This is a genomic window from Streptomyces sp. NPDC001796, assembly GCF_042892355.1.
In the GTDB taxonomy this organism is placed as follows: domain Bacteria; phylum Actinomycetota; class Actinomycetes; order Streptomycetales; family Streptomycetaceae; genus Streptomyces.
The window spans coordinates 276,134-491,982 of the sequence record NZ_JBIAUC010000001.1; the positions used below are offsets into that span (position 1 = coordinate 276,134).

Here is a 215,849-nt window from a genome sequence, read left to right on the forward strand (position 1 = left end):
GGCCCGGCGGGGGGGGGGGGGGGGGGGGGTGGGGGTGGGGGGGGGGGGGGGGGGGGGGGGGGGCCGCCCCCCCCCCCCCCCCCCCCCCCCCCCCCACGTCACCGATCCCCGGGTCAGCTGTTGCTGGTGCCCCAGTCGTCCGGTCCGCTGCCGTTCGTGCCGCGTTCACGCAGTGAGCGCACACGGTCGGCGACCGAGTCGGGCATGTGGTCACCCACCTTGGACCCCACCGCGTGAAGGGCCTTCCCGGCGATCTCGCGGCCCTGGTGGGCGGCGGTCTCGGCGGTGTTGCGCACGGCAGGGTTCTGCGCGACCTGCCGGGCGGATTTCTTCAACTGCTCGTAACGCTCGCGCCCGGCCCGTGTGCCCAGCACATAGCCCAGGACCAGCCCGGCGACGAACGTGAGCCGATAGCGCATGGCGGCCATCCTTCCCTTGCGTCTGCGTCGTCCCTTGCGTGGGCGCCGGTGTCGGGGAGTACCGGTTGGCGGAGCACCCCCCTGCTTGCGCTAATGTATGTGTCGCAGCGAGCGAGCGCCCCCTGGCGGTTACCCGGGGAGGTACGTTCGATGCAACGAGGCATTCCTCCGTAGCTCAATTGGCAGAGCAGCCGGCTGTTAACCGGCAGGTTACTGGTTCGAGTCCAGTCGGGGGAGCTCGGTCCTCCGTAGCTCAATTGGCAGAGCAGCCGGCTGTTAACCGGCAGGTTACTGGTTCGAGTCCAGTCGGGGGAGCATGCTGAACGAGGACCCTTCGGGGTCCTTTTTCATGTCCGGGGGAACCGCCGCGTCCGCGGCGAAGTCCTCAAGGTCATGAAGGGCCGCCGCAAGACGACCATCCGAAGCAGGAGATCGTATGAGCGGCTATGCTGCGGCAGACGGCGCGCACACATGTACGCGACGCGCCGTGACGGGGCGGTAGCTCAGCCGGTTAGAGCAGCGGACTCATAATCCGTCGGCCGTGGGTTCGAGTCCCACCCGCCCCACCAGTCGCAGGTGGATGCAGGACCGTTTCTACCTGCAGAAGCGTGAGAACGAGGGTCGCCACTCCAGAGTGGCGGCCCTCGTTCATTCGATCAGACCAAGATCCAGTGGACACGTAGTGGACGCAGTCCGGGCGACATATGGGTCATGGTCCACACTGTGCCGCTTCAGTCGGTTGGGTGTGGCGTGAACGGTGTCGTCCTGTCTTGGCAGGGGGACCGTTCCTCTGGGCGCGCCACGTTCCTCGTTTGTTGGTGATGTACCATGGTCTTGTACATCACGTACTTCAGGGTGGTGGCGGAGATGTCTGTGACGCAGATCGACCTGGACGATGAGGCACTCGCCGAAGCCATGCGTCTCATGGGCACCACTACGAAGAAGGACACGGTCAACGCGGCTCTCCGGGACTACGTGGCGCGTCTCAAGCGGCTTGAGGCGGCCGAGAAGCTGGCTGCGCGTGGCGAGCGGGGTGAGTTCGAGGCTGCGGCGGCCGCGCATGACGCTGCCAAGCGCGCACGGCAGTCAGCCTTCGAGTGATCACGTATCTGCTCGACGCCTCTGCCCTGTGGCATCTGTTCCACACTCCAGGGGCGATCCGCCCGTGGGAAGGGCACATTGCCGCGGGCGTGTTCCATATCTGTGAGCCCACGAGGACGGAGTTCCTCTACTCCGCCACAGGCCCGGCTCACCGCGACGAGCTTGCCGAGGAGTTGGATGCGCTGTGTCGGCTCTCGCCCGTGCCGAAGAACGCATGGCGCTGGGTGGACACCGCGCAGTACAAACTCACGCAGCGGGGGCAGCATCGCTCCGCGGGGGCAATTGATCTCCTGGTGTGTGCCACTGCAGTACACCACGGTCACACGGTGCTCCATGTGGACAACGACTTCACCACTGTGGCGGCGGTCCTGAAGGAAGTGCAGCAGCGGGACGCGCGCGCCTGATGCCGGCGACCGCTGTGACAGAGCCCCACCGGCCACCACAGTGCGAGATCGTGCTCATGCGGACGCCCCTTCGCGCGGTGCCTCGCACCCCCTGGTCCGCCGCCCGGACGTTATGCCGGGGGCATCACTCCGTGGATCCGCGACAGGGTGAAGACCCGCTCCGCATTGCGTAGATGACACCAGGTGTACAGATACGGAGGGTCGAGGTCCAGGCCGCTGACGGTGCGGATCGTGCGGCTGCCCGTGGTGGCGACGTACTCGATGGTGATCGCCGTGCCGTCGTCGACGGCGTGGGCGCGTTGACGGACATCGGCGTGGGAGAGCTGGGTCGCAGACGCGTTCGGTCTCGACCCAGTCATCTCCCGCGCGCCGGTGGCTCACGGGTCAGCGGGCGTCGCCCACATCCACCACCCGCTGGAACTGGCCATGCGCCGCGCGGAGGCAGCCCGCCGCCATGTAGGCGTGGCCCAGGCGGGTGCGGATGTCCATTTCCAGCCAGTCGTGGCCGGGTGCGGGAACGCGGGACAGCAACTCGAACCGCTGGAGGGCGAGTCCGTGGAAGGCTATGGCCGCCAGCAGGTCTCCCTCGGCTTGTTCGACCGTACCGAGGCGGGTCAGGCTGCGGGCGCAGAAGAACAGGTCCCCGGACTGCTCGGCGAGGTGGAGCGCCTGGCGTAACAGGGCCTTCGCCTCGCCGTGCCGACCGAGCCGGAGGTGGCCGTCGGCGGCGATGCTCAGGATCCTGCCGAGCTGGTGCGGCCTGCCGAGCGCCTCGGCGTGGACACGGGCTTCGGCGTAGTGGGCCAGCGCCTCTTCGTCCCGTCCCGCGTACTGGTGGGCGCGGCCCAGAATGAGCAGGGACATGCAGCTGAACCAGTGGTCGTTCCTGGGGCCGGACACGTCCAGTGCCGCGGTGACGTGGACGATCGCCAGGTCGCCCTCGCCCGCACTCACGTCGACGGCTCCCAGTCCGGCGAGCGCCCGGGACTCATTGAGCCGGTCGTCGCGGCTCCGGCTGAGGTGCAGTCCCTCGGTGAACAGGGCACGCGACTGCGCATACCGGCGCTGGTACACGGCGGTGTAGGCCAGGCAGCCCCTGAGCGACGTGGCCATCCGGTCGTCGGTGCTCTCCGTCACGCGCGCCAGCGCGATCTCCAGCGCCGCCTGCGACTCGTGATAGCGGCCCTGCCGGGTGAAGTAGTCGCACAGGGCCTCCGCGATCCAGCAGGCGAAGTCGATCTCGCCGTAGGCGACCGCGTTCCCGACGACATCGGGGAGTTCGCCGCCTGCCGCGTCCAGCCAGGCCTCCGCGTCCCGCCAGTCCTCGAACAGTGCCTCGGCGGGCCGGGGTCCGGTGGGGAAACTCACCGCGCCCCAGTCACTGGCGGTCCGCGCCGCGTCGAGGACCACTCGCAGCGCCGCGCGGCGCGCGGCGGCCGCCTCCTCCGGTACCCCTTCCGCGACCCGGCGGGCGAACACCCGCACCAGGTCGTGCAGCCGGTAGCGGCCCGGCCGTGGCTCCTGGAGCAGGCTCACATCGACCAGGCTCGCCAGGATCCGCTCGGTCGCGCGGGCCGGCAGGCCGAGCATGGCCGCAGGCATCAGCGCGTCGAACTCGACGGTCGGCACCAACCCCAGGTTGCGGAAGGCGCGTTGCTGCGAAGGGGTCAGATGCTGGTCGTACGACAGCAGAAAATTGGCCTCCACACTGCGCTTCCCGGCGGTCAGTTCCTCCATGCGTCCCTCGTCGCCCGCCATCCGGTCCACCTGCCCCCGCACCGGCCAGCTCCGTCGGTTCTGCAGCCGCGACCCGGCGATGCGCAGCGCCAGCGGCAGGCCGTCGCAGAGTTCGGCCAGTCGGTTCACGGCCTCCAGGTCGTCGTTCGCGCGCTCCGCGCCGATGAGATGGGTGAGCAGGGCAACCGCGTCCGCGCTGGTCAGGGGCTCCAGGGTGATCCGGCGATCGGCGTCGAGTTCGGTGAGCCGACGCCGGCTTCCCACCAGCACCCTGCTGCCGGCCCCGGCCGGAAGCAACGGCCGTACCTGATCGGCGTCCAGGGCGTCGTCCAGGACCAGTAGCAGCCGTAACCCGCTCGTCGCGGTCCGCCAGGCGGCGGTGAGTTCGTCGAGGTCGGCCGGCAGCTCGCCTTTGGCCGCGCCGAGCGAGCGCAGCAGGCGGTGCAGGGCCTGCTCCGGGGACTGCCGCCGCTGGGTGCTGTGGGCGCGCAGGTCGACGAAGAGGCAGCCGTCCGGGTACTCGGTGCAGATTTCGCGGGCCGCGCGGACGACGAGGGCGCTCTTGCCGACACCGGCCGGGCCGTCCACGGTCAGGACGGCCACCGACTCCGGCGGAAAAGGCTCCGTGAGCAGCCGTAGTGCATCCTTGCGGCCGATCAAATACCCGGCGTCGCCCGGCAATTGGTTGACAGTACGGCGGGCGTGGGGCGGTTGCTCGACGGCGGGCCGGGGGTGGGGTGGGTGGTCGGCGGTGCGGTGAGCGTGGGGCAGCTCGTCGGCGGCACGGCCGGCGTGGGACCCTTCGTCGGCGGCGGCTCGGACACGCGGCAGCAACCCGGCGTCCCGGCGCAGCACGGCCAGGTGCACCCCGGCCAGTTCCGGCCCGGGATCCACCCCCAGCTCCTCCTCCAGGCGCCCGCGCATCTCCTCGAAGACGCGCAGCGCCTCGCCCTGGCGTCCGCTGCCGTACAGGGCACGCATGCGGTAGGCAGCCAGCGACTCATCGAGCAGATCGGCGGTGGAGGGGGCGGCGAAGTCGTCCAGCGCGTCCGCGTACCGGCCGAGCAGCATCAGGCACTCCAGGCGGGCGAGCCTGAGCTCCCGCCGGCGCTTGGCCAGCCGGTCCCGCTCGGCATCGGCGAACGGACCGGGCAGGCCGGCCAGCGGCTCGCCCCGGAACAGGGCCAGCGCGGCGGCCAGTTGGCCCGCGGCGGTGGCCGGGTCGCCGTTCATCTTGGTGCGCAGCGCCTCTACGGCCCGTTCCTCCAGGTCCGTCACATCGAGTACGGCCGTGCCGGCGACGAAGCCGTACCAACCCTGTCCGCTGCGGATCACCGATTCGGCGGGCGGCGTGTTCTCGGGGTCGAGCCTGCTGCGCAGTTGCTTGACGTAGATGGCCAGCAAATTGCGCCCGGACAAGGGTGCTTCCGTGCCCCACACCGCGTCGAGCAGCCGCTCGTGGCCGGCCCTGCCCCATCGGCCGAGCAGCAGAGCGGCCAGGAGGGCCTGCGCCTTGACCGATCCCAACTCCAGGAGTGTGCCGTCCCGCCAGGCCCGCAACGGCCCGAGCAGTTCGATCCGCAGCCGCTGAGGAGCTTCGCCGTCCACCACCCCAGAACCCCCGCCCCGCGCACCAGCGGCGCTTCATCGCCAGTACATCGCCGCCTGCCATGGTCGCAGACCTGACAGTGTGCCGCCGCGAATCGCGGGGAACGAAGGGAGTCCTGGTGACCGAAGTGGAGTTGGTGGCCGCCGCCCTGGCCGCGGGAGCCTCGGCGGGGCTCACGGACGCGGCACGCGAAGCCGTCCGCGATCTGTACGCCCGGCTGCGCGACCGGCTGGCCGGTAAGGGGGATTACGGCGTACGCGTCCTGGACGCGCATGAGTCGGACCCGGACGCGTGGGGGAGACGGCTGACCGAGGTGCTCACCGGCATGGGGTTGGAGCGGGACGAGGAGATCCTCGCCGCCTCCCGCCGCGTCCTGCTCGGCGTGGAACGCCGGTCCGGGGCCGTCGTCGTGGACGCGCGCGGCGCCCGGGGGGTGCTGAACGGCAACCACAGCACTCAGAACAACACGTTCAACTGACGGTACTCATCCATGCCCTCGCAGTTCGATGTGAACGCCTCCGGCGCCCAGGGCGTGCTGAACGGCGACAACAACACCCAGAACAACCAGTGGATCGTGGTCGGCGCCCGGACCCTGCTGACCGTGGTGCTGGTGACGGCCGTCGCCGCCGTGGGGACGCTCGTGTTCGCGGTGTACGACAAGGACGCGCGGTCGAAGGCGTCGCCGTCCGAGACGCCCTTCTCGCAGGCGTCGTCGTCCTGGAAGCCGGAGTCCGCCCCGACCACCGACTCCCCGGCCCCCTCCGAGCAGAAATCCGAAGCGACCCCCGAGGACAGCGAAGAACCCGTCTCCGAGTCGCCGAGCCCCACGGCCTTCGACGTCACGACGCTCGACGACGAGGCCACCGACGGCACCCCGGCCACCCCCTCGGCACTGCTCGCGGCCTCTTTCACGGACTCCAAAGGCGTGAAATACACGCGCCGCAGCCAGGGTGTGCACTCCTGCGCCCAGGCGGGCCGCAGCGCCGAAGTGCGTGCCACGCTCGCGCGCCTGGGCTGCTCGGGCGGTGACATCGTCACCGGTTCGTACATCGACGCGGGTGGGAACATCATGGTCTCGGCGGTGGTTGTCCCGTTCGCCGACAAGGGCACCGCCGGCAGTGCCTATCAGCAGTTCAAGAACACCCCCACCGGGGACTGGTCCTACTGGTGCCCGCTGGAGGGCACCGGCTCCGCGGTCTGCCGCGACTCCGATGCGCTCCAGGCGACCCAGTTCGGCTACACGAGCTGGAAACACCGGTACCTGATCCGCACGGTGGCCCTCTACATCGACCTGCGGCAGGACAACGGCGTCCTGCCCTGGCTGGTGGCGGCGTCCAACCAGGGTTGCGTGTCGGCGGGACCGGACAACTACCCGGCAAATCGGTGACGTGTCGTCAAGTCGACGATGGCCCCTTTACGCTGTTCAGCGGGACGCAAGGTGCGGTGTCCTCATGGTCCGGTGCGCCGCTCCGCGGGGGCCATGGTCGACGCCCGGGACGCCGCTGCCTGCCCGATCACGGACGGGGCCGGGCCCCTCTTCGGCGGGGCGGGCCGTCGGTCACCCCGGGTTCGGTGAATCTGCACCGCGAATGCGCAACTGCGGCACGAGATGCGAGGGACCTCCACGGCGGGCTGCCGGAGCGCGTTCCATTGGTGCGGAATGTCTTGTTCCGCATCACTGGGGCAACGCCGGTCCCGTGCCGACTCAGTGCAGCGTGTGGAGAAACCGCCCCGAATTCGTGTGCGCGCCTTTACGGATGCGTGGCCTGAGCGGTCAACCGCCCTGGTGCAAGCGCCGGTTGATTGGATAGCCGACGCACTCCGTGCTTTGATCTCTGGCGCCGCGGGGTCGTGCGAAGGGTGGCCGGTAACGGATGCCGCACGCCCGCGGTCGCGGCCCGCCACTGTCCCCAGCGGGACGCTCCCCTTGTGGAACACACATGCGAAGGGAAGTTCGATCATGAACTCCGCTCCCCAGGTTCACACCGCCGAGCTGTCCGACGCCGAGCTCGACAACGTCTCCGGCGGCCTGGCCCCGCACGCCAGCGCGGCCGTCGGTCCGACGACCGTCAGCGACGCGGACGTCCTGGCTCAGGTCGGCACCGTCGAGGGCGTTGCCCTGGGCACCGTCGGCACCCTCGGCGCCTACCACCAGGCCGGCGTCAACGTCTCCTTCTGATCGCCGGCTCGAAGGCGGCCGTCCGCCCCGCGCTCCTCGCGCGGGCGGGCGGCCTCTTCTTGTCGTGCTGCGACCGGCTCACGCCGGGTAGGGGGCGGCTTCGCGTGCCGTCCGAAGTGCACCCGCCCACCAGGTGAGTTGGTCCAGCAACGTCTTGGCGTACCCGGGGGCCTCGGGGTCGAGAGGCTGACCGTCCCGCCACGCCGTGAAGTAGTTCGGGAAGGCGAGGCCGTCGCGGATCGTCACCGCGTGCAACTCGGTCAGAACGTTCTCCAGATGCAGTACGGCATGCCGGCCACCTGCCGCGCCGCCGTAGCTCACGAACGCGACCGGCTTGGCGGTCCAGTGTGTGAAATGCCAGTCGATGGCCGCCTTCAGCGAGGCCGGATAGCTGTGGTTGTACTCCGGCGTGACGATGACGAACGCGTCCGCGCCCTCGAGTGCCGACGTCAGGGGCTCCATCCCGGCCGGACGGGGGTAGTCGTCGCCCGCGAACTTCGGCGGCATGGCGGGCAGGGCCAACGGGACCTCGACGTCCGCCAGATCGATGACCTCGACGTCGAATCCCCCGTGCGCACGGGCCTGATCGGCGACCCATGAAGCCACCACGGGACCGAACCGGCCCTCCCGGACGCTGCCAACGATGATGACCAGCTTGTGCGTGTTCTCCATGCCCACCACCATCGGCCGCCGCGGCGAGCCCAACCAGGCCGGGCTCAGGCTGGCCCCCGCAGGGCCACCCTCAGCACTCCACGACCGGCGAGACGTCACCGTATGCTCACGGCATGGGTACACCGTTGGGTGACTTCGTCCGGGCCAAGCGCGACAGTATCCAGCCGGACGAGTTGGGCATACCGGATCACGGCCGTCGCCGTTCACCCGGTCTGCGACGTACGGACGTGGCCGCGCGGGCCGGCATCAGCGTCGAGTACCTGACCCGTATCGAGCAGGGCCGCGACCGAAACCCCTCCGTGGCGGTGGTGAACGCGCTCGCGGACGCCCTCAGTCTCGACCCCGCGGAGCGCAACCACCTGCGCTACCTCGCGAAGATCAGCGGCGGTGAGTGTGTCGCCCACACCCGGCCGGCGCCGCCTCGGCGCGAGGTGCGGCCGTCCGTGCTGGAGACCCTGCGCCTCCTCGAGCCGGGGATCGCGCTGGTGACGAACCGTCTGGGCGACGTCCTCGCCCACACCGACGGCTACGCGTGGCTGATGGACGGAACCGGGTTGCTGGAGACCGGCGCACCCAACCTCACCCGCTATGTGTTCACCGACCCCCGTGCCCGCACCTTCTTCGCCGACTGGGACGACATCGCGGACCAGCAGGCCTTCGACCTGTGGCTCGGGCCCTCCGTCGAGAACTCCGAGTGGTTCACCGCGGAACTCGCGCCCCTCGCCGGTCCCGACTTCACACGGCGCTTGAACCGGCACATGGTCCCGAAGCGCGGTGTGCTCCGACTGAACCACCCCACAGCACAGGAGCTCCGGTTCCACCGGGAGACGCTCGAACTCTCCGCGGACGCGCAGCAACTGGTCGTTCACCTGCCCGCGGACGAGGAGACCGCCCGGAGCGTCGATCAGCTCCGCCACGAGTCCTTCGGCCACCGGTCCTACGGCAGGCTCCGCGCCGTCACCTGACACTCCGCCGTCGCCCGGGTGCGAAGGGACCGGGTCCGGGGCGGCGACCGGGTCCGGGGCGGCGGCTGTATCGCCGCTGCCCCGAACCGGCCCTGGGCCTACTGCCCAGTCGCTACTGCCTACTGCCTACTGCCTACTGACTACCGCTCGCCGAGCATCTTCTTCATCTCGGTGATCTCGGCGGACTGCGAGGTGACGATCGACTTCGCCATCGTCTGCGCGGGACCGTAGGCGCCCTTGGCCCCCTCGGTCCTGGCCATGGCGATCGCGCCCTCGTGGTGGCCGATCATCATCTGGAGGAAGGCCTTGTCGAAGGCGTCACCCGACAGGCCCTGAAGCTTCTTCATGTCCCCGTCCGACATCATGCCGGGCATCGACGAGCCGGAGTGGTCCATGCCCGGCATGCTCTCCATGCCGGACCCGCTGTCGTCGGGCACCTTCTCGCCCCACGCCTTCAGCCAGCCCGACATGGTGGCGATCTCCGGGTCCTGTGCCTTCCGGATCCTCGCGGCGAGGTCCTTGACGTCCTGGGAGGCGGCTCGCGAGGGGGCCAGGCCGGCCATGGCCACGGCCTGGCGGTGGTGCGGGATCATCTCCTGCGCGAACGTCACGTCCTGCGCGTTGTGGCCGCCCTGCGCTGCGGAGGCGGCGCCCGAGGGGGCGGCCGGGGACATCGACCCCATGCCGTGGCCGGCGTGCCCCGAGGGGGCGGAGGACGAGGAGGAGGGCGAGGAGGGGGAGTCGCTGCCGCCGCAGGCGGTCAGCACCACCGCGGCGGTCGCGGCCGCGAGCAGCGCGGCGGTACGGCGGATCGGGGAACGGCGAAATGCCATGAGAAGTACAGCTCCTTGGAAGACCCGCGCAGACGCGCGGGAAGAACGGATCGTGAGACGGCCTGGAGCACGCCACCCCGGAGGGGAGGTGTCGTGCGGGCGCCTCTAGATCCGCAGAAGCTGTAGTTCGGACAGGTCGGGCGGAGCCCGGCCGTCGGCCGTCCGTGCGACCGGGTGACCGGAGAACGCCGCGGCGCACTCCCCGGGGACCGTGAGCGCGGGCAGCAGGGCGGGCGGGACGTAGGAGGCGGCGGTGCCACCGGCCGCGCAGGTGCCGCCGGAGTGGTCCATGGCCATCCCGCCGTGTCCGACGTTCGACAGATGGCGGCACGCGCAGTCGTCCGCGTGAGCGGGTGCGGCTGCGGCCTCATGCCCTGCCGTACCCGGCGCCCCCACCATGACGTGCTGCCCCGCCGACGGCGTGCCGGACGGCGACAGCGCGTGCATGGCCAGCACCCCGGCCAGCACCGCCATCACCAGCAGCACCCAGCGGGCACGGCTCGGCGAGGAGCGGGTGCACACGCCGGACGTCATGGCGTCCATCGTACGGACGCCGCCCGCCGCTCCCCGCGCAGCCCCCGGACGCCGCCCGCCGCTCCCTGCGGAGACCACCCGGACGCCATCCGGCCGCCACCGGAGGTTCAGGCCGCCAGCGGATCCAGCGTCAGAGGCTGGATCCTGCCCTCCAGCATCGCGCCCAGGCCCTGCACCGCGCAGATGTCGGGCCGTTCGGCGATGTGCACGGGCATGCCGGTCGCCTGGCGCAGCATGTCGTCGAGCCCCGGCAGCAGCGCACTGCCACCGACCATCATGATCCCGCGGTCGGCGAGGTCGGCCACCAGATCGGGCGGGCAGTCCCGCAGCACCTTGCCGATACCGTCGAGGACGGCGGTCAGCGGGGTCTGGATGGCGTTCCGCACGGCGGCCGTGTCGACCTTCACCGAGCGCGCGAGCCCGGTCGCCACGTCCCGCCCCATGATCTCGGTGGAGGCGGGCCCGTCCGAGGTGAACCCGCCCGCGCACAGGGCGAGCCGCAGCGGCCGTACGGACTGGCTCGGCAGCATCAAGGCGTGCTCGTGCCGCAGGTGTTGCACTATGGCGTGATCGACGGCCTCGCCGCCCACCGGGATGCGCTCGGCGGTCACGATGTTCCCCAGCGACAGCACCGCGATCTGCGTGGCGGCGGCCCCGCACACCATGATCATGGAGGCTTCGGGCTGCTCGACGGGCAGTCCGCACCCCACGGCCGCCGCCACGAGCGTGTCCACCAGCTCCACCCTGCGCGCCCCCAGCCCGACCAGCGTCTCGACGGCAGCGCGCTGGGCCAGCGGGTCCGCGTCGTGCGGGGTGCAGGCGGCGGCCCGCAGCCGGGGCTTGCGGCGCAGGCTGCGGCGGAGCTTCTCGCCGAGCAGATGGCGGAGCATGCGCTGGGCCATCTCGATGTCGACGACGGTGCCGCCGGAGACGGGTCGTACGACGCGGATGTACGAGGGCGTGCGGCCCGTCATCTTCTCGGCGAACTCACCGACCGCGATCAGCGCACCCGTGCGGGTGTTCACGGCCGCCGCACTGGGCTGGTCCACCACCAGACCCGCGCCCTTGACGTAGACGCGGGTCCTCGCCGCGCCCAGGTCGACGGCGAAGTGGCAGCGGCGCAGCTGGTCCAGGCTGACGGTCATGGCGGTACCTCCCGAGAACGGACCGCGGGCGGGCCGCCGGGCGGCGGGCCTCTTCTCCGCATCCTCTGCCGTGACGCGGGCCGGCGCCCCTCGGGGTGGGCCGGGCGGGTGGTCCTGGGCGCGTCGCGCAGGGGAACCTTGTCCGGGGTCCGCTCGTTACGTAGCGGCGCCGGCGATCCCCCGTACCACTCCCAGGTCGACCAGGTCCTGGGGCCGGACCCGGAGCTGGTCCGCCGTCTTGCGCACCTGCTCCGGCGGGCGCTTGAGTATCGCGGCGGCGAGCTCCGGGGCGATGACGGAGAAGTAGCTGTCCGGCGTGACCCACGTGTTGCCGGGCGCGGCGAGCGCGAGGGCGCCGCCCGAGCCGCCCTCGCCGATGACCAGCGTGGTGATCGGTGTACGGGCGGTGGCGACCGCGGCGAACAGGTCCGCGATCGCGGCGCCCGCCCCCTGCCGTTCGGCCTCGGCGTCGTTGGCGGCGCCCGGTGTGTCCACCAGCGTCAGCACCGGCAGGGACAGCCGGTCCGCCAGCCGGATCAGCCGGGCGGCCGTACGGTATCCGGCGGGCCGGGTCGCCGCGCCGGTCTGGGCGGCGTAGGCGACGGTCCGGCCGTCGTGGGTGCCGAAGCCGCACAGCATGCCGTCCGGGTCGGTGCCGCCGCACCGGTCGCCGCTGATGGCCGCCCGGCGGGTGAAGTAGGCGTCCAGGTAGGCGTGCGCGCGGGGGCGCTCCGGGGCACGGGCGCGCCGCACCGCGTCCCAGCCGGTGGCCGGGAGGTCCGCCCGGCCGAGCGCGCCGGGCACGGGCGCCGGATCGGGCTCGGTGGAGGACGCCGTCAGCAGCGCCAGCCACCGGCCCAGCGTCTCGCGCAGCTCTCCGGGCCGTACGACCGCGTCGACGGTGCCCGCCGCGAGCTGCGCCCGAGCGGTGTACGCCGCCGGGTCGACGTCCGGTGGGCGCACCCGGGAGCCCGCGAAGCCGACCTGGGCGCCCGGCAGGGCCAGCACCACGTCGGCGCCCGCGCCCAGCGTGGCCCAGCCGCCGCCCGTCGTCGGGTCCCGCAACACCGCGAGCTGGGGCAGGCCGGCCGCGCGGGTGAGCGCGGACTGGCGGGACACGCGCTGCAACTGGGTCAGCGCGAGCATTCCCTCCTGCATCCGGCTGCCGCCCGTCGCGACCAGCGAGACCACCGGCAGCCGCCGCTCACGGGCGTGGACGTGGGCAGCTTCCAGCCGGTCCCCGGTGCGTTCGCCCAGGGAGCCGCCGAGGAAGCCGAACTCGAACGCGATCAGCACGACCGGGGTGCCGCCGACGGTGGCGTGCCCGCAGACGACGGACTCCTCCTCGCCGGTGCGCGCGGCGGCGCGGGCGCGGGAGGCGTCGTAGCCGGGCCAGGCCAACGGACCGTCCGGCTGCCCGTCGCGCGCGGGAGAGGGGAGTTCCGCGAAGTCGTCGGTGAGCAGGGCGAGGGCGTCCCGGGCGGACAGGCGCTCAGGCATCCCGCAGGGCCCGCTTCAGGATCTTCCCCATGTCGTTGCGGGGCAGGGCGTCCAGGTACCGCACCACGCGCGGACGCTTGTGCGGGGCGAGCCGGCGGGCCACGTGGTCGGCCAGCTCGTCGGCACCGGGCGGCGCCGCGGGGTCCGTGGGCACCACCCAGGCGACGATCCGCTCGCCCAGGTCGTCGTCGGGCTCCCCGGCGACGGCGGCCTCCCGGACACCCGGGTGCTCGAGAAGCGCGTTCTCGATCTCCCCGGCCCCGATCTTGTAGCCGCCGCTCTTGATGAGATCGGTCGCCTTGCGCCCCACGATCCGCACGTACCCGTCGGGTTCGCGCACCGCCATGTCCCCGGTGCGGAACCAGCCGTCCGGGCTGAACGCGGCGGCGGTGGCGTCGGGCCGGTTGAGGTACTCGGTGAACAGGTTCGGCCCGCGCACCTGGATCTCCCCGACGCTCTCCCCGTCGCAGGCGGCGATGACGGATCCGTCCTCCTCGACGAGCCGCAACTCCACACCCGGCAGCGGAACCCCCACCGTCCCCGCGCGCGCCTCCCCGTCCACCCGCACGCTGGTGTTCATCAGCGTCTCGGTCATGCCGTAGCGCTCGACGACCCTGCGGCCGGTCGCGGTGGCGATCCGCTCGTGGTCGTGCACCGGCAGCGCGGCGGACCCGGAGACCAGCAGCCTGGCCCCGGCGAGCGCCTTGGCCAGCTCGGGGTCGGCGGGCAGGGCCTCGGCGATGCGGTGGTACATCGTCGGCACACCGAACAGCATGGTCGCGCCCTCGCCGAGCTCCCGCGCCACACCGTCCGTACTGAACCGTCCCAGGTGCCGCACGGACCCGCCGCGCCGCAGCGGCCCGAGGATGCCGAGGACCAGCCCGTGCACATGGAACAACGGCAGCCCGTGCACGAGCACGTCGTCGCCGGTCCACTGCCAGGCGTCCGCGAGCGCGTCGAGGGTGGTGGCGACGGCACGGCGGGGGATGACGGCGCCCTTGGGCGGGCCGGTGGTGCCGGAGGTGTAGACGACGAGGGCGGGATCCTCCTCGCCGGCCTCGTCCTCCGGGAGAGTCCCGGAGCCGCGCACATCGACGTCGAGGCGCTCCAGTGCGCCGACCGGGCCGGGCAGTTCGACGCCCGGCCCGGCGAGCACCAGCGACGGCGCGCTGTCCGCCAGGATGTGCCCGAGCTCACGCTCCCCGGACTTCGGGTTGAGCGGGACGAAGGGCACACCGGCACTCAGCGCGGCGACCGCGGCGACGGCGGTCTCCAGGGAGGGCGTGGCCCACACGGCCACCCTCCCCGATCCGCCGAGCCGCCCGGCGAGCGCACCCGCCGCCGAGGCCAGCTCCGCATAGGTCAGACCCCGCTCCCCGAACCGCAGGGCGGGCCGCCGCCCGGCCGAGGGGTCGGACAGTGTCGGAAAGAGTGAGGACACGCGGACACTCCTTGCGTCGAGGCGGAAAGGCGGACGTGCGGACGGGACCCACGGACCCATCGTGCCGCACAGCCCCGCCCGCCATGCGGCCTCCACCTCCTCCGCCGGCGAACGCCCGGATCGTCAGCGTCTCCACGCCGCACCCCGCCCTTCCGGCGTTCCTCGTCCGTTGCGCCACCGATGCCGGGGCCTCACCAAATGAAGGTCAACGGCCCGTGCCCGGTTCCACGCCCTGTTGTTAGCCTGCGCGGAGAACCGTCGCGGAGCATTCGTCCTACGAACAGGAGCCCAGCCGTGGCCCGAGTCGCACTCGTCACCTGCCGCCCCGGGCCGGAGGTCAGTCTCGACCGTGACCTCCCGGTGCTCGTACGGGAGTTGCGGGCGGCGGGGGCCGAGGCCGACGCCGTGTACTGGGACGACACGGACGTCGACTGGGCGGGATACGACCTGGCCGTGATCCGGTCCACGTGGGACTACAGCTGGCGGGCGGCGGAGTTCACCGCCTGGGCGGAGCGGTGCGGGAAGGCCACGCGGCTGGCCAATCCCGCGGACGTCGTGCGCTGGAACACCGACAAGCGGTACCTCGGGGACCTGGCCGCGGCGGGCGTCCCCACCGTCCCCACGCGGTACATCGCCCCCGGCGACCCCGCCGACCTGCCCGGCGACCACGAATACGTCATCAAGCCCACCTCGGGCGCGGGCGCCCGGTTCGCCGCCCGGTACACGCCCGGGGAGCACGACACAGCCGTACGGCAGCTCGCCCGTCTGCACGACGAGGGGCTCACGGCGATGGTGCAGCCCTATGTGAAGGGCATCGACGTGAGCGGGGAGCGTGCGGTGCAGTTCTTCGGCGGGCGGCTGCTGCACGCCAGCCGGAAGGGCGCCGTCCTGGCGCCCGGCACCCCGTACGACGAGAAGAAGGTGGCCCACCCCGGCCTGGAGCCCTGGACCCCGACGACGGCCGAACTCGCCACCGCCGAGCGCGCCCTGGCCGCCGTACCGGGCACGGCCGACCTCCTCTACGCCCGCGTCGACCTGGTGGACGGGGCGGACGGGCAGCCGTGCGTGATGGAGCTGGAGCTCGTCGAGCCGAACCTGTTCCTCGACCTCCACACCGGGTCCCTGCCCGTGGTTGTGGACGCGATCCTCAGCGCTGCCCGCTGACACCCACCCGCTGCAACAGCCCCCAGGTGAACTCCGCGGCGACCTGGTGGCGTACGCCCCGCGCGTCCGGCGCCGTGAAGGCCAGGCCCCAGCGGGTCGGGGCCGTGCCCTCCAAGGGGCGGGCGGGGGCGAAGGCGCGGGCCGCCTCGTCGACCGTGCAGGACCAGGGGGCCAGGTCCTCCAGGGTCTTCAGCGGCGGGGACGGCGCGCCCGGTGCCCGTACCAGCCACTCGTTCCACACCACCCCGTTCGGCGCCACCAGGACCTCGAAGCGCAGGTCGGGCCAGAGTGGGACCGGCCACAGCAGGGCGTCGCAGTCCAGGTCGCCGATGCGGCGGGGAGTCGTCGACTCGGGCTCGCCCAGGACCGATCGGTAGCGGGAGAGGGCCGAGCGGGAGCGCGGTGAGCGGACCATCGCCTGCCAGCGCTTGTTGGCCTCGCGCATGTCCGCGATCGAGACGCCCAGCTCGTGGCGGGCGTCCTCCACCAGGTCCGGATTGTGGTCGGCCATGCGGCGCAGCAGGACCAGCTGGAAGTCGCGGGGCGTGAAGGCGGACGGCATGCCCTCCATCCTCGCTGACCACCCGCCGAATCCCGCACCCCGCACGACCATTGCCGCCCCAGCGCACTATGACTAGCCTGTGTTCGTCATGCCGATCGCCAGTTGAAATTTCGAACATGGAGAGGGGGCCGATCGTGGGACGCCTCGTACCTGCCGTCACCCGGGCTCTCGACATCCTGGAGCTCTTCCTCGACGGGGACGGCACGCTGTCCGCCCCCGACATCGTGCGCAAGCTCCAGCTGCCGCGCACCACCGTGCACGAGCTCGTCACCACGCTCGCCGCGCGCTCGTACATCGTGCCGGTGCAGGGACAGCCGGGACGCTACCGCCTCGGCGTCCGCCCGTACCAGCTCGGCAGCCGCTACGCCGAGCAGCTCGACCTCGCCGCCGAGGGACTGCAGGTCGCCCGGTCCGTGGCCGAGACGTGCGACGAGACCGTCCATGTGGCCATCCTCGAGGGCACCGACGTCATCTACATCGCCAAGGTCGACTCCACGCACGCCGTGCGCATGGTGTCGGCGGCCGGGCGCCGGCTCCCCGCCCACTGCACCTCCGTCGGCAAGATGCTCCTCGCGTCCCTGCCCGAGCCGGAACTCGCCGCCCGTGTCCCGGACGACGCCGAGCTCGTCGCGATGACTCCCAACAGCATCACCGACCCGGCGGCCCTGCGCGAGGCCCTGGCCCGGATCCGCGCCCGCGGCATCGCCGTGGAGAGCCGCGAGTCCAACCCCGACGTCAGCTGCGTCGCCGCCCCCGTGCGCGACCGCACCGGGCAGGTCGTCGCCGCGCTGTCCATCTCGGTGCCCATGATCCGCTGGAGCGACGAGCGCCTCGCCGAGCTGGAACAGCTCGCCGCGAAGGGCGCCGCGGAACTCTCCGAGCGGCTCGGCCACCGGAGCGTCGTATGACGACGGGGCACGAGCTCGCCGTACGCGAGGAGGCGGCCCTCGGCGAGGGCCCTACCTGGGACGCCGACGGCGGTCGGCTGATCTGGGTCGACATCCTGCGATCGCGGGTGCACACGTACGACCCCGCCTCCGGGCGCCGCACGGTCATGACCACCGAGCAGCACGTGGGCGCCGCCAAGCCGCGCTCCGGCGGCGGCCTGGTGCTCAACCTCCGCGACGGCGTGGGCCTGCGCGACACCGACGGCACCTTCCGCTGGCTGCACCACGAGCCGGTCCCCGGCCGCCGCGGCAACGACGCGGCCGTCGCTCCCGACGGCTCCCTGTGGGCGGGCACCATGCGCTACGACGAGGCGCCGGGCGGCGGCACCCTGTCCCGGATCACCGGCGACGGCACCGTCCGCACCGTCCTCGACGACGTCGCCGTGAGCAACGGCACCGGCTGGAGCCCCGACGGCCGGCTGATGTACTACATCGACTCGCCGACCCGCCGCATCGACGTCTTCGACGTCGGCGACGACGGGCTGCCGGTGGGCGGGCGCGCCCTCGCCCACGTCGACCGCGGCTTCCCCGACGGGCTGACCGTCGACGCCGACGGCTGCGTGTGGGTCGCCCTGTGGGACGGCGGCGCGATCCACCGCTACACCCCCTCCGGGGACCTGGACCGCGTACTGGAACTGCCCGTCCAACGCCCCACCGCATGCGCGTTCGGCGGCGCGGACCTGGCCGACCTGTACATCACCACCGCCCGCACGGGCCTGGAGGCCCCGCACCCGCTCTCGGGTTCGCTCCTCGTCGTCCCCGGCGCCGGAAAGGGCCTGGCGCAGCCCGCGTTCGCCGGCTGAGCCCTCGTACCGCTCAGGGCCTCCGCCCGGTCATCACCGGGTGGAGGCCCTGGACCGTTCCCGGAGTGAACGGTCTTTCCGGGTCGCAAAGCCGGGGGAGTCCACCATCGTCACCGGGACTCCGCCGGCCGCCCGTCCCAGCAGCGTCAGTTCCACGGCGCCCGGCCCCGACGGGGTGGTCCCGTCGGCGAGGACCGCCAGCGCGAGCGTGTTCGGGCCCCGGGTGTCCAGCACGCCGTTGGGCAGGACGAAGGTGTGCTGGGGGCCCACGTCGTTGATGTACTGGCCCATGTTCCAGCCGTTGAGGAAGATCTGCGCCCGGTAGGCACGCGCCGGATCGTCCGTCAGGGTGAGCCCGATGGACGCGTCCGTGCCGGGACCGACGGCCAACCGGAACCGCGTCCGGTACCAGACCACGCCCTGCCCCCGCTCGGCACGCGGAAGCGGGACCGTCTCCCAGTCGCCGTCCGGGAACCCGGGCAGATGCCAGCCGTGCCGCTCCCCGTACAGCCCTCCGTTGTTCAGCGGGCCGCGCACCGGGTCCGGGGCCGCCTCGCCCTGGATCCGCCAGCGCACCGCGGGCGACGCCCCGTCGAAGGCGACGGAGACCAGGCCCCGGCCCGCCTTGTGGCTGTCGTTCGCCCCGCCGTCCTCGTCGTGCTGCATGCGCCGGACCAGTACGGACAGCACGTGCGGTCCATCACCCGGCGCGACGGGGAACGTCGCTTGGGCCGACCACGTCCCCTGCCGCACCCTCTTCGCGTCCGGCACGGGCATCCGGTGGGTGCCCAGCGGCTTCCCGTCCAGCCACGCCATCAGCAACCCCTGGGTGCCGGTGACGTACGCCAGCGAGACGGACCCGGCGCCCCCCGCACCCTCGAAACGGCCCCGGTACCAGACGTCCCCGTAGTGGAAGCCGTAGTCGTCGGCGAAGAGAACGGGCTGTCCGGCCGGCACAGGAGTCGTGGCGTACGACGTCGTCCGGTCGGCGGTCCGCCACGCCGAGTCGTCGAAGTCGACGGCGGCCTCGGGGTTCTCCGCCCTCCGGCGCCACCCGGTCAGCGCGGGCAGCCGGACCGGTGCCGCGCCCGGCAGCCGCCGGATGGCGCGCAGACTGCCGGACGGGGTGCCGCGCGCGGGCACGGGAGCCCCGTTCCACACGACCTCGGTCACCCCGGGCGGCGCCCACACCTCCAGATCCGCGTCGTCGACCGTGTCGCCGGTGAGCCGTGCGGTGGTGCCGCGACGCTCGGCGGTGCGCAGCAGAGCGGGCCCGTGCACCAGGAACGGCCCCGACGCCGTGTGGTGGGGCCATAGCCGTACGGACGTCTCGTCGTCCGCGAGGAGGAGCAGCAGCGCACGTGCCACGCCTCCGCCCTCCACCAGCACCCGGGCGAGTCCGCCGAGCCGCACGTCCAGGCGCAGGGCGCCCTGAGCGTACGTGTGCGCCGCGTCCCCCTCCAGCACGGTGACCCTCGGCTCGCGCGCGCAGTCCAGGACGGTCGTCGTCGCCTCGCCCGAACGGCCCGTGAACACGGCGACGTCCTGCCGCCCGACGGCCAGCCGCAGCATGGGCTGCGCGGAGGAGTACCGCAGCGTCCGCCGCCCGAGCGAGATCCCGGCGGCCAGCAGCCGGGCGTCGAGGCCGGGCACGGGCACCCGGACGGTGGTCCCGGCGACGGGGACCGCGGCCTCGGCCTCACCGGAGGCGTCGTTGCGCAGCACGTACACGTGCGCGCCGGTGTCCGGATTGACCAGGTGATACGCCCTGAGCTCCGAGCCGCCGCCGACGTCGACGTCCGCCGCCCGGTCCAGCTCGGCCAGGTCCGGCACGGTGTGCAGAAGGTGCCCGATCTGGTGCATCGGGACCAGCTTGGCGGTCGGCTGCCTGGCCTCGTCGAGGGCGGCGCCGTAGTCGTACGACGTGTAGACGACCGGCGCGGGCAGCCACCCCCACGACGTGCCGCCGAACGTCATGTACACGTTGTGGATCTTGATGCCGTTGGCGAGGTTGGTCAGGTAGAAGCGCCGCTCGTACGCCGCGTCCCGGGTGCGGCGCGACTCCGCGTATCCCTTCCCGCCGAACTCGGCCCCGCCCCACGGGTCGAACCAGCCGCCCCCGAACTCGGCCAGGAAACCCGGCGTGTCAGGACTCGCGGTGGACCCGCCCTTCGTCCCGCCAGGCCCGAAGTACCCCCAGTCCGGCGGCGGGCGCAACGGCGAGGGATACCCGTCGAAGCCGTACAGCCAGCGCCCCCGCTCCCCGCCGGTGTCGAACGTGCCGGGCGCCCAGTAGCCGTTGCGGCCCTTGTCGTTGTGGAAGAGCGGAACATCGATGCCGTCGGCGCGGACCTTGTCGTACAGGTGGGCCATGTAGTCGCGGCCGGCGGCCTCGGTGACGTGGTTGGCGTACTCGTTCTCGAGCTGGTAGAGGACGATCGTGCCGCCGCCGCCCGTGTACAGGTGCCGTACGGCGATCCCGTCGACGGCCGTCAGCCACTCGTCGACGTGACCCAGATACGCCGGATCGGAGGTGCGGGCCGTGCCCGGCGTCGCGGTCAGCCAGCCCGGGAAGCCGCCCGCGTCGACCTCGGCGTTGATGTAGGGGCCCGGGCGCAGGATCACGTACAGACCGGTCTCGGCGGCGGTACGCAGGAACAGGTCCAGGTCGCGGACGCCCGTGAAGTCATGGTGGCCGGGGGCGGGGGAGTGGAAGTTCCACGCGACGTAGACGCTGACGGTGTTGTACCCGTGGCCGCGCATCTTCTGCAGCACATCCCGCCACAGCGACGGGCTGGGCAGCCGGAACGGGTGCATCTCGCCCGACCACAGCACGACCCGCCGGCCGTCGACGAGCATCGAGTACCGGTCGAAGCCGACGGAGTGTGCCCGTCCGTCCGCCCGCGGCGGATCCGGGGGCGGCCCGGTCGGGGCGCTCACGGCGGCGCTCTCCTCACCGCTGCCGCCGAGCGCCAGACCGAGCGCGGCGGTGCCGGTGATCATATGGAATGTACGTCTGCTCATCACCACGTCGGGATTGTCACCCGTGGCAGGCATCAGAATGGCCGCATGAGGATCTCGGCACGGGCGGATTACGCGGTACGGGCGGCGCTGGAGCTGGCCGTGCGCGAGGGCGCGGCCCCGGTGAAGGCGGAGACGGTCGCGGCCGCGCAGGGCATCCCGCACAAGTTCCTGGAGGGCATCCTGGGCGATCTGCGCCGCGCGGGCCTGGTCACCAGCCGACGCGGCGGAACCGGCGGCTACGCCCTGGCCCGGGAGCCGTCCGCGATCACCGTGGCGGACGTCATCCGCGCGGTGGACGGCCCGATCGTGTCGGTACGGGGGGAGCGGCCCACGGGCCTGACCTACACGGGCTCGGCGCAGCCGCTCCTGCCCCTGTGGATCGCCCTGCGGGCGAACGTACGCAAGGTCCTGGAGGGCGTCACGCTCGCCGACATCGCGACGGACGCCCTCCCGGAACCGGTCCGCCGCCTGGCCGCGGAACCGGCGTCGTGGGAGAACCCCTGAGACCTGGCGCCGAGGCGGGCTACCCACTCGGCCGGCACAGCAGCGGTTTGGCCAGTTCCGCGCAGGGGCGGTCGCCGTGGGAGCGGATGATGTCCTTGCCGACCTCGTCGGAGAGGTAGCGCAGGAAGCCCGCGGCGAGGGAGTCGGCGGGCGGCTCGCCGTAGGTGTAGGCGTACTCGGTCTGCCAGTACGGGTAGGCGCCGCCGTCGACGCCCTCCAGCGTGGCCGGGTAGCCGTCGATGCGGACGGGCTGGATGCCTACGTGGGCCGTGGCCGCGCCGACCTCGCTGTGGCCCAGGGCGCCCGGGGTCGAGGCCACGGCGTCCAGGAGGGTCTGGGTGTCGCCCACCTCGCAGCGGCCCGGCTTGGCGGTGTCCATGGCGGCGCAGTCGCTCGCAGTGACGCCCGGCAGCCGCTGGTTGCCGAGGACGCGGAGTTCGAGGGTGGTGCGGGTGCCGGAACCGGGGTAGCGGCTCACGAGGTGAATGGGCACGTCGTTGCCGTTGACCTGCTTCCAGTTGGTTATCTTGCCGGCGTAGATGTCCCTGATCTGCTTCAGCGGCAGGTCCTTCACGCCCGCGTCCGGGTTGACGACCAGAGTGAAGAGGGAGAGGGCCACAGGACGGGGCAGCAGTTGCGGGTGGCCCGTCCCGCTCTTGGGTCCGTCGCTGAACGCCAGACGGTCGCCGAGGCCCTGGCCCCCCTTCGGCTCTTCCTGCCTCCCTGCTGCCTCCAGGGCGTTGAGCCCGGGGACGCTGCCCTTGAAGGTGTCGTCGGAGATGGGGATGTGCGCGTCGGGGCACGTCTTCTCGTACTGCCGCGCGGCCTCCCGCAGAACCGGCGCGAACGCGGTGGACCCGGACAGGGTGAGCGTGCCCTTGGCGCAGTCCAGCGGCGCGGGCTTCGGGTCGCTGCGCAGGAGCATGAAGAGGGACTCCCCGATGAGCACCAGGACCAGGAGGACGAGCAGCACCCGGACCGGCTTGGCGGCGAACGGGTAGTACTCGGTCTTCCGCATCCTGCCGCGGCGGACCCCGCCCACGATGCCGCCGACCACCTCCGGGTCGGGGAACGTCTGCTCTGTGAAGCCCGCCTCGCGTTCCAGCACCGCCAGCACCTTGTAGTGGTCGCGGCGGTTCAGCTTCACCTTGGGCAGTTCGATGAGCCCGTCGCTGACCCCGAGGCCCGGCACCGGCTGCGGGGTGCCCCGGCCGTCGCCGGAGGGGACGAAGAAGCTGCGCAGCTCGCTGCGGCTGAGCTCGGTGACGACCATGCCGACGACCCGGCGGCCCCGGAACGTGACCTGGATGCCGGCCCGGGCGCCGTCGGGCGCCAGGTAGTCGTCCTCGACGATGGGGGCCCGGCCGCTGTTCTCGATGCGCAGCAGGACGAACGACGGGTCGTGCAGGGACGTGCCGTTGTGCTGCATCTGCCGCAGCACTCCCGCGTACGGCGCGGCGGCCGCGTCCTGGGCGGTCGTGTCCATCTGCACGCGGTAGCCGAGGAGTTTCCGGCTGCCGACGACGAACTCCCACAGAGCCGCGGCACCGGAGACGGCCAGACCGACGACGGCCAGGGTGGTGTCCCAGGGAAAGCCGTTCACGGCCAACTCCCCTACGTCACAAGGTGGATGGGGAGGTCATGGTGGCCGGAACGGGCAGGTGACGGGGAGGGGGAAAGGTCGTCTTCTATGGTGAATTCACTGGCATGTCATCCCGGGACACCGGGCGTTCTCCACCCGTTGGGCGCGGGCGGGGTGGTGGCTGCCCTGCGCCACCACCCCGAGTCGCGGATCAGGCCCGTCAGTAGGGGCCGTTGACGTTGTCGATCGAGCCGTAGCGGTGGTAGGCGTAGTTGCACGCGGCGGTGATGTTGGCGACCGGGTCGTAGATGTTCCACGAGGTGCCCGGCACGTGGTAGGCGCGGAAGGTGGGGTCGATCACCTGGAGGAGACCCTTCGAAGGGATGCCCTTCGCGGCGTTGGAGTCCCAGAGGTTGATGGCCTTCGGGTTGCCGGAGGACTCGCGCATGACATTGCGGTAAATGCCGTTGTAGGACCCCGGAATACCGTTCTGCTTCATGACCGCAAGCGAGTGCTTGATCCAGCCGTCCAGGTTGTTGGCGTAGATCACGCCGCTGGAAGCCGGCACGGTTTTCGTGGCCGGGGCGGACACGGTTTTCTTGATCGAGGAAGAACCGGTGGGAAGAATCAGGACCTGACCCGGCCGGATGGTGTAGGGGCTCGAAAGCTTGTTGGCCGCTGCGATGGCCTGCCAGCCGCCCGGCACGTTGTGGGCCCGTGCGATGGAGGCCAGGTGGTCGCCGAGCCGGACGACGTACGTGGTCTTGCCGGCGGACGTGGCCGGAGTCGCCGCGACGGCCGAGGCGGCCGGAGCGGCGTGGGCGGCCTGGGCCGTCCCGAGTACGGCCGTGCAGGCCAGGGTGAGTGAGCAGACGGTGACGGCGCCGCCGGTGGAGAACCGGCGCGCCCGGCGCGAGCGGTTGAAGGCGTGTTTGGGCATGGTGCGGTCCTTGGTCCGTGGATTGCATTGCCCGCAGTTGCCGGTTCCCTCGACAAACAGCACCGCATTTCGTTTGCGGTGCGCTGCGGCGGGAACATTCTTAGCCGCCGGGAATAACTCGACAATTACTGTTTTTACTAAGCAGGCTAGTTGCCGCCCGTGCCTCGGGTTGGGCCATGTCCGCAAAGTCGGGGAGTTAAGGACAGGGTAAAACACTAAGGCCCATCGTAAGTGAATTGCGTCACTCGGGTTTCGAACGGCATTTAAGGTGGGCCGTTCAATGGGCGAAACAGTTGCTTGGTGATGCCGCGGTATTTATGGGAGTAAATCGGACATCAAGTAATAAGTTGGTGGCTTTTGCGCCACCCGGACGGCATCTGCGCCGCGGCCCTACCCCGCCTGCCCCATCCCCGCCGCGTTCGGCCAGGCCGGCGGGCTGGGCCAGCCGGTGGCCGGGGCCGGCGCCAGGCCGGGGATGCCGGGGGCGGGCGCGGTCACGCCGCGCACCTGGGCGGCGGTCAGACCGCCGCGTGCGGGGACGCCCGGCGGGGTGGGGCCGGTCGCCGCGGCAGGGGCGGGGACCGGGGCGGGCGCGGGGAACGGAGCGGGTGCGGGGAACGGAGCGGGTGCGGGGGCCGGCAGCGGGGCCGGAGCCGGTGCGGCTGCGGGCGTAAGCAGTGGCGCGGGCGCCTGCGGCAGGGGAGCGGCCTGAGCTGCCGCAGGCATCGGCGTCCCGCCGGCGGCCGGCTGCGGGGCTGGGAGCGGCGCGGCGGCCGGGAGCCCTTGAGCAGACCCCGCGGCCTGGGAGGCGAGCCCCCGCACCCCAGCCCCGTTGGTCTGGCTGACCAGGCGGTCCACCGCCGCCGTGCCCGAGCTGTAGCCGGTCCCTTGGCTCAGCTCGGGCACGGCGGCTCCCCTCCTGGACCCGTAGAGCACCTGTTCCAGGGCGGACGCCAGGCGACGCACGTCCACCTGCGGGCGCACCACGAGTCGCAGGAAGCGGCTGGAGGAGCCGATCTTGTTGCCGCACTCGCGGACCAGGATCCGGTGCTCGGTGAGCAGCCGGTCGCGGACCACGGTGCCCTCGGCACCCACGGGCAGGCGCACGAACAGGAAGTTGCCCTGGGACGGGTAGACCGTCAGACCGGGCAGCGCCGAGAGGTGGCTGGCCATCTCCAGACGGTCGCGGCGCACCTGCTGCAGGCTCTGCTGGTACTCCGCACCGTGCTCCTTGAGCATGAAGACCACGTGCTCGGCGAAGGAGTTGACGTTCCACTTCGGCAGCATGGAGCGGATCCGGCCCGCGAGCGACGGGTTGGCGACCAGGTAGCCGAAGCGGATGCCGTGCAGGCCGAAGTTCTTGCCGAGGCTGCGCAGCACGACGACGTTGGGCCGCAGCATCGCCTCCTGCACGACGCTGGGGTCGGCCTCGGCGTCCGCGAACTCCAGGAAGGACTCGTCCACGACGACCAGGTCGAGGTCGGCCATCTGGTCCAGGAACTGCACCAGGGCGTGCTTGTACTGGTAGCCGCCGTCGGGGTTGTTCGGGTTGCAGACGACGGCGACCCGGGTGCCCCGCTTGCGGATGAACTCGCCGTACTGGATGAGGTCCAGGGAGAAGCCGCTGGACTCCTGGAGCGGGAACATGTCGACCCGCTTGCCGGTCTCCATGGGCTGGTCGGTCCAGCGGCCGAAGGTGGGGACGGGGACGGCCAGGGACTCGCGGACCAGCAGGTGGTCGATCCAGGTGATCAGCTCGGTGGAGCCGTTGCCCATGGCGACGCACTGCGGCGGCAGCTGGAGCAGACCGCACAGCTCGGCCGTGATCGTCTCCGCGCCGCTCGGGTAGTAGGTGAGGATCTCACGCAGCTTGCCCGCCATCTCCTCGAACATGGCGGGCGTGGGGAAGTACGGGTTGCAGGGGATGCAGAAGTCCACCGGGCCGACTCCGTCGCTCTCCCGCGTCAGCGCCGCCATCGAGGGGCTGTGCGCCGCGGAGCTGCGGAACAGCGAGGTGACGTTGTCTGCCAAGGCAACCTCCGTACGATGGGTGGCCCGTGCGGGGGAGCACGGGCCACCCACTCATACGGATACGGACATGGCGTTGTTCAACTGGTGTGCGTCGAGTGTGAGTTCCCTCGCGTTCACGCGCTGAACTTGTGGATCGTCGTCGTCCGGTACGTCTGCCCGGGCCGCAGGACGGTCGACGGGAAGTTCGCGTGGTTCGGCGAGTCCGGGAAGTGCTGGGTCTCCAGGCACAGCGCGTCGCCCTGGCGGTAGGTGTGGCCGCCGGTGCCGACCAGGGTGCCGTCGAGGAAGTTGCCCGAGTAGAACTGCAGGCCCGGCTGGTCGGTGAAGATCTTGAGGGTGCGGCCCGAGCGCGGGTCGCGGAGCGTGGCGACGTGCTCGGGCTTCGCGGTGACACCCTTGTCCAGCGCCCAGTTGTGGTCGTAGCCCTTGGCCTGCACCTGCTGTGGGTGGCCGGCCCGGATGTCCCGGCCGATCGCCTTGGCGTGGCGGAAGTCGAAGGGGGTGCCGGCGACCTTCGCCAGCTCGCCGGTGGGGATGAGGCCCGAGTCGGTGGGCGTGTAGCGGGAGGCGGCGATCTGCAGCTCGTGGTCCTCGATGGTGCCGCTGCCCTCGCCGGCCAGGTTCCAGTAGACATGGCTGGTGAGGTTGACGACGGTGGCCTTGTCGGTCGTGGCCTCGTAGTCGATGCGCCAGTCGCCGTGCTTGTCCAGGGTGTACGTCACCTTCGCCTTGAGCGTGCCCGGGTAGCCCATCTCGCCGTCGACGCTGGTGTAGTACAGGTGCAGGCCGACGTCGGAGCCCTTGGTGAACGGCTCCACGTCCCACACGTGCTTGTCGAAGCCCTTGGCGCCGCCGTGCAGGCTGTTCACTCCGTCGTTGACGGACAGCTGGTACTTCTTGCCGTCGAGGGTGAACTGCCCCTTGGCTATCCGGTTGCCGTAGCGGCCGATGAGGGCGCCGAAGTACGGGCTCTTGGCGACGTAGTCCTCGATGTGGTCGAAGCCGAGGGAGACGTTCTTGTAGCGGCCGTGGCGGTCCGGGACCTCCAGGGACTGGACGATGCCGCCGTAGGAGAGCACCTTCAGCCGGGTGCCGCCGTTCTCCAGGGACCAGCGGTAGACCTTGGTGCCGTCGGCGAGCTTGCCGAAGAGTTCCTTCACGGGCTTCCTGCTTCCCGAAGCGGCGGCCTGGGCGGTTCCGCCGAGCGTGGTTGCGGCGATGCCCGCAGCGGCCGCGCCTGCCATGACCGTACGTCTGTTCAGTTCCATGTGCGGCTCCCTTTTCTTGTTGCCAGATTCGCCTTCGGTGCGCCGCCGTGCCAGTTGGGCGGCTACCGCCGAGTGGCGGCCCTTCGGCTCACTCGCGTAGGAGGAAGGTGAAGGCCCCCACCTCCTGGTGGGGGCCTTACCGACTTACGAACCGGACTTGCGCTTGTTCCACACGTCGAAGCCGACCGCCACCAGTAGGGCCAGGCCCTTGATGACCTGCTGCCAGTCGGTGCCGACGCTGAGGAGGTTCATGCCGTTGTTCAGCACGCCGAGCACGAGACCACCGATGATCGCGCCGAGGACGGTACCGACACCGCCGCTCATGGACGCGCCACCGATGAACGAGGAGGCGATCGCCTCGAGCTCGAAGTTCACGCCCGCCTTCGGCGAGGCCGCGTTCAGACGGGCGGCGACCACCAGACCCGCCAGGGCCGCGAGCACGCCCATGTTCAGGAACACCTGGAAGGTGACCCGCTTGTCCTTGACGCCGGACAGCTTCGCGGCCGGCAGGTTGCCGCCGATCGCGTAGATGTGGCGGCCGAAGACGGCGTTGCGCATGACGTAGCCGTAGCCGACCACCAGGACGCCCAGGATGATGAGGATGATCGGCGCGCCCTGGTAGCTGGCGAGCAGCATCGTGAGGGCCAGGATCGCGGCGACCAGGGCGACGAGCTTCAGCGCGAACAGCCGCGCGGGCACCACGTCGAGGGAGAACTCCCGCTGCCGGCGCCGGTCACGGACCTCCTGCCAGACCACGGCGGCGATCATGACGAGACCGAGCAGCAGCGTGAGGTTGTGGTAGTTGGTGGTCGGGCCGACCTCGGGCAGGAAGCCGTTGCCGAGCTTCTGCAGCCCGTCCGGGAAGGGGCCGAGGGTCTGCCCCTTGAGCAGGATCTCCGTCAGACCGCGGAAGAGCAGCATCCCGGCGAGGGTGACGATGAACGACGGTATGCCGAGATACGCGATCAGGTAGCCCTGCACCGAGCCGGCCACCGCGCCCACCAGCAGGCACAGCACCAGTGCGAGGGGCCACGCCACACTGTGTTGCACGGTCAGTACGGCCGCGAAAGCGCCCACGAACGCCGTCAGCGAGCCGACCGAGAGGTCGATGTGCCCGGCGATGATGACCAGCATCATGCCGATGGCGAGGATGAGGATGTAGCTGTTCTGCAGGACGAGGTTCGAGACGTTGCGCGGCAGCAGCAGGTCGCCGCCGGTCCAGACCTCGAAGAGGATGACGATCAGGCCGAGCGCGATCAGCATGCCGTACTGCCGCATGTTGCGGCGCAGTCCGCCCAGCACCAGCTGGAGCAGGCCCCCGCCGGTGGCCGATCCGCTCTTGCCCGGCGGCGCGGGGGCCGGGGTCTTGGCGGTCACATCCGTGCTCATCGGGTTACCTCTTTGTCCTTCGTCATCTGGCGCATCAGCACTTCCTGGGTGGCCTCGGCCCGCGGTACCTCTCCGGTCAGCCGCCCGGCGGCCATGGTGTAGATGCGGTCGCACATGCCGAGCAGCTCCGGCAGCTCGGAGGAGATGAAGACGACCGCCTTGCCCTGCGCGGCCAGCTGGTCGATCACCGTGTAGATCTCGTACTTGGCGCCCACGTCGATGCCGCGGGTGGGCTCGTCCAGGATCAGCACGTCCGGGCCCGCGAAGATCCACTTGCTGAGGACGACCTTCTGCTGGTTGCCGCCCGACAGCTTGCCCACCGGCTCGAAGACGGTCGGCGCCTTGATGTTCATGGACTTGCGGAAGCCCTCGGCGACCTGCCGCTCCTCCTGCTCGTCGACCACACCCCGCTTGGCGACCTTGTTCAGTGCGGTCAGCGAGATGTTCCGGTTGATGGTGTCGATGAGGTTCAGGCCGTAGTGCTTGCGGTCCTCGGTGACGTACGCGATGCCGTGCTGGACCGCCTCCGCGACCGTCTTCGTACGGATCTCCTTGCCGTCCTTGAGGACCGTGCCGCCCGCGTACCGGCCGTAGGTGCGCCCGAAGACGTTCATGGCCAGCTCGGTACGGCCCGCGCCCATCAGACCCGCGATGCCGACGATCTCCCCGCGCCGCACCTGGATCGACACGTCGTCGACGACCTTGCGCTGCTGGTCGATCGGGTGGAACACGGTCCAGTTGCGGATCTCCAGGGCGGGCGCCGCGCCCTCCTCCGCCTTGTGCGGGGAGCGCTCGGGGAACCGGTGGTCGAGGTCGCGGCCGACCATGCCGGCGATGATCCGCTCCTCGGTGGTCTCCTGCGCCTTGACGTCCAGCGTCTCGATGGTGCGGCCGTCGCGCAGGATCGTCACCGAGTCGGCGACCTTGCGGATCTCGTTCAGCTTGTGGGAGATGATGATCGAGGTGATGCCCTGGTTCTTAAGCTCCAGGATGAGATCGAGGAGCTTGCCGCTGTCCTCGTCGTTCAGGGCCGCCGTCGGCTCGTCCAGGATGAGGAGCTTGACGTCCTTGGAGAGCGCCTTGGCGATCTCCACGAGCTGCTGCTTGCCCACGCCGATGTCGGCGATCCGGGTCTCCGGGTGCTCGTCGAGACCGACGCGGCGCAGCAGTTCGGTGGCGTGCTTCAGCGTCTCGTTCCAGTTGATGAACCCGCGTGCGGCGTGTTCGTTGCCGAGGAAGATGTTCTCGGCGATGGAGAGAAACGGCACCAGCGCCAGCTCCTGGTGGATGATCACGATGCCGTGCTGTTCGCTCGCCCGGATGTCCTTGAAGTGGCAGATCTCTCCCTCGAAGAGGATCTCCCCCTCGTAACTGCCGTGCGGGTGGACGCCGGAGAGGACCTTCATCAGGGTCGACTTGCCGGCGCCGTTCTCCCCGCAGATGGCGTGGACCTCGCCCTGACGGACGGTCAGGTTGACGTCCGACAGCGCCTTGACGCCGGGAAAGGTCTTGACGATCGAGCGCATTTCCAGGACGGGTCCCGCCATGGTCGTGCCTTCCAGTCGTGTGCGGTCGGTGGGGGATGTGCGCCGGTTACTTGAGCTGGGCGTCGGTGTAGTAGCCGCCCTTGACCAGCACGTCCTCGTAGTTCGACTTGTCGACGCTCACCGGCTGGAGCAGGTAGGCGGGCACGACCTTGGTGCCGTTGTCGTAGGTCTTGGTGTCGTTGATCTGCGGCTTCTTGCCGTTGAGGGCGTCGTCCATCATCGTCGAGGCGACATCGGCGAGCTTGCGCAGGTCCTTGTAGACGGTCTGCGTCTGCTGGCCGGCGATGATCGACTTCACCGAGGCGAGCTCGGCGTCCTGACCGGTGATGACCGGCAGCGGCTTGCTCGCGGAGCCGTAGCCGTCCGACTTCAGCGCGGACAGGATGCCGATGGAGATGCCGTCGTAGGGCGAGAGCACCGCGTCGACCCTGCCGCTCTTGTAGGCGGAGGTGAGGATGTCCTCCATGCGCTTCTGCGCGGTGGTGCCGTCCCAGCGCAGGGTGGTGACCTGGTTGAGCTTGGTCTGCCCGGACTTGACCACCAGCTGCTTCTTGTCGATGTACGGCTGCAGCACCTTCATCGCGCCGCCGAAGAAGTACTTGGTGTTGTTGTCGTCGTTGGAGCCGGCGAACAGCTCGATGTTGAACGGGCCCTGCTTGCCGCTGTCCAGGCCGAGCTTGTGCACGATGTACGTGCCCTGCAGCACGCCGACCTTCTCGTTGTCGAACGAGGCGTAGTAGTCGACGTTCTTGGTGCCGAGGATGAGGCGGTCGTAGGAGATCACCGGGATGTGCGCGTCGGCGGCCTGCTGGAGGACGTTGTTCAGGGACTTGTTGTCGATGGCCGCGACGATCAGGCCCTTGACGCCCTGGGTGATCAGGTTCTCGATCTGGGAGACCTGGGTGTCGGGGTCGTCCTCGCCGTAGACCAGCTTGGTCTTGTAGCCCTTGGCCTGGAGGTCCTTGACGACGTTGTTGCCGTCGTTGATCCAGCGCTCGGACGACTTGGTCGGCATCGCGATGCCGATGGTGCCGCCCTTGGCGCTGCCCGCCTTCTCCTTGCTGCCGCCTTCACTGTTCTGGCCGCAGGCGGTCAGGGTGAGGGCGAGGGACGCGGCTCCGGCTATCGCGGTGAGTGCGGCTCTGCGAGTGCGCATGGTGATCAGTCCTTGGTGTGTGAGGCGGGTTCGGTCCTGCGGATGCTGTGCGATGGGTCGACCGAGAACGGGTGTGTGGGATTCTGCGCGGGTGTGTGTGCTCGTGTGAAGTCGAGTTTCCGGAACGTTATGACGGAGTGTCGAACCGGTTGAGCGGGCCCGGCAGCCGGGAGCCGAGCGGCGCCATGTCGCCGTCCGCACCGTGGCGTGCGAGCAGGTCCAGGGCGAGCCGGCCGCGCCGCACGCGCTCCTTGGCGGTGGCCAGGGTCAGCTCGCGCAGGTGGTTGCCGTACGGGTAGATTCCGGGCGCCTTGGACAAGCCGAACTTGAGGTACAAGGGCGCGCCGCGCCGGATCAGCTCGGCGACCTCGTACATCCGCACATAGCCGCCGAGATCGTCGGGTGCTTCGATGTACATGTCCATGGGGGCTGCCGACACCCGCCTGATCTCGGTGAGGTGATCGAGCGTCAGGTCGCTGGGCACGTTGACCGAGTCGGCGCCCAGGCGCTCGTACACGGCGTACGCGGCCGGGTTTACCGGGCCGATCAGCGCCGAGACCTTCAGCGTGGTGTCGGCCGGGATGATGCCCTTCTCGCGGGCTCGGTGCAGCGTCCACAGCACGCCCTCGTCGGCGACGAGCAGGCACTTCACGCCCAGCTCCGTCGCCCGGACGGCGTCCTCGACACAGCCCGCGACCGCGTCGTGGCCGCGCGCCCGCAGGCCCGCGCCGCGCGAGTCGGAGCGGACCGAGCCGCCGATGTCCCAGGTGCCGCGCGGCCCCGTGAACAGGCAGAGCTCGATGTCACGCTCGGCCGTGGCCTCGACCATCTCGGTGATCTCGGCGTCGGTCAGCATCCAGACGCCGCTGCCCTGGCTGATCCGGTGGATCGGCACATCGAGCCGGGAGGACTCCTTGAGGACCACCGCGAGCGCCTCGGGTCCCTCGCACGAGGGGATCTCGGTGCGCCAGCGGCCGCCTCCGGGGAAGGCGTGCGGCGAGGCGTCGGCGGGGGAGGGGGCGGGTGCGCCCAGGCCGAGCGCGGCGAGTGCCTGCTCACCGGGCCTGCGGGCTGCCGTAGCGGAGTCGGTGGTCACGAGGAGTCCTTCATGTTCGGTATTTCGGACGAAGTTCGCGGCTCAGGGTGCGGGGGGCCTGGTGGTACGCCGGTACGGAGCTCGTCAGGTAACTCCGTACCGGCGTACGGCTCTGAGGGGTGTCACGGTCGCAGCAGTACCTTGCCGACCTTCGGGTCGCCGGACCCCACCAGCTCGATGGCCTGCGGGAACTCGGTGAGCGGCAGCTCGTGCGTGACCAGCGGCAGCGGATCGAGCAGCCCCGCGCCGAAGACCCGCGCCGCGTGCGCCCAGGCGTCCGGCGGCGCACCGAAGACGGTGTGCACCTCCAGCTGCCGTACGACGAGGTCGGTCGGGTCCAGGCCCTCGGCGCCCGGCGCCGGAATGCCCGTCAGGACGAGCCGCCCGCCGCGCCGCAGCAGCGAGGCGGAGGTGCGCGCGGCGGACGCGGATCCGGCGGTCTCGATGACGACGTCGAAGTCGTCGGGGAGCTCCTGGTCCCTGGTACGGAAGTCGGTCGCGCCGAACTGCCGAGACAGCGCCTCGCGGTCGTTCCTGGTGCCCACCACCAGCAGCTGGGAGGGCGAGATCGCCTTGAGGAACTGCACGGCGAACATGCCGAGCGTGCCCGTGCCGACGACCGCGACCCGCTCGCCGGGCTGCGCGTTCCCCTTCAGCGCCGCGGCCGCGATGCAGGCGGCGGGCTCCAGCAGGGCCGCCGCCGTGAGGTCGGCGTCGTCCGGCAGGATGTGCAGCAGGCGGGCCGGAAGCGTGAGGGTGGTGGCCATCGCGCCCGGCTGGGTGAAGCCCGTCTCCTCGTACCCCGAGGTGCACAGCGTCGTCTCGCCCGCGTGGCAGCGGTCGCAGACCTGGCAGTTGCGGAAGCCCTCCCCGACGGTCTTGCGGCCGACCATCGACTCCGGCACCCCGGCGCCGACCGCCTGCACCGTGCCGGACCACTCGTGCCCGGGGACGAGCGGGTAGCGCACATAGCCCTCGGGCCGGTTGCCCTGGTAGACCTCGCGGTCGCTGCCGCAAATACCGACGGCGTGGACCCGCATCAGCGCCTCGCCCGGACCGGGCTCGCGTGGTGTGTGCTCCTCGAGCCGGTAAGCGCCGGGCGCCTCGACGACTACGGCGGTGCTCACTGCCCGTCCTTGGGGTTGCGCCTCTCCCAGCCCTCGGCCCACAGGTCGAAGTGGGCCCGCTGCTGCGGGAACTCGGCCGCCGCGTCGGTGTCCAGCTCGACGCCGAGACCGGGCGCGTCGGAGAGGTGGAAGTAGCCGTCGACGACCTGGGGGGCGCCCTTGACCACCTTCTTGATCTCCGCGTCCGCGAAGTCGTTGAAGTGCTCCAGGATCTTGAAGTTCGGGGAGGTGAAGCCCACCTGGAGGGATGCGGCCGTCAGGACGGACCCGCCCACGTTGTGCGGGGCGATCAGCATGTAGTGCGTCTCGGCGGTCGCGGCCAGCTTCCGGGTCTCCCAGATGCCGCCGATGTGGCCGAGGTCGGGCTGGATGATGTCCGCCGCCTGGTTCTCGAACAGCTCGCGGAACTCGATGCGGTCGTGAATGCGCTCACCGGTGGCGACCGGCATGTCCACCTTCTCGGCGACCTTCTTCAGCGCCTTGAGGTTCTCCGGCGGCACCGGCTCCTCCAGCCACGCCGGCTTGAAGGGGGCCATCTCCTTGGCCAGCCGGACCGCGGTGGCGGGGGAGAAACGGCCGTGCATCTCCAGCATCAGCTCGGTCTCCGGGCCGATGGCGTCGCGGACGGCCTCGATGAGGGAGACCGAGTAGAGGGTCTGCTCGTGGTCGAGCTCGAAGTGCCCGGTGCCGAACGGGTCGATCTTGAGCGCCTTGTAACCGCGGGCGATGACCTCCTGGGCCGCCTTGTGGTAGGCCTCCGGGGTGCGCTCGGTGGTGTACCAGCCGTTGGCGTACGCCTTGACCTTGTCGGTGACCTTGCCGCCCAGCAGCTGCCAGACCGGGACGCCGAGGGCCTTGCCCTTGACGTCCCAGCAGGCCATCTCGATGACCGCGATGCCCGACATGACGATTTCCCCCGCACGGCCGTAGTCGCCGTACTTCATCCGGCGGACGAGGTCTTCCACCGCGAACGGGTCCGAGCCCAGAATGTGGTTGGCCTCCGCCTCCCGCAGATAGCCGATCAGCGCGTCGGTGTGGCCCAGCATGCGGGTCTCACCGACACCGGTGATGCCTTCGTCGGTGTGCACCTGCACGTACGTCAGATTGCGCCACGGCGTTCCGACCACGTGTGTGCTGATTCCGGTGATGCGCACGGCAGTTGCCCCTTGTTGCTTCGTCGGTGCGTACGTCGGCTCGAATGGGTAGCGCTTCAGTGTGTTCGAAATTTCGTCACACGTTCGAAATGCTGGCGTGACAGTAAGGACGAGGCAGTGGGAGTGTCAATGGGGCGAACACATAACGGTTTCGGCAAGGGTTTCGAGAACTGTTTCGCCGCGCCGCGTTCAACCCGCCACACCGCGTCGGCCGGGTCCGCACACAACCTTCACAGCAGCCTCTAGGAACGTTACCCGGCCGGAACTTACCCTTCCCGCGTCATGGACTACTGCCACCCGTGCCGACGGCACCTGAATGGCGCCCTCGCCTGCCCCGGGTGCGGTACGCCGGTCGAAGAGCTACGCGTGTACACGGACGCGGAGATGTACGCGGACGAGGGCGACGCGGGCTTCACCGGCGACGGTTTCGACGGCTCGGGTGCCGCCGGGGCGTCTCCCGCGGACGACGGCGAGGTACGGCCCGGGCGGGCGCAGAGCCGGCGCCGCGGGGCTTCCGCCGGCCCCGGTACCCGGGCGACCCGTCGCGATCGCAAGGCCGCGGCACATCGCAGGCGCCGGCGGCGGGTGCTGTTCGCCGGAGCGGGCCTGTTGCTGGCGGCGGGCGGGCTGAGCCTGGCGGAGCTGGGGATCGAGGCGCCCGGGTCGACACCGAGGACGGCCTCGGCCGGGGACGAGACGGCGGACGGAGGGGCCTCGGCGGCGCAGACCACGGATGCCTCGGGCGGGGCCGGAGGTACGGGCACGGGTGCGACCTCGGTGTCGGTGTCCGTCTCCACCTCCCCGTCGGCGTCGAAGTCCGCGACGAAGAAGGCGGACGACAAGAAGACCGCGTCGGAGAGCCCCACGGAGTCGGCGTCCGCGACGGGGCCTGCACAGCAGCCGGCACCGGCTCCCACGGCGACGGCCACGACCGCGCCGAGCACCCGCCGCCCGACACCGGCTCCGACGACGACGCGTCCGGCACCGGAACCGTCGCCGACGAAAACGTGCAATCGGTTCCTGTGGTGGTGCACATGACGGTCGGTGGGGTGGACCGTCCCGCCTCCTGGGCGTCCGTCAGCTGAGCCGGAAGTCAATAGGTACAGGGGGCCGGCCCCCGTCAGTCGGCCCCGGCGGCGGAGCCGTCCAGCATGCGGCGCAGCAGGTCCCGCAGGGACAGCCGTTCCTCGCGGGACAGCCCCGCCAGCGGCTCCCGCGCGAAGTCCAGCGAGTCGCGCAGCCCGCGGGCCACCCGCCGCCCCTCCTCCGTGGCCGCCGCCAGCTTCACCCGGCGGTCCGCCGGATCCGGGCGGCGCTCCACCAGGCCCCGGGCCTCCAGCCGGTCCACGATCCCGGTGACGTTCGACGGCTCGCACTTCAGCTTCTGGGCGAGCCGCCGCATCGGCAGCGGCTCCAGCGACAGCAGGCTCAGCAGCCGCGCCTGCGCCCCGGTCAGCGCGTGCTCTGCCGCCGCCTCCTCGTACTCCTCGTGGTAGCGGGCCACGACGCTGCCGATGAGCTCCACGACCTCCAGCGTCACGGGGTCGATACGGGATGTCTTCTGCGTGGCCATGCGGTCAAGACTACCGCTTTACTTGACAGGCTGAAATATTCAGGAGCATGGTTGTTTCAGGTACTGAAACATTCTGTGTCGCACGTGAGGAAAGGCGCCATGACCGACACCCCCACGCCCCCCGCCGTCAGCCGCGAATGGCACCTGCTCAGCCGCCCGGTCGGCTGGCCCAAGCCCGAGGACTTCGCCCTTGTGGAGGCCGAGGTACCGCAGCCCGGTGAGGGCCAGGTGCTGGTCCGCAACGAGTACCTCTCCGTGGACCCCTACATGCGTGGCAGGATGAGCGCCGCCAAGTCCTACGTCGCGCCCTTCGAGCTGAACCAGCCGATGCAGGGCGGCGCGGTCGGCGAGGTCGTCGCCTCGAACGTGGACGGCATCGCGCCCGGCGACCACGTCCTGCACTTCATGGGCTGGCGCGAGTACGGCCTCGTCGACGCCAAGCAGGCCGTCAAGGTCGACCCGGACGCCGCGCCGCTGTCCACCTACCTCGGCGTGCTGGGCATGACCGGGCTCACCGCCTACGCCGGCCTGCTGCGCACCGCCGCCTTCAAGGAGGGCGACTCCGTCTTCGTCTCCGGTGCCGCGGGCGCCGTCGGCAGCCAGGTCGGCCAGATCGCCAAGCTCAAGGGCGCCTCCCGGGTCATCGGTTCCGCGGGCTCCGACGAGAAGGTCAAGCTGCTGCTGGAGGAGTACGGCTTCGACGCCGCCTTCAACTACAAGAACGGCCCCGTGAGCGAGCAGCTCCGCGCCGCCGCCCCCGACGGGATCGATGTCTACTTCGACAACGTCGGCGGCGACCACCTGGAGGCCGCCATCGGCTCCCTCAACCGCGGCGGGCGCATCGCCGTCTGCGGCATGATCTCCGTCTACAACAACACCGAGCCCGCCCCCGGCCCGAGGAACCTCGCCCGGCTCATCCAGACCCGCGGCCGGATCGAGGGCTTCCTGGTCGGCGACCACTACGACCTGCAGCCGCAGTTCGTCCAGGAGGTCGGCGCCTGGGTCCGCTCCGGTGAGCTGAAGTACCGCGAGACCGTCGTCGAGGGCATCGAGAACAACCTGGAGGCGTTCTTCGGCGTCCTGCGCGGCGACAACGTCGGCAAGATGATCGTCAAGCTCTGACCGGCGGAACACCGCCCGCCGCACCGTGACGCCCGCCTGACCGCGGTCGTTGTGCACGGCGAAGGCCGCGCCCCTGGACGTGGGGCGCGGCCTTCATCGTGCCCTGCGCCCGGGGGAATCACCGCCTCCGGGAGACGTGGACGTGGCCCCGCGGTAACAGATGCCCGAACTCGGCGGCCCCGGCGGCCCCGAGCGGGCATGCTGAGGAGCGAGGAGGGCCGCCCATGTCCCCGATTCCGACGCTCCCCCGCTGGCACGACGTGGTGCGCCTGGCGCGCGGCACCACCGACGTCGCAGGCCAGCTCCTGGACACGGCAGGCAACATCACCAGGATCGCCGTCAACACCCTCGATCCGCGCGACGGTTCGGGCGCCGAGACGCTGCGCATGCTGCGGCGGACGACGGAGGAGCTGGCGGACGCGAGCGGGTCACCGCAGGCGCAGGCGGCGTTCCACCGGATCGTCGACACCCTGGCCCGGCTGGGCGCCACCGGCGCGCCGCTGGCCGTGCACCCGGTGAGCGAACCGGCGCAGGCCCTGCTGACAGCTCTCGGCGAGGGCCTGCTGCCGGTGCTCGACGCCGTCGAACCGGCGTTGGAGGAGATCGCGGCGGTCGTCGGGGAACTGATGGAGGCCGGCGCCCCGCTGCTGCCCGCGGCGGCCGGCCTCGCGGCGGGCACGCTTCTCGCGCTGACCCCGCTGGTCCGCGCGGCGGCGGAGGTCCTGCGGGACTCCTCGCCCGAACTCACGCGGATGGCCGACGCGTTGACGGCCGCGCTGGCCCCCCTGCTGCCGCTCCAGGAGGACCTGACGGAACGGGCCGCGGCCACGGGGGCGACCCTGGTCCGGGCGGCCCTGCCTCCCCTGGCGGACCTCACGGAAGCGGCCGCCGCGACGACCAAGGCGGCCCGCCCGGCCCTGCTGGCGGGCGGGGAACTCCTCGTCACGGGCCTGGAACAGATCCAGCCGCTGCTCCTGGCGGCGGCTGCGCGTGCGGGCCGCGTCACCAGGGCGACGGCGGTACGGGTGTCGGCGGCGATGAACCCGGCGGCGGAGCGGGCGGTCGTGGTGACGGTGACAACGGCATGACAGACGACGGTGACAACGGCATGACAGACGACGGTGACAACGGCATGACAGACGACGGTGACAACGGCATGACAGACGACGGTGACACCGCCATGGCTGACGACAGTGTCACCGCCATGACCGACTGACAGTGTCACCGTCATGGCCGACGACGGTGACACCGCCATGACAATGGACGGGTTGTCCGCCGATAGGGTTTTCCCATGCATGATCTGGGCGCGGGACTCGGCTATCTCCTCAAGGGCCAACGCTGGGTGGCCCGCCACGGAAAACAGTACGGCTTCGGCATCCTGCCGGGGCTGATCACCCTCGTCCTGTACGCGGCGGCGCTCGTCGCACTCGCCCTGTGGGGCGACGACCTCGTCACCTGGGCCACCCCCTTCGCCGACGGCTGGCCGGACCCCTGGCTCGGGCTCTTCCGCGGTTTCCTCACCGTCGTGCTGTTCGCCCTCGCCCTCCTCCTCGCCGTCCTCACCTTCACCGCGGTCACCCTTCTCATAGGCCAGCCCTTCTACGAGAACCTGTCGGAGAAGGTCGACCGCGACGTCTCCCCGGACGGCACGGCGGCCGAGTCGGACCTGCCCCTCCACCGGGAGATGTGGATATCGGCCCGCGACAGCCTCCGCGTCCTCGTACGGGCCACACTCTGGGGCGTCCTGCTCTTCGCCCTCGGCTTCCTGCCGTTCGTCGGCCAGACCGTCGTCCCGGTCATCGGCTTCTTCGTCACCGGCTTCTTCCTCGCCGAGGAACTCACCGCCGTGGCGCTCCAGCGCCGGAGCGTCGAACTCCGCGACCGCCTCACCCTGTTGCGCTCCCGCAAGCTGCTTGTCTGGGGCTTCGGCACACCCCTCGGCCTCGCCTTCCTCGTCCCGTTCGTCGCCGTCTTCCTGATGCCGGGCGCGGTCGCGGGCGCCACGCTGCTGGCCCGGGACCTGCTGGGCGAGGAGAACGCCGAGGAGGCGGAGGAGGACTCCGAGGACGAGCGGATCAGCCACCTCCGCTGACGACGGTCCCCGGCACGTACGCCGCCGCCTCCCGGACCCGGAACGCCCCGGCCGCCGACCGGCCGGCTCCGCGGCGTCGAGGCGGCACCGGGGGAGACCGTCGAGGGCCGTCGCCGAGCTGCCGCGCCGCGCCGCGCCTTCGAGGTCCGGGACGGGCGCGCGCGGGCGCGGACGGTTGTGAAGGGTTCGTACGAAATCCAGGCCGGGCGCTCGATCGCCGACCATCGGGTCAGGACGACGATTAACGTCTGACACGGGACCGAGTCCCTCGACGAGCAGCCCCGGTCCGGGACCTGACGGCCGGACCGGGGCTCGTCGCTGTTCCGGGCCGAGCCGGTAGGGCCTCTGGTTTGGATCATGCCGGGCTGATCCGAACGCAAGACCCTAGCGCACCGAGAAGCCGTACACCGTCTCCGACCGGTACACCTCGCCCGGCCGCAGCCGCGTGCTCGGGAAGTCCGGGCGGTTCGGGGAGTCCGGGAAGTGCTGGGTCTCCAGGGCGATGCCGTCGCCGGGGGCGAACGGGGCGCCGAGATGGTCGGCCGTGTACAGCTGCAGGCCGGGCTCGGTCGTGGACACGGTGAGCAGGCGTCCGGACGCCGGGTCGTGCAGCTCGGCGACCTCCACCGGGGCGCGCGTCACACCCTTGTCGAGCACGAAGTTGTGGTCGTAGCCGGAGCCCACCTTCCGCGGCTCCCGGAAGTCGAAGCGGCTGCCCTCGACGGTCTCCAGCGCTCCCGTCGGGATCAGGTCCGCGTCCACCGGGGTGTACCGGGAGGCCGCGATGCTCAGCTCGTGGCCGCCCGCGTTCCCGGAACCGGCCAGGTTCCAGTACGAGTGGTTCGTCAGGTTCACCACGGTCGGCGCGTCCGTGACCGCCTCGTACACGGTCCGCAGCGCGCCGTCCGCGTCGAGGGTGTACGTCGCTGAGACCTCCAGCCGTCCCGGGAAGCCCTCCTCGCCGTGCGGGCTCACCCGGGAGAGCCGGACGCCGTGCTCGACCGGCTCCACGTCCCAGACCCGCTTGTCGAAGCCCCGCGACCCGCCGTGCAGCGAGTTGGGACCGTTGTTCGGCTCCAGCGCGTAGGTCCGGCCGTCGAGCGGGAAGCGGGCGCCCGCGATGCGGTTGGCGTACCGCCCGACCAGCGCCCCGAGGTACGGCTCCGGATGGCGCAGATAGCCGTCCAGATCCGGGAAGCCCAGCACCACGTCCGCCCGGCCGCCCTCCCGGTCCGGGACCTCGGCCGACTGCACGATCCCGCCGTACGACAGGACGCGCACCCGCACCCCGCCCCGCTCCAGCGTCCAGCGGTGGACCGCCGTGCCGTCGGAAAGTGTGCCGAAAAGTTCGCTCATGTGGGAAACCCTAGGTCACGGGATGCTCGGCGGTGACGGCACGGTAGGCGATCTCGGCGAGTCGTGCCTGACCGTTCCTGCTGGGATGGAACCAGTCCCAGGGGCTCAACTGCGCGGGTCCGAAGCGGTAGTCGAAGACCGCGTTGCCGTCGAAGCGGCACCGCCGGTCCTTCGCGCACACCTCCTTCAGGACCCGGTTGTACTCCTCCACCCGCGACTGCACCGTGGCCCGCCGCTGGGTGGACGCGGCGTCCAGCGCGTCCGCGTCGCCCAGCATCGAGGGGCAGATGCCCAGCTTCCACACCTGCTTGCCGAGCGCACTGGTGCGGCCCTCGGACCACAGCCGCATCAGGTTCGGCACGCTGGAGACGTACACCTGTGTCTTGGGCAGCGACCGGCGCAGGACGGCCATCGCGTCCTCGAACTGCTCGCGGAAGTCCTCGACCGGAGTCATCGCCGAGATGGAGGAGCGGCAGGCGTCGTTGGCCCCGACCATCACCGCCACCAGTTCCGGCCTGCGCTGCACCGCCTGCGCGACCTGCCCGGCCAGGTCGGCCATCCGGGCCCCGGTCACCGCGTAGTTCCAGCTGCGCTCCGCGGCCCCGGTCGCCCCGAGCAGCCGTACGGCCAGGCTGTCGACGCCGGTGTCGGTGCCCGTCGCCCACGACACCTGAGGACAGTCGGACAGCACGGTGCAGGCGTCGAAGCCGCGCGTGATGGAGTCGCCGACTGCGGCGATCGAGTCGGGGGAGCGGTTCCACACCGGCTTCGGGGACGGCCGCGACGACGGCACGGTGCCCCGCCCCCCGTTGCCACCCGAGGCGTCGCATCCGGCGAGCCCCAGGACGACCGCGGCCGCGACCGCGGCGACGGCCCTGAAGCGGTGGGTTCGCTTCCGCATCCCTGGTCCCCTCGTTCGGCAGCGCTTCGAACACGCTGGGTCAGGCCCGCGTCCCCTTGGGTGAAACCTCGGCATTCACGGGCAACGGGACCGACGGTACGTCACACTCCTCGGCCCGCCGCACGGTAGCCTCGCCCCGTGGCCGCCCTTGCCACGCCCGTTCCGTAAAGTTACAAGATGTCGCGGTCTGCCCGGAGGTTCAGGTGACGACACGTGGAGTCCTGTACGTGCACTCCGCGCCCCGCGCACTGTGCCCGCACGTCGAGTGGGCCGTCGCGGGCGTGCTGGGCACCCGCGTCAACCTCGACTGGATCCGGCAGCCCGCCGCCCCCGGCACCTGGAGATCGGAGTTCTCCTGGCAGGGCGAGGCCGGCACCGCCTCCAAGCTCGCCTCCGCGCTGCGCGGCTGGCAGCTGCTGCGCTTCGAGGTCACCGCGGAACCGTGCCCGACCGCCGAGGGCGAGCGCTACAGCTGCACCCCCGACCTGGGCATCTTCCACGCGGTCACCGGCATCCACGGCGACATCCTGATCCCCGAGGACCGGCTGCGCGCGGCCCTCATCCGCTCCCAGCGCGGCGAGAGCGACCTGGAGGCGGAACTGGCCCGGCTCCTGGGCAAGCCGTGGGACGACGAACTGGAGCCGTTCCGGTACGCGGGCGAGGGAGCGCCGGTGCGCTGGCTGCACCAGGTCGTCTGAAGACCTCCGCACACGACATGAGGGGCCCCCACCAAGCCGGTGGGGGCCCCTCATGCGCAGAGTCCCGGGCCCTGGCGGCGGGACGTCGCTCAGACCGTCCGGAACGCCAGCACCACGTTGTGGCCGCCGAACCCGAACGAGTCGTTCAGCGCGGCGATCCGGCCCTCGGCCCGCAGCTTCCGGGCCTCCCCACGGACGACGTCCGCGTTGGCCTCGGCCTCCGGGTCGATGTTCTGCACGTTGATCGTCGGCGGCGCCACCCGGTTGTACAGCGCGAGCACGGTCGCCACCGACTCCACGCCGCCCGCACCACCGAGAAGGTGACCGGTCATCGACTTGGTCGCGGAGACCGCGATGTGGTCCGCGTGGTCCCCGAACACCTTCCGCAGCGCCTTCAGTTCGGCGATGTCACCGGCCGGCGTCGAAGTGGCGTGCGCGTTGACGTGCACGATCTCCGCCGGGTCCAGGTCGCTGTTGTCCAGCAGGTTGTGCAGGGCGTGCGAGATGCCGCGGCCCTCGGGCTCGGGCTGCACGATGTCGTGGCTGTCGGCGGAGATGCCCTGGCCGACCGCCTCCGCGTAGACGCGGGCACCGCGCTTGGCGGCGTGCTCGGCGGACTCCAGGACCAGGACGCCCGCGCCCTCACCGAGGACGAAGCCGTCACGGTCGACGTCGTAGGGACGCGAGGCGCCCTGCGGGTCGTCGTTGTTCTTGGACATCGCCATCATGTTGCCGAACGCGGCGATGGGCAGCGGGTGGATCGCCGCCTCCGTACCGCCGGCGACGACCACGTCGGCGCGGCCGGTGCGGATCATCTCGATGGCGTAGCCGATGGCCTCCGCGCCCGAAGCGCAGGCGGAGACCGGGGTGTGCACACCGGCGCGGGCGCCCACGGCCAGACCCACGTTCGCGGACGGGCCGTTCGGCATCAGCATCGGCACGGTGTGCGGGGAGACACGGCGGACGCCCTTCTCCTTCAGCACGTCGTACTGATCGAGGAGGGTGGTCACACCACCGATGCCGGAGGCGATGACCGCGCCGAGCCGGTCGGGGTCGACGCTTGCGTCCTCGCCCGCCTTGGCGGTGAATCCGGCGTCCGCCCAGGCCTCCTTGGCCGCGATCAGCGCGAACTGCGCCGAACGGTCCAGACGGCGGGCCTGGGGCCGCGGGATGACCTCGGACGGCTCCACGGCGATCTGCGCGGCGATGCGGACAGCCTGCTCGGCGGCCCATTCCTGCTCCAGGGGTCCGACACCGGACTTGCCGGCGACCAGGCCCTCCCAGGTAGAGGCCGCGTCGCCACCCAGCGGTGTGGTTGCGCCGATACCGGTGACGACCACGGTGCGATTGGTCGAGCTCACGGGAATTCTTTCTCCAACGGATACGAGGATTCAGCGGCGCCACCGCCGGGTGGCGGGGCAACGGCCCGGCGACCGGACCACCGGCCCGGTGCCTGGCTGTCTGCCCAGGTGATCGGTCGATCAGGCCTGGTGCTTGAGGATGTACTCGGCGGCGTCACCGACCGTCTTGAGGTTCTTGACGTCGTCGTCGGGGATCTTGACGTCGAAGCGCTCCTCGGCGGCGACGACGACCTCGACCATGGACAGCGAGTCGACGTCCAGGTCGTCGGTGAAGGACTTGTCCAGCTGGACGTCCTCGGTGGGGATCCCGGCGATCTCGTTCACGATCTCGGCGAGACCGGCGACGATCTCTTCCTGAGTGGCGGCCATGTCAGGCGCTCCTTCGTAGATATCCATCAGGGTGTGGCGCCCGCCGCGTCAGCGGCAGGTTGTGCAGTTCCCGCACCGGACCGATGATCCGGCACGGAGTGCCTAGGGGAGGGTAACGACCGTGGCGGCGTAGACGAGACCCGCCCCGAAGCCGATGACGAGCGCGGTGTCGCCGCTCTTCGCCTCGCCGGTCGCCAGGAGCCGCTCCATCGCGAGCGGAATCGAGGCGGCCGAGGTGTTGCCGGTGGTGCGCACGTCGCGGGCGACCGTGACGTGCTCCGGCAGTTTCAGCGTCTTCACCATCGAGTCGATGATCCGCACGTTGGCCTGGTGCGGGATGAAGACATCCAGGTCGTTCGCGGTGATCCCGGCCGCGTCCAGCGCCTGCTGGGCGACCTTCGCCATCTCGAACACGGCCCAGCGGAACACCGCCTGGCCCTCCTGCGTGATCGCGGGGAACTTGACGTTGCCCTCGCTGTCCACCGGGAGCTTGGAGACGTCGCCGAGCCGGAACTCGTTCCACGGCACCGTCTGCTTGATCGTCTCGGACTTGTCGCCCTCGGAACCCCACACGGTCGGGCCGATGTGCGGCTCCTCGGAGGGACCCACGACGACCGCGCCGGCACCGTCGCCGAACAGGAAGGCGGTGGCCCGGTCCTCCAGGTCCGTCAGGTCCGACAGCCGCTCCACGCCGATGACGAGGACGTACTCCGCGGAGCCCTCGACGACCATGCCCTTGGCGAGCGTGAGGCCGTAGCCGAAGCCCGCGCAGCCCGCCGAGATGTCGAAGGCGGCGGCCTTGTTCGTGCCGAGCTTGTCGGCGATCTCGGTGGCGACGGCCGGGGTCTGGCTGAAGTGGGAGACGGTGGAGACGACGACCGCGCCGATCTGGTCGGCGGCGATCCCCGCGTCGGCGATCGCCTTGCCGGCCGCCTCGATCGACATCGCGGCGACGGTCTCCTCGTCGTTCGCCCAGTGCCGGGTCTCGATGCCGGAGCGGGAGCGGATCCACTCGTCGGAGGAGTCGATCTTCTCCAGGATCACCTCGTTCGGCACCACCCGGACCGGACGGTACCCGCCGACGCCGAGGATGCGCGCGTAGGGGGCGCCTTTGCGTGCCTTGATCTTCGACATGCTCTCGCTCTCCTGATCAGGCGCTGTACTCGGCGATGAGTTCGCGAGCCGCGTCGAGGTCGTCGGGGGTCTTCAGGGCGAGGGTCTTGACGCCCGGCAGCGCGCGCTTGGCGATGCCGGTGAGGGTGCCGCCGGGGCACACCTCGATCAGCGCGGTCGCGCCCAGCTTCTCGAAGGTCTCCATGCACAGGTCCCAGCGGACCGGGTTGGCGACCTGGCCCACCAGGCGCTTGAGCACCTCGGCACCGGTCTCCACGGTCTGGCCGTCCTTGTTGGAGACGTACGTGACCTGCGGGTCGGCCGGCGTCAAAGCCTCGGCCGCGTGCGCGAGGGCGTCGACCGCGGGGGCCATGTGGTGGGTGTGGAAGGCGCCTGCCACCTTCAGCGGAACGACCCGGCGCACACCCTCCGGCTTGTCCGCCTCCAGGGCGGCGAGCTGCTCCAGGGTGCCGGCGGCCACGATCTGCCCGGCGCCGTTCACGTTCGCCGGGGTCAGGCCGAGCTTGTCCAGGTGCGGGATCGTCGTCTCGGGGTCGCCGCCGAGCAGGGCCGACATGCCGGTGGGCGTGATCGCGGCGGCGTCCGCCATGGCCAGGCCCCGCTTGCGGACGAGGGTCAGCGCGGCGGTGTCGCCGAGGACGCCCGCGAAGGCCGCTGCGGTGATCTCGCCGACGCTGTGCCCGGCGACGGCTCCGGGCACCACGGCACCGAGTGCCGCGGCGGACAGCAGTCCGGCGGCCACCAGCAGGGGCTGGGCCACGGCGGTGTCCCGGATGGCGTCGGCGTCGGCCTGCGTGCCGTAGTGGACGAGGTCCAGTCCGATGGCCTCCGACCAGGCGCCGACGCGGTCGGCGGCGCCGGGGAGGTCGAGCCAGGAGGTCAGGAAGCCGGGCGTCTGGGCGCCCTGGCCGGGAGCGACGAGTACGAGCACTCTCACACTCTCTCTTGGGGACGGCCGGGGCCGCCCGTGGGGACAAGGACGAAGAACCGCAGGGGGTTTTGTGGGCCCCCGACAAAAGACTAGGTCTGAGGATCACCTTCGGCCAGACGCCCCAGGATCAGTGCGATCCGCAACGTGAACGCGGAGCGTACATCAGAGGGCGACCAACCGGTGACGTCAGTCACACGTCGGAGCCGGTAGCGGACGGTGTTCGGGTGAACGAAGAGCATGCGTGCGGCGCCCTCGAGACTGGACGCCTGCTCCAGATACACGCTGAGCGTCTCCAGGAGCGCGGAGCCCGCCTCCTCCAGCGGTCTGTAGATCTCCTCCACCAGTTGCTCGCGCGCACTCGGATCGCCTGCGATCGCGCGCTCCGGCAGCAGATCGTCCGCCAGGACCGGGCGCGGTGCGTCCTGCCAGGCCGAACACGCCTTCAGGCCCGCGGCGGCGGCCTGCGCGGACCGGGTCGCGGCGAGCAGATCGGGCACGATCGGCCCGGCGACGACCGGACCGGCGGCGAACGGCCCGATCAGCGACTTGGCGACGGCGAGCGGATTGTCACTGCCGCCGGCGATGACCACGAGCCGGTCTCCGAGCACCCCGGTGAGCACCTGCAGCTTGGCGTGCCGGGCAGCCCGTCGAATGGCCTCCACCGTCAACTCGCTGTCACCGTCGGGCGCAGTACCCAGCACCACGCACACATGTTCAGGCGAGTTCCAGCCAAGTGCGGCGGCCCGGCTGACGGCCCCCTCGTCGGCCTCCCCGCTCAGCACCGCGTTGACGACCAGCGACTCCAGGCGCGCGTCCCAGGCGCCGCGGGCCTCGGCGGCCTGGGCGTAGACCTGCGCGGTGGCGAAGGCGATCTCCCGCGCGTACACGAGGAGCGCCTCGCGCAGCACGGACTCGTCACCGGGAGCGGCCACCTCGTCGATGGCGGACTCCATGACCTCGATGGTGGTCCGCACCATCTCCACGGTCTGCCGCAAGGTGATCGCCCTGGTCAGCTCGCGCGGCGCGGTCCCGAACACATCGGTGGAGATGGCCTGCGGGGCATCCGGGTGCCGGAACCACTCGGTGAACGCGGCGATGCCCGCCTGAGCCACCAGCCCGATCCAGGAACGGTTCTCCGGAGGCATCGCCCGGTACCACGGCAGCGTCTCGTCCATGCGCGCGATGGCCTGCGCGGCGAGGCTTCCGGACGATTTCTCCAGCCGCTTCAGGGTCGCGGCGTGCGGATGGATGGAATGCGCTGCGGGCTCGGTGAGGCGGGCTTCGGGTTCGGGCACGGGGACAAGACTGCCTTATCGGGACGGGACCGTGTGGCGGGGGTCCCTGAGCGCGGTAGGTGCGGGGCTACGGTGGGGGCTGTGATGGACGTACGGCGCGCCGGCGAGCGCTACCGCGGAGGGGACCCTGCCGCCGGGATCGAGTCCCTGCACGCCTTCAGCTTCGGCCCGCACTACGACCCGGACAACCTTCGCTTCGGCGCGGTGATCGCCTGCAACGAGGAGCGGCTCGCACCGGGCGCCGGCTTCGACGAGCACCCGCACAGCCACACGGAGATCGTCACATGGGTGGTGGAGGGCGAGCTGACCCACCGCGACTCCACGGGCCACACCTCGGTGATCCGCCCCGGCGACGTCCAGCGCCTGAGCGCGGGGGCGGGCGTCCGCCACGTGGAGCGCAACGACGGGGAGGCTCCGCTGGTCTTCGTCCAGATGTGGCTGGCCCCCCGTGAACCGGGCGGCGACCCGGTCTACGAGGTGGTCCACGGAATCGCCGACTCGACCCCGTACGCGGTCCCGGAGGCGGGCGCGATGCTGCATGTACGGCGCCTGAACGCGGGGGAGCGGACGGCGGTCCCGGATGCGGCGCACCTGTACGTGCACGTGGTGCGCGGCGAAGTGCTGCTGGACGGGGAGGAGTTGGGTCCGGGGGACGCGGCGCGGATCGCGGACGTCAAGGACCTGGAGGCGGTGGCGGTGACGGGGGCGGAACTGCTGGTGTGGGAAATGACTCCCTGGTAGTGCGATGCCTCCGCATGCACTTGGGGATTCGCGACCGAGCGCCGCGCCCGAGCGGTCAGCCCCGCACCTCCGCCAGCACCGCGTCCGTGAACGGCGTCCACGCCTCGATCGCCCACGGGCCGAAGGCGCGGTCCGTCAGCGCCACGCACGCCACCCCCGCGTCCGGATCGACCCACAGGAACGTGCCCGACTGCCCGAAGTGCCCGAACGTTCGCGGCGAGGACGAAGAACCGGTCCAGTGCGGCGACTTCGAGTCGCGGATCTCGAACCCGAGCCCCCAGTCGTTCGGGTTCTGGTGCCCGTACCCGGGCAGCACCCCCTTCGTCCCGGGGTACTGCACCGTCATCGCCTCCGCCACCGTGCGCACATCGAGCAGTCGCGGCGCCTGCACCTCCGCAGCGAACCGCGCCAGGTCCGCCACCGTGGAGACGCCGTCCTTCGCCGGTGAGCCGTCGAGTGTCGTGGACGTCATGCCGAGCGGTTCAAGGACCGCCTGCCGGGCGTACTCGGCGAACGGGATGTCCGTCGCCTTCGCCACATGGTCGCCCAGCACCTCGAACCCGGCGTTCGAGTACAGCCGCCGCTCTCCGGGCGCCGATGTCACCCGGTGCTCGTCGAACGCCAGCCCGGACGTGTGCGCGAGCAGATGGCGCACCGTCGCCCCGGACGGCCCGGCGGGCTCGTCCAGCTCGATCGCCCCCTCCTCGTACGCGACGAGCACCGCGTACGCGGCCAGCGGCTTGGTCACCGAGGCCAGCGGGAAGCGGTGGTCGACCGGACCGTGTGTACCGAGGACGGTGCCGTCCGCGCGGACGACCGCCACGGCGGCGGTGGGGACGGGCCAGTCGGCGATCAGGGCCAGGCTCTGCAGGGACATGCCCCCGAGCCTATGCGGCTCACAGCTGCAACCGCATCGAGGGGTCCGGCTTGCGCACGAAGCCCAGCGACGCGTACAGCGGCTCCGCCTCGGCCGACGCGTTCAGGTCGACCTGAGGGACGCCCTGCTCCCGGAACCAGCCCAGCAGCTCCTCCATGCAGGCGCGGGCATAGCCCCGGCGGCGCACGTCCGGATCGGTGGCCACGCTGAAGACGTGTCCGACCCGCCCGTGCGGATTGCCGGCCCGCCCGATCCGGTACTCGATCGTCCCGGCCACCAGCGCCGCCAGCGCCCCCGGCCGCTCCGGATGGTCCACGACGAACGCCACGAAGGCGCCGTCCGGATCGGCGAGCCGGCCGCGCAGGCTCGGCAGGGACTGCTCGTGCCACTTTGTGGAGGAGACCGAGGAGTCGGACGAGAAGACCGAATCGATCATCACCTGGCGCAGGCGCAGCACTTCGTCGGCGTCCTCGGGCACGGCCCGGCGTACGAGACTCATGACCCGTACGCTAGCCACAGCCCGTAGTCGGGGTCTCGCCATTTTCATTACGTTCCGCTTGCTTGGAGTGCACTCGAAGGCCCTAGCGTGGAGGCCATGACGGTGATCGAGACCTTGGCCGAGGCGGCCGAAAACGGGACCGACATCTGCGGCGTACCGCCCGGGCGGCACCCTCGCCCCGACGGGCAGGACAGTTACACGATCAGCGAGGTCGTCGCCTTCACCGGTCTGACGGCGCACACCCTGCGCTGGTACGAGCGGATCGGGCTGATGCCCCATGTGGACCGCTCGCACACCGGCCAGCGCCGCTACTGCAACGCCGACCTGGACTGGCTCGACCTCGTCGGCAAGCTCCGGCTCACCGGCATGCCCGTGGCCGACATGGTGCGCTACGCGGAACTCGTGCGCGCCGGAGACCACACCTACGGCGAGCGGTACGAACTCCTGGAGGCGACCCGACGGGACGTGCTCGCCCGGATCGCGGAGCTCCAGGACACGCTCGCGGTGCTCAACCGGAAGATCGATTTCTACGCGGACGCCGGGCGCGCCCTGGCGTCGGAGAGGCCCCGATGACGGACAGCAGGATCTCGCAGGTGCGGCTCGGCGACGACGGCCCCGAGGTGGGTGTGCAGGGACTCGGCTGCATGGGCATGAGTTTCGCGTACGGCCCCGCGGACGCCGAGGAGTCGCGCGCCGCCCTGGAGCGGGCGCTGGAGCTCGGCGTCACCCTGTACGACACGGCGGACATGTACGGCGCGGGGGAGAACGAGAAGTTCCTGTCGCCGTTCTTCAAGGCCCACCGGGAGGAGGTGGTCATCGCCACCAAGTTCGCGATCTCCACCTCGCCCGACGACCCGCTCAAGCGGATCGTCCGCAACGACCCGCCCTACATCCGCCAGTGCGTCGAGGCGAGCCTGAAGCGCCTGGACGTCGACGTGATCGACCTCTACTACATGCACCGCCGGGACGTGAACGTGCCGATCGAGGAGACCGTCGGCACCATGGCGGAGCTGGTGCGCGAGGGCAAGGTCAAGCACCTCGGGCTGAGCGAGGTCACTGCCGACGAACTCCGGGCGGCCCGGGCCGTCCACCCGATCGCCGCGGTGCAGTCGGAGTGGTCGCTGTTCAGCCGGGACATCGAGGCACACGTGGTACCGGCCGCCAAGGAGCTGGGCGTGGCCCTGGTGCCGTACTCGCCGCTCGGCCGCGGCTTCCTCACGGGTTCCTTCTCGAACGCGGAGACGGACCTCACGGACCAGGACTTCCGCCGTACGATGCCCCGCTTCACGGGCGAGAACGCCGCCGCCAACGGGGCGCTGCTCGAACCGATCCGGTCGGTGGCCAAGGCCCACGGCGCCTCGGCGGCGCAGATCGCGCTGGCCTGGGTGCAGCAGCAGGCCGCGGTGCACGGCCTCGCGGTGGTCCCCATCCCGGGCACGACCAAGCGCTCACGGGTGGAGGAGAACCTGACGGCGACGCGGATCGTCCTGACGGACGAGGAGCTGTCCCTGCTTGAGCCGATCGCGTCCAAGGTGGCAGGCGACCGCTACCCGGACATGAGCTTCACGTCGGTGGGGCGGGAGTAGGCGCTCACCGAACCCGGCAGACGTTCAGAGTTCCGCCAGCAACTCCGCCTTCTTCACGGAGAACTCCTCGTCCGTGACGAGCCCCGCCTCATGCAGCTCTCCGAGGTGGCGAATCCGCTCGGCGATGTCCGCCGGGTCCCTACGAGCGGCGGGCACCGCGACCGGGGCGGTGCCCGCAGCCCGCGCAGCGGCCAGCACGGCCGCGGCGAACGGCAACGACTCGTGCACCGGGCCGTAGCCGAGCCCGAACACCACAGCCGCCGGGTCCTGGTCCGGCTGAGCCGGCGGCAGGCCGTCCGCATCTCGGCGCAGCAACCGCAGGTAGCCGTCGAAAGCCTCGGGCGACCGCCACTCCACCCCGCTGAGGCCGGTGACCGGGAAACTCTGGTCGCCGGCCTTCCACTTGGCCGAGGACGCGCCCGTCCAGAACCAGCGGAAGGACACCGCCCTGCCGTCGAAGGACGCCTTCCCGTCGTATGCCTTGAACTGCAGCGGCGCCTCGGGCGGCGCGACCAGGAACCGCTCGGCCGGGGTGCCGTCCGCCCCGATGCGGGCACGCAGCTCGTCCGCGTAGGACCGGGCGAGGCTCTCGCGGTCGGCGGGCAGGACCAGCCGGTAGGGGTCGGAGGTCTCCTTGAGCTGTCCGTCCGCCGCCTCCATCAGCGGGTCGGCGCCGGGTCTCGGCACCGCGTGCAGGACCAAGGTCCCGCGCCTGCCCGGGCTCAGTGTGACCCCCGCGATCGCCTCCAGGGGGATACGGCGCTGCCCGAGCGCCTGGAACAGCTTCGGTGTGCGGATCCCCCGTTCGAAGCGGATGAGCACGGAGTCGGACTCGAACTCCCAGACGGCATGAAATCCGGCCAGTACGTCACCCATGCGGCTCATCGTATGCGGCACGCGCTCCTCCGTCGCTCCCCGAGCAGACCGCACTTCCTGGTCTTCTACGCGCGTCCGACCGGCGCGGTGCCGGGCAGATCCGCCCGGCACGCGTCATCGTCGTGTGCGCAGTGCACCGCGTCGTACGCACCGACGCCGATCTCGGCGAAGTTGCGCAGGCTCTCGGTGCCCGGCGCGAAGTAGCCGGCGTGCCCCTCCGCCCCCTGTGCGGACAGCACCCTCGCGCCGAAGCCGCGGGAGACCGGGTCGGCGCCGTGGCCGAGGCCCCCGACCTCCAGGTAGGGCACGTCCCGGATCCAGTCGTCGGCGTCCCGCATGGCCCACACCCGGGCCGTGGTGTGCAGCCCGGTGGCCGACTCGGTGCGCATGCCGGGGCTGCCCGCCACCGTTATGTCGGACACCCGTGCGGGCAGCGTGCGCGCGGCGATCCCGCACAGCACCGAGCCGTAGCTGTGGCAGTACAGCTGGACGGAAGAGCGGCCGGGCAGGGCGCGCAGCAGGGCGTTCAGCCGGACGGCGCCCACCTCGGCGCGCATCGCGGTCGCGGCCTCCATGCCGAGGCCGCCGGGCGAGGTGTAGTCGGCCCAGGCGATCACGGCCGTACGGGTCCCGGGGCGCGCCGCACGCTCCGCCGCGTACAGCGACTGGGCCATGCCGACCGGGGCAGAGTACTGGCGGACGGTGCGCTGGAAGGTGAGCAGGTCGGTGTCGACGCCGGGCACGACGACCGAGACCCGCTGGGCGGAGTCCAGGTCGCCGAAGACCTCCGCGACGCGGCCCGAACCCTCCGGGTCGAAGGCGAGGATCTGCCGGCCCCTCTGCATCAGCGCCTCGAAGCGGTGCATGAGGCGGCCCGCCTCCTGCTGGCCCACCGACGACAGCCGGTCGTCGTGCATCCGGGCGCGCTCGACCCTCCGCTGCTGGTCGAGGGCGATGCGGTTGGCCTCGTAGCGCAGGCCCACCGGCGCCCCGTTCATGTTGCCGACCGCGAGCGGGTAACGGTGGGCGAGCCGGGAGCGCTGGTGGGCGCCGATCGAGGAGAAGAAGCGGGCGAGGTGGGCCGGGGAGTCACCGGGGTCCGGCAGGTGGTGACCGGCGATCGTGCCGTGCTCCCACGCGGAACGCGACGCCTCGAGGGGCGTCGCGCCACGGTGGCTGCGCACGGCGGTCCAGCCGGTCGTCGCGAGCATCACGAAGACCACGGCCAGCGCGAGCAGTGCGCGCCAGACGTTGAGTTGCGGGGAGGTGTCGAAGGAAGTCACTGGGAGGACACACTAGGAGAACGGGAGGGTCTCGCGTTAACCGAGTGACGCGTCTCACGTTTCTCATATGCCAATTAGGGCAAACCGGGTAGCCCTTGCGTTCGATCGTCACGCTAAGTCGATGAGGTGCACATCACTTGGCACACGCTGTCACGGAGGGGTCACCCGACCGGCCGCTGCTGCCGCAGGATGCGCCGGGAATTCACTTGACGCCCACGGGGCCGACACGCAATCAGTTCCAGCGGTCTGCGTACGTCCTCACTCCGTGCGCCACTTGTCCGCCAACGCCGGGCGGAGGGCGTCGAGATACGCGGCCGTCAGCTCGCGGATCGCGTCCACGCTGGTGTCGCCGCCCGCGCACCACAGGCGTTCCGTGACCCGGATCACCCCGCCGAACACGGCCACCGCGACACGCGGCCGCGGGTCCGTGTCCACGTCGAGCCCCTCCCGCCCGGCGATGATCCGGGCGATCTCCTCCTCCAGCTCCGCCGAGCGGCGCAGATGGGTGGCGAACAGGGAGGGTGTCGACTCGATCAACCGGTAGGTGCGCATGTGGAGTTCCACCGGGACGATCCGCTCGATGGCCTCGCCGATGCCGTCCCAGCCCTCCAGCACCGCCTGCCGCAGCGCCTCCAACGGGGCCTCGTCGAGGGGCCGTCCGCGCAGAAGGTCGACGAAGTGCTCCTCCGCGACGGACTGGGCGAAGAAGACGACGTCCTCCTTGCCGGCGAAGTACCGGAAGAAGGTGCGCTGCGAGACGTCCACGGCCTCGGCGATGTCGTCGACGGTCGTCTCCTCGTACCCCCGGGTGGTGAACAGCTCCAGGGCGGCACGCAACAGCGCGTCCCGGGTGCGCTGCTTCTTGCGCTCTCGCAGACCCGGCCGCGGCGCCGTTTCCATCGGTCCTCATTCCGTTCATCTGTCCCGTTCACACTATCCGGGAGCGGCGTGACAGTTACCGACTTGTGAACTGGTTTGTCAATTGTCAGTGGCTGTCACTAGCCTCGAACACATGACTAGTCAGACCATCGATACGACAGGGCCGGGGGACAAGGCGCAGGCGGCCCCGTCGGACCCCGCGCCGGGCAGGGGGCTGCGCGGGCACCCGTGGTTCACCCTGATCACCGTTGCCGTGGGCGTCATGATGGTGGCCCTGGACGGCACCATCGTGGCCATCGCCAACCCGGCCATCCAGAAGGACCTGGGCGCCAGCTTCGCCGATGTCCAGTGGATCACCAACGGCTACTTCCTCGCGCTCGCGGTCTCGCTGATCACGGCGGGCAAGCTCGGCGACCGCTTCGGTCACCGGCAGACCTTCCTCATCGGCGTGACCGGCTTCGCCGCCGCGTCGGGCGCCATCGGCCTGTCGCACAGCATCGCCGCGGTCGTCACCTTCCGCGTCTTCCAGGGCCTGTTCGGCGCGCTGCTGATGCCGGCCGCGCTCGGCCTGCTGCGGGCCACGTTCCCGGCCGAGAAGCTGAACATGGCGATCGGCATCTGGGGCATGGTCATCGGCGCCTCCACCGCGGGCGGCCCGATCCTCGGCGGCGTCCTCGTCGAGCACGTCAACTGGCAGTCGGTGTTCTTCATCAACGTTCCGGTCGGCGCCCTCGCCCTGGTACTGGGCCTGCTGATCCTGACCGACCACCGCGCCGAGAACGCGCCGCGCTCCTTCGACGTCCTCGGCATCGCGCTGCTGTCCGGCGCCATGTTCTGCCTGGTCTGGGCACTGATCAAGGCCCCGGCATGGGGCTGGGGCGACGGGAAGACCTGGCTGTTCATCGGAGCGTCCGCGCTGGGCTTCGCCCTCTTCTCCGTCTGGGAGACGAGGGTGAAGGAGCCGCTGATCCCGCTGTCGCTGTTCCGTTCGGTGCCGCTGTCCGCCGGTGTCGTGCTGATGGTCCTGATGGCGATCGCCTTCATGGGCGGCCTGTTCTTCGTCACCTTCTACCTGCAGAACGTGCACGGGATGAGCCCGATCGGCGCCGGTCTGCACCTCCTGCCGCTCACCGGCATGATGATCGTGGGCTCACCGCTCGCGGGGGCGCTGATCACCAAGCTGGGCCCGCGCATCCCGCTCGCCGGCGGCATGCTCGCCACCGCCGTCGCCATGTACGGCATGTCCACGCTCAAGGCGGGCACGGGGAGCGCCACCATGTCGCTGTGGTTCGCCCTCCTGGGCCTCGGCCTGGCCCCCGTGATGGTCGGCGCCACCGAGGTCATCGTGGGCAACGCGCCCATGGAGCTGTCCGGCGTGGCCGGCGGTCTCCAGCAGGCCGCCATGCAGATCGGCGGCAGCCTGGGTACCGCGGTGCTGGGCGCCGTGATGGCCTCCAAGGTGGACCACGACCTGCCCGGCAACTGGAAGGACGCGGGGCTCCCGCCGCTGAGCCAGGCCCAGCTGGACCAGGCCTCCGAGGCGGTTCAGGTCGGCGTCGCCCCGGTGCCGAAGGGCACGCCGGAGGCGTTCGCCGCGAAGATCACCTCCGTCGCGCACGACACGTTCATCTCCGGGATGAGCCTCGCCTCCCTCGTCGCGGCCGGGGTCGCGGCCGTGGCCGTGCTGGTCGCGCTGCTCACCAGGCGCGGGGAGAACGCGGAGGCGGGAGCGGGTGCCGCGCACATCTGACGCCGACAGAGGACAAGTTCGCTCATCAGGGTGAAGGCGTTCAAGATCCCTCCCGCCGGGCGTGCGCCGCGGGTCACAGTGGGTCACGTCCTGCGGTGCGCTGCTGGAGGGGGGCAGCGCATCGGCAGGACTGAAACGCGAAACGGGGGTACCCGCACATCAGCCCGAACCGACGGCTGAGTCAGGGAGTTGATGATGGCGGGCTTCGGACACGGCACGCGCAGGTACCCCCGCTCACGGAGCCGGATGTGGTCCCGGAGCGGGCCGGACAGCGCGACGCTGGGGATCGTGGGAGTCATCTGTGCGATCGCGGGCTTCTTCGCCCTCGGCATCATCCTTGGCCCGGTCGCGGTCATCTGCGGCTGGCTGGCCATGGGCCGCACCTGGACGGGAAGCCGTTCGGTGCCGGCCCTGGTGGCCGTGGTCCTGGGAGCGATCGACACGCTCCTGGCGATCGTGTGGCTGGCGGGCGGGACACCGTGGCTCTCCTGAGCCCGGCTGTAGCCGGGCGGTGCTGGGTTTCGCACACCGGCGGCTAACCTCGCTGTCCCTCCCGCTCCCGCACCAGCGAAGCGACCTCGGCGCGAAGCGCCCGCACCTCCTCCGTCAGCGCCTCGATCGCCGCGGTCTGCCGCCGCTCCTCCACGTCGTCCTTCTCGAACCGCGCGATGAACCACGCGGCGATGTTGGCGGTCACCACACCCAGCAGGGCTATCCCCGACAGCATCAGCCCGACCGCGATCATCCGCCCCAGCCCGGTGGTCGGCGCATGATCCCCGTACCCCACGGTCGTCATCGTCGTGAACGACCACCACACCGCGTCGCCCAGCGTCCTGATGTTCCCGCGCGGCGACTCCCGTTCCACCGACAGCACGGCCAGCGACCCGAACATCAGCAGCCCGATCACGGCTCCGCCGACATACGTCGTCAGCCGGATCTGCGAGGCCATCCGTGCCCGTCGCCCCACGAGTATCAGCGTGGCCACCATCCGCAGCAGCCTGAGCGGCTGCAGCATCGGCAGGATCACCGCGCACAGGTCCAGCCAGTGCGTCCGTACGAACTCACTCCGCTGCCCGGACAGCGCCAGCCGCACCAGGTAGTCGGCGGCGAACGCCGCCCACACCACCCACTCCACCACCGCGCACGCGCTCGCCAGAGCCCCGCTCGCCCCGCTTTCCACGATCGGCACGGCGTACGCGACGCCGAACAGGACCGCCAGCGCCAGCAGGGGGCGCTGGGTGTGGTACTCCCAACGGCCCTGCGCCGACTGCTCGTTCATGCCCGCATCGTAAAGAACGTAAAGAGATATGACGACGAAGGGCGGCGGGAGCCGGGCCCCGCCGCCCTTGGAGCGCTAGCGCTCAGGCCGAGCGCAGCGCGACGTCACGCGTCGCCGCCCGCCGCGCCCGGGTCCGCCGCCGTCACATCCAGCAGCTGGTACCGGTCGATCGCCTGCTTCAGCACCGAGCGGTCGACCTTCCCCTCCTTCGCCAGCTCCGCGAGCACCGCCACCACGACGGACTGCGCGTCGATGTGGAAGAAGCGGCGCGCCGCACCGCGCGTGTCGGCGAAGCCGAAGCCGTCCGCGCCCAGCGACTGGTACGTCCCCGGCACCCAGCGCGCGATCTGGTCCGGCACGGACCGCATCCAGTCGGACACCGCCACGAACGGCCCCTCCGCACCGCTGAGCTTCCGCGTCACGTACGGGACGCGCTGCTCCTCCTCCGGGTGCAGCAGGTTGTGCTCCTCGCACGCCACGGCCTCGCGCCGCAGCTCGTTCCAGGAGGTCGCCGACCAGACGTCGGCCTTCACGTTCCACTCCTCGGCGAGGATCTTCTGCGCCTCGAGCGCCCAGGGCAGGGCGACACCGGAGGCCATGATCTGCGCCGGGACGGAGCCCGCCGTGCCCTCGCTGAAGCGGTAGACGCCCTTGAGGATGCCCTCGACGTCCACGTTCGCCGGCTCGGCCGGGTGCTGGATCGGCTCGTTGTAGACGGTGAGGTAGTAGAAGACGTCCTCGCCGTGCGGGTGCTCGGGCGAGGAGCCGTACATCCGGCGCAGACCGTCCTGCACGATGTACGCGATCTCGAAGGCGAACGCCGGGTCGTACGCCACGCACGCCGGGTTCGTCGAGGCGAGCAGCTGCGAGTGGCCGTCCGCGTGCTGCAGACCCTCGCCGGTCAGCGTCGTACGGCCGGCGGTCGCGCCGAGCACGAAACCGCGCGCCAGCTGGTCGGCCATCTGCCAGAACTGGTCGCCCGTGCGCTGGAAACCGAACATCGAGTAGAAGACGTACACCGGGATGAGCGGCTCGCCGTGCGTGGCGTACGCCGAGCCCGCAGCGATCAGCGACGCCGTGCAGCCCGCCTCGGAGATGCCGTCGTGCAGCATCTGCCCGGTCGGCGACTCCTTGTACGCGAGCAGCAGGTCCCGGTCCACGGCCTCGTACTGCTGGCCGAGCGGGTTGTAGATCTTCGCGCTCGGGAAGAACGAGTCCATGCCGAAGGTGCGGTACTCGTCGGGCGCGATCAGCACGAACCGCCTGCCGAGCTCCTTGTCCCGCATGAGGTCCTTCAGCAGGCGTACGAACGCCATGGTCGTGGCGATCGACTGCTGACCGGAGCCCTTCTTCACGGTCGCGTACGTCTTGTCGTCCGGCAGCGCCAGCGGCTTGGACCGCACGACCCGCGTCGGGACGTACCCGCCGAGCGACTTGCGCCGGTCGTGCATGTACTGGATCTCCTCCGAGTCCCGGCCCGGGTGGTAGTACGGCGGCGGGCCGGACTCCAGCTCCTTGTCGGAGATCGGCAGGTGCAGACGGTCCCGGAAGTGCTTGAGGTCGGTGACCGTCAGCTTCTTCATCTGGTGGGTGGCGTTGCGGCCCTCGAAGTTCGGACCCAGCGTCCAGCCCTTGATCGTCTTGGCCAGGATCACCGTCGGCTGGCCCTTGTGGGCCTTGGCCGCGGAGAAGGCGGCGTAGATCTTGCGGTGGTCGTGACCGCCACGGCCCAGGTGCAGGATCTGGTCGTCGGTCATGTTCTCGACCATCGCACGCAGCCGCACGTCGTCGCCGAAGAAGTGCTCGCGGATGTACGCGCCGGACTCGGTTGCGTACGTCTGGAACTGGCCGTCCGGCGTGGTGTTCATCCTGTTGACCAGCACGCCGTCCCGGTCCTGGGCCAGCAGCGGGTCCCAGGTGCGGTCCCAGATGAGCTTGATCACGTTCCAGCCGGCGCCCCGGAAGACCGACTCGAGCTCCTGGATGATCTTGCCGTTGCCGCGCACCGGTCCGTCCAGGCGCTGCAGGTTGCAGTTGACGACGAAGGTCAGGTTGTCCAGGCCCTCGCGGGCGGCGATCGACAGCTGTCCGAGCGACTCGGGCTCGTCCATCTCGCCGTCACCCAGGAAAGCCCACACGTGCGACTTGGAGGTGTCGGCGATGCCGCGCGCCTCCATGTAGCGGTTCATCCGCGCCTGGTAGATCGCGCCGATCGGGCCGAGGCCCATGGAGACCGTCGGGAACTCCCAGAAGTCCGGCATCGAGCGCGGGTGCGGGTAGCTGGAGAGGCCGTACGGCGCCTTGGACTTCTCCTGGCGGAACCCGTCCAGGTGCTGCTCGGTGAGCCGGTCCAGGAGGTACGCGCGGGCGTAGATGCCCGGCGAGGCGTGCCCCTGGAAGAAGACCTGGTCGCCGCCGTCGCCCTCGTCCTTGCCGCGGAAGAAGTGGTTGAAGCCCACGTCGTACAGCGAGGCGGAGGAGGCGAAGGTGGCGATGTGGCCGCCGACGCCGATACCGGGGCGCTGGGCGCGGGAGACCATGACGGCGGCGTTCCACCGGGTGGCGTTGAGGATCTTGCGTTCGATCTCCTCGTTGCCGGGGAAGAACGGTTCGCTCTTGGTGGGGATGGTGTTGACATAGTCCGTGCTGCGCATCTCGGGCACGGCCACGCGTCGCTCACGGGCCCGCTCGATCAGACGGAGCATCAGGTAGCGGGCCCGCTCCCGGCCGCGCTCGTCCACGGCGGCGTCGAGGGAGTCGAGCCACTCCTGGGTCTCTTCGGGGTCGAAGTCAGGAACCTGACTCGGAAGGCCGCCAATGATGATCGGATTGCGATCGGATCCGGAAGCCACGCTGTTCCTTACCTGTCAGAGGGCCACTTTTTCCTGTGCCTGCACCGGTCCCCATCGTGTACCTCGGGGGAGCGAAACGTCATCTCTACCGCGAGGTAACCACAGCGGCGGACCGGATGTTCAAGGGCGGGCCCGATCAAAACGCAACGATACGCCCAGGCCGTGACGCGCCCCGCAAAGTCATTCGGGACTCGTACCCGCGGATGATTCCGGAATGCGCAAACCGGGCAGAACGGTGTGGTGTAGGTCACCTCGCGGCGCGATACCGTGCCTGGAGTTGCGGCGACACGGCCAGGATCGTCACCGTTTCGGCGGTCTGAACCGCCGGGTACTTGCGCGATCCGTCCCGCCCGTGTGGACTACGGCCATTGCTTCGCGTACGCGCGTGGCTGAGATACTCACCAAGACATGATCAGGAGGCAACCCGTGAGCGCGACCGCGGACCACGCGGAGGAGCGGACGAACCCTGCCGTCAGGCTGGGGTTCCAGCCCGAGCAGGTGGTCCAGGAGATCGGCTACGACGACGATGTCGACCAGGAGCTTCGCGAGGCCATCGAGGAAGTTGTCGGCAGCGAGCTCGTGGACGAGGACTACGACGACGTTGCCGATGCCGTGGTGCTGTGGTTCCGCGACGAGGACGGCGACCTGACGGATGCGCTGGTGGACGCCACCACGTACGTCGAAGAAGGCGGCTCGATCCTGCTCCTCACGCCGAAGACCGGCCGAACGGGCTATGTGGAGCCCAGCGACATCTCGGAGGCCGCGACGACGGCGGGTCTGTCGGCGTCCAAGAGTGTCAGTGTGGGCAAGGACTGGAGCGGTTCGCGTCTGGTGACGCCGAAGGCCGCGAAGTCCAAGCGGTGACGCTCCGCCGGGGAGGGCCGCAGGCCGGGTGGCCGTTCGCTGAGCAGTGCCGTCGGCCGGGGTGACCCTCCTGGGGGCTGCGCCCCCAGGCCTCCCATCGGCCTGACGGCCTCGTCCTCGAACTCCCCCGAGCTCTTCGAGCAGGGGAACCCCAGGACGGGCTGATTGCTGCCGGGCCGGGCTCAGCTCGGCCCGGCCTCTCGCACCGTGTGCTCCGGTCGCTGCGTAGGGTGGTCCTGCCCCCAACCGTCCCATCGAAAGGGAAGCAGGACCATGGCGATCCAGGTCGGCGACAAGGCCCCCGACTTCGAGCTCAAGGACAACCACGGCAGGGCCGTGAAGCTCTCCGACTTCCACGGTCGGAAGAACGTGGTGCTGCTCTTCTACCCGTTCGCCTTCACCGGCGTGTGCACCGGCGAGCTGTGCGCGCTGCGCGACAACCTGCCGACGTTCGTCAACGACGACACCCAGCTGCTCGCCGTCTCCAACGACTCCATCCACACTCTGCGCGTCTTCGCCGAGCAGGAGGGCCTGGAGTACCCGCTGCTGTCCGACTTCTGGCCGCACGGCAACATTTCCCGCGCCTACGGCGTCTTCGACGAGGACAAGGGTTGCGCGGTGCGCGGGACCTTCATCATCGACAAGGAGGGCGTCGTGCGGTGGACCGTCGTCAACGGCCTGCCGGACGCGCGTGACCTGAACGAGTACGTGAAGGCGCTCGACACCCTGTGATCCCGTGCCGAAGGGTCCGCCCAAGGGGCGCGCCCCTTCGGCTTACTTCGGTTCCAAGGCCTGTGGGGCGCGGGAACCCGTCACTAGGATCGACTCGTTGATCCGGTTACATCGCACGACGGGGCTCCCCGCCCCTGGACACCAATGGAGGGACTCGTGGGAGTCAGCCTGAGCAAGGGCGGCAACGTATCGCTGACCAAGGAGGCCCCCGGCCTGACCGCGGTCCTCGTCGGACTCGGCTGGGACGTCCGCACCACCACCGGCACCGACTTCGACCTGGACGCCAGCGCTCTGCTGCTGAACTCGTCGGGCAAGGTGGCCAGCGACCAGCACTTCGTGTTCTTCAACAACCTCAAGAGCCCCGACGGCTCCGTCGAGCACACCGGTGACAACCTCACGGGTGAGGGCGAGGGCGACGACGAGGTGATCAAGGTCAACCTCGCGGGGGTGCCGGCGGACGTCGACAAGATCGTCTTCCCGGTCTCGATCTACGACGCCGAGAACCGCCAGCAGTCCTTCGGCCAGGTGCGCAACGCGTTCATCCGCGTGGTGAACCAGGCCAACCAGCAGGAGATCGCGCGCTACGACCTGAGCGAGGACGCGTCCACGGAGACCGCCATGGTGTTCGGCGAGCTGTACCGCCATGGCGCCGAGTGGAAGTTCCGCGCCATCGGCCAGGGCTACGCCTCGGGCCTGCGGGGCATCGCCCAGGACTTCGGCGTCAACGTCTGACCCGAGCACGCCGGGCCACGGCTCCTCCGCACCGTCCTGCGCGGGCGGCGCGGAGGAGCCGTGAGTTCCGCGAGGGCCGTGTGCCTCTCGGGGCTCGTCGGCCTGCCTCCGGCCTGCGACGACTTCGCCCGCGCGGCACCAAGCCTCCGGCCGCCGAGGGTTTCCCCTTCGGTCACCGGGGGAGATACCAGCACCACCAGGGGGAGCTCCGACCAGCCGGGGAAAACCCCCGTTGCCGGGGCCACCTCATCACCGGGGCCACTCCCATCACCGGGGTCAACCCCATCAGTGGGGCCGAGCCTCAGCACCGGGGCCGACCCTCATCACCGAGGCCGAGCCCCAGCACCGGGGCCGACCCTCATCACCGGGGAGCCAACCCCGGCCACCGGGGGAGGAACCCCCGCGACCGGGGGGAGCAACCCCCGGCCACCGGGGGTTTCGCCCCCGGGGCAACCACGTACCGGGGAGGATCAGGATCATGGGCGTCACGCTCGCCAAGGGAGGCAACGTCTCCCTGTCCAAGGCCGCGCCGAACCTCACACAGGTGATGGTCGGGCTCGGCTGGGACGCGCGTTCCACCACCGGGGCCCCCTTCGACCTCGATGCCAGCGCACTGCTGTGCAGCGGCGGTCGGGTCCTCGGTGACGAGTGGTTCGTCTTCTACAACCAGCTCAAGAGCCCCGACGGCTCCGTCGAACACACCGGCGACAACCTCACCGGTGAGGGTGAGGGCGACGACGAGACCATCCTGGTGGACCTCTCCAAGGTCCCGCCCCAGTGCGACAAGATCGTCTTCCCGGTCTCCATCCACCTCGCCGACGAGCGCGGCCAGACCTTCGGCCAGGTCAGCAACGCCTTCATCCGCGTCGTCAACCAGGCCGACGGCCAGGAACTCGCCCGCTACGACCTCAGCGAGGACGCCTCCACCGAAACGGCCATGATCTTCGGCGAGGTCTACCGCCACGGCGGCGAATGGAAGTTCCGCGCCGTGGGTCAGGGGTACGCGTCCGGCCTGCGCGGCATCGCTCTGGACTTCGGAGTGAACGTTTCGTAAAGGGGCCCTCCGCTTTGTGCGCCTCCACGCCTCCCCTGGACCTGCGATGTTCCGGTCCGGCTGGACCACATGTCCCGGCCGGACCAGGACCCCTCTAGACTCTGTGGTCAATGTTGGGTAAAGCCGGGTACGGCGACGGGTAGCCCCGTACACATACGGATTGGGTAGCCAGTGCTTCTGAAAACCTTCGGCTGGTCGTTCGTGGTCACCGCGGTCGGCTTGGCCCTGGCGGTCCTCTATGGGGGGTGGACCGCCTTCGGCATCGTGGCGATCCTCTCCGTCCTCGAGATCTCGCTGTCCTTCGACAACGCGGTGGTCAACGCCGGAATCCTGAAGAAGATGAATGCCTTCTGGCAGAAGATCTTCCTCACGGTCGGCGTGCTGATCGCGGTCTTCGGCATGCGACTGGTCTTCCCCGTCGTCATCGTCGCCGTCACCGCCAAGAAGAACCCCATAGACGCCGTCAACCTCGCGCTGACGGACAAGGACCAGTACCAGCAGCTCGTCACCGACGCCCACCCGGCGATCGCGGCGTTCGGCGGTATGTTCCTGCTGATGATCTTCCTCGACTTCATCTTCGAGGACCGGGACATCCAGTGGCTGCGCTGGATCGAGCGCCCGCTCGCCAAGCTCGGCAAGGTCGACATGCTGTCGGTCTGCATCGCGCTCGTCGTCCTGCTGATCGCTTCCATGACCTTCGCGGCCCACGCCCACCAGCACGGCGGCGCGCACGTCGACAAGGCCCAGACGGTGCTCATCTCCGGTATCGCCGGTCTGATCACGTACATGGTCGTCGGCGGTCTCTCCGGGTACTTCGAGGACAAGCTCGAGGAAGAGGAGGAGCGCGAGCACGAGGAGGAGGAAGAGGCCGCCCGCAGCGGCAAGCCGCGCTCGGCGGTGCTCCTGGCCGGCCAGGCGGCGTTCTTCATGTTCCTCTACCTTGAGGTCCTGGACGCGTCCTTCTCCTTCGACGGCGTGATCGGCGCGTTCGCCATCACCAACGACATCGTCCTGATGGCGCTCGGCCTCGGCATCGGCGCGATGTACGTGCGGTCGCTGACGGTCTACCTGGTCCGCCAGGGCACCCTCGACGACTACGTCTACCTGGAGCACGGCGCCCACTACGCGATCGGCGCGCTCGCCGTGATCCTCATGGTCACCATCCAGTACGAGATCAACGAGGTGGTCACCGGCCTCGTCGGCGTCGTCCTGATCGCCGCGTCCTTCTGGTCCTCCGTGCGCCGCAACCGAGCGCTCGCCGCGGCCGAGGGAAAAGGGACGGCCTCGGACGAGAAGACTGAGGTCTCGTCCGGGGTGTGACGACCAGTTTCGGAGGCTCGGTTCGCCTCCGGGGCGCCCCTTCGGCTCACTCGCCGCAGTGACCGTTTCGCGGGTGTGAACCGGAGGAACGCTCTGTGCGGGGCGGTCGCGAGGAGGCGTCCTCGGCGGCCGCCCCGCAGCTGTGGAATCGCTGGGACGTGTAGGTGCAGGGGGCGGGCATGGGCTTCTGGGACGGCGTGTGGCGTGGGCGGGCGATGGACTTCGACTCGGGCAGCGCGGCGACCAACGCGATCGAGCTGACCAAGCGGCACCATCGGGTCTCGCTCACCAAGCAGGGCGCGGCGAGCGGCAACCTGCGCATCAACCTGTCGTGGCGCATGCGGACGTCCGACATAGGCGGCCCCGAGCGCGGCAGCCTGCTCCGCAACCCGCTGCGGTTCTTCACCCCCGAGGTCGTGCAGGCGCACACCCAGAGCATGGTCAACGTGGACCTCGACCTCGGGTGCCTGTATGAGCTGAGCGACGGCACGAAGGGCGTGGTGCAGCCGCTGGGAAGCTTCTTCGGGGAGCTCAACGACCCGCCCTACATCAAGCTCAGCGGCGACGACCGGTTCGGCTCCGGCTCCGGTGAGACGATCTTCGTCAACCTCGACCACCGGAACGACTTCAAGCGGCTGCTGATCTTCGTCTACATCTACGACCAGACGCCGGCGTTCGACCGTACCCACGCCCATGTCACGCTCTACCCGAGCAGCGGCCCCCGCATCGAGATCGGCCTCGACGAACGCCACCCCCAGGCCCGCTCCTGCGCGGTCGTCCTCATCGAGAACGTCAAGGGGGAGATCATCGTGCGCCGAGAGGTGAGATTCGTCTACGGCTTCCAGGCGGAACTGGACCGCCTGTACGGCTGGGGCCTCCAGTGGGGCCGCGGCTACAAGACCAAGGCGTAGCCGCCCCCGCTGCGGGCAGTCGCGCCCCCTACACCTGGCGCCCGATGAACTGCGGTCCCTGCGGCGGCAGCTTGAAGTCGGGGTCCGGCACCGGCACGGCCGTCTGCGGATACCCGTACGCGGGCACCGGCGGGGTCTGCGGATACCCGTACGCCGGCTGCGGATACCCGTACGCGGGCTGCGCCGACACGGTCGCAGGCGCAGCCACGGCCGCAGTCCCCGCCTCGGCCGGATACCCGTACGCCGCAGGCGCCCCCACCGGCCGCTCCGGCGGCAACGGCACCGACACCTCCGACGCGGAGACCGGCGCCTCCGACGCGGAAACCGGCACCTCCGGAGCGGTCGCCGACGCCGCCGCCTCCTCCGACTCGTCCACCGAGATGCCGAAGTCGTTCGCGAGACCCTTCAGCCCGTTGGTGTATCCCTCACCCAGCGCCCGGAACTTCCAGTTCTCTCCGCGCCGGTACAGCTCCCCGCAGATCAGCGCCGTCTCCGCGCCCGTCTCCGGCTTGACGTCGAAGTAGGCCAGCGGCTCCCCCTCGGAGCTCCCCGCGTCGTACAGCAGGATGCGCAGCCCCCGTACGCGGTCGAACGTGACGTCGTCCGCCGAGGCGACCAGCAGGATCCGCCCCACCCCGGGCTCGACGCCCGCCAGGTCCGTCTGGATGGTGTCGGTGAGCCCGTCCGTCTCCCGTTTCTTCCCGAGCAGCCGTACCTTCCCGGACGGATGCCGGGGCTGGTTGTAGAAGACGAAGTCCTCGTCGGACCGCACACGACCGTCGGAACCCAGCAACAGTGCGGAGGCGTCGACCTCGGGCACGCCCTGCCCCGGCGCCCAGCGCAGCACCGCCCGTACGGCCGTCGCCTCGAGCAGTACGTTCGACCCCTTCAGCATCGCGTGCGTCATGCCCGTCATCCTGCCCTCTCCGTCCTGGTCACGACAATGCGGGGGCCATCCGTCCGCATGCTCTCCGCACGGTCGTCGACACGGCCGAGTTACCTGAACTTCATGCCCGAGGGGAACCCATGACACGGAGTTGTACGTACTATTACCGGCCACGTCTTTCCGGGCAGTCCTGCATCACGGGGGAGTCATATGCGTCATTTCGGGCACATCGCCCCTGAGGAGCGGCAGCGTCTCTTCTACCGCGAGCCGGCCGTCTTCACCGCCGACTCCCCGGCCCCCGTTCTCGCGGCGGCCCTCGGCGCCACCCTCTACAGTCCGGCGACCCGCCCGTGCCTGGCCGACGACGTGATCAAGCAGGCGGCCCGCGGTGTCGTCTCCATGGTGCTGTGCCTGGAGGACTCCATCGACGACGCGGACGTCGTGCCCGCGGAGGAGAACCTGGTCCGGCAGTTCACCGACCTCGCCTCGCTCCCCCGAGCTGTCGGCTCCCCCTCCACCCTCGACGCCGCTCGAGCGGGGGAATCCCCGCGAGCAGGGGAGACCCCCACGGACGCAGAGCTGCCGCTGCTGTTCGTCCGCGTCCGCTTCCCCGAGCAGATCCCGGACCTGGTCGCCCGGCTCGGCCCGGCCGTCCGGCTGCTCTCGGGCTTCGTGCTGCCGAAGTTCACCGAGGAACGCGGCGTCCCCTTCCTGGAGGCGCTCACCGCGGCCGAGACGGCGAGCGGGCGTCGTCTGTTCGCCATGCCCGTCCTGGAGTCGCCGGACCTGCTCTACCTGGAGTCGCGCCGGGAGACCCTGGAGGGGATCTTCCGCACGGTCGACAAGTGGCGCGACCGCGTTCTCGCGCTGCGCCTGGGCGTCACCGACTTCTGCTCCTCCTACGGCCTGCGCCGGGCCCCCGACATGACCGCCTACGACGTCCAGATCGTCGCCTCGGTGATCGCCGACGTCGTCAACGTCCTCGGCCGCGCCGACGGCACGGGGTTCACGGTGACCGGACCCGTGTGGGAGTACTTCCGGGTGCAGGAGCGCATGTTCAAGCCGCAGTTGCGCCGCAGCCCCTTCCTCGAGGGCCACGTCGAGGAACTGCGCGAGACGCTGATCGAGCACGACATGGACGGGCTGCTGCGCGAGATCGCCCTCGACCGCGCCAACGGCCTGCTCGGCAAGACGTGCATCCACCCCTCGCACGTGATGCCGGTGCACGCGCTCTCGGTCGTCAGTCACGAGGAGTACAGCGACGCCCAGGACATCCTGCGGCCCGAGCGCCTCGGCGGCGGCGTCCTGCGCTCGGCGTACACCAACAAGATGAACGAGGTGAAGCCGCACCGCGCCTGGGCCGAGCGCACGCTCCGGCGCGCCGAGGTCTTCGGCGTCGCCAACGAGAACGTCGGCTTCGTGGAGCTGCTGGCCGCCGGACTGCCGCAGTGACAGCCGTGAAGGAACCGATGAAGAACGTGGTCTGGTCCGGGACCTGGGTCGCCGAGCGGCTCGGGGTCGAACTCGTCGGCGACGAGCGGTTGACGGAGCTGCTGGGGCTCGCGCTGCGCCGCAACCCCAAGCGGGCGCACCTGCTCGTCTCCAACGTGCTGGGCAAGCACGTCCCGCAACTCCCGTCCGTCGTCCACGGCCACGGGGTGGCGCTCGGCCGACGGGTGCGGGACCTGCTGGGGGAGGAGGACGCGGGCCACGCGGTCGTCCTCGGGTACGCGGAGACGGCCACCGGACTCGGTCACTCCGTCGCGGACGGCCTCGGCCCGGTGCCCTACCTGCACTCCACCCGCCGCCCCGTCGAGGGCGTCGCCCGCGCCGGCGGTTTCGAGGAGTCCCACTCCCACGCCACCTCGCACCTGCTGCTCCCGCAGGACCCGGCGCTGCTGGCGGGCGACGGCCCGCTCGTCCTGGTCGACGACGAGTTCTCCACCGGCAACACCGTCATGAACACGATCCGCGACCTGCACGAGCGGTACCCGCGCGAGCGGTACGTCGTCGTCGCCCTGGTCGACCTGCGCTCGCCCGCCGATCTGGGCCGGCTCGAGGACTTCGCCCAGCAGATCGGCGCCCGCGTGGACCTGGTGGCCGCGGCCTCGGGCACGGTGAAGCTGCCCGAGGGCGTCCTGGAGAAGGGGCAGGAGCTGGTCGCCCGGCACGAGACGCCCGTGCGCCACGAAGAGGCCCACGGGACGATCACCCGCGTCGACCTCGGCTGGCCCCACGGGCTGCCCGACGGCGGACGGCACGGCTTCACCCCCGAGCACCGCTCCCGCCTCGAGCGCGCACTGCCCGCGATGGCGGCGCGGCTCGCCCGGGCACTGCCCCCGGGGGCCCGCCGCGTCCTCGTACTCGGCTTCGAGGAGCTGATGTACGCGCCGCTCAGACTCGCCCGCGAGCTGGAGGAGACGGTGCCCGCCGAGGTCCGCTACTCCACCACCACCCGTTCGCCCGTCCTCGCGGTCGACGACCCCGGCTACGCGATACGCACCCGCATCGTGTTCCCCGCGCACGACGACCCGGCCGACGGCCCCGGCGAGCGCTACGCCTACAACGTGGCGGGCGCCGGCTTCGACGCCGTCGTCGCGGTCGTGGACTCCGTGGCCGACACGCCGGAACTGCACGCCCCCGGCGGCCTGCTGGACCGGCTCGCCGCGCACACCCCGCACGTCCTGCTCGCGGTCGTCCCCGCCCACGCCCCCGCGCCGCCCCCGCACGGCGCCGCCTCGCCAGAAAGATCCGCCATGCTGCCCGAGCCCCTCCGCGGCCCCGCCTTCTCCTCGTACGCGCCCGACGAGGTCGGCTGGCTGCTCCAGGACCTCTCGAACGTCACCCTGGAGGCGCCGACCGAGGAGCGCGAGGAGGCCATCCAGAGCGGCGGCGCGCACTACGCGGAGTCGCTGCCGGTGGAGTACCAGCCGAGCGATCAGTACCAGGAGCTGTTCCACGCGGCCCTGGAGACCTCGGCCACCCGTCTGGCACAGGCCGTCGGCGTGGTCACCGAGACGGTCCTCGCCGAACGGTCGCCGCGCCCCGTCCTGGTCTCCCTGGCCCGCGCCGGCACCCCCGTCGGGGTCCTCATGCGCCGCTGGGCCCAGCACCGGCACGGCCTGGACCTGCCGCACTACGCGGTGTCCATCGTGCGCGGCCGCGGCATCGACGCCAACGCGCTGCGCTACCTCGCCGACCGGTACGACCCCGGCGACGTCGTCTTCGTCGACGGCTGGACCGGAAAGGGCGCCATCACCCGGGAACTCGCCGAGGCGATCAGGGAGTTCGAGGCGTCCGACGGCATCACCGGCTTCAACCCGGAGATCGCGGTGCTCGCCGACCCGGGCTCGTGCGTGCGGACGTACGGCACCCGGGAGGACTTCCTGATCCCGTCCGCCTGTCTCAACTCCACCGTCTCCGGCCTGATCTCGCGCACGGTGCTGCGCGCCGACCTGGTCGGCCCGCACGACTACCACGGCGCGAAGTTCTACCGCGAGCTGGCGGGAGCCGATGTCTCGGTGGCCTTCCTCGACGCCGTCTCCGCCCGCTTCACCGAGGTCGAGGAGGCGGTCGATCTCCAGGCCAAGGAACTGCTGGCCGGTGACCGTACACCGACCTGGGAGGGCTGGGCGGCCGTGGAGCGCATCAGCGAGGAGTACGGCATCCACGACGTGAACCTGGTCAAGCCGGGTGTGGGCGAGACCACGCGGGTACTGCTGCGCCGGGTGCCGTGGAAGATCCTGGCCCGGGCAGGGGCGGGGGCCGACCTCGACCATGTGCGCCTGCTGGCCGCCCAGCGGGGCGTGCCGGTGGAGGAGGTCGACGGGCTGCCGTACACCTGCGTGGGGCTGATCCACCCCCGGTACACGCGGGGTGCGACGGGCGCCGACGGCAAGGCGGTGGCCGGATGAGCCCCGTTCTGGTCGCCAGCGACCTCGACCGCACCCTGATCTACTCCTCCGCCGCGCTCGCGCTGACCATGCCGGACGCGCGGGCGCCCCGGCTGCTGTGCGTGGAGGTCCACGAGAGCAGGCCGCTGTCGTACATGACCGAGACCGCGGCCGGGCTGCTCACCGACCTCGGCGACCGGGCGGTGTTCGTACCGACCACGACCCGCACCCGCAAGCAGTACCAGCGCATCAACCTGCCGGGCCCCACCCCGGCGTACGCGATCTGTGCGAACGGCGGCCACCTGCTCGTCGACGGCGTCACGGACCTCGACTGGCACGCCGCGGTGCTGGCCCGGCTGGCCGACGAGTGCGCGCCGCTGGCCGAGGTGCGCGAGCATCTGGCGGCCACCGCCGACCCGGCCTGGGTGCGCAAGCACCGGGTCGCGGAGGACCTGTTCTCCTACCTCGTCGTCGAGCGGGAGCTGCTGCCCGAGGAGTGGGTGAAGGAACTGGCCGTCTGGGCGGAGAACCGGGGCTGGACGGTGTCGCTGCAGGGCCGCAAGATCTACGCGGTCCCCAAGCCGCTCACCAAGAGCGCGGCCGTGCGCGAGGTCGCCCGCCGCAGCGGAGCCACGCTGACGCTGGCCGCCGGGGACTCGCTGCTCGACGCCGACCTGCTGCTCGCCGCGGACCGCGGCTGGCGCCCGGGCCACGGGGAACTGGCCGACACCGGCTGGACGGCCCCCGGGATCGGCGCGCTGCCGGAGCGGGGCGTGGTGGCCGGGGAGCGGATCCTGCGGGAGTTCCTGAAGGCGGCCAAGGAGGCGTGAGAGGCGGACCTCAGGGCTACGGTGGAGGGGAGCGGGGAACGCTCAGACCTCGGGGCCGAGTCTGAGGAGGGCCGGTGGCCAAGGGGAACGGGACGCCGCTGACGAACGAGCTGTACGCGTACATGCTCGGCCACAACCCGCCGCTGGACCCCGTGCAGCGCATGCTCGTCGAGGTCACGCACACGCAGCTGCCGCTGGTGGCCGGCAAGCAGGTCGCCGAGGAGCAGGGGCCGCTTCTGGCCTTCCTGGTGCGGCTGACCGGGGCGCGGCGGATCGTCGAGGTCGGGACCTTCACCGGGCTGTCGGCGATGTCCATGGCGCAGGCGCTGCCGCCCGACGGGACGCTGCTGACCTGCGACGTCTCCGAGGAGTGGACGCGGCACGCGCGGGAGGCGTGGGAGCGGGCGGGCGTGGCCGACCGGATCGAGCTGCGGATCGCCCCCGCGCTGGAGACGCTGCGCGAGTTGCCGGCCGAGCCGCACATCGACATGGCGTTCATCGACGCGGACAAGGAGAGCTACGTCGCCTACTGGCGCGAGCTGGTGCCGCGTATGCGACCCGGCGGGCTGCTGGTGGTCGACAACGTCTTCCACCACGGCGGCGTGACGGACTCGGACGCCACCGGGCTTGCGGCGGCGATCAGGGACTTCAACGCCCAGGTGAAGGCGGACGGCCGGGTGGACAGCGTGACGCTGTCGATCGCGGACGGCCTGACCCTGGCCCGCCGCCGCTGACGGCGCTTCAGTCCGCAGCCGCCGCTGACGGGATTCCCTGGCCGCAGCAGTCACCGATGACGGGATTCCCTGGCCGCAGCAGTCACCGATGACGGGGCTTCAGCCGCAGCAACCGCCGCCGCAGCAGCCGCCCCCTGAGCCCCCGCCCGCCCTCGGCGCCGGCGCCGGAGCGGAGGCCGTGCCGCCCACCGCCACGGTGGACAACAACTTCACCGTGTCGTCGTGGCCCTGCGGGCAGTTCGCGGGGGCGGAGGACTCCGCCATCGGACGGCTCAGTTCGAACGTGTCGCCGCAGGTACGGCAGCGGTACTCATAGCGTGGCATGTGCACAGATTAACGGGCGCGCACCGGCGATCACGGGACTTCCCGTGCCCCGCACCGCTTTGTGAATGCCGCACGATCTCCTCAAGATCTCCTTAATATTCTCTCCGCGACCACGTACTGGCCGGTTCCCGATCGAGGACATCACAAAGGTCGCTGATAATTTAAGGAAGCCGCGATGAGCCGCAAGGTCGGGGAGGGGGGCTCGCTGCCGCATGTCCGCCCGCTGCATCTACCCGCGCGTGCAATTCCGAGTGCGGAGGGAGACGCAGTCGTGACCGAGGCATGGCATCGAACAGGGGGCAGGCCGTCCCAGGGCCGTCCGTGCACCGGGGCGTGTCGTGGCTAGCCAGGACGGCGGCCGTCCGGACCGCCCTACGGACCGCCGCACCGGGGCCGACGACCCGTCAAAGACGCCCTTCGACCCGGACGTCACCATGCAGTTGAAGGCCGGCGCGCCCTCCGACACCGATGGCGCCCCGCAGCCGAGGGCCGCCGAACCCGTGGCGCCGGACCTGACCACGCAGTTGAGGCCTGTCAGGCCTCAGGAGCCGGACCACACAAAGCAGTTGCAGGACAGCAGGCCTCAGGAGCGGGACCACACAAAGCAGTTGCAGGACAGCAGGCCTCAGGAGCGGGACCACACAACGCAGTTGAAGGACAGCAGGCCTCAGACACCGGACGCGACCACGCAGTTGAAGGCCGTCAGGCCTGAGGCGCCGGCGGACCGGATCACGCAGTCGAAGGACAGCAGGCCCCAGGCGCCGGACGAGACCATGCAGTTGAAGGTCGTCGCGCTCCCAGCCCCGGACGAGACCATGCAGTTGAAGGCCGTCCCGTCCCCGGCGCCGGACGAGACCATGCAACTGCGGATGCCGCGCCCGGCGGAGGCGCCCAGGTCCCGGGGAGCGCGGCGTAGGGCCGCACGCCCCTCCGCCCTCACCCGTGTCACTTCGTTCGTGACGCCGTACGCCCGCAAACTGGCCCCGTACACCCAGCGGTTGACCCCGTACGCCCGACGGCTCGCCCCGTACGCCCGCAAGCTCAGGCCCGTCTATCCGCGGCCGGGCCGCGTCGGCTGGCGCCGCTGGATGCCCTCATGGCGGCAGTGGCTCGGCGCCGTGCTCACCTCTCTCGGTCTGAGCAGCGTCTTCCTGGTCGTCGCGTACGCCGTCACTGACATACCGGACAACCTCAACTCGTACGCCACCCAGCAGGACAACGTCTACTTCTGGTCCGACGGCACGCCCATGGCCCGCACCGGCTGGGTGCAGCGTCAGGCCATGCCGCTGAAGGACATACCCGAGCAGGTCCGCTGGGCGGTGCTGGCGGCGGAGAACGAGAGCTTCTACTCCGACCCCGGCATATCCGTCAAAGGCATCACCCGCGCCCTGTGGAAGACGGTCGGCGAGGGTGATACCGAAGGCGGTTCCACCATCACCCAGCAGTATGTGAAAAACGTCTATCTGACGCAGAACCAGACCATCGGCCGAAAATTCACCGAGGCCATGATCGCCCTCAAACTAGACAACAGGATGAGCAAGGACAAAATCCTCGAGGGATACCTCAACACCAGCTGGTTCGGCCGCGGTACCTACGGCATACAGCGCGCCTCCCAGGCCTATTACGGCAAGGACGTGAGCCAGCTCGACGCCGGCCAGGCCGCCTTCCTGGCCTCCCTGCTCAAGGGCGCCGGCCTCTACGACCCCACCCTCGGCAAGGCCAACCACCACCGGGCCGTCGAGCGCTGGAAGTGGATCCTCGACCGCATGGTCGAGATCGGCAAGCTGTCGAAGGCCGAGCGGGCCAAGTACACGACCTTCCCCGAGCCGCTCAAGCAGAACCCGCTCTACGACACCGGTCAGCAGAGCGACTATCTGGTGGAGCTGGCGTCGAGTTACGCCAAGAAGGCCGCGCACATCTCCGACCAGCAGTTCGACCTGGGCGGCTACCAGATCTACACCACCTTCGACCGCAAGCGGGAGAGCGCGCTCACCGACGCCGTCAACAAGGCCCGCGAACAGGCCCGGAAGGACCACCCGGACACGGCGCCGACCGCCCACTTCGGCGCCGCCTCGGTGAGCACCGACGGCCGGATCCTGGCCGTCTACGGCGGCCCCGACCACCGCACCCAGGGCTACAACGAGTCCAACGCGGCGACCGTCCCGGCCGGTTCGGCCTTCCTGCCGTTCGTCTACGCCGCCGGCCTCGAACACGGCGCCCACAAGACCCGCGGCGGGCCCGCGACCGCGGTCAGCCCGGAGTCCGTCTACGACGGCCGTGACAACATCCCCGTCACCACCCCCGAGGGGCCGTACTGGGACCGCAGCGGCAAGAAGGTCTCCGCCCACAACGACGGAAACAAGTCGTACGGGCACATCACCCTGCACCAGGCCCTCGTCCAGTCGGTGAACACCCCGTTCATGCAGCTCGGCATGGACGCCGGCCTCGACAGGGTGCGCGAGACGGCGGAGGCGGCCGGGCTGCTGCCCGACAGCATCGGACCGCAGGTCCCCGCGCTGTCCCTGGGCAACTCCACGCCGAGCGCGATCCGGATGGCGAGCGGGTACACCACGTTCGCCGCGGGCGGCACGCACACCGAGCCGTACTCGGTGCGGCGCGTCACCCGCAACGGCGCCACGGTGTCCCTGAACGTCCCGAAGCCCCGTCGCGCGATGGGCGCCCAGGTGGCCGGGGAGGTCACCGAGGCGCTCACGGACTCCTTCCGCGCCGCCCACCCGGGCGCGGCGCCCGCCTCCGCGCAGGTCGCCGGGAAGGCCGGAACCACCCAGGACGACAAGGCCTCTTGGTACGTGGGCACGGCCCGGTCCGTGTCCACCGCGGTGGTCGCCTACCGCATGGACCTGTCCAAGAGCCTCGAACCACTGCCGCTGAAGGGAGTCGCCGGAACGCCGGACGACGGCGCCCCCTACGGCATCTGGTCCGCGGCCATGAGTCCGCTCGGCTGACGCCACCTGCCGAGCACGTCACCCCCCACCTTCCTCCTCGGAGAACGAGCCGCCCATGACCACCAGAAACGGCCGTCGCCGCCGCCGTCGCCCGTCCCGCCTCGACCAATGGAAGAGCCGCCCGAGCTTCATGACGCTGGCGGCCCTGCTCGCCGTGGCGTCGGTGACGGTGACCTTCCTGGCGGTGTCCCGGCCGGACAGCACCGCGGCGACCGCTACGGCGGACGCCGGCAAGAGCATCGGCAGAGGATTCACCCCCCGGCCCACCAAGCCACCCAAGTGGGACGGCAAGACGCAGATCATCGGTGACGGCTCCACCTCCTACACCGGTCCGCAGAAAGGCCAGTTGAAGCCGAAACCGCTCAAATCCGGCGAGAAACCGCCCCAGTTCGTCGTCTTCTCCTGGGACGGCGCACTGGAGGGCGACGACCACCTCTTCTCCCACTACCGGGAGATGGCCAAGCAGTACAACGCCCACATGACCTTCTTCCTCACGGGCATCTACCTGCTGCCCAAGAGCAAGAAGGACCTCTACCACCCGCCGCAGCATCCGGTGGGCTCCGCGGCGATCGACTACGCCACCGACGAGCACATCCGCGACACCCTCAAGCAACTGCGCCTGGCCTACGAGCAGGGCAACGAGATCGGCACCCACTTCAACGGCCACTTCTGCGGCGCCAAGGGCGGCGGCGACTGGAGCGTGGAGGAGTGGAAGAGCGAGATCGACCAGTTCTACTCCTTCGTGGAGAACTGGAAGACCAACACCGGAGCCAAGGACATCCCCGCCCTGCCCTTCGACTTCCAGAGAGAGGTCACCGGCGGCCGCGCACCCTGCCTGGAAGGCCAGCCGAACCTGCTGAAGGCCATCAAGAGCTACGGCTGGCGCTACGACGCCAGTTCCCCGGGCGACTTCCAGATATGGCCGGCCAAGAAGAACGGCATCTGGGACTTCCCGCTGGAGATGCTCCCCTACGAGGGCGGCAAGTACCAGGGCCTGTCGATGGACTTCAACTTCCTCGCCAACCAGTCGAAAGGCGAGACCAACGGCGACCCCGCGAAGTACACCCAGTGGGAGCAGCAGACCGTCGACTCCTACATGGCCGGCTTCAACCGCGTCTACTACGGCAGCCGGGCGCCTCTGTTCATCGGAAACCACTTCGAGAACTGGAACGGCGGCATCTACATGAAGGCCATCGACCAGGTCGTCAAGAACGTCTGCACCAAACAGGGCGTCAAGTGCGTGTCGTTCAAGGAACTGACCGACTGGCTGGACGTGCAGAAGCCCGCCACCCTCCAGCGGCTCCGCACCCTCGACCCGGGGCAGTCGCCGGACTGGGCGTCCGTCGTGCAGTGACAACCGGGGTTTCCGCCAGGCCTCTTGGGCCACCCCCTTCACAGAAGTCACACACGGCGTGCGAAGATGCGGCCCCCGGTATCGAGTACCGGTGGTAGAGGGGAACAACCATTGAAATCAAGAAGATTGAGCCGTAAGCGGCGCCGCGCGACCATAATCACCGCGGCCGCCGCCTCGGTCGTCGCCGGCGCCGCACTGCTGCCCAACTGGGGCGCGAACGCGGCCGACGTCGCCGAACCGACGGTGGACCCGGGGACCAGGGCCACCTTCCAGCGGCTGGCGGACGCGGTCTTCACCGACCGTACGGACGCCCTGGTCGACAAGAGCGACAGCGGACGGGGCAAGCCTCTTGCGTCCCGCTTCTCCGGCGACGTACGCCTGTCGTCCACGCTGTCGCACCAGGAGGACTCCGCCCTCTCCACGCTGCGCGGCCGCAAGTCCCGTCTCGCGGCGCTCGGCGAGAAGTACAGCAAGTCCGACACCACGGTCTCGCTGGACCGGACTCAGGTGAAGGGCCGGCACGCCACCGTCGACGTCACCGAGACCACCACCCTGACGTACGAGAAGGCCAAGGCCAACGGGCCGAAGACCACCGGCTTCCAGGCCCACCACCGGCTGACCTTCCAGGCCGACCGGCAGGGCGACTGGCAGCTGACCGGCATCCGCGACACCGACGACGGCTACCTCGCGGTCAACCAGGTCGCCAAGCCGGCCGTCGCCGCGCCGAAGACCGCCGCCGACGCCGGGCCGCCGGACGCGCCCCGCGCGTCCACCTCGCGGAACGCGCCCGCCAAGGCGAAGAACTTCTCCGCCACCGGCTACGACTACAAGGCCATGGCGGCGTACGCGGCGAAGTACTGGAAGAACTACAACCCGGCCTACCCGGACTTCAACGGGGAGGCCGACGGCGGCGACTGCACCAACTTCGTCAGCCAGTCCCTCAAGGCGGGCGGCTGGAAGCACGTCCCCGGCGACGGGACGGACTTCCACAAGTGGTTCGGCAACTCCGAGATCCAGTCCGACTCCTTCGTCGGCGTCAACGAGTTCTCCTGGTTCGCCCTGTCCTCCAAGCGGGTCACCAGCCTCGCCAACGTCTACCAGCTGGACGTCGGTGACGTGCTCCAGATGGACTTCAACAGGGACGGGTCCAAGGACCACTCCATGATCGTCACCTACCGCAGCCCGCAGGGCGTGCCCTATGTGACGTACCACTCGACCAACACCTACAACAGGTCGGTGGCGAGCATCATCGCCTCGTACCCGAACGCGTACTACTACGCCTACCGCACCTGACCGGTGGTCCTCCGGGGCGGGGGCCGGGCTCAGTGGCCGGCTCCCCGCTCCTCCCGGATGCGCGCCACGACGCCGGCGACCGTCTGCCGCACCGCCTCGGTCTCCGTCAGGAAGTGCCAGTAGTCCGGGTGGCGGCCCTCCAGCGTGGCGATCGCCCGCTCCAGCCGCGCCACGGAGTCGTCGAGCGGGCGGGCGTGCCGCGGATCGGGCGTCGTACGGCCCGCCATCGCCAGCCGCTGGGCGTCCCGGATCGCGAACCGGGTGCGCTCGATCTCCTGTTCAGGATCCTTCTGCACGGCGTTGAGCCGCTGCAGGCGCTCCCCGGCGGCCGACACGGCCTCGTCGGTGGTGTTCAGCAGCGCCCGCACGGTCGACAGCAGCGAGGTCGCGTCCGCCCAGCGCTGTGCGTCACGCGCGCCCTGCGCCTGCCGCAGTTTCAGCTCGGCCTGCCGCACGTTCTCGGCGGCCTGCTCCGGCACGTGCTGGAGATCCTGCCAGCAGGCCGCCGCGAACCTCCGCCGCAGCTCGCTCAGCACCGGCTCGACCTGCCCGGCGCGCGTGGTCAGCGCCTCGGCCCGGGTGCGCAGCGACACCAGCCGACGGTCGATCTCGGCCGCCTTCTCCGGCAGCCGCTCGGCCTCGGCCCGGACCGCCGCCGCCTCCCGCGTGACCCGCTCGGCACGCTCCAGCGTCTGCTGCACCCCGTGCTGCCCCGCGCCCTGGTTGAGCTTGGTCAGCTCCGGGCCGAGGGCGGCCAGCCGGGCGGCCAGGTCGTCTGCCTTCAGCCCGGAACCACGCACCCCGTCCAGGGCGTTGCTGGCGGCGAGCAGCGCCTGCCGGGCGCGCTCCACCGCCGGGGCCAGGCGGGCCAGTTGGGTCTCGGCCTTGCCGAGCAGCGGCCCGAGACTCTGCGCGAATCGATCCAGCTCCTGCTTGACCCGGACCAGCTCGTCCTTGGCGGCGGTGAGATCCGCCCGGGCCCGGGAGGCGGCGGAGGCCTCCAGATCCACCCGGTCGAGATCATGTGCGTCCACGGCCTGGATGTAACGGTGGCTGACCTCGTCGATCCGCCGCCCGAGCGCCTCGAAGTCGGCGAGGGCACGGCGGGCGGCAGGGGAGTCGTCGACAGCGGTGATGGTCTCCACGGAGATCCGTACATCCCGCTGAGCGGTGTCCAGCTCGTAGAACGCTTCTGCGGCTGCGTCCTTGGCCGCCTGAGCCTCGGCCCGCTGAGCCTCGCCCCGCCCCCCGAACCACCGCCGGGTGCCGCCCGAGGCGAAGGCGGCGGGGAGGACGAGGGCGACGAGGAGAGGGAGGAGGAGGGCTCCGGAGACGGGCCGAGCGACGCGGTCGGACTCCTGCCGTGGTGTCGCCGTCACATCCCTCTCCCGTACCGTGATCCACCCTGCCCGGTGTCATTCTCCCACCGGTGGAGGACGAACACACGGGCCGGTCGGTTCGCGGTGCTCCGGACTCATGGCGGCCGGTTGGCGGTGTGCGGTACCTGTGACGGCCGGTTGGCGCTGTGCCGTCCCGGTGACGGCCGGTTGGCGGTGTGCCCGCCGACGGGTCGGCGCCCTGCCGGGCGCCCTTCGCCACGGGTCGTCGGCCGGTGACGGCCGGCTCAGCCCGCCGCCCGTACGCTGACCGACCCGTCACGGGTCCGGGCGTCGATCAGGTGGGAGCTTGTCGCCTCCGTCGGGACGGACACATGGACGGAGCCGTCGGCGGAGTGCGTCGTCACGCGGTACGTGCTGTGCGGCAGCGCGATGGCGACCGACCCGTCGTGGCTGCTCGACTCCACCCGGTCGGGCACGTCCCGGAACTCCAGGTCCACCGACCCGTCGTTCGTCACCGCCCGCACCCGCCGCGACCGTACGCCTGTCGCGCGCACCGACCCGTCGTCGCTGGCGAGCGCCAGCGGTCCGGTGGAATCGCTCACCCGCACCGACCCGTCCCGCGTCCGGATGTCCAGCGCCGTGGCGAAGCCCTCCGCCCGCACGCTCCCGTCACCGTCGTCGACCGTGACGGCGACCCCGCGCGGCACCTCGATCCGATGCCGCGCGGAACAGTCCGCGACGATCCCCGAGCACTTCAGCCGCAGCACGAGCCGGTCGCCCTTCATGGCCCAGGTCACACGCGGATCCCCACCCACCACGACCGTCCCGCGGAACCAACGGGTGACCTGTACCTTGTCCACATCGGCCGAGACGATCTCCAAGGCCGAGTCGTCGGAGTCGACGGTGAGCGTACGGCCGTGCAGCGCGAAGGCCGCGTGGTCCGGGTGCGGGTCGTCGCGGGCGTCGTTCCCGCAGGCGGCGACGGTGCCGATGAGCACGGCGGCGAGCCCCGCGACGGCGACCACTCGGGTGCGCTGCGCGAACACCGTCGTACGAGCCATGATCTTTCCCCCTGAGTGCCGGTGGGCCGGACGCCCTCAACGCCGATGTGCTTCGACGGTACGGAGCCACGGCTCTGGGCAGCATCCGGCGTGCTCCCGGATCAGGGGTGGGGATATCCCCCGGTTACGGGTTTGCGGGGCATCCCCTCCGGCAATGTAGGCTGTCGACTCGTCTCGGGTGCGTAGCTCAGGGGTAGAGCGCCTGCCTTACAAGCAGGATGTCGGCGGTTCGAAACCGTCCGCGCCCACCGGAAGATCGTGGCGGAGCCCCGGAAGTGCCTGTGCAGGCCACCTCCGGGGCTCTCCTGTGCCGGGCGCGGGTCAGTGGTAGGCGTGGACGACGGCATGGCCCCTGCCGCGGCCGATCATCCACCGGTTGACCGGGGTGGTCAGTACGAAGGCCAAGGCCAGGGAAAGGCCGAGCGAAGCCCAGAAGAGGATCTGGCCGAGACCGGCGTCCATGGCCCCGGGCACGCCCACCATGACGGTGTTGTCGATGAGTTCCATCACGGCGATGGACACCGTGTCTGCGGCCAGCGCGACCTTGAGCGCCTGCCGGAGCGGCAGCCCGGCGCGCAGCACGCCGCGCATGGTGAGCGCGTAGCCGAAGACGAAGGCCAGCGCTATCGAGATGACGACGGTGGCCGCGTTGTGCAGGCCGGCGGCGGTGCCGATGATCATGCCGAGGACCTCGCCGATGGCGCAGCCGGTCAGGCAGTGCAGGGTGGCTTGTGCGGCCGTGCGCCAAGAGGTGCCGGATGCATGGTGATGGTGATGCTCGTGCCCGTGCTCGTGTGTGCTGTGGTCCATCGCTCGTTTCCCCTCGCACGCTCAGGTCTTTGTTCCACTGAACGATATACCCCCCGGGGGTATTACGGACACGGTCGTGTCCACCACTGATCCGGTGTCTCAGGTATGCGGTGCGCTGTTCGGGATCCGGCGATCGCAGCGCAGTTCCGGCGGGCAGCACAACCGGGGAGCCCGTCAATCGAGAACCTCGAGAAGCACCAGAACCTGCTCACCGGCACGCGCGACAAGATCGACATTTGGATGCAGGGTCACCCCGGGGACTGTCGATGACACCGAGGCCGAGCGCAGGTGCCGGAAGGTCAGATCCGGTCAGTGCACCGAGTCGTTGAGCCCCGGGACGCTCCTCCGCGCCTGGTCGCCGCGCGAAACAGCGCCGCCCGGGGCTCCCCGTCGCGCGAAACCCGAAGACCCCGGCCGGGAGCGGCCGGGGTCTCCACGTTCAGTTCTGTTTCTGCTCGTCGTTCCCCTCGTCCTCGTGCACGTGCTTCAGACGCGTCCGCGCGTCCACCTTGTCCTCGGCCGCCACTTCCTCCCAGAAGCGGTGGCAGGAGACGAACACCGCGAGTTCCCGCTCGCGCCGGCGGAGCTTTTCCACCTCCGCCTGTTCGTCCTCGGTCCAACCCGGGGAGGCGGGGCGCTCCACCTTGCGCCAGCCGGTGTCGTCGCTGAATCCGTCCAGCGGTTCCACCGACCACGGCAGCCGCTTCAGCAGGGCCAGGAGCTCTGCCCGGACCTGATGCAACTCCTCCTGGCCGGCCAGGAGGTCACTCGGAAACTCATAGCTCGCAGCCACAGGCCAATGCTACGCCTGTTCGATTTTCGAGTGCGACCCGCTTCCCTGCGTTCACTCGAACGGACGTCCGTCTCGTGGATCACGGGCGAACGGATCTTCCCGGGCCCGGCGAGTCCGGCACTACGGCAGAGGTCCTGGAGCTCCTGGCCGAGACGCACACGGTCCGACGCCGGCGGAAGTGGACATCGTCCCCGTCTCGCGGGGCGAGGGGGCCACACTGGAGTCATGTGCCGCAGCATCAAGACGCTCCGCCCGCCCGCCCTGCCCGATCACGCCACGGAGGAGGAGATCCGCGCCGCCGCGCTCCAGTTCGTGCGCAAGGTCTCCGGGTTCCGTGCCCCGGCCGCCCACAACCGCGAGGTGTTCGAGCACGCGGTGGACGCGGTCGCCGCGGCGACCGCGGCGCTGCTCGCCGGCCTCGAGGTCCGTGGCGGGCAGCCCCGGCAGGCTACTTCGACGACGCCGGGCCGCGCATGAGGTGGGCCGCGACCGCGCCCGCCGCGAACAGGGCCGTGACCGAGACACCGGTCGTCAGCCAGCTCGCGCCCAGCCACCTGGCGCCCAGGTAGCCGAGGGCCACGCTGTAGACGGCCCAGGCGATGCCCGCCAGAGCCGACCAGGGCAGGAACTCGCGGGCGCGGCGGTGGGCGGCGCCCGCGCCGAGCGAGACGAGTGAGCGGCCCGCGGGCGCGAACCGTGCGACGATCACCAGCGCGCCGCCGCCGCGCGCGAGGGCCGCACCGAGGCGCTCCTGTGCGTGCGCCAGGCGGCGGGAGCGGGCGATGGCGCGGTCCAGGCGCTCACCGCCGCGCCAGGCCAGGCCGTACGCCACCAGGTCGCCGAGGACCGACGCCGTGGCCGCGCACACCGTGAGCCCGACGATGTCCGGTATTCGCGCGACGTCGGAACCGGCCGCCGCCGCCGTGGCCGCCGTGATCACCAGCACGCCGCTGGGCAGCATCGGCAGGAAGACGTCCAGCAGGACCGACACGGCCACCACGGGGTATATCCAGGGGCCACCGGCCAGCGACCCCACGCTCTCCATCACCGGAACTCCCCGTACGACTCCCCAGCGGCAACCACGTGCCGCGATGTGGCGGGGGAGCGGCAGGAGCGGCCTTCGACAGCCGTACAGCGTACGCCGCGGGTGTGACCGGCGGTGCGGAGGGGTCCAGTGAGACGGTCGCCCCGCCGACGCACGGCGCGCCCGAAGCAGTCGCCGTACATGCCGAACATGCCGACGGCGCCCGAAGCGGGCGCCGTCGTCCGTACGGAACTCGATCAGGCCACGACAGGCTCCGACGCCCGCTTCTTCTCGCCGGCCGCCGACCGGGAGGCGAACAGGCGGTCCAGACCGAGCGCCCCGGAGCCGGTGAAGACCAGCAGCAGGAAGGCCCAGCAGAACAGCACTGGCAGCTCGCCGCCGTTCTGGATCGGCCACAGGGCGTTGGACTGGTGCACGTCGAAGTACGCGTACGCCATCGAGCCGGACGCTATGAACGCGGCACCGCGGGTGCCGAGACCGACCAGGGTCAGGACGCCGGCGACCAGCTGGATCACCGCGGCGTACCAGAAGGGCCAGGTCCCGGTCGGGACGGTGCCGCCGTTGGTGCCCGCCGCGCCGCCGAGGACGCCGAACAGCGAGGCGGCGCCGTGGCAGGCGAAGAGCAGGCCGACGACGATGCGGAACAGCCCGAGGGCGTAGGGCTGTGCCTGGTTGAGGCGTGCGGTCACGTGGGGGGCTCCTTCGGTCTGGTCCGGTCCGCGAACGGACCGGTCTGGGGGACGGAAACCGAGTGAGCTCAAAGGTTAGGCAGCCCTAATCAATACTTGCAAGTTCAACATCCCGACGACGGCCGATCCGTTTCGCGCGCTGTCGCGATCGGATCACTCAACTCCTAAGAGACACAAGTTGGTTGACTGTCCGTCAGATCGACTCGCTTGCCGAATCGCGGGCCGCCCGCGCGGCGCGGCCGGGGGTGACTCCCGCGGCTCCCGGCGCGCAGGCGGCCCGCTGGGCTCGGTGCCCGCGGGGCGGCTCAGCAGCTCGCGAGGTAGTTCTGCAGCGCGCTCTTCTCGGCGGAGTCGACGGAGAGGTCGTAGTAGTACTTCACCTGCACCCAGGCGCGGACGTAGGTGCAGACGTACGACGACCGGGACGGGACCCAGGTGGCCGGGTCCTGGTCGCCCTTGGCCTGGTTGACGTTGTCGGTGACCGCGAGCAGCTGCGGACGGGTGATGTCGTTGGCGAAGGCCTGGCGCTGGGACGTCGTCCACCTGCTCGCGCCGGAGTCCCATGCCTCGGCGAGCGGGACCAGGTGGTCGATGTCGACGTCGGAGGCGGCGTACCAGGTCGCGCCGTCGTACGGGGAGTACCAGCTGCCGCTGGTGGCGGCGCACGAGGAGTCCGTGACGACGTTGGAGCCGTCGCGCTTGAGGATGTACTCGCGGGTGTTGCAGGTGCCGCTGATGGTGATCCAGGTCGGGAAGAGGTCGCGGCTGTAGCCGGTGCGGTTCTCGGTGGCCACCGTGAGCGAGGCGAGGTAGCTGCGGGCGGTGCTGGCGCTGACCGGGGTGGGGAGGGCGGCGGAGGCGGTCGGACCGTTGAAGAGTCCGACAGAGGCTATGAGCCCGGTAAGAGCGGCGAGTATGCTGACGCGTCGACGCGCGTAGACCTTGGGCATGCCAACTTCCTTGGGGTGTGGGGATGTTGAGGTGCGAGCGAGGGAATGCTCGCGGGGGCGCGTTGCCTTCAGGTGAGCGTTTGGTAAGAAACTAATGACGTGAACATGGCGCGACAAGGGGGGTGCGGGAACCGGCCGTGTGACCGGCGCCCTTTGGTGCGGGTTGTGCCGTCCCGTACGATGGGCGGCGCAGAAGGGGAGTAGCTCTTCGCCGGACCGTCGACACACTGCTCAGTTCCGCTGAGCCGGCGCCCGGGGGCGGACCCGATCAGGGTCGGCCAGCGAGACCTTCGGCAAGCAGTGCACGCCCGTGCCGTACGGCAGCGGGCGATCCGTGTGCTGCCGTGCCGAGGTGTCGAAGCGTTCACAGCACTCTCGGTGGGGCGGCCCCGACCGATTGAGGAACCTTGATCAGCATCACCGTCCTGGCGCTCGTCTTCGGCGTCATCTTCCTGGCCGAGCTGCCGGACAAGACGGCCCTCGCCGGACTCGTCCTCGGCACGCGGTACCGCGCCTCCTACGTCTTCGCCGGTGTCGCCGCCGCCTTCACGCTGCACGTCGTGCTCGCCGTCGCGGCGGGCAGCGCGCTGACCCTGCTGCCGCAGCGGCTCGTGCACGCTCTGACGGGTGTGCTCTTCCTGGGCGGTGCCGCGGTGCTGCTGCTGAAGAAGGGGGACGACGAGGAGGAGGTCCGCAAGCCGCAGGACCAGTCCTTCTGGAGGGTGGCCGGGACGGGCTTCATGCTCATCCTGGTCGCGGAGTTCGGCGACCTGACCCAGATCATGACGGCGAACCTGGCGGCCCGCTACGACGACCCGCTGTCCGTGGGCCTCGGCGCGGTGCTGGGGCTCTGGGCCGTCGCGGGGCTCGGCATCGTGGGTGGCAAGGCGCTGATGAAGCGGGTGCCGTTCGGGCTGATCACGAAGATCGCGGCGCTGGTGATGCTGACGCTCGGGGCGTGGACCCTGTACGAGGCCGTGGCCGGGTGAGGTCGGGGAGCCTGGTGGGGGTGGCCGGGCGGCGAACGGCTGGTGACGTCTTGACGGGAGCGCTGGCGGGATCGCGGGCGGTTTTGTACCGTGTAGGAACAAAGTGGCTCCCGCCCGCTTCCCCTGACCGGCGGGCGGGGCCGCCTTGTCCCCGCGGGGCCCGCACGTACGGCCCCTCCGCCGTGTCTTGGAGCTGCCGATGACGGCCACCGCCGTGCTCACCGCCCGCGCCCTCCTGCTGGACATGGATGGCACCCTCGTCAACTCCGACGCCGTAGTGGAGCGGATCTGGCGCCGCTGGGCCGACCGGCACGGCCTGGACGGTGACGAGGTGATGAAGGTGGTGCACGGCCGGCAGGGTCACGCCTCGATGGCGCTGCTGCTGCCCGACCGGCCCGTCGAGCAGAACCTGGCGGACAACGCCCGCATGCTCGCCGAGGAGACCTCGGACATGGACGGGGTCGTGGCGATCCCCGGGGCACGGGAGTTCCTGGACGCGCTGCGGGGGCTGCCGCACGCGCTCGTGACCTCGGCCGACGTGGCCCTGTCGACCGCGCGGATGGCGGCGGCGGGTCTGGAACTGCCGCCGGTGCGGGTCACCGCCGAGTCGGTCGGTGCCAGCAAGCCCGACCCCGAGGGCTTCCTGAAGGGCGCCGCGGAACTGGGCGTGGCCCCGGAGGACTGCGTGGTCTTCGAGGACTCGGGCGCGGGCATCGCGGCGGGACGCGCTGCGGGGATGCGGGTGGTGGGGGTCGGCCCCCGCGCGGGGCTGCACGGCCCCGACGCCCTGGTGAGGGACCTGACCGGGGTGCGGGTGGACACCGCCGGGGACGGCACGGTGCGGCTCCACCTCGCCTGACGGTCCGCTCGCGCGCGGGAGTCCCGGTGACGGGGCCCGGCCGCGCGGCGGAAGGCGTGCGCTACGGTCGCGTCGTTTCCGATTCCAGCCTTGCTCGCGTTGCCGCGCCGTACACCCCTGGCTCGTCCCCTGTGATGCCCCGGCTGATCTGGTAGTTGCGGACCGCGCTTTCCACCTGGGCGTCGTAGGTGCCGTTCGCCGGGCCCAGGTACAGGGCCAGTTGACGCAGGCGGAGCTGCAGTTCCCTGACCTCCGGGCCCTGGTCGCCGGTGCGCAGGACCAGGGGGCTCTGGTGGGGCTGCGCGTGCGGGCCGGGAGACGCCGTCGCGGTGGCCGGCGCGGTCGTCGGAGTGTCGCTCGGGGTCGGCGACGTGGACGGCGTGGGGGACGGGCTCGATGGTGACGGCGACGGCGACGGGCTCGCACTCGGGGCCGGGTTCCTGCTCGGAGGGGGCGCCGCCACGGACACCGTTGCGGGCGGCGCCGACGTACCGGCCGGTGACGACGCCTCCGGCACGCTCGCCCGTATCTCCTGCGGCAGCGCACCGTCCCGCTGCGGAGGGTCGTAGGAGAACAGCCCGCTCGCATAGCCTGCGGCCGCCACGACCGCGACCACCGCACCCCCGGTGGCCAGCAAGGCGGTGCGCCGCAGGCGCCGGGCGCGCGGCTCGGCGTCCGTGGGCCCGGCGGCGGTCCGGTCCTCCACGTCGGGCACGGCCGGGAGAGCCGTCGTCACGGCCGGTGCGGCGTCCGGTCGCGCGGTCGTGTCCGGCTCGGCCGGTGCGGCGTCCGGTCGCGCGGTCGTGTCCGGCTCCTCCGGTACCGCCCCCAGCCGTACCGTCTCGTCCCCCAGCTCCACATACGGCCTGATGCGCAGCGGATCGAAGTCCTCCGCTGCCGCCGCCTCCGCCGTGCGCGCCTCCCGGAGTGCCTCGGCCGCCCGCCGGGTGCATCCGCACGACGGCGTGCCGTCCCCTCGTCGAGGTGCCGCGCACTCCGGACAGGCTCGTCCGTTCGGTCCGTTCACGCGTGGGTCCCCTCCCCGCCGAATTCCAGAAATTATGCAGATCTCCCTCACGGAATCTCCCGGCAGCCCCCGGAATTCCTCCCTCCCATCAGGACTCAACAGGCCATAACGGGTCACACCCACCACGATGAGAGTGCACGATGGACGACAGCGCACGGAGGTCGTACGACCGTCCACGGGAGGCCTTCATGACCGATGACACCCAGGGCAGGGCGGCGGGAGAGGGCACGGGTCCCACGGAACCGGCCATACCCGGCATCGCCACCGGTGCGGGCACCGGCGGCTCCGTCGCCGCACGCCACGCGCCGCGCGACGACAGCGTGCACGGCGGCGTCCTCGTGTCCATCGGCGCACTGCTGCTCGGCATGCTGCTGGCCGCCCTCGACCAGACGATCGTCTCCACCGCGCTGCCCACCATCGTCAGCGACCTCGGTGGTCTGGAGCATCTGTCCTGGGTGGTCACCGCCTATCTGCTCGCCTCCACCGCAGCAACCCCCCTGTGGGGCAAGCTCGGCGACCAGTACGGGCGCAAGAAGCTGTTCCAGGCCGCGATCGTGCTGTTCCTGATCGGCTCCGCGCTGTGCGGCATGGCGCGCAACATGCCCGAGCTGATCGGCTTCCGCGCCCTGCAGGGACTCGGCGGCGGCGGGCTCATCGTGCTGTCGATGGCCATCGTCGGCGACATCGTCCCGCCCCGGGAACGGGGCCGCTACCAGGGCCTGTTCGGTGCCGTCTTCGGTGCGACCAGCGTCCTCGGCCCGCTGCTCGGCGGCCTGTTCACCCAGCACCTCAGCTGGCGCTGGGTCTTCTACGTCAACCTGCCCGTCGGTGTGGTCGCCCTCGCCGTGATCGCCACGGCCCTGCGTATCCCACGGAAGGCCGAACGGCACGTCATCGACTACCTCGGCACCCTCCTCATCGCCTCCGTCGCCACGTGCCTGGTCCTCGTCGCCTCGCTCGGCGGCACCACCTGGGCCTGGGGCTCACCGCAGATCGTCGGCCTGGCCGCCCTCGGTGCCGTGCTGCTCGTGGCGTTCCTCCTCGTCGAACGCCGCGCCGCCGAACCCGTCCTGCCGCTGAAGCTCTTCCGCGTCCGCACTTTCACGCTCTCCGCCGTCATCAGCTTCATCGTCGGCTTCGCGATGTTCGGCGCGATGACGTACCTGCCGACGTTCCTGCAGATCGTCCACGGCATCAGCCCCACCCTGTCCGGTGTGCACATGCTGCCGATGGTGGTCGGCATGCTGCTGTCCTCCACCACATCCGGCCAGATCGTCAGCCGCACCGGCCGCTGGAAGGTGTTCCCGATCGCCGGCACCGCCGTCACCACCATCGGCCTGCTTCTGCTGCACCGGCTCACCGAGCACAGCAGCACCGCCGAGATGAGCGGCTACTTCTTCGTCTTCGGCCTCGGCCTCGGTCTCGTCATGCAGGTGCTGGTGCTGATCGTGCAGAACGCCGTCGCCTACGAGGACCTGGGCGTCGCGACCTCCGGCGCCACCTTCTTCCGCTCGATCGGCGCCTCGTTCGGCGTGGCCGTCTTCGGCACGGTCTTCGCGGGCCGCCTCGCCGACAAGCTCGTGGCCGCGCTCGCCGGGCATTCGCTCCCGCCGGGCGTCACCCCGGCCGCACTGAAGGCCGACCCACGCGGCATCGCGGCCCTGCCGCCCACCGTACGGCCCTCCGTGCTGCACGCGTTCGCCTCCTCCATCACCGACGTCTTCCTCTACGCGGCCCCGGTCGCCCTCCTCGGCTTCGTCCTGGCCTGGTTCCTGCGCGAGGACAAGCTCCGCGGCTCGGTCACGGCACCGGACGTGTCGGAGACCCTGGCGAGCAACCCGGTGCACCGTTCGTCGTACGAGGAGGCCAGCCGCGCGCTGTCCCTGCTCGGCTCCCGGGAGGGGCGCCGGCAGATCTACGAGAAGATCACCAGGCGGGCCGGGTACGACCTGCTGCCCGCGACGAGCTGGCTGCTGCTGCGGATCAAGAAGTACGGCTGGGCGGAGCCGGCGCTGCTCGCCGAGCGCAGCTCGGTTCCGCTGCCCGTGATCATCGCCGCCGCACGGCAGGTGGAGGAGCGGCGTCTCGGTGTGCGCGAAGGGCTCGACCTGCTACTGACCGAACAGGGCCGCGAGGTCGCCGACCGCCTCGCCGAGGCGCGTGAGGAGTCCCTGGCCGAACTGCTCGGCGACTGGTGGGGCCCCGACCGCCCGACCGACCTGATCAAGCTGGTCCAGGAACTGAACGCGGAACTGTGCGGCTCGGACGCGGAACGCCCGCACAACGGCTCGACGACGCCGCGACAGCTCGGCCGGGCCGTCTAGGGCGGGGTTGCTCAGGTCAGCCGCTTGGCGAACCAGTGCTCGGCGTAGTCGTTGTCGTTGTACGGCGCGGTCTCCTCGTATCCGAGGCGCGCGTAAAGGGCCCGCGCCTCCACCAGGTCGCCCCGGGTGTCGAGGACCATCTGCTCGGCGCCCAGCGCCCGGGCCGCGTCCTCCGCGGCGGTCACGAGGAGCGGGGCGCCGCCCTTGCCGCGCACGTCCGGGTGCACGAAGACGCGCTTGAGCTCGGCGGTCGCGGGATCCATCAGCCGTATGCCGGCGGTGCCCGCCGGGCGGCCGTCGTGGCGGGCCACCAGCAGCACCCCGCCGGGCGGCGCCAGATAGTCGCCCGTGTCGGCGGCGATCTCGCGCTCCAGCTCGTCCGGATCCGTACGACGTCCCTCGTGCAGCAGGTACCAGCGGTCGCTGACCTCTGTGTAGTACGCCCGCCACAGCGCGGCGGCGACCGGGGAGTCGAAGGGTTCGGGGGCGATGATCCAGCTCATGCGGAACATTCTCGGGAGCGGCCGGGAGGGGTGCGCAAACGAATTGCGCGCGCCCCTGCCGGCCTTCCGGCGTGCGGAGCCGGGGGTTCGTTTGGGGGCGGCCGTCCGGGCAACCCGGGCGGGAGACGGCCCGCCGGGCCGCAAGACCTGAAGGCAACCCCGGAAGGCACCCATGTCCACAGGCTGGATCATCGCTCTGATCGTGATCGTGATCGTGGCGGCCGCCCTCGCCGGCGCGGCCGCCGTGTCCCCACGGGCCCGGGGCGCGGTAGGCGGCCGGAGCCTCAAACGCCGCTTCGGACCCGAGTACGAGCGGACCGTGGCTCGTCACGACGGCGACACCAAGGCCGCGGAGCGCGAACTGACCGAGCGGCTGAACAAGTACGGCGTATTGAACGAGCACCCGCTGGAGCCGGCCGAGCGCGAACGGTACGCGGCGCGCTGGGCGGCCGTGCAGGAGCGCTTCGTCGACTCCCCGAGTGAGGCGGTGGCCGAGGCGGACCGGCTGCTCGCCGAGCTGGCGGGCGTGCGGGGGTTCCCGGACAGCGCGCGCTACGAGGAGCAGCTCGAGGCGCTGTCGGTGCACCACGCCCACCACGTCCACGGCTACCGCCGGCTGCACCGGGCCGCCCACACCCCGGACACCGGCATCTCGGCGGACGGCTCGGACACGGAGGAGATGCGCGAGGCCATGCTTCAGGCGCGTGCGCTCTTCGAGGACCTGGTGGCACCCCCGCGCCGGCAGTCGGCCGGCCCCACGGAGAAGACGCCCCGGCACGCCGCCGGCAACGCCGGGCAGTCCCGCCTGCCGTGGGCGTTCCACAGGCAGCATGTGAAGGGGAGTTGAGGGTGATGACGGAATGGACACCGGGCGGCGCCGCCGAGCGCCCGGAAGCGACGGGGCGTCGGCCCGACACCGGAGAGCCCCGGTCGGCGGCGGAGTTCCGGCCCGATACGGGTGAGCGCCGGTCGGGCGCGGAGTTCCGGCCGGAGGCAGGCGAGCCCCGGGTCGCGGGCGAGTACCGGTCCGGGACGGGGGAGCCCCGGTCGGCGGCGGAGTTCCGGCCCGATACCGGCCCGTCCCGGCCGGCTGCGGCGGGCTCCTCCAAGGAGCCCCGGCTGCTGCCGCGGGACGAGTGCGACAAGTTCGAGCTGCGGTTGCAGCACGCGGTCGGCAGGTTCGTCGACCGGCCCAAGGAGGCCGTGGAGGAAGCGGACCAGGTGGTCCAGGAGGTCGCCTCGCGCCTCGCGGAGGCCGTGTCCTCCCGGCGCCGCACCCTGAAGGCGACCTGGCAGGAAACGGGCGACGCCGCCCAATCGACGGCCGACACGGAACAGCTACGGCTGGCGCTCCGGGACTACCGGGCGACGGCGGAGCGGCTGCTGAACATGTGAGCGGCCCCTGGACACAGCGAGCGGGGCCGGCCCGGTGGTGTCGTCCGGGCCGGCCCCGCTCGCTGTGTCACCGCGTCGGCCCGACGGCCGCTTGGCCGGGCGGGCCGCTGTGGCCGGCCTGCCGGACGGCCGCTGTGGTCGGCCTGTCGCCATCCCGGCCCCGCTCCCGGGCGCTCAGCTCGCTCCCGAGCGCCCCCCATGGCGCGCGCGCCACTCCTCGGCGACCGCCTCCACGTCGTATGGCTTCAGGCCCAGCGGAGGCCCCGGCGGCGGCTTGAACATCATGTCGCGGATCTTCACGTTCAGCTGCTCGACCAGTCGCCGTGCCACCCGCTCCGACGGTGCCTGAGCGGCCGCCGCCAGCGTGTCCTCCGCCTCCTTGCGCAGGGCCAGTGTCGGCGGCAGGACCGAGATCCCCTCGCGGGCCATCTTGCGCTTGATCCACCACAGCTCGTCGTACGCCGTGTCGCTGACGGCCGGTGACGGCTCGCCCGCACCGGGGAGGTCCGCGAACTCTCCTCGTGCCTGGGCGTCGCGGATCTGCTTGTCGGCGAACGACTCGAAGCTGACACCGGGTGGCTTGCGCTCGGTCATGGGTTCATTGTGAGGGACGTCACCCGACGGGGCGATCGGGCGAATTATCATTCCGGCGCGGCACGCCAATCGGGCCGGACCGCAGCACACTTGAACCGCCGCATCCCGAAGGAGCGCACGTGCTCGAACTCACCATGGCCTCGGTCTCCGCGGCGGACGCCGGGGCGACGGCCGGCATGCAGATGGCCGACGCGCCCAGCGACCCGGGCACCGTGCTGAGGGTGGGCCGGGACAGGTCCGTGTGCCGGCTGGCGACCCCCGACGACTGGCTGTTCGTCTCCCGCGTCCATCTGGAGTTCCAGTGCGGCGCCGACGGCCTGTGGCAGGTCGCCTGGTTGCGCGGTTCCCAGCCCGACCCCTCCTCGGAGGTCCTGCTCACCCTCGCCGGACACCCCGCGCAGCCCCTGCCCTACGGCGGGGCGGCCCAGCTCCCGCAGGGCGCCTCCGGTGAGCTGGTCATCCAGGACCGCACCGCCCCGCGCAGCGTCAACGTGGGCTTCTACCACGAGGCCTGAGGACCGCCCCGGTCGGTCAGCCCACCACCCGGGCCAGCGCGAACCCGTCGTGCCCCTTGCTGCCCACCGTCTGCACCGCCGTCGCGCTCAACTTGGGGTTCGAGGCCATCAGTTCCAGCGCGGCCCGGGTCCCCCGTACGCTCGGGTCCTCGCTGCCCGCGTCGGTGACCTGGCCGCCGCGCACCACGTTGTCGAGGACGATCAGGCTGCCGGGGCGGGTCAGCTTCAGCGCCCACTCGACGTAGTGCGGGTTGTTGACCTTGTCCGCGTCGATGAACACCAGGTCGAAGGGCTCGGGCTGCTCCTCGGCCAGCTTGGGCAGCGACTCCAGCGCCGGGCCGACCCGCACCTCCGTGATCCCGGCGAGGCCTGCCCGTTCGAGGTTCCGGCGGGCGACCTCCGCGTGCTTGGCCTGGTACTCGAGTGTGATCAGCCGGCCGTCCGCCGGCAGGGCGCGGCCCAGCCAGATCGTGCTGTACCCGCCGAGGGTGCCGATCTCCAGGATGCGGCGGGCGCCCTGGATCCGGGCCAGGAGCTGGAGCAGCTTGCCCTGGTTCGGTGCCACGTTGATGTGCGGCAGTCCCGCGGCGTCGCTGTCCCGCAGGGCCGCGGTGAGCGCCTCGTCCTCGGGGGCGAGCAGGTCCGTGAAGTAGGCGTCGACGTCGTCCCAGAGCTGTTGCGCTGTGCTCATGCACCATGCCTTTCATATGGCTGGTTAGATCACCTAACTAGGCTCGCTAACGAATATAGCCAGGGCAGGGTGCCGTGTCAGCCGATTTCCACCAGCTTCCACCAGCCGGGTGACGGGCCGCGCTTCCACCAGCCGGGTGACGGGCCGCCCCATCGAGCGGCACGTCACCCGGGAGTTGGCCCAGGCGGACCGGATCAGCGCTTCGCGCCCCGCTCGAGCGACGGTGCCGAACCCGGCAGCGGGCGGCCCGCCGACTCCGTCATGAACCACACCGCGGCGCCGCCGATCACGGCCGCCGCCATCATGTAGTAGGCGGGCATCATCATGTTCCCCGTCGCGCCGATCAGCGCCGTGACCACCAGCGGGGTCGTGCCGCCGAACAGCGACACCGAGACGTTGAAGCCGATCGACAGCGACCCGTAGCGGACGCGGGTCGGGAAGAGGGCCGGCAGGGCGGCCGGCATGGCCGCCGTGAAGCAGACCAGCAGCAGACCCAGCGCGCCCATGCCGAGCGCGACCGCGAGCAGGCTGCCCTGGCGGATCAGCAGGATCGCCGGGACGGACAGGAGCAGGAAGCCCGCGCAGCCCGCCGCGATCACCGGGCGTCGGCCGACCCGGTCGGTCAGGGCGCCCACGAAGGGCTGCACGATCATCATCAGCGCCATCACGGCGAGCACGACCAGCAGTCCGTGCGTCTCGTCGTACTTCAGCTCACTGGTCAGATAGCTCGGCATGTACGACAGCAGCATGTAGTCGGTGACGTTGAAGACGAGCACCAGCCCCATGCACAGCAGCAGCGCCTTCCACTGGCCGGTGATCATCTCGCGCAGCGGCACCTTGGGCCGGGCGGCCTCGGCCTTCTCCACTTCGGCCGCGAAGGCGGGGGTCTCCTCCAGGCGCAGTCGCAGGTAGAGCCCGATGACGCCCATCGGACCGGCGATCAGGAACGGGATCCGCCAGCCCCAGGACACCAGGTCCTCGGAGGACAGCAGTGCCGTCATCAGGGTGACCAGGCCCGCGCCGCCGATGTATCCGGCGAGCGTGCCGAACTCGAGCCAGCTCCCGAGGAAGCCGCGCCTCTTGTCCGGCGCGTACTCGGCGATGAACGTGGAGGCGCCCGCGTACTCGCCGCCGGTGGAGAAGCCCTGCACCAGCCGGGCCACGAGCAGCAGGACCGGCGCGCCGACGCCGATCGCCGTGTACGACGGGATCAGGCCGATCGAGAACGTGCCGATCGCCATCATGATCATGGTGACGGCGAGCACCTTCTGGCGCCCGACGCGGTCGCCGAGCGGCCCGAAGACCATGCCGCCGAGCGGGCGGACCAGGAAGGCGGCGGCGAACGCGCCGAAGGTGGACAGCAGCTGCGCGGTGGAGTTGCCGGACGGGAAGAACACCTTGCCCAGCGTGACCGCGATGTAGCTGTAGACGCCGAAGTCGAACCACTCCATGGCGTTGCCGAGCGCGGCGGCCTGTACGGCGCGCTTGACCAGCGCCGGGTCGGTGACGGTGGCCTTCGGGCGGTCGGGGTACGGGGGTGCGTCGGGTACTGAGGGTGGAGCGACGGTCGGCAAGATTCCGCTCGCCTGCCTTTCGACGGGGACAAGGACGGGGCCCGCCGTCGTCAGGGCGTACGAGGGTGTACGCCTGATATCTGTTCGCACGTCTTCGTGTCTGTTCGTACGCCTCGTACGTCGTCGTACGTCTGCTGCGTCTCGTACGGCGGGCCGACGGCCGCACGCGGGGCCGATCGAGGCCTGCCGCACGACGGACGGGCCGGGGGCCGGCCGTGAGGGCCGAGCCGAAAACGACCATAAGGGAACTTGTCGCCATAACGGACGGTAGCCGGTCCATCGCCCAGAGCGCGAAAAACGCGATGTCCAGGGCCGACGGGTCCGCTGTGCCCGGTCGGCCGCCGGTCATTCTGTGATCCATCTCGCGTACCGAAGCCGGAACCGAACCGTCCGCGCCCGGTCGACATGCCGCTGAAGGGGGGAGCGGACCTCAGGGTGAGGGGGTTGCCGGCGTCCCACAGTGAGGGGGCGCGAACCTCGTAGAGCCGGGACAGCGGCCGGCGAAACGGGGCATACGGGATCGATGCGGCGGGAGGGCCGACGAGGCGCGGCGAACGTGGAGCACAGCAGGCGGACGAGCGGCGCCCAGGCCCCCATGAGGCCCGAGCTCCGAGCTGATCAACCCCGTCGCGCCAGCCGCTCCTGCAGCCGGGAGTGACGGAACTGGTACACCGGGCCCGTGGCCCGGAGCAGGTTGCGTCGGCGGGCGTCTTCCAGGAAGGAGAGCAGGCGGAGCGGAGTGCTTTCCCTGATGGAGAGCTGGACGACGGTGAGGGCAGTGGTGACGGCGAGGTTGCGGAGGAGGCCGGAAGCCAGGGCGGTGAAGGCGGCTCCGGCACCTACGACCGCAGCCGCCGTCCGCCAGCCGTACAGCCGGACGAAACACGGGGTGATCAGGCCCAGGACGTTGATGCTCACCAGAACGCTGAGCATAAGTCTCAGCCCAAGGTGATGCCGCCACACATCACGCGGGCCGACCGAACGGGATTCCGCCACAGGGGGTGCGCTGAGTTCCTCCCGTACCGAGTCCATGTCCGAGCCGGTTCCGATGGCGAGGACGGTCCCTTTGACGAGCTCGTAACCGCGGCCGCTCACCAGGGTCGCGCTGAACCCGAAGGGCAGCGCCATGACGATGCACTGCCACTGCGGCAACGAGGCGCCCAGAAGTTCAGGAACGTGGTGGAAAACGGCTTCGGCCCCCAACCAGATCGACGCGCCGAAGCCGACACCCCGCACGGTGAAGATGTCGCGCCATCCGGCGCTCGGAAGCGGTCCGCGGCTGCCGGCGCCCGCATGCAGTCGGACGGCGCCTGCCCCCACCAACAGGGCCATGAAGACACCGAACAGGACCGTCCCCACGGGCCCGTAGTACGGCCGCATGGAATAGGCGGCGAGCACTCCTTGCACCACGCCGATCACGGTTCCGACGAAGAGTCCTCTGCCCCGGGGGTCCACCCAGGCGGGAATGTGCCACCAGCACAGCTCACGCGTGCCGTCCTCGCTGAGCCGTGTCGCGAGGTAGCGCAGCGTCCGCTCCGCGGTCTCGGGCGAGTGGCGCGGGCGGGGATGCCCGGGTCTCGGGGTGTACGCGGCGATGACCGCGTGGTCGAGCAGGTGGTCTTCGACGGCCCGTGGACTGGGGAAGCGCGTTTCGTCGAGTAGTTCGTCGACGGGGCCGTCGTCCGGGTAGACGTCACGCAGCAAGCCGATCGCCAACGGATTGGAGAGGGCTCGGGCCACGGCGCTGTCCGGCTCCGCCACGATGTGACGGGTCACCGCCCGCCAGGCCGACGGGGGCGGGGAAGGCAGCGGATCAAGGAGGTATGCCGCGGCGTCCTCGGGGCGCACCGGCTGCAGCTCCAGGGCTACCGCGCCACCCAGCCGGGCCTTCCTGGCAGTGAGGACGGCCTCTCTCGCACGGGAGATCAAGACCAGTCGGCAGGGCGCGGGCTCCAAGGCGCTGACCATCGCAGCGCGCACCTTGCCGCTCACCTCGTCCAGGCCGTCGAGGAACAGCGCGAGGGCGCCCTCCTCGAGCAACCGGCGAGCGCGACCGCGTCCACCACGGCCGCGGAACAGGGTGTACTCGTGTGAAAGGCGGCCTGCCGCCCACTCGACCGCGCTCTCCAGAGACGGGTCCCAGCCCTCCAACGACAACAGCACCGGCACGGGAATGCGTGCCCGGTCCTGCGGTGCCGCCAGCGCACGGTACTCGAGCGCGTCGAGCAGGAGGAGGACCGCCGTAGCTGTCTTGCCCGCCGCCGGAGGGCCGATCAGCAGCAGGCGGCCCGAGGCCAGCCCGCCGTACACCGCGTGCAGTTCGAGCAGACCACCGCCTGCGAGCAGCCCGTCGCGGGCGACGGGTTTCAAGCCGGGCAGCGGAGTGAAGCGGGCCCTTCCCCCCTCGGCGGTCGCTCCCGCCAGGCGGCCCGCCACCTTGCGGTCCGTCACCTGCCAGCGCACCGGCAGCGTAGCGGGGGCCAGGAGTCGCCGCAGTCCGGCCTCTTTCTGCCACTGTGCGAGCACCACCCTGGCCAGTTCGTCGGCCGTGGCCTCGAGTGGGGATGGTGTTGCGGTCGTGGTGTAGTGGCTGACATTGAGGGTGTTGTGGTCGCCGACCTGGAAGCTGGTCGGACCGTGGAAACTGTTCCCGGACACCCCGCCGGAACCTCCGGATCCGGGACGTCTCATCCCGTGGACCCGAAGTGGTTGTCCTGCTGGTTGTGGTGGCCCGTCTGGAAGCTGGTGGGGCCGTGGAAGGTGTTGCCCGACACCGCTCCTCCGGCGGAAGCGGCCGAGGAACCGAACTCCTCGGCAAGTGTTCGCAGTTCGGTGACGACGCGCTGTTGCTCCGCACCGTCGAGGGTCTCCAGCAGGGAGGCGAACTCGCCCCGCCACAGTCGTGCGTGCACGGTGCGTACCCGCTCCCGCTCGGCGTCGTCCGAGGCGGCGGCCAAGGCGGCCGCCGTACGGTCCAGGCGCTCGCGCGCGTCGTTCTCGCGCTCGGGGTCACCTCTGCCGATCAGCCGCGCACCCCGCGCCTTGCACCAAGCCCAAAGGTCCGAGCCGGCGGCTTCGACCATGGCCGTGCCGCCGGCCGCCGCCGCCGCTGTCACCGCTTCCGCAAGCACCCTCAGCGCCTCCCCGTCACAAGGTGCCCCAGCGTCAGAACCACACGGTCCGTCCGCTCGAGGTTCCGGCTTCACATCCCAGTTGTCGACCATCCCGGCCGGCAAGGCAAGCCCACGGCCGCGCTCCGCATCCTGGGGCAATCCGAATGGTAGCGACGGGAGTTGCGCCGAGTACCGGCGATCAGGGATAGGCGTCATCTGTTTCTTCCGCCATCGGCAGCAGCCGTGATGGCCGGTCATTGACAACCCCGGTCCGGGTCTCGCACTCGAACCACACGGTCTTGCCGCCCGTGCCGTGCGGTTGCACGCCCCACTTGTCGACCACCGCGTCGAGCAGGAGCAACCCGCGACCATTTTCCGCCTCCGGCGGCAACTCCGACGGCACGGCGGGACGTCGATCGCAGCCATCCGTCACCTCCACCCGGATCCCGGCCTCCTGCCGCAGCACCAGCAGCGTGCAGCGGCGGTCCGGGACGTGCCGTACGACGTTGGCGATCAGCTCGGTCGCGGCCAGCTCGGCGGCGTCCGCCAGCTCCGCCATCTCCCACTCCTGGAGGAACGAGCGGACGATACGGCGGATGTGCCGCGCCGAGTGCTCGCCGACGGTGAGGTGCATGCGATACCGGGTGGGGAGGGGGCCCAGGAGGGCGACAGGAATGTAGTCGTTCACACGACGAGCGTGACCTGGCCCGACTACCCTCGGCTACGGATCGGATACAACGGGTCCCGTTGTGGGCCGCGTTGCGTGAAAGGGGGCCGTGCGTGACCCACATCAGCATCCTCGACCCGGGAGCCTCACCGCTCGACTACTACGGTTTCGAGCTGCGCAGGCATCGAGAGGCCGCCGGGCTGACGCAGAAGCAGCTCGGGGAGATCGTCAACTACACCGGGTCGCTGGTGGGGCAGATCGAGACGGCACGGAGGGTTCCGACACCGGAGTTCAGTGAGCGGGTGGATGCCGCCCTGGGGACGGACGGGCTGCTGTCCCGGCTGGTCGAGCTGGTGCTGCGCAGCCAACTTCCCGCGTGGTTCCAGCAGGTGGCGGCACTGGAAGTGCGGGCCACTGAGATCTGCACCTTCCAGATGGGCATGGTCCACGGCCTTCTCCAGACCGAGGCGTATGCGCGCGCCACGCTGGGCGCACTCGACCGGACCGACCTCGATGACCGGACCGCTGTACGTCTGGCCCGTCAGCGCATCTTTCAGAAAGACGAGCCGCCGGTCTTCTGGCTGATCCTCAGCGAGGCCGCTCTGTACCAGGAGATCGGCGGCCCCGCGGCTATGCGTGGCCAACTGGCTCACCTGTTGTCCTTCGAGGACGACCCCCGGATCAACATCCAGGTGCTGCCGTTCTCGGCCGGAGCGCACGCGGGACTGACAGGCTCCTTCAACCTCTACCACTTCACCAACGACCCGGACATCGTCTACACGGAGAGCTACGGCAGCGGGCATCCGACCGCCAACCCGACCACCGTCAAGGACTGCTCGCTCCGTTACGATCATCTTCGTGCCGCCGCTCTCTCCCTCAGGGACTCGGCGGAGCTGATCCGGCGCGTGATGGAGGAACGCTATGGAGAGCAAGGCGATGCCGGCAGGGATCCAGTGGCGTAAGTCCAGCTACAGCAGTGATCAAGGTGGCGAATGCGTCGAGTGCGCCCCCCTCGGCCCCCTCGCCTGGCGCAAGTCGTCCCACAGCAGTGACCAGGGCGGCGACTGCGTAGAAATCGCCGAAACCCCCTGCGCCACCGTAGCCGTACGCGACTCCAAGACCCCCGCCGGACCGGTGCTCACCCTCGCGCCGGCCGCCTTCACGGCGTTCGTCTGCTGGGCGGCTACAACCGCTGGATGATCGTCCCGGTCGCCAGCCCGCCGCCGGCGCACATCGTCACCAGCGCGAACTCCTTGTCCATACGCTCCAGTTCGTGCAGTGCCGTCGTGATCAGCCGGGCCCCGGTCGCTCCCACCGGGTGACCCAGCGCGATCGCGCCCCCGTTCACGTTCACCTTCTCCAGGTCCTGGTCGAAGACTTGTGCCCAGCTCAACACCACGGACGCGAACGCCTCGTTGATCTCCACCAGGTCGATGTCCCCCAGGGACATCCCGGCCTTCCCAAGTACCGCCTTGGTCGCGTCGATCGGGCCGTCCAGGTGGAAGTGCGGGTCGGAACCCACCAGGGCCTGGGCCACGATCCGGGCCCGCGGGCGCAGCTTCAGGGCACGCGCCATCCGTTTCGACGCCCACATGATCGCGGCCGCGCCGTCCGAGATCTGCGAGGAGTTGCCCGCCGTGTGCACCGCCGTCGGCATGATCGGCTTCAGCCGGGACAGCGCCTCCATCGACGTGTCGCGAAGGCCCTCGTCCCGGTCGACGAGTCGCCACATGCCCTGGCCGGCCCGCTGCTCCTCCTCGGTCGTCGGCACCTGCACGGCGAACGTCTCACGTTTGAACCGCTCCTCCGACCAGGCGATCGCCGCCCGCTCCTGGGAGATCAGGCCCAGCGTGTCCACGTTCTCGCGGGTGAGGCCGCGGTGGCGGGCGATCCGCTCGGCCGCCTCGAACTGGTTCGGGAGGTCCACGTTCCACTCGTCGGGGAAGGGCTTGCCCGGACCGTGCTTGGAGCCCGAGCCGAGCGGCACCCGCGACATCGACTCGACACCGCACGAGATCCCGACGTCGATCACGCCCGCCGCGACCATGTTGGCCACCATGTGCGACGCCTGCTGGGACGAGCCGCACTGGCAGTCGACCGTCGTCGCCGCCGTCTCGTAGGGCAGGCCCATCGTCAGCCACGCCGTGCGCGCCGGATTCATCGACTGCTCGCCGGCGTGCGTCACGGTGCCGCCGACGATCTGTTCGACGCAGTCGGCGGGGATGCCGGTGCGCCCGAGGAGTTCGCGGTAGGTCTCGCCCAGGAGGTAGGCGGGGTGCAGATGGGCGAGCGCGCCGCCGCGCCTGCCGATGGGGGTGCGCACGGCTTCGACGATCACGGGTTCCGCGGCCATGGGGGCTCGTCCTCTCCTCGGTCACCCGCGTGGCGCGGGCGTCCCGGCCCACCCGCCACGCAGAACTAGTACCCGTTCTAGTTCTGTGTGCAGTGTGCTGACAGGGTGTCCAGGGCCGCAAGGGTCGTGCAGCCTCCGAAGTCGTGATCTGCGCGAGTCTCGCACGCAACCGGGGCGCCGTGCCTCTTGCGACTTGTAGAACCCGTTACTACCTTCACCGCAATTCCTGATAGACCGTCAGAATGGTGAGGGGTCGACCATGCCCTGTCCCGAGCTGCCCGACGGGTTCGACTTCACCGATCCCGATCTGCTGCACCACCGCGTGCCCCTGCCGGAGTTCGCCGCACTGCGCCGGGCCGAACCGGTGTGCTGGGTGCCCCAGCCGGCCGGGCTCGCGGGCTTCCGGGACGAGGGGTACTGGGCGGTCACCCGGCACGCCGACGTCAAGTACGTCTCCACGCACCCGGAGATCTTCTCCTCGTCCCTCAACACCGCGATCATCCGGTTCAAGGAGCACATCGAGCGCGACTCGATCGACGCCCAGCGGCTGATCATGCTGAACATGGACCCGCCCGAGCACACCCGGGTCCGCCAGATCGTCCAGCGGGGCTTCACCCCGCGCGCCATCCGGGCCCTGGAGGAGCGGCTGCGGGCCCGGGCCCGGGCCATCGTCCACGGCGCCCTCGCCCACGACGGCCCCTTCGACTTCGTCACCCAGGTCGCCTGCGAACTGCCGCTGCAGGCCATCGCCGAGCTGATCGGCATCCCCCAGGTCGACCGGGCCAGGATCTTCGACTGGTCCAACAAGATGATCGCGTACGACGACCCCGAGTACGCCGTCACCGAGGAGGTCGGCGCCCGGTCGGCCACCGAGATCATCGCGTACGCCATGAACATGGCCGCCGACCGCAAGCAGTGCCCGGCGAGGGACATCGTGACGACGCTGGTGGCCGCCGAGGACGAGGGGAACCTCAGCTCCGACGAGTTCGGGTTCTTCGTGCTGATGCTGGCCGTCGCCGGCAACGAGACCACCCGCAACGCCATCACGCACGGCATGCACGCCTTCCTCACCCACCCCGGCCAGTGGGACCTCTACAAGCGGGAGCGCCCCCGGACCGCCGCCGAGGAGATCGTCCGCTGGGCGACCCCGGTCAACGCCTTCCAGCGCACCGCCACCCAGGACGCCGGGCTCGGCGGCAAGCAGATCAGGAAGGGCGACCGTGTGGGGCTCTTCTACTCCTCCGCCAACCACGACCCCGAGGTCTTCGACCGCCCGGACGCCTTCGACATCACCCGCGACCCCAACCCGCACCTCGGCTTCGGTGGCGGAGGCCCGCACTACTGCCTCGGCAAGTCCCTGGCCGTCCTGGAGATCGACCTCATCTTCGACGCGATCGCCGACGCCATGCCGGACATCAAACCGGCCGGCGACCCGCGACGCCTGCGCTCCGCCTGGATCAACGGCGTGAAGGAGCTCCCGGTCACCGTGGGCTGACGGACCCGGGCCGCCGGTCTCCCGGCGCCGCCGGCCCACCCCGAGGGAGGCAGGGGCATCACCCCTACGCCCCGCCCCTGCCTCCCCGGTTGCCGACTGACACCCGCGGGCCGCCGCCGGGGACGCCGTCACTCCCGCCCGGACGCGACCACCGCCAGCACGGCCGTCGCCACGGCCGTGAGCAGCAGGGGCCAGCCCAGGCCGTGGTGGATGACCAGCCAGCCGCCCAGGACCGCGCCCGCCAGCAGGGAGACCGCCGAGGCCGCACGGCGCCGGGAGCGCCTGCCCGTGCCCCCGCCGAGCCGGGAGTCCGAGGCGAGCCCGGTCAGGGTCGAGGTGAGGACGGTGGTCGTCGTCAGGTCGGGCACGGCCAGCTTCCGTACCGTCGCGTTGCGCACCCCCATCGCGAAGGCCGTCACGGCGATCAGCGTGTACCGGGTCGTGGTGGTGCCCGGCGCGATGAAGGCGACCGCCGCCGACGCCCCGAGCAGCACCGCCTCGACCGCGAGCGCCAGCCGCGCCCAGGCGCGCCGCGACCCGCCGCCGTACCGCCGGCCCGCGCGTCCGCCCGCCACCGCCCCCACCAGGAACGACCCCAGTGAGATCACCGCGTGCGAGGTGGAGAAGCCGGGCGCCCCGGCGGCGGCGAAGCCGAGCACCACCACATTGCCGGTCATGTTCGCCGTGAAGACGTGCCCGAGCCCGAGGTAGCTCACCGCGTCGACGATCCCGCTGATCGCGGTCATCACCAGGAGCGCGGGGACCAGGCGCAGTCCGCGCGTTCCGGGTTCCTCCACCGGTGTGTCAGTGCTCATACGGGCCTCCGGGCAGTGGGACGGGCGCGGTGCACTCAGGTACACCCCGGACGCGGGGGATGTTCGGATGTCCGGGCCAACGGGGCGGCCCATAGCCTCGGATCATGAGTGAGAACACGCGCAAACACCAAGAGAACCACACGAGTTGGACGGTCAGACGCGGGGTCGCCGCCGCGGCCCTCCTGCTCGCGGGCCTCGCCGCGGCCCCCGCGCCCGCGGCGACGCACACGCCGGACACGACAACGCCCCGTCGCGGCACCCTTGTCTCCCTTACCCCGGTCCTGTCCCGGGACGCCACCGGCGTACGGACCTTCCTGGCCGACCGGAACATCGCCACGGACACCGTGCGGTACGGCGTGGCGGGCTACCGGCTGACGTACCGGACCGTCGACCCGTACGGGAAACCCACCACTGCCACCGGACCCCTCACACTGCCCGCCGGCGGCGCGCACCGGCTCGACCTGGTGTCCGACACGCACCGGGCGCGCGCTGCGGCAGGGCGCCGACCAGACCACCGCTGACCGGACACGCCGAAGGCGGCGACCCCGATTCGGGGTCGCCGCCTTCGTGGCCGCGTGGGACCGGTGTTGCCGCGGGACCGGTGTGGTCGCGTGGGACCGGTGTGGTCGCCCGGGACCTGCGCGGTCGCGTGGACCGGCTCGATCAGTACCAGTGGTGGGTGGACCAGAAGTTCCACGCCGCGGCGGGGCTGCCGTAGCGGGAGTTCATGTAGTCCAGGCCCCACTTGATCTGGGTCGCCGGGTTGGTCTTCCAGTCGGAACCGGCGGACGCCATCTTCGAGGCGGGCAGCGCCTGGACCAGGCCGTAGGCGCCGGAGGACGCGTTGGTGGCCTGGGGGTTCCAACCGCTCTCATGCGAGACGATCTTGTTGAACGCTTCGTACTGCGCCGGGTCCGGGATCATCTGGTGCGCGATCGCCTGGGCGGAAGAGGGCGCCGAGGTCGGCGTGGCGGCCTGGGCGGGCGCCGAGGTCAGCAGCGCACCGGTGGCGGCCGCGGCGACGGCGGTGGCGGCGATGGCCTTCTTCGGGGAAGCGATGCGGCGGATGAAGGAGACGGTCACAGGAAACCTTTTCGTCGGGGACATGGGGCCGCGAACATGCCGGAACCACGTGGGACGCGGTGGGGGCATGCCTCGGCGCCGCGACCCGGGTGGGCTCGTCGGCGCCTGGCGACGTCATCCAGAGAAGCAGGCCGACGAGATGTCCGCAATGACCCCTTTTACTAGTTGTGGTCGAATCCGCCGGAAACATGTCTCATGTGATCTGGCTCTCAAACCGCAGGTCGCGCGGGCAATTGGCGTAGGCATGCCATGCGAATCGATCTACGGCCGGGCATCGTAGGTGACGGTGGTCACGTGGGGCTCGTCACGGTTTGGCTCACGTATCGCCTATAGCGGGTATACGGTGCGAAACCGGACGTTGTGACCCACGCCGCACGAACGGGGGCGGAGATGTGACCGGCGTCGCAGGCGCGTTCGACCAAAGGCGTTCCAGGGCCGTGTGAGCCGTGTGGGCCGTGTGAGCCAGGTGGTCCATGTGTCTTGAGGTGTCATGGCGCCAACCACGCAACGCGCCGGGCCGGCGCCTTTTCACGTCGCCGCGTACGCCACCGGATCGCTCCCCGCCACGGCCTCCGCCCGGCCCAGCTTCACCAGCCGGCGCAGATGGGCCTCGGCCTCCGCGACCGCGATGTGCCGTGAGCCGTACGGGATCTGCTCCCAGGGACGGTTCCACTCCATGCGCTCGGCGAGCTGCCAAGGGGTGAGCGGGGCCGACAGCAGGGTCAGCAGCCCGGTCAGCCGCTCCCCGTGGTGCGCCAGCAACTCCCGTACGCGGCCCGGCGCGTCGGTGAACGGGTGCTGATGGGCCGGCAGCACCTCGGCGGGCTCCAGGCGGCCTACGCGCTCGAGGGAGTCGAGGTAGTCGCCGAGCGGGTCGGTCGCGGTGGTGTCGTCCGGGTCCTCGTACAGGCCGATGTGCGGGGTGATCTCGGGGAGCAGGTGGTCGCCCGAGAACAGGCGGCCGTGGCCGGGCAGTCCGGCGGGGTGGTCCTCCTCCAGGTGGAGGCAGACGTGGCCGGGAGTGTGTCCCGGCGTCCAGATCGCGCGCAGGCGGCGCCCGGGGAGGTCGAGAAGTTCCCCGGGGACGATCTCACGGTCGGGCAGCGCGGGGGTGAGGCCCGGCAGGTCCCGGCGGCCGCGCGCGGCGCGCAGCGGGGCCAGGTGCTCCTCGGGAGCGCCCGCCGCGGCCAGCTTGTCGGCCATGTACGCGTACCAGCGCTCGGGGCGGGTCTCGCGGGTCCGCCGTACGACCGCGGTGTCCGCCGCGTGCATCGCGACCCACGCGCCGGACGCCTCGCGGACCCTGCCGGACAGGCCGTGGTGGTCGGGGTGGTGGTGCGTGATGACGACGCCGTAGATCTCCGCGGGCGAGGTGCCGCAGGCCGCCAGGCCCTGCGCGAGCGTGTCCCAGGAGTCCGGGTCGTCCCAGCCGGTGTCGATCAGCACCGGGCCGCGGTCGGTGTCGACGAGGTGGACGAGGGTGTGGCCGAGGGGGTTGTCCGGGATGGGGACCCTGAAGGACCGTACGCCCCCGCCGTGGTCGTGCGCCTGTGCCACCGGCTCCCCGCCCTGACTCGTCGTCATCGCACCTCCGCCCCGCCCACCCTTTGCCATGGCCCACTATAACTAGAACTGGTTTCACACAGAGCGGCCGGACGAAGCTCACCCCTGCCTGCGCCGACCAGCTGGAAAACCGTCGTTGCCGGCAGGGGTCCCGAGGTCAGGCCGTGGCCTCGACCAGCCGCTTCATGCCGGGCTGGTCTGTCACGCAGCCCACCAGGCCGAGCGCCCGGGCCAGTGCCAGGTCGCGCTCGTCGTTGACGGTCCAGGCCATCACGTCGATGCCGGCGGCGCCGCACTTCTCCACGATGGCCCGGTTCAGCTGGCGCAGCTCCACGCTGACCAGGGTGGAACCGACCCTCTGGGCGCGGCCGACGAAGGTGTCGCGGTGCGCGCTGGGACCTGCCACCAGCACGGTGCGGGCCTGCGGCAGCAGGTTGTGGATCTCGACCAGCGCCACGTCGTGGAACGACAGCACCGAGACCCGGTCCAGCAGGTCGCGGTCGGTGAGCACCTTGGCCAGCGACCGGGCGGCGGCCACGTCCTTGATCTCCGCCTGGATCGGCAGCGTCGGCCCGACGGCGTCCAGCACCTCCTCGAACGTGGGGATGCGCTCGCCGAGACCGGCGTCGAGCTCCTTGAGCTTCCGCAGCTCCTGGTCGGCGATCGGACCGGAGCCGTCCGTCGTGCGGTCCAGGGTCTCGTCGTGCATGACGACAAGCCGGCCGTCCCTGCTCAGGTGCAGGTCGAGTTCGATGCCGTCCAGCCCCTCGCGTTCGGCCCGCAGGAAGGAGCGCAGGGTGTTCTCCGGCTCGGCGGCCATGACACCGCGGTGGCCGATGGTGAAGAAAGACACTCGGTTGCCGTCCTTGGGTGTGGTGGTGCGGGGCAGCCGCACGAGTGTCGAACCCCGCACCGGGCGGCGGGCGACCGCCCGTCGGAGTGCCAAGCCTAATGGGCCTGTCCGGCCGCGTGCTCCGGCCCGCCGGGACCGCGCCGGAGCGCGCCCCGAGACACACGATCCGAGATCGCACCGCCTGTCTCGCCGGCCATGGCCAGCGCGGCTTGGCGGCACCCCCACATGAGGCAAACCCGCTGGTGGGGGCCTATTCGGCCCCGAACCTGGCTTAGTCCGACCAGAACTGGTATCAGTTCTGAAATGCCGTCAGACACGGTACCGCCGGCTCCGCAGGAGGCAGTCGCCATGACCGAGCTCGTGGAACACGGACAGCTGTACATCGGCGGGGAGTTGACCGACCCCCTGGGTGAGGACGTCATTGAGGTGGTCTCCCCGCACACGGAAGAGGTCATCGGGCGGGTGCCGCACGCCTCGCGGGAGGACGTCGACCGGGCCGTCGCCGTGGCGCGTCGTGCCTTCGACGAGGGACCCTGGCCGCGCATGGCGCTCGACGAGCGGATCGGGATCGTGACGAGGATCAAGGACGCGATCGCCGTGCGGCACGAGGAGATCGCCCGCGTGATCTCCTCCGAGAACGGTTCCCCGTACTCATGGAGCGTCCTCGCGCAGGCGCTCGGCGCGATGATGGCGTGGGACGCGGCGATCACGGTCGCGCGGGACTTCACCTATGAGGAACGGCGGGACGGCGTTCTCGGGAAGATCCTGGTGCGGCGCGAGCCGGTCGGGGTGGTGGCGGCCGTCGTGCCGTGGAACGTGCCGCAGTTCGTGGCCGCCGCCAAGCTCGCGCCCGCGCTGCTCACCGGCTGCACGGTGGTGCTGAAGCCGTCGCCCGAGTCTCCGCTCGACGCGTACCTCCTCGGTGAGATCGCCCGTGAGGCCGGGCTGCCCGAAGGGGTGCTGTCGATCCTGCCCGCGGACCGTGAGGTCAGTGAACATCTCGTGGGGCATCCGGGGATCGACAAGGTGTCCTTCACCGGCTCGGTCGCGGCCGGCAGGCGGGTCATGGAGGTCGCCGCGCGGAACCTCACGCGCGTGACCCTGGAGCTGGGCGGCAAGTCGGCGGCCGTGGTGCTGCCGGACGCGGACGTCGGGACGACCGTGGCCGGGGTCGTCCCGGCCGCCTGGATGAACAACGGCCAGGCCTGCGTCGCCCAGACCCGCATTCTGGTGCCGCGCTCGCGCTACGACGAGTTCGCCGACGCCTTCGCCGCCGCGGCGAGCGCCCTTGTGGTCGGTGACCCGCTGGACCCCTCGACGCAGGTCGGTCCGCTGGTGGCGCGGCGGCAGCAGCAGCGCAACCTCGACTACATCCGCATCGGCCAGGAGGAGGGCGCGAAGATCCTCACCGGTGGTGGGCGGCCCGCGGGCATGGAGCGGGGCTGGTACGTGGAGCCGACGCTCTTCGGTGACGTCGACAACTCCATGCGGATCGCCCGCGAGGAGATCTTCGGGCCCGTCGTCTGCCTGCTGCCCTACGGCGACGAGAGCGAGGCCGTGAAGATCGCGAACGACTCCGACTACGGCCTGAGCGGCAGCGTGTGGACCGCGGACATGGAGCACGGCGTCGAGGTCGCCCGGCAGGTCCGTACCGGGACGTACTCGGTGAACACCTTCAGCCTCGACATGCTCGGCCCCTTCGGGGGCTACAAGAACTCGGGGCTCGGGCGGGAGTTCGGCCCAGAGGGCTACGGCGAGTACCTGGAGCACAAGATGATCCATCTGCCGGCCGGGTACGGGGAGGCGTAACCCGTGGGAGACCGCTGGCACATCGAGGTCGACCGCTCGGTCTGCATCGGCTCGGCGCAGTGCGTGCACCAGGCGTCCGGCGCCTTCCGTCTCGACTCCGCCCGCCAGTCCCATCCCGTCGCACCGGACGCCGACGCGGGGGAGCAGATCCTTCAGGCGGCGGAGAACTGCCCGGTGGAGGCCATCGCGATCACGCTGGCGGGGAGTGGGGAGCCGGTGTTCCCGCCGGAGGAGTAGGTGAGGCCACGGGTCTGGGCGATATGCCCGAAAAAATAAGAAAAATCATGGTTTGGGGTCTTCCATTTGGCCGCAGAAGTCCTAATCTGGAAGTTGCCTACGAGGCGAGTGAAGGAACTCGACCGGAGATGCCGACTGGGGCGTGAAGTCAAGGCTTCCGCTGTGGCCGACATCGACGGTCGACAGGTCGGAAGGTCGAAAGACCTGAAGGTCGACCGGAACCCGTCTCGTAGGTCTTTTCGTGCCCTGGCCCAGTGGTCTTTCGTGCCCTAGTCCCGCGCTCGGGTGTCCGTGAGGTCGATCAGTCGGCACACCGTCTCTATGTCGATCCTCACCTGGGCGATGGAGGCGCGGCCGGAGAGCCAGGTGATCAGCGCCGAGTGCCAGGTGTGCTCGATGACCCGCACCGCCGAGAGCTGGTCCGGGGTCGGGTCGCCGTCCAGGCCCATCGCGTCCAGGATGATCGCCGTCGTCTGCCGGGAGACCTGGTCCACCTCGGGGGAGACGCTGCGGTCCGCGAAGGTGAGCGCGCGGACCATCGCGTCGGCCAGGTGCGGCTCGCGCTGGAGGGCGCGGAAGGCGCGCATCAACGTCTCCGCCACCCGCTCGGCCGCGGTCCGGCCGGCCGGCGGCTTCTTCCGCAGCGTGCCGTGCATGCGCTCCAGCTGGTCCTGCATGGTCGCGACCAGCAGGTGCACCTTGGAGGGGAAGTAGCGGTACAGCGTGCCGAGCGCCACCTGCGAGGACTCGGCAACCTCCCGCATCTGCACCGCGTCGAAACCGCCCCGGCTCGCCAGCTGTGCGCTCGTGTGCAGGATCCTGCGGCGACGCGCCTCCTGCCGCTCGGTGAGCGGAGGTGAGGCCGGCTGCGCCGCCGGTCGCGCGGTACTGGCTGGCACCTTGGCTTCCGCAGGCATGGGTCCCGTTCCGTGACAGTCGGTGAGGGTGATGATCAGGTCGGTGAGGGGTGGCGGTCGGACAGCATGGCAGGGCGTCGGCCGTGGCGCGAATCACCCGAACCATCGCTCACAGCGGGGCTACCTGCCGGTAGATTCAGAGGCTCTTGAACGATCAAGTCTGTAACTTGTTCTAGATTACCGTCCCGGCGTAGTCTCGCGGGAAACTGCAGGGAAGAAGGGGCCGACCAGTGACCGCTGAGGCCAGGGAGGCGGGTCCCGAGGAGGGCTCGGCCGCCGGTGGGGGTACCTCCCTGTTCATGGGGGTCCCCCCGCTCGAGCGAAGCCGAGAGTGGGGGAGAAGCCGAGAACTCGGGGGAGAGCGCCCGCTGCGCATCGCGCTCCTGACGTACAAGGGGAACCCGTTCTGCGGCGGTCAGGGCGTGTACGTACGGCGCCTCTCCCGTGAGCTGGTCCGGCTCGGTCACCGGGTCGAGGTCATCGGCGCGCAGCCCTACCCGGTGCTCGACGAGGGCGAGGGCCTTCAGGGCCTGTCCCTCACCGAACTGCCCAGCCTCGACCTGTACCGCCAGCCCGACCCCTTCCGCACTCCGAAGCGCGACGAGTACCGGGACTGGATCGACGCCCTCGAGGTCGCCACGATGTGGACCGGCGGCTTCCCCGAGCCGCTGACGTTCTCCCTGCGCGCCCGCCGCCATCTGCGCGCCCGCCGCGGCGACTTCGACGTCGTGCACGACAACCAGACGCTCGGCTACGGTCTGCTGGGCGATGTGGGCGCGCCGCTGGTGACCACCATCCACCACCCCATCACCGTGGACCGGCAGTTGGAGCTGGACGCGGCCGAGGGCTGGAAGCGGCGGCTTTCGGTGCGGCGCTGGTACGCGTTCACGCGCATGCAGAAGCGGGTCGCGCGCAGGCTGCCGTCGGTGCTCACCGTCTCCGGCACCTCCCGCCAGGAGATCGTGGACCACCTGGGCGTCGACCGGGACCGCGTCCACGTCGTGCACATCGGCGCCGACACCGACCTGTTCTCGCCGGATGCGTCGGTGCCGCAGGTGCCGGGCCGGATCGTCACCACCTCCAGCGCGGACGTGCCGCTCAAGGGCCTCGTCTTCCTCGTCGAGGCGCTCGCCAAGGTGCGGACCGAGCACCCCGGGGCGCATCTCGTCGTGGTCGGCAAGCGCGCCGAGGACGGGCCCGTCGCGCAGGCCATCGAGCGGTACGGGCTCGAGGGCGCCGTCGAGTTCGTGAAGGGCATCTCCGACGCCGAGCTGGTCGACCTGGTGCGGTCGGCCGAGGTGGCGTGCGTGCCGTCGCTGTACGAGGGGTTCTCGCTGCCGGCGGCCGAGGCGATGGCGACCGGTACGCCGCTGGTGGCCACCACGGGCGGTGCCATACCGGAGGTCACGGGCCGCGACGGCGAGACGTGCCTGGCGGTCCCGCCCGGTGACGCCGGGGCGCTGGCCGCCGGGCTGAACCGGCTGCTGGCGGACCCGGAGCTGAGGGCACGGCTCGGCGCGGCGGGCCGCGAACGGGTGCTGCGGCACTTCACCTGGGCGAAGGCGGCGGAGGGGACGGTGGCGCGGTACCGCGAGGCCATCGCCCTCACCCAGGCCCGGCACGGCTCGCTCGGGGGCGCCCCCGCCGGAACAGTCGCCGCCACCGCGGCCGCCGCAGAAGACATCGTCGTACCCAACCGCGAAAGCAGGGCCACGTGCTGACCGTCGACTTCTCCCGGTTCCCGCTCGCCCCGGGCGACCGCGTCCTGGACCTCGGCTGCGGTGCCGGACGGCACGCGTTCGAGTGCTACCGGCGCGGCGCGCAGGTCGTGGCGCTGGACCGCAACGGCGAGGAGATCCGCGAGGTCGCCAAGTGGTTCGCGGCGATGAAGGAGGCGGGCGAGGCTCCGGCCGGCGCCACCGCGACGGCGATGGAGGGCGACGCGCTCGCCCTGCCCTTCCCCGACGAGTCCTTCGACGTCGTGATCATCTCCGAGGTCATGGAGCACATCCCGGACGACAAGGGCGTCCTCGCCGAGATGGTCCGGGTGCTCAGGCCGGGCGGCCGTATCGCCGTCACCGTGCCGCGCTACGGCCCCGAGAAGGTCTGCTGGGCGCTGTCCGACGTCTACCACGAGGTCGAGGGCGGCCACATCCGCATCTACAAGGCCGACGAACTGCTGGCGAAGATGCGGGAGGCGGGCCTGAAGCCGTACGGCACGCACCACGCGCACGCGCTCCACTCGCCGTACTGGTGGCTGAAGTGCGCGTTCGGCGTGGACAACGACAAGGCGCTGCCGGTGCGCGCGTACCACAAGCTGCTCGTCTGGGACATCATGAAGAAGCCGCTCGCCACCCGGGTCGCCGAACAGGCGCTGAACCCGCTGATCGGCAAGAGCTTCGTGGCCTACGCGACCAAGCCGCACCTGCCGCCTGTCGCGGAGGACGCCGCGACCGCCGAGACCCCCGAGGCGGCCGCCAAGTGACCACCCCCCGGACAGAACACCTCGTCCTGCCCGGGGTCCTGACCGCCGAGCAGGCCGCCGCGACCGTCGCTGGGATCCTCGCCGTGCAGCGGGAGGACGGCGCCATACCGTGGTTCCGCGGGCACCACCTGGACCCGTGGGACCACGTCGAGGCGGCGATGGCGCTGGACGCGGCGGGCGAGCACACGGCGGCCGAGCGGGCCTACGAATGGCTGGCACGCCACCAGAACGAGGACGGGTCCTGGTACGCGGCCTACGCGGACGGCGACCCGGAGCAGATCACCGACCGCGGCCGCGAGACGAACTTCGTCGCATACGTCGCCGTCGGCGTCTGGCACCACTACCTCGCCACCGGCGACGACACGTTCCTGGACCGCATGTGGCCGACGGTGTACGCGGCGGTCGAGTTCGTGCTGCGGTTGCAGCAGCCGGGCGGGCAGATCGGCTGGAAGCGGGAGGACGACGGCACGGACGTCACGGACGCGCTGCTGACCGGCTGCTCGTCCATCCACCACGCGCTGCGCTGCGCCCTCGCGATCGCCGAGCAGCGCGAGGAGCCGCAGCCGGACTGGGAGTTGGCGGTGGGCGCGCTCAGGCATGCCATACGCCGGCACCCGGAGCGGTTCCTGGACAAGGACCGCTACTCGATGGACTGGTACTACCCGGTGCTCGGCGGCGCGCTGACGGGCGCAGAGGCCAAGGAGCGCATCGAGGCGGACTGGGACCGTTTCGTCGTCCCCGGCCTCGGTGTGCGCTGCGTCGTCCCCAACCCGTGGGTGACCGGCGGCGAGTCGGCCGAACTAGCCCTGGCCCTGTGGGCGATGGGCGAGTCCGACCGCGCACTGGAGATCCTCCAGTCGATCCAGCACCTGCGGGATCCGCGGACGGGCCTGTACTGGACGGGCTACGTCTTCGAGGACGCCGTGATCTGGCCCGAGGAACTCACCACCTGGACGGCCGGCTCACTGCTGCTCGCCGTGGCCGCCCTGGGCGGCGACGAACCGACCTGCACGGTCTTCGGCGGCGAGCAACTGCCCCGGGGCCTGGACACCGACTGCTGCGCATAGCTCCGCCGCCTGCTCGGTGCCGGTGGGGGTGCCACGGGGCTGTCGCGTTCCGCCGCAGCGCCTCAGTGGCGGTGGATGCGGTTGGCGATGGCGTGGCCCACGAAGAGGTAGACCACCGCGGCGAGGCCGTAGCCCGCGACCACCCGTGCCCACGCCTCGTGGAAGGTGAACAGGTCATGGGACCAGCCGGCCAGCCACGCCGCCGCGTTGTGGATGAACTGCACCAGATCGTTGCCGGGATTCGCGTTCAGCAGGTACATCAGGATCCACAGGCCCAGGATGACGGCCATGATGTCCGCGATCACGGCGATGACCGTACCGGCCTGATTCGCACCGTTGCGATATCGAGGGGACATGTCCTCCGGGTTGCCCGGCGATTCCCCGTCAAACTCGTGGAGGTGCGGGAACGACCGCGCGCAGCCGCGGTCACCCGATCGCCACGCCCGGGCGGCAAGGCCGGGCGGTGTGGGTGAAGCTGTCGGTGGATCAGTCGGCTTCCCGGTCCCGGAGGCTCCCGTGCCCGCACCGATACGCTCCCCCAAGCTCTTCGAGCAGGGGATACCCCCACTCGCCGTGGCGCTCGTCCTCTGCTCCGCGGTGTTCGCCGGTGCCGCCGCCTGCGGTGACGGGAGCGCCGCGCAGCGGGCCGCAGCGTACATCGCGGTCCCCACGCCCACCCCGACCACCCCGGCGGAGCGGCAGAAGTTCGCCAGGGCGCGGTTCGTGGCGAACGCGGGGCTCGCCTCCGGGGCGGTCCACGAGTGGATCGTGAAGCCGTGGAAGGCCGGTACGTTCGAGAAGGGCGCCAAGGGACGCAGGACCGCCCTGGCCAAGGCAGGCCTCGCCGGCACCTTCGCCTACAACCGGCTCGCCGCCGCCGCACGCAACGCCCAGGGCGACCCCGCGCTGGCCAGGGGCCTGGCCCCGCTCGCGGCGGGCATCGACGGGCTCAAGGACCTGCCGTCCCGCCTCCGCAAGGGCGACGAGTCGGCCGCGGCCTCCTACGCCGGTCTCTTCGACAAGGTGAAGGCCGCGGCCAAGAACGCGGGCGTCCCCGTCCGCAACCAGCTCCCGTCCGCCGCGCAGCTCGCACGCGGCTGACGGGGCCAACGGGGCACCGCCGTGCAGCGCTCCGCGGCGGTGCCCTACCCACCTGTGGTTCACCCACCTGTGGTTCACCCACCTGTGGTTCACCCACCTGTGGTTCACCCACCTGTGGTTCACCCACCTGTGGTTCACCCAGCTGTGGTTCAGTTCAGCTCGGCCAGCACCCGCAGCGTGTGCGGGTCCGGGGCCAGCGCCAGCAGATCCGTCACAGGGCCCTTGCGCCACAATTCCAGTCGCTCCGCGATGCGTTCACGCGGACCGACGAGCGAGATCTCGTCCGCGAAGGCGTCCGGCACGGCCAGCACCGCCTCCTCGCGCCGCCCCTGAAGGAACAGCCGCTGGATACGCCGCGCCTCCTCCTCGTACCCCATGCGCGCCATCAGGTCGGCATGGAAGTTGCGGGCCGCGTGCCCCATTCCGCCGATGTAGAAGCCGAGCATCGCCTTCACCGGCAGCAGCCCTTCGGCGACGTCGTCGCAGACCTTCACCCGCGCCGTCGGGGCCACGACGAACCCCTCACGCAGGTCGGTCAGCGCCGCCCCGTACACCTCCGGGCGGGTCGGCGACCAGTACAGCGGCAGCCAGCCGTCCGCGATCCGCACCGTCTGCGCCACGTTCTTCGGGCCCTCCGCGCCCAGCAGGACGGGCAGATCGGCGCGCAGGGGGTGTGTGATCGACTTCAGGGGCTTGCCGAGGCCGGTGCCGTCCGGTCCCGGGTGGGGCAGGGCATGGAAGCGGCCGTCCAGCTCCACCGGCGCCTCGCGGCGCAGCACTTGCCGTACCACCTCGACGTACTCCCGGGTCGCGGTGAGCGGTGAGCTCGGGAACGGGCGCCCGTACCAGCCCTCCACCACCTGCGGCCCCGACAGGCCGAGGCCCAGCATCACGCGCCCGCCCGAGAGGTGGTCCAGGGTGAGCGCGTGCATCGCGGTGGTGGTGGGGGAGCGGGCCGCCATCTGCGCAACCGCCGTACCGAGCTTGATCCTCGACGTCCGTGCGGCGATCCAGGTGAGCGGCGTGAAGGCGTCCGACCCCCAGGACTCGGCGGTCCACACCGAGTCGTAGCCCAGCCGTTCCGCCTCGCGTGCCAGCGTGAGATGGTCCGTCGCGGGGCCCCGCCCCCAGTAGCCGAGCGCGAGTCCGAGCCGCATGCCGCCACCACTTCCCTGACGAAGCATCAGATCCAAGGAGTGGCAGCGACTGTACGGCAACGGCCCCCCGCCCGGAAGGGCGAGGGGCCGTGCGGGCGAGGGGTGGGCTCAGCCGCGCTGGATGCCGCTCGTGTCCTGCAGCACACCGCGGCGGCCGTCCTGCGTCTGCGCCACCAGGGCGGGGCCGCGCTGCTCGACGGCCAGGTACCAGGTGCCGGGCGCCAGTTCGGCGATCGGGGTGGGCGAGCCGTCCTCGGGGAACAGCGGGCGCGGCACCGGCACCGCGAACCAGAACGGCGAGAAGTCCGCGGCGGGAACCGTCTGCTGCGGCTGCTGCCCGCCGAACGGCTGCCCCTGCTGCGGCTGACCGTACGGCGACTGCTGCGCGCCCGGGTAGCCGTACCCGCCCTGCGGCTGGCCGCCGTAGGGCTGCGGGGCGGCGGGCTTGGGGGCCGGCACGAGGGCGGCCTGCAGGGCCGGCACCAGCGGCGTGGCGATCGCGGCGGCGGCCATGACGACAGTGGCGACGAGGCCGAGGATCAGGCCGGTGCCGGCACTGACGCTGCCGCCGCCACCGAGGTTGTCGACACCGCCGATCGGGTCGAAGACGTTGCCGAGCGCGCTCCAGGCGGCGAAGACCGTGAAGGCGGCGCCGAACTGCCCGAGGTCGAGACCGGCGACCTTGGGCACCTGCGGCAGGCCGTGGGCGACGACGACGAGCGCGGCGCCGATGATGCCGGCCAGGAAGACGCTCAGCAGGAGCGGTCCGCTGGCCCAGGCGCTGGGGATGTTCGCGCTGCTGGGCGCCCCGTCGATCGAGTAGATGTCGAGGAACGACGCGATGAACAGCAATACCGCTGCTCCGATCACCACGCCGTCGCCTCTCGTGAGGGAGCGGATATTCACTTCGGGTCCTTCGTCTGTCGTCTCGTCGTCGGTGGAGGCGTCGCTGTCACCATGTCGACCTCGGGCCGCGGTGTGAAGCGCGGGGGTGACCCCTCATCGTAGGAGGACCTTATCGTCAGCCCGGCCGGGGTGTCCGCCGGGTGGGAGACGATGATCGCTACCCGCGCAGGAAACTCACGATTCCCTCAGAGATTCCCTGCGCCGCCTTCTGCCGCCACGAGCCGCTGGTCAGCAGTGCCGCGTCCTTGGTGTCGCGCATGTTGCCGCACTCGATGAAGACCTTGGGAACCGTTGACAGATTGAGACCGCCGAGATCGCTCCGTACGACGAGACCGGTGCCGTCGCCCACGTAGTTGGAGGGCGCGCTGCCGGTGACCCGGACGAAGTCGCCCGCGACGCGCTCGCCGAGGTCGCGGGAGGGGCCGACGATGCGACGGGTGTCCGCGGCGCCCTTGTGCACCGAGGCCGGCAGGATGACGTGGAAGCCGCGGTCGCCCTGGGCCGCGCCGTCCGCGTGGATGGAGATCGCCGCGTCCGCGTGCGCCTGGTTGCCGATCCGCGCCCGCTCGTCCACGCACGGCCCCCACGACCGGTCGCCGTCCTGCGTGAACTTCACCGTGGCACCCTGCTGCTCCAGAAGCGTGCGCAGCCGGCGCGCCACGTCCAGGGTGAACTGGGCCTCCGCGTAACCCGAGTTGGTGGACGTGCCGGTGGTGTCGCACTCCTTGGAGTTGGTACCGATGTCGACCTTGCGGTTGATCTCGGCCGTGTGGCGGACGTTGCCGGGGTTGTGTCCGGGGTCGACGACGACGACCTTGCCCGCGAGCGGCCCGGAAGCGGACCGTGCGGTGGACGACGCGTCCGGCTGCTCGCCGTTGCCCGCGCCACCGGCCGGGGCGGCCGGAGAGCCCGGGGCGGCGGCGGACGGCGCGGTCCCCGCGGACCTGGTCGTGGGCGCCCCGCCCGCCGATCCACCGCCGCTGTCGGCCACCGCCTCGTAGACCAGCCAGCCGAGGAGCGCCGCCGGCACCAGTGTGGCCACCGCCACCGTCAGCGGCCCGCGCCGACGGCGGCGGGGTTCGGGGGCATCGAAGTCCGGTCCAACGTACGACATGCCTGCGACCCTAACGGGACGATTCGCTCCTCGCCCGCGTTCGCCGCAGGACGCGCAGCGAGTCGGCCGCCGAGACCTCCGTGAACTCTCCGGACCGAAGCGCCCTCAGGTAGACGCGGTACGGGGCCTGGCCCGTGAACTCGTCCTCCGGCTCGGGGAACACGTCGTGGATGACGAGGAGTCCGTCCTGGGCCACATGGGGGGCCCAGCCCTCGTAGTCGGCGTTCGCGTGTTCGTCGGTGTGGCCGCCGTCGACGAACACCAGGCCGAGCGGGGTGTTCCACACTCTGGCCACCTGCGGCGAGCGGCCCACGAGTGCGATCACGTGGTCCTCCAGGCCCGCCCTGTGCAGGGTGCGCCGGAAGGTGGGCAGCGTGTCCATCAGGCCGACCTCGGGGTCGACCGTCTCCGGGTCGTGGTAGTCCCAGCCCGGCTGCTGTTCCTCGCTGCCGCGGTGATGGTCGACGGTGAGCGCGGGGACTCCGGCGGCGCGGGCCGCGTCGGCGAGCAGGATCGTGGACCGGCCGCAGTACGTGCCGACCTCCAGCAGCGGCAGCCCGAGCCGCCCGGCTTCGACGGCGGCCTCGTACAGCGCGAGCCCCTCGTGCCGTGGCATGAACCCCTTCGCGGCCTCGAACGCGGCCAGGATCTCGGGCTTGGGCGCCGCGGGCATGGGGCGTCCTTTCGGTCGTACGAGCGTATGGACGCCCCATGCTGCCGCACCCCCCGGCGACGCGGCGACGGGGGGTGCGGGTGGCGTGGACAGCGGGCTGCTCAGACCTCTGCCACCGGGACCGGCTCGCCCGGAAGCGACAGGTCCAGGTCCACCGGGCGGTCGTCGCCCGAGTGGGTGGCCGACGAGGCGACCGGGGCGTGACCCGCGGCCCTGGCGGCCAGGACGTACGGGCCCTCGGCCGGCACCGTCAGCGTGTAGCTGCCGTCCTGCGCCGACAGCGTGGCGCCCGCCTGGCGGCCCCGGCGGTCGATCAGCGTGACCTTGGCGAGGGCGACCGGGGCGCCCTCGGCGTCCAGGACCCGGCCGCGGAAGCCCCGCAGCACCTCCTCGGCGCGCTCCAGGTTCGCGTCCTCCTCGCTGCTCGCGCGCAGCTGGGGCCGGGCCGCGGGGCGGCGGCCGGGCAGGAAGAGGGCGAGCAGCAGACCGAGGGCGACCGCGGCCGTCGCGATCAGGAAGGAGATCCGGAAGCCGTGCATGGTCGGGACGGCCAGACCGTTCACGTGGTTCGCCGTGTTCGCCAGCACCATGCCGATCACGGCACTCGACACCGACGTGCCGATGGACCGCATCAGGGTGTTCAGGCCGTTGGCCGCGCCCGTCTCCGAGGCCGGGACCGCGCCGACGATCAGGGCGGGCAGTGAGGAGTAGGCGAGGCCGATGCCGGCGCCCAGGACCACCGAGGTGATCACGGTCTGCCAGGCGGCGTCCATCAGGCCGAGGCCGCCGCCGTAGCCGAGGGCGATGACCAGCAGGCCGATGATCAGGGTGAACTTGGGGCCGTAGCGGGCGGACAGACGGGCGTAGACCGGGGCGGTGAACATCATCGTCAGGCCCAGCGGTGCCACGCACAGGCCCGCGACGACCATCGACTGGCCGAGGCCGTAGCCGGTCGCGGTGGGCAGCTGGAGCAGCTGCGGCAGGACGAGCGAGACGACGTAGAAGCTGACGCCGACCATGATCGAGGCGAGGTTCGTGAGCAGCACCTCGCGGCGGGCGGTGGTGCGCAGGTCCACCAGCGGGGCGCTGACACGCAGCTCGAGCAGCCCCCACAGGAGCAGGACCACGACGGACGCGCCGAACAGGCCGAGCGTCGTGCCGGAGGACCAGCCCCAGTCGCTGCCCTTGGTGATGGGCAGCAGGAGCAGCACCAGACCGGCGGACAGGCCGAGTGCGCCCAGCAGGTCGAAGGAGCCCTTCGCGCGCATCGGGGACTCCGGTACGGCGAGGAGGGTGAGGACGATGGAGAGGGCGCCGAGTCCGGCGGAGCCGTAGAACAGGGCGTGCCAGTTCGTGTGCTGGGCGACCAGGGCGGCGGCGGGCAGCGCCAGGCCGCCGCCGACGCCGATCGAGGAGCTCATCAGGGCCATCGCCGAGCCGAGCCGCTCGCGGGGCAGCATGTCACGCATCAGGCCGATGCCGAGCGGGATCGCGCCCATCGCGAAGCCCTGGAGCGTACGGCCGACGATCATGGGCATCAGGGTGCTGGTGACGGCGCTGATCAGGGCGCCGACCACCATCACGCCCAGGCTGGCGAGCAGCATGCGCCGCTTGCCGTACAGGTCGCCGAGACGGCCCATGATCGGGGTGGCGACGGCGCCCGAGAGGAGGGTGGAGGTCAGGACCCAGGTGGCGTTGCTGGGCGTGGTGTGCAGCAGCTGGGGAAGATCCTTGATGACCGGGACGAGCAGCGTCTGCATCACCGCGACCACGATGCCCGCGAAGGCGAGCACCGGCACGATCGCGCCGGACGGCCTTGGTGCGGGCTGGTCGGTCGTTGGGTGCGTCATGGATCGGGGCCTCCGGGCCTGGTCGACTGTGGTGCGGAACGGCGCGCTCGGAAGCAGGGGGGCCGAGCGGACACGTGCTGGGTGAACCACGTATGCACAGGCAACTATTCCGATGCTTTGGCGTACTAACGAATCCTTGACCGATCCATGGGTTTCTGATCCGGCGTCAGGGGATGACCTACTGGCGGTGTGTCAGGGGGATGTCGTACGTCCCGGGACGGAGGCGGCGTGGGGCGAAATCCCGATGCGGACGGCGGGGCCGGGTTGGGAGCATGGCGCGCATGCTGCGAGCCGCCGAAGACACCGTGCCCACCCGTCGTACCGCGCCGCCCACCTGGGTGGTGGTCGCGCTCGCGTGTGCCGGGCAGTTCCTCGTCGTGCTCGACGTGTCCGTGGTCAATGTGGCGCTGCCGTCGATGCGGGCCGACCTGGGGCTGAGCGCGGCGGGACTGCAGTGGGTGGTGAACGCCTACGCGATCGCCTTCGCCGGGTTCATGCTTCTCGGCGGGCGGGCCGGGGACCTCTACGGACGCAAGCGGATGTTCCTCATAGGGCTCGCCCTGTTCACGCTGGCCTCCCTCGCCGGCGGGCTCGCCCGGCAGGACTGGGAACTGCTGGTCGGCCGGGCAGCACAGGGGCTCGGGGCGGCGGTGCTCGCCCCCTCGACGCTGACGCTGCTCACGGCGGCGGTCCCGGAGGGCGCCGCACGGGCCCGGGCCATCGCGACCTGGACCGCGGTGGGCGCCGGCGGCGGCGCGGCGGGCGGACTCGTCGGGGGAGTGCTGGTGGACGGGCTGTCGTGGCGCTGGGTGCTGCTGATCAACGTGCCGGTCGGCGCCGTCGTCCTGGCCGGGTCGGCGCGGTGGCTCGTGGAGAGCCGGGCCGGGGACGGGCGGCGTCTGGACCTGCCGGGCGCCCTGCTGGTGACGGCGGGCCTCGGCACGCTCGCCTACGGGATCGTGCAGACGGAGGCGGAGGGGTGGACGGCGGCGGCGACGCTGGTGCCGCTCGCCGCCGGACTCGCGCTCATCGGCCTGTTCCTGGCCGTCGAGGCGCGGGCGAAGGCGCCCCTGATGCCGCTGAAGCTGCTGAGGGTGCGCTCGGTGTCCGCGGCGAACGCGGCCATGTTCGTCTCGGGCTCAGCGATGTTCTGCATGTGGTTCTTCATGACGCTGTACGCGCAGAACGTGCTCGGCTACTCGCCTCTGGACGCCGGGCTCGCCCTGGTGCCCAGTTCGCTGGCCGTGGTGTTCGGCTCGAAGGTCGCGCCGCAGGTGATGCGGAGCGTGGGGGCGCGGAACCTGGCGGTGCTCGGGACGCTGATCGCGGCGGCCGGGTTCGGCTGGCAGTCGACGATGACGGCGGACGGCTCCTACGCGACGGCGATCATGTTCCCGGGCATCCTGATGATGCTGGGCGCCGGCCTGGCGGGCACCCCGCTCGCCGCGCTCGCGACATCGGGGGCCGCTCCGGGGGACGCCGGACTGGTGTCGGGGCTCGTCAACACCTCGCGCACCATGGGCGGTTCGCTCGGCCTCGCGGTGATGTCCACCATCGCGGCGACACGCACCGGGGCACGCGGCTCGGCCGACGCCCTGACGGAGGGGTACGCCGAGGCGTTCCGGACGAGCGGGTACGTGCTGCTGGCGGGGGCCGTGCTGATGCTGGCGTGGCTGCCGCGGACGCGGACCGGCCAGGGTTGACCCGCCGTCGCGACAGGCCCTACAGCCACCCCTGCTGCCGGGCCTCCCGCACCGCCTCCATGCGGTTGCGGGTGCCTGTCTTGCCGATGGCGGAGGAGAGGTAGTTGCGGACCGTCGACTCCGAGAGGTGGAGCCTGGCGGCGATGTCGGCGACCGTCGCCCCGTCCACGGACGCCTTCAGCACGTCGCACTCGCGGGCGGTCAGCGGATTGGGGCCGGCGCTCAGGGCCGCCGCGGCCAGGGCCGGGTCGACGACCGTCTCGCCGGTGAGCACCCGCCGGATCGCCGCGGCCAGCTCCTCCACCGGCCCGTCCTTGACCAGGAAGCCGGCGGCGCCCGCCTCCAGGGCGCGGCGCAGATAGCCGGGGCGCCCGAAGGTGGTGAGGATCAGCACCCGGCAGCCGGGGGCCTCCTCCCGCAGCTCCGCCGCCGCGTCCAGGCCGCTCTTCCCGGGCAGCTCGATGTCCAGCAGTGCCACGTCCGGGCGATGGGTGAGCGCGGCGTCCACGATCGCGTCACCCGCCGCGACCTGCGCGACGACCTCGATGTCCTCCTCCATGCCGAGCAGCAGGGCGAGGGCGCCGCGCATCATGCCCTGGTCCTCGGCAAGCAGTACCCGGATGCATCGCGTCGGCCGGTGACTTCGGGGCATCTCGTCCACGAGCCAAGAGTACGGGCGGCGGACCGGGGCCGGGGCCCAGGGCCGACCGTGCCGCCAACTCGCCGACGGCATCCGGCAATCAAAGACTCTCCATTGTTCCGTACCGCGAGTCTTGACGAATTCTGACCGTGGTCAAACAATCGGCTCGGCATTCGAAGAACTCCTGGGCAATTCCTGTGCCGTGCCAACTCCTGCGGCTGTTCGGAATTTCGAAAGGAGCAGGTTCGGCATTTCGACCGAACAGCGTTCGGTATTTCGAAAGGCGCCCGCACGGCCCTACCAGAATCGGAAGAGGTACACCGTGTCCCCCACACCCCCGCCCCCACGACCACAGCGCCTCAGAAGCACGGTCCTGTCCGCGCTGGCCGCGTTCGTGACCGTGGTCGCGCTCGCCCTCGGCCTCACGGTGGGCGCCGGCGCGCCCCAGGCCGCCGCCGCGGGGTCGCTCCCGTGCGACATCTACGCCTCCGCCGGCACCCCCTGCGTCGCCGCGCACAGCCTCGTCAGGGCGCTCTACTCCTCCTACAACGGCCCCCTCTACCAGGTGAAACGCGCCTCGGACAGCGCGACGACGAACATCGGCCTGCTGGCGGCGGGCGGATACGCCAACGCGGCCGCCCAGGACTCCTTCTGCTCCGGCACCACCTGCATCATCACCGAGATCTACGACCAGTCCCCCCGCCACAACGACCTCACCGTCGAGGGCGCCGGCGGGGCCGGAGCGGCCGATGTCGGCGCGCCCGCGGACGCGCTGCCGGTGACCGTCGGCGGACACCAGGTCTACGGCCTGGAGATCTCGGCCGGCATGGGCTACCGGGACAACTCGACCTCGGGTGTCGCGGTCAACGGACAGGCCGAGGGTATGTACATGGTCACCTCCGGCACCCATGTGAACGGCCGTTGCTGCTTCGACTACGGCAACGCCGAGACCAACAACAAGGACACCGGCAACGGCCACATGGACGCGATCAACTTCGGCACCGAGTGCTGGTTCTCACCGTGCTACGGGCAGGGCCCCTGGGTCCAGGCCGACCTGGAGAACGGCCTGTTCCAGTCGGATTCCGGCTACAGCAAGAACACGTCCAACACCGGCACGGGACCGCTTCCCTTCGTGACCGCGCTGCTGAAGAACAACGGCCAGAACCATTTCGCGCTGAAATACGGCAATGCCCAGTCCGGCGGTCTCACCACCACCTATTCCGGCGGCGAACCCAACGTCAACGGCGGCGGCTACTCACCGATGCACCAGGAGGGCGCGATCGTCCTCGGCACCGGCGGCGACAACAGCAACGGTTCCATCGGGTCCTTCTTCGAAGGAGTGATGACCTCCGGCATCCCGACCGACGCCGCCGACGCCTCCGTGCAGGCGAACATCGTCTCCGTCGGCTACGGCGGCGCGACCGGCTCCACCGGCTCCCTCACGCCGGGTTCGGAGATCTCGCTGCGCGCGACCACCTCCTGCTGCACCGGTGACTACATCCGCCACCAGAACGACACGGCGGTCATCTCCTCGATCACATCGAGCAGTTCGGCCCTCGACAAGAACGACGCCACCTGGATCGTCCGCCGGGGGCTCGCGAGCGGCTCCTGCGTCTCCTTCGAGTCCAGGAACTATCCGGGCGACTTCCTGCGGCACTACAACTTCCAGCTCCTGCGGCAGCCCATGGACGGCACCGCGCAGTTCAGGGCCGACGCCACGTTCTGCCCGCAGACCGGCAAGAGCGGCACCGGGACGTCGTTCGCCTCGTACAACTACCCGAGCAAATACATCCGCCACTACGACTACAACGTCTACATCGCCAGCAACGGCGGTTCGAACATCTGGGACAGCTCCACGTCATGGACGAACGACGTGAGCTGGGTGGTCAGTCAGCCCTGGGCGCCGTAGCAGCCGCCGGCGACAGCGGCTGAGCGGGCGGCTGAACGGGCGATGCGGGCTCCACCGGGAGTTCGGCGGCGACCGTGAAGCCGCCCCGCGGCGACGGGCCGGCCCGCAGGGAGCCGCCCGCCGCCGCGAGCCGTTCGGTCAGGCCCTTCAGACCGGTCCCGCCGATGCCCGCCGAGGCCGGTACGGCGGGCGCGCCCCTCCCGTTGTCGGCGACCGTCAGCCGGACGCGCTCCGAGGTCCCGTCGACGGTGATCTCGCACCGGGTCGCGCCGCTGTGCCGTACGGCGTTGGTGACCGCCTCGCGCACCACCCAGCCGAGCAGGGCCTCGGTCTGCGAGACCAGGGGAGGACCGGAGCGGCGTACCGCCGGCTCTATCCCGGCGGCGGTCAGGGCCGAGCGGGCCCGGTCCAGTTCCGTGGCGAGGCTGCCCTCGCGGTAACCGGTCACCGCCTCGCGTATCTCGGTGAGCGCCTGCCGGCCGACCGACTCGATGTCCGTCACCTGCGCCAGCGCCGCCTCCATGTCACGCGGCGCCAGCCTGCGGGCCGCCTCCGACTTCACCACGATCACCGAGAGGGTGTGGCCGAGCAGGTCGTGCAGGTCGCGGGAGAAGCGCAGGCGTTCCTGCTCCACCGCGCGGTGGGCCAGCTCCTCGCGGGCGGCGCGCAGTTCCCGTACGGCCTCGGAGAGGGACAGGATCGCCGCGGTCACCATCGTCGACAGGAACGTGCCGTAGGCGACGTTCAACCCGTCCCAGCCGTCGCGCAGGCAGGAGACGGAACCCGCGACCGCGGTGAGGGAGAGGCCCGTCCTGCCGAGCCAGGGGCCTCGCACGACCGCTCCCGTCGCGAGGCCCAGCAGCGGGAAGAACAGCAGCCAGCTGCCGCCGTACCCGATGGCCAGGCCGAAGGTCACCACACCCATCACGACCAGCGCGGCCCGCGTGGACCTGGCCTCACGGGTCTGCTGGTGGAAGGCCCGGAACACCACGTAGATGTAGCAGGAGTTGAAGGTGAGCAGACCCAGACCGCCGATCCACGGGTCGGGTGTCTTGCCCTGGAAGAGGTTCGAGAAGGCGCCCATCCCCATCAGCAGCCAGGGCAGCAGGGAGAATCCGGTGGGCGGCGGCCCCGGGTTCTCGGGCATCCTCCCGGCCTTCCGGGCGGCCTTCTGCTCGGCCTTGAACCGCTCCTTGTCCTCTTTCCACGTCTGCCGCGCCTGCCGCCAGGCACTGAGACGGCACGAGACGTTTCGCACCAAGGACATGTCCCTGTTCCCCCGATCAGATGTTCCCCGCGGTCCTGCGGTAGGACAGCACAGCGTAGGAACCGAACACCAGCAGCCAGGCTGCGAGGACGGCGATCGCGCCCGGTGCCGGGGCATGACCGTCCGCGACCGATGTGCCGAGCTCGGCGAAGCGGTGGGTCGGGGTGTACGCGGACACCGAGCGCAGCCAGCCCGGGAACAGGGACAGCGGGAACCACAGGCCGCCGAGCACCGCCAGACCCAGGTTGCAGATCATGTTGGTCACGCCCGTGGTCTGGGCGGTCAGCCGGTAGCCGTTGCCGAGGCCGAGCAGGGTGAAGGGGATCGAGCCGAGCCACAGCACCAGCGCGATCGCCGACCACTGCCAGGCCGCCAGGCGTACGCCGTTGACCAGTCCGCCCGCCGCGAGCACCGCGACGATCGCGGGCAGCACGGTCACCGATCCGGTCAGCGCCCGGCCGGCGACGACCTGGCGCGGGGTCATCGGGGTCACCCTCAGCTGCCGCAGCCAGCCGATCGCCCGGTCCTCGGCGACCCCGCCACCGGTGTTCAGCGCCGAGCCGACCGCACCGTAGGCGGCCATGCCCACCATGGAGGCCGTCCTCCAACCGCCGTCGTCCTCACCGATGTTGGTGAACAGCAGGTACATCATCACCGGCATCGCGACCCCGCCGATCACAAAGCCCACGTCGCGCAGGGTCCGGCGCACCTCGAGCCGCAGGTAGTCCCACATCACACGGTCTCCTTCTCACGTGAGGTCAGGGCGAGGAACGCGTCGTCCAGCGATGCCGGGACCACCTCCAGGCCCCGTATCGCCTCCATTCGGGCCAGGGCGATCACGGTCGCGTCGGAGTCGTCCGTGCGCAGCAGTGCCCGGTCCCCGCGCACCTCCACCGACCGCACGCCCGGCAGCAGCTCCAGGCCCGCCGTGGAGCGCCCCGCCAGGTCGAAGGAGACCAGGTTGCCGCCCGCGGCCCGCCTCAGCTGCTCGCCCGTGCCGTCCGCGACGACCCGGCCCCGGTCGATGACGACGATCCGGTCGGCGTGCGCGTCCGCCTCCTGGAGGTAGTGCGTGGAGAACAGGACGGTGTGGCCGCGCCGGGCGTAGGCCCGCATCGAGTCCCAGAAGGCGTGCCGCGCCTCCACGTCCAGCGCGGCGGTCGGCTCGTCCAGCACCAGCAGCGAGGGATTCCCGGCGAGCGCCACCGCGAACCGCACCCGCTGGGTCTGGCCGCCGGAGAGCCGGTCCACGCGCCGCCCGGCCAGGTCCCCGATCCCGGCCAGCTCCAGGGCCCGGGCGACGGGCATCGGATCGGGGTAACGGCCGGCCACGAAGGAGACCAGCTCGCGGACGGTGACCCGGGGGACCGCCCGCGCCTCCTGGAGCATGGCGCCCACCCGGCCCGCGCGCACGGCCTGCTCCGGGGGAGCGCCGAAGAGCTCGACCATCCCCTCGTCCGGCGCGTTCAGGCCGAGCAGCAGCGAGATCGTCGTCGACTTACCCGCGCCGTTGCGGCCGAGCAGCGCGACCGTCTCGCCGTGCTCCAGCCGCAGATCGATGCCGTCCACGGCGCGCACGGCGCCGTAGGTCCTGACCGCCCCCGTGAAGGACACCGCCGGTGGTGTCCCAGTCGTCTTCGTCATGCGTACGACGCTATGCGAGGCGCGGTCCGCCCGGCAGATGCGTTTGTCGGCGATCCGGCAGGACAAATGTCCCGCCCTTGTCCCCGGCACCGAACTGACACCACGTCAGGGCGCGGCGTCGGGAGCCTTCACAACGCGGGACCGCTGGGCTATACAGGGTCCGCCGGACTGGAACGCGTTCCTGTTCTGCCCGTGACGACCTCGGTGCGGCCGACGGTGCGGACGGCCGCACCGAGGTCTCGACCGTCAGGAGCCCCATGCCCATCGACGAAGCCCTGGCCCTCGCGGCCGAACCCCGGACCGGCGAGATCACCTGGACCCCCAAGGACGTGCAGCTGTACCACCTCGGCATCGGCGCCGGCATCCCCGCGACCGACCCCGACGAACTGCGCTACACCCTCGAGTCCCGGCTGCACGTCCTGCCCAGCTTCGCCACCGTCGCCGGCGCGGGCTCCCCGGGCGTGATCAGCGGTCTGTCCATGCCCGGGGTGGACGTCGACCTCGCCCGCGTCCTGCACGGCGGTCAGTCGCTGACGATCCACCGCCCGATCCCGGCCGAGGGCAGGGCCACGGCGACCTCCCGCATCGCCGCCGTGTACGACAAGGGCAAGGCGGCCGTCCTCGTCATGCGCACCGAGGTGGCCGATTCCGGCGGCCCGCTGTGGACCAACGACGCGCAGATCTTCGTACGGGGAGAAGGCGGCTGGGGCGGCGACCGCGGCCCCTCCGCCCGGCCGGCTGCGCCCACCGGCGAGCCCGCGAGGGTCCTCGAACGGCCGATCCGTGAGGACCAGGCCCTGCTCTACCGCCTCTCCGGCGACTGGAACCCCCTGCACGCCGACCCGGAGTTCGCCAAGCTCGCCGGATTCGAGCGGCCCATCCTGCACGGTCTGTGCACCTACGGGATGACGCTCAAGGCCGTCGTCGACACGCTGCTCGGCGGCGACGTGACCCGTGTGCGCGCGTACGCCACGCGGTTCGCCGGGGTGGTGTACCCGGGCGAGACCCTGCGCATCCGCATGTGGCGCGAGGGGGCGCAGGGCGTGGTGCGGGTGACCGTGGGCGCGGTCGAGCGGGGCGATGCGCCGGTCCTCGCCGACACGATCGTCGAGCATTCCTGAGCCACCGAGCCACCGAGCCACGGAGCCACGCCACCGAGCCACCCAGCCACCGAGCGGTCCAAGCAGTCCTGAGCGACCGAGCCGTCCAAGCACTCCTGAGCCGCCGAGCCACCGAGCCGCCGAACACTCCTGAGCCACGAGCCTTCGAGGGGAGCCGCACCATGCGCGCAGCCGTACTGCACGAGATCGGCCAGGACAAGCTGGAGGTCCTCGACGACGTCGAGGCGACGGGCTTCGGCCCCGGCAGGGTCAGGATCCGGGTGCGCGCCACCGGGCTGTGCCACTCGGACCTGTCCGCGATGAGCGGGGTGCTGCCGCAGCCGGGGCCGTTCGTGCCCGGGCACGAGGGCGCGGGGGAGATCCTCGAGGTCGGCGAGGGGGTGAGCCGTGTGAAGCCGGGGGACAGGGTGGTCGTGTGCTGGCTGCCGGCCTGCGGGGCGTGTCCCGCCTGCCGGCGCGGCCAGACCGAGCTGTGCCTGGCCGGGTTCATGAACGCGGGCACCCCCAACTTCAGGCGCCCCGGCGGGGACGTCTTCGGCTTCGCGGGCACCGGCACCTTCGCCGAGGAGGTCGTCGTCGACGCGGGCTGCGCGGTCCCGATCCCGGACGACGTGCCGTTCGACGTCGCCGCGCTCATCGGCTGCGGGGTGACGACCGGGCTGGGCGCGGCGCTCAACACCGCCGACCTTCAGGCCGGTTCGTCGGTGGCGGTCATCGGCTGCGGGGGCGTCGGCATCTCCGCGATCCAGGGGGCGCGGCTGAAGGGCGCCGCCGAGATCGTCGCCGTCGACCCGGTCGCCTCGCGCCGGGAGGCGGCGCTGAGGTTCGGCGCCACCAGGGCCGTGTCACCCGACGAGCTGCCCGACGCCAAACAGCAGGTCACCGGCGGCGAGGGCTTCGACTACGTCTTCGAGGTCGTCGGGAAGTCGGCCACGGCCCGGACGGCGTACGAGAACACCCGGCGCGGCGGCACGCTCGTGATCGTCGGCGCGGGCGCCATGGACGACTTCCTGCGACTCAACATGTTCGAGCTGTTCTTCGACGAGAAGCGGATCCTGCCGTCCCTGTACGGCGGCGGCGACGTGCTGCGCTCCTACGAGCGCGCCATCGCCCTGTGGCGGGCGGGCCGCATCGATCTGGAGGGGCTGATCACCCACCGGGTGCCGCTGACCGAGATCAACGAAGCGCTGGACCAGATGCGTACCGGCACCGCCCTGCGTACGTGCATCGAGATCTGAGGACGCAGGCATGTCACTGCCACTGGAGGGGCTGTCCGCGATCGTCACCGGCGCCGGACGCGGACTCGGCCGGGCCGAGGCACTGGAACTCGCCCGGCTCGGCGCGGCCGTCGTCGTCAACGACTACGGGCAGCCGGGGCGATGGGGGTCTTCCCGACTCGAGCGAGGCCGAGAGCTCGGGGGAGACTCGGGGGAGGCCTCCACGGCCCCCGCCGAGGCGGTCGCCGCCGAGATCCGAGCGGCCGGCGGCCGGGCCTTCGCCCACACCGGGGACGTGTCCGACTTCGAACAGGGCCGTGCGCTGGTCGAGTCGGCCGTCGAGGAGTTCGGCAAGCTCGACATCCTCGTCAACAACGCGGGCATCCTGCGCGACCGCATGGTCTTCTCGATGTCCGAGGAGGAGTGGGACGCGGTGATCCGGGTCCACCTCAAAGGCCACTTCAACACCACCCGCTTCGCCGCCGCGCACTGGAGGGCCCGTTCGAAGGCGGCGGGCGGGCCGGTGTACGGGCGGATCGTGAACACGTCCTCGGAGGCGTTCCTGGCGGGCTCGGCCGGACAGCCCAACTATGCGGCGGCCAAGGGCGGAATCGTCGGCCTCACCACGTCGACGGCGCTCGCGCTCGCCAAGTACGGCGTCACCGCGAACGTGATCTGTCCGCGCGCCCGGACCCGTATGACCGAGGACGTGTTCGCCGGCTTCGAACCACCCGACGACGGCCTGGACCCGCTCGCGCCCGAGCATGTCGCCGCCCTCGTCGGCTATCTGGCCTCACCCGCCGCCGCACAGGTCAACGGGCAGCTCCTCGTCGTGCACGGCGGCATGGTGGCGATCGTCGAACGGCCCCGGGTCGGGGCGAAGTTCGACAGCAAGCAGGACGCCTTCACGTACGACGAACTCGACGCCCTGCTCACCCCGCACTTCGCCGAACGGCCGCGGGCAGAGACGTTCGCGGCGGTGGAGGTGCTGGGGCTGCGGCACGAGGGGGGCGGGGGATCGCTGAAACGGCGCGACGAGGCGTCGGGGGTGGATCACTGAAGGGCTCGACGAGGGCTCCTGCACGACGGCCCCGCCCGTCCCGGGGACGGGCGGGGCCGAAGAGACGCGTCAGCCGACGGTGTTACCACGGCTGACGAACCGTCATACAGCGGACGCGGTTCAGGCCGCCGTGCCGGTCTGTTGCTGCTGGCCGGACGGCTTGCGGTGCCGACCGTGCGGCGCCGCCTCGTGGTCCTCGGCGGAGACCGGACCGCGGTGCTTGCCGTGCCCCGGGATCTCCTGGGCCTCGGCAGACAGAGGCTGTGTGGTGCTGGTGTCGCTCATCGGAAGTGTCCACCCCGTCAAAACATGATCCTTCGTACAGCCGGGCGAGTCTAACGGGCGGCAACGACAGTCGTGCCGGGGGCCGGCGGCGTCGTGCCGCGGCTGCCGCCCTGGCCCTGCGCGTGCCCGGGAAACGCGTCCTTACTCCCCGCCGGCGCCTGTCTCCTGCGGATCCACACGAGGGGGGTCGCTGTCGCCTCGGCGCGCCGGGGAGACAGCGCCTGCTGCAACGTGACCGGTCGCGTCGCCGACGGTTCCGGGGGCTGTGGAACAGGGGGTTCGTCCGTCTCCGGGGCCGGCGCGGCGGCCGCCGGCCCCGGCACCTCCAGCCGCGCCACCCCGCATCGCACGGCACCCGCCGAGTACGGCAGCCGCAGCACCCCCTCCCGCGTCCACACCCCGGACCCCGCCAACCAGCCTGTCGGCGCGGCGAGCTGGTGCACCCTGCGGTCCGCCGGGCGCCACACCCCGACCCAACTGCCGGCCGGCCCGTCGAGGCGCAGCGCCACCGCGCAGCTCTCCGGTGTGAGCGCCTGCCCCGGCTGGATCGCGAACGGTGTCGCCGGGCGGTCCAGCCGCAGGCACTCGGGGAAACGCACCGGCAGCGTGCTGCCCAACACACCCCAGCCGAGCCGCTCCCGGCCCGGTGAGGGTGCGTCCGAGCGGATCAGCAGCAGGCCGCTGTCCGGGTCGGCGAGCAGCAGCCGGTCGGTGCTGCCGTCCGCGATCTGCAGCAGCGGCGACACCTCGCCGTCCCGCTCCAGATCGACCACCACCGTCTTGGTGGGATCCCCGTCCGGCGGCGTGCGGTCCACGGCCAGCAGCCGGCCCGTGCGGTCCAGCCACACCCCGCCGGAGCACCGGCCCGGCACCTGAGCCAGCCGCTCGGGCCCCCTGGCGCCGCCCGCCACCAGCCACACCGCGCTCGCCCCCGCACCCACCTCGAGCGCGAACGCGCGGTCCCCCGTCGGCGCGGGGGGCAGCAGCCGCAGCCGGGTCTCCTCCGTGGGGCACTCCACCGTGCCCAGCAGCCGCTCCCCGGTCCCCGGCCCGGTCGGGTACAGCAGCGAGAACGTGTGCCGCCGCCCGGCAGCCACGCGGTGGATGAGCACCCGCCCGTCGGCCAACGGCTGCACCTCGGTGCCGGGCTCCTCGGGTTGGTTGACGGGCAGGGGTACGGCGTACGGTTCCGGGCCGTCCAGGGTCCAGCGCTCCGGGTACCAGGACGCGCCGTCCAGAGCGAGACGCGCCGCGTAGGAACCGTCCGCGGTGATCACGCATCCGGGCGCGGGCGCCCCTTCGGGGCCGTTCGCCGTGGCGGATGTGAAGGCACAGGCCGTCATCATTCGGTCACCTCCGGCGACGAAGCTAGTTTTCGTACGCACGGGCGTGACATCCCCGGGCCGTCGCTTCACACGTAAGGGTGTCGGTGCCGGGATTCCTGTGAATAAACGGGGGCGGCTGTGCTGCACGAGGGGGCGCGCGTGTGGCCAACTCACCACCTCGGCACGACAGGACGACGCTCGGACGACGCCTGGACGACGCCTGGACGACGCCTGGGCGGGGAGCCGACTCCCACGGCCAGGCGGGCCGGCCACTACGAGCCGCTCCCGCCGCCCGCCGGAACGGCCCGCGACCGATGGGTCACCGCCCCGGGCCAGGTAGCCTTTTCCCCGTGCCCCGTCTGTCTGAAGTCATCGCCGCGCTGGAGAACCTGTGGCCCGCCGAGCGGGCCGAGTCCTGGGACGCGGTCGGCACGGTCGTCGGCGACCTCGACCAGGACGTCTCCCGGGTCCTCTTCGCAGTCGACCCCGTCCAGGAGATCGTCGACGAGGCGGTGAAGCTGGGCGCCGACCTGCTGGTCACCCACCACCCGCTCTATCTGCGCGGTACGACGACGGTGGCGGCCTCCACCTTCAAGGGCCGTGTCGTGCACACCCTGATCAAGAACGACATCGCGCTGCACGTCGCCCACACCAACGCCGACACCGCCGACCCCGGCGTCAGCGACGCGCTGGCCGGCGCGCTGGACCTCAGGGTCGTACGCCCCCTGGTGCCGGACGCCACCGACCCGGAGGGTCGCCGGGGCCTCGGCCGCGTCTGCGAGCTGGACCACCCGCTCACCGTCCGTGAGCTGGCCGCCCGCGCCGCCGAGCGGCTGCCCGCCACAGCGCAGGGCATCCGCGTCGCAGGCGACCCCGAGGCGGTCGTCCACACGGTCGCCGTCAGCGGCGGCTCCGGCGACAGCCTCTTCGACGCGGTCCGCGCGGCCGGCGTCGACGCCTTCCTCACCGCGGACCTGCGCCACCACCCGGCCTCGGAGGCCCGCGCCCACAGTCCTCTCGCGCTGCTCGACGCGGCGCACTGGGCCACCGAGTGGCCCTGGTGCGAGCTGGCCGCAGCCCAGCTCGACGAGATCTCCGACCGGCACGGATGGGACCTTCGCGTCCACGTCTCCAAGACGGTCACCGACCCCTGGACCGCCCACGCGGCGTCCACCGCCCACCCGTCACCCACCACCGCCCTTTCAACGAGCGCTTCGCGCCCACCTTCTTCTAGCTCAACGGGAGCCCCAAACTGAACGCCGCGCCCGCCGACCAGATCCGCCTCCTCGACGTCCAGGACCTCGACGTACGCCTGCAGCAGCTCGCGCACAGGCGGAGGTCCCTGCCGGAGCACGCCGAGATCGAGTCCCTGACCAAGGACCACACGCAGCTGCGCGACCTGCTCGTGGCCGCGCAGACGGAGGAGAGCGACTGCGCCCGCGAGCAGACCAAGGCCGAGCAGGACGTGGACCAGGTGCGCCAGCGCGCCGCCCGCGACCAGCAGCGCCTCGACTCCGGCGCGATCACCTCGCCGAAGGACCTGGAGAACCTCCAGCACGAGATCGCCTCGCTCGCCAAGCGGCAGGGCGACCTGGAGGACGTCGTCCTGGAGGTCATGGAGCGCCGCGAGTCCGCGCAGGAGCGGGTGAACGAACTGACCGAGCGGGTCGCCTCCGTCCAGTCGAAGATCGACGACGCCACGGCCCGCCGCGACGCCGCCGTCGAGGAGATCGACGGCGAGGTCGCGTCGGTGACCAAGGAGCGCGAGGTCGTCGCGGCGTCGGTGCCGGCGGACCTGCTCAAGCTCTACGAGAAGCTGCGCGAGCAGCAGGGCGGCATCGGCGCGGCCAAGCTGTACCAGCGCACCTGCCAGGGCTGCCGGCAGGAACTGGCGATCACCGAGCTGAACGAGATCCGCAAGGCCGCGCCCGACACGGTGGTGCGCTGCGAGAACTGCCGCCGGATCCTGGTGCGCACGGCGGAGTCCGGCCTGTAAGAGGCGACTTTCAGCGGCCCTGAAAGCGACTAGAGGCGACAAGAGGCGTACGACGTGCGGGAGTTCATCGTCGAGGCGGACGGCGGTTCCCGGGGCAACCCGGGGCCCGCGGGCTACGGCTCCGTGGTGCGTGACGCGGCGAGCGGCGAGACGCTCGCGGAACGGGCCGAGTTCATCGGCACGGCCACGAACAACGTCGCCGAGTACCGGGGGCTGCTCGCCGGGCTGCGCGCGGCCCACGACCTGGACCCGGGTGCGCGGGTACGGGTGCGGATGGACTCCAAACTGGTCGTCGAGCAGATGTCGGGCCGCTGGAAGATCAAGCACCCGGCGATGAGACCCCTGGCGACGGAGGCGGCCGCGGTCTTCCCGCCGGGGCAGGTCACCTACGAGTGGATCCCGCGCGAGCAGAACAAGCACGCTGACCGTCTCGCCAACGAGGCGATGGACGCGGGGGCGCGGGGGGAGCGGTGGGAACCGGCCCGGTCGACGGCTCAGTCGGCTGCCGGCACCACCGGCCCTGAAGCGGCAGGTGCGCCGGGGGACGCGAGCGCGGGCGCGGCACGGGCGAGGGCGGCCCTGGCCTCCGCAGGGTCGGCGAAGGCCCCCGTGGGGTCGGCGAACACCCCCGCAGCGACGGCCCCCGCGGCCACGGTGGAGCGGGAGGCGGCCGACATCCGGGCCGCTCGCAATGTCGCCTCCGCGCCGCCCGACCTCGGTGCGCCCACCACCTTCGTACTGCTGCGGCACGGAGAGACCCCGCTTACCCCGCAGAAGCGGTTCTCCGGCAGTGGGGGCAGCGACCCGGGTCTCTCCGGGGTCGGCCGACGGCAGGCCGGACTGGTCGCCGAGGTGCTGGCCGCGCGCGGGACCGTCCAGACCGTCGTCTCCTCACCCCTCGCCCGCTGTCGCGAGACGGCCGACGTCGTCGCGGCCCGCCTAGGGCTGGAGGTCGGCATCGAGGACGGACTGCGCGAGACGGACTTCGGCGCCTGGGAGGGCCTCACCTTCGGCGAGGTCCGCGAGCGGTACCCGGACGACATGAACGCCTGGCTGACCGACCCCGAGGCCCAACCCACCGGCGGCGGCGAGAGCTTCGCGGCCGTCGCCCGCCGGGTCGCCGTGGCGCGGGACAAGCTGCTCGCCTCCCACGCGGGCCGCACCGTCCTGGTCGTCTCCCACGTGACGCCCCTCAAGACCCTCGTATGCCTTGCCCTCGGCGCGCCGCCCGAGGCCCTGTTCCGCATGGAGCTGTCCGCCGCGTCCCTGTCCGCGGTGGCGTACTACGCCGACGGCAACGCGAGCCTGCGCCTCCTCAACGACACGTCGCACCTGCGCTGACCGGCGGTCGCAGCCCCGCCGCCTCCCGGGCAAGACCCTCGATCCGCGCCCAGTCCCGCCCGGCGATCGCATCCTCGGGGACCATCCAGGTACCGCCGACGCAGCCGACGTTGGGCAGGGCCAGGTACTCCGGGGCGTTCGCCGGTCCGATGCCGCCCGTCGGGCAGAAGCGGGCCTGGGGGAGCGGTCCGGCGAGCGACTTCAGGAACGCGGTGCCACCCGCCGCCTGCGCCGGAAAGAACTTCATCTCCCGCACGCCGTGCTCGAGGAGCGCCACTACCTCCGAAGCCGTCGACACCCCAGGCAGGAACGGCACCCCGGAGCCCTGCATCGCCGCCAGCAGCCCGTCCGTCCACCCAGGGCTGACCAGGAAACGCGCACCGGCCGCCACGCAGTCGACCACCTGCTCCGGCGTGATGACGGTCCCGGCCCCCACGAACGCGCCCGCGACCTCGGTCGACACCGCCCGGATCGCCTCCAGACCGGCCGGCGTGCGCAGCGTCACCTCGATCGCGGGCAGCCCACCGGCCACGAGCGCCCGAGCGAGCGGCACTGCGTCGGCGACGTCCTTGACGACGACCACGGGGACGACGGGCGCGAGATCGAGCACCGGGTGGGCGGAGGCCGCGGGGGACGGGGGCAGGGGCGAGGTCATGGCCGTCATCCTGCCCACGAATAACAGCATGCGCAAAGGTCGTTGCACATGCTGCAACGCCATCCCTGCCGGCGGATGGCCGGTCAGTGGATCTCGGTCACCACCACGTCCAACGACCACGGCCTCCCCGCCCGGCCCGGCGCCTCGGCCTCCACCGCGTACCCCAGGTCCCGCAGCGCCTCGACCAGCTCCGCCGGACCCTTGGGCGCGACCCCGGCAGTCAGCAGGGCGCGGACGATCCGCCCCTTGGTCGCCTTGTTGAAGTGGCTGACGACCGACCTCTTCTCCACCCCGTCCACGACCTGGGAGTGCAGCACCCGCACGGTCGCCGTACGCCCGGCGACCTCGCCCTTCGGCTTCCACGCGGCCGCGTACGCGGAGGACCGCAGGTCGAGCACCAGACCGTTGCCGGCCGCCTCGGGCAGGACGGAGGCCATCGGCGTCCGCCAGTACGCGCCGAGCGCCCCGAGTCCGGGCAGCTTCACGCCCATCGAGCAGCGGTAGGAGGGGATGCGGTCCGTGACGCGGACGGCGCCCCACAGCCCGGAGAAGACGAGGAGCGACCTGGCCGCGCGCCGCTTGGCGGCGGTGTCCAGGGAGGCCAGGTCCAAGGCGTCGTACAGCACGCCGGTGTAGATCTCCCCGGCGGGCCGCGCCCCCGCGCTCCGCAGCCCGGCGTTCTTCGCGGCCTCTCCGCGCAGCCCCTCACTGAGTCCGAGCACCTGGCTCGCCTTCTCCACGTCCCCCGCGCACAGCTCGACGAGCTCTCCGAGCACGGCCTCCCGCGCGGCCGTCAACCCCGGCAGGGACAGCGATTCCAGCTTCAGCGGGGCACCGCGTCCGGAGGGCGCCTTGCCTTCGGAGGGCGGCAACAGGACGAGCACGGGTCTTCTCCTTGAACCGGGTGGAGGGGCCTGCGCCAGGTTACGGGGTCACAGGGTCACGGGGTCACCGGGTCAGGGGCTATGGGGTGCGGGGTGCTGTCGGCGGAGCGCCGCCCCCAGCCGATCAGGCTCCTGGGCGTGGAACCGGATCAGGTGGACGTCCCTGCGCCGACCCAGCAGTGAGACGTGGGTGACAGGCGTCTTCAGTTCCAGGGTCACCGTCGTCTGCGCGCCCACAGGGAGGTTCAGCTCGCCCTCGCGCGGCTCGTGGGTGGCGCGCAGCTCGCGCCGGACCGTCCCGATGTGCTCCAGCGGGACGGTCAGGTCGACGTGCGCGGCGCGGCGCAGGCGCAACGCGGTGGGCGTCAGGACGTGCGGACGGGTCACCGACGCCGCGTGCAGGCCGACCACCATCAGTACGGTGTAGACGTCCAGGACGAGCGCGATGCCGTGCGCCACCGGCCAGTCCCGCAGCAGCACCGCCGACCCGGCCGCCTCCACCACGCACACGAAGGCCAGTCCGAACAGCAACGCGCCCTCCCCACGCGCGTACCCATAGACACATCCCTCGCCCGTGGCGTGCGTGCGGCGCGTCGCCCAGTGCGCGATGCTCGCCAGCAGCCGGAGTTCGTGGCGGAGCAGGGCGAAGGGGATTCTGATCGCGGCTCGTCCGGCACCGGCACTCATGGGGCCGGCGTTCATGTCCGGCCCTCTTCGGCGTGCCGCAGGGCGCGGCGGATCGCCTCCGCCTGGGCCGGGGACAGGTCCGCGTAGAGGGCCCGCAGAAAGCCGTGGTCGTGGTCGACGCCCTCCTCCGGGATCAGCCCGTCGGGCATGCAGGCGACGACCGCGCGGACCGCCTCGTCCACGCGCGGATCGTCCGGGGCGGCGTCCGCCAGCGCGTCGAGCAGGGCGTACGCCTCCCGCGCCCGCTCCACGGCGCCCGGATCTCCGAACGCGCTCCCCAGCGCGGCTCTGAGCCGCTCCTGCTCCTCCGGTTTCGCCGCCGTCTCGATCAGTGCCATCACCTCACGGTCCTTGGCCGCCATGGGGGAGTCCACGAAGGCCTCCATCCCTGCGAACAACTCGGCCAGTTCGGGGGAGACCGGGCCCTCGGCGGGCAGGCCCTTTTCGCGGAGCGTGCGCAGCCGGGAGCGGCGTTCGCGGATCGCCGCCTCCTGGCGGGCCAGGTCGTCGTCCAGCTCGGCCAGCACCTCCGCGAGGTCACGGCCGGCGTCCTGCGCGAGGACGTCCCGCACTTCCGCGAGGCCGAGGCCCAGCTCAGTCAGCCGCCGGATCCGGGCCAGGGCGACGGCGTGGCGCAGGCCGTAGTCGCGGTAGCCGTTGGCGAGCCGGTCGGGTTCGGGCAGCAGCCCGAGATGGTGGTAGTGCCGCACGGTCCGCGTGGTGACGCCGGCGACCGCGGCGAGTTCTCCGATCCGCATGGGACCAGTACAGACGTTGACGTCGCGGCAGGGTCAAGGGAGCGGCTCGGCGTCTGACGACCGTCGTGAACGTGTGCCACGATCGAGGGAAGGTTCCCGATCTCACGGCCAGGTGATCAGCCGATGTCCCATTCTGGCGAGCGACCGAAGGAGGGGCGTGACATGACCGCCATGGCCCATGAGCCGCTCACGCAGGAAGACGTCCTGCTGGAGGGCTTCCTCGCCCTGGACACCCCGGAAGGCTTCCGGGCGGAGCTGATCGAGGGGGAGATCGTCGTGACACCGCCGCCGGACGGGGACCACGAGGACTCCATCAGCCAGATCGTGAAGCAGGTGATCAGGCGGTCCCGGACCGACATGGATTTCTCCGGGAACAAGGGCCTGAAGCTGCAGAGCGGAGGCGGCTGCCCGAAGGACCATGTGATCCCCGACGGCACGTTCGCCCCTGCGGAGCTGCGGCTCTACCGAGGCGCGGACCCGTGGATGCCGTGTGATGGCGTTGCCATGGTCCTCGAAGTGACGTCGACCAGGCCCAACACCGACCGTCGGGCGAAGCGCCGCTGCTACGCCCGTGGCGGCATCCCGCTGTATCTACTGGTGGACCGCGAGGCATCGTCGATCACCTTGTTCAGCGATCCGGAGAAGGACGACTACCGCGAGCAGCGCACCCGTCCCCTCGGCAAACCGCTCGCCCTCCCGGAGCCCTTCGCATTCGAACTGGACACCGGCGACTTCCTCTGATCCCATCAACCCGGGGGGTGGGTGATGGGCGTACGGGAACAGGCCAGGTGGACCAGGGCACGGCTCGGCACCGGCGGTCCGCCCCTCGACCTGCTCACCGCCCGCTTCGACCAGCACCGCTACGCCCCGCACGCCCACGAGGAGTTCACCATAGGCGTCTGCGTCGGAGGCTCCGAGGTCATCGACTACCGCGGCGGCCACATCCGCACCGGTCCCGGCACCATCGTCGTCCTCGACCCCGGCGAGACCCACACCGGCGCCCCCGCCACCAGCACGGACGGCTACGCCTACCGCGCCCTGTACGCCGACCCCGCCCTCCTCTGCGACGGCGTCCTCGGCGGCCTGCCGCACTTCCGCGAACCACTCCTCGACGACCCCGAACTGGTCGCCGCCCTGTGCGCCACCCACACCGAACTCAGCGCCTGCCCCGACCCGCTGGAAGCCGAGTCCCGCCTCCCGTGGCTGCTCACGGCCCTGGCCCGCCGCCACTCCACGGCACGCCCGGTGCCCGACACGATCCCAGGCGCCGCCTCGGTCGCCCGCGCCGTCCGCGACCGCCTCGCCGACGAACTCCTCGCCCCGCCCTCTCTCGCCGGCCTGGCCGCCGACCTGGGCATGTCCCGCTACCAGTTGCTGCGCGCCTTCCGCACGGAGATGGGTCTGCCGCCGTACGCGTGGCTGGCCCAGTACCGCGTGACGAGGGCCCGCGGCCTGCTGGAGACCGGCCTGCGCCCGGCGGAGGTCGCCCCCCTGGTCGGCTTCGCCGACCAGGCGCACCTCACGCGCTGGTTCCGTCGCGTGCTCGGGGTGACCCCGGCGGCGTACCGCAACAGCGTTCAAGACGCAGCCTGAGGCCGGGCCGCACACTCACCGCATGACTGCACGCGGCTGGTTCCTCTTCTCCCTCATGGGAGTGATCTGGGGCATCCCCTACCTGATGATCAAAGTGGCGGTGGACGCGGTGTCCCCCACCATGGTGGTGTTCACGCGCTGCGCACTGGGCGCCGTGCTCCTGCTCCCGTTCGCGGTACGGCAAGGAAACCTCACCCGGGTCGTACGGACCCACTGGCGCCCCATGCTGGCCTTCGCGTGCATCGAGATCGTCGGCCCCTGGCTCACGCTCACCGACGCCGAGCGGCACCTGTCCAGTTCCACGGCGGGCCTGCTGATCGCGGGCGTCCCGATCGTGGGCGTGGTCGCGGCCCGGCTCGTCGGTGACGCCGAGCGCCTGGGCGTACGACGGCTGACGGGACTGGCGCTGGGCCTGGCCGGCGTCGGCGTCCTCACGGCCCCGCACCTGACCGGCGGCGACGCGCGTTCCCTGGCCGAGGTGCTGCTGACGGTCGTCGGCTACGCAACCGCACCGCTGATAGCGGCCCGCCACCTCAAGGACGTCCCCACGCTCCAGCTCATCGCGCCCTGCCTGACGCTGGCGACGCTGGTCTACGCCCCCGCTGCCGCGGCCACCTGGCCGGCCACCGTCCCCTCCGCCCAGGTCCTGGCCGCCCTGGCCGGCCTGGGAGTCATCTGCACGGCCGTGGCCTTCGTCGCCTTCCTGGAACTGATCAAGGAGGCGGGTCCGACCCGTGCGACGGTGATCACGTACGTCAACCCGGCCGTCGCGGTCGCGGCGGGCGCGGCCCTGCTGGACGAGCCCCTGACGGCAGGCATCATGATCGCCTTCGCGTTGATCCTGGCAGGCTCGGTGCTAGCGACGGCGGGCCCGGCCGTGGCCACGGCACCGAAGCGGGCGCCGCGCCCGGTACCATGGTCCACACGGCAGACGAGCCGGGCGGACGGCCGCGTGGAGTCCCCCTGACGGGGCGCTCCCCGAGGAACGTCCGGGCTCCACAGGGCAGGGTGGTGGCTAACGGCCACCCGGGGTGACCCGCGGGACAGTGCCACAGAAAGCAGACCGCCCAGCGCTCAGGCGTTGGGTAAGGGTGAAACGGTGGTGTAAGAGACCACCAGTGCCCAGGGTGACCTGGGCAGCTAGGTAAACCCCACCCGGAGCAAGGTCAAAAGGAGCGCTGTAACAGGTGCTCTGCGCGGACGATCGAGGGCGGCCCGCCCGAGTCCGCGGGTAGACCGCACGAGGCCGGCGGCAACGCCGGTCCTAGATGGATGGCCGTCACCGGGAGGCTCGCGAGGGCCTTTCGGGACAGAACCCGGCGTACAGCCCGACTCGTCTGCCACTGTCTGCGGCTTTGATCGGGAAAAGGGCCTCCGACCTTGTCGGAGGCCCTTTTCCGTGTTTCAGGGGCTTGCCGCGTGACGGCGCGGCCCGAGGCGGCCCCGCAGGGCCTACCTCTCCAGGAAGGCGAAGAGCTCTTCCCAGCGGTCGGTGATGTGCTTGGGCGAGTAGCGCTGCACGGATCGGCGGGCCTTTTCGCCCATCGTCTCCCGCAGCTCCTCGTCGGACATCAACCGCACCAACCGCTCGGCGAGTTCGGTGGTGTTGCCGGGCCGGGCCAGCAGTCCGTCCTCACCGTCGGTGATGATCTCGTGGACGCCGGGCGCGCAGTCGAACGCGGCACACGGCAGGCCGAAGGCCATCGCCTCGAGCAGGGCGAGCGGGAAGCCCTCACCGCGGGAGGAGAGCGCGAACACCGAGGCCTGCCTGAGCGCCGCGGGCACGTCGTCGGTCTGCCCGGCGAAGTCCACCGAGTCGTCCAGGCCGAGCTCGGCGCACCGCTGCTTCAGGGCGGCCTCCTGGTCGCCGGTGCCGTGCAGGCGCAGCACCCACCCCGGCTGCTGTCGCGAGGCCTCGGCCCAGGCGTCGAGCAGCATGTCGATGCCCTTCTCGTGGGAGAGCCGGCCGACGCTCAGGACCACCTTCTCGGTGCGCTCGGACGTCTCCTCCGTCGGGGCCAGCGGCAGCGGGTTCGGCATGAAGCCCACGTTGTTCATGCCCTCGACGGCCCAGCGGTCGGCGTCTTCCTGGGTGAGCACCAGCAGCCGGTCGACGTCCTTGTAGTACGTCTTGACCCGCTCGAACCGGGAGGATTTCTTCGACGTCTCGAAGGCCTCGTGGCTCATGCCGATGACGATGTGCCCGGCGGTGTCCGCGAGGGCCACCCACTCCATCGCCCACACCTGGGTGACGATGATCACCGCGCCCGGCCCGGCCGCCCGGAACATCCGGGTGAGCTTGTCGGCGGCCGCCTGCATGTGCCCCTCGGCGCGGCGGACCGCCGGGTCCAGCCGGCCGAGCTTGAAACGCGGCTTGGGGCGGCTCGGCGGTCGGCGGGCATACAGGGTCGCCGTCTCGAACGGCGGGTCGCTCAACTCCATGGGCGCGTGCGGCGGCGCTATGCCGACGACCTTCACCCGGTGGCCGCGCTCGGCCAGCAGGCGGGCCATCTGAATCTGCCACCGGCCCACGCCGCCGAGCTCGTTGACCTCGTTGCCGACGAAGAAGATGTCACGCCGGGTCATCGGGCCTCCCTCGCGTCACCGAAGAAGCGGTCCACGATCTGTGCAGCCGCGTCGCCTCGGTCGTACTCACCGTACTTGTCCACGAATTCCTTCAGCTGCGCCCCGTACCGGGACGCGGCCTCGTCCAGCTCCGCCACGGCCGCGAACAGCTCCTCCTCGGTGCGGGCCACCGGACCCGGTGCCTCGTCGAGCAGGTTGAAGTACGTGCCGCGGACGTCGCCCGCGTACTCGTCCCAGTCGTAGGCATAGAAGAGGATCGGGCGTTGCAGCAGCGCGTAGTCGAACATGACGGACGAGTAGTCGGTGATCAGTGCGTCTGCGAGCAGCATCAGCGGGGTGACGTCCGGCTCGTCGGTGACGTCGATCACCCGTCCGGCCACCGATGGCGGCAGGGCGAGCCGGTTCAGGTAGTGGGCCCGCACCAGCAGGACGCAGTCCTCGCCGAAGCGGTCGGCGAAGCGCTCCACGTCGAACGGGAACTCGAACTCCCGTAGGCGGCCTTCCCGGTTGGCGCGGAACGTGGGCGCGTACAGGACCACCCGCTTGCCCGGTGCGATGCCGAGCCGCTGGGCCAGTTCTCGTACGGCGGGATCCCGGGTCTCCGGGGTCTGAGCCGCGCGCACCAGGGCGTCGTTGCGCGGGTAGCCGGTGCGCAGCAGCTTCTCGTCCGGGATGCGGTAGGCACGGGCCAGGGTGCGCACGTCGTGCTCGCCGCGCACCACGAAGTGGTCGAAGCGGTCCAGCGCCTCCTGGTAGACGCGCTGTTCCTGCTCGGACGTCACGCGCAGGGAGGGCTCGTCGAAGCCCATCCGCTTCAGCGCCGAGCCGTGCCAGGTCTGGATGTACGTCGTCTCCGGCCGCTTGGGCAGCCGCAGCGGGAAGCCCTGGTTGTCGATCCAGAACTCCGCCTGGGCGAGCGCCCTGAGATACGGCCACGACCACCGGCGCACCAGCTGGACGTCGGCGGGGAAGCCCTTGGGCTTCTCACCGGCATACGACCAGATCGGCGTGATGGGTGCGCCGCGCCGGCGCAGCTCCTCGTAGATCGCGCGCGGGCTGTCGCTGTACTGCCGGCCCAGGTGGCTCTCGAAGACGACCGTGCCCTTGCGGACCGGCAGGAGGCGCAGCATCCGGCGGTAGATCTGAATCTTGCGCTCGCCGGAGTTGAGATCGCGGTGCACGGCCCGCAGGGAGCGGTAGGCGCCCTTCGCGGCGCGGGCGGGTCGGCCGTGCATGTGGCGGTCGACCAGGGCACGTCCGTCGCGGGCGGCCTTGCTCTCCTGGGTGAGCTTCAGGGCGAGGTGGCCCTTGGCGGAGGCGTGCGCCTGCATGCGGTCGGCCGTGAAGCGGGTCAGCCGCGGACGGACCGGGACCAGGCCGGCGTTCTCCAGGTCGACGGTGCCGACGGTGAGCCGGCTGGTCGTGCGCGTGCCGTCCGCGGTGAGGTGCAGCCGGACGTCCCAGACCTCGTCCACGACGCCCAGCGGGCGCAGCCGGCGCTCCAGCGGCACGTCCGCGCGCCAGGTGATGACGTCCCCCTCGTGCCGTACGTCCTGCACGGGGAAGTGGAAGGTCTGGAGGCTGCGGCGACGGGCCCGGAACTCCAGCTGGGCGGTGAGCCGTGCCTCGGGGGCGATCGTGTGCAACGGGTTGACGATGCCGCCCGACAGTGTGACGTCGCCGCCGTGTACCTCGTAACCGGTCAGCAGGTTGCGCAGGACCATGGCGTCCAGAGGCTTGGCGTGCAGCCCCAGCAAGGTGACGTCCATCACGGCCCGGCCCTGCGGATCGTCGAGGTGCTCGGCGCACCAGTAGACCCGGCCGTCGCGCACGACGAGCGGGGTGGAGATCTTGTTCCGGTTGATCAGCGTGTCGATCGCCGGCATGAGGTTCGGCCAGTCCTCCCGCAGCAGCAGGTAGGCACAGATGGCGTGGACCCGGTCCAACTCGTCGTAGGCCGCCTGCGGGAAGTCCTGGACGTAGCCGCGCGCCAGCTCGGCGAAGTGGTGGCGGTAGCCGTCGTCGAGGAACGGCAGGTCGCGCAGGTACAGCACCAGGTCGTGCTTGAGGAACTTTATGTCCTTGCGCAGCTTCAGCTCGTCGTGTCCGAGCCGGTCCAGGATGGCGTCGATCCGGCGGTGGATCTCGACCCGGTCGGCGAAGTTGTTGATCTCGTGACGCCGGTTGCTGATCGACTTCGCCTGCGTCTTCTCTACGACGTTCCAGTAGTAGATGGTCTGCGGGATCAGCGTGATGCGCTTCGCCGCCAGGTATGCCTGCGCGGAGAACAGCAGGTCCTCGTAGTGGATGCCGCGGGGGAAGGCCAGGCCGCCCTCGACGAGGAAGGAGCGCCGGTAGCACTTGTTGGTCGAAAGGGTGTCGAAGACCATCAGATCCGGCAGCTCCGCCACCGACTCAAGGGTGCGGGTCTCCCGGTACAGCCACGGGTACCAGGGGACGCGCTTGTCGTGCCGGCTGTCGGTGTGGACGCGGACGCAGAGGCCGGAGACCAGGTCGGCGCCGGTGCGGTCGGCGGCCTCCAGCATGTTGCGGCAGGCGTTGGGATCCAGTGTGTCGTCGCTGTCGAGGAACATCACGTAGCGCCCGCGGGCGACGGCGATGCCTCGGTTGCGGGGCTCACCGCAGCCGCCGCTGTTCTCCTCCAGCCGGATGGCCCGGACACGGCCGGGATGAGCGGCGGCAAGCGAGCACGCGACCTCGTAGGAGTCGTCGGTGGAGCAGTCGTCGGCAATGACGACCTCCACGTTCCCCAGCGTCTGGTCGAGAACCGACCGCACGGCGGTAGGCAGGCGCTGGGCATCGTTGTAGACGATGACCACGACACTGATGTCGGGCACGCCTTCCGATTCGACGCCTGACTGCGGGGTAACTATCGACACGGCCACCTCTCGTATGGCTTTCGGGATCTCAGCCTGTTCCTGGGCGCGACCAGGGGAAAGGCCGGGCATGCGTCTCGGTGCGAGACACACGATCCGCGGTGCAGGTTGTGCTTGCGTTCATGTGGCAGGAACCCTATCGTTCCATAATCATTCGCCGGGGCAGGAGCCGGGCGGCCGTAAATGATCAACAAACCGTCGTGAATCCACCTGCCCGGAGTACGAAAAGGGCATGCCCCTCGCGGGGTGAGAGCCGCGTGCGGAAGCGGTGCCGGGCCGTGCGGGGGGACGCTGAGGCACAGGCGGCCACCGACGTGATCAGCTCGACACCGGTACGCCGATCGTGCGGCAGGACGTCAGGATGCCACCGGCGCGCGGCTGAGGCTGTGGACCGTCGAGAAGTGCCGGCCTGCGTCACCGTGGGCGTGCCAGAGCCCCTCACTGCATTCGGCGTGCATCAGATCCAGCCACGCTGAGCGGCCTTGATCCCGCCTTGAAGCGGCTGGAGGCGCCGCAGCTTCTCCAGGGGTGCTGGAGTGACCCTGTCGCGCGGGTGCGCGCGTGAGGTGGCAGAAACCAGGTGGCGTAGATCCCTCGAACCCGGCGCCCGGCGGTGCCGCCCAGGTCTGCGTCCCCGGGTCGCCCACGGCACCACCTTCTGCGCCCAGGGCCTCCGCACCGACCAGTGGCGGCACCGTTCCCGGCGGGTCCGGCGCCTCGGCCACGCCTTCGCAGGTCGCACCCTCGCAGGCCGCAACGCCGGATGGGCACGGTAGCGGCCAAGGGGACCACGAAGGCGAGGACGGTGACCGTTCCGAGGACGGCTGACTCCCCAGGTCCATCTTGCGAAGCCGTTCGGCGTACGGGAGTTGGTGGCCCGCATCCGCGCTGTCACCCGGCGCACCGGCACGTTCCCGGCACTGCGGGGCGCCGTTGGAACACCGGCCGTACCAGTGCCGGCATCGTCGGAGCAGCAACTGGGATCTCTCCACATCGACCGGCGCACACGCCAGGTCAGGCCGTCGGGGCGCGAGATCGTCCTGACGCCGCGCGAGTTCGACCTGCTGACCTACCTCGCCCAGGATCCAGGGGCCGTGTATTCCTGTCAGCAGATCGGTCCAGCGGTCGCGCCGGAAGGTGAGCAGGGGACGGCGGGCGCGGGCTATCCGGCGTGGATCACGACGGCACGTGGTGTCGGCTTCAGCCTCACCGTTCCCGTTCAGTGAGGAAGTAACGCGCCGTGCCCCCGGCTTGCTCGGCGCGCAATGTCCACGATGTGCGGTGACCTCGCACCGCGGGTTCGAATCCCACGCCCTCCGCATGGGGTCCCTGACCAGCAACTGTGGTCAAGGGCCCCTGGCTTGCCAGACTCGGGCGCTGTCCGTGACCGACCACTCTTGTCCGGTGTTGACCGCCCCGACTGGCACACATTTGGCACGGGGCCGGCAGCGCCGCCTCGGCGTGCCTGATGGCCTCGCGCGCAGTGCAGCGTGATCGAATAGGGCATGGCATCGTCTTGGACCGGTAAGCGGGTGCGCCTGCGCGCTATCGAGCCCGATGACTGGAAGGCGTTCGCGCGCTTCGCGGACGATGGCGGGCGGCGAGTGGGCCGCTTGGAACTGCCGCGGTCCGCCGAGAGCTATCGTGCCTGGGCGAAGGAGCAGGCCGTTGCCCAGTGCGATGACGACCGTTTCCGGTTGGCGGTCGAGACGACGGCCACGGGGGAGTTGGTCGGCGCGGTCGGCTCACATCGCACCGGTCGTTGTTCGGGCTGGTTCGAGTGCGATGTCATGATCGGCGCCAGCCACCGGCGCAAGGGCTATGCGGCGGAAGCCGTGGTGCTGTTGCTGCGCTTCATGTTCGCCGAGCGGCGCTATCACAAGTGCCTGGCGGCGGTTTTGGCCCAGAACGAGGCGTCGTTGGCACTTTTTCGTCGGCTCGGCTTCACCGAGGAGGGGCGCTTGCGGGAACACGTTTTCTTCGCCGGCAGGCATCACGACCTCGTCATGATGGGCGTGCTCGCCGACGAGTTCGACCGGCGACACACGATGAGCGGGCCGTGAGCAGATCGTCCGGGCGTGTGCGGAACGGTACTCGGACCTGATCGACGTTCGCTGTCGCGCCGGCCGGGCCGTCCGCGGCGCGACCTTGCAACTGCCCTCGGCTGCCGCGTCAGCCGTCACCCTGCTCGATGTCCAGATGGATCGGACCCCGAAGCACGGGGCTGGGCCGGTACGGTGGTGGGTCGGCGACCAGCCTGGGGCGGTCGAGCCGGCGTACCAGCTCGGTCAGCGCGATCTGGGTTTCCCGCCGGGCCAGCGGGCCGCCGAAACACAGGTGGATGCCGCTGCCGAACCCCAGGTGCTGGTTGTCACGCCGATCCGGGTCGAAGCGGTCCGGATCGTGGAAGCGCTTCGGATCGCGGCTGCCTGAGGCCAGCATGAGCATGATCCGCGAGCCCTGGGGGATGACGGTGTCGGCGACGGTGATGTCGCCGTACGCCGCCCGCCAGGGAATGATGTGCACGGGGGGCTCGTAGCGCAGCAGTTCCTCGACCAGCGGCACGACGAGGCTCGGTTCGTCGCGCAGTCGCTGCAGCACCTGCGGGTGGCGCAGCAGCGTCAGCATGCCGTTGGTGATGAGGTTGACGACGGTCTCATGGCCGGCAATGAGGAGCAGTCTGGCGGTGGCGACGATTTCGGCGTCGGCCATCCGACCGTCGGGCCCGTCGTCGTTGGCCAGCCGTGAGAGCAGGCCGTCGCCCGGCCGGCCGTGGCGCTGTTCCACCAGCTCGCCGAGGCACTGGCGCAGGTCCTTGCGGGCCTGTACGCCCTTGTCCAGTTTCTCCCTCGGGTCGGTCTCGGGGTTGTAGTCGATCGAGTTCATGATGTCGTTCACCCAGAGGTGGAACCTCGGCTCGTCCTCACGTGGCACGCCGAGCAAGTGACAGATCACGGTCACGGGCAACGGGAAGGCGAAATCGTCGACGACGTCGATCTGCTCCTTGCCCGCCAAACCGTCGATCAGGCTGCCGACGGTGGCGGTCAGGAAGCCTTCAAGTCCGGTCACCAATCCAGGGGTGTGTGGGGGGCCGAAGTGACGCATCGCCATACGCCGCAGGCGATCGTGCTCGGGCGAGTCCATGTGGATGAACGACGCCGTGACCCCTTCCTCGGCTGGGGGCATCGGCGGACACGACAGATTGCGCAGGTCGGAACTCAGATGCGGGTCGTTCAGTATGTTCGTGATCTCGCGATAGGTGCTGATGACGTAGCTGCCGTCCTCCTGCCGGGCCACCGGCGTCTTGCGCAACTCGGCATACAGCGGGTAGGGGTCGGCCCGGGCGGAGTAGTCGAAGATCCGTTGCAGCGTGCCGGGCATGTGGGTCGTGGTCGTCCGGCCTTCCTCCTGCCGGTGCTGGTGCACGGCCGCGACGCGGCGCTCACCCGGGGCGTGGCCTGTGACGACCGCCGTGGCTTCCTGCGCGAGCAGGGCGGGGCCGGGGAAGTCGACGGGCACCGGTTTCATGCCGGGCGGCTGGTCCGGCGTGGGGCAGGGGGGCGGGAAAGGTGCGGCCGTCTCGATCAACCGTCGGTAGTGGTCCAGCCACTTGCCGTTGTTGAAGCTCACGGCAGCCGTGACGCGGCCCCGATAGCCGTATGCGGTGACGAAACGGTGGTCGTGCAGCGATCCCTGGGTGACGACCATCTCGTCGGCGAAGGTCGGCACGCCGACGGACTTGATGTTGACGCCGAACTGGATCGACCAGAACAGCGGGACGGACAGGTGGGACCGGCTGTCCGCCTGGGCACTGACCATGTTGTGTGCCGCGACCTCTGCCTGCTCCACGGCGTTGGCCCAGTGCTCCATTGAGATGAGCCGGTATTCGTAGATGGGGTTCGGGCAACGTGCCACGTCTCCTGCGGCGAAGACGTCGTCGGTGACGCGGCCATCGATGTCGAGGGCGCGGCAGCCCGTGTCACAGGTGATTCCCCACACGCCCGCCGCCAGTCCCGACCCCCGCAGCCACTCGGTGTTGCGAATGCTCCCCAGTGCCACCACCGCCACATCGGCGTCGACCGTACTGCCGTCGTCGAAGTGAGCACGGCAAAACCGTCCCTGCGCGTCGCCCTCCAGCCGGGCGACCTTGACACCGCACCGCAGGTCGACGCCGTGAGCGCGCTGCATGTCGGCCGCAACCTCGCCGATCACGGCGCCGAGCGCACCGACCAGCGGGGCCGGCGCGAGTTCGGCGACGGTCACCGGGATGTCCCGCTCGCGGCAGACGGAGGCGATCTCGGAGCCGGTGAATCCCGCACCGATGACCAGCACCCGGGAGGGCCCTGCGGCGAGGGCCCGCTGCAGGCTCTCGGCATGCTCTCGCGTACGTACGACGAACACTCCGTCCAGGGCCGCCTCGGACTCGACGAGCCACGGCCGGGCCCGTACTCCGGTAGAGATCAGCACCCGGTCGAAGGGAACCTCGCGTCCGTCGGCGAGACGCACGTGGTTCGTCGCGAGGTCCAGCCCGCTGGCGGGCACCCCCAGCAGCCACTCCGCATCGATGCCACGACGGCGGGGCAAAGTGGTGCCCCCGGCCGGCACCCACCCGGTCAGTACTTGCTTGGACAGAGGAGGCCGGTCGTAGGGCTCACCCAACTCGTCACCGATCATGGTCAACGATCCGGTGAAACCCTCGTCTCGCAGAGCCTCCGCGGCCCGCAGCCCCGCCAGCGAAGCCCCGACAACCACGATGCGGCCATCGCGCTTGAACGCACGCGGGATGTCGTCACCGGTCATGACGGCGACGCCCCCGCCGGAGCGTGCCGCCCCTCCAACCGGTCGACCAGGATCGCCTGGACCGGGCAGGCCGCCGCAGCGCGGAGCACCTGCTCGCGCTGGGCGTCGTCGGGGTTCGGGTCGTACACGAGCGCTTCCTCACCGTGCATCCGGAACGCCTCCGGAGCAAGGAACGCGCACTGCGCATACCCCTCACATCGGGAAAGATCAACGACGACTTTCACCCCGACCTCCACAGGGAGTGGGAGCTGCAGACCCTCACGTTGAGGCGGTCTGTCACCGAAGGCAGGACTGCCCCCGGCCGCGCACGGTGGCACGCAGGTGCAGGCCGGGGGTTGCGAGACCTTCGAAGGTGGTGACCCGGTAGCCGGGTTCCGGGCCGGGTGGCTCGCTCAGGTGGTAGCGGTGGGCGGTTTGCGCGGTCAGGACCGTGAGCACGGCCATGGCCAGGGCAGCTCCCTCGCAGCTGTGGGGCCCGGTGCCGAAGGCGAGGAAGACCCCGGGTTTCGCCGGAGAGCACGAATCGTCGAGCCAGCGTTCGGGTCGGAACCGGTCGGGCTCGGGGTGTTCCCGTGCGTCGCGGTGGGCGGTGTAGGGGCACACGAGAACGGTGGACCCGGCGTCGATGGTGTAGTCGGCGAGCTGGGTCCGCCGCGGGGCGCGCCGGGTCAGCAGCCAGCTCGGGGGGTGTAGCCGGAGCACTTCGCGTACCAGTGCCCGAGTGTATTGCAGGCGCTCGAGGTGGGTGCTGGTCGTCGCGGCCGCGTCTGCGGGCAGGAGGGCGGCTTCGGCCGCGATTCGGTCCGCGGCCCGGGGGTGGCGGGCCAGGTAGAGCAGGATCCATCCGGCTGCCCGGGAAGGTGTCTCGAAGGTGGCGACGGTGACTCCGGGCAGAGTGTCGAGGATGGCCCCTTCCGGCAGTGGGCCGTAGCGGCAGGAGGGGCGGAGCATCTGTCCGAGCACGTCGTCACCGAGCCGGCCCGATGAACGGCGCCGGCGGACGATGGGCCGCAAGGCGTTGATGAAGGCGACCTGTTGCCGGGTGCGGAACCGCCGAGCCGGTGTGGGGACCCAGCCCGGCCATACCCAGCGCGTGGGGCGAACGAGCACCTCCCGGGCCACGAAGAGCTGCCGCGCGAAGGGCAGCAAGGTGGGAGCGTCTTCGGAGAAGAGGTAACGCACGCCGACCTCCGCCAGGACCGACCGGACCAGGGGCAGAATCTCCACGTCCCGGCCCGTGGGCCACTGGTCGGCAAACCGAACGGTCCCGGACGCGATCTCACCGATCCGGGCCGCAACCGCCTGCGGACGCAGCCCGCGCATACGGGCGGCGCGCGCGTGCGCACGCTCCTCGGACGTCGACGCGCCGCCGGCCCGCTTCAACGGCGGGAAGAGGGGCGAGGGCGGCTTGGGGAAGTCCTGCACACGGTGCAGGACTTCTTCACACGGCCCGGCCGTGGCGGCTACGTAGACACCCGGCTCCAGCTGCCAGACGTCCCCGCACTCGTCAGAGCCACGGCGCGCCAGCGCCAGCCGGTCACGGCTCCAGGCCGCAAAGTTGCCCTCGGGCAACCGCGGCGGCTCATTCACTCGGCCCATGAGACCGCCCCTGACGCTCGTACCTGTCCGGGCCGATATCGTCGGCAGCACGGCCGGGAGCCGACGGGCGCCCGGGGCGCCCGGCAGCGCGGTCACGCCTTGTCGGCGGACGTACCCCAGTCGTGGGCCCCATACGCACCGTAGTTGCGACTGAACGACAACTTGGCGAGCAGCCTGGCGATCATGATTCACTCCTCTCGCCTGTCTTCAGACTCATATGTGCTATTTTTGCACATTTCGTGTTTCAGGGCCTCGGCGTGGATGTTTGAGGACGGCGGTCACCGCCAGGGGCAGTAGCAGTCACAGCCCCAGAAGCTGCCGGGCTTCGGTGCGCGAGGAGAGGCGTGGCATGTGATCAGCCGCCCTCGCCGTCGGCCTTGCCTCCCCGGGGAGCGCCGGCCCGAGTGGAAGCAGAACGCGGCGGGCCGGTGATCAGAAAGCCCACGAGCGAGGTCACAGCGCCGACGGCCTCGGCGATCGCGCTGCCGGTCCTCTTGGGCCCCCAGAACGGCTCGTACATGTTCGGCAGCGGACCGAGAGCGCCCACGTTCACGAATCCATAGAGCAGCACGGCGCCCAGCGCGGAGACGGACACCAGGAACGCGAACACCCACACCGGCCGCCGGCGACCGAGCAGCAGGACCAACAGCGCGGCCAGCGACGCCACGGCGGCTTCGAGGCGGAACAGCGTCCCCTGACTGATCTGACGCCCGACCAGATCGTAGGGGGCGGCGAGGTTGGCGTGCACGTAGGCGTCCACGGCCAGTGCGGCCGCAGTCACCACTTGGAGCAGCACCCGGACCACCGTGTGGCGGCGCGGGCGGTCACCGGGTCCGGGAGCCATCGCTACTGCCCGACCGCGCTTGCTGCGGCCCTGCCGGGCGCCGGGGACGCCGGGCCGTTCCCGCCGACCTGGAGGTGGGTGTCCATGGCGAGTTCCTTGTGCTTGTCGATGGGACTCGGACCCCGGTCAGGGCCGGGCCGAACTGCTGGAGCGCGCAGTGGCAGCGGTCAGCACGGCGAGTGGCAGGAACCGCAGTCCGGCGCTGGCGCCGCGTGGGAATTCAACAACGTGCACGACCATGTTTCGGGGCCTTTCTTCCGGGACGAGACTGGCCCAAGTTCCCGATCACGCCAACGCCGACACTCGCCCAGCACGGGCCGTCACCTGGTCGGGCGAGGATGTGCCCGGTGCACGCCCCACATCCTTCGACCCTGCGGGCCACGGTCGAGCACGGCTTCGCGAGCCTGAAGACCTTCCGGTCCTGACCAAGGTGCGCATGCCGCGTCACCCGACCGCGCTGGTGCGGGCCCTGCATGTACTGACGGACCACCAGGTAGCGCATGACGGACGATTTCCACGCGACGATCACATTCCTTCGGGGTGAGGGTGAGCGGCTGACCGTCGAGGGTGACACCCCGAGTGCGCCGGTCGATGGTCAGCGGGCCCAGCTGCTGGACGCCTCGCTCCCCGGGGACTTGAGTGTGTCCGGTGCCGGGGAAGGACATGGGGGGGCGGTCGCACGGCGGCCACGCGGCGAACGTCGGGGAACGGCAAGGACTTTGGGAGGCGGCACTGCAACGCCCGCGTTCCGGGTGGGCTGCCTTCGTACGGTTCGCCGTCGACCGCTGACCCCTCACGCAGTGAGCCGGAGCCGGCAGGACGTAAAGGCGGTCGTGGTCTGGGTACCCGGAGTGTGAGAAGCGGGCGTCCGCACCGCACCTCGTAGGAGACCACCATGGACCTCCTCGAAGAAGCCCCCCACCGCTTCCGCATCGAACGACACGGTGACATGCGCGTCCCGGGTGTCGTCTTCGCCTCCCGGGGACTGCTGCGTGATGCCGAGCAGGCGCTGGAGCAGGTCGTCAACGTGGCGACGTTGCCCGGGATCGTCGGCGCCTCGTATGCCATGCCCGACATCCACTGGGGTTACGGCTTTCCCATCGGCGGTGTCGCGGCGACCGATGTCGGCGACGGGGGTGTGGTGTCGCCGGGTGGGGTGGGGTTCGACATCTCCTGTGGGGTGCGGTTGCTGGCGGCTGATTGTGATCGGGAGGGGCTCAGGGGCGCCCTCGACGCGGTCATGGACGGGCTCGACCGGGCCGTTCCGCGCGGTGCCGGGCCCGGTGGTGTGTGGCGGCTCAGCGGTGGCGGGGAGCTGGAGCGGGTGCTGGAGGGCGGGGCCCGTTACGCCGTGGAGCAGGGGCACGGGGAGGAACGGGATCTTGTCCGGTGTGAGGATCGGGGAGCGGTCCTCGACGCCGATGTCGGGCAGGTCGGCGGGCGGGCCCGGGAGCGGGGGCTCGGGCAGGTGGGGAGTCTCGGGTCGGCCAATCACTTCCTTGAGGTCCAGCAGGTCGCCGAGGTGTACGACCAGGCGGCTGCGGGCGCCTTCGGGATCGCCCTCGGGCAGGTCACCGTGATGATCCACTGTGGGTCGCGCGGGCTCGGGCACCAGATCTGTACCGATCACGTGCGGGCGATGGACCGGGCCATGGCGCGCTACGGCATCTCCGTGCCCGACCGGCAGCTTGCCTGCACTCCGGTGGAGTCGCCGGAGGGGCGGGCATATCTGGGGGCGATGGCCGCCGCCGCCAACTACGGACGCGCCAACCGTCAGCTCCTCACCGAAGCCGCTCGTCGGGTCTTCCGTCGCGCCGCGAACGTCCGGCTGTCCCTTGTGTACGACGTGTCGCACAACCTCGCCAAGCTCGAGACCCATGAGGTGGGCGGGCGGCGGCGTCGGTTGTGCGTGCACCGCAAGGGGGCCACTCGGGCGTTTCCGCCCGGCGATCCCGATCTTCCCGAGGACCTCCGCCCTCAGGGACAGCCCGTGCTCATTCCCGGGACCATGGGCACTGCCTCTTACGTCCTGGCCGGGGTGGCCGGGGGAGGTGCCTTCTTCTCCACCTGCCACGGTGCGGGGCGCCGGATGAGCCGCCACCAGGCCGCCCGCTCGATCACAGGGAGAGAGCTGCGCACAAGGCTGGAGCGGGACGGCATCGCCGCGCGGCCGCTCTCCTGGCGCGGCCTGGCCGAGGAGGCCCCGGAGGCGTACAAGGACGTCGGGGAGGTCGTGGCGGCGAGTGAGAGTGCCGGGCTGTGCCGGATCGTGGCCCGTCTGGTGCCGCTCGGGGTCGTCAAAGGCTGACCCGGCTCCTGCCGCACGTTTGTCTCGGTCGGCCCCGGCTCCTGCCGCACGTTTGTCTCGGTCGGCCCCGGCTCCTGCCGCACGTTTGTCTCAGTCGGCCCGGCCCCTGCCGCACGTCTGTCTCACACGTCCACGATCGCCGTGCACGACCAGCCGTACGGGTCCGGGCCCATGTGCAGGCCGTGCCACGACACGCCCTTCGGTACGGCACCGGTGATCTCCACGTCCGACAGCCCGGTGACCGTCAGCCGCACCTCGAGCCCCTCGTCGTCTGCCTCGGCCTCCACGTCCACGGGCACCTGGCCGTGGACCTCCAGCCGGTAGACGACCTCCTCCAGGAGGGCGGCCAGCAGATCGTCGTCGTCGTTCTCGGCCAGTCGTACGCGCTCCACGGCGGTGGGACGCGCCGTGGACAGATCCGCGAAGCAGTCCACGAGGCCGGTCGCCGCCTCCGCCAGGCAGCTCTCCCGGCTCACTCCCCATGCCTCGATCCGCACATCGGCGGTGTGCGGCACCGTCCGGTGGCCGCTCGATCCCTGCCGACGCATCGACCTGTCGTCGTCCGTGTCGCCGACCATGCCCATCGTGTGCCCCGCTCAACCGCTTCCACACGGCCCGCGACGTTCAAAGCGTGCGGCCCCGGGGTGCCGAGCGTCCCCAGGGCCGCGACGAGGTGCGTCACGCGCCTCACCCCGTGGCGAGTACCGTCCGCTCCTCCCCGTCCCCCTCCGCCTCCACCGCGCTCTCCTCCGCCGTACGCCCCCGCAGTGCCGTCACCACCAGCAGTGCCGAGAACAGGGCCGCCGAGCCGCACACCACGAAGCCGATCGAGTAGCCGTGACCGAGTGCGTCCAGGGCGTAGGAGCGGGCCGCGCCGGGCGGGGAGGTGGGCGGTACCGAGTTGAGGGCGAGCGGGCCGCCCTCCTTCAGTACCTCGTGTGCGGCCGCCTTCGACTCCGCGCTCAGCGGGGAGGCGCCCGCCAGCGAGGAGGTCACCCGGGCCGCGGCCTGGCTCAGCGCCACGGCGCCGATCACCGCGGGGCCCAGCGTGAAGCCGAAGTCGCGCAGCAGGTTGGTGGCCGCGCTCGCCATTCCCGCGAGCGGCACCGGGACCGTGTTGACGGCGGTCGCGGTGATCGACGACACCGTGAAGGCGAAGCCTATGCCGACCAGCCCCAGCGGCAGGATCAGAGAGGTCAGGTTCTCGTCGCCGACGTCCAGTCCCGCCGCCAGGAAGTCGCCCGCCGCGATCAGCGCCAGACCGGCGGTGAGCAGCGCCCGGGCCGGCAGCCGGTGCAGCAACCGGGAGGTCAGCGGGGTGAGGACCGGCGTGATGGCGTTGAGCAGCAGGAACGCGAAGGCCGTACGCATCGGGCTCTGGTGCTGGATCGGGCCGAGCCGGATGCTCGCCGCGTACGCCGTGCCCAGGAAGCTGAACATGCCCACGACCGCCACGACCGACGCGATCGCGAAGGAGCGGTTGCGGAACAGGTCCAGGCGCAGGAGCGGGGAGCGGGCGCGGCTCTCGGCGCGGACGAACAGGCCGATGAACACCGCCGCGATCACGAACGCCACGACCACCGGGGTCGATCCCCAGCCGTCCGTCGGTCCCTGGATGACCGCGTACAGCAGCGCGAACAGGCCGACGCCGATGGTGATCTGGCCGCCGACGTCGAGCGAACGGCCCTCCGGGGCGCGAGAGTCGGTGGCCAGCCACAGGCTCGCCAGCGCGCTGATCGCGGCCAGGACCGCGACCACCACGAACGCCGAGCGCCATGAGCCGTACGTGCCGGTGATGCCGCCGAGCAGCGGGGCGAGGAAGCCGCCCGCGGACAGGCTGGACGCCCAGACGGCGATGGCTCGGGCCCGCTGGGGGCCGGTGTGCGTGCCGGCCGCGATCATGGCGAGCGAGGTCGGGAAGAGCGCTGCGGCGCCCAGACCGGCCAGCGCCTGGCCCACCCACAGTTGGTGGATGCCGGAGGCGCTCGCGGCGACGACCTCACCTGCGCACAGCAGCGCCGCGCCGCCGACCAGCAGCCGTTTGCGGCCGAAGAGGTCGCCGAGGACGCCGAAGGAGAGTTCGAGGACGGCTACGGGGAGGAGGAACGCGTCGGAGATCCAGGTGAGCTGGGAGCCGACGGGGTGCAGGTGCTCCTGGAACAGGCCGTTGAGCGTGGCCGGCATGGCGAGGCCGATCTGGGCCAGGCAGACGGCGAGACACCCGGCGACGAGCGTGCCGACGGGGAGCGACGCACGCGGGGAAGCGGATGAAGCGGTCGGAGGAGCGGATGTGTCGGACATGAGCGGGTCCCAACGTCAGTGGTGGGTGTGGTGCCGGAGTGCGGGGCGCGGGGTGCGGTTGGGGCGAGGGTCGGGCGGTGCCGTACGTCAGTGGCGGGTGCCGTACATCACCGGTTGCTGGGGTGCGCCGGTCGGTCCCGGCCGACCGTCAGCCGTGCCGGCCGGTACGTGACGTACGCCGCCCCGTCCAGGCCCAGCCCGGTCGCCGACCGCTGGAGCGCCCCCGGCGTCGCCGCGTCGTCCCAGTGGCCGGTGGTGACGCGGTGTTCCAGTGCGTGCAGGGCGGCCACCGTCTCGGCGGTGGTGAACGTGCAGTGGCCCTGCCGCTGGACGTAGGCCTGCCGCAGCAGCGCTCCGTCGCCTGAGGCGCGCACCCGGTCGCCGAACTGCCGCTCCTGCTCGACCGGGACCAGGTTGTCGGCCACGGTGTGCACGTCCAGCAGCGGTACGCCGAGGCCCTGGCCGGCGGAGGACGTGCGCTGGGCGGTGCGTACGGCGGCCGGGTCGGCGGTGACCGCGGCGCCCGCCGTCAGGGACCTCAGGTCGGCGCGCAGGTCCAGGCCGGCCGCCTGGTACAGGGCTCGGACCTGCGGGGCGTGCACGGAACCGGCGAGCAGGTGGGCGTAGTCGACGCCCTTGTTCCAGGAGTTGTTGCCGCCGGCGGACTGCTCGATGGCGTACCGGCCGCCCTCGACGAAGGACAGGATGCCTTGCGCGAACCACGCGTACTGCTGCTTCTCCTGCCCCGCCCAGTCGGTCGGCGCGGGGGCCGTCTCGCCGGGTGCCCACGCGGGCAGGTTCAGGAAGGCGGCGGCCAGCGCGATCCGGGCGCGGCCCTGCGGGGTGGCCTGCGCGGCGGTGACGGCGTCGGTGAGCTTCTTCGCGGTGGCGGCCGCGTCGGCGGCGGACCCGAAGCGGACCAGGCGGACGTCCTGCCCGGACAGGAGCAGCCGGGCGATCGTGTACTCGGCGTCGAGCTGGTAGTTGTCCAGGTCGGTGCCGCCCGCGACCAGGCCGCACAGGCCGAGTGCGCCGTCGACCCGGCCGGCGCCGTCACGGGCGATCTGCGCGTTGACGAGCCCGCCCATGGACTGGCCGACGGACAGCGTGCGCCGCGGTGTGCCGATCTTGGCGGTGACCGCGTCGAGGGTGGCGAACTGGTCGCGTTCGGCGCTGTTCAGGGCCCACATCGAGCCGTGCGGGTCGTACGACGACCCGGCCGTCGCATAGCCCTCGGCGAGCAGCTCGGTGCGTACGGCGTCGGAGGGGGCGTCCTGGGCGACGGTGGGGCCGAAGCCGTGGCTGAACAGGAGCAGGGTGCCGTTCCAGCGGGCGGGGACGTCCGCGATCCAGGTGGCGCCGTCGGCGAGGGTGCCGGTGAGATGGGTGGCCCCCGAGTCCGCCCGGGCGGCCGGTGCGGGGAGCGTGGTCAGGGCCGCGGACGCCACCGCGGCCAGGGCGGCGAGGGCGATGCGGAGTCGGGTGCGGGGACGAGTGCGGGCGGCGCGCATGCGTCGGCTCCTGTCTGGCGGCTCGGGAGCGGGGACCGTGCGATTGCTCGATTGCTCAGTGCACTGAACGTCAGGGAATGTAGGGCTGATTTCTTGCGGGCGTCAATGGAGTGCACAACATCACTTCGCGACACGGCGGCCGGGGTCACCGGCCCCAAGGTCCGCTACTCCGCCGGAACCGTCTCGATCAGCCGCCGTGCCGCGTCCCTGGCCGGTGCGTCCAGCAAGCCGTGAACCGCCCGGAACGTCTCCTCCGCGCCGACCGCGGGCCAGTCGGCCGGCAGATGCCGTACGGGCAGCCGGGGGTCGCTGCGGATCACCTGCAGCCACTCGGAGGTCAGCCGCAGCCGCAGCGCGAGGGCGTCCTCCGCGGTGATGTCCGCGCCGCCCGTCGCGAACGGCCGCCAGGCCGCCTCGAACTCCCGGTAGCGGGCGGCCAGTTCCTCCAGGTCCCAGGTCTCGTCGATCATTCCGGCGATGTCCGTGCCGGTGTCCGCCCGGGCCCGGAAGACCTTCACATGGGCCGCGAGTCCCAGCTCGGCCACGATCCCGGAGACGTCGACCTCGCCCGGCGCGATCCACAGTCCGCTGAACAGCGCCCCGAACCCCGCCCAGGTCAGCTGCGACCGCAGATCGTGCCGCTGGCGCTGCCAGGACTCCGGGAGCGAGAAGCCGAGGAGGGTCCAGGTGCCGTCCCAGTCCCGGTTGACCGCGCCCGTCTTCCAGATGCGCCGCTCCCCGTCGCGCAGGATCGCCTCCGAGCGCTCGGTGAGGCCGACGTACGTGCGGCGGCCCTCGCGGCGGCGGGACAGCAGGCCGCGGGCGACCATGCGGGTGAGGGTGGACCGGGTGGCCTGCTCGCCGACCCCGGCGCGCCGGAACACCTCGATGACGCTCCCCGTGTACACGCACACCCCCCGGCCCAGCACCTCGTCACCGAGGAAGCTGAGCAGGAGGGACTGGGGGCGCAGGGCCGGGGTGGTCACGCGGATACAGTACGAGGCCGCGTCATCGCTGACACACTTTCAGTCCTTTGGGTGTTCGTGGAGAGCGACTCAGGACGAGGAGCCGAGCGAGCGTGCCCTGACCCCCGCAAGATGTGCGGTGAACACCTCGCGCGCCTCGGGCGTCAGGGTGCGCAGCGCCACCAGCGCGGTGATCACCACGTCGCACAGCTCGGCCTGCACGTCCTCCCAGCTGTGCGACGTGCCCTTGCGCGGGTTCTGGCCCGTCGCGCCGATCACCGCCTGCGCGACCTCGCCGACCTCCTCCGACAGCTTCAGCACGCGCAGCAGCAGCTCGTCGGCTCCGTCATGCGCACGGTTGGCGTTCAGCCACGCGTGCAGCCGGTCGATCGACTCCCAGAGGTCCGATTTCGAGTCCGACTTCAAGAGGTCCGCGGAGGTCACCTGGTCGCTCATGCTTGCAGACTGCCATGCCGGAGGCCGAGGAGCGGCCTCCGATCGAAGGGCTGCCCGCGAAGCGCCGCTCCTCCAAGCGCCGCTCCTCGGAGCGAACAGTCCCCTCCGCGTTTCCACCGTCCCACCCGTCACACCGGCCGACCTGTTCACGACGCCGTTCGGGTGGCGGAGGGGCACCGTTGCCGCGCGAGCCGCGACCCATCCGCGAAAGGGCTTGCCCTCGCGCGCACTCCAACTCCTACGGTCACCGGCATGGAGAGCATCGAGCACGTCAGGACACTGGGAAGAAGCGGTATCCGGGTCAGCGCCCTCGGCTTCGGCTGCTGGGCCATCGGAGGCGAGTGGGCGTCCCTCGACGGGCAGCCCCTGGGATGGGGGAAGGTCGACGACGAGGAGTCCGTCCGGGCGGTACGGCGCGCCCTCGACCTCGGTGTCACCTTCTTCGACACGGCCGACGCCTACGGCACCGGCCACAGCGAGCGCGTCCTCGCGCGCGCCCTCGGCAAACGGCGCGCCGACGTGGTCGTCGCCACCAAGTGGGGCAACCTCGTCGACGAGGAACGCCGGCTGCTCACCGGCAGCGACGACTCACCGGCGTACGCCCGCCGCGCGCTGACCGCCTCCCTGCGCCGCCTCGACACCGATTACATCGACCTCTACCAGCTGCACCTGTCCGACGCGGACCCGGAGCGCGCGGCCGAACTCCGCGACACCTGTGAGGAGTTCGTACGGGAGGGGCTCATCCGCGCGTACGCGTGGAGCACCGACGACCCGGCCCGCGCCGCCGTGTTCGCCGAGGGGGAGCACTGCACGGCCGTCCAGCACCGCCTGAACGTCCTCCAGGACGCGCCCGAACTCCTCGCCCTGTGCGAGGAGTCGAACCTCGCGAGCATCAACCGCAGCCCCCTCGCGATGGGGCTGCTCACCGGCAAGCACACCCCCGGACGCGCCCTGGAGGCCGGCGACATCCGCAACGCGCCGCCCGCGTGGCTGCCGGGCTTCACCCAGGGCGGGGGCGCCGACGCCGAATGGCTGCGGCGCGTCGAAGCGCTCCGGGACATCCTCACCAGCGGCGGCCGTACGCTCGCCCAGGGCGCCCTCGCCTGGATCTGGGCCCGCAGCCCGCTCACCGTCCCCATCCCGGGCTTCCGCTCGGTCGCCCAGGCCGAGGACAACGCCGGCGCGCTCGCGAAGGGGCCGCTCACCGCCGGGCAACTGGCCGAGGTGGACCGGATCCTGGGGCGATGAGCGCGCCCTGACGCTCGCCCGTCGTGGGCGCGGCACCGGCCGGGGAAAGCGGTGGAGCCCTCCTGAGTAAGAAATGCGTGAGGGCTGAGAAAGACGTCCGGGAGCAGGTTTTCGCAAGACAGCGCATTCCTCGGCCGTTGACGGTGTGCTCCCGGGAAACTCCTGGTGAGTGATGTGTTCTGCGCCACGGATGTTTCCGGACATGACCCGGGCTTTGCCGCGCCTTTAACACCCCGGTGCGTGTCGCCGGGGATTCGCTTTGTACGGTCCCGGGGTGCGTTTTTCCTCTTCGCTTTCCCCGCGTGACGCGCGGCTGTCCCGGCGCGCCGTGCTCGGGCTCGCCGCCGCTGCCGCACCGCTGACCCTGGCCGCGCCCGCATCCGCTTCCGGGGCCCCGGTCATCGGTGGCGAACGGCTGGGCCTGGCCGGCGTCCAGGTGCAGGGGGGCGCCCCGCTGCCCAAGAGGCTCACCGCCCGCGCCTGGGTCGTCGCCGACCACGACAGCGGTCAGGTGCTCGCCGCGTGCGACGCGCACCGGCGGCTCGCCCCCGCCTCCACGCTGAAGATGCTGTTCGCGGACACCGTGCTGAGGAAGTTCGAGCGGAACCAGACCCACACGGTGACCGACGCCGATCTCGCGGACATCCCCGCCGGGTCCAGCCTCGTCGGCATCAAGCCCGGAATCACGTACACCGTCGAGCAGTTGTGGCTCGGCGTCTTCCTGCGCTCCGGCAACGACGCGGTCCACGTCCTCAGTCATATGAACGGCGGGATCGCGAAGACCGTCGCCGAGATGCAGGCCGAGGCCGAGGACATGCAGGCCCTCGACACCCATGTGGTGAGCCCCGACGGCTTCGACCACCCCGGGCAGCTGTCCTCCGCGTACGACCTGACGCTGTTCGCCCGCCACGGCCTCAGGAGCGGCGACTTCCGCGGCTACTGCTCGACCCGCGTCGCGAACTTCCCGGCAGGGGGGAAGAGGACCTTCCAGATCCAGAACACCGACCGCCTGCTCACCGGTGCCTGGGGTCTTGAGACCTACAAGGGCCTCATCGGCGTCAAGAACGGGTACACCAGCAACGCGGGCAACACCTTCACCGGCGCCGCCACGCGCGGCGGGCGCACCCTCATCGTGACCGTCATGCACCCCGAGCCCGGTGGCAACGGCGTCTACGAGGAGACCGCGTCCCTGCTCGACTGGGGCTTCGCGCACGCCGGGAAGGTCGAGCCCGTGGGCGCCCTGGCGGAGCCGCTCAGCGAGGGCGGCGCGCGGGGGACCCCCGCGCCCGGACGGCAGGTGTCGGCTCACGGGGCGGCCGCCGCGGGGCACGGTGGCTCGTCGTGGGGGCTGATCGGCGGGGCCGGGGGAGTGGCGGCGCTGCTGGCCGGCGGGGTCTACGCGCTGCGCGGGCGTGGGCGCGGACGGCGCAGAGCCACGGAGGACGGCCGCCGGCGGCGTTGACCGGGGCGGAGCATGGGCAGCCGTTCCGTGGTCCGGCGCGTACCCCGCGGTCCCCCGCGAGGTCCACCCCCTGCCGGACCCGGAACGGCTGCCACCCCCCTCGGTGTGGCCTACGGAATGCCGGTGCTCCAAGTGTGAAGCTCTGGTGTAGATGCGCTCAGCGTAAGCCCGTCATGGGCCCGGATGGTGCGGAGTTCTACATTCCGTTTGTGGAAGTTGAGTTGTCGACAAAACACCGTCCCGGGTGCCTGACCCGTCAGCCGCAGCCCACGTACGGCATCGCCGTCGGCAATCCTCGTCTCCCTGTCTGTCAGGGGCCCGCAGCCTGGGCGTGTCCGCCCCTCGGTACACCATGCCGTCCAACCGGCGGGAGCTGAGAACATGAGGGGCGGATCGCAGGACGAGGAGGAACGCATGCTCGAGCGTGGCCGTACCACGCGCGACAGGAAGCAGCCGGAAAGCCACATACCCGAGCCGGAGACGGCACCCCCGGGCGCCCCACCGCACATCCGGAGCGCAGCCCGGCGCCGTACCGGCCTGCTGGTCACCTTCCTCCTCGGCGCCCTCACCGCCACGCCCCCGCTAGCCATGGACATGTACCTCCCGTCCCTGCCGGAGGTCACCAGGTCCCTGCACGCGCCTGCCGCGACCGTGCAGCTCACCCTCACCGGCTGCCTCGCCGGCATGGCGCTCGGCCAGCTGCTGGTCGGCCCGATGAGCGACAAGTGGGGGCGCCGCCGCCCGCTGCTCACGGGGCTCGTCGTCTACGTCCTCGCCACCGCGCTGTGCGCCCTCGCCCCCTCGGTGGAGGCCCTGGTCGCCTTCCGGCTGGTGCAGGGGCTCGCGGGCGCGGCCGGGATCGTGATCGCCCGGGCCGTCGTCCGCGACCTGTACGACGGCAACGCCATGGCCCGGTTCTTCTCCACGCTCATGCTGATCTCCGGGGTGGCTCCGATCGTCGCGCCGCTGATCGGCGGCCAGATCCTGCGCGTCACGGACTGGCGGGGGGTGTTCGTGGTCCTCACGCTCGTCGGGATCGCGCTCACCGCGCTCGTGTGGGTGCGGCTGCCCGAGACGCTCGAACCGGCCGGACGTAACGGCGGGGGAGTGGGCGCCGCCCTGCGCTCCATGCGGACCCTCCTGGCCGACCGCGTCTTCACCGGCTACACCGTCGCGGGCGGTTTCGCCTTCGCGGCGCTGTTCGCGTACGTCTCCGCCTCCCCGTTCGTGATCCAGGAGATCTACGGCGCCTCCCCGCAGACCTTCAGCCTGCTGTTCGGCCTCAACTCGGTCGGCCTGGTCGTCGCCGGGCAGGTCAACGGCAAGGTCCTGGTCGGCCGGGTCAGCCTCGACAGGGTCCTGGCGGTCGGCCTGACGGTCGTCACCCTCGCCGCGACCGCGCTGCTGCTGATGGCTACGGGCGCCCTCGGCGAGGTCGGCCTCCCGCCGGTCGCCGCCGCCCTGTTCGTGCTGATGTCCGCGATGGGCATCACCCTGCCCAACACCCAGGCGCTCGCCCTGATGCGCACCCGCCACCACGCCGGTTCGGCGTCCGCGCTGCTCGGCACCACCTCGTTCCTCATCGGCGCGGTCGCCTCCCCTCTCGTCGGAGTCGCCGGCGAGGGCACCGCCGTCCCGATGGCCGTCGTCCAACTGGCGGCCGCACTGGTGGCGGTCGCCTGCTTCGTGGCACTGTGCCGTCCCTGGACCGCACGCGCGGGCGCGGAGGGCGGGGGTACCCCCGGCCCGAGCGCAGCCGCGAGCCTTGGGGAGGAGAGCTGAGCGCACCGAGACTGCGCGTCGACACCCCGGACAGAGCCGGGCTCGACGCGGAGCAACTGCGTCTTCTCGTACGCGAGATCCGCGCCGCCGTCGAGGGGGAGCGCCCCTGGGCGGCCGGCGCCGTGGTGGTCGCCGGGCGTGGACCGGTGATCGCCGTGGAGGAGGCGGTGGGCTGGGCGGTCCGCTACGCCGCCTACGACGGGCAGGCCGACCGGGGTGTGGAACTGCCGCCGCGGGAGCGGGTGCCGATGGCCGTGGACACTCCCTTCGACCTGGCCTCGCTGACCAAGCTGTTCACGGCGGTCGCCGCGGTGCAGCAGCTGGAGCGGGGCACGCTCGGCATCGACGCGCGCGTGGGGGCGTATCTGCCGGACTTCCGGGCGGTGGCGCACGCGGGGATCACCGTACGGCAGCTGCTCACCCACACCTCCGGGCTGCGGCCCGAACTCCCGCTGTACGACTGCGCGTCGCACGGGGAGCGGCTCGCGCTGCTGCGGGCGGAGGCGCCGGTGGGCGAGCCCGGCACGTCGTACTGCTACTCGGACCTGAACCCGCTCCTTCTGCAGTACGTCCTGGAGCGCGTCACCGGCCGGGGCCTCGACGTGCTCGTGCGCGACGGGATCACCCGGCCGCTGGGCATGACCGCGACGGGCTTCGGCCCGTGCCCTCACGCGGCGGCGACGGAGGACCAGCGGCGGCCGTGGGCCAAGGCGGACCGGGGGATGGTGCGGGGCCGCGTCCACGACGAGAACGCGTGGGCGCTCGGCGGGGTGGCCGGGCACGCGGGCCTTTTCTCGACGGGCCGGGACCTGGCGGTCTTCTGCCGCACCCTGCTGGCCGGCGGCTCCTACGGGACGGCGCGCATCCTGGGTCCCGACTTCGTCGAGCTGATGCTGACCCCGCCGGGGCTGGGCTTCGCGGTGGACCAGCCGTGGTTCATGGGAGAGCTGGCGGGCCGGGGTGCGGCGGGCCACACCGGCTTCACGGGCACGTCACTGGTACTGGACCCGGCGACGGACACGTTCCTGGTGCTGCTCGCGAACACCGTGCATCCGCGCCGCCAGGGGCCGGACAACGGGCCACGGGCACGGGCGGGGGACCGGCTGGCTCGGGCGGTACGGGCGTGAGCGGCGCTCTCGGGAGAGAGGGCCGCTCACGTAGGTGAATGCTGGTCTCGCTCGGCTCCGTCTCCTGCGGCAGCTCTGTGTCGATCTACGGGCCGCTCTGGCTGCCGCCGTGGCCGCCGGTGTTCTTGACGATCACCGTGTCGCCGATCCGGCTGAAGTCGTAGAAGCGGTGGGCGTCCGCCGTGCTCAGGTGGATGCAGCCGTGGGAGATGTCCGCCCGGCCGATGGCATGGTTCCAGGGTGCCGCATGGACGAACACACCGCCGCTGGTCAGGCGCACCGCCCAGTGGACCGTGAGGGCGTAGTAGTTGGGATTGCGCGGATCACACGTGATGTTCGCGCTGCACGAGGTCATCCTGACGACCGCGTCCTTGCCCAGCACGTGGAAGGTTCCGGACGGCGTACGGAAGCCGGGCTTTCCGAAGCCCACGGTGAAGGTCATCACCGTCCGGCCGTCGTCCGTGACGGTCATCCGATGGGTCGCCGCGTCGAGCGTCGAAACATGGCCCGCGGAGGCCCGGGCAGGACCTGCGCCCAGCGACAGGACGGCCGCCAGAACACCGGCCAGTGCGAGCTGGGCGGCGTCACGAAGGCGTGAGCTGGGGACTTCGCGTTGGTGGGCCATTTCTGATCACCATCGCTCTCGGTGTACAAGCCACGATATTCCGGCCCGTCCCTCCCAACGAGCCGGCATCGCCCCCGACGGTTCGGGCGCTCGGACTCCCGTCACGTGCGCGCTCGCGGCACCCGCTGCGATCTTCCGCGGCGGCGATCGTCCGTCGCAGCGGGTCGCGGGCCGTTGCCAGGTCGGCCGGACGGCGGTTCGAAACGTTTGACCAGGCCCGCAGGCGGACGAGGGCAGATCGCTGCTCCCCGATGTGAGCACCGCTCACCGCCCTAGAATCGGCACGTGAACGCCCCCGACTCCCCAGCCGACGCCCTCCGTGCCGCCCTCTCCCGGCTGCTCGACGGGCTTCCGTCCCGGCAGGCCGCGCAGGCCGTGGACCGGCTGATCGCGAACTACCGGGGGCGGACCCCGACCGACGCACCCGTGCTGCGGGACCGCTCCGACGTCGTCGCCTACGCCGCCTACCGCATGCCGGCGACCTTCGAGGCGGTGTCTGCGGCGCTCGGCGCCTTCGCGGACGCCGCCCCCGGCTGGGTGCCCGCGAGCCACGTGGACGTCGGCGGCGGGACCGGCGCCGCGACCTGGGCCGTGAGCGCGACGTGGGGTGGGGAGCGTCAGGTCACCGTGCTCGACTGGGCCGAGCCCGCGCTGGCGCTCGGCCGGGAGATCGCCGCCGCCCATCCGGCGCTCAAGACCGCTGAGTGGTGCCGCTCTCGTATCGGATCGGCGCTCAGCATAGAGAGCACTGATCTCGTCACGGTCTCCTACGTCCTGGGCGAGCTGACCGAAGCCGACCGCGCCGCCGTCGTCGACGCCGCGGCCGCCGCCGCCCAGGCCGTCGTGATCGTCGAACCCGGCACCCCCGACGGCTACACCCGCGTGATCGAGGCGCGCGACCGCCTGATCCGCGCCGGCTTCCACATCGCCGCCCCCTGCCCGCACAGCGCCGCCTGCCCCATCGTCCCCGGCGAGGACTGGTGCCACTTCTCGGCGCGGGTCAGCCGTTCCTCACTGCACCGCCAGGTCAAGGGCGGCTCGCTGGCGTACGAGGACGAGAAGTTCAGCTATGTCGCCGCGGCCCGTTTCCCGGTGCGCCCCGCCGCCTCCCGAGTGGTCCGGCGCCCCCAGATCCGCAAGGGCCAGGTGCTCCTCGACCTGTGCGGCCCAGACGAGTCCCTGCACCGCGACACGGTCACCAAGCGCCACGGGCCGCTCTACCGGGCCGCCCGCGACGCGGACTGGGGTGACGCCTGGCCCGCGTCCCGTGACGATAGGCACGGACAGACGGGATGAAATGCCGCGATGTTCTCTGATTGCGCACTGCAGTTGGCATCGCCCTGCCCATCCCGGTAGGCAACTCCGGTCACCCCGCGCGCAGGATGGTGGGACCATAGGGCATGCTGTCAAGACACAGCAGCGAGGCGAGGGGATAGATGAGCGCAGACTTCGGCCGCCGCACGAGCGTGCAGGGCAGGATCTCCCAGTGGCTGCGCGGACGTCGTCCCGCCCGTCTCAAGGAGGACGCCGGCGACGGCGGCCGTGAGGCGATGCTGCTGGCTGCCGCCGCCGCGGGGCTGCCGCTCGCGCCCGCCGCCCACCCCGTCGGCTACCGCTGTTCCTGCGACCGCGTCGGCTGTCCCACCCCCGCCCGGCACCCGGTCTCCTTCGCCTGGCAGACGCAGTCCACCACGGACCGCGCGCAGATCGAGCGATGGGCCCGGCACCAGCCGCAGGCCAACTTCATCACCGCCACCGGGATGGTGCACGACGTGCTCGACGTCCCGCGTGAGGCCGGCGAGGAGGCCCTGGACCGGCTGCTCGCGTCCGGTGTCGAGGTGGGTCCGGTCGCCATCACCGGGGACGGCCGCATGCTGTTCTTCACGCTGACCCGCGGTACGCCCGAGGACGAGGACGAGTGGTGGCCGTGCGAACTGGACTGCCACCCCGAGACGATGGACGAGCACCCGGGCCTGCGGTGGCACTGCCGGGGGTCGTATGTGCTGGTGCCTCCGGCGCAGTTGCCGGGGGAGCTGTCGGTGGAGTGGGTGCAGGGTCCGGAGCACGCGCTCCCGGATCCGCTGAGCCTGCTCGAGGTGCTCACCGACGCGTGCGCGCGGTACGCGGGCGAGGAGAGCGAGTTGGCGGGCTGGCCGCACCGGGGCTGAGCCCCGGCGGCGACCTCCGTCACTCCCCCTGATCCCCCTCGGCCTACTCCCCTGCGGCCCCCGTGAGCCCCTCCACCCGGCTCACGAACTTCACCGGGCCCTTCCTCGGGTCCAGCACGGCCTGGTTCGACACGTACTCCAGGGTCAGGGACTGCCTGACCTCCCCGGTCAGCAGGGCCTTGATGTTCGGGTCGCTGATGTTGATGTTCACGCCCTGTGCGGCGATCTGCCTCTCGTAGTGGTGTGTGGCGAAGAACACCAGCGCCCCGCCGTCCGTGGTGCGCAGCCCCACCGGGGCGTAGTCGCCGTTCGTCAGCGACTCGTCGATGTACTGCCGGGCCAGCCCGGGCTTGCTCGCGTTCTTCAGCCGGGTGGCGCGCCACTGCGAGGTGTGCGGGCCGGGCGCGAACATGTCCCCGCCGCTTCGCAGATAGGTCGCGTACGCGGTGCTGAGCTTCCGGGGCTGGACGGCGAGCGCCGGGTCGTCCGCGCCGACGGGTTCGGCCCAGCCGTCCTTGTCCGTCTTGAACACCGGTACGTCGCCGGGCGCGAGGATCGTCAGATACGACACCGCCCACACCTTGCTCGCATCGGAGCGGGTGAAGACGAGCAGCCAACGGGCGTCCGCGCTGCCCTTGTTGGCGCGGGTGTCGGCGACGAACCAGCGCGGCCAGCCGGCCTTCCTCGGGATCGTGAACTTGGCGTCGGTCAGCTGCAGCGGCACATGGCCGGGGTTGCCGCCCGGGTTGGTCTTGTGGCCGGCCTCCAGCTTGCCGCCGTCGATGGCGCCGAGCGCACCGGTGACCCGGCCCGCGTCCAGAGACCGGTCGTACGCCTTGTCCGCCTTGTTGTAGGCGGCGAGGAAGTCCTTCAGCGCGCGGGCCGCCTCGGCGTGTGTCGCCGTCGGTACGACCTCCCGCTCGCCGTGCACCACGACGCAGCCGCTCGCCGTCACGGACAGAACCGTCACCGCCGCCGTTGCCAGGGCGAACCGACCTGGACTACGCAGCGTTCGAGGGCTGCGATCCCCGCGCTCCCTGCTCATCAGTGACCTTCACCTTCCCCTTCCCGGAGGCGAACCCTACCGGGGACAGGAAAAGCGCGAGCGTCGGGATCAAGTACAGCAGCCACACCGTGACCTGAAGGACCGTCGGGTCGGGCTGGAAGTTGAACACGCCCTTCAGCAGCGTGCCGTACCAGCTGTCCGGCGGGATCGTGCCGCTGATGTCGAAGGCGAGGCTCCTCAGGCCCGGGATCCAGCCGGCCTCCTGCAGGTCGTGAAAGCCGTAGGCGAGCACGCCCGCGGCGACGACGACCAGCATGCCGCCGGTCCAGGTGAAGAACTTCGCCAGGTTGATCTTCAGCGCGCCCCGGTAGAACAGCCAGCCCAGGAAGACGGCCGTGGCGAGGCCCAGGGCGACGCCGACGAGCGGGCGCGGGGTGCCGTCGCTCGCCGCGTGCACCGACGCCCACACGAACAGGGCGGTCTCCAGCCCCTCGCGGCCCACGGCGAGGAACGCGGTGGCCACCAGCGCGCCCGTGCCCATCGCCAGGGCGGCGTCCAGCTTGCCGTGCAGTTCCGACCGCAGGTGCCGGGCGGTGCGCCGCATCCAGAAGACCATCCACGTCACCAGGCCGACGGCGAGGATCGACAGTGACCCGCCGAGCGCCTCCTGCGCCTGGAACGTCAGCTCCTGCGAGCCGAATTCGAGGACGCAGCCGAAGCCGAGCGCGATGGCGACCGCGATGCCGATGCCGGTCCAGATCGGCCTCAGGGCGTCGCGGCGGCCGGTCTTGACCAGGTAGGCGATCAGGATGCAGACGACGAGGCTGGCCTCCAGCCCCTCGCGCAGGCCGATCAGGTAGTTGGAGAACACGGGCTACGCCTCCTCGGACAACAGGGTGCGGCCCCACCAGTCGCCGGAGTCCCGGACGCCGGGCGGGATGGCGAAGACGGCCGAACCCACGTGCTGGATGTACTCGTTGAGCGCGTCGTGCGCCGCCAGCCTGCGCTGGAGCGGTATGAACCCCTTGCGCACGTCGCGCTGGTAGGCCAGGAAGAACAGGCCCGCGTCCAGGCGGCCGAGGCCGTCGGTGCCGTCGGTGAAGGAGTAGCCCCGGCGCAGGATGGTGATGCCGTCGTTGGAATCGGGGTGTGCGAGCCGGACGTGCGCGTCGGGCTTCATCGCCTTCAGGAACGGCTCGTCGTGCTCCTTCGCCCTGCCGACCGGCGCGCCCTCGCGCTTGTCCCGGCCGAAGACGTCCTCCTGCTCCTGCAGCGAGGTCCGGTCCCAGGTCTCGACGTTCATGCGGATCCGCCGGGCGACCAGGTAGGAGCCACCGGTCATCCACGCCGGCCCGTCCCCGTCGCCCACCCACACGAACTTCTTCAGCCGGTCCGTCTCCGTCCCCGCGATGTTGCGGGTGCCGTCCTTGAACCCGAAGAGGTTGCGCGGCGTCTGTGCGTCCGGGGTCGTCGAGGAGGTCTTGCCGAAGCCGAGCTGGGACCAGCGGATGGCGACCTTGCCGAAGCCGATGCGGGCCAGGTTGCGGATCGCGTGCACGGCGACCTGCGGGTCGTCCGCGCAGGCCTGGATGCACAGATCGCCGCCCGTGCGGGACCTGTCCAGGTTGTCGCCGGGGAACTTCGGCAGGTCGACCAGGGCCTCGGGGCGCTTGTTCCGCAGCCCGAACCTGTCGAAGAGCGAAGGCCCGAAGCCGATCGTCAGGGTCAGCCGCGAGGGCTTGAGACCCAGTGCCTCCCCGGTGTCGTCCGGCGGCGCCTCGGCGAGCCCGCCGTAGGCGCCCTCACCGATGGTCTGCCCGGCCGTCATCCGCCGGGCCGCGGCCGTCCAGTCCTTCAGCATCTGCACGAACTCGGCGCGGTCGTCGGTCTTCACGTCGAACGCGGCGAAGTGCAGCCGGTCCTGCACGGGCGTGGCGATGCCCGCCTGGTGGGCGCCGTGGAACTCCACCGCGCCACCGGCCTCCGCTGCGGCCGGATCCACGTCGTTGCCCGCATTGGCCGCCGCCACCGCGCCCCCGGCCGCGGCGGCACCGAGCGCGAGCCCGGCGCCTGTCCAGCCGATCAGTGCCCGGCGCGACGGACTGCTCCCCCGGGTCTCGGTCATCTGCGCATCGGTCATCGTCCTGCCCCCCCCTGCTTACTTCACGACCGCGGCGGCGAGCCTGGAGAGCGGCTCGGCGAGTGCGTTCACCGCGTCGGACAGCTCCTTCTGCTGGTCCTTGGTGACCTTGTCGTACGAGACGAAGTCGTAGGAGGTCTTGTCCGAGCGGTACTTGTCCAGCAGGGCGCCCAGCGCGGCGAACTGCTTGTCGAGCTCCTTGGAGAGCGCCGGGTCGTTCGCGTCGGCGACCGGCTTCAGCAGTTCGTACGACTTCTGCGCGCCCTCCACGTTGGCCTTGAAGTCGACCAGGTCCGTGTGCGAGTAGCGCTCCTCCTCGCCCGTGACCTTGCCGGTGGCGACCTCGTCGAGGAGTTCCTTGGCGCCGTTGGCCATGGAGGTCGGGGTGATCTCGGCGGTGCCGACCTTCTCCTGCCACTCCTTCAGGTCGGTGACCAGCTGGTCGGCGAGGGCCTTCTCCTCGGCGCCGATCTTCTTGTCCTGCCAGAGGGCCTTCTCCAGACGGTGCCAGCCGGTCCACTTCTGGCCGCCCTCCAGGCCGTCCTCGCGGACGTCGACCTTCGGGTCGATGTCGCCGAAGGACTCGGCGACCGGCTCGGTGCGCTCCCAGCCGAGACGCGAGGGGGCGTACGCCTTCTTCGCCGCCTCCAGGTCACCGGCCTTCACGGCGTCGGTGAACACCTTCACCTTGGGCAGCGTCTCGTCGGCCTGCGCTTGTGCGTACGCGCGGTAGGCGGCCACGGCCTTGTCCAGGCGCGGGTCGCGCTTGGCGGCGCTGCCGCCGCCGGTGGCCGTGACGGTCTGGCGTATGCCCTTGCCCGTCATGCCGGGCTTGCAGGCGATCTGGTAGTCGCCGGCCTTCACCTCGGCGGTGACCGTCTGCTTGGTGCCGGGGCCGATGTTCTCGCGCTCGGCGACGATCCGGTCGTCCGGGAAGAGCAGGTACACCTCGGTCACCTTGGCGCCCTTGTTCTCGACCGCCACCTCGACGTGCCCGGCCGGGAACTCCTTCCTGGACACCTCGCACTTCGAGTCGGTGGCGGTCACCCGGATCGCGCGGTCGGATCCCTCAGCGGTGCTCTTCTCCGTGCATCCGGTGACGGCGGTCAGAGCCGCCGCGGTGGCGGCGGCGGTGACGACGGAGAGTCGAACGGCTCGCATGCAGGCTCCAGAGAGAATGGTTTGGTGAGGCTTGCCTAATTTAACTGAGCATTACCTGCCTCATACCCGCCCGGACCGTGATTCAGGTCTCACTGGGGTCATCGGGGCTCCGCCCTTCGCTCCCGGTTGATGTTTGAATGCGCCGGTGACTGACTACGACGTGCTGCGCGTCTTCTGCGGACCCAGCGGCGGCTACGGCAACGAACTCGGCGTCGTCCGGGACGGTTCGCTGATGCCCGGGCAGGACGAGCGGCAGGCGTTCGCCGCCAAACTCGGCTTCAGCGAGACCGTGTTCGTCGACGACCCCGAGCGCGGGATCATCGACATCTACACGCCCACGCTGCGGCTGCCGTTCGCCGGGCACCCCTGCGTGGGCACGGCCTGGCTGCTCGATCTGCCGGAACTCCTCACTCCGGCCGGTGTGGTGGGGGCGCGCCAGGACGGCGAGTTCAGCTGGATCGAGGCCCGCCCGGAGTGGGCGCCGCCGCGCACGCTGCGGCAGTACCCGACGGCCGCCGAGGTGGACGGTCTGCCCGTCCCACCGCCGGGGGAGTGGATCTATGCCTGGGCGTGGGAGGACGAGTCGGCGGGCCGGGTCCGCGCCCGGGCCTTCCCCGGCCGCGACGACGGCATTGAGGAGGACGAGGCGACGGGCGCGGCGGCGCTCCTGCTCACCGCCCGGCTCGGCCGCGCGCTCAACATCCGCCAGGGCGCCGGCTCACAGATCCTCACGGCGCCGCAGCCGGAGGGGTGGGTGGAGGTCGGGGGCAGGGTGTTCCTGGAACGCTGACCCTAGGCGCTCAGTGGGAACTCCTCGCCCAGAGCCCGGAAGACCGCCGTGTTGAGCGTGTACGCCCGACGGCACTCGGCGATGACCCGCTGCTTCTCCAAGTCGTCGACCCCGATGCCGTCCAGGAGCGTCCGGTACGTCCTCTTGAACGCCGCCGGGTTGGGGATCCCGTCGAACACATAGAAGCGCACCCCGTCACCCTTCCGGGTGAAGCCCCATGTCTTCTCCGCCACGTCGCGGATGATCTGGCCGCCCGCGAGGTCGCCCATGTAGCGGGTGTAGTGGTGTGCGACGTATCCGCCGGGCCACTGCTCGGCGCACTCCCGCACCCGGTTCGCATACGTCCGCGTCGCGGGCAGCGCCGCCAGGTGCGCCCGCCACCCGGGTCCGCGCAGATGCGTCAGGTCCCGCTCCAGCGCGGTCAGCCGGAACAGCTCCGGCCGCACGAACGGCCCGGCCACCGGGTCGCCCGCCAGCCGGGCGGCAGCGGACTCCAGGGCCTCGTACACGAACCACAGCTGCTCCGTGTACCGCGTGTACGCGTCCACGCCGAGCCTGCCGCCGAGCAGGCCGGTGATGAACGCTGAAGTGTTCGCTTCCCGGTGCTCGCCCTGCGACGCGGTGCGGATCAGCGCCGAGAAGGCCGTGCCGGCCGTCTCCGGGGTGTTCATGGGACCTCCGCGTCTTGCCGACATCCTGTCGGCAAGAGCCTACCCGCGATCCGCCGCCGGCCCACGCCGAAGAGCCCGCTCTGTGGACAGAGCGGGCTCCGAGGGGTGCGGCGTGGCTACGGCAGCGTGAGGATGTCCGCGCCCGTCTCCGTGACGACCAGCGTGTGCTCGAACTGCGCGGTCCGCTTGCGGTCCTTCGTGACGACCGTCCACCCGTCGTCCCACATGTCGTACTCGTGCGTGCCGAGCGTGAGCATGGGCTCGATGGTGAAGGTCATGCCCGGCTGCATCACCGTGGTCGCGTGCGGGCTGTCGTAGTGCGGGATGATCAGCCCGGAGTGGAACGACGAGTTGATCCCGTGACCGGTGAAGTCCCGCACGACCCCGTATCCGAACCGCTTCGCGTACGACTCGATGACGCGGCCGATGACGTTGATCTGACGGCCGGGCCTGACGGCCTTGACGGCACGGGCCAGGGACTCGCGGGTGCGCTCGACGAGCAGCCGGGACTCCTCGTCCACGTCGCCGACCAGGTAGGTGGCGTTGGTGTCGCCGTGGACGCCGCCGATGTACGCCGTCACGTCGAGGTTGATGATGTCGCCGTCGCGCAGGACCGTGGAGTCCGGGATGCCGTGGCAGATGACCTCGTTGATCGAGGTGCACAGCGACTTGGGGAACCCGCGGTAGCCCAGGGTGGAGGGGTAGGCGCCGTGGTCGCACATGTACTCGTGGGCGACCCGGTCCAGCTCGTCCGTGGTGACGCCCGGGGCGATGATCTTCGCCGCCTCGGCCATCGCCCCCGCCGCGATCCGCCCGGCGACACGCATCGCCTCGACGGTCTCGGGGGTCTGCACCTCGGGCCCCGTGTACGGGGTGGGCGCCGGTTTGCCGACGTACTCGGGGCGGCGGATGTTTCCGGGGACGGAACGGGTGGGAGACAGCTCTCCTGGTACGAGCAGCGACTGGCCAGACATGCCAGCGAGTCTATCCAGCGGCCGTGCGGGACCATGGCCGTGGTGAAAGGAGCTCCTGCGATGGCGCTGTTCAGGAAGCGTACGGTCGGCAAGCCGGGCGAGTGGTACTACTGCCTGGTCCACCAGAAGGTCGAGGAGGGCCCGGAGTGCCCGGCGAAGGACCGTTTCGGCCCGTACGCGTCCCGTCAGGAGGCGGAACACGCGATGGAGACGGCACGGGAGCGGAACGTCGAGTGGGAGACGGACCCGCGCTGGCACGACACGCCTCCGGCGGAACGGGAGGGGGACTGAGCGGGGGCTCGCGCACGCCTCCGCCGCTGCGCTGAGACAGGAGGTCCCCCCATCCGCCTGCCCCTTCGGGCGGGCGGGTGCCCACCGGCCCGGCGCCCGGGCAACCGGATCACCCGGCGGCTACCACCGCGCCGGCGGCGGCTCCGTCAGCTGGTCCGCCAGCCGGGACAGGCGGTCCCGGAAGCGGCGCCGTCCCCGTGGGGCCGGCAGCCGGTTCTCCCCGGCCGCCGCGCTCACCAGGTGCTGCACCGTGTCCAGGTCCAGATCCGTGTCCTCGGGCACCGCCAGCGACTCGTGGGCCAGAGCCGTCAGGTCCCGGTCCCCGGCGTCCAGCGCCAGCACCGTCGCCCCGGCCCGCCGCGCGTCGTGGACCCGCTCCAGCAGCCCCGCCCCCGGCGCGGCGGGCGACACCACCAGCAGGGTCTCCCCGCGCCGTGCCGCCGACAGCCGTCCCAGCCCCACCGCCAGATGCGCCGGATCCGAGGCCCGCGCCGCGTGCCGCACCAGCGTCGGGGACAGCTCCGGCGTACCGGACCAGGCCGCCTCGTCGACCAGGTGCGCCGCCAGGTGCCACGGCTCGTAGTCCTGGGTGCCGACGAGCAGCAGCCCGCCCCCGTGCGACACCACCGACCCGCGCAGCGACCCCGCGAACCGCCGGGTGGCGACCGGCCACTCGGTCCCGGCGAGCACTTCCCGCAGCAAGGCGACCCGTACGGCGTCCATACGCAGGCATCCTGCCGCAAACGGCCCCTGGGGGAGCGGGAGTTCCCCGTGAATTCCCCCGGCCCGGGGACGGATCGGGACCACCGGCCCCAGAAGCACCACCACCCCCACCACCGGCCCTGCGCAGGGGCACCGTCCGCCGGACCCCATGACGGCCCTCACCTGAGCGGCGCGGCCGGCCGGGGCGCACGTAGAGTCGGCTCATGACCTCTACCGACAGTGCATCCAAGGCCCCCGCCAAGGACCCCTGGGACCTCCCCGACGTCTCCGGACACGTCGTCGGCGTGCTCGGCGGCACCGGGCCGCAGGGCAAGGGCCTCGCCTACCGGCTCGCCCGGGCCGGCCAGAAGGTGATCATCGGCTCCCGTGCCGCGGAACGCGCGCAGGCCGCAGCCGAGCAGATCGGCCACGGCATCGAGGGAGCCGACAACGCCGAGACCGCGCGGCGCAGCGACATCGTGATCGTCGCCGTGCCGTGGGAGGGCCACGGCCCGCTCCTGCAGTCGCTGCGCGAGGAGCTGGCCGGCAAGCTCGTCGTCGACTGTGTCAACCCGCTCGGCTTCGACAAGAAGGGCGCCTACGCGCTGAAGCCGGAGGAGGGCAGCGCCGCCGAGCAGGCCGCCGCTCTGCTGCCGCAGTCGCGGGTCACCGCCGCCTTCCACCACCTGTCCGCCGTCCTCCTGGAGGACCCGGAGGTCGAGCAGATCGACACGGACGTCATGGTCCTCGGTGAGGAGCGGGCCGATGTGGAGATCGTGCAGGCGCTGGCCGGACGCATCCCCGGCATGCGCGGCATCTTCGCGGGCCGGCTGCGCAACGCCCACCAGGTGGAGTCGCTGGTGGCGAACCTGATCTCCGTCAACCGGCGGTACAAGGCACACGCCGGGCTCCGGATCACGGACGTGTGACCGGATGGGGGACACTGGTCGTCGGAGCGGTTCCGGGTGGTTGCGAGCATTCCGAGCAGTTCCGAGCAGTTCCGAGTATTCCGAGCAGTGTCCCCCGACAGGAGCCGACCGACATGCCCCGCCTCGCCCTCTACGCCCTCGCCGTCTGCGTCCTCTCCGTGGCCGCGGCCGTCGTCTCCTTCGTCCAGGGCAGCTGGCTCGGCATCGTGTGGATCCTGCTCGCGGGCGTCTCGTCCAACATGACCTGGTACTACTTCAGGCGCGGTCGCGCGGGCCGCTCGGACGGGGCGAAGTCCGTCACGGGCTGACCGAGCAGAACTCGTTGGTGCCCTGCCAGAAGCGATACAGCGCCTGACCGCAGTACCGGTCGAAGTCGCCGATGCCCAGGCCGTTCAGGATGGCGTCGATCACGTCGAAGAACGCGCTGTTGACGGACGGCACCCACAGCAGCGCGAACACGAACAGCAGGCCGAACGGCGCGAAGGGCTCCACCTGGCGCCGGACGCTGTACGGCAGCCAGGGCTCGAGGATGCCGTAGCCGTCCAGCCCGGGCACCGGCAGGAAGTTCAGGATCGTCGCCGAGACCTCCAGCAGGGCGAGGAAGGCCAGGGCGAACCGGAAGTCCCGCGGCACCCCGTCCAGGGCGCCCAGCCAGAACGGGGCCGTGAGAAGCGCCGCGAACACCACGTTCGTCAGCGGCCCCGCCGCCGAGACCAGGCTGTGCCGCCAGCGGCCGCGGATGCGGCCCCGCTCGATGAACACCGCGCCGCCCGGCAGACCGATCCCGCCCATGATCACGAAGACCACCGGCAGCACGATGCTCAGCAGGGCGTGCGTGTACTTCAGCGGGTTCAGCGTGAGGTAGCCCTTCGCGCCGACCGAGATGTCGCCGCTGTGCAGGGCGGTGCGGGCGTGCGCGTACTCGTGCAGGCACAGGGAGACCACCCAGGCGGCCGTCACGAACAGGAACACGGCGACGCCGGGCTGCTCGGCGAACCCGCTCCAGGTGGCCCAGCCGGTGACCGCCGTCACGGCCAGGATCCCGACGAACACGGGACTGATCCTGCGGTCACTGCGCCGGGCGGCGGCGGTGGTCATGGGTCTCCCTGATCTCTACGCATACGGCGACGGCCCGACCGTACCGGGCGCACCGGGAAAACGTCTCACCGGAGGGGCCGAGTTCCGGTGCCCGCGCCGCGCCACGCGGAAACCCCGTGACCGCCGGTGACGGTGGCGGAGAGAATGACACCCGTGCGCTATCGCCTTCTCGGTACCACCCAGGCACTCCGCCCCGACGGCACGCCCCTGCCCGTCGGCGGGGCGCGGCTGCGTGCCCTGCTGACCGTGCTCGCGCTGCGGGCGGGCCGTGCCGTGCCGGTCGCCCTGCTCGTCGACGAGGTCTGGGACGGCGACCCGCCCGCCGACGCCCCCGGCGCGCTGCAGGCGCTGGTCGGGCGGCTGCGCCGGGCGCTCGGTGCGGACGCCGTGGAGTCCGTGGACGGCGGCTACCGGCTGACTGCCGCGCCGGACGACGTCGACCTGCACCGGTTCGAGCGGCTCACCGGGGAGGGCCTGCGCGCACTGGCCGACGGCGACCCCGCCAAGGCGGCGGCCGTGCTGGACGACGCCCTCGCGCTGTGGCGCGGCCCCGCCCTCGCCGATCTGCCGGGCCGCACCGCCGAGGCCGCCCGTTGGGAGACCCGCCGTCTCGACGCGCGCCGCGCCCGCCTCACCGCCGGGCTGGCCCTGGGCCACGGCGAGCAGCACCTGCCCGAGCTGACCGCCCTGTGCGACCTGCACCCCCTGGACGAGCCCCTGCAGGCGCTGCGCCTGCGCGCCCTGCGCGACGCGGGCCGCCCGGCCGAGGCCCTCGCCGCCTACGAGGACGTACGGCGGTTGCTCGCGGACCGGCTGGGCTCCGACCCTGGGCCCGAACTGCGCGCGCTCCACGAGGAGTTGCTGCATGCCCCGGGCGCCGCGCCCACCGCGGTCCCGCCCCGCGGGGGCACCCCCGCCGCGCCCCCACCTCCCGGCAACCTCCGTGCCCGGCTCACCTCCTTCGTCGGGCGCGACACCGACATCGACGCCCTTCGCGGTGATCTCGCCCACGCCCGGCTCGTCACCCTGCTCGGGCCCGGTGGCGCCGGAAAGACGCGGCTGTCCCAGGAGGCCGCAGAGACGGTGGCGCACGAACTGCGGGACGGTGTGTGGCTGGCCGAACTCGCCCCCGTCGACGACCCCGAGGCCGTGCCCGAGGCCGTGCTCACCGCCGTCGGCGCGCGCGAGACCGTGCTGCGCGGCGCGGGCGCCGAGGAGATGCGCGCCGTCGCCGACCGGCACGACGACCCCCTCGTCCGCCTCGCCGAGCACTGCGCCCGGCGCCGCATGCTGCTCATCCTCGACAACTGCGAGCACGTCGTGGACGCCGCCGCCCACCTCGTCGCACATCTGCTCGAAAGCTGCCCCGGCCTGACGGTCCTCGCCACCAGCAGGGAACCCCTCGGCGTCCCCGGAGAGGTGCTGCGCCCCGTCGAGCCGCTGCCGCAGCCGTACGCGCTGGAACTGCTCGCCGACCGCGGCGCCGCCGCTCGCCCCGGCTTCCGCGTCGAGGACGACCCCGAGGCCGCCGCCGAGATCTGCCGCCGCCTCGACGGGCTGCCCCTCGCCATCGAACTGGCGGCCGCCCGCCTGCGTATGCTCAGCCCTCGCCAGATCGCCGACCGGCTCGACGACCGCTTCCGGCTGCTGACCTCCGGCAGCCGCACCGTGCTGCCGCGCCAGCAGACCCTGCGGGCCGTCGTCGACTGGTCCTGGGACCTCCTCGACGAGGACGAACGCGCGGTGCTGCGCCGGCTGTCCGTCTTCTCCGGCGGCTGCGACCTGACCGCCGCCGAGGCCGTGTGCGGGCCCGCCGCCCTGGAGGCACTCGGCTCGCTCGTCGACAAGTCCCTCGTCGTGGCCGCCCCGTCGGGCGACGACGCGATGCGCTACCGGCTCCTGGAGACGGTCGCCGAGTACGCGGGGGAACGGCTCGACGAGTCGGGTGAGCGGTCCGACGCCGAACGCGCGCACCTCACCCACTACCGTGAACTGGCCCGCACCACCGACCCGTTGCTGCGCTCCTCGCAGCAACGGCCGGCGGTCGAGCGCCTCCAGCTCGAGTACGAGAACCTGCGTACCGCCCTGCGCCGCGCAGTCGCCGCCCGCGACGAGCAGGAGGCGCTGTGCCTGCTGCTCTCGCTGTGCTGGTACTGGCAGATGCGGGACCTGCGCACGGAGGCCCGCGCCTGGTCGACCGCGGTCATGGCCCTGGGCCCCGACCCGTTCACCTCGCCCGCGCGTCCGGTGCCGGACCTGCTCGACCGGCCCACCGACACCCCGCCGCCGATGCGCCCCGAGGTCCTCGACGAGGCCCGCCGCGGCGCGCATCTCGTCCACCTCGCCTGCATGGACATGGACATCCAGGCGTGGGAGACGCCCGAGGCCAAGGAGAAGCTGAGCGTCATCAGCCGGACCTACCGCCCCGGGCAGCCGCAGACCTGCCGGGTACCCGGGTTCCTGTGGTTCTTCGCCGTTCTGCTCACCACGGACATGGAGCGTGTGCGCACGGTCCTCGACGAGTCGGTCCGCACCTGCCGCGAGCTCGGTTACACCTGGGAGCTGGCCCAGACCCTGCAGTTGCGCGCCAACATCTTCGCCAACCGCGTCGACTGGGCGGGCGACGCGACCCGGGACGCGGACGAGGCGCTGGAGATCTTCCGCCGCCTCGGCGACGCCTGGGGCGCGGCCGAGGCCCTGTCAGCCCGCGGTGAGGCGAACGAACGCCGCGGTGACTACCTGCTCGCCGCCGCCGACTACGAAGCCGCGCAGCGTCAGGCCGAACAGCTCGGTGCCCTCTCCCAGATGGCCGTGCTCGGCGCCCGCCTCGGCAGCGCCCTGCTGGACGCGGGGGAGGCCGAGCGGGGTGAGCGGCTGCTGCGCCAGGTGATCGAGGAACGCCACGGCGCGACGGACGCGGTGCCGTTCGCCCGGATCTTCCTGGTGATGTGGCTCGGCCGGACGGACCGCGTCGCCGAGGCGCGCGAGCAACTCCAGGCGGTCCGCGAGGAGTTCGGCGCCATGTCCTTCGCGGTCTTCGACGGGATGGTGATGGGCCTGGACGCCTGGCTGGACGCCGTCGAGGAGCGGTACGAGGAGGCGCTCGTCAAGGTGCGCACGGCACTCGCACGCGCGGCGGACCGGATGAGCCTGCTGATCGCTCCGCACATGGCCTCCGTGCATCTGGTGACCGCGGCGATCGCGCTCGCCGGCGTGGACGGCGGGCGTCGCGCCGGGGACGCGGCCCGGTGTGTGGCGGCAGCCGACGGGCTGCTGCCGCCCGGCCACGTCCGGGCACCCGCGGAACTGGACGCACGCGCCAGGGCGGAGGCGGGCGCCCGGGCCGCGCTGGGCGACCCGGCCTACGAGGCCGCGTACGCGGAGGGCGGCGGCCTCACTCTGGAGGAGGCCGCCGCCCTCGTGTGACGCGGACCGGCTGGGCTCGGGCCGGGCGTCAGCTCTTGTTGTTGAACTTGCGGATGGCGATCGGCGCCATGACCAGCGTGAGGACGGCCGACCAGGCGAGGGTCACCAGCACGCTGTGGGCGACCGGGCCCCCGTTCATCAGACCCCGGGCGGCGTCCGCGAGCGTCGACAGCGGGTTGTAGTCGGTGAACGCCTGGAGCCAGCCCGGCATGGTGTTGGTCGGAGCGAAGATCGACGAACCGAACTGCAACGGCATCAGCACGAGAAACCCCATCCCTTGGACGGCCTGGGCGCTCTTCAGCACCACTCCCAGGGTCAGGAAGATCCACATGACCCCGAACCCGAAGAGGACCGACAGTCCGATCGCCGCGAAGAGGCCCGGGACGTTCGACACCGACAGTCCGAGCATGAAGCCCACCGCGAGCAGAACCGCAGTGGCGAACAGCATCCGCCCGAGCTCCACCGTGATCTTCGCGACCAGGACGGAGGCGCGGCTGATCGGCAGGGACCGGAAGCGGTCCATCACGCCCTTGTGGAAGTCCTCGTTGAATCCGGTGCCGACGCCCTGCGCGATGTTCATCCCCATCATCGCCATCAGGCCGGGGACCACGTAGTTGACGTATGCATGCCGGTTGTGGGTGCCCGCGATCGCGCCGCCGAAGACGAACACGAACAGCAGGCAGAAGATGATCGGGAACAGGATCGCGTCGAACATGGACTCCGGGTCCTGCCGGATCCACAACAGGTTGCGGCGGACCAGGGCACCGATGTGGCGCAGGTTCGCGCGCAGTCCGATACGGCTTTCGGAGACGGGGGCGGCGGGTGCGGTCAAGGTGGTGGCGCTCATGCCGCGACCTCCTCACGGGCGGGGGACGAGTCCTGCGCGGTACCGGCCTTGTGGCCGGTGAGGGACAGGAACACCTCGTCCAGGCTGGGCAGTTCGGTGGAGATGCCGGCGAGCGTGATGCCGCGGGCGGTGAGCGCGCCGACCACGGCGGTCAGCTGCTCGTCGCTGAGGATCGGCACGAGGACGGTGCCGGTCTCGGTATCCACGGTCGCGCTGCCGGGACCGGTGAGGCCGAACTCGTCGAGCGCCGTGGCCGTCGGGCGCAGCTCCGCCGGGTCGGCCGGGCGGACACGCAGCGTACGGCCGCCGACCTTGGCCTTCAGTTCGTCGATGGCCCCGCCCGCGATGACCTTGCCGCGGTCGATGACGGTCAGCTCGGAGGCGAGCTGCTCGGCCTCCTCCATGTACTGGGTGGTGAGCAGCACGGTCGCGCCCTCGGCGACCATCCGCTTGACCTCGGTCCACACCTCGTTCCGGGTGCGCGGGTCGAGGCCGGTGGTCGGCTCGTCCAGGTAGAGCACCGCCGGGTGCCCGATCATCGAGGCGGCCAGGTCCAGGCGCCGGCGCATACCGCCGGAGTACGTGGATGCCGGGCGCTTGGCGGCCTCGGTGAGCGAGAACCGCTCCAGCAGCCCGTCGGCCCGGGCGCGGGCCTCCTTGCGGGGCAGGTCGAGGAGCCGGCCGATCATGTACAGGTTCTCGAAACCGGACAGCTTCTCGTCCACGGAGGCGTACTGGCCGGTGAGTCCTATCACCCGGCGTGTCTGCCGCGGCTGCCGTACGACGTCGTAGCCGGCGACCACGGCGTGGCCGGCGTCCGGGGTGATCAGGGTGGACAGGCAGCGCACGAGGGTGGTCTTGCCGGCACCGTTCGGCCCCAGCACGCCGAGGACGGTGCCCTCGCGCACATCGAGGTCGACGCCGTCCAGCGCCTTGGTCTCACCGTAGTGCTTGACCAGCCCCCGCACGGTGACGGCCGCGTCCGGTGCGGCGTCGTTCGGGGTGTTGTCGATTCGCGTCATGCCACGAAGGTCTCAGGCCCCACCGACAAACGACCGACAGCGCACCTACACCCCACCCATCGTCCGCCGACAGCACCGACAACTCCCCGACGAACACCGCCACCATCAATTGAGGAACCACGACGGCGAGCAACCAGGTCCGCGAAAGCGGTGCCGGTTCAGGCGCAAAAGGGGTCGAGCAACCAGGTCCGCGAAAGCGGCGCCGGTTCAGGCGCAAAAGGCGGCAGCCCGCCGACGGGGGAAGATCGGCGGGCTGCCGCGCGCCACCTGAAGGGGCGCGGGGCGGTGGCCTTGTGGGGCTCAGCCGTGTGGACGCTCGGCGAACGTCAGTGGACCGAGTGCTCCTCGAGCGGGAACGTGCCGCCCACCACGTCCTCGGCGAACGCCCTGGCCGCGTCGCCCATCACCTGTCGCAGATTTGCGTACTGCTTCACGAACTTCGGCACCCGGCCCCCGGTCAGCCCGAGCATGTCCGTCCACACGAGCACCTGCGCGTCCGTGTCCGGACCGGCGCCGATGCCGACCGTCGGAATGTGCAGCACCCGCGTCACCTCGGCCGCCAGCTCCGCCGGGACCAGCTCCAGGACCACCGCGAACGCTCCCGCGTCCTGCACCGCCTTGGCGTCCCGCAGCAGCTGCGCGGCCGCCTCCTCGCCGCGGCCCTGCACGCGGTACCCCATGGCGTTCACGGACTGGGGGGTGAGGCCGATGTGCGCCATGACCGGGATGCCGGACTCCACCAGCAGCTCGATCTGGCGGTGCGAGCGCTCGCCGCCCTCCAGCTTCACCGCGCCGACCCCGGCCTCCTTCACCAGCCGGGTGGCCGAGCGCAGCGCCTGCACCGGGCCCTCCTGGTACGAGCCGAAGGGCAGGTCGCCGACGATCAGGGCGCGCCTGGTGCCCCGTACGACCGCGGCGGAGAGCATGGTCATCTCGTCGAGGGTGACGGGCACGGTCGTCTCGTACCCCAGGTGGCAGTTGCCCGCCGAGTCGCCGACGAGCATCACCGGGATGCCGGCCTCGTCGAACACGGACGCGGTCATCGCGTCGTAGGCGGTGAGCATGGGCCACTTCTCGCCGCGTTCCTTGGCGGCGGTGATGTCGCGAACGGTGATGCGGCGGGTGCTCTTCCCTCCGTACAGCGCCTTGCTGCTGTCGGAGGACCTGAGCGTGCCCTGAGCATGCTGCCCCTGGGCAGCCGAAAGCTGCGTCATCGCAACGGCTCCTTCTGTCATCTCGAGGCGCCCTGACGGCGTCCCCGGACCACTCCCATGGTGGCACCTCGTGCCACGCGCGGCTAGGGCAGGGGGCGCACCCGGAGTCCGGCCGGGAGGGGGGCCCGCTCAACCCCGGGCGGCCGGACCCGCGTCTCCTGGATTGGGCCGTTCGACACGTGACCAAGGTCTCTTCTTAAGGAGTCCGTAAAGACTTCCGATACGAGACGGTTCCGTATCGGAAGTCGCCTAGGCTCGCTCATATGACTACCCCTGCTGCCCCTGTCGAACGGCGGGTGCCCGATGCCGTGCACCGGCGCCGGTGGGCCATCCTCGGCGCGCTGATGCTCAGCCTGCTGATCGTGGTGCTCGACAACTCCATCCTGAACGTCGCCATCAAGACGATCTCCACCCCCGCGCCGACCGGCCTCGGCGCCACCCAGAGCGAGCTGGAGTGGGCCATCAACGCCTACACGCTCGTCTTCGCCGGGCTGCTGTTCACCGCGGGGCTGCTGGGCGACCGTCTGGGCCGGAAGAAGGCGCTGCTGGCCGGTCTCGTGGTGTTCGGCGCGGGGTCGGCGCTCGCCGCGGAGTCCGGTTCACCCGATCAGCTGATTGCGTTCCGCGCCCTCATGGCACTCGGCGCGGCCTTCGTGATGCCGGCCACGCTCGCCGTCCTCATGAACGTCTTCGAGCGCGACGAGCAGCCCAAGGCCATCGGCATCTGGGCCGGCGGCGTCGGCCTCGCCATCGCCATAGGGCCCATCACCGGCGGGGTGCTGCTCGACCACTTCTGGTGGGGCTCCGTCTTCCTGATCAACGTGCCGATCGTGATCCTGGCGCTCGCCCTGATGATCTGGCTGGTCCCCGACTCCCGCGACCCCAACCCGGGGCGCCTCGACCCGATCGGCGTGGTCCTGTCCGTCGTCGGCCTGGTCCTGCTCGTCTACGGCATCATCAAGGGCGGCCAGCTCGCCGACTTCACCGACACCAAGGTGATCGGCACCATACTGGCCGGCCTAGCCGTCCTCGCGCTCTTCGTCGTGTTCGAGAAGCGCAGCGACCACCCGTCCATCGACGTCGGCTACTTCAAGAACAAGGCCTTCTCCTCGGCCATCACCGCGATCTCCCTGGTCTTCTTCGCGCTGATGGGCGTGACCTTCTTCTCCGTCTTCTACACCCAGAGCGTGCGCGGCTACTCGCCGCTGCAGGCCGGTCTGCTGTTGCTGCCGCTGGCCGCCGCACAGCTGATCTTCGCGCCGCGTGCCCGGCTGCTGGTCGACCGGTTCGGCAACAAGGCCACGACCACCGCGGGCATGCTCATCATCGCCGCGATGCTCGCCGCGTTCGCCGCCCTGACGGCGGACACGCCCATCTGGATCCTCGAGGTCCTGTTCTTCCTGATGGGCACCGGCATGGCGCACATCATGACCCCGACCAGCGTCGTCATAATGCAGGCCCTTCCCCGCGAGAAGGCCGGCTCGGCGTCCGCGCTCAGCAACACCTTCCGCCAGGTCGGCGGCGCGCTCGGCATCGCGGTGCTCGGCTCGGTGCTGTCGACGTCGTACCGCGACGGCATCCAGGACAAGCTGACGTTCCTGCCGGCCGGCGTACGCCACACCGCCGGCGAGTCCATCGAGGCGACCCTCGGCGTCGCCTCCAGGCTCGGCCCGAAGGGCAGGGCGCTCGTCTCCCCGGCCAACGACGCCTTCCTGCACGCCATGCACGTCACCGCACTGTGGGGCGCGGGCGTGGCGGTGGTCGGCGCCGTGGTGGTCGCGCTCTTCCTGCCCGGGAAGGCACCCGCGCGGACCGGCACGGAGGAGCCGGAGCTGGTCGCGGCCGATCACTGACGGTACGTCAAGACGGGCACTCGCACAGCCGGGTGCCCGTTGACGACAGACAGCGGCGGAACATCCCACCGCCCGCCAAGGACGGAGTCGAACGTGAGCCTCGCCGACAGCAGGCCCCGTACCCAGCAGCAGGAGTGGCCCGTGCGCGGACGTCCACGCAGCGAGGCCGTCGAGCGGGCCATCATCGAAGGAGTGATGAAACTCATCGAGGACGGCGTGTCCCTCGCCGACCTGTCCATAGAGCGCATCGCCCGCACCGCGGGCGTCGGCAAGGCCACCATCTACCGGCGGTGGAACAACAAGGAGGACCTCTTCGTCGACGTCCTGCGCTCCGCCGACCCCGAGGACCCCGAGCTGCCGGGCACCTCGATGCGCGACGACCTCGTCATGCTGCTGGAGTGGCTGCGGCACCGCGCCCTCGCCAGCCGCTCCTCGGCGATCCTGCGCACCGTGCAGGCGCAGATGAAGTCCAGCCCCAAGATCTGGGCCGCCTATCACGCGACCGTCATAGCACCCCGGCGCCGGCTCAGCCTCGACATCCTGCGTCGCGGACAGCGGAACGGCGAGCTGCGCACGGACGTGGACCTCGATCTGATGAACGACATGCTGGTCGCCCCCATGCTCGTACGCTCCCTGCTGCGCCCCGAGGCGCCGCTCGAGGAGGGCCTGAGCGAGCGGATCGTCGACACGGCCCTGGAAGGCCTACGACCCGTCACATCGTAACGCCCACGTGCCGGTTTCCCGCGCGTATGTACGCGTTTCGTCACAGAAGGCCCCTCGGGAACCCCCGTTCGGAACTTCGGGCGCCGCCTTGTTCGTCCTCGTCCGCGTACGGCCGCCATGGGGCGGCAGGGACGGAGCCGATCATCCCCTAGGGTCGTTACCGCGGGGGGACGACGGTGTGCACGGCAAGGTGTGAGGCGACGGTATGGCGCAGGCGTACGTGACGGAGACGGGTGGCGGCGGCACGGGGCCGGGCCGCGGGGGATCCCGGCTCCGGCGCCTGTACGACGCTCTGCGCGGTGACCGCGGCATCTGGCGCCGCGGCATCGTCCTGGCCGCGCTCGCGGTGGTCCTCGCGCTGGTGATGCTGCTGCACGCGCAGATCCCCAACAGGATCGGCAACACGGGCTCCCTGACGGAGACGTTCCTGCCCTGGCTCGGGATCGTGGGCGTGCCCCTGCTGCTGATCCTGGCGCTGCTGCGGAAGTCGGCGACGGCGCTGATCGCGGTGCTGGTGCCCGTGACGGTCTGGCTGAACCTCTTCGGCGGGCTGCTCGGCGACAAGAGCGGCAGCGGCGGCGACCTGACCGTCGCCACGCACAACGTGAACGCCGACAACCCCGACCCGTCCGGCACCGCCCGGGACGTGGCCGGGTCCGGGGCGGACGTGCTGGCGCTGGAGGAGCTGAAGGCGTCCGCGGTGCCGGTGTACGAGCGGGCGCTGGCGTCGACGTACCGGTACCACTCGGTGCAGGGCACGGTCGGGTTGTGGAGCAAGTACCCGCTGAGCGGGGTCGAGCCCGTGGACATCAAGCTGGGCTGGACGCGGGCCATGCGGGCCACCGTGAACACGCCGGAGGGCGAGGTCGCCGTCTACGTCGCCCACATGCCCTCCGTACGGGTCAAGGTGGCGGCCGGGTTCACGGCGCGGCAGCGGGACACCAGCGCGGACGCGCTCGGGGAGGCCATCGCCGACGAGAAGCTGAACAAGGTGATCCTGCTCGGCGACCTGAACGGCACGATGAACGACCGAGCGCTCAACGCCGTCACCTCCCAGATGCGCTCCACGCAGGGCGCGGCCGGCAGCGGATTCGGGTTCAGCTGGCCGGCGTCGTTCCCGATGGCCCGGATCGACCAGATCATGGTCAGGGGCGTGGACCCGGTGAGCTCGTGGACGCTGCCGCGGACGGGGAGCGACCATCTGCCGGTGGCGGCACGTGTGAACGTCACCACTTCTTAACCCCGCGGAATACTGGGCCTGGAAAGCTTTGTTCCGTACTTGAACATACGAACGCAGACGACGTACGGAACCTCGTTTTGGAAAGGCACAGGCACTTCATGCCCCTGGCCCTGTTCGCCCTCGCCGTGGGCGCCTTCGGGATCGGAACAACCGAGTTCGTGATGATGGGCCTCCTGCCCGATGTCGCGGACGACCTGCACATATCCATCCCCACCGCCGGGCACCTGGTCTCGGCGTACGCCCTGGGCGTGGTGATCGGCGCGCCGCTGCTCGCCGCGGTCACCTCGCGCATGTCCAGGCGCACGGTCCTGATCGGCCTGATGGCCCTGTTCGTGCTGGGCAACGCCCTCTCGGCGCTGGCGCCCGGCTACGACTCGCTGCTGGCCGCCCGCTTCCTGAGCGGGCTGCCGCACGGGGCGTTCTTCGGCGTCGGCGCGGTCGTCGCCACCAACCTGGTGGCGCCCGAGCGCAAGGCCCGCTCGGTCTCGCTGATGTTCCTGGGCCTGACGGTCGCGAACATCGCAGGCGTGCCGGTGGCCACGCTGATGGGCCAGCACCTGGGGTGGCGCGCGACGTTCCTGGGCGTGAGCGCGATCGGCCTGGCCGCGATCGCCTCCCTCCTCCTGCTGATCCCGCACGACCACACCCACGCCCCGGCCGGCGGCCTGCGCGGCGAACTGGCCGCCCTGCGCTCGCTGCCCGTGTGGCTGGCACTGGGGACGACGGTGGCGGGCTTCGGCGCGCTGTTCTCGGCGTACAGCTATGTGACGCCGATGCTGACGGACGCCGCGGGCTACGCCGACTCGAGCGTGACGCTGCTGCTGGCGCTGTTCGGCGTGGGCGCGACGATCGGCAACCTGGTGGGCGGCCGGCTGGCGGACCACTCGCTGCGGGGGACGCTGTTCGGCGGCCTGGTGTCGCTGGCGGCGGTCCTGTCCCTCTTCCCCCTCCTGATGAGCGCCGAGTGGAGCGCGGCCATGGCGGTGACGCTGCTGGGTATGGCGGCGTTCGTCACCGGGTCGCCGCTGCAGCTGATGGTGATGGAGAAGGCGTCGGCGGCGCCGTCGCTGGCGTCGTCGGCGAACCAGGCGGCGTTCAACCTGGCGAACGCGGGCGGAGCGTGGATCGGCGGCCTCGCGTTGGCCGCGGGCTTCGGCGTGACGTCTCCGGCGGTGGCCGGGGCGGGGCTGGCGGTGCTGGGTTTGGCGGTGGCCGGGGTGGCCTACGTGGTGGACCGGCGGCGGGAGGTTGTCCGGGTGGGCCGGGTGGTCGCCACCCACGTACCCGAGCAGTCCGGCGCCCTGCATCCCTGACCCCGGGGGGCTCCGCCCCTGGACCCGGTCTGACTGGGTGCTCGGATCGGCTGGATCCGGTGCGGGAGGAATGGAGCGGCGGGGTGGTGGGGTACGTCACGGGGGCTTGCCGTTGCGGCATGGAGGGCCCCTGCCGGGGCCGGACGGCGTCCCTCCTCGATATGGTCCTGGAGAGGAACGCCGTCCGGCCTGCTCTTACTGTTCGACAAGGTACCTGACGTAGTCGACGACGTATTCGCCGTACTGGAGCACCGATCCGATGGCTTCCAGCCTTGTGTACTGCTCGACGGAGAGTGAGGCGTCGGGAGCACAGCTGATCGCTCTCAGCAGCGTCCGGAACGCCACCTCCGGGGTGCAGCGGCGCGCGCAGTCGGTGAGCGCCGCACGCACCTCGGCCGCCAGGAACGATGCGCCCTCGATCTCGGCGAGGACGGCGTCGAGGCAGGCCGTGCCGTCCTCGGTGTCCGCCCCCGTAAGGGGACGCACCTCCGGGTTCGCGGACAGTCGGGCGTCACACAGGCCGACGACCGTCCGCGTCCACTCGGCTCCTCCTCCCAGGCGCTCGAAGCTCGGCATGTACTGCGATCCGGCTTCCCACAAGACCTCCAGCGTCGGTGACGGAAGGTTGCCGAGAATCAGCGCGTCACGGCGTACTGCCAGGGACTCCTCGTCGGCCGATTCCGCGAGGTGCTTGGCGACGACGTCGGCAGCGGTGTCCCCTTCGTAGGTCCAGTCCTGGTGGAAGAAGTGCATCACCCAGGACACACCGAAGTCGAACTCCGTGAAGCGTGGCATCGTGTCCTGTCTCCTCACTTCGGATAGCACGTCTGTACGTAGAAGCCGTCCGGGTGGCCCTTGGCTCGCACGAGCTTGATGTAGTACCCGTTGCCCGCCACCTTCATGGACCCGTCCGGGTAGTAGACCTTGCCGAGAGAGTTTTTCGCCCCGAAGGTGCCCTGCCAGTCCAGGTCTGGTCTTCTGGTCTTCGCAAGCCAATTCTTGATTCTCTGCGCGTTGTTGGCCAATGCGTAGTCGACGACCTGCTGGGCTGTCTGCTGGTCGACGAACAGGCTGTTGGGTGTGGTGCGCTCGTACTTTTCCGTCTTTTCAATGGCCAGCTCCACGGCTCTCTCCGGGGTGACGATCCCGGCCGTGTGCTCGTCGAGTGTGTGGGCCTGCCCAGCGAATTTCCTTCCGTCGGCCACGAGGTCGTTGCAGTTGTGGACCAGGATCGGGCTGTCACCCGCCACGGCATAGAAGGTGTGCAGCCCTGAGACGGTCAGGTCGTACACCGCCCGGGGCTTCGCCTCATGCCGGTCGGCCAGCGCGGCCACGGTGCGGACGCCGTCCGGGGTGGGCAGGACGTTTCCGGGGCGCAGATCGGATGCCAGGGTCCAGCCGCGGCCGATCACGAAGAACCGGTGTCCAGGGGTGCTGGTAAGGCGGTCACCGTCCGTCAGCGTCACGTCGACCAGGTCAGTGGCGCCGTGGTGGAAGGTACGTGTGACGGGCTCGCCCTGTGTGCGTCCGGTCTCCGGGTCGGTGGCCAGTAGCAGGTCGCCGGTCCGCACGTCGCGCAGCGCCTTGCGGCTGCCGTCGGCCAGGACCACCTCGGTGGTGCCGGGGAAGCTGTTGACCGGGCAGGCCGTGCGGACGTCCTCGTAGATCTCGACTTCACGCTCGATCGCGGCGACCGCCGCCGCGTCCACGCCTTCGAGTGCCTTGAGCGCCTTGAACGCGTCCCGGACACCGATGCCGGTGACGAACGCGGCGTCCACGGCGCGCAGGGCCTCCGCGATGGGCCGGATGATCTTGCCCGCGAACAGGCTCGCGACGTCGAGGGATGCCCAGGCGCATCCGCCCCAGCTTCCTCCCTCACCACCAGGGGTGAGCTTCTGGGCGCACTTGATCCAGCTGCCGAAGAGGATGTCGACCGGGTCGATGTTCTCCTGGTACTCCGCGATGGTGATGGTGTGCGTGAATGTTTGGGACAGTTCCTTGGTCCGAACCTCGCCGAGATAGTCCGTTGCTGAGGCCGGGCACATGAACTTCTGCGGGTCCAGATCCTGTGCGCTACACAGATACAGGTCGAGGACTGCTTTGAACCGGATCTTCGTGGTGATTGTGCAGTCGCCCTTGTAGAAGAGCTTGCTGATCGGGTTGTCGCAGCTCTCCGTCTTCTTCACGACCTCCGGATCGCCGACCTTCTCGATGTGGTCGACGACGTAGAACACCTTGCCGATCGAGGCACCGTTCTCGTCGGGGACGGTTCCGTCGTTGATCTGCTTGGCCTTCTCCGCCTTCTCGGCCCTGTCGGCTGCGTCCTGGGCCTCCTTGGCGTACTTGTCGGCGTCCTTCGCGGCCTGTTCGGCCTCGGTCGCCGCCGCGGCGGCGCGGTCGGCGGCGGCGCGGGCGTCCTTGGCGTCCTGTTCGGCCCGGGTGGCTGCGGAGCGGGCTGCTTCGGCGTCGAGTTCGGCAGCGTCGGCGGAGTCGCGGGCGTCCTTGGCGTAGCCCTCGGCGTTGCCGGCCGCCCTGTCGGCAGCTGCGGCGTCCTCAGCGGCCTGTTTGTCGTAGTCGACGGTGCGGGACAGGGACGCGGCCGCTGCTGAGGCGGCCTTGGCCGCGTCGGCCGCGTAGCCCAGGGCCTCCTTGGAGTAGGTGCGGGCGTCGGCCGCGTACTGGGCGGCGTTCGCCGCGTGCTGGTAGGCCTCCTTTGCGTCGCCCTTGGCCTGGTCGGCGAGGTTCTTTGCGGCCTGGGCCTCGGCTGCCGCGTTCCTGGCGTGCGCGTCGGCGACCGCCTGCTGCTGCTCGGCGATGGTCTTCGACCCCTGCCCGGTCAGCACGACCAGGCCGGCGACCGAGTCGGTGTCGACGTAGGCGGAGCCGAGCTGGATCGCGTCGTTGGCCGGGTCGGCGACCTGCTTGGCCGCTTCACCGGCGTCCACGGCCGCCTGGGCGGTGACATGGGCGTAGCCCGCTGCCTTCGCCGAGGCGGTCAGTGCCTTGGCGGCCTCCGCGTTGGCGGCGTTCGCCTGGGTCTTGGCGTCCTTGGCGTGCTGCTCGGCCTCGTCGGCGAGCTTGACCGCCGTCCTGGCCTCGGCGGCGGCGTTCTGCGAGGCCTTGATCGCGTCCGCGGCGGCGCTGGTCGCGGTCTTCACGGCCGCGTCCGCCTTCAGCTTGTCCGCCTGGGCGGCGTCCGCGTCGGAACGGGCCCGCTTGGCGGCCGCCTCGGCGCGGGTGGCCGCGGCGTCCGCGTCGGCCGCCGCCTTGGTCGCCGCGTCCGCCTCGGAACGCGCCCTGGTCGCGGCAGCCTCCGCGTCGTCGGCCGCCTTGTTCGCGTCGTTCGCGGCAGCGCGGGCCGCGGCGGCCGCATCCCCGGCGTCGAGGGAGTCGGCGTAGGCCTCCTTGGCGTCGGCCTTGGCGCGGGCCGCTTCGGCCTTCTGCTCGGCATCCCAGGCGTCGTCGCGCATGGCCTGGGCGTGATCGCGGGCCTTGACCGCGTCGTCGCGCCGGTCCCCGGCGGTCTTCTCGGCGGCCTCCGCCTTGTCCTTGGCGTCCTTGGCCTTGGAAGCCTGGTCCTCGGCATTCTTGCGGTGCTCGGCGGCTTCGGCCTGCTTGGCCGCCGCGTTCTCCTTCTCCGCCTTGGCCGTCTTCTCCTCGGCCTCCGCAGCCAGCCGCTTGGCGTGGGCGTCGGCGGCGGCCGCCTTCGCGTCCCCCTCGGCCTTCAGCGCGTCGGTGAGCTTCGCCTCCGCGGTCTCCTTGTCCTTCTTCGCGTTGTCGCGGTGGATCTTGGCGGCGTCGGCTGCGGCCTTGGCCTGCCACTCAGCCGTTTCGGCGGCTTTCTTGCGGAACTCCGCATTGGACTGCGCGGCTTGGGCGAGAGCGCGCTGTGTGATGGTCTGGCTGTCGCCGGCCGAGGCGCGGGTGGCGGCCTCGGCGGTCTCGGCGGCCTTCACCATCGCCTGAAGCGCGGCGACCGAACCCTTGGTCACCTGGTCCTTCTGCTGACCGACCAGCAGCCCACGACCCCTGGGAGCACCGCCCGCATCGGCGATGCCGTAGGCGGCCTGGATGGCCGTGTCCGAGGCGGTCGCGGCCTTCTGCGCGGCGGCCAGCTGTGCCTTGACGAAGGCAAGCTGTTTCTTCGCCTCCGACTGAGCGGCAGCGATGCTCGCCTTCGCCTTGTCCACGTCGGCCTTCGCGGGAGCGGTGCCCGTGTGGCCCTTGGGGACGATGCGCAGCTTCTGTGCGTTGGAGCCGTTGCACGTGTTCAGCTGGGCGTCCTTGCCGTTGTCGAACGTGGCCAGGTCCAGGCACTTGTCCGTGCCGACGTTGCGCAGCGCGCCGATGCTGCGCACGTCGAACGCCCACTGCTGCGCCTTGCTGCTGCCACAGTCCCTGATCTGGATCTTCGTGCCGTTGGCGTTGGAGCCGTTCAGCACCTCCAGACACTTCTGCGCGTTGATGTTCGCCAGGGTGTAGTGGCCGTCGTAGACCGCCCACACCTGCCACCTCTGGGCGCTGCTGCCGTTGCAGGTGTAGATCTGCACCGGGGTGCCGTTGGTCTTCCCGGACCCCTGCACGTCCAGGCACTTGCCCGAGGCCCCCGGCACCTGGATCTCCAGCGGGGCTTCACCGATCCAGCCGAGGCCGCCTTCGGTGTTGTAGTCCAGCCAACGGGTGGAGTAGTCCGCGATCCACGACTGGCCCACGAGTTTGCCCAAAGCGAAGGCGCCGTCCTGCAACGCCTTCGTCGCGGTGCCGGAGGCCTCCAGGATCTGCTGCCGCTGTGCGGCCTGGGAGGCGATCTCCTGCTGCCACTCGGTGGCCGCCTGGGCGACTTCCTTGCCGAGAACCCGGTTCGGGTCGATCGGATCGTGCCACGCGCAGGCCGCGAAGCGGGCCTTCAGGTCCTCGACCGCGATACGGAACTCCGGGGTGTCCGGGGCCGGCGCCGTGCGCGGGAAACCGCCTGAGGAGAGGAAGATACGGGCGTCATCGGCGAACACCCTGGGAACGAAGAGCTTGTTGGGCTCGATCTTGCCGGAGTTCTTCTTCCACAGCGCCCACGCCTGCTGCTCCTCCGGCGTCCCGCCGGAGGTGTACAGCTGGTCGCCGATCGCCAGAGCGGCGGCCTTCGTGCTGTCGTCGGCGGTGGGCGACGGCTCGTAGAACGGGGAGAACAGGTCGATCGCCTTGCCCCACGACTGGTAGATCCACGGAAGCAGGCCGATCCGGTCGTAGATCTCGCTCGCTCCCGTCGGGGAGCCGGGGTAGTCACGCAGGCCCGTCACGGCCTTGCTGAACGCATGCCCTTGGTCCAATACCTTCTGCTGCCACTGGGAGCTGTTGTCGTCGTCGGCGGAGTAGGCCTGGTGCAGCGGGGTCTTGGTGTCGTAGAGGTCCCGGTCGAGCTTCTGATGGAGCTGGTCAGGCGCTAGCCCGACGGCGCCCTGTGCCAGGGCGAACAGGTTCGGTCCGCCCTTGCGCAGGGCGTCGACAGCCACGCACTGGTCCCCGCGCAGCTGTTCAGCGGCCTTGGTGTCGTAGCCGTCGTAAGAGCCCCCGACCAGGCTCGCGTCGTTCCGGCCGGGGAGTCCTGCGAGGTCGGGCCGGACGGTGAGACCGGCGACCACCGCGACGGCGGTCAGCAGAAGAATGATCCGGGCAAGTAGTCCTGAGTGTCCTGGCGTTGGTACGAGCGGTCTTCCTGGCTGGGAAGGCAACGGAGCATCACTTTCTTCAGAGTGTGTATGCGCCGGTTGATCGGCCGATGCTCCGAAGAGCGGCAATGCACTGCAAGGACTCTCACGGAGACTCAGAGGCGCAGGCCCTGGCTGGGCTCACGCACATGGACGGCCTGTGCGGCGGCATGGCGATGCCACCCCTCCCCGTGAGCGACGGCGTTCCCCCGGTCGCTGACTGATGTGCGCGTGCGGAGTGGTCAGGCTCCGCAGGTGCACCGCGACACTCTAGGCACACACACGTGGACTCGTACAGGCGTTCATTTTCGTGGTGGCGAGCGCGATGGCGTGAATCTTTCGTCCGGTCAGCTGGTTGGAAGGGGTTACTCACGCGCAGGACGTCTGTGTCCTTTCTGTGAAGCTTCTGTGCGTGTACGGCTGGGCAGGGTGCGAGGGGGTGATCACAGATGACCGATTCTCGATCCTGATGTCGCGCGATAGCCTTCGTCCTCGTGACGCGCGCCTGGCTCTTCCCGATGCTGTTCGTGCTGTGCGGCTCCGTCGTTGCGGCCGGGCTGGTCTTGAAAGGGAGCCCTGGCGCTGCCGTAGTGCTCCTTCTGCTGTTCGTGTTGCTTGCGGGCCTGAACTCGCCTCTCGTCTTCCCGGGGTCGATCGGTGCGGCGGAGGCGCAGCGTCTCAGCGCGGCCGACGGCCGGCCGGTCGTCTTCTGGCGGCCGGGCTGCACGTACTGTCTGCGCCTGCGCATCCGGTTGGGCCGTCGCGCCCGCCAGGCGCACTGGGTCGACATCTGGCGTGACCCGGCCGGAGCCGCGGTGGTGAGGGCGGCCAACGAGGGCAACGAGACCGTGCCGACCGTCGTCGTGGCCGGTCGGCCTCACGTCAATCCCGATCCCGCATGGGTGCGCGAACAGCTCTCCCGTTCCCGGTGACAGGCCGCTGCTCCGGTTCGGCCAGCTCGCACCAGACCGTCTTCCGGTCCGCTCCCTGATCCACGCCCCACCGCTGGGAGAGCTCGTCGACCAGGGCCAGACCGCGGCCGGACTCGGCTGTTCCGGTGGCGGACAGCAGGGTCGGCAGTGCGCGTGGGTCCGGATCGGTGACCTCGACGCGGGTGTGGCCGTGGGGCGTGCCGGTGACGCGGACGGTCACCGGGGTGCCCTCGCCGAGGTGGTCGATGACGTTGGTCAGTAACTCCGTGACGCACAGGCGTACTTCGAAGTCGAGCGCGCGAAGGTGGTGGCGCAGTTCGGGTACGGCCTTGGGGGTGGCGAGCAGGTCGAGTTCGAAGGTCATCGCTCGGCCGCCGTCTTCCGGAGGGCGGTGGCGAGCGCGTGGGCCGTGTCCGTGTTGCAGTTCCCGAGCGCTACGAGGCCGGCGGGCGGTGCGTACGTGCCCGCGAAGCTCGGCAGGTCGACGCGCAGGGATGGCAGCGTGATGCCGTGCAGGGCGAGGGCGGCGCGGAGGTTCTCGACGCAGAGGGTGACGTCGTGGGCCGTGGGGGAGGGGTCGGGCATGGGGAGATGACAGCCTTCTGTGCGGTCTGTGACGAACGCCTCACAGAGTGTCGCCCGGCTCGCTAGCGTGGAAGGGGGTTCGCGTCCGCGACGCGAACAGCGGAAACGGTGCGGTGAGTTACGGCGGTGAGCACGTGGCACGGCGTAGGGACATCGACGGCTCGATGAGCGTCCCCACCTTCTACGGCAAGGAGTTGCGGTGGAAGAGGGAGGCGGCGGGCCTGTCGCTCGAAGCGTTCCTCGAAGGCAGCTTCTACGGCAAGACATACCTCAGCGACATCGAGCGCGGGGAGCGCCGCATGCCGTTGGATCTGGCCCGGCATGCGGACCGGGTCCTGAAGACCGACGGGTTCTTCGAGCGGCATTGCGAGGATGTGCGGAAGGCGCGGCGAGGGCCGCATGCCGCGTACTTCGAAAAGGTCCTGGAAGCGGAGAAGTACGCGGAGTCCATCGAGGAGTGGTGCCCCATTACCTTCCCCGGGCTGCTCCAGACCGCTCCTTACGCTCGGACGCTGGTCCGGTCGGCCCACCCGGCGGCTTCCGATGAGTGGGTCGAGGAGAAGGTGACCGCCCGACTCGCGCGCGCCCGTCTCTTCGAGGACGATCACTCCACCCCGGAGTACTGGGCGATCCTGCACGAGTCGTTGATCGCGGACCCGATCCTCTCGCCGCCGGAGACGGCTGAACAGCTCGAGCGGATCGTGGAGTTGGCCGAGCGGCGGCGGATCACTCCGCAGATCGTTCCGCGGACGTGCGGCGCGTATCCCCTGATGGCGGCCTCCATCAAGGTCATGGCCTTCCCTGACGCGCCGCCGCTGCTCTACATCGAGGCGTCCTACAGCGGGGACACCATCGACGATCCGGCCCTCGTGAAGCAGTACCGCAAGGCATACGATCGGCTCAGGGCCGTCGCGCTGTCACCAAAGGCGTCCCTGGCCATGATCAAGGCAGCGGCAGAGGACTACCGAAATGGCAAGCAACCGGATCGACTTGAGTGACGCGCTTTGGTTCAAGAGCAGCTACAGCAACGGTGACGGCGGGGACTGCGTCGAAGTAGCCAGCGACTTCCCCGGCGCCGCCCTCTGGCGCAAGTCGAGCTACAGCAATGGTGACGGCGGCAACTGTGTCGAGGTAGCCGACAACATCCCCGGCCTCGTCCCCGTCCGTGACTCCAAGGTGCCCGACGGCCCCGTCCTCGTCCTCACCGCCGCCGCCTGGGCCCCCTTCGTCGCCTCGCTGAAGAGGTGAACCAGGGCCCAGGGGCCGTCACCGTCATGCCTCCGGGGCGTCGAAGCGGGCGAGGTCCCGCAGCCAGGCCCGTGCGTTGCCGTCGGACGGGGCGCGCCAGTCGCCGCGCGGGGAGAGCGAACCGCCGGCCGACACCTTCGGCCCGTTCGGCATGGCCGACCGCTTGAACTGCGCGAACGCGAAGAAGCGGCGGCAGAAGACCTCGAGCCAGTGCCGGATCTCCGGCAGGTCGTACGCCACCCGCTTGGCCTCGGGGAAGTTCGGCGGCCAGGCGCCGGCCTCCGGGTCGTGCCAGGCGTGCCAGGCCAGGAAGGCGATCTTGGATGGCCGGAAGCCGTAGCGCAGCACGTGGAAGAGCGTGAAGTCGTGTAGCGCGTACGGGCCGATCTTGGACTCGGTGGACTGCATCTCCTCGCCCGGTACGAGCTCCGGGCTGATCTCGGTGTCGAGGATCGCCGCAAGTGTCTTGCCGGTCTCCTCGTCGAACTGGCCGCTGCTGATCACCCAGCGGATCAGGTGCTGGATCAGGGTCTTCGGCACCCCGCCGTTGACGTTGTAGTGGCTCATCTGGTCGCCCACGCCGTACGTGGACCAGCCGAGCGCCAGCTCCGACAGGTCCCCGGTGCCCAGCACGATGCCGCCGCGCTGGTTGGCCAGCCGGAAGAGGTAGTCCGTGCGCAGCCCGGCCTGCACGTTCTCGAAGGTGACGTCGTACACCGGCTCCCCGGAGGCGAACGGGTGGCCCATCTCCTTCAGCATCAGCCGCGCGGTGGGTGTGATGTCCAACTCGGCAGCGGTGACGCCGAGCGAGTTCATCAGCTTGTGGGCGTTGTCCTTGGTGTGGTCGCTGGTGGCGAAGCCGGGCAGCGTGAAGGCCAGGATGTCGGTGCGCGGGCGGCCCGCGCGGTCCATGGCCCGGGCGGCGACGATCAGCGCGTGCGTGGAGTCGAGGCCGCCGGACACCCCGATGACCACCTTCGGGCCGCCGATCGCCGCGAGGCGCTGCTGGAGGCCCTCGACCTGGATGTTGTACGCCTCGAAGCAGTCGAGGGCGAGGCGCTCGGGGTCGGCGGGCACGAACGGGAAGCGCTCCAGGCGACGGCGCAGCCCCAGGTCGGTGAGCGGCGGATCGAGCTCGAACCCGACCGTCCGGAAGTCGCCGGTCCGCGCGCTGTGCGTACGGCGGTTGTCGTCGAACGTGCCCATGCGCTGCCGCTCCTGCCGCAGCAGGTCGAGGTCCACGTCGGCCACCGCGTAACTGTCGCCGAGCGGGAACCGCTCGGTCTCGGCCAGCAGCACGCCGTTCTCGTAGATCATGGTCTGGCCGTCCCAGGACAGGTCGGTGGTCGACTCGCCGAGGCCGGCCGCCGCGTAGACGTACGCGGCGAGGCAGCGGGAGGACGCCGAGCGGCACAGCAGCTTGCGGTCCTCGGCCCGCCCGACCGTGATCGGGCTGCCCGAGAGGTTGACGAGGACGGTCGCACCGGCGAGGGCCGCCTCCGCACTGGGCGGCACCGGCACCCACATGTCCTCGCAGATCTCCGCGTGCAGCACCAGACCGGGGACGTCCTCGGCCGCGAACAGCAGATCCACGCCGAACGGCACGGGCTCACCGCCGACGCGGATCGACCCGCCGCGCTCGTCGGCGCCGTCGCCGATCTGCCGGCGCTCGTAGAACTCCCGGTAGTTCGGCGGGTACGACTTGGGCACGACACCCAGGACGCGGCCGCGGTGCACGATCACCGCGCAGTTGTAGACCCGGTTGCGGTGGCGCAGCGGGGCGCCGACGACCAGGACCGGCAGCAGGTCCGCCGACCCGGCCACCACGTCCTGAAGCGCCTCCTCGACCTGGTCGAGCAGCGCGTCCTGAAGCAGCAGGTCTTCGATCGAGTAGCCGCACAGCACCATCTCCGGGAAGACGGCGACGGCGACCCCCTCCCCGGCGCACCGGCGCGCGTGGCGCAGGACCGCTTCGGCATTGGCATGCGGGTCCGCGATGACGGTGTGACCCGTGCACGCGGCGACGCGTGCGAAGCCGTGCTGATAGATCGACCAGAAGTTCAACGGAGGCACGGCGCCCAGTGTAATCGTCAGAGCGACGCGATGGGGTGGTGGGTCACCCCACCCACGCCGAAGGGGCGCGGGATGATCACATCCCGCGCCCCTCAGGTGCCGTTACCGGCGGTGCCTCAGTGCTTCTTGTACGACTCCACGTAGCCGGGAGCGGGCGAGCCCACGCCCGTCACGTCGTCGTAGCCCTTCACCGCGGACAGCGAGCTGTCCTTGCCGAGGCTGCGGACCGAGGTGGCGAGGCCGCCGGTGGCGTCGTGGCCGTTGACGAAGTCGATGCGCGCCACGGCGAGTCCGGAACCCGTCGGGTTGTCCGTGACGTCGTGGTACGCCTTCGACCCGTAACGGGCGTAGATCTCCGGGTTGGCGAAGCCGATCGGCTGACCGCCGCGGGCCTCCTGGGCCAGCGCCTGCACGGCGGCGATCACCGGCGCGGCGAGCGAGGTGCCGCCGATGCGGTACTCGTCGTAGGCCTGCGTCTTGCCGTCGGGCAGGGTCTGCGTCTGGCCGACCAGGAAACCGGTGTTGGGGTCGGCGATCGCCGCGATGTCCGGGACGACGCGGTTGCCGGTCGCGTTGTTGGCGTTCGCCAGCGCGTCCGGGACGACGCCCTTCTGGTAGTAGGGCTCCGCCACGGTCTTGCTGGTGCCGCCGCCCGCGCCCGAGGTGAAGGCGCCGGGGAAGTTCGTCCAGCTCTTGCCGTCGGCCGACAGCAGAGCCTTCTCGGTGCCCCAGCCGGTCTCCCACTGGTACGTGTCGTTCTTGCCGACCGCCAGCGAGGTGCCGCCGACCGCGGTCACCCAGGCCGAGTTGGCCGGGGTGTCGACCTGCTTCGTACCGGTGTTGGCGACCTCGTCGCCGTTGTCGCCGGAGGAGAAGTAGAAGCCGATGCCCTCGGCCGCGCCGAACTGGAACACCTGGTCGTAGGCGGCCGCGAGGTCCGGGGTCTGGTTGGCCTCGGTGTCGCCCCAGGAGTTGGAGACGATGTCGGCCAGGTGGTTGTCGACGACCTTGCTGAGCGAGTCGAGCAGGTCGTCGTCGTAGCAGGAGGCCGCGCCGACGTAGGTGACGTTCGCGGCGGGGGCGACCGCGTGCACGGCCTCCACGTCGAGCGTCTCCTCGCCGTACCAGCCGGCGGCCGAGCACTCCTTGGTCTTGGTGTACTGGTCCGGCAGCACCTGGCGCAGCTGACTGGTGGTCCAGGCGGCGTCGCCGTGCTTGTTCGCGTAGGTCGCCGCGTCGAAGGCGATGGTGGGGGAGGCGTACGCGTCGGTGATGGCGATGCGCACCCCCTTGCCCGTGCGGGTGCCCGCGCCGTACGCGGCCCGCAGCTGCTTGCCCGTGTAGCCCTTGACGGCGTACGGGATCGCGTGACCGTACGCCTGCGGCAGCGTCGTCGCGGTGTTCGAGCCGTAGTACGAGGAGAACGGCCCGGAGTTGCGGAAGACGGTCTCCGGCGGCGGCAGCTGGTCGTCGTGGTTCGCCTTGTGCGGGGCGTTGTCCAGGCCGGTGACGGTCAGGACGGCGCCCTTCAGGCTCTCGGGCGCGGTGGCCGCCTTCGAGGGCGCACGGTAGGTCTTGCCGGCCTTGGCGTAGTTGTGCAGCTGCGTGCCGAACGCCTTCTCGGCGGCGGCCACGTCACCGGTCACGGCGACGTAGTGCTGCGTGACGGCGGTGACCTTCAGGCCCGACGCCTTCAGCCACGACTTCACCGCGGCCACCTGCTCCTTGGTCGCGCCGAAGCGCGCCTGCGCCTGCTTGGCGCTCAGGTACTTGCCGTACAACGGCGAGTGCGGGTCGGACACGGCCTTCGCGTAGGCGGCCAGGCCGCGCGCGTCACGGCCGGCGAGGTAGACCCGGGCGGAGACCTGGGCGCTGTCGGAGGTCGCGCCCTTGTCCGCCGTGGCCGTCGCCCAGGCGGGCTTGGTGCCCTGCAGTACGTCACGAGCGGGGCTGTTCGCGGCGTGCGCCGCGGGTATGCCCAGCGCCAGCGCGCCCGCGATCATGGGCAGTGTTGCTGCCATGCTCACAGCGCGCATTTTGGCGCGGTTGGATCTCATAGAACCCCCTGCGATGCGGTTCGCATGCATGTAGTGGTCGATACGTCATGCAGTCCGCGTGCCGGCCCGCGGCGGTTCGGCCGACCGTATGGATCACACGATGGGGGTCACTCTGTCGATGAACGATTCATGCCAGGGGAATGAAAAGGCCAAGGAAACCCCAAGTGGTCGCGGCCACTTGGGGTTTGGGTGGATTTGGGTGTTCCCCGTGTGTTGCGGAAAGGTTGCGATTCCCGGGATGCCCTTGCGGCGAACTCCGTTCGATGCCGCTTTGTCGACTTGTATGCAGACCGGTGGCATCAGGTGCGCGGCTCGGCGCCGCGTTCCTCGAGCATCGTCGTCATCAGCCCGATCTCCGACCGCTGCGCGTCGACCATGCCCTGCGCGAGCCTTTTCTCCACGCCCACCGTGCACTTGGCGACACAGCCCTCGGCCATGTGGACGCCGCCCTTGTGGTGGTCGGTCATCAGTTGCAGGTAGAGGATCTCCGCCTGCTTGCCGCTGAGTTCGCCCAGCTTCTTCAGCTCCGCGTCGGTCGCCATGCCCGGCATCAGCGCGCCGTCCTTGCCGGAGGCCATGCCACCCATGCCCATCCACGTCATCGGCGGCTCGGAGGACACCTTCGGCAGCCCCCACAGGTCGAGCCAGCCCAGCAGCATGCCGCGCTGGTTGGCCTGGGTCTGCGCGATGTCGTACGCGAGGCGGCGCACCTCCTCGTTCCCGGTGCGGTCGCGCACGATGTACGACATTTCGACGGCCTGCTGGTGGTGGACCGCCATGTCCCGCGCGAAACCGGCGTCCGCCGAGTCCGCGGCGGGCACGCGGAGGTTGCCCGACCCGCCGTCCTCGGCGACCGCGTACGTGATCGCGCCCGTCGCGACGAGCGCCGCCGCCGCGGCCCCGGCGATCCAGCCGATGTGCCGGCTCACCGCATCGTCCCGCCGGTGCAGGAGGCACCCGGCTCGGGCGTCTGCTCGCCCTGGACGTAGGTCGCGAGGAACTTGTCGACGCCCGGGTCGTCGGCGCTGTTCACGGAGAGCTGGTGGCCCCAGGCCGTCAGCATGATCGGGCTCGCCTGGTTCCCGTACGGGCTCATCAGCGTGTACGGCGTCCTCTTCACCTTCGCCGCGAGCGCGGACACGTCGGCCTTCGACGCCTTGCCGCTGTACGTCACCCACACCGCGCCGTGCTCCAGCGAGTGCACGGCGTTCTCGTCCCTGACCGGCTCGGTGTAGACGTCGCCGTTGCAGTTCAGCCAGACCGGGTTGTGGTCGCCGCCCACGGGCGGGTGCATCGGGTAGGGCACGTTCGTGGTGACGTGGTTGCGGGACAGCCGGCCCGTCCAGATCCGCACGCCGTCCTTGCCGGTGACGAAGTGGCCGGTGTCCTTGGAGCTCTTCGCCGGGCCCTTCGAGCCGCCGGCCGAGTCCTTCGAGCCGCTCGCCGCCGAGGCCCTGCTCCCGGACTGCGAGTCGATGAGGACCACCCCGCCGACGACGAGACCGGCGACGACGACCACGCTCGCCGCGATCGTCAGGGTGCGGTTGCGGCGCTCACGTGAGCGTTCCGCACGGCGCATCTGCTCCATGCGGGCCTTGCGCTCGGCGGAACCGGGGGTGGGGGCGGAGCCCATGGCGCGTCCTTCGGGGGAAAGTGACCTTCGGGACGGCTGATCGTAGTGGGGAGGGAGTCCCTGGACCCAGGCCGGACCACCCGAATGGCTGAACGGGCGGCCTTCCCGCCCGATAATTTGAAGCCAGGATGCGCATTATCTACGCTGGCGGCATGCGGCTGTTGCGCTCCACGGACCTGGCGCTGCGGGTCCTGATGCGGCTCGCCGTCGCCGGCGGCTCCAACCCCACGACCCGGGAGGTCGCGGGGGCTATGGATGTGCCGTACACGCACGCCGCGAAGGTCGTTGCCGAGCTGACGCACATGGGACTCGTCGAGGCCCGCCGCGGCCGGGGCGGCGGGCTCACGCTCACGGAGGCCGGGCGCACGGCGTCGGTCGGCGCGGTCGTGCGCCGCTTCGAGGGGGACGGCGACGTCGTCGACTGCGAGGGCGCCACGCCCTGCCCCCTGCACACCGGCTGCCGGCTGCGGGGCGCGCTGCGCCGGGCCCAGGAGGCGTTCTTCGCCTCGCTGGACCCGGTGACCGTGGAGGACGTGGTGGCGGCGCCGACGGGGCCGCTGCTTCTCGGTATGCCCTCCGCGCTGTGACGGCGAACGGCCGGGGTCTCGACCTCGACCTCGACCTCGTCCCGTGCCTGTGGGCTGCTGCGTACGCTGCGCGCGTCGCCGGACTTGACTGGGTGTGTCCGCGCTCCTGAGCACCACGAGGCGGTGAGGGCGGGCGGCGCGTGGGAGGCGGTTTCGCGTTTCCGTGTCCGGCCCGGCTCAGGCGCCCGTGGCGCGGAAGGCGGTGACGCGCACACTGGTCCCGCAGAGCGCGAAGTCGCCGCCGTCGTCCGGAGCCAGCTGCTGGCCCCCGCCCGCGACGCCCACCACGATCGAGGGCGCGACGAAGGGGGCGGCGCCCGACGCGCAGTACCCGCTCGCCTCGCCGAGGACGGGCGTGAAGGAGAGCTGGGTCGAGGCCCGACCGCCGACTGCCAGTGTCACCGGTCCCGAGGCGCCCTGGTGGACGACCTGGAGAGGTCTGTTCCTGCCGGGCGAGCCCAGACCGGCGAGGGCGACGGTGGGATAGCCCTTGAACACGCACGGTCGGGGGCCCTGGTTGACGACCGTCACCACCACCTGGCCCGACGCCAGACGGTGTGCGCCGCTCGCGATGAGCTGCGCGCTCGTGCACGGGGCGACCGTCACCTGTGGCGACGTGGCCCCGTCCGCCGTCGCAGCGCCGACGGCAGGGGCAGGGACACGGGCTGCGGCAGCAGCAGGGGCTGTGGCCGACAGGCCCGCCGCGACGGCTGCGGCCGCAGCCGCGGACAAGACCGTCCCCACGCGTTTCCTCGTAGTGCGTGCCATGAGCGCCGTCCTCCGCGTTGGATGATGGGTGGCTCGACCTCACACCCTCGAAGGTCTCTTGTGTCTCACAGGCCTCACCACACCACCCTCGCACCAGGGCCCCTCGCCGGCCAGCCGGGCAGCCGTGGCGGGATCAGTCCTGCGCGAGCCAGAGGTCCGGCCCGAACACCTCGTAGTGGATGTCGGCGGGGGCCACACCCTTCTCGATCAGCTGGGCGCGCACCGTGCGCATGAAGGGCAGCGGACCGCACAGGTACGCGCGCGTGCCCGACGCGACCGGCACGGCGGACAGGTCCACGAGGCCCGTGTGCGCGGACTTCGGGGCGTCCTGTTCGTACCAGAAGTGCACGGCGGCGTCCGGCAGCTTGGCCGCGAAGCCCTCGTGGTCGGTGCGCAGGGCGTGCGTGGCGGGGGAGCGGTCGGCGTGCACCACGGTGACCGGGGCGCGGTGGCCGGTGCGGGCGAGCTGTTCCAGCATGGCGATCATCGGGGTCACGCCGATGCCGGCGGAGGCGAGCAACAGGGGCGCGTCGGTGGCGTCCAGGACCAGGTCGCCGTACGGGGCGGACAGCTCCAGGATGTCGCCCTCCCGTACGCGCGCGTGGAGGTGACCGGAGACCTCGCCGTCCGGCGTGTCGCCGCCGTGGACGCGCTTGACGCCGATCTGGCGCAGCGGGGAGCCCGGCGCGCCGGACAGGCTGTACTGGCGGATCTGCCGGGCGCCGTCCGGGAGTTCCACGCGGACGGAGACGTACTGGCCGGGTCGGAAGTCGGGGACCGGGCCGTCGTCGGCCGGGTGCAGCTGGAAGGTGGCGACGTCCGCCGTCTCCTCGACGCGCCCCACGACCCGCCACCGCCGCCAGCCGGACTGCCCGCTCTCCTCGTACAGCCGCTTCTCGATCGCGATCAGCGCGTTCGCCATCAGCCAGTAGACCCCGTCCCAGGCGGCGGCGACCTCGGGGGTGACCGCATCGCCGAGGACCTCGCCGATGGCCGCGAAGAGGTGCTGGTGGACGACCTTGTACTGCTCGGGTGTGACGCCCAGCGAGGCGTGCTTGTGGGCGATGCGGCCCAGCATCACGTCGGGGCGCTCGTCCGGGTGCTCCAGCAGATGGGTGGCGAAGGCGGCGATCGAGCCCGCCAGCGCCTGCCGCTGGGTGCCGGCCGCCTGGTTGCCGCGGTTGAACAGGTCGCGCAGCAGCTCCGGGTGGGCTGCGAACAGTCCGTCGTAGAAGCGTTCGGTGATCTCGGCCAGTGAGGCGCCGACGGCGGGGAGGGTCGTGCGCACGGTGGCGGCGGACTGCTCGGAGAGCATCGGGACTCCTTTTGTGGAGGAAGGGTGGGCTTCGGCCCGCTCGGCCGTCGGCACCGTAATAAAACTTGCATATGAGATGCAAATTTATAGCGAGGGGAGAGGGGCGAGATCGGCCATTACGTATGGGCCGCCGAACAGGCAAGATGGGCGTCAGAGCAGGACACCTGCCGTATGCGAGGCGTTCAGCCCGGGGCCGGGCGGCCGATCAAGGTCCGCAACGCGCATGAAATGCTGTTGTGGTGGGATGCTCAGGTGCCCGACCGCCTCCCGTGGTGCGGGAGACAGGCGGCCTGACCAGCAAGGATGGGGAAGCGGAAGATGGACAAGCAGCAGGAGTTCGTGCTCCGGACCTTGGAGGAGCGTGACATCCGGTTCGTACGCCTGTGGTTCACGGACGTGCTGGGCTTCCTCAAGTCCGTGGCCGTGGCCCCTGCCGAGCTTGAGCAGGCGTTCGACGAGGGCATCGGCTTCGACGGCTCCGCCATCGAGGGCTTCGCCCGCGTCTACGAGTCCGACATGATCGCCAAGCCGGACCCGTCGACCTTCCAGGTCCTGCCCTGGCGCGCGGAGGCCCCCGGCACGGCCCGTATGTTCTGCGACATCCTCATGCCGGACGGCTCGCCGTCCTTCGCGGACCCCCGGTACGTCCTCAAGCGCGCCCTGGCCCGCGCCTCCGACCTGGGCTTCACCTTCTACACCCACCCCGAGATCGAGTTCTTCCTGCTGAAGGACCGGCCGCTCGACGGCAGCCGCCCGACGCCGGCCGACAACTCCGGCTACTTCGACCACACCCCGCAGAACGTCGGCATGGACTTCCGCCGCCAGGCGATCACCATGCTGGAGTCGATGGGCATCTCGGTCGAGTTCTCCCACCACGAGGGCGCCCCGGGCCAGCAGGAGATCGACCTGCGGTACGCCGACGCGCTGTCCACCGCCGACAACATCATGACGTTCCGCCTGGTCATGAAGCAGGTCGCGCTGGAGCAGGGCGTGCAGGCCACCTTCATGCCGAAGCCGTTCTCCGAGCACCCCGGCTCCGGTATGCACACGCACCTGTCCCTGTTCGAGGGTGACCGGAACGCGTTCTACGAGTCCGGCGCGGAGTACCAGCTGTCCAAGGTGGGCCGCTCCTTCATCGCCGGCCTGCTGCGGCACGCCGGGGAGACCTCGGCGATCACCAACCAGTGGGTGAACTCCTACAAGCGCATCTGGGGCGGCACGGAGCGCACCGCGGGCGCCGGCGGCGAGGCGCCGTCGTACATCTGCTGGGGGCACAACAACCGCTCGGCCCTGGTGCGGGTCCCGATGTACAAGCCGGGCAAGACGGGCTCGGCCCGTGTCGAGGTCCGCTCGCTGGACGCCGGCGCGAACCCGTACCTGGCCTACGCGGTCCTGCTGGCCGCCGGCCTGAAGGGCATCGAGGAGGGCTACGAACTGCCTCCGGGCGCCGAGGACGACGTGTGGGCGCTGACGGACTCCGAGCGCCGCGCGATGGGGATCGAGCCGCTGCCGCAGAACCTCGGCGAGGCGCTCACGCTGATGCAGCGCAGCGACCTGATCGCCGAGACGCTGGGCGAGCACGTGTTCGACTTCTTCCTGCGCAACAAGAAGCAGGAGTGGGAGGAGTACCGCTCCGAGGTCACGGCGTTCGAGCTGCGGAAGAACCTGCCGGTGCTCTGAGGGCGCCAGCGGGTCGCTCTGAGGTCTGCACGCGGGGGCCGGCGGTCGGTGACCGCCGGCCCCCGACGACTGGCGGCCCGGGGCCTAGGCGGCCCGGGGCAGGTCGGACACGAGTTCGCTGAGTCGTGGCGTGGGCTGAAGTCCCATTTCGGCCTGGAGATGCTCCTCGTAGCGTTCGAAGACGCCCAGTGCCTCCGAGGGGTTGCCTTCAGCCAGGTGGGCCCGGATCAGCAGCGCCTGGCAGCTCTCCCGCAGCGGGTTGGCGCACACGGCCGCGTGCGCGGCGGCCACGGCCTCCGCGAACCGTCCCGCCGAGATGAAGCCCTCCGCCAGCTTCTCCAAGGCGTGGGTGCGAAGCTGCAGCCAGGATTCCGCCTGCAGCAGCGCCCAGTCCTCGTACCAGCCCGGAAGCAGGTCCGTGGACAGCGCATGGATGGTTTCCATGCCGACCTTGGGGTCCTCGGGCGACATGTCGGGACCGAGTACGAAGTGAGCCAGCGACTGGGCGTGGTGGAAGTCGACACTGACCTCGCGGGCCAGGCGCACCTCGGTCGTGCTGACGTCCAGGGCCTCCCTGCCGACGCCGTTCAGGCGTGACAGCGCCGACCGCAGGTTCGCGTAGGCGCATCGATCGGGCGCCTCGGGCCAGAGGGACCCCGCGACCAGCGCTCTTGAGACGGCACCCTGGCAAGTGAGTGCCACGAACCCCAGGAGACGTGCGGATCCGGGCGGGACGTCCACTTGCTCGTCGGCGATCCTCAGATCGAAGCCGCCGAGGAGCGCCATGCGTACAGGGCTGAAGGACTCTTCTCTACGGCTGCTGCGGTCCATGATCCTCGCTCTCTCGCAACAGGGACTGTTGACGATTGAGCAAGCCCAAGGCTCGCCCTCCAGCCATGCTGCACCACCTTCGCGATGTTGTCGCGGCGAGACGCGCGAGTCGAAAGTGCAGGTCAGGAGCCTCCTTCATCGCCCGTCCGGCGTAGCGTCCCGGTGCCTGGACACGCGGCCGTCACGCCTGTGTCACACCCGGACGGCAAGGCTGAGGGGACCCCTCGAAAGGAGAGACTCATGCGTCGCACGTGGTACCTCGGGCTGCTCAGCCTCCCGCTGGGCGCCTCCTGCCTGCTGGTCCCGAGCGGTTCCGCGTCAGCCGCGGACGCCTCGGCCACGGCGGTACCGAACGCGGTCTGTTCGGCGATCTCCAATGCGCCCCCCAACCCCTTCGGTTCGGTCCGGGGCAGCGGATTCGCGGCCAACGAAACGGTGCGCATCTCCGCGGATGGGCAAGTGATCACGAGCCAGACCGCAGATGCCACTGGCAATGTCGGCGTCGGCGGCATCAGTCTGTCGGCTCGGAACTTCCAGCTGACGGGCCTGACCTCGGGAGGGGCGGCTACCTGCCCTGGTATGGGACCGACCACGACCACGACCACGCCCACCGAGCCCGGGACCACCCAGCCCGGAACCACCCAGCCCGGGACGGCCGCCGCCGACAAGTCAGCCGGCGTCAAGGCCGGACGCTCCGACGGCCTGGCCTCCTGCGAGCAGGGCAAAGCGGTGAGGCGGTCGCTGCTCGGTGAGTCCCAGGACTTCATCGACGGTTACCGGCAGGGCCTCGCCGAGGCGAAGGACCTCTTCTCCGCCTGCCTCGCCCAGCCGACGCAGCCTGGCCAGAACCAGCAGCAGAACCAGAACCAGCAGCAGAACCAGAACCAGAACCAGCAGCAGAAGCAGAACCAGAACCAGAAGCAGAACCAGAAGCAGAACCAGACGCGCTGACGGCGTGATGAGCCGGCACGCTCGTGACACCCGTGACGGGGCGGTGAGGACCGCCCCGTCACCGCCGTCCGGCTAGTGCGCTGCTAGTGCGTGTACGCCGGGGACACGGCCGCGGTGCTGATCCGCCGCGGCTTTCCCGTGCCGTCGGCCGGGACCGTGTACAGGTCGGCCCCGTAGTCGCCCGGCAGCGCGTAGACCAGGGTGTGGTCGTCCCGCCAGACGGCCTGGTCGTCGACGCTGCGGGACTCGGCGAGCGGTGTCTCCCGCATGGTGCGCAGGGTGAGCACGTACAGGCGCCAGGGGGCGTCCTTGGGCAGGCCCTTCACCCGCTTCTTGTACGCGATCCGCGTGCCGTCGGGGGACAGGGACGGGCACTCGACGTTCGGGTGGAGGGTGGTGACCGTGCGGGCGCGCAGGTCGCCCCGGACCAGGTACGTCGTGCCCTTCGTCGCCAGGGTCGCGTAGAACGTGCGGTCGTCGGACGCGAACGTCACGCCCCAGAAGTTCACGTCCGACGCGTGGTACGTCCTGCCGTCCTTGACGATGCGGTACGCCTCCAGGGACGGGGTCAGCGCGCCCGTGCGGATGTCCACGATCGCCGCACGGGTCGAGAAGTTCGTTCCCGCGTACGAGTCGCCGCCCACGAACGCCGTCCACGCCGCGTAGTGGCCGCTGGGGGAGACCCGGGCGCGGGACGGGATGCCGGGGACGTCGTAGTGCGCCCTGATGTGCAGGGACGCGTCGAGTATCAGCGCGCGGTAGGTGTCCGAGACCGGGCCGTGCACGGCCTGGAGGCAGACTCCGGTGCCCGCGGCGGCGTAGAAGCGCAGGCACTTCACGCCCGAGGCGGTGCGCGGGCCGCCGGGGTCCGACGCCGGCACCGTCGTGAGTTCGTCGCGGTGCGGGCCCCAGGCCATGTTGCGGAACACCATGCGGCCGGGCTCGGTGAGCACGACCTTGCCCGAGGTGGTCCGGGGGCCGCCGGCCTGGGCCTGGTCCCGGCGTTCCGCCCGCGCCGACGCGTGCAGGACCGAGGCCGTGCCCACCCCCGCGAGGGCCACGAGGGCGCAGAGCAGGACCAGGATGCGGTTGCGTACCGTCATTCCGTGCCTTTCGGGCGGAGCGTTGTCAGGGAGAAGGCCGCGCACACCGCGAGCGCCGCCGCGGAGGCCGTCAGCGCCGTACGGTCGCCCCACACCGTCCAGGCCGCTCCGAACGCCAGCGAGCAGGCGAACCGGGCGAGCGCCTGGCCCGTCTGCACCAGGGCCAGACCGGAGGAGCGCAGTTCCTCGGGGACGCTGTCGGAGGCCGCCGCCATCAGCACGCCGTCGGTGGCCGCGTAGAAGCCGCCGTGCAGGGCGAGCACGGCGTACGGCAGCGCCGCCGCGTGCCAGGACGTGAGCAGCAGGGCGTAGGCCAGGAGCAGCGCCGCGTGGCCCGCCAGGAAGATCCGCCATCGGCCCACCCTGTCGGCGAGCCGCCCGAGCGGCATCGCCAGCAGCAGGAAGGCGGCCGCCGTGCCCAGCGGCAGCAGCGCGAACCAGCGGTCGGGGACGCCGAGGCGGCGTTGCAGCAGCAGGTAGACGAAGGAGTCGCTGACCGTGGCGAGGCCCAGCAGCAGCGCGCAGACCGTGAGACGGCGCAGGTCGCGGCGGTGCAGCAGGGCGAGGGCGGCACGGAGGGTCGGCCGGGGGCCGTCGTCGGCCGCCGGGGCGTGCGCGCGACCGCCCGGCACGAACAGCACCAGGACCAGGACGCCCGTCACGGCCACGCAGAAGCTCACCGTGAACACCGCGTCGTAACCGTCCACCGTCGCCCGCAGGATCAGGAACGCCACGAGCGGGCCGAGCAGCGCTCCCGCGGTGTCCATCGCGCGGTGCACGCCGAAGGCGCGGCCACGGGTCTCGGGGGTGCTGGAGAGCGAGATCAGCGCATCCCGGGGGGCCGTGCGCAGGCCCTTGCCGGTGCGGTCGGCGGCCAGGACGAGGCCGATGGGGGTGAGGGTGTGGGCCAGCAGGAGAAGGGGCTTGCACAGGGCCGAGATGCCGTAGCCGAGGCCCGCCACCCACTTGTGGCGGCCTCCTCCCCGGTCGGCCAGGTGACCGCCGGCGAGCCGTACGAGCGCGGAGAAGCCGTTGTAGACGCCGTCCAGCAGGCCGAAGCCCAGCGGGGACAGGCCGAGGCCCGCGACGAGGTACAGCGGGAGCACCGCCGTGACCATCTCGGAGGAGACGTCGGTGATCAGGCTGACCGTGCCGAGCGCGAGCACGGTCGGGGCGACCGCGGTGAGGCGCCGCCCGGCGCTGGGCCGGGCGGCGCCGTCCGCGGACGCCTGCGCCGGGGAGCCGGCGCGGCTGTCCGCTACGTACATGTCACGGCGCCCAGATGCCGGTGATGTCCTTGGCGGAGGCGGCGTTGCCCGCGTGCGTCGTCAGGCCCTGGGTGTCCTCCAGGGTGCGCAGCAGGTCGTAGTGGTTGTAGGTGGTGGAGGTGCTGGACCCCGGGGTCACCGGCTGGCCGTACAGCACCGTCGGGATGCGGTTGCCGCTGAGCTTGTTGTCCTCGTCGAAGGTGACGACGAGGAGGCTGTTGTGGGTCTTGGCCCAGGTGGCGTAGGCGCCCAGGTTGTTCTTCAGCCAGGTGTCACCGGTCGAGATGGAACAGTCGTGCATGTCGCTGCACAGGTTGGGGACGACGAAGGACAGCTGGGGCAGCGTCGTGTAGTCGGTGGGGAACTGCGCGAAGGTCTTGGCGCTCGACGTCGGCACGTTGCTGAAGGCGAACCAGGGGTTGTGCTTGCGGGCGTAGTTGCCGCTGCTGCACGTGGTCGAGCCCTGGCTGGGCAGCGACTCGTTGTAGCTGGCCCAGGTGCGGCCCGCGGCGAGTTGCTCGGAGGCCAGGTTGGCGGCGGAGGAGAAGCCGGGGGTGTAGCAGCTGTCGTCCGTGATGCCCTGGGTGGAACCCGAGAACATCGCGAGGTAGTTGGGCTGGCTGGGGTGGGTGATGGCGTACGACTGGGTGAGGTTGGCGCCGCCGGACTTCAGCGAGTTGATGTACGGGGCGCTGGAGGAGCCGATGATCTGGCCGTACGCGTGATTCTCCATGACCACGACGACCACGTGGTCCGGGCTGGGGACGGAGCCCGCGGCGTGCGCGGACTCACCGCCGAGTCCGGTCCACAACCCGATCGCTGCCGCGGCGAGGGCCGCCACGGACGCCACGGTGGTACGGGTGCGGCGGTACAGGGAACTGCCGGACACAATCAACCTCCGGTGGGGGGAGGGGGCAACGGGGGGCAGCGCTGCCAGAGCATGCTCACGCCAAGATGCCCGCGCCCCACGCCCCACGACCCGGCGGATGAAAAGCCGGTGAATTGCAGGCGTGCCGCACCGGCCGGACATGGCCGTACGTCCCCGGGTAACACGGGGCCCATGGGCGACATCCTGGTGGGGACGTGTTCCTGGACGGACCGGGCGCTGGTGGCGAGCGGCTGGTATCCGCGGGGGCGGCGCGACGCGGAGGGGCGGCTGAGGTTCTATGCCGAGCGGTTTCCCGTGGTCGAGGCGGACTCCTCCTACTACGCGCTGCCCAGCGAACGCACCTGCCGCCTGTGGGCGGAGCGGACGCCGGACGGTTTCGTCTTCGACGTCAAGGCCTTCTCATTGCTGACGGGACATCCGACGCGGCCGGACGCGCTGCCCGCCGACCTGCGGCCCGCCCTGGACCGGCGGCGCGCTCCCGATCCCGGCGGCCGCGACGCGGGCCTTCTCGACGAGTTGTGGGCGCGCTTCACCGAAGCGCTGGCGCCGCTGCGGCGGGCCGGACGGCTCGGGACGGTGCTGTTCCAGTTCCCTCCCTCGCTCACTCCCGGCCCACGGTCGGAGGCGTTCGTACGCGCCTGCCGCGAGCGGGCCCGCGGCTGGCCGTTCGCCGTCGAGTTCCGGCACCCGGACTGGTGGCGGGGCGACCGGGAGACGGCCACCGCGGCACTGCTCGCGGATCTGGACGCCACCGCGGTGGCCGTGGACATCGCGCGGGACCTGCCGACCTCGATGCCGCCCTGCGCGCCGGTCACGACACGGCGGCTGGCCGTCGTCCGCTTCCACGGGCGCAGCCCGCACTGGGGCACCGGATCCAAGGAGGACGCCTACCGCCACGCGTACACCGAGGCGGAGCTGGCGGAGTGGGTGCCGCGGGTGCGGGGCCTGGCCGAGCGGACGGAACAGGTGCACGTCCTGTTCAACAACTGCTGCGCCGACGCGGCTGTCCGCGCGGCGGAGGCGATGCGTCGCCTGCTCGGGGAGCAGGTACCGCACCAGGTGCCGCACGCCTTCACGCAGCTGCCGGGGCTGTGGCCGGGGGACTGACGCCCGTGGCACGGCAGGCGTGCCTGTGGGGTGCCGCCACTCGGGCCTCGCGTGCCCGCGACCGCCGTCACTGGGGCCCGCGTGTCCGCGAGCATCGCCGTCCGAGCCCGCGTGCCCGTAGGGCGCCCCGACTGGGGCCCGCGTGTCCGCGAGCATCGCCGTCCGAGCCCGCGTGCCCGTAGGGCGCCGCCACTGGGGCCCCGCGTGCCCGCGACCACCGTCACCCGGCGCCCGCGACCACCGTCACCCGGCGCCCGCGACCGCCGTCACCCGGCGCCCGCGACCGCCGTCACCCGGCGCCCGCGACCGCCGTCACCCGGCGCCCGCGACCGCCGTCACCCGGCGCCCGCGACCGCCGT

General features: G+C 71.1%; 198 protein-coding genes, 4 tRNA genes, 1 other RNA gene and 2 pseudogenes. 92 read left to right on the forward strand and 113 right to left on the reverse strand.

The window, feature by feature from the left end:
• Positions 1–113: 113 nt before the first annotated feature.
• Positions 114–419, reverse strand: coding sequence for a YtxH domain-containing protein (locus ACFYZE_RS01165; protein WP_388986654.1), 306 nt, complete (start codon positions 417–419; stop codon positions 114–116).
• 164 nt (positions 420–583) lie between these two features.
• Here ACFYZE_RS01165 and ACFYZE_RS01170 point away from each other — a divergent pair.
• The 5 genes from ACFYZE_RS01170 to ACFYZE_RS01190 all read left to right on the forward strand — a co-directional run bounded on the left by ACFYZE_RS01170 (position 584) and on the right by ACFYZE_RS01190 (position 1,924).
• Positions 584–656, forward strand: a tRNA-Asn gene (locus ACFYZE_RS01170).
• A 5-nt stretch (positions 657–661) separates the two neighbouring features.
• Positions 662–734 (forward strand) — tRNA-Asn (locus ACFYZE_RS01175).
• Between the two features lie 177 nt (positions 735–911).
• Positions 912–988, forward strand: a tRNA-Ile gene (locus ACFYZE_RS01180).
• Between the two features lie 298 nt (positions 989–1,286).
• Positions 1,287–1,520, forward strand: a complete 234-nt coding sequence (locus ACFYZE_RS01185) for a type II toxin-antitoxin system VapB family antitoxin (RefSeq protein ID WP_388987904.1) — start codon at positions 1,287–1,289, stop codon at positions 1,518–1,520.
• Complete coding sequence (locus ACFYZE_RS01190) at positions 1,517–1,924, forward strand: PIN domain nuclease (RefSeq protein WP_388986657.1); 408 nt, start codon at positions 1,517–1,519, stop codon at positions 1,922–1,924. Before ACFYZE_RS01185 ends, ACFYZE_RS01190 begins: the two co-directional genes overlap by 4 nt.
• Before the next feature lie 110 nt (positions 1,925–2,034).
• Here ACFYZE_RS01190 and ACFYZE_RS01195 read toward each other — a convergent pair whose 3' ends face one another.
• Entirely contained in the window at positions 2,035–2,283 is a 249-nt protein-coding gene (locus ACFYZE_RS01195; protein WP_388986660.1) for a WYL domain-containing protein, read from the reverse strand.
• Between the two features lie 25 nt (positions 2,284–2,308).
• A complete protein-coding gene (locus ACFYZE_RS01200; RefSeq protein WP_388986663.1) occupies positions 2,309–5,269 on the reverse strand; it encodes a BTAD domain-containing putative transcriptional regulator in 2,961 nt (986 codons plus the stop codon).
• Between the two features lie 119 nt (positions 5,270–5,388).
• Here ACFYZE_RS01200 and ACFYZE_RS01205 point away from each other — a divergent pair, with 119 nt between their 5' ends.
• The 3 genes from ACFYZE_RS01205 (at position 5,389) to ACFYZE_RS01215 (ending at position 7,449) form a co-directional block, all read left to right on the forward strand.
• Positions 5,389–5,748, forward strand: a complete 360-nt coding sequence (locus ACFYZE_RS01205) for a hypothetical protein (protein WP_388986666.1) — start codon at positions 5,389–5,391, stop codon at positions 5,746–5,748.
• A 12-nt stretch (positions 5,749–5,760) separates the two neighbouring features.
• Complete coding sequence (locus ACFYZE_RS01210) at positions 5,761–6,657, forward strand: hypothetical protein (protein WP_388986669.1); 897 nt, start codon at positions 5,761–5,763, stop codon at positions 6,655–6,657.
• A gap of 573 nt (positions 6,658–7,230) precedes the next feature.
• Positions 7,231–7,449, forward strand: coding sequence for a class IIb bacteriocin, lactobin A/cerein 7B family (locus tag ACFYZE_RS01215; protein ID WP_200417233.1), 219 nt, complete (start codon positions 7,231–7,233; stop codon positions 7,447–7,449).
• 78 nt (positions 7,450–7,527) lie between these two features.
• Here the strand turns inward: ACFYZE_RS01215 and ACFYZE_RS01220 are convergent, their stop codons facing one another.
• Positions 7,528–8,121, reverse strand: a complete 594-nt coding sequence (locus ACFYZE_RS01220) for an NADPH-dependent FMN reductase (RefSeq protein ID WP_388986672.1) — start codon at positions 8,119–8,121, stop codon at positions 7,528–7,530.
• A 113-nt stretch (positions 8,122–8,234) separates the two neighbouring features.
• Here ACFYZE_RS01220 and ACFYZE_RS01225 point away from each other — a divergent pair, with 113 nt between their 5' ends.
• A complete protein-coding gene (locus ACFYZE_RS01225) occupies positions 8,235–9,086 on the forward strand; it encodes a helix-turn-helix domain-containing protein (RefSeq protein WP_388986675.1) in 852 nt (283 codons plus the stop codon).
• Between the two features lie 140 nt (positions 9,087–9,226).
• Here ACFYZE_RS01225 and ACFYZE_RS01230 read toward each other — a convergent pair whose 3' ends face one another.
• The 5 genes from ACFYZE_RS01230 to ACFYZE_RS01250 form a co-directional block, all read right to left on the reverse strand.
• Complete coding sequence (locus ACFYZE_RS01230) at positions 9,227–9,919, reverse strand: DUF305 domain-containing protein (RefSeq protein ID WP_388986678.1); 693 nt, start codon at positions 9,917–9,919, stop codon at positions 9,227–9,229.
• Between the two features lie 105 nt (positions 9,920–10,024).
• Entirely contained in the window at positions 10,025–10,453 is a 429-nt protein-coding gene (locus tag ACFYZE_RS01235; protein ID WP_388986681.1) for a DUF6153 family protein, read from the reverse strand.
• A gap of 107 nt (positions 10,454–10,560) precedes the next feature.
• The gene (locus tag ACFYZE_RS01240) at positions 10,561–11,598 is read right to left on the reverse strand and encodes a rod shape-determining protein (protein ID WP_103838219.1); all 1,038 of its coding nucleotides are present in this window, start codon (positions 11,596–11,598) and stop codon (positions 10,561–10,563) included.
• A 156-nt stretch (positions 11,599–11,754) separates the two neighbouring features.
• Positions 11,755–13,098, reverse strand: coding sequence for a carboxyl transferase domain-containing protein (locus tag ACFYZE_RS01245; protein ID WP_388986684.1), 1,344 nt, complete (start codon positions 13,096–13,098; stop codon positions 11,755–11,757).
• Positions 13,091–14,539, reverse strand: coding sequence for an acyl-CoA synthetase (locus ACFYZE_RS01250; RefSeq protein WP_388986687.1), 1,449 nt, complete (start codon positions 14,537–14,539; stop codon positions 13,091–13,093). Before ACFYZE_RS01250 ends, ACFYZE_RS01245 begins: the two co-directional genes overlap by 8 nt.
• Before the next feature lie 294 nt (positions 14,540–14,833).
• Between ACFYZE_RS01250 and ACFYZE_RS01255 the strand changes: the two genes are divergently transcribed.
• A complete protein-coding gene (locus ACFYZE_RS01255; protein WP_388986690.1) occupies positions 14,834–15,703 on the forward strand; it encodes a RimK family alpha-L-glutamate ligase in 870 nt (289 codons plus the stop codon).
• Here ACFYZE_RS01255 and ACFYZE_RS01260 read toward each other — a convergent pair.
• Positions 15,687–16,274, reverse strand: a complete 588-nt coding sequence (locus ACFYZE_RS01260; RefSeq protein WP_388986692.1) for a hypothetical protein — start codon at positions 16,272–16,274, stop codon at positions 15,687–15,689. The two genes, ACFYZE_RS01255 and ACFYZE_RS01260, sit on opposite strands and share 17 nt — an antisense overlap.
• A gap of 125 nt (positions 16,275–16,399) precedes the next feature.
• Here ACFYZE_RS01260 and ACFYZE_RS01265 point away from each other — a divergent pair, with 125 nt between their 5' ends.
• Entirely contained in the window at positions 16,400–17,173 is a 774-nt protein-coding gene (locus ACFYZE_RS01265; RefSeq protein ID WP_388986695.1) for an IclR family transcriptional regulator, read from the forward strand.
• A complete protein-coding gene (locus ACFYZE_RS01270) occupies positions 17,170–18,015 on the forward strand; it encodes an SMP-30/gluconolactonase/LRE family protein (RefSeq protein ID WP_388986698.1) in 846 nt (281 codons plus the stop codon). The genes ACFYZE_RS01265 and ACFYZE_RS01270 overlap by 4 nt, the downstream gene beginning before the upstream one ends.
• 33 nt (positions 18,016–18,048) lie before the next feature.
• Here ACFYZE_RS01270 and ACFYZE_RS01275 read toward each other — a convergent pair whose 3' ends face one another.
• A complete protein-coding gene (locus tag ACFYZE_RS01275) occupies positions 18,049–21,045 on the reverse strand; it encodes a beta-galactosidase (RefSeq protein ID WP_388986701.1) in 2,997 nt (998 codons plus the stop codon).
• Between the two features lie 39 nt (positions 21,046–21,084).
• On the opposite strand from ACFYZE_RS01275, the gene ACFYZE_RS01280 reads away from it, so the two are divergent.
• Complete coding sequence (locus tag ACFYZE_RS01280) at positions 21,085–21,543, forward strand: RrF2 family transcriptional regulator (protein WP_388986703.1); 459 nt, start codon at positions 21,085–21,087, stop codon at positions 21,541–21,543.
• Positions 21,544–21,562: 19 nt separating this feature from the next.
• Here ACFYZE_RS01280 and ACFYZE_RS01285 read toward each other — a convergent pair whose 3' ends face one another.
• From ACFYZE_RS01285 to ACFYZE_RS01330, 10 genes are all read right to left on the reverse strand, one after another.
• Positions 21,563–23,146, reverse strand: coding sequence for a substrate-binding domain-containing protein (locus tag ACFYZE_RS01285; protein ID WP_388986706.1), 1,584 nt, complete (start codon positions 23,144–23,146; stop codon positions 21,563–21,565).
• A 199-nt stretch (positions 23,147–23,345) separates the two neighbouring features.
• The gene (locus ACFYZE_RS01290) at positions 23,346–24,065 is read right to left on the reverse strand and encodes a LysM peptidoglycan-binding domain-containing protein (protein WP_388986708.1); all 720 of its coding nucleotides are present in this window, start codon (positions 24,063–24,065) and stop codon (positions 23,346–23,348) included.
• A 390-nt stretch (positions 24,066–24,455) separates the two neighbouring features.
• A complete protein-coding gene (locus ACFYZE_RS01295; RefSeq protein WP_388986711.1) occupies positions 24,456–26,096 on the reverse strand; it encodes a pyridoxal phosphate-dependent aminotransferase in 1,641 nt (546 codons plus the stop codon).
• 113 nt (positions 26,097–26,209) lie between these two features.
• Positions 26,210–27,364: an aldose epimerase family protein gene (locus ACFYZE_RS01300; RefSeq protein WP_388986714.1), complete on the reverse strand. Its 1,155-nt coding sequence runs from the start codon at positions 27,362–27,364 to the stop codon at positions 26,210–26,212.
• A 144-nt stretch (positions 27,365–27,508) separates the two neighbouring features.
• Positions 27,509–28,753, reverse strand: a complete 1,245-nt coding sequence (gene mmsB, locus ACFYZE_RS01305; protein WP_388986717.1) for a multiple monosaccharide ABC transporter permease — start codon at positions 28,751–28,753, stop codon at positions 27,509–27,511.
• The gene (mmsA, locus tag ACFYZE_RS01310; protein WP_388986720.1) at positions 28,750–30,300 is read right to left on the reverse strand and encodes a multiple monosaccharide ABC transporter ATP-binding protein; all 1,551 of its coding nucleotides are present in this window, start codon (positions 30,298–30,300) and stop codon (positions 28,750–28,752) included. Before mmsA ends, mmsB begins: the two co-directional genes overlap by 4 nt.
• A gap of 46 nt (positions 30,301–30,346) precedes the next feature.
• Complete coding sequence (gene chvE, locus ACFYZE_RS01315) at positions 30,347–31,456, reverse strand: multiple monosaccharide ABC transporter substrate-binding protein (protein WP_388986723.1); 1,110 nt, start codon at positions 31,454–31,456, stop codon at positions 30,347–30,349.
• Between the two features lie 127 nt (positions 31,457–31,583).
• On the reverse strand, positions 31,584–32,552 hold the full coding sequence (locus ACFYZE_RS01320) for a hypothetical protein (RefSeq protein WP_388986726.1): 969 nt from the start codon (positions 32,550–32,552) through the stop codon (positions 31,584–31,586).
• 122 nt (positions 32,553–32,674) lie between these two features.
• Positions 32,675–33,679 (reverse strand): zinc-binding dehydrogenase, encoded by a 1,005-nt coding sequence (locus ACFYZE_RS01325; protein WP_388986729.1) that lies wholly within the window; start codon positions 33,677–33,679, stop codon positions 32,675–32,677.
• Positions 33,676–34,833, reverse strand: coding sequence for a mandelate racemase/muconate lactonizing enzyme family protein (locus tag ACFYZE_RS01330; protein ID WP_388986732.1), 1,158 nt, complete (start codon positions 34,831–34,833; stop codon positions 33,676–33,678). Before ACFYZE_RS01330 ends, ACFYZE_RS01325 begins: the two co-directional genes overlap by 4 nt.
• A gap of 366 nt (positions 34,834–35,199) precedes the next feature.
• Here ACFYZE_RS01330 and ACFYZE_RS01335 point away from each other — a divergent pair, with 366 nt between their 5' ends.
• Positions 35,200–35,871 carry a hypothetical protein gene (locus ACFYZE_RS01335; protein WP_388986734.1) on the forward strand — a complete coding sequence of 224 codons (672 nt, stop codon included), beginning with the start codon at positions 35,200–35,202 and terminating at the stop codon, positions 35,869–35,871.
• 82 nt (positions 35,872–35,953) lie between these two features.
• Here ACFYZE_RS01335 and ACFYZE_RS01340 read toward each other — a convergent pair whose 3' ends face one another.
• Entirely contained in the window at positions 35,954–36,406 is a 453-nt protein-coding gene (locus ACFYZE_RS01340; RefSeq protein WP_388986737.1) for a MarR family winged helix-turn-helix transcriptional regulator, read from the reverse strand.
• 99 nt (positions 36,407–36,505) lie between these two features.
• Here ACFYZE_RS01340 and ACFYZE_RS01345 point away from each other — a divergent pair, with 99 nt between their 5' ends.
• The 4 genes from ACFYZE_RS01345 (at position 36,506) to ACFYZE_RS01360 (ending at position 39,620) form a co-directional block, all read left to right on the forward strand.
• Positions 36,506–37,528 (forward strand): NADP-dependent oxidoreductase, encoded by a 1,023-nt coding sequence (locus tag ACFYZE_RS01345; RefSeq protein WP_388986740.1) that lies wholly within the window; start codon positions 36,506–36,508, stop codon positions 37,526–37,528.
• A 224-nt stretch (positions 37,529–37,752) separates the two neighbouring features.
• Complete coding sequence (locus tag ACFYZE_RS01350) at positions 37,753–38,616, forward strand: hypothetical protein (protein ID WP_388986743.1); 864 nt, start codon at positions 37,753–37,755, stop codon at positions 38,614–38,616.
• Positions 38,613–38,744, forward strand: a complete 132-nt coding sequence (locus ACFYZE_RS01355; RefSeq protein ID WP_388986746.1) for a hypothetical protein — start codon at positions 38,613–38,615, stop codon at positions 38,742–38,744. Before ACFYZE_RS01350 ends, ACFYZE_RS01355 begins: the two co-directional genes overlap by 4 nt.
• A gap of 75 nt (positions 38,745–38,819) precedes the next feature.
• Positions 38,820–39,620, forward strand: a complete 801-nt coding sequence (locus tag ACFYZE_RS01360; protein WP_388986749.1) for an EI24 domain-containing protein — start codon at positions 38,820–38,822, stop codon at positions 39,618–39,620.
• Between the two features lie 384 nt (positions 39,621–40,004).
• Here ACFYZE_RS01360 and ACFYZE_RS01365 read toward each other — a convergent pair whose 3' ends face one another.
• Positions 40,005–40,976 (reverse strand): aldose epimerase family protein, encoded by a 972-nt coding sequence (locus ACFYZE_RS01365; protein ID WP_388986752.1) that lies wholly within the window; start codon positions 40,974–40,976, stop codon positions 40,005–40,007.
• A gap of 10 nt (positions 40,977–40,986) precedes the next feature.
• The gene (locus ACFYZE_RS01370; RefSeq protein WP_388986755.1) at positions 40,987–41,877 is read right to left on the reverse strand and encodes an SGNH/GDSL hydrolase family protein; all 891 of its coding nucleotides are present in this window, start codon (positions 41,875–41,877) and stop codon (positions 40,987–40,989) included.
• Positions 41,878–42,080: 203 nt separating this feature from the next.
• Between ACFYZE_RS01370 and ACFYZE_RS01375 the strand changes: the two genes are divergently transcribed.
• Positions 42,081–42,575, forward strand: a complete 495-nt coding sequence (locus ACFYZE_RS01375) for a DUF3145 domain-containing protein (protein WP_263229724.1) — start codon at positions 42,081–42,083, stop codon at positions 42,573–42,575.
• Between the two features lie 89 nt (positions 42,576–42,664).
• On the opposite strand, the gene fabF is transcribed toward ACFYZE_RS01375, so the two are convergent.
• From fabF to fasR, 5 genes are all read right to left on the reverse strand, one after another.
• A complete protein-coding gene (fabF, locus tag ACFYZE_RS01380) occupies positions 42,665–43,936 on the reverse strand; it encodes a beta-ketoacyl-ACP synthase II (RefSeq protein ID WP_388986758.1) in 1,272 nt (423 codons plus the stop codon).
• 120 nt (positions 43,937–44,056) lie between these two features.
• Positions 44,057–44,305 carry an acyl carrier protein gene (locus ACFYZE_RS01385; RefSeq protein ID WP_043440034.1) on the reverse strand — a complete coding sequence of 83 codons (249 nt, stop codon included), beginning with the start codon at positions 44,303–44,305 and terminating at the stop codon, positions 44,057–44,059.
• A gap of 102 nt (positions 44,306–44,407) precedes the next feature.
• Positions 44,408–45,439, reverse strand: coding sequence for a ketoacyl-ACP synthase III (locus ACFYZE_RS01390; RefSeq protein ID WP_388986761.1), 1,032 nt, complete (start codon positions 45,437–45,439; stop codon positions 44,408–44,410).
• A gap of 16 nt (positions 45,440–45,455) precedes the next feature.
• Entirely contained in the window at positions 45,456–46,370 is a 915-nt protein-coding gene (locus tag ACFYZE_RS01395) for an ACP S-malonyltransferase (protein WP_388986764.1), read from the reverse strand.
• A gap of 89 nt (positions 46,371–46,459) precedes the next feature.
• Positions 46,460–47,665 carry a fatty acid biosynthesis transcriptional regulator FasR gene (gene fasR / locus ACFYZE_RS01400; RefSeq protein ID WP_103840153.1) on the reverse strand — a complete coding sequence of 402 codons (1,206 nt, stop codon included), beginning with the start codon at positions 47,663–47,665 and terminating at the stop codon, positions 46,460–46,462.
• Between the two features lie 81 nt (positions 47,666–47,746).
• Between fasR and ACFYZE_RS01405 the strand changes: the two genes are divergently transcribed.
• Positions 47,747–48,406, forward strand: coding sequence for a pirin family protein (locus ACFYZE_RS01405; RefSeq protein WP_388986768.1), 660 nt, complete (start codon positions 47,747–47,749; stop codon positions 48,404–48,406).
• Between the two features lie 55 nt (positions 48,407–48,461).
• Here the strand turns inward: ACFYZE_RS01405 and ACFYZE_RS01410 are convergent, their stop codons facing one another.
• Both ACFYZE_RS01410 and ACFYZE_RS01415 read right to left on the reverse strand, forming a co-directional pair.
• The gene (locus ACFYZE_RS01410) at positions 48,462–49,283 is read right to left on the reverse strand and encodes a serine hydrolase domain-containing protein (RefSeq protein WP_388986771.1); all 822 of its coding nucleotides are present in this window, start codon (positions 49,281–49,283) and stop codon (positions 48,462–48,464) included.
• Between the two features lie 19 nt (positions 49,284–49,302).
• Positions 49,303–49,782, reverse strand: a complete 480-nt coding sequence (locus ACFYZE_RS01415; RefSeq protein ID WP_388986774.1) for a GNAT family N-acetyltransferase — start codon at positions 49,780–49,782, stop codon at positions 49,303–49,305.
• 96 nt (positions 49,783–49,878) lie between these two features.
• On the opposite strand from ACFYZE_RS01415, the gene ACFYZE_RS01420 reads away from it, so the two are divergent.
• Together ACFYZE_RS01420 and ACFYZE_RS01425 are read left to right on the forward strand one after the other, a co-directional pair.
• Positions 49,879–50,355 (forward strand): MerR family transcriptional regulator, encoded by a 477-nt coding sequence (locus tag ACFYZE_RS01420; RefSeq protein WP_388986777.1) that lies wholly within the window; start codon positions 49,879–49,881, stop codon positions 50,353–50,355.
• Positions 50,352–51,368: an aldo/keto reductase gene (locus ACFYZE_RS01425; protein WP_388986780.1), complete on the forward strand. Its 1,017-nt coding sequence runs from the start codon at positions 50,352–50,354 to the stop codon at positions 51,366–51,368. Before ACFYZE_RS01420 ends, ACFYZE_RS01425 begins: the two co-directional genes overlap by 4 nt.
• A gap of 24 nt (positions 51,369–51,392) precedes the next feature.
• On the opposite strand, the gene ACFYZE_RS01430 is transcribed toward ACFYZE_RS01425, so the two are convergent.
• The 3 genes from ACFYZE_RS01430 to ACFYZE_RS01440 all read right to left on the reverse strand — a co-directional run bounded on the left by ACFYZE_RS01430 (position 51,393) and on the right by ACFYZE_RS01440 (position 54,427).
• Positions 51,393–52,244 carry a DUF4429 domain-containing protein gene (locus ACFYZE_RS01430; protein ID WP_388986783.1) on the reverse strand — a complete coding sequence of 284 codons (852 nt, stop codon included), beginning with the start codon at positions 52,242–52,244 and terminating at the stop codon, positions 51,393–51,395.
• 65 nt (positions 52,245–52,309) lie between these two features.
• The gene (locus ACFYZE_RS01435; protein ID WP_388986785.1) at positions 52,310–53,527 is read right to left on the reverse strand and encodes an alpha/beta hydrolase; all 1,218 of its coding nucleotides are present in this window, start codon (positions 53,525–53,527) and stop codon (positions 52,310–52,312) included.
• A 258-nt stretch (positions 53,528–53,785) separates the two neighbouring features.
• A complete protein-coding gene (locus ACFYZE_RS01440; RefSeq protein WP_388986788.1) occupies positions 53,786–54,427 on the reverse strand; it encodes a TetR family transcriptional regulator in 642 nt (213 codons plus the stop codon).
• A gap of 112 nt (positions 54,428–54,539) precedes the next feature.
• On the opposite strand from ACFYZE_RS01440, the gene ACFYZE_RS01445 reads away from it, so the two are divergent.
• Together ACFYZE_RS01445 and ACFYZE_RS01450 are read left to right on the forward strand one after the other, a co-directional pair.
• A complete protein-coding gene (locus ACFYZE_RS01445) occupies positions 54,540–56,156 on the forward strand; it encodes an MFS transporter (RefSeq protein ID WP_388986791.1) in 1,617 nt (538 codons plus the stop codon).
• Positions 56,157–56,348: 192 nt separating this feature from the next.
• Complete coding sequence (locus tag ACFYZE_RS01450) at positions 56,349–56,648, forward strand: small hydrophobic protein (RefSeq protein WP_388986795.1); 300 nt, start codon at positions 56,349–56,351, stop codon at positions 56,646–56,648.
• Positions 56,649–56,691: 43 nt separating this feature from the next.
• Here ACFYZE_RS01450 and ACFYZE_RS01455 read toward each other — a convergent pair whose 3' ends face one another.
• Both ACFYZE_RS01455 and aceE read right to left on the reverse strand, forming a co-directional pair.
• Complete coding sequence (locus ACFYZE_RS01455; RefSeq protein WP_388986798.1) at positions 56,692–57,435, reverse strand: potassium channel family protein; 744 nt, start codon at positions 57,433–57,435, stop codon at positions 56,692–56,694.
• Between the two features lie 104 nt (positions 57,436–57,539).
• Positions 57,540–60,287 (reverse strand): pyruvate dehydrogenase (acetyl-transferring), homodimeric type, encoded by a 2,748-nt coding sequence (gene aceE, locus ACFYZE_RS01460; RefSeq protein ID WP_388986801.1) that lies wholly within the window; start codon positions 60,285–60,287, stop codon positions 57,540–57,542.
• 426 nt (positions 60,288–60,713) lie between these two features.
• Between aceE and ACFYZE_RS01465 the strand changes: the two genes are divergently transcribed.
• The 6 genes from ACFYZE_RS01465 to ACFYZE_RS01490 all read left to right on the forward strand — a co-directional run bounded on the left by ACFYZE_RS01465 (position 60,714) and on the right by ACFYZE_RS01490 (position 65,900).
• Complete coding sequence (locus ACFYZE_RS01465) at positions 60,714–61,151, forward strand: DUF3052 domain-containing protein (RefSeq protein WP_200417185.1); 438 nt, start codon at positions 60,714–60,716, stop codon at positions 61,149–61,151.
• 273 nt (positions 61,152–61,424) lie between these two features.
• Positions 61,425–61,883 carry a peroxiredoxin gene (locus tag ACFYZE_RS01470; RefSeq protein ID WP_388986803.1) on the forward strand — a complete coding sequence of 153 codons (459 nt, stop codon included), beginning with the start codon at positions 61,425–61,427 and terminating at the stop codon, positions 61,881–61,883.
• 156 nt (positions 61,884–62,039) lie between these two features.
• Positions 62,040–62,615 (forward strand): TerD family protein, encoded by a 576-nt coding sequence (locus ACFYZE_RS01475; RefSeq protein ID WP_366024289.1) that lies wholly within the window; start codon positions 62,040–62,042, stop codon positions 62,613–62,615.
• Between the two features lie 478 nt (positions 62,616–63,093).
• Entirely contained in the window at positions 63,094–63,669 is a 576-nt protein-coding gene (locus tag ACFYZE_RS01480) for a TerD family protein (RefSeq protein WP_388986806.1), read from the forward strand.
• A 171-nt stretch (positions 63,670–63,840) separates the two neighbouring features.
• The gene (locus ACFYZE_RS01485) at positions 63,841–64,989 is read left to right on the forward strand and encodes a DUF475 domain-containing protein (protein WP_388986809.1); all 1,149 of its coding nucleotides are present in this window, start codon (positions 63,841–63,843) and stop codon (positions 64,987–64,989) included.
• Positions 64,990–65,168: 179 nt separating this feature from the next.
• The gene (locus ACFYZE_RS01490) at positions 65,169–65,900 is read left to right on the forward strand and encodes a Tellurium resistance (protein ID WP_388986813.1); all 732 of its coding nucleotides are present in this window, start codon (positions 65,169–65,171) and stop codon (positions 65,898–65,900) included.
• A gap of 28 nt (positions 65,901–65,928) precedes the next feature.
• Here the strand turns inward: ACFYZE_RS01490 and ACFYZE_RS01495 are convergent, their stop codons facing one another.
• Positions 65,929–66,807, reverse strand: a complete 879-nt coding sequence (locus tag ACFYZE_RS01495; protein ID WP_388986816.1) for a TerD family protein — start codon at positions 66,805–66,807, stop codon at positions 65,929–65,931.
• A gap of 189 nt (positions 66,808–66,996) precedes the next feature.
• On the opposite strand from ACFYZE_RS01495, the gene ACFYZE_RS01500 reads away from it, so the two are divergent.
• From ACFYZE_RS01500 to ACFYZE_RS01515, 4 genes are all read left to right on the forward strand, one after another.
• Positions 66,997–68,238 carry an HpcH/HpaI aldolase/citrate lyase family protein gene (locus tag ACFYZE_RS01500; RefSeq protein ID WP_388986819.1) on the forward strand — a complete coding sequence of 414 codons (1,242 nt, stop codon included), beginning with the start codon at positions 66,997–66,999 and terminating at the stop codon, positions 68,236–68,238.
• Between the two features lie 17 nt (positions 68,239–68,255).
• Entirely contained in the window at positions 68,256–70,700 is a 2,445-nt protein-coding gene (locus ACFYZE_RS01505) for a phosphoribosyltransferase (RefSeq protein WP_388986822.1), read from the forward strand.
• The gene (locus tag ACFYZE_RS01510; RefSeq protein WP_388986825.1) at positions 70,697–71,509 is read left to right on the forward strand and encodes an HAD family hydrolase; all 813 of its coding nucleotides are present in this window, start codon (positions 70,697–70,699) and stop codon (positions 71,507–71,509) included. The genes ACFYZE_RS01505 and ACFYZE_RS01510 overlap by 4 nt, the downstream gene beginning before the upstream one ends.
• A gap of 74 nt (positions 71,510–71,583) precedes the next feature.
• The gene (locus tag ACFYZE_RS01515; RefSeq protein WP_388986828.1) at positions 71,584–72,243 is read left to right on the forward strand and encodes an O-methyltransferase; all 660 of its coding nucleotides are present in this window, start codon (positions 71,584–71,586) and stop codon (positions 72,241–72,243) included.
• A gap of 99 nt (positions 72,244–72,342) precedes the next feature.
• On the opposite strand, the gene ACFYZE_RS01520 is transcribed toward ACFYZE_RS01515, so the two are convergent.
• Complete coding sequence (locus ACFYZE_RS01520) at positions 72,343–72,567, reverse strand: zinc ribbon domain-containing protein (protein WP_366024281.1); 225 nt, start codon at positions 72,565–72,567, stop codon at positions 72,343–72,345.
• An 857-nt stretch (positions 72,568–73,424) separates the two neighbouring features.
• Between ACFYZE_RS01520 and ACFYZE_RS01525 the strand changes: the two genes are divergently transcribed.
• The 3 genes from ACFYZE_RS01525 to ACFYZE_RS01535 all read left to right on the forward strand — a co-directional run bounded on the left by ACFYZE_RS01525 (position 73,425) and on the right by ACFYZE_RS01535 (position 78,180).
• Positions 73,425–75,533, forward strand: coding sequence for a transglycosylase domain-containing protein (locus ACFYZE_RS01525; protein ID WP_388987907.1), 2,109 nt, complete (start codon positions 73,425–73,427; stop codon positions 75,531–75,533).
• Positions 75,534–75,588: 55 nt separating this feature from the next.
• Positions 75,589–76,887, forward strand: a complete 1,299-nt coding sequence (locus ACFYZE_RS01530; protein WP_388986831.1) for a hypothetical protein — start codon at positions 75,589–75,591, stop codon at positions 76,885–76,887.
• Between the two features lie 111 nt (positions 76,888–76,998).
• Positions 76,999–78,180 (forward strand): amidase domain-containing protein, encoded by a 1,182-nt coding sequence (locus tag ACFYZE_RS01535; RefSeq protein ID WP_388986833.1) that lies wholly within the window; start codon positions 76,999–77,001, stop codon positions 78,178–78,180.
• A 29-nt stretch (positions 78,181–78,209) separates the two neighbouring features.
• Here the strand turns inward: ACFYZE_RS01535 and ACFYZE_RS01540 are convergent, their stop codons facing one another.
• On the reverse strand, positions 78,210–79,559 hold the full coding sequence (locus ACFYZE_RS01540) for a hypothetical protein (protein WP_388986836.1): 1,350 nt from the start codon (positions 79,557–79,559) through the stop codon (positions 78,210–78,212).
• A gap of 245 nt (positions 79,560–79,804) precedes the next feature.
• A complete protein-coding gene (locus ACFYZE_RS01545; RefSeq protein WP_388986839.1) occupies positions 79,805–80,581 on the reverse strand; it encodes a DUF4097 family beta strand repeat-containing protein in 777 nt (258 codons plus the stop codon).
• A 176-nt stretch (positions 80,582–80,757) separates the two neighbouring features.
• On the opposite strand from ACFYZE_RS01545, the gene ACFYZE_RS01550 reads away from it, so the two are divergent.
• A tRNA-Val gene (locus tag ACFYZE_RS01550) sits at positions 80,758–80,829 on the forward strand.
• A gap of 73 nt (positions 80,830–80,902) precedes the next feature.
• Here the strand turns inward: ACFYZE_RS01550 and ACFYZE_RS01555 are convergent.
• Complete coding sequence (locus ACFYZE_RS01555; RefSeq protein WP_388986842.1) at positions 80,903–81,391, reverse strand: DUF4396 domain-containing protein; 489 nt, start codon at positions 81,389–81,391, stop codon at positions 80,903–80,905.
• A gap of 439 nt (positions 81,392–81,830) precedes the next feature.
• Positions 81,831–82,184 carry a hypothetical protein gene (locus ACFYZE_RS01560; protein WP_388986845.1) on the reverse strand — a complete coding sequence of 118 codons (354 nt, stop codon included), beginning with the start codon at positions 82,182–82,184 and terminating at the stop codon, positions 81,831–81,833.
• A 225-nt stretch (positions 82,185–82,409) separates the two neighbouring features.
• Here ACFYZE_RS01560 and ACFYZE_RS01565 point away from each other — a divergent pair, with 225 nt between their 5' ends.
• Entirely contained in the window at positions 82,410–82,661 is a 252-nt protein-coding gene (locus tag ACFYZE_RS01565) for a DUF2277 family protein (RefSeq protein ID WP_388986847.1), read from the forward strand.
• Here ACFYZE_RS01565 and ACFYZE_RS01570 read toward each other — a convergent pair.
• The 3 genes from ACFYZE_RS01570 to ACFYZE_RS01580 form a co-directional block, all read right to left on the reverse strand.
• Positions 82,633–83,232: a DedA family protein gene (locus tag ACFYZE_RS01570; protein WP_388986850.1), complete on the reverse strand. Its 600-nt coding sequence runs from the start codon at positions 83,230–83,232 to the stop codon at positions 82,633–82,635. The two genes, ACFYZE_RS01565 and ACFYZE_RS01570, sit on opposite strands and share 29 nt — an antisense overlap.
• Before the next feature lie 233 nt (positions 83,233–83,465).
• Positions 83,466–83,918: a DoxX family protein gene (locus ACFYZE_RS01575; RefSeq protein ID WP_388986853.1), complete on the reverse strand. Its 453-nt coding sequence runs from the start codon at positions 83,916–83,918 to the stop codon at positions 83,466–83,468.
• Between the two features lie 305 nt (positions 83,919–84,223).
• Complete coding sequence (locus ACFYZE_RS01580; protein ID WP_388986856.1) at positions 84,224–84,868, reverse strand: HNH endonuclease family protein; 645 nt, start codon at positions 84,866–84,868, stop codon at positions 84,224–84,226.
• Between the two features lie 407 nt (positions 84,869–85,275).
• On the opposite strand from ACFYZE_RS01580, the gene ACFYZE_RS01585 reads away from it, so the two are divergent.
• A complete protein-coding gene (locus tag ACFYZE_RS01585; protein ID WP_388986859.1) occupies positions 85,276–85,857 on the forward strand; it encodes a TMEM165/GDT1 family protein in 582 nt (193 codons plus the stop codon).
• A 199-nt stretch (positions 85,858–86,056) separates the two neighbouring features.
• Positions 86,057–86,716, forward strand: coding sequence for an HAD-IA family hydrolase (locus tag ACFYZE_RS01590; protein WP_388986862.1), 660 nt, complete (start codon positions 86,057–86,059; stop codon positions 86,714–86,716).
• A gap of 61 nt (positions 86,717–86,777) precedes the next feature.
• Here the strand turns inward: ACFYZE_RS01590 and ACFYZE_RS01595 are convergent, their stop codons facing one another.
• Positions 86,778–87,743: a peptidoglycan-binding protein gene (locus ACFYZE_RS01595; protein WP_388986864.1), complete on the reverse strand. Its 966-nt coding sequence runs from the start codon at positions 87,741–87,743 to the stop codon at positions 86,778–86,780.
• A 188-nt stretch (positions 87,744–87,931) separates the two neighbouring features.
• Between ACFYZE_RS01595 and ACFYZE_RS01600 the strand changes: the two genes are divergently transcribed.
• Positions 87,932–90,067 carry an MDR family MFS transporter gene (locus ACFYZE_RS01600; RefSeq protein WP_388986867.1) on the forward strand — a complete coding sequence of 712 codons (2,136 nt, stop codon included), beginning with the start codon at positions 87,932–87,934 and terminating at the stop codon, positions 90,065–90,067.
• A gap of 11 nt (positions 90,068–90,078) precedes the next feature.
• On the opposite strand, the gene ACFYZE_RS01605 is transcribed toward ACFYZE_RS01600, so the two are convergent.
• Positions 90,079–90,570, reverse strand: coding sequence for a GNAT family N-acetyltransferase (locus ACFYZE_RS01605; RefSeq protein ID WP_388986870.1), 492 nt, complete (start codon positions 90,568–90,570; stop codon positions 90,079–90,081).
• Positions 90,571–90,742: 172 nt separating this feature from the next.
• Between ACFYZE_RS01605 and ACFYZE_RS01610 the strand changes: the two genes are divergently transcribed.
• Together ACFYZE_RS01610 and ACFYZE_RS01615 are read left to right on the forward strand one after the other, a co-directional pair.
• Positions 90,743–91,417, forward strand: coding sequence for a hypothetical protein (locus ACFYZE_RS01610; RefSeq protein WP_388986873.1), 675 nt, complete (start codon positions 90,743–90,745; stop codon positions 91,415–91,417).
• A 5-nt stretch (positions 91,418–91,422) separates the two neighbouring features.
• Positions 91,423–91,965: a hypothetical protein gene (locus ACFYZE_RS01615; RefSeq protein ID WP_388986876.1), complete on the forward strand. Its 543-nt coding sequence runs from the start codon at positions 91,423–91,425 to the stop codon at positions 91,963–91,965.
• Positions 91,966–92,139: 174 nt separating this feature from the next.
• On the opposite strand, the gene ACFYZE_RS01620 is transcribed toward ACFYZE_RS01615, so the two are convergent.
• Positions 92,140–92,559: a DUF1992 domain-containing protein gene (locus ACFYZE_RS01620; RefSeq protein WP_388986879.1), complete on the reverse strand. Its 420-nt coding sequence runs from the start codon at positions 92,557–92,559 to the stop codon at positions 92,140–92,142.
• A 119-nt stretch (positions 92,560–92,678) separates the two neighbouring features.
• Here ACFYZE_RS01620 and ACFYZE_RS01625 point away from each other — a divergent pair, with 119 nt between their 5' ends.
• The gene (locus tag ACFYZE_RS01625; RefSeq protein WP_388986882.1) at positions 92,679–93,074 is read left to right on the forward strand and encodes a hypothetical protein; all 396 of its coding nucleotides are present in this window, start codon (positions 92,679–92,681) and stop codon (positions 93,072–93,074) included.
• Positions 93,075–93,090: 16 nt separating this feature from the next.
• Here the strand turns inward: ACFYZE_RS01625 and ACFYZE_RS01630 are convergent, their stop codons facing one another.
• From ACFYZE_RS01630 to ACFYZE_RS01650, 5 genes are all read right to left on the reverse strand, one after another.
• Entirely contained in the window at positions 93,091–93,765 is a 675-nt protein-coding gene (locus ACFYZE_RS01630) for an O-methyltransferase (RefSeq protein WP_388986885.1), read from the reverse strand.
• 194 nt (positions 93,766–93,959) lie between these two features.
• Positions 93,960–95,339 (reverse strand): glycine betaine/L-proline transporter ProP, encoded by a 1,380-nt coding sequence (gene proP / locus ACFYZE_RS01635; protein ID WP_388986888.1) that lies wholly within the window; start codon positions 95,337–95,339, stop codon positions 93,960–93,962.
• Positions 95,340–95,957: 618 nt separating this feature from the next.
• Positions 95,958–97,997, reverse strand: a complete 2,040-nt coding sequence (locus tag ACFYZE_RS01640; RefSeq protein ID WP_388986891.1) for a hypothetical protein — start codon at positions 97,995–97,997, stop codon at positions 95,958–95,960.
• A 29-nt stretch (positions 97,998–98,026) separates the two neighbouring features.
• Complete coding sequence (locus tag ACFYZE_RS01645) at positions 98,027–98,470, reverse strand: hypothetical protein (RefSeq protein WP_388986894.1); 444 nt, start codon at positions 98,468–98,470, stop codon at positions 98,027–98,029.
• A gap of 181 nt (positions 98,471–98,651) precedes the next feature.
• The gene (locus ACFYZE_RS01650; protein ID WP_388987910.1) at positions 98,652–99,086 is read right to left on the reverse strand and encodes an ATP-binding protein; all 435 of its coding nucleotides are present in this window, start codon (positions 99,084–99,086) and stop codon (positions 98,652–98,654) included.
• 146 nt (positions 99,087–99,232) lie between these two features.
• Here ACFYZE_RS01650 and ACFYZE_RS01655 point away from each other — a divergent pair, with 146 nt between their 5' ends.
• The gene (locus tag ACFYZE_RS01655; RefSeq protein WP_388986898.1) at positions 99,233–100,081 is read left to right on the forward strand and encodes a helix-turn-helix domain-containing protein; all 849 of its coding nucleotides are present in this window, start codon (positions 99,233–99,235) and stop codon (positions 100,079–100,081) included.
• Positions 100,056–100,319, forward strand: a complete 264-nt coding sequence (locus ACFYZE_RS01660; RefSeq protein ID WP_388986901.1) for a DUF397 domain-containing protein — start codon at positions 100,056–100,058, stop codon at positions 100,317–100,319. Before ACFYZE_RS01655 ends, ACFYZE_RS01660 begins: the two co-directional genes overlap by 26 nt.
• On the opposite strand, the gene ACFYZE_RS01665 is transcribed toward ACFYZE_RS01660, so the two are convergent.
• Complete coding sequence (locus ACFYZE_RS01665; RefSeq protein ID WP_388986904.1) at positions 100,303–101,472, reverse strand: steroid 3-ketoacyl-CoA thiolase; 1,170 nt, start codon at positions 101,470–101,472, stop codon at positions 100,303–100,305. The genes ACFYZE_RS01660 and ACFYZE_RS01665 overlap by 17 nt on opposite strands.
• Before the next feature lie 259 nt (positions 101,473–101,731).
• Between ACFYZE_RS01665 and ACFYZE_RS01670 the strand changes: the two genes are divergently transcribed.
• A complete protein-coding gene (locus ACFYZE_RS01670; RefSeq protein ID WP_388986907.1) occupies positions 101,732–102,967 on the forward strand; it encodes a cytochrome P450 in 1,236 nt (411 codons plus the stop codon).
• A gap of 128 nt (positions 102,968–103,095) precedes the next feature.
• Here the strand turns inward: ACFYZE_RS01670 and ACFYZE_RS01675 are convergent, their stop codons facing one another.
• Positions 103,096–103,782: a YoaK family protein gene (locus ACFYZE_RS01675; RefSeq protein ID WP_388986910.1), complete on the reverse strand. Its 687-nt coding sequence runs from the start codon at positions 103,780–103,782 to the stop codon at positions 103,096–103,098.
• Positions 103,783–103,886: 104 nt separating this feature from the next.
• On the opposite strand from ACFYZE_RS01675, the gene ACFYZE_RS01680 reads away from it, so the two are divergent.
• Positions 103,887–104,303 carry a hypothetical protein gene (locus ACFYZE_RS01680; protein WP_388986913.1) on the forward strand — a complete coding sequence of 139 codons (417 nt, stop codon included), beginning with the start codon at positions 103,887–103,889 and terminating at the stop codon, positions 104,301–104,303.
• Between the two features lie 142 nt (positions 104,304–104,445).
• Here ACFYZE_RS01680 and ACFYZE_RS01685 read toward each other — a convergent pair whose 3' ends face one another.
• The 3 genes from ACFYZE_RS01685 to ACFYZE_RS01695 all read right to left on the reverse strand — a co-directional run bounded on the left by ACFYZE_RS01685 (position 104,446) and on the right by ACFYZE_RS01695 (position 107,281).
• Positions 104,446–104,865 carry a transglycosylase SLT domain-containing protein gene (locus ACFYZE_RS01685; protein ID WP_388986916.1) on the reverse strand — a complete coding sequence of 140 codons (420 nt, stop codon included), beginning with the start codon at positions 104,863–104,865 and terminating at the stop codon, positions 104,446–104,448.
• Between the two features lie 528 nt (positions 104,866–105,393).
• The gene (locus ACFYZE_RS01690) at positions 105,394–106,449 is read right to left on the reverse strand and encodes an MBL fold metallo-hydrolase (protein WP_388986919.1); all 1,056 of its coding nucleotides are present in this window, start codon (positions 106,447–106,449) and stop codon (positions 105,394–105,396) included.
• Positions 106,450–106,585: 136 nt separating this feature from the next.
• A complete protein-coding gene (locus tag ACFYZE_RS01695; protein ID WP_388986922.1) occupies positions 106,586–107,281 on the reverse strand; it encodes a glycerophosphodiester phosphodiesterase in 696 nt (231 codons plus the stop codon).
• A gap of 348 nt (positions 107,282–107,629) precedes the next feature.
• Here ACFYZE_RS01695 and ACFYZE_RS01700 point away from each other — a divergent pair, with 348 nt between their 5' ends.
• Both ACFYZE_RS01700 and ACFYZE_RS01705 read left to right on the forward strand, forming a co-directional pair.
• Positions 107,630–109,090, forward strand: a complete 1,461-nt coding sequence (locus ACFYZE_RS01700) for an aldehyde dehydrogenase (RefSeq protein WP_388986925.1) — start codon at positions 107,630–107,632, stop codon at positions 109,088–109,090.
• A 3-nt stretch (positions 109,091–109,093) separates the two neighbouring features.
• Positions 109,094–109,327, forward strand: coding sequence for a ferredoxin (locus tag ACFYZE_RS01705; RefSeq protein WP_388986928.1), 234 nt, complete (start codon positions 109,094–109,096; stop codon positions 109,325–109,327).
• A gap of 269 nt (positions 109,328–109,596) precedes the next feature.
• On the opposite strand, the gene ACFYZE_RS01710 is transcribed toward ACFYZE_RS01705, so the two are convergent.
• On the reverse strand, positions 109,597–110,244 hold the full coding sequence (locus tag ACFYZE_RS01710) for a TetR family transcriptional regulator (RefSeq protein ID WP_388986931.1): 648 nt from the start codon (positions 110,242–110,244) through the stop codon (positions 109,597–109,599).
• 230 nt (positions 110,245–110,474) lie between these two features.
• On the opposite strand from ACFYZE_RS01710, the gene ACFYZE_RS01715 reads away from it, so the two are divergent.
• The 3 genes from ACFYZE_RS01715 to ACFYZE_RS01725 are packed head-to-tail and all read left to right on the forward strand — an operon-like array spanning position 110,475 to position 113,796.
• Positions 110,475–111,965 carry a glycosyltransferase family 4 protein gene (locus ACFYZE_RS01715; protein WP_388986933.1) on the forward strand — a complete coding sequence of 497 codons (1,491 nt, stop codon included), beginning with the start codon at positions 110,475–110,477 and terminating at the stop codon, positions 111,963–111,965.
• Entirely contained in the window at positions 111,959–112,729 is a 771-nt protein-coding gene (locus tag ACFYZE_RS01720; protein WP_388986936.1) for a class I SAM-dependent methyltransferase, read from the forward strand. Before ACFYZE_RS01715 ends, ACFYZE_RS01720 begins: the two co-directional genes overlap by 7 nt.
• Positions 112,726–113,796 carry a prenyltransferase/squalene oxidase repeat-containing protein gene (locus ACFYZE_RS01725; protein WP_388986939.1) on the forward strand — a complete coding sequence of 357 codons (1,071 nt, stop codon included), beginning with the start codon at positions 112,726–112,728 and terminating at the stop codon, positions 113,794–113,796. Before ACFYZE_RS01720 ends, ACFYZE_RS01725 begins: the two co-directional genes overlap by 4 nt.
• Before the next feature lie 62 nt (positions 113,797–113,858).
• Here the strand turns inward: ACFYZE_RS01725 and ACFYZE_RS01730 are convergent, their stop codons facing one another.
• Positions 113,859–114,152, reverse strand: a complete 294-nt coding sequence (locus ACFYZE_RS01730) for a hypothetical protein (RefSeq protein ID WP_388986942.1) — start codon at positions 114,150–114,152, stop codon at positions 113,859–113,861.
• A 160-nt stretch (positions 114,153–114,312) separates the two neighbouring features.
• Here ACFYZE_RS01730 and ACFYZE_RS01735 point away from each other — a divergent pair, with 160 nt between their 5' ends.
• A complete protein-coding gene (locus tag ACFYZE_RS01735) occupies positions 114,313–114,897 on the forward strand; it encodes a hypothetical protein (protein ID WP_388986945.1) in 585 nt (194 codons plus the stop codon).
• 149 nt (positions 114,898–115,046) lie between these two features.
• Here ACFYZE_RS01735 and ACFYZE_RS01740 read toward each other — a convergent pair whose 3' ends face one another.
• The 5 genes from ACFYZE_RS01740 to ACFYZE_RS01760 all read right to left on the reverse strand — a co-directional run bounded on the left by ACFYZE_RS01740 (position 115,047) and on the right by ACFYZE_RS01760 (position 120,597).
• Complete coding sequence (locus ACFYZE_RS01740; protein WP_388986948.1) at positions 115,047–116,054, reverse strand: LLM class F420-dependent oxidoreductase; 1,008 nt, start codon at positions 116,052–116,054, stop codon at positions 115,047–115,049.
• 108 nt (positions 116,055–116,162) lie between these two features.
• Entirely contained in the window at positions 116,163–116,960 is a 798-nt protein-coding gene (locus tag ACFYZE_RS01745; RefSeq protein ID WP_388986951.1) for a hypothetical protein, read from the reverse strand.
• Positions 116,961–117,117: 157 nt separating this feature from the next.
• Complete coding sequence (locus ACFYZE_RS01750) at positions 117,118–118,074, reverse strand: N-acetylmuramoyl-L-alanine amidase (RefSeq protein ID WP_388986954.1); 957 nt, start codon at positions 118,072–118,074, stop codon at positions 117,118–117,120.
• A 10-nt stretch (positions 118,075–118,084) separates the two neighbouring features.
• Complete coding sequence (locus ACFYZE_RS01755) at positions 118,085–118,747, reverse strand: class I SAM-dependent methyltransferase (RefSeq protein WP_388986957.1); 663 nt, start codon at positions 118,745–118,747, stop codon at positions 118,085–118,087.
• Between the two features lie 101 nt (positions 118,748–118,848).
• Positions 118,849–120,597 (reverse strand): MFS transporter, encoded by a 1,749-nt coding sequence (locus tag ACFYZE_RS01760; protein ID WP_388986960.1) that lies wholly within the window; start codon positions 120,595–120,597, stop codon positions 118,849–118,851.
• A gap of 281 nt (positions 120,598–120,878) precedes the next feature.
• Here ACFYZE_RS01760 and ACFYZE_RS01765 point away from each other — a divergent pair, with 281 nt between their 5' ends.
• Complete coding sequence (locus ACFYZE_RS01765; RefSeq protein ID WP_388986963.1) at positions 120,879–122,300, forward strand: MFS transporter; 1,422 nt, start codon at positions 120,879–120,881, stop codon at positions 122,298–122,300.
• A gap of 19 nt (positions 122,301–122,319) precedes the next feature.
• On the opposite strand, the gene ACFYZE_RS01770 is transcribed toward ACFYZE_RS01765, so the two are convergent.
• Positions 122,320–122,952: a response regulator gene (locus ACFYZE_RS01770; protein ID WP_388987913.1), complete on the reverse strand. Its 633-nt coding sequence runs from the start codon at positions 122,950–122,952 to the stop codon at positions 122,320–122,322.
• Between the two features lie 310 nt (positions 122,953–123,262).
• Here ACFYZE_RS01770 and ACFYZE_RS01775 point away from each other — a divergent pair, with 310 nt between their 5' ends.
• Positions 123,263–124,849, forward strand: coding sequence for an alpha-L-arabinofuranosidase B (locus ACFYZE_RS01775; RefSeq protein ID WP_388986967.1), 1,587 nt, complete (start codon positions 123,263–123,265; stop codon positions 124,847–124,849).
• Here the strand turns inward: ACFYZE_RS01775 and ACFYZE_RS01780 are convergent.
• Genes ACFYZE_RS01780 through ACFYZE_RS01790 form a run of 3 tightly spaced genes read right to left on the reverse strand, consistent with a single transcriptional unit; the run spans position 124,827 to position 127,760 of the window.
• Entirely contained in the window at positions 124,827–126,116 is a 1,290-nt protein-coding gene (locus ACFYZE_RS01780) for a sensor histidine kinase (protein WP_388986970.1), read from the reverse strand. The genes ACFYZE_RS01775 and ACFYZE_RS01780 overlap by 23 nt on opposite strands.
• Positions 126,117–126,132: 16 nt before the next feature.
• On the reverse strand, positions 126,133–126,849 hold the full coding sequence (locus ACFYZE_RS01785) for an ABC transporter permease (RefSeq protein ID WP_388986973.1): 717 nt from the start codon (positions 126,847–126,849) through the stop codon (positions 126,133–126,135).
• Entirely contained in the window at positions 126,849–127,760 is a 912-nt protein-coding gene (locus tag ACFYZE_RS01790) for an ABC transporter ATP-binding protein (protein WP_388986976.1), read from the reverse strand. The genes ACFYZE_RS01785 and ACFYZE_RS01790 overlap by 1 nt, the downstream gene beginning before the upstream one ends.
• 257 nt (positions 127,761–128,017) lie before the next feature.
• On the opposite strand from ACFYZE_RS01790, the gene ACFYZE_RS01795 reads away from it, so the two are divergent.
• The 3 genes from ACFYZE_RS01795 (at position 128,018) to ACFYZE_RS01805 (ending at position 131,158) form a co-directional block, all read left to right on the forward strand.
• Complete coding sequence (locus ACFYZE_RS01795) at positions 128,018–128,881, forward strand: MaoC/PaaZ C-terminal domain-containing protein (protein WP_388986979.1); 864 nt, start codon at positions 128,018–128,020, stop codon at positions 128,879–128,881.
• 161 nt (positions 128,882–129,042) lie between these two features.
• Positions 129,043–130,119 (forward strand): Zn-dependent alcohol dehydrogenase, encoded by a 1,077-nt coding sequence (locus ACFYZE_RS01800; protein WP_388986982.1) that lies wholly within the window; start codon positions 129,043–129,045, stop codon positions 130,117–130,119.
• A 10-nt stretch (positions 130,120–130,129) separates the two neighbouring features.
• On the forward strand, positions 130,130–131,158 hold the full coding sequence (locus ACFYZE_RS01805; RefSeq protein WP_388986985.1) for a 3-oxoacyl-ACP reductase: 1,029 nt from the start codon (positions 130,130–130,132) through the stop codon (positions 131,156–131,158).
• A gap of 120 nt (positions 131,159–131,278) precedes the next feature.
• Here ACFYZE_RS01805 and ACFYZE_RS01810 read toward each other — a convergent pair whose 3' ends face one another.
• Positions 131,279–131,443, reverse strand: a complete 165-nt coding sequence (locus ACFYZE_RS01810) for a hypothetical protein (protein ID WP_181139130.1) — start codon at positions 131,441–131,443, stop codon at positions 131,279–131,281.
• Between the two features lie 50 nt (positions 131,444–131,493).
• Positions 131,494–132,786 carry a hypothetical protein gene (locus tag ACFYZE_RS01815; RefSeq protein WP_388987916.1) on the reverse strand — a complete coding sequence of 431 codons (1,293 nt, stop codon included), beginning with the start codon at positions 132,784–132,786 and terminating at the stop codon, positions 131,494–131,496.
• Between the two features lie 332 nt (positions 132,787–133,118).
• Here ACFYZE_RS01815 and ACFYZE_RS01820 point away from each other — a divergent pair, with 332 nt between their 5' ends.
• Genes ACFYZE_RS01820 through ACFYZE_RS01830 form a run of 3 tightly spaced genes read left to right on the forward strand, consistent with a single transcriptional unit; the run spans position 133,119 to position 136,105 of the window.
• Complete coding sequence (locus ACFYZE_RS01820) at positions 133,119–134,024, forward strand: Nif3-like dinuclear metal center hexameric protein (protein WP_388986989.1); 906 nt, start codon at positions 133,119–133,121, stop codon at positions 134,022–134,024.
• On the forward strand, positions 134,021–134,764 hold the full coding sequence (locus ACFYZE_RS01825; RefSeq protein WP_388987919.1) for a zinc ribbon domain-containing protein: 744 nt from the start codon (positions 134,021–134,023) through the stop codon (positions 134,762–134,764). Before ACFYZE_RS01820 ends, ACFYZE_RS01825 begins: the two co-directional genes overlap by 4 nt.
• A gap of 54 nt (positions 134,765–134,818) precedes the next feature.
• Complete coding sequence (locus ACFYZE_RS01830) at positions 134,819–136,105, forward strand: bifunctional RNase H/acid phosphatase (protein ID WP_388986992.1); 1,287 nt, start codon at positions 134,819–134,821, stop codon at positions 136,103–136,105.
• Here the strand turns inward: ACFYZE_RS01830 and eda are convergent.
• From eda to ACFYZE_RS01850, 4 genes are all read right to left on the reverse strand, one after another.
• Positions 136,080–136,760, reverse strand: a complete 681-nt coding sequence (eda, locus tag ACFYZE_RS01835; protein WP_388986995.1) for a bifunctional 4-hydroxy-2-oxoglutarate aldolase/2-dehydro-3-deoxy-phosphogluconate aldolase — start codon at positions 136,758–136,760, stop codon at positions 136,080–136,082. The genes ACFYZE_RS01830 and eda overlap by 26 nt on opposite strands.
• 83 nt (positions 136,761–136,843) lie before the next feature.
• A complete protein-coding gene (gene yaaA / locus ACFYZE_RS01840; protein WP_388986998.1) occupies positions 136,844–137,644 on the reverse strand; it encodes a peroxide stress protein YaaA in 801 nt (266 codons plus the stop codon).
• A 72-nt stretch (positions 137,645–137,716) separates the two neighbouring features.
• Positions 137,717–138,346 (reverse strand): hypothetical protein, encoded by a 630-nt coding sequence (locus tag ACFYZE_RS01845; protein ID WP_388987000.1) that lies wholly within the window; start codon positions 138,344–138,346, stop codon positions 137,717–137,719.
• A complete protein-coding gene (locus tag ACFYZE_RS01850) occupies positions 138,343–139,089 on the reverse strand; it encodes a MerR family transcriptional regulator (RefSeq protein ID WP_388987003.1) in 747 nt (248 codons plus the stop codon). The genes ACFYZE_RS01845 and ACFYZE_RS01850 overlap by 4 nt, the downstream gene beginning before the upstream one ends.
• A gap of 162 nt (positions 139,090–139,251) precedes the next feature.
• Between ACFYZE_RS01850 and ACFYZE_RS01855 the strand changes: the two genes are divergently transcribed.
• The 4 genes and pseudogenes from ACFYZE_RS01855 to rnpB all read left to right on the forward strand — a co-directional run bounded on the left by ACFYZE_RS01855 (position 139,252) and on the right by rnpB (position 142,022).
• A complete protein-coding gene (locus ACFYZE_RS01855; RefSeq protein WP_388987006.1) occupies positions 139,252–139,830 on the forward strand; it encodes a Uma2 family endonuclease in 579 nt (192 codons plus the stop codon).
• 24 nt (positions 139,831–139,854) lie between these two features.
• Positions 139,855–140,682 (forward strand): helix-turn-helix domain-containing protein, encoded by an 828-nt coding sequence (locus tag ACFYZE_RS01860; protein WP_388987009.1) that lies wholly within the window; start codon positions 139,855–139,857, stop codon positions 140,680–140,682.
• An 85-nt stretch (positions 140,683–140,767) separates the two neighbouring features.
• Positions 140,768–141,484 (forward strand): annotated as a pseudogene (locus ACFYZE_RS01865) (DMT family transporter); the annotation flags it as partial.
• Positions 141,485–141,614: 130 nt separating this feature from the next.
• Positions 141,615–142,022, forward strand: an RNA gene (gene rnpB, locus ACFYZE_RS01870) — RNase P RNA component class A.
• A 112-nt stretch (positions 142,023–142,134) separates the two neighbouring features.
• Here rnpB and ACFYZE_RS01875 read toward each other — a convergent pair.
• Both ACFYZE_RS01875 and ACFYZE_RS01880 read right to left on the reverse strand, forming a co-directional pair.
• Entirely contained in the window at positions 142,135–143,268 is a 1,134-nt protein-coding gene (locus ACFYZE_RS01875) for a glycosyltransferase family 4 protein (protein WP_388987012.1), read from the reverse strand.
• Positions 143,265–146,126: a CDP-glycerol glycerophosphotransferase family protein gene (locus ACFYZE_RS01880; protein ID WP_388987015.1), complete on the reverse strand. Its 2,862-nt coding sequence runs from the start codon at positions 146,124–146,126 to the stop codon at positions 143,265–143,267. The genes ACFYZE_RS01875 and ACFYZE_RS01880 overlap by 4 nt, the downstream gene beginning before the upstream one ends.
• Before the next feature lie 911 nt (positions 146,127–147,037).
• Here ACFYZE_RS01880 and ACFYZE_RS01885 point away from each other — a divergent pair.
• Positions 147,038–147,391, forward strand: coding sequence for a winged helix-turn-helix domain-containing protein (locus ACFYZE_RS01885; RefSeq protein ID WP_388987018.1), 354 nt, complete (start codon positions 147,038–147,040; stop codon positions 147,389–147,391).
• A 306-nt stretch (positions 147,392–147,697) separates the two neighbouring features.
• Positions 147,698–148,228, forward strand: a complete 531-nt coding sequence (locus ACFYZE_RS01890) for a GNAT family N-acetyltransferase (RefSeq protein ID WP_388987021.1) — start codon at positions 147,698–147,700, stop codon at positions 148,226–148,228.
• A gap of 109 nt (positions 148,229–148,337) precedes the next feature.
• On the opposite strand, the gene ACFYZE_RS01895 is transcribed toward ACFYZE_RS01890, so the two are convergent.
• From ACFYZE_RS01895 to ACFYZE_RS01915, 5 genes and pseudogenes are all read right to left on the reverse strand, one after another.
• Positions 148,338–149,546, reverse strand: coding sequence for a cytochrome P450 (locus tag ACFYZE_RS01895; protein ID WP_388987921.1), 1,209 nt, complete (start codon positions 149,544–149,546; stop codon positions 148,338–148,340).
• A gap of 51 nt (positions 149,547–149,597) precedes the next feature.
• Positions 149,598–150,965: pseudogene (locus tag ACFYZE_RS01900) on the reverse strand (NAD(P)/FAD-dependent oxidoreductase); the annotation flags it as partial.
• Positions 150,962–151,189, reverse strand: a complete 228-nt coding sequence (locus ACFYZE_RS01905) for a ferredoxin (RefSeq protein ID WP_388987024.1) — start codon at positions 151,187–151,189, stop codon at positions 150,962–150,964. The gene ACFYZE_RS01905 and the pseudogene ACFYZE_RS01900, both read right to left, overlap by 4 nt.
• Positions 151,190–151,241: 52 nt before the next feature.
• A complete protein-coding gene (locus ACFYZE_RS01910; RefSeq protein ID WP_388987027.1) occupies positions 151,242–152,564 on the reverse strand; it encodes a cytochrome P450 in 1,323 nt (440 codons plus the stop codon).
• A gap of 355 nt (positions 152,565–152,919) precedes the next feature.
• Positions 152,920–153,408 (reverse strand): hypothetical protein, encoded by a 489-nt coding sequence (locus tag ACFYZE_RS01915; RefSeq protein WP_388987030.1) that lies wholly within the window; start codon positions 153,406–153,408, stop codon positions 152,920–152,922.
• 895 nt (positions 153,409–154,303) lie between these two features.
• Here ACFYZE_RS01915 and ACFYZE_RS01920 point away from each other — a divergent pair.
• Positions 154,304–155,716 (forward strand): RtcB family protein, encoded by a 1,413-nt coding sequence (locus ACFYZE_RS01920; protein WP_388987033.1) that lies wholly within the window; start codon positions 154,304–154,306, stop codon positions 155,714–155,716.
• 122 nt (positions 155,717–155,838) lie between these two features.
• Here the strand turns inward: ACFYZE_RS01920 and ACFYZE_RS01925 are convergent, their stop codons facing one another.
• From ACFYZE_RS01925 to ACFYZE_RS01945, 5 genes are all read right to left on the reverse strand, one after another.
• Complete coding sequence (locus tag ACFYZE_RS01925) at positions 155,839–156,294, reverse strand: archease (RefSeq protein WP_388987035.1); 456 nt, start codon at positions 156,292–156,294, stop codon at positions 155,839–155,841.
• Between the two features lie 109 nt (positions 156,295–156,403).
• A complete protein-coding gene (locus ACFYZE_RS01930; protein ID WP_388987037.1) occupies positions 156,404–158,017 on the reverse strand; it encodes an MFS transporter in 1,614 nt (537 codons plus the stop codon).
• Between the two features lie 107 nt (positions 158,018–158,124).
• A complete protein-coding gene (locus ACFYZE_RS01935) occupies positions 158,125–159,528 on the reverse strand; it encodes an alpha/beta hydrolase (RefSeq protein ID WP_388987039.1) in 1,404 nt (467 codons plus the stop codon).
• A 164-nt stretch (positions 159,529–159,692) separates the two neighbouring features.
• Positions 159,693–160,520, reverse strand: a complete 828-nt coding sequence (locus tag ACFYZE_RS01940; protein ID WP_388987924.1) for a PaaX family transcriptional regulator C-terminal domain-containing protein — start codon at positions 160,518–160,520, stop codon at positions 159,693–159,695.
• Positions 160,521–160,583: 63 nt separating this feature from the next.
• Positions 160,584–160,949 (reverse strand): MazG-like family protein, encoded by a 366-nt coding sequence (locus tag ACFYZE_RS01945; protein ID WP_388987041.1) that lies wholly within the window; start codon positions 160,947–160,949, stop codon positions 160,584–160,586.
• Positions 160,950–161,201: 252 nt separating this feature from the next.
• Between ACFYZE_RS01945 and ACFYZE_RS01950 the strand changes: the two genes are divergently transcribed.
• The 4 genes from ACFYZE_RS01950 (at position 161,202) to ACFYZE_RS01965 (ending at position 166,568) form a co-directional block, all read left to right on the forward strand.
• On the forward strand, positions 161,202–162,197 hold the full coding sequence (locus ACFYZE_RS01950; RefSeq protein ID WP_388987043.1) for an aldo/keto reductase: 996 nt from the start codon (positions 161,202–161,204) through the stop codon (positions 162,195–162,197).
• Positions 162,198–162,471: 274 nt separating this feature from the next.
• Complete coding sequence (locus ACFYZE_RS01955; RefSeq protein ID WP_388987046.1) at positions 162,472–163,659, forward strand: D-alanyl-D-alanine carboxypeptidase family protein; 1,188 nt, start codon at positions 162,472–162,474, stop codon at positions 163,657–163,659.
• 414 nt (positions 163,660–164,073) lie between these two features.
• Positions 164,074–165,441, forward strand: coding sequence for a multidrug effflux MFS transporter (locus ACFYZE_RS01960; RefSeq protein ID WP_388987049.1), 1,368 nt, complete (start codon positions 164,074–164,076; stop codon positions 165,439–165,441).
• Positions 165,354–166,568, forward strand: a complete 1,215-nt coding sequence (locus tag ACFYZE_RS01965) for a serine hydrolase domain-containing protein (RefSeq protein WP_388987052.1) — start codon at positions 165,354–165,356, stop codon at positions 166,566–166,568. Before ACFYZE_RS01960 ends, ACFYZE_RS01965 begins: the two co-directional genes overlap by 88 nt.
• Positions 166,569–166,653: 85 nt before the next feature.
• Here the strand turns inward: ACFYZE_RS01965 and ACFYZE_RS01970 are convergent, their stop codons facing one another.
• Positions 166,654–167,193 (reverse strand): L,D-transpeptidase, encoded by a 540-nt coding sequence (locus ACFYZE_RS01970; protein WP_388987055.1) that lies wholly within the window; start codon positions 167,191–167,193, stop codon positions 166,654–166,656.
• Positions 167,194–167,478: 285 nt separating this feature from the next.
• Between ACFYZE_RS01970 and ACFYZE_RS01975 the strand changes: the two genes are divergently transcribed.
• Together ACFYZE_RS01975 and ACFYZE_RS01980 are read left to right on the forward strand one after the other, a co-directional pair.
• A complete protein-coding gene (locus ACFYZE_RS01975) occupies positions 167,479–168,489 on the forward strand; it encodes a small ribosomal subunit Rsm22 family protein (protein WP_388987058.1) in 1,011 nt (336 codons plus the stop codon).
• Positions 168,490–168,629: 140 nt separating this feature from the next.
• Positions 168,630–169,361: a bifunctional DNA primase/polymerase gene (locus ACFYZE_RS01980; RefSeq protein WP_388987061.1), complete on the forward strand. Its 732-nt coding sequence runs from the start codon at positions 168,630–168,632 to the stop codon at positions 169,359–169,361.
• A gap of 43 nt (positions 169,362–169,404) precedes the next feature.
• Here ACFYZE_RS01980 and ACFYZE_RS01985 read toward each other — a convergent pair whose 3' ends face one another.
• From ACFYZE_RS01985 to efeO, 4 genes are read right to left on the reverse strand one after another with little or no spacing between them, the layout of a single operon-like run.
• Positions 169,405–170,316: a hypothetical protein gene (locus ACFYZE_RS01985; RefSeq protein WP_388987064.1), complete on the reverse strand. Its 912-nt coding sequence runs from the start codon at positions 170,314–170,316 to the stop codon at positions 169,405–169,407.
• A gap of 46 nt (positions 170,317–170,362) precedes the next feature.
• Positions 170,363–171,238, reverse strand: coding sequence for an iron uptake transporter permease EfeU (efeU, locus tag ACFYZE_RS01990; RefSeq protein WP_388987067.1), 876 nt, complete (start codon positions 171,236–171,238; stop codon positions 170,363–170,365).
• A 3-nt stretch (positions 171,239–171,241) separates the two neighbouring features.
• The gene (gene efeB, locus ACFYZE_RS01995) at positions 171,242–172,507 is read right to left on the reverse strand and encodes an iron uptake transporter deferrochelatase/peroxidase subunit (RefSeq protein ID WP_388987070.1); all 1,266 of its coding nucleotides are present in this window, start codon (positions 172,505–172,507) and stop codon (positions 171,242–171,244) included.
• 18 nt (positions 172,508–172,525) lie between these two features.
• The gene (efeO, locus tag ACFYZE_RS02000) at positions 172,526–173,668 is read right to left on the reverse strand and encodes an iron uptake system protein EfeO (RefSeq protein ID WP_388987073.1); all 1,143 of its coding nucleotides are present in this window, start codon (positions 173,666–173,668) and stop codon (positions 172,526–172,528) included.
• A gap of 145 nt (positions 173,669–173,813) precedes the next feature.
• Here efeO and ACFYZE_RS02005 point away from each other — a divergent pair, with 145 nt between their 5' ends.
• Positions 173,814–174,458, forward strand: a complete 645-nt coding sequence (locus ACFYZE_RS02005; RefSeq protein WP_388987075.1) for a PhzF family phenazine biosynthesis protein — start codon at positions 173,814–173,816, stop codon at positions 174,456–174,458.
• Positions 174,459–174,460: 2 nt separating this feature from the next.
• On the opposite strand, the gene ACFYZE_RS02010 is transcribed toward ACFYZE_RS02005, so the two are convergent.
• Positions 174,461–175,129, reverse strand: a complete 669-nt coding sequence (locus ACFYZE_RS02010) for a heme oxygenase (biliverdin-producing) (protein ID WP_388987078.1) — start codon at positions 175,127–175,129, stop codon at positions 174,461–174,463.
• Between the two features lie 116 nt (positions 175,130–175,245).
• Positions 175,246–176,103: a type I methionyl aminopeptidase gene (gene map, locus ACFYZE_RS02015; RefSeq protein ID WP_388987081.1), complete on the reverse strand. Its 858-nt coding sequence runs from the start codon at positions 176,101–176,103 to the stop codon at positions 175,246–175,248.
• 60 nt (positions 176,104–176,163) lie between these two features.
• On the opposite strand from map, the gene ACFYZE_RS02020 reads away from it, so the two are divergent.
• Entirely contained in the window at positions 176,164–176,394 is a 231-nt protein-coding gene (locus ACFYZE_RS02020; RefSeq protein WP_388987084.1) for a hypothetical protein, read from the forward strand.
• 120 nt (positions 176,395–176,514) lie between these two features.
• Here the strand turns inward: ACFYZE_RS02020 and ACFYZE_RS02025 are convergent, their stop codons facing one another.
• The gene (locus tag ACFYZE_RS02025; protein WP_388987086.1) at positions 176,515–177,117 is read right to left on the reverse strand and encodes a hypothetical protein; all 603 of its coding nucleotides are present in this window, start codon (positions 177,115–177,117) and stop codon (positions 176,515–176,517) included.
• Between the two features lie 203 nt (positions 177,118–177,320).
• Here ACFYZE_RS02025 and npdG point away from each other — a divergent pair, with 203 nt between their 5' ends.
• Together npdG and ACFYZE_RS02035 are read left to right on the forward strand one after the other, a co-directional pair.
• Entirely contained in the window at positions 177,321–178,025 is a 705-nt protein-coding gene (gene npdG, locus ACFYZE_RS02030; RefSeq protein ID WP_388987089.1) for an NADPH-dependent F420 reductase, read from the forward strand.
• A 113-nt stretch (positions 178,026–178,138) separates the two neighbouring features.
• The gene (locus tag ACFYZE_RS02035) at positions 178,139–178,333 is read left to right on the forward strand and encodes a hypothetical protein (RefSeq protein WP_388987091.1); all 195 of its coding nucleotides are present in this window, start codon (positions 178,139–178,141) and stop codon (positions 178,331–178,333) included.
• On the opposite strand, the gene ACFYZE_RS02040 is transcribed toward ACFYZE_RS02035, so the two are convergent.
• The gene (locus ACFYZE_RS02040) at positions 178,323–179,123 is read right to left on the reverse strand and encodes a site-2 protease family protein (RefSeq protein ID WP_388987093.1); all 801 of its coding nucleotides are present in this window, start codon (positions 179,121–179,123) and stop codon (positions 178,323–178,325) included. The two genes, ACFYZE_RS02035 and ACFYZE_RS02040, sit on opposite strands and share 11 nt — an antisense overlap.
• 144 nt (positions 179,124–179,267) lie before the next feature.
• On the opposite strand from ACFYZE_RS02040, the gene ACFYZE_RS02045 reads away from it, so the two are divergent.
• Positions 179,268–182,549, forward strand: a complete 3,282-nt coding sequence (locus ACFYZE_RS02045; RefSeq protein WP_388987096.1) for a BTAD domain-containing putative transcriptional regulator — start codon at positions 179,268–179,270, stop codon at positions 182,547–182,549.
• Positions 182,550–182,577: 28 nt separating this feature from the next.
• Here the strand turns inward: ACFYZE_RS02045 and ACFYZE_RS02050 are convergent, their stop codons facing one another.
• The 3 genes from ACFYZE_RS02050 to panB all read right to left on the reverse strand — a co-directional run bounded on the left by ACFYZE_RS02050 (position 182,578) and on the right by panB (position 185,632).
• Positions 182,578–183,396 (reverse strand): ABC transporter permease, encoded by an 819-nt coding sequence (locus ACFYZE_RS02050; RefSeq protein ID WP_388987098.1) that lies wholly within the window; start codon positions 183,394–183,396, stop codon positions 182,578–182,580.
• Positions 183,393–184,418, reverse strand: coding sequence for an ATP-binding cassette domain-containing protein (locus ACFYZE_RS02055; protein ID WP_388987101.1), 1,026 nt, complete (start codon positions 184,416–184,418; stop codon positions 183,393–183,395). The genes ACFYZE_RS02050 and ACFYZE_RS02055 overlap by 4 nt, the downstream gene beginning before the upstream one ends.
• Positions 184,419–184,744: 326 nt before the next feature.
• Positions 184,745–185,632, reverse strand: coding sequence for a 3-methyl-2-oxobutanoate hydroxymethyltransferase (panB, locus tag ACFYZE_RS02060; protein ID WP_388987104.1), 888 nt, complete (start codon positions 185,630–185,632; stop codon positions 184,745–184,747).
• 263 nt (positions 185,633–185,895) lie between these two features.
• Here panB and ACFYZE_RS02065 point away from each other — a divergent pair, with 263 nt between their 5' ends.
• The 4 genes from ACFYZE_RS02065 to ACFYZE_RS02080 all read left to right on the forward strand — a co-directional run bounded on the left by ACFYZE_RS02065 (position 185,896) and on the right by ACFYZE_RS02080 (position 190,761).
• Positions 185,896–187,485, forward strand: a complete 1,590-nt coding sequence (locus ACFYZE_RS02065) for an MFS transporter (RefSeq protein ID WP_388987107.1) — start codon at positions 185,896–185,898, stop codon at positions 187,483–187,485.
• Between the two features lie 93 nt (positions 187,486–187,578).
• Positions 187,579–188,208, forward strand: coding sequence for a TetR/AcrR family transcriptional regulator (locus tag ACFYZE_RS02070; protein ID WP_388987109.1), 630 nt, complete (start codon positions 187,579–187,581; stop codon positions 188,206–188,208).
• Between the two features lie 205 nt (positions 188,209–188,413).
• Positions 188,414–189,448, forward strand: a complete 1,035-nt coding sequence (locus ACFYZE_RS02075) for an endonuclease/exonuclease/phosphatase family protein (RefSeq protein WP_388987111.1) — start codon at positions 188,414–188,416, stop codon at positions 189,446–189,448.
• A gap of 98 nt (positions 189,449–189,546) precedes the next feature.
• Positions 189,547–190,761 (forward strand): MFS transporter, encoded by a 1,215-nt coding sequence (locus ACFYZE_RS02080; protein WP_388987114.1) that lies wholly within the window; start codon positions 189,547–189,549, stop codon positions 190,759–190,761.
• Between the two features lie 195 nt (positions 190,762–190,956).
• Here ACFYZE_RS02080 and ACFYZE_RS02085 read toward each other — a convergent pair whose 3' ends face one another.
• The gene (locus ACFYZE_RS02085) at positions 190,957–191,556 is read right to left on the reverse strand and encodes a hypothetical protein (protein WP_388987117.1); all 600 of its coding nucleotides are present in this window, start codon (positions 191,554–191,556) and stop codon (positions 190,957–190,959) included.
• 14 nt (positions 191,557–191,570) lie between these two features.
• Entirely contained in the window at positions 191,571–196,397 is a 4,827-nt protein-coding gene (locus ACFYZE_RS02090) for a ricin-type beta-trefoil lectin domain protein (protein WP_388987120.1), read from the reverse strand.
• 560 nt (positions 196,398–196,957) lie between these two features.
• Here ACFYZE_RS02090 and ACFYZE_RS02095 point away from each other — a divergent pair.
• Positions 196,958–197,395: a glutaredoxin domain-containing protein gene (locus tag ACFYZE_RS02095; protein WP_388987123.1), complete on the forward strand. Its 438-nt coding sequence runs from the start codon at positions 196,958–196,960 to the stop codon at positions 197,393–197,395.
• Here ACFYZE_RS02095 and ACFYZE_RS02100 read toward each other — a convergent pair.
• Positions 197,346–197,759, reverse strand: coding sequence for an ATP-binding protein (locus tag ACFYZE_RS02100; RefSeq protein ID WP_388987126.1), 414 nt, complete (start codon positions 197,757–197,759; stop codon positions 197,346–197,348). The two genes, ACFYZE_RS02095 and ACFYZE_RS02100, sit on opposite strands and share 50 nt — an antisense overlap.
• Positions 197,756–197,980, reverse strand: a complete 225-nt coding sequence (locus tag ACFYZE_RS02105) for a hypothetical protein (RefSeq protein ID WP_388987128.1) — start codon at positions 197,978–197,980, stop codon at positions 197,756–197,758. Before ACFYZE_RS02105 ends, ACFYZE_RS02100 begins: the two co-directional genes overlap by 4 nt.
• A 134-nt stretch (positions 197,981–198,114) precedes the next feature.
• Between ACFYZE_RS02105 and ACFYZE_RS02110 the strand changes: the two genes are divergently transcribed.
• Together ACFYZE_RS02110 and ACFYZE_RS02115 are read left to right on the forward strand one after the other, a co-directional pair.
• The gene (locus tag ACFYZE_RS02110) at positions 198,115–198,978 is read left to right on the forward strand and encodes a helix-turn-helix domain-containing protein (protein WP_388987131.1); all 864 of its coding nucleotides are present in this window, start codon (positions 198,115–198,117) and stop codon (positions 198,976–198,978) included.
• Complete coding sequence (locus ACFYZE_RS02115; RefSeq protein WP_388987134.1) at positions 198,950–199,228, forward strand: DUF397 domain-containing protein; 279 nt, start codon at positions 198,950–198,952, stop codon at positions 199,226–199,228. The genes ACFYZE_RS02110 and ACFYZE_RS02115 overlap by 29 nt, the downstream gene beginning before the upstream one ends.
• Before the next feature lie 24 nt (positions 199,229–199,252).
• On the opposite strand, the gene ACFYZE_RS02120 is transcribed toward ACFYZE_RS02115, so the two are convergent.
• From ACFYZE_RS02120 to ACFYZE_RS02135, 4 genes are all read right to left on the reverse strand, one after another.
• Positions 199,253–201,301 carry an NAD(+) synthase gene (locus tag ACFYZE_RS02120; RefSeq protein WP_388987137.1) on the reverse strand — a complete coding sequence of 683 codons (2,049 nt, stop codon included), beginning with the start codon at positions 201,299–201,301 and terminating at the stop codon, positions 199,253–199,255.
• Between the two features lie 116 nt (positions 201,302–201,417).
• Positions 201,418–203,358 carry a protease pro-enzyme activation domain-containing protein gene (locus ACFYZE_RS02125; protein ID WP_388987140.1) on the reverse strand — a complete coding sequence of 647 codons (1,941 nt, stop codon included), beginning with the start codon at positions 203,356–203,358 and terminating at the stop codon, positions 201,418–201,420.
• A 299-nt stretch (positions 203,359–203,657) separates the two neighbouring features.
• On the reverse strand, positions 203,658–204,287 hold the full coding sequence (locus ACFYZE_RS02130) for a DUF305 domain-containing protein (RefSeq protein ID WP_388987143.1): 630 nt from the start codon (positions 204,285–204,287) through the stop codon (positions 203,658–203,660).
• Positions 204,284–204,991 carry a DUF3105 domain-containing protein gene (locus ACFYZE_RS02135; protein ID WP_388987147.1) on the reverse strand — a complete coding sequence of 236 codons (708 nt, stop codon included), beginning with the start codon at positions 204,989–204,991 and terminating at the stop codon, positions 204,284–204,286. The genes ACFYZE_RS02130 and ACFYZE_RS02135 overlap by 4 nt, the downstream gene beginning before the upstream one ends.
• A 152-nt stretch (positions 204,992–205,143) precedes the next feature.
• On the opposite strand from ACFYZE_RS02135, the gene ACFYZE_RS02140 reads away from it, so the two are divergent.
• Positions 205,144–205,578 carry an RrF2 family transcriptional regulator gene (locus ACFYZE_RS02140; RefSeq protein WP_388987150.1) on the forward strand — a complete coding sequence of 145 codons (435 nt, stop codon included), beginning with the start codon at positions 205,144–205,146 and terminating at the stop codon, positions 205,576–205,578.
• A 177-nt stretch (positions 205,579–205,755) separates the two neighbouring features.
• Here ACFYZE_RS02140 and ACFYZE_RS02145 read toward each other — a convergent pair whose 3' ends face one another.
• Both ACFYZE_RS02145 and ACFYZE_RS02150 read right to left on the reverse strand, forming a co-directional pair.
• Positions 205,756–206,184 (reverse strand): DUF4232 domain-containing protein, encoded by a 429-nt coding sequence (locus tag ACFYZE_RS02145; RefSeq protein ID WP_388987153.1) that lies wholly within the window; start codon positions 206,182–206,184, stop codon positions 205,756–205,758.
• A gap of 295 nt (positions 206,185–206,479) precedes the next feature.
• Positions 206,480–207,661: a globin domain-containing protein gene (locus ACFYZE_RS02150; protein ID WP_388987156.1), complete on the reverse strand. Its 1,182-nt coding sequence runs from the start codon at positions 207,659–207,661 to the stop codon at positions 206,480–206,482.
• A 318-nt stretch (positions 207,662–207,979) separates the two neighbouring features.
• Here ACFYZE_RS02150 and glnA point away from each other — a divergent pair, with 318 nt between their 5' ends.
• Positions 207,980–209,341 (forward strand): type I glutamate--ammonia ligase, encoded by a 1,362-nt coding sequence (glnA, locus tag ACFYZE_RS02155; RefSeq protein WP_388987159.1) that lies wholly within the window; start codon positions 207,980–207,982, stop codon positions 209,339–209,341.
• Between the two features lie 84 nt (positions 209,342–209,425).
• On the opposite strand, the gene ACFYZE_RS02160 is transcribed toward glnA, so the two are convergent.
• A complete protein-coding gene (locus tag ACFYZE_RS02160) occupies positions 209,426–210,172 on the reverse strand; it encodes a BTAD domain-containing putative transcriptional regulator (protein WP_388987162.1) in 747 nt (248 codons plus the stop codon).
• Between the two features lie 240 nt (positions 210,173–210,412).
• On the opposite strand from ACFYZE_RS02160, the gene ACFYZE_RS02165 reads away from it, so the two are divergent.
• Positions 210,413–211,123, forward strand: a complete 711-nt coding sequence (locus ACFYZE_RS02165) for a hypothetical protein (RefSeq protein WP_388987165.1) — start codon at positions 210,413–210,415, stop codon at positions 211,121–211,123.
• Between the two features lie 83 nt (positions 211,124–211,206).
• Here ACFYZE_RS02165 and ACFYZE_RS02170 read toward each other — a convergent pair whose 3' ends face one another.
• From ACFYZE_RS02170 to ACFYZE_RS02180, 3 genes are read right to left on the reverse strand one after another with little or no spacing between them, the layout of a single operon-like run.
• Complete coding sequence (locus tag ACFYZE_RS02170; protein WP_388987168.1) at positions 211,207–212,226, reverse strand: TolB family protein; 1,020 nt, start codon at positions 212,224–212,226, stop codon at positions 211,207–211,209.
• Positions 212,223–213,494 (reverse strand): MFS transporter, encoded by a 1,272-nt coding sequence (locus ACFYZE_RS02175; protein ID WP_388987170.1) that lies wholly within the window; start codon positions 213,492–213,494, stop codon positions 212,223–212,225. The genes ACFYZE_RS02170 and ACFYZE_RS02175 overlap by 4 nt, the downstream gene beginning before the upstream one ends.
• A 1-nt stretch (position 213,495) precedes the next feature.
• A complete protein-coding gene (locus ACFYZE_RS02180) occupies positions 213,496–214,383 on the reverse strand; it encodes an alkaline phosphatase family protein (protein ID WP_388987173.1) in 888 nt (295 codons plus the stop codon).
• Positions 214,384–214,554: 171 nt separating this feature from the next.
• On the opposite strand from ACFYZE_RS02180, the gene ACFYZE_RS02185 reads away from it, so the two are divergent.
• Positions 214,555–215,490 carry a DUF72 domain-containing protein gene (locus ACFYZE_RS02185; RefSeq protein ID WP_388987176.1) on the forward strand — a complete coding sequence of 312 codons (936 nt, stop codon included), beginning with the start codon at positions 214,555–214,557 and terminating at the stop codon, positions 215,488–215,490.
• The last annotated feature ends 359 nt before the right edge of the window (positions 215,491–215,849 follow it).

Bases quoted from the DNA above. Each gene is read 5' to 3' on its own strand.
- ACFYZE_RS01165 (WP_388986654.1), bottom strand. From the start codon at position 419: ATGCGCTATCGGCTCACGTTCGTCGCCGGGCTGGTCCTGGGCTATGTG.
- ACFYZE_RS01185 (WP_388987904.1), top strand. From the start codon at position 1,287: ATGTCTGTGACGCAGATCGACCTGGACGATGAGGCACTCGCCGAAGCC.
- ACFYZE_RS01195 (WP_388986660.1), bottom strand. From the start codon at position 2,283: ATGACTGGGTCGAGACCGAACGCGTCTGCGACCCAGCTCTCCCACGCC.
- ACFYZE_RS01210 (WP_388986669.1), top strand. From the start codon at position 5,761: ATGCCCTCGCAGTTCGATGTGAACGCCTCCGGCGCCCAGGGCGTGCTG.
- ACFYZE_RS01215 (WP_200417233.1), top strand. From the start codon at position 7,231: ATGAACTCCGCTCCCCAGGTTCACACCGCCGAGCTGTCCGACGCCGAG.
- ACFYZE_RS01220 (WP_388986672.1), bottom strand. From the start codon at position 8,121: ATGGAGAACACGCACAAGCTGGTCATCATCGTTGGCAGCGTCCGGGAG.
- ACFYZE_RS01225 (WP_388986675.1), top strand. From the start codon at position 8,235: ATGGGTACACCGTTGGGTGACTTCGTCCGGGCCAAGCGCGACAGTATC.
- ACFYZE_RS01230 (WP_388986678.1), bottom strand. From the start codon at position 9,919: ATGGCATTTCGCCGTTCCCCGATCCGCCGTACCGCCGCGCTGCTCGCG.
- ACFYZE_RS01235 (WP_388986681.1), bottom strand. From the start codon at position 10,453: ATGACGTCCGGCGTGTGCACCCGCTCCTCGCCGAGCCGTGCCCGCTGG.
- ACFYZE_RS01240 (WP_103838219.1), bottom strand. From the start codon at position 11,598: ATGACCGTCAGCCTGGACCAGCTGCGCCGCTGCCACTTCGCCGTCGAC.
- ACFYZE_RS01245 (WP_388986684.1), bottom strand. From the start codon at position 13,098: ATGCCTGAGCGCCTGTCCGCCCGGGACGCCCTCGCCCTGCTCACCGAC.
- ACFYZE_RS01260 (WP_388986692.1), bottom strand. From the start codon at position 16,274: ATGGAGGGCATGCCGTCCGCCTTCACGCCCCGCGACTTCCAGCTGGTC.
- ACFYZE_RS01270 (WP_388986698.1), top strand. From the start codon at position 17,170: ATGACGACGGGGCACGAGCTCGCCGTACGCGAGGAGGCGGCCCTCGGC.
- ACFYZE_RS01280 (WP_388986703.1), top strand. From the start codon at position 21,085: ATGAGGATCTCGGCACGGGCGGATTACGCGGTACGGGCGGCGCTGGAG.
- ACFYZE_RS01290 (WP_388986708.1), bottom strand. From the start codon at position 24,065: ATGCCCAAACACGCCTTCAACCGCTCGCGCCGGGCGCGCCGGTTCTCC.
- ACFYZE_RS01300 (WP_388986714.1), bottom strand. From the start codon at position 27,364: ATGGAACTGAACAGACGTACGGTCATGGCAGGCGCGGCCGCTGCGGGC.
- mmsB (WP_388986717.1), bottom strand. From the start codon at position 28,753: ATGAGCACGGATGTGACCGCCAAGACCCCGGCCCCCGCGCCGCCGGGC.
- mmsA (WP_388986720.1), bottom strand. From the start codon at position 30,300: ATGGCGGGACCCGTCCTGGAAATGCGCTCGATCGTCAAGACCTTTCCC.
- chvE (WP_388986723.1), bottom strand. From the start codon at position 31,456: ATGCGCACTCGCAGAGCCGCACTCACCGCGATAGCCGGAGCCGCGTCC.
- ACFYZE_RS01340 (WP_388986737.1), bottom strand. From the start codon at position 36,406: ATGGCCACGCAGAAGACATCCCGTATCGACCCCGTGACGCTGGAGGTC.
- ACFYZE_RS01345 (WP_388986740.1), top strand. From the start codon at position 36,506: ATGACCGACACCCCCACGCCCCCCGCCGTCAGCCGCGAATGGCACCTG.
- ACFYZE_RS01350 (WP_388986743.1), top strand. From the start codon at position 37,753: ATGTCCCCGATTCCGACGCTCCCCCGCTGGCACGACGTGGTGCGCCTG.
- ACFYZE_RS01355 (WP_388986746.1), top strand. From the start codon at position 38,613: ATGACAGACGACGGTGACAACGGCATGACAGACGACGGTGACAACGGC.
- ACFYZE_RS01360 (WP_388986749.1), top strand. From the start codon at position 38,820: ATGCATGATCTGGGCGCGGGACTCGGCTATCTCCTCAAGGGCCAACGC.
- ACFYZE_RS01365 (WP_388986752.1), bottom strand. From the start codon at position 40,976: ATGAGCGAACTTTTCGGCACACTTTCCGACGGCACGGCGGTCCACCGC.
- ACFYZE_RS01370 (WP_388986755.1), bottom strand. From the start codon at position 41,877: ATGCGGAAGCGAACCCACCGCTTCAGGGCCGTCGCCGCGGTCGCGGCC.
- ACFYZE_RS01385 (WP_043440034.1), bottom strand. From the start codon at position 44,305: ATGGCCGCCACTCAGGAAGAGATCGTCGCCGGTCTCGCCGAGATCGTG.
- ACFYZE_RS01390 (WP_388986761.1), bottom strand. From the start codon at position 45,439: ATGTCGAAGATCAAGGCACGCAAAGGCGCCCCCTACGCGCGCATCCTC.
- ACFYZE_RS01410 (WP_388986771.1), bottom strand. From the start codon at position 49,283: ATGTCCCTGCAGAGCCTGGCCCTGATCGCCGACTGGCCCGTCCCCACC.
- ACFYZE_RS01415 (WP_388986774.1), bottom strand. From the start codon at position 49,782: ATGAGTCTCGTACGCCGGGCCGTGCCCGAGGACGCCGACGAAGTGCTG.
- ACFYZE_RS01420 (WP_388986777.1), top strand. From the start codon at position 49,879: ATGACGGTGATCGAGACCTTGGCCGAGGCGGCCGAAAACGGGACCGAC.
- ACFYZE_RS01425 (WP_388986780.1), top strand. From the start codon at position 50,352: ATGACGGACAGCAGGATCTCGCAGGTGCGGCTCGGCGACGACGGCCCC.
- ACFYZE_RS01430 (WP_388986783.1), bottom strand. From the start codon at position 52,244: ATGGGTGACGTACTGGCCGGATTTCATGCCGTCTGGGAGTTCGAGTCC.
- ACFYZE_RS01440 (WP_388986788.1), bottom strand. From the start codon at position 54,427: ATGGAAACGGCGCCGCGGCCGGGTCTGCGAGAGCGCAAGAAGCAGCGC.
- ACFYZE_RS01445 (WP_388986791.1), top strand. From the start codon at position 54,540: ATGACTAGTCAGACCATCGATACGACAGGGCCGGGGGACAAGGCGCAG.
- ACFYZE_RS01450 (WP_388986795.1), top strand. From the start codon at position 56,349: ATGATGGCGGGCTTCGGACACGGCACGCGCAGGTACCCCCGCTCACGG.
- ACFYZE_RS01455 (WP_388986798.1), bottom strand. From the start codon at position 57,435: ATGAACGAGCAGTCGGCGCAGGGCCGTTGGGAGTACCACACCCAGCGC.
- ACFYZE_RS01470 (WP_388986803.1), top strand. From the start codon at position 61,425: ATGGCGATCCAGGTCGGCGACAAGGCCCCCGACTTCGAGCTCAAGGAC.
- ACFYZE_RS01480 (WP_388986806.1), top strand. From the start codon at position 63,094: ATGGGCGTCACGCTCGCCAAGGGAGGCAACGTCTCCCTGTCCAAGGCC.
- ACFYZE_RS01490 (WP_388986813.1), top strand. From the start codon at position 65,169: ATGGGCTTCTGGGACGGCGTGTGGCGTGGGCGGGCGATGGACTTCGAC.
- ACFYZE_RS01495 (WP_388986816.1), bottom strand. From the start codon at position 66,807: ATGACGCACGCGATGCTGAAGGGGTCGAACGTACTGCTCGAGGCGACG.
- ACFYZE_RS01500 (WP_388986819.1), top strand. From the start codon at position 66,997: ATGCGTCATTTCGGGCACATCGCCCCTGAGGAGCGGCAGCGTCTCTTC.
- ACFYZE_RS01505 (WP_388986822.1), top strand. From the start codon at position 68,256: ATGAAGAACGTGGTCTGGTCCGGGACCTGGGTCGCCGAGCGGCTCGGG.
- ACFYZE_RS01510 (WP_388986825.1), top strand. From the start codon at position 70,697: ATGAGCCCCGTTCTGGTCGCCAGCGACCTCGACCGCACCCTGATCTAC.
- ACFYZE_RS01520 (WP_366024281.1), bottom strand. From the start codon at position 72,567: ATGCCACGCTATGAGTACCGCTGCCGTACCTGCGGCGACACGTTCGAA.
- ACFYZE_RS01525 (WP_388987907.1), top strand. From the start codon at position 73,425: ATGCAACTGCGGATGCCGCGCCCGGCGGAGGCGCCCAGGTCCCGGGGA.
- ACFYZE_RS01530 (WP_388986831.1), top strand. From the start codon at position 75,589: ATGACCACCAGAAACGGCCGTCGCCGCCGCCGTCGCCCGTCCCGCCTC.
- ACFYZE_RS01545 (WP_388986839.1), bottom strand. From the start codon at position 80,581: ATGGCTCGTACGACGGTGTTCGCGCAGCGCACCCGAGTGGTCGCCGTC.
- ACFYZE_RS01555 (WP_388986842.1), bottom strand. From the start codon at position 81,391: ATGGACCACAGCACACACGAGCACGGGCACGAGCATCACCATCACCAT.
- ACFYZE_RS01565 (WP_388986847.1), top strand. From the start codon at position 82,410: ATGTGCCGCAGCATCAAGACGCTCCGCCCGCCCGCCCTGCCCGATCAC.
- ACFYZE_RS01580 (WP_388986856.1), bottom strand. From the start codon at position 84,868: ATGCCCAAGGTCTACGCGCGTCGACGCGTCAGCATACTCGCCGCTCTT.
- ACFYZE_RS01590 (WP_388986862.1), top strand. From the start codon at position 86,057: ATGACGGCCACCGCCGTGCTCACCGCCCGCGCCCTCCTGCTGGACATG.
- ACFYZE_RS01600 (WP_388986867.1), top strand. From the start codon at position 87,932: ATGACCGATGACACCCAGGGCAGGGCGGCGGGAGAGGGCACGGGTCCC.
- ACFYZE_RS01605 (WP_388986870.1), bottom strand. From the start codon at position 90,570: ATGAGCTGGATCATCGCCCCCGAACCCTTCGACTCCCCGGTCGCCGCC.
- ACFYZE_RS01610 (WP_388986873.1), top strand. From the start codon at position 90,743: ATGTCCACAGGCTGGATCATCGCTCTGATCGTGATCGTGATCGTGGCG.
- ACFYZE_RS01615 (WP_388986876.1), top strand. From the start codon at position 91,423: ATGACGGAATGGACACCGGGCGGCGCCGCCGAGCGCCCGGAAGCGACG.
- ACFYZE_RS01620 (WP_388986879.1), bottom strand. From the start codon at position 92,559: ATGACCGAGCGCAAGCCACCCGGTGTCAGCTTCGAGTCGTTCGCCGAC.
- ACFYZE_RS01630 (WP_388986885.1), bottom strand. From the start codon at position 93,765: ATGAGCACAGCGCAACAGCTCTGGGACGACGTCGACGCCTACTTCACG.
- ACFYZE_RS01650 (WP_388987910.1), bottom strand. From the start codon at position 99,086: ATGCACCTCACCGTCGGCGAGCACTCGGCGCGGCACATCCGCCGTATC.
- ACFYZE_RS01660 (WP_388986901.1), top strand. From the start codon at position 100,056: ATGCCGGCAGGGATCCAGTGGCGTAAGTCCAGCTACAGCAGTGATCAA.
- ACFYZE_RS01665 (WP_388986904.1), bottom strand. From the start codon at position 101,472: ATGGCCGCGGAACCCGTGATCGTCGAAGCCGTGCGCACCCCCATCGGC.
- ACFYZE_RS01670 (WP_388986907.1), top strand. From the start codon at position 101,732: ATGCCCTGTCCCGAGCTGCCCGACGGGTTCGACTTCACCGATCCCGAT.
- ACFYZE_RS01675 (WP_388986910.1), bottom strand. From the start codon at position 103,782: ATGAGCACTGACACACCGGTGGAGGAACCCGGAACGCGCGGACTGCGC.
- ACFYZE_RS01680 (WP_388986913.1), top strand. From the start codon at position 103,887: ATGAGTGAGAACACGCGCAAACACCAAGAGAACCACACGAGTTGGACG.
- ACFYZE_RS01690 (WP_388986919.1), bottom strand. From the start codon at position 106,449: ATGACGACGAGTCAGGGCGGGGAGCCGGTGGCACAGGCGCACGACCAC.
- ACFYZE_RS01700 (WP_388986925.1), top strand. From the start codon at position 107,630: ATGACCGAGCTCGTGGAACACGGACAGCTGTACATCGGCGGGGAGTTG.
- ACFYZE_RS01710 (WP_388986931.1), bottom strand. From the start codon at position 110,244: ATGCCTGCGGAAGCCAAGGTGCCAGCCAGTACCGCGCGACCGGCGGCG.
- ACFYZE_RS01730 (WP_388986942.1), bottom strand. From the start codon at position 114,152: ATGTCCCCTCGATATCGCAACGGTGCGAATCAGGCCGGTACGGTCATC.
- ACFYZE_RS01740 (WP_388986948.1), bottom strand. From the start codon at position 116,054: ATGCGGCTCGGACTCGCGCTCGGCTACTGGGGGCGGGGCCCCGCGACG.
- ACFYZE_RS01750 (WP_388986954.1), bottom strand. From the start codon at position 118,074: ATGTCGTACGTTGGACCGGACTTCGATGCCCCCGAACCCCGCCGCCGT.
- ACFYZE_RS01755 (WP_388986957.1), bottom strand. From the start codon at position 118,747: ATGCCCGCGGCGCCCAAGCCCGAGATCCTGGCCGCGTTCGAGGCCGCG.
- ACFYZE_RS01760 (WP_388986960.1), bottom strand. From the start codon at position 120,597: ATGACGCACCCAACGACCGACCAGCCCGCACCAAGGCCGTCCGGCGCG.
- ACFYZE_RS01765 (WP_388986963.1), top strand. From the start codon at position 120,879: ATGCTGCGAGCCGCCGAAGACACCGTGCCCACCCGTCGTACCGCGCCG.
- ACFYZE_RS01770 (WP_388987913.1), bottom strand. From the start codon at position 122,952: ATGCCCCGAAGTCACCGGCCGACGCGATGCATCCGGGTACTGCTTGCC.
- ACFYZE_RS01780 (WP_388986970.1), bottom strand. From the start codon at position 126,116: ATGTCCTTGGTGCGAAACGTCTCGTGCCGTCTCAGTGCCTGGCGGCAG.
- ACFYZE_RS01785 (WP_388986973.1), bottom strand. From the start codon at position 126,849: ATGTGGGACTACCTGCGGCTCGAGGTGCGCCGGACCCTGCGCGACGTG.
- ACFYZE_RS01790 (WP_388986976.1), bottom strand. From the start codon at position 127,760: ATGACGAAGACGACTGGGACACCACCGGCGGTGTCCTTCACGGGGGCG.
- ACFYZE_RS01795 (WP_388986979.1), top strand. From the start codon at position 128,018: ATGCCCATCGACGAAGCCCTGGCCCTCGCGGCCGAACCCCGGACCGGC.
- ACFYZE_RS01800 (WP_388986982.1), top strand. From the start codon at position 129,043: ATGCGCGCAGCCGTACTGCACGAGATCGGCCAGGACAAGCTGGAGGTC.
- ACFYZE_RS01805 (WP_388986985.1), top strand. From the start codon at position 130,130: ATGTCACTGCCACTGGAGGGGCTGTCCGCGATCGTCACCGGCGCCGGA.
- ACFYZE_RS01810 (WP_181139130.1), bottom strand. From the start codon at position 131,443: ATGAGCGACACCAGCACCACACAGCCTCTGTCTGCCGAGGCCCAGGAG.
- ACFYZE_RS01815 (WP_388987916.1), bottom strand. From the start codon at position 132,786: ATGACGGCCTGTGCCTTCACATCCGCCACGGCGAACGGCCCCGAAGGG.
- eda (WP_388986995.1), bottom strand. From the start codon at position 136,760: ATGACCTCGCCCCTGCCCCCGTCCCCCGCGGCCTCCGCCCACCCGGTG.
- ACFYZE_RS01845 (WP_388987000.1), bottom strand. From the start codon at position 138,346: ATGAACGCCGGCCCCATGAGTGCCGGTGCCGGACGAGCCGCGATCAGA.
- ACFYZE_RS01850 (WP_388987003.1), bottom strand. From the start codon at position 139,089: ATGCGGATCGGAGAACTCGCCGCGGTCGCCGGCGTCACCACGCGGACC.
- ACFYZE_RS01855 (WP_388987006.1), top strand. From the start codon at position 139,252: ATGACCGCCATGGCCCATGAGCCGCTCACGCAGGAAGACGTCCTGCTG.
- ACFYZE_RS01860 (WP_388987009.1), top strand. From the start codon at position 139,855: ATGGGCGTACGGGAACAGGCCAGGTGGACCAGGGCACGGCTCGGCACC.
- ACFYZE_RS01875 (WP_388987012.1), bottom strand. From the start codon at position 143,268: ATGACCCGGCGTGACATCTTCTTCGTCGGCAACGAGGTCAACGAGCTC.
- ACFYZE_RS01895 (WP_388987921.1), bottom strand. From the start codon at position 149,546: ATGCCCGGCACGCTGCAACGGATCTTCGACTACTCCGCCCGGGCCGAC.
- ACFYZE_RS01910 (WP_388987027.1), bottom strand. From the start codon at position 152,564: ATGGGCCGAGTGAATGAGCCGCCGCGGTTGCCCGAGGGCAACTTTGCG.
- ACFYZE_RS01915 (WP_388987030.1), bottom strand. From the start codon at position 153,408: ATGGCTCCCGGACCCGGTGACCGCCCGCGCCGCCACACGGTGGTCCGG.
- ACFYZE_RS01920 (WP_388987033.1), top strand. From the start codon at position 154,304: ATGGACCTCCTCGAAGAAGCCCCCCACCGCTTCCGCATCGAACGACAC.
- ACFYZE_RS01925 (WP_388987035.1), bottom strand. From the start codon at position 156,294: ATGGTCGGCGACACGGACGACGACAGGTCGATGCGTCGGCAGGGATCG.
- ACFYZE_RS01930 (WP_388987037.1), bottom strand. From the start codon at position 158,017: ATGTCCGACACATCCGCTCCTCCGACCGCTTCATCCGCTTCCCCGCGT.
- ACFYZE_RS01935 (WP_388987039.1), bottom strand. From the start codon at position 159,528: ATGCGCGCCGCCCGCACTCGTCCCCGCACCCGACTCCGCATCGCCCTC.
- ACFYZE_RS01945 (WP_388987041.1), bottom strand. From the start codon at position 160,949: ATGAGCGACCAGGTGACCTCCGCGGACCTCTTGAAGTCGGACTCGAAA.
- ACFYZE_RS01950 (WP_388987043.1), top strand. From the start codon at position 161,202: ATGGAGAGCATCGAGCACGTCAGGACACTGGGAAGAAGCGGTATCCGG.
- ACFYZE_RS01960 (WP_388987049.1), top strand. From the start codon at position 164,074: ATGCTCGAGCGTGGCCGTACCACGCGCGACAGGAAGCAGCCGGAAAGC.
- ACFYZE_RS01970 (WP_388987055.1), bottom strand. From the start codon at position 167,193: ATGGCCCACCAACGCGAAGTCCCCAGCTCACGCCTTCGTGACGCCGCC.
- ACFYZE_RS01980 (WP_388987061.1), top strand. From the start codon at position 168,630: ATGAGCGCAGACTTCGGCCGCCGCACGAGCGTGCAGGGCAGGATCTCC.
- efeB (WP_388987070.1), bottom strand. From the start codon at position 172,507: ATGACCGATGCGCAGATGACCGAGACCCGGGGGAGCAGTCCGTCGCGC.
- efeO (WP_388987073.1), bottom strand. From the start codon at position 173,668: ATGCGAGCCGTTCGACTCTCCGTCGTCACCGCCGCCGCCACCGCGGCG.
- ACFYZE_RS02010 (WP_388987078.1), bottom strand. From the start codon at position 175,129: ATGAACACCCCGGAGACGGCCGGCACGGCCTTCTCGGCGCTGATCCGC.
- map (WP_388987081.1), bottom strand. From the start codon at position 176,103: ATGTCTGGCCAGTCGCTGCTCGTACCAGGAGAGCTGTCTCCCACCCGT.
- ACFYZE_RS02020 (WP_388987084.1), top strand. From the start codon at position 176,164: ATGGCGCTGTTCAGGAAGCGTACGGTCGGCAAGCCGGGCGAGTGGTAC.
- ACFYZE_RS02025 (WP_388987086.1), bottom strand. From the start codon at position 177,117: ATGGACGCCGTACGGGTCGCCTTGCTGCGGGAAGTGCTCGCCGGGACC.
- npdG (WP_388987089.1), top strand. From the start codon at position 177,321: ATGACCTCTACCGACAGTGCATCCAAGGCCCCCGCCAAGGACCCCTGG.
- ACFYZE_RS02035 (WP_388987091.1), top strand. From the start codon at position 178,139: ATGCCCCGCCTCGCCCTCTACGCCCTCGCCGTCTGCGTCCTCTCCGTG.
- ACFYZE_RS02040 (WP_388987093.1), bottom strand. From the start codon at position 179,123: ATGACCACCGCCGCCGCCCGGCGCAGTGACCGCAGGATCAGTCCCGTG.
- ACFYZE_RS02045 (WP_388987096.1), top strand. From the start codon at position 179,268: ATGACACCCGTGCGCTATCGCCTTCTCGGTACCACCCAGGCACTCCGC.
- ACFYZE_RS02050 (WP_388987098.1), bottom strand. From the start codon at position 183,396: ATGAGCGCCACCACCTTGACCGCACCCGCCGCCCCCGTCTCCGAAAGC.
- ACFYZE_RS02055 (WP_388987101.1), bottom strand. From the start codon at position 184,418: ATGACGCGAATCGACAACACCCCGAACGACGCCGCACCGGACGCGGCC.
- panB (WP_388987104.1), bottom strand. From the start codon at position 185,632: ATGACGCAGCTTTCGGCTGCCCAGGGGCAGCATGCTCAGGGCACGCTC.
- ACFYZE_RS02065 (WP_388987107.1), top strand. From the start codon at position 185,896: ATGACTACCCCTGCTGCCCCTGTCGAACGGCGGGTGCCCGATGCCGTG.
- ACFYZE_RS02075 (WP_388987111.1), top strand. From the start codon at position 188,414: ATGGCGCAGGCGTACGTGACGGAGACGGGTGGCGGCGGCACGGGGCCG.
- ACFYZE_RS02080 (WP_388987114.1), top strand. From the start codon at position 189,547: ATGCCCCTGGCCCTGTTCGCCCTCGCCGTGGGCGCCTTCGGGATCGGA.
- ACFYZE_RS02085 (WP_388987117.1), bottom strand. From the start codon at position 191,556: ATGCCACGCTTCACGGAGTTCGACTTCGGTGTGTCCTGGGTGATGCAC.
- ACFYZE_RS02100 (WP_388987126.1), bottom strand. From the start codon at position 197,759: ATGACCTTCGAACTCGACCTGCTCGCCACCCCCAAGGCCGTACCCGAA.
- ACFYZE_RS02105 (WP_388987128.1), bottom strand. From the start codon at position 197,980: ATGCCCGACCCCTCCCCCACGGCCCACGACGTCACCCTCTGCGTCGAG.
- ACFYZE_RS02115 (WP_388987134.1), top strand. From the start codon at position 198,950: ATGGCAAGCAACCGGATCGACTTGAGTGACGCGCTTTGGTTCAAGAGC.
- ACFYZE_RS02125 (WP_388987140.1), bottom strand. From the start codon at position 203,358: ATGAGATCCAACCGCGCCAAAATGCGCGCTGTGAGCATGGCAGCAACA.
- ACFYZE_RS02135 (WP_388987147.1), bottom strand. From the start codon at position 204,991: ATGGGCTCCGCCCCCACCCCCGGTTCCGCCGAGCGCAAGGCCCGCATG.
- ACFYZE_RS02140 (WP_388987150.1), top strand. From the start codon at position 205,144: ATGCGGCTGTTGCGCTCCACGGACCTGGCGCTGCGGGTCCTGATGCGG.
- ACFYZE_RS02150 (WP_388987156.1), bottom strand. From the start codon at position 207,661: ATGCTCTCCGAGCAGTCCGCCGCCACCGTGCGCACGACCCTCCCCGCC.
- glnA (WP_388987159.1), top strand. From the start codon at position 207,980: ATGGACAAGCAGCAGGAGTTCGTGCTCCGGACCTTGGAGGAGCGTGAC.
- ACFYZE_RS02160 (WP_388987162.1), bottom strand. From the start codon at position 210,172: ATGGACCGCAGCAGCCGTAGAGAAGAGTCCTTCAGCCCTGTACGCATG.
- ACFYZE_RS02165 (WP_388987165.1), top strand. From the start codon at position 210,413: ATGCGTCGCACGTGGTACCTCGGGCTGCTCAGCCTCCCGCTGGGCGCC.
- ACFYZE_RS02170 (WP_388987168.1), bottom strand. From the start codon at position 212,226: ATGACGGTACGCAACCGCATCCTGGTCCTGCTCTGCGCCCTCGTGGCC.
- ACFYZE_RS02175 (WP_388987170.1), bottom strand. From the start codon at position 213,494: ATGTACGTAGCGGACAGCCGCGCCGGCTCCCCGGCGCAGGCGTCCGCG.
- ACFYZE_RS02185 (WP_388987176.1), top strand. From the start codon at position 214,555: ATGGGCGACATCCTGGTGGGGACGTGTTCCTGGACGGACCGGGCGCTG.